This window comes from Polaromonas sp. P1_F6 (genome assembly GCF_056405695.1).
This window is the reverse complement of sequence record NZ_JBFUBQ010000006.1, coordinates 1-227,525: the sequence shown is the minus strand read 5'-3', so window position 1 is coordinate 227,525 and position 227,525 is coordinate 1. Positions and strand designations below refer to the sequence as shown.

At 61.5% G+C, this 227,525-nt stretch carries 212 protein-coding genes and 2 tRNA genes (1 of these 214 running past the window's edge); 101 read left to right on the top strand and 113 right to left on the bottom strand.

Translation table 11 applies throughout. The features are described 5' to 3' along the window. Positions 1-59, bottom strand: the 5' portion of a protein-coding gene (locus AC1DY9_RS17790) for an amidohydrolase family protein (RefSeq protein ID WP_457278699.1). The gene continues 778 nt to the left of window position 1, outside the view; only the first 59 of its 837 coding nucleotides appear in the window; the start codon lies at positions 57-59; its stop codon lies off the left edge, out of view. Further along, complete coding sequence (locus tag AC1DY9_RS17785) at positions 56-1,054, bottom strand: aldo/keto reductase (protein ID WP_477667200.1); 999 nt, start codon at positions 1,052-1,054, stop codon at positions 56-58. Before AC1DY9_RS17785 ends, AC1DY9_RS17790 begins: the two co-directional genes overlap by 4 nt. 155 nt (positions 1,055-1,209) lie before the next feature. Here AC1DY9_RS17785 and AC1DY9_RS17780 point away from each other — a divergent pair, with 155 nt between their 5' ends. The 11 genes from AC1DY9_RS17780 (at position 1,210) to AC1DY9_RS17730 (ending at position 17,588) form a co-directional block, all read left to right on the top strand. Then, positions 1,210-1,656, top strand: coding sequence for an RbsD/FucU family protein (locus tag AC1DY9_RS17780; protein ID WP_457278701.1), 447 nt, complete (start codon positions 1,210-1,212; stop codon positions 1,654-1,656). Positions 1,657-1,659: 3 nt separating this feature from the next. Beyond that, positions 1,660-2,376, top strand: a complete 717-nt coding sequence (locus AC1DY9_RS17775) for a GntR family transcriptional regulator (protein WP_457278702.1) — start codon at positions 1,660-1,662, stop codon at positions 2,374-2,376. Beyond that, entirely contained in the window at positions 2,373-3,305 is a 933-nt protein-coding gene (locus tag AC1DY9_RS17770; protein WP_477667199.1) for a dihydrodipicolinate synthase family protein, read from the top strand. The genes AC1DY9_RS17775 and AC1DY9_RS17770 overlap by 4 nt, the downstream gene beginning before the upstream one ends. Positions 3,306-3,376: 71 nt before the next feature. Next, entirely contained in the window at positions 3,377-4,393 is a 1,017-nt protein-coding gene (locus AC1DY9_RS17765) for a sialic acid TRAP transporter substrate-binding protein SiaP (protein WP_477667198.1), read from the top strand. A gap of 27 nt (positions 4,394-4,420) precedes the next feature. Continuing rightward, positions 4,421-4,900, top strand: coding sequence for a TRAP transporter small permease (locus tag AC1DY9_RS17760; protein WP_457278705.1), 480 nt, complete (start codon positions 4,421-4,423; stop codon positions 4,898-4,900). Next, positions 4,897-6,195, top strand: coding sequence for a TRAP transporter large permease (locus AC1DY9_RS17755; protein ID WP_477667197.1), 1,299 nt, complete (start codon positions 4,897-4,899; stop codon positions 6,193-6,195). The genes AC1DY9_RS17760 and AC1DY9_RS17755 overlap by 4 nt, the downstream gene beginning before the upstream one ends. Beyond that, the gene (locus tag AC1DY9_RS17750; RefSeq protein ID WP_477667196.1) at positions 6,196-7,125 is read left to right on the top strand and encodes a ribokinase; all 930 of its coding nucleotides are present in this window, start codon (positions 6,196-6,198) and stop codon (positions 7,123-7,125) included. 308 nt (positions 7,126-7,433) lie between these two features. Then, the gene (locus tag AC1DY9_RS17745; RefSeq protein ID WP_477667195.1) at positions 7,434-9,002 is read left to right on the top strand and encodes an efflux RND transporter periplasmic adaptor subunit; all 1,569 of its coding nucleotides are present in this window, start codon (positions 7,434-7,436) and stop codon (positions 9,000-9,002) included. A 78-nt stretch (positions 9,003-9,080) separates the two neighbouring features. Further along, a complete protein-coding gene (locus tag AC1DY9_RS17740) occupies positions 9,081-12,185 on the top strand; it encodes an efflux RND transporter permease subunit (protein WP_477667194.1) in 3,105 nt (1,034 codons plus the stop codon). A 670-nt stretch (positions 12,186-12,855) separates the two neighbouring features. Further along, positions 12,856-16,128, top strand: a complete 3,273-nt coding sequence (locus tag AC1DY9_RS17735) for an efflux RND transporter permease subunit (RefSeq protein WP_477667193.1) — start codon at positions 12,856-12,858, stop codon at positions 16,126-16,128. A gap of 11 nt (positions 16,129-16,139) precedes the next feature. Beyond that, positions 16,140-17,588 (top strand): efflux transporter outer membrane subunit, encoded by a 1,449-nt coding sequence (locus tag AC1DY9_RS17730; RefSeq protein WP_477667192.1) that lies wholly within the window; start codon positions 16,140-16,142, stop codon positions 17,586-17,588. 48 nt (positions 17,589-17,636) lie between these two features. Here AC1DY9_RS17730 and AC1DY9_RS17725 read toward each other — a convergent pair whose 3' ends face one another. After that, the gene (locus AC1DY9_RS17725; protein ID WP_457278712.1) at positions 17,637-18,122 is read right to left on the bottom strand and encodes a hemerythrin domain-containing protein; all 486 of its coding nucleotides are present in this window, start codon (positions 18,120-18,122) and stop codon (positions 17,637-17,639) included. Positions 18,123-18,346: 224 nt separating this feature from the next. Beyond that, positions 18,347-19,279, bottom strand: coding sequence for a LysR family transcriptional regulator (locus tag AC1DY9_RS17720; RefSeq protein ID WP_457278713.1), 933 nt, complete (start codon positions 19,277-19,279; stop codon positions 18,347-18,349). A 144-nt stretch (positions 19,280-19,423) separates the two neighbouring features. On the opposite strand from AC1DY9_RS17720, the gene AC1DY9_RS17715 reads away from it, so the two are divergent. The 11 genes from AC1DY9_RS17715 to AC1DY9_RS17665 all read left to right on the top strand — a co-directional run bounded on the left by AC1DY9_RS17715 (position 19,424) and on the right by AC1DY9_RS17665 (position 29,134). After that, positions 19,424-20,401, top strand: coding sequence for a Bug family tripartite tricarboxylate transporter substrate binding protein (locus AC1DY9_RS17715; protein ID WP_477667191.1), 978 nt, complete (start codon positions 19,424-19,426; stop codon positions 20,399-20,401). A 36-nt stretch (positions 20,402-20,437) separates the two neighbouring features. Beyond that, a complete protein-coding gene (locus tag AC1DY9_RS17710; RefSeq protein WP_477667190.1) occupies positions 20,438-21,481 on the top strand; it encodes a 4-hydroxythreonine-4-phosphate dehydrogenase PdxA in 1,044 nt (347 codons plus the stop codon). Positions 21,482-21,554: 73 nt separating this feature from the next. Continuing rightward, a complete protein-coding gene (locus AC1DY9_RS17705) occupies positions 21,555-22,727 on the top strand; it encodes an L-rhamnonate dehydratase (protein WP_457278716.1) in 1,173 nt (390 codons plus the stop codon). Between the two features lie 5 nt (positions 22,728-22,732). Continuing rightward, a complete protein-coding gene (locus AC1DY9_RS17700; protein ID WP_477667189.1) occupies positions 22,733-23,650 on the top strand; it encodes a dihydrodipicolinate synthase family protein in 918 nt (305 codons plus the stop codon). Positions 23,651-23,743: 93 nt separating this feature from the next. Next, a complete protein-coding gene (locus AC1DY9_RS17695; RefSeq protein ID WP_477667188.1) occupies positions 23,744-24,688 on the top strand; it encodes a YncE family protein in 945 nt (314 codons plus the stop codon). Positions 24,689-24,718: 30 nt separating this feature from the next. After that, positions 24,719-25,729 (top strand): amidohydrolase family protein, encoded by a 1,011-nt coding sequence (locus AC1DY9_RS17690; protein WP_477667187.1) that lies wholly within the window; start codon positions 24,719-24,721, stop codon positions 25,727-25,729. Between the two features lie 19 nt (positions 25,730-25,748). Further along, the gene (locus tag AC1DY9_RS17685) at positions 25,749-27,200 is read left to right on the top strand and encodes an aldehyde dehydrogenase family protein (RefSeq protein WP_457278720.1); all 1,452 of its coding nucleotides are present in this window, start codon (positions 25,749-25,751) and stop codon (positions 27,198-27,200) included. Between the two features lie 165 nt (positions 27,201-27,365). Continuing rightward, the gene (locus AC1DY9_RS17680; protein ID WP_477667186.1) at positions 27,366-27,689 is read left to right on the top strand and encodes a hypothetical protein; all 324 of its coding nucleotides are present in this window, start codon (positions 27,366-27,368) and stop codon (positions 27,687-27,689) included. Positions 27,690-27,738: 49 nt separating this feature from the next. Further along, the gene (locus tag AC1DY9_RS17675; protein ID WP_477667185.1) at positions 27,739-28,164 is read left to right on the top strand and encodes a hypothetical protein; all 426 of its coding nucleotides are present in this window, start codon (positions 27,739-27,741) and stop codon (positions 28,162-28,164) included. After that, positions 28,152-28,532, top strand: a complete 381-nt coding sequence (locus tag AC1DY9_RS17670; protein WP_477667184.1) for a hypothetical protein — start codon at positions 28,152-28,154, stop codon at positions 28,530-28,532. The genes AC1DY9_RS17675 and AC1DY9_RS17670 overlap by 13 nt, the downstream gene beginning before the upstream one ends. Continuing rightward, positions 28,529-29,134, top strand: coding sequence for a DUF6151 family protein (locus AC1DY9_RS17665; RefSeq protein ID WP_477667183.1), 606 nt, complete (start codon positions 28,529-28,531; stop codon positions 29,132-29,134). The genes AC1DY9_RS17670 and AC1DY9_RS17665 overlap by 4 nt, the downstream gene beginning before the upstream one ends. 85 nt (positions 29,135-29,219) lie before the next feature. Here the strand turns inward: AC1DY9_RS17665 and glmM are convergent, their stop codons facing one another. The 4 genes from glmM to AC1DY9_RS17645 all read right to left on the bottom strand — a co-directional run bounded on the left by glmM (position 29,220) and on the right by AC1DY9_RS17645 (position 34,528). Next, positions 29,220-30,551 carry a phosphoglucosamine mutase gene (gene glmM, locus AC1DY9_RS17660; RefSeq protein ID WP_457278725.1) on the bottom strand — a complete coding sequence of 444 codons (1,332 nt, stop codon included), beginning with the start codon at positions 30,549-30,551 and terminating at the stop codon, positions 29,220-29,222. A gap of 113 nt (positions 30,552-30,664) precedes the next feature. Next, on the bottom strand, positions 30,665-31,522 hold the full coding sequence (gene folP / locus AC1DY9_RS17655; RefSeq protein ID WP_477667182.1) for a dihydropteroate synthase: 858 nt from the start codon (positions 31,520-31,522) through the stop codon (positions 30,665-30,667). A gap of 194 nt (positions 31,523-31,716) precedes the next feature. After that, positions 31,717-33,639: an ATP-dependent zinc metalloprotease FtsH gene (ftsH, locus tag AC1DY9_RS17650; RefSeq protein WP_457278727.1), complete on the bottom strand. Its 1,923-nt coding sequence runs from the start codon at positions 33,637-33,639 to the stop codon at positions 31,717-31,719. 130 nt (positions 33,640-33,769) lie between these two features. Next, entirely contained in the window at positions 33,770-34,528 is a 759-nt protein-coding gene (locus tag AC1DY9_RS17645; protein ID WP_477667181.1) for an RlmE family RNA methyltransferase, read from the bottom strand. Positions 34,529-34,570: 42 nt separating this feature from the next. On the opposite strand from AC1DY9_RS17645, the gene AC1DY9_RS17640 reads away from it, so the two are divergent. The 3 genes from AC1DY9_RS17640 (at position 34,571) to AC1DY9_RS17630 (ending at position 37,958) form a co-directional block, all read left to right on the top strand. Next, positions 34,571-35,047: a YhbY family RNA-binding protein gene (locus tag AC1DY9_RS17640; RefSeq protein WP_477667180.1), complete on the top strand. Its 477-nt coding sequence runs from the start codon at positions 34,571-34,573 to the stop codon at positions 35,045-35,047. Between the two features lie 117 nt (positions 35,048-35,164). Next, entirely contained in the window at positions 35,165-37,234 is a 2,070-nt protein-coding gene (locus tag AC1DY9_RS17635; protein WP_477667179.1) for a M3 family metallopeptidase, read from the top strand. A 52-nt stretch (positions 37,235-37,286) separates the two neighbouring features. Continuing rightward, positions 37,287-37,958, top strand: coding sequence for a glutaredoxin family protein (locus AC1DY9_RS17630; protein ID WP_477667178.1), 672 nt, complete (start codon positions 37,287-37,289; stop codon positions 37,956-37,958). A gap of 66 nt (positions 37,959-38,024) precedes the next feature. Here the strand turns inward: AC1DY9_RS17630 and rpiA are convergent, their stop codons facing one another. Further along, a complete protein-coding gene (rpiA, locus tag AC1DY9_RS17625; RefSeq protein ID WP_457279766.1) occupies positions 38,025-38,696 on the bottom strand; it encodes a ribose-5-phosphate isomerase RpiA in 672 nt (223 codons plus the stop codon). Positions 38,697-38,824: 128 nt separating this feature from the next. Between rpiA and AC1DY9_RS17620 the strand changes: the two genes are divergently transcribed. Beyond that, on the top strand, positions 38,825-39,877 hold the full coding sequence (locus tag AC1DY9_RS17620) for a quinone-dependent dihydroorotate dehydrogenase (protein WP_477667177.1): 1,053 nt from the start codon (positions 38,825-38,827) through the stop codon (positions 39,875-39,877). A 67-nt stretch (positions 39,878-39,944) separates the two neighbouring features. On the opposite strand, the gene xth is transcribed toward AC1DY9_RS17620, so the two are convergent. After that, positions 39,945-40,805: an exodeoxyribonuclease III gene (xth, locus tag AC1DY9_RS17615; protein WP_457278733.1), complete on the bottom strand. Its 861-nt coding sequence runs from the start codon at positions 40,803-40,805 to the stop codon at positions 39,945-39,947. Positions 40,806-40,837: 32 nt separating this feature from the next. Beyond that, entirely contained in the window at positions 40,838-41,086 is a 249-nt protein-coding gene (locus tag AC1DY9_RS17610; RefSeq protein ID WP_457278734.1) for a hypothetical protein, read from the bottom strand. A gap of 567 nt (positions 41,087-41,653) precedes the next feature. On the opposite strand from AC1DY9_RS17610, the gene AC1DY9_RS17605 reads away from it, so the two are divergent. Continuing rightward, entirely contained in the window at positions 41,654-43,729 is a 2,076-nt protein-coding gene (locus AC1DY9_RS17605; protein WP_477667253.1) for an oxidoreductase, read from the top strand. A gap of 12 nt (positions 43,730-43,741) precedes the next feature. Here AC1DY9_RS17605 and AC1DY9_RS17600 read toward each other — a convergent pair whose 3' ends face one another. The 4 genes from AC1DY9_RS17600 to AC1DY9_RS17585 form a co-directional block, all read right to left on the bottom strand. Then, complete coding sequence (locus tag AC1DY9_RS17600) at positions 43,742-44,515, bottom strand: AAA family ATPase (RefSeq protein ID WP_477667252.1); 774 nt, start codon at positions 44,513-44,515, stop codon at positions 43,742-43,744. Between the two features lie 201 nt (positions 44,516-44,716). Next, positions 44,717-51,721 carry a calcium-binding protein gene (locus tag AC1DY9_RS17595; protein ID WP_477667176.1) on the bottom strand — a complete coding sequence of 2,335 codons (7,005 nt, stop codon included), beginning with the start codon at positions 51,719-51,721 and terminating at the stop codon, positions 44,717-44,719. After that, positions 51,718-51,870, bottom strand: coding sequence for a hypothetical protein (locus AC1DY9_RS17590; protein WP_477667175.1), 153 nt, complete (start codon positions 51,868-51,870; stop codon positions 51,718-51,720). The genes AC1DY9_RS17595 and AC1DY9_RS17590 overlap by 4 nt, the downstream gene beginning before the upstream one ends. Positions 51,871-51,875: 5 nt before the next feature. Next, entirely contained in the window at positions 51,876-52,355 is a 480-nt protein-coding gene (locus AC1DY9_RS17585) for a hypothetical protein (RefSeq protein WP_477667174.1), read from the bottom strand. A 572-nt stretch (positions 52,356-52,927) separates the two neighbouring features. On the opposite strand from AC1DY9_RS17585, the gene AC1DY9_RS17580 reads away from it, so the two are divergent. Further along, the gene (locus AC1DY9_RS17580) at positions 52,928-53,167 is read left to right on the top strand and encodes a hypothetical protein (protein ID WP_477667173.1); all 240 of its coding nucleotides are present in this window, start codon (positions 52,928-52,930) and stop codon (positions 53,165-53,167) included. A 134-nt stretch (positions 53,168-53,301) separates the two neighbouring features. Here the strand turns inward: AC1DY9_RS17580 and AC1DY9_RS17575 are convergent, their stop codons facing one another. Beyond that, entirely contained in the window at positions 53,302-54,249 is a 948-nt protein-coding gene (locus AC1DY9_RS17575) for a LysR family transcriptional regulator (RefSeq protein ID WP_477667172.1), read from the bottom strand. Positions 54,250-54,399: 150 nt separating this feature from the next. On the opposite strand from AC1DY9_RS17575, the gene AC1DY9_RS17570 reads away from it, so the two are divergent. Then, positions 54,400-54,804: a RidA family protein gene (locus AC1DY9_RS17570; RefSeq protein WP_477667171.1), complete on the top strand. Its 405-nt coding sequence runs from the start codon at positions 54,400-54,402 to the stop codon at positions 54,802-54,804. A gap of 9 nt (positions 54,805-54,813) precedes the next feature. Here AC1DY9_RS17570 and AC1DY9_RS17565 read toward each other — a convergent pair whose 3' ends face one another. Together AC1DY9_RS17565 and AC1DY9_RS17560 are read right to left on the bottom strand one after the other, a co-directional pair. Beyond that, positions 54,814-55,023 carry a DUF3820 family protein gene (locus tag AC1DY9_RS17565; RefSeq protein WP_477667170.1) on the bottom strand — a complete coding sequence of 70 codons (210 nt, stop codon included), beginning with the start codon at positions 55,021-55,023 and terminating at the stop codon, positions 54,814-54,816. 2 nt (positions 55,024-55,025) lie between these two features. Further along, positions 55,026-55,385, bottom strand: coding sequence for a translation initiation factor Sui1 (locus AC1DY9_RS17560; RefSeq protein ID WP_477667169.1), 360 nt, complete (start codon positions 55,383-55,385; stop codon positions 55,026-55,028). Between the two features lie 262 nt (positions 55,386-55,647). Between AC1DY9_RS17560 and AC1DY9_RS17555 the strand changes: the two genes are divergently transcribed. Beyond that, positions 55,648-56,418 carry a DUF2726 domain-containing protein gene (locus tag AC1DY9_RS17555; RefSeq protein ID WP_477667168.1) on the top strand — a complete coding sequence of 257 codons (771 nt, stop codon included), beginning with the start codon at positions 55,648-55,650 and terminating at the stop codon, positions 56,416-56,418. A 26-nt stretch (positions 56,419-56,444) separates the two neighbouring features. On the opposite strand, the gene AC1DY9_RS17550 is transcribed toward AC1DY9_RS17555, so the two are convergent. Then, positions 56,445-57,095, bottom strand: coding sequence for an FHA domain-containing protein (locus tag AC1DY9_RS17550; RefSeq protein WP_457278741.1), 651 nt, complete (start codon positions 57,093-57,095; stop codon positions 56,445-56,447). A 117-nt stretch (positions 57,096-57,212) separates the two neighbouring features. Beyond that, positions 57,213-57,662: a surface-adhesin E family protein gene (locus tag AC1DY9_RS17545; RefSeq protein WP_477667167.1), complete on the bottom strand. Its 450-nt coding sequence runs from the start codon at positions 57,660-57,662 to the stop codon at positions 57,213-57,215. A 256-nt stretch (positions 57,663-57,918) separates the two neighbouring features. Between AC1DY9_RS17545 and AC1DY9_RS17540 the strand changes: the two genes are divergently transcribed. After that, a complete protein-coding gene (locus tag AC1DY9_RS17540) occupies positions 57,919-58,131 on the top strand; it encodes a CsbD family protein (protein WP_457278743.1) in 213 nt (70 codons plus the stop codon). A 175-nt stretch (positions 58,132-58,306) separates the two neighbouring features. Beyond that, positions 58,307-59,401, top strand: a complete 1,095-nt coding sequence (locus AC1DY9_RS17535) for an ROK family protein (RefSeq protein ID WP_477667166.1) — start codon at positions 58,307-58,309, stop codon at positions 59,399-59,401. 108 nt (positions 59,402-59,509) lie between these two features. On the opposite strand, the gene AC1DY9_RS17530 is transcribed toward AC1DY9_RS17535, so the two are convergent. Then, positions 59,510-61,969, bottom strand: a complete 2,460-nt coding sequence (locus AC1DY9_RS17530) for a penicillin-binding protein 1A (RefSeq protein WP_477667165.1) — start codon at positions 61,967-61,969, stop codon at positions 59,510-59,512. A 540-nt stretch (positions 61,970-62,509) separates the two neighbouring features. Here AC1DY9_RS17530 and msrB point away from each other — a divergent pair. The 5 genes from msrB to tcmP all read left to right on the top strand — a co-directional run bounded on the left by msrB (position 62,510) and on the right by tcmP (position 66,376). Further along, positions 62,510-63,007 carry a peptide-methionine (R)-S-oxide reductase MsrB gene (gene msrB, locus AC1DY9_RS17525; protein ID WP_477667164.1) on the top strand — a complete coding sequence of 166 codons (498 nt, stop codon included), beginning with the start codon at positions 62,510-62,512 and terminating at the stop codon, positions 63,005-63,007. A 2-nt stretch (positions 63,008-63,009) separates the two neighbouring features. Beyond that, entirely contained in the window at positions 63,010-63,726 is a 717-nt protein-coding gene (msrA, locus tag AC1DY9_RS17520; protein WP_477667163.1) for a peptide-methionine (S)-S-oxide reductase MsrA, read from the top strand. 219 nt (positions 63,727-63,945) lie between these two features. Continuing rightward, positions 63,946-64,170, top strand: coding sequence for a DUF3606 domain-containing protein (locus AC1DY9_RS17515; RefSeq protein WP_477667162.1), 225 nt, complete (start codon positions 63,946-63,948; stop codon positions 64,168-64,170). Between the two features lie 103 nt (positions 64,171-64,273). After that, positions 64,274-65,338 carry a Vgb family protein gene (locus tag AC1DY9_RS17510; protein WP_477667161.1) on the top strand — a complete coding sequence of 355 codons (1,065 nt, stop codon included), beginning with the start codon at positions 64,274-64,276 and terminating at the stop codon, positions 65,336-65,338. Positions 65,339-65,530: 192 nt separating this feature from the next. Further along, on the top strand, positions 65,531-66,376 hold the full coding sequence (tcmP, locus tag AC1DY9_RS17505; protein ID WP_477667160.1) for a three-Cys-motif partner protein TcmP: 846 nt from the start codon (positions 65,531-65,533) through the stop codon (positions 66,374-66,376). 3 nt (positions 66,377-66,379) lie between these two features. Here tcmP and AC1DY9_RS17500 read toward each other — a convergent pair whose 3' ends face one another. The 9 genes from AC1DY9_RS17500 to AC1DY9_RS17460 all read right to left on the bottom strand — a co-directional run bounded on the left by AC1DY9_RS17500 (position 66,380) and on the right by AC1DY9_RS17460 (position 73,729). Next, positions 66,380-67,123 (bottom strand): phage Gp37/Gp68 family protein, encoded by a 744-nt coding sequence (locus tag AC1DY9_RS17500; protein ID WP_477667159.1) that lies wholly within the window; start codon positions 67,121-67,123, stop codon positions 66,380-66,382. Positions 67,124-67,254: 131 nt separating this feature from the next. Further along, complete coding sequence (gene darG / locus AC1DY9_RS17495; RefSeq protein WP_477667158.1) at positions 67,255-68,367, bottom strand: type II toxin-antitoxin system antitoxin DNA ADP-ribosyl glycohydrolase DarG; 1,113 nt, start codon at positions 68,365-68,367, stop codon at positions 67,255-67,257. A gap of 10 nt (positions 68,368-68,377) precedes the next feature. Continuing rightward, positions 68,378-68,962, bottom strand: a complete 585-nt coding sequence (locus AC1DY9_RS17490; protein ID WP_477667157.1) for a DUF4433 domain-containing protein — start codon at positions 68,960-68,962, stop codon at positions 68,378-68,380. A gap of 114 nt (positions 68,963-69,076) precedes the next feature. Beyond that, on the bottom strand, positions 69,077-69,442 hold the full coding sequence (locus AC1DY9_RS17485; RefSeq protein WP_477667156.1) for an MFS transporter: 366 nt from the start codon (positions 69,440-69,442) through the stop codon (positions 69,077-69,079). A gap of 29 nt (positions 69,443-69,471) precedes the next feature. Next, a complete protein-coding gene (locus AC1DY9_RS17480) occupies positions 69,472-69,978 on the bottom strand; it encodes a hypothetical protein (RefSeq protein ID WP_477667155.1) in 507 nt (168 codons plus the stop codon). A 32-nt stretch (positions 69,979-70,010) separates the two neighbouring features. Beyond that, positions 70,011-71,273 (bottom strand): MFS transporter, encoded by a 1,263-nt coding sequence (locus AC1DY9_RS17475; RefSeq protein ID WP_477667154.1) that lies wholly within the window; start codon positions 71,271-71,273, stop codon positions 70,011-70,013. Positions 71,274-71,297: 24 nt separating this feature from the next. Next, on the bottom strand, positions 71,298-71,786 hold the full coding sequence (locus tag AC1DY9_RS17470; RefSeq protein WP_477667153.1) for a hypothetical protein: 489 nt from the start codon (positions 71,784-71,786) through the stop codon (positions 71,298-71,300). A 101-nt stretch (positions 71,787-71,887) separates the two neighbouring features. After that, on the bottom strand, positions 71,888-72,475 hold the full coding sequence (locus tag AC1DY9_RS17465) for a hypothetical protein (RefSeq protein ID WP_477667152.1): 588 nt from the start codon (positions 72,473-72,475) through the stop codon (positions 71,888-71,890). Between the two features lie 63 nt (positions 72,476-72,538). Further along, a complete protein-coding gene (locus AC1DY9_RS17460) occupies positions 72,539-73,729 on the bottom strand; it encodes an aminotransferase-like domain-containing protein (RefSeq protein WP_477667251.1) in 1,191 nt (396 codons plus the stop codon). Between the two features lie 132 nt (positions 73,730-73,861). Between AC1DY9_RS17460 and AC1DY9_RS17455 the strand changes: the two genes are divergently transcribed. The 6 genes from AC1DY9_RS17455 (at position 73,862) to AC1DY9_RS17430 (ending at position 78,203) form a co-directional block, all read left to right on the top strand. Beyond that, complete coding sequence (locus AC1DY9_RS17455) at positions 73,862-74,461, top strand: TetR/AcrR family transcriptional regulator (RefSeq protein ID WP_457278759.1); 600 nt, start codon at positions 73,862-73,864, stop codon at positions 74,459-74,461. Between the two features lie 33 nt (positions 74,462-74,494). Beyond that, positions 74,495-75,022 carry an SRPBCC family protein gene (locus AC1DY9_RS17450; RefSeq protein ID WP_477667151.1) on the top strand — a complete coding sequence of 176 codons (528 nt, stop codon included), beginning with the start codon at positions 74,495-74,497 and terminating at the stop codon, positions 75,020-75,022. Then, complete coding sequence (locus AC1DY9_RS17445; protein ID WP_457278761.1) at positions 75,012-75,422, top strand: PaaI family thioesterase; 411 nt, start codon at positions 75,012-75,014, stop codon at positions 75,420-75,422. The genes AC1DY9_RS17450 and AC1DY9_RS17445 overlap by 11 nt, the downstream gene beginning before the upstream one ends. 145 nt (positions 75,423-75,567) lie before the next feature. Beyond that, a complete protein-coding gene (locus AC1DY9_RS17440; RefSeq protein WP_457278762.1) occupies positions 75,568-75,858 on the top strand; it encodes a helix-turn-helix domain-containing protein in 291 nt (96 codons plus the stop codon). A gap of 51 nt (positions 75,859-75,909) precedes the next feature. Further along, positions 75,910-77,229 (top strand): type II toxin-antitoxin system HipA family toxin, encoded by a 1,320-nt coding sequence (locus AC1DY9_RS17435; protein WP_477667150.1) that lies wholly within the window; start codon positions 75,910-75,912, stop codon positions 77,227-77,229. Beyond that, on the top strand, positions 77,226-78,203 hold the full coding sequence (locus AC1DY9_RS17430; protein ID WP_457278764.1) for an AraC family transcriptional regulator: 978 nt from the start codon (positions 77,226-77,228) through the stop codon (positions 78,201-78,203). The genes AC1DY9_RS17435 and AC1DY9_RS17430 overlap by 4 nt, the downstream gene beginning before the upstream one ends. A 385-nt stretch (positions 78,204-78,588) precedes the next feature. Here AC1DY9_RS17430 and AC1DY9_RS17425 read toward each other — a convergent pair whose 3' ends face one another. Then, positions 78,589-80,253 carry an alkaline phosphatase family protein gene (locus AC1DY9_RS17425; RefSeq protein ID WP_477667149.1) on the bottom strand — a complete coding sequence of 555 codons (1,665 nt, stop codon included), beginning with the start codon at positions 80,251-80,253 and terminating at the stop codon, positions 78,589-78,591. Between the two features lie 242 nt (positions 80,254-80,495). On the opposite strand from AC1DY9_RS17425, the gene AC1DY9_RS17420 reads away from it, so the two are divergent. Both AC1DY9_RS17420 and nth read left to right on the top strand, forming a co-directional pair. Then, positions 80,496-81,542: a BLUF domain-containing protein gene (locus tag AC1DY9_RS17420; RefSeq protein WP_477667148.1), complete on the top strand. Its 1,047-nt coding sequence runs from the start codon at positions 80,496-80,498 to the stop codon at positions 81,540-81,542. Positions 81,543-81,664: 122 nt separating this feature from the next. Next, positions 81,665-82,309 carry an endonuclease III gene (nth, locus tag AC1DY9_RS17415; protein WP_477667147.1) on the top strand — a complete coding sequence of 215 codons (645 nt, stop codon included), beginning with the start codon at positions 81,665-81,667 and terminating at the stop codon, positions 82,307-82,309. A gap of 9 nt (positions 82,310-82,318) precedes the next feature. On the opposite strand, the gene AC1DY9_RS17410 is transcribed toward nth, so the two are convergent. The 3 genes from AC1DY9_RS17410 to AC1DY9_RS17400 form a co-directional block, all read right to left on the bottom strand. Further along, entirely contained in the window at positions 82,319-83,443 is a 1,125-nt protein-coding gene (locus AC1DY9_RS17410) for an ABC transporter substrate-binding protein (protein ID WP_477667146.1), read from the bottom strand. Between the two features lie 89 nt (positions 83,444-83,532). Next, the gene (locus AC1DY9_RS17405; RefSeq protein WP_457278769.1) at positions 83,533-84,510 is read right to left on the bottom strand and encodes a Bug family tripartite tricarboxylate transporter substrate binding protein; all 978 of its coding nucleotides are present in this window, start codon (positions 84,508-84,510) and stop codon (positions 83,533-83,535) included. A gap of 81 nt (positions 84,511-84,591) precedes the next feature. Then, positions 84,592-85,812 carry a pyridoxal-phosphate-dependent aminotransferase family protein gene (locus AC1DY9_RS17400; RefSeq protein WP_477667145.1) on the bottom strand — a complete coding sequence of 407 codons (1,221 nt, stop codon included), beginning with the start codon at positions 85,810-85,812 and terminating at the stop codon, positions 84,592-84,594. A gap of 115 nt (positions 85,813-85,927) precedes the next feature. On the opposite strand from AC1DY9_RS17400, the gene AC1DY9_RS17395 reads away from it, so the two are divergent. After that, entirely contained in the window at positions 85,928-86,623 is a 696-nt protein-coding gene (locus AC1DY9_RS17395) for a GntR family transcriptional regulator (RefSeq protein ID WP_457278771.1), read from the top strand. A gap of 70 nt (positions 86,624-86,693) precedes the next feature. Beyond that, on the top strand, positions 86,694-89,798 hold the full coding sequence (locus AC1DY9_RS17390; RefSeq protein WP_477667144.1) for an FAD-binding and (Fe-S)-binding domain-containing protein: 3,105 nt from the start codon (positions 86,694-86,696) through the stop codon (positions 89,796-89,798). 135 nt (positions 89,799-89,933) lie between these two features. On the opposite strand, the gene AC1DY9_RS17385 is transcribed toward AC1DY9_RS17390, so the two are convergent. Further along, entirely contained in the window at positions 89,934-90,521 is a 588-nt protein-coding gene (locus AC1DY9_RS17385) for a hemerythrin domain-containing protein (RefSeq protein WP_477667143.1), read from the bottom strand. Between the two features lie 221 nt (positions 90,522-90,742). On the opposite strand from AC1DY9_RS17385, the gene AC1DY9_RS17380 reads away from it, so the two are divergent. Both AC1DY9_RS17380 and AC1DY9_RS17375 read left to right on the top strand, forming a co-directional pair. Beyond that, positions 90,743-91,735, top strand: a complete 993-nt coding sequence (locus tag AC1DY9_RS17380) for a DUF2167 domain-containing protein (RefSeq protein WP_477667142.1) — start codon at positions 90,743-90,745, stop codon at positions 91,733-91,735. Positions 91,736-91,748: 13 nt separating this feature from the next. Further along, positions 91,749-92,474, top strand: coding sequence for a site-2 protease family protein (locus tag AC1DY9_RS17375; RefSeq protein WP_457278775.1), 726 nt, complete (start codon positions 91,749-91,751; stop codon positions 92,472-92,474). A gap of 24 nt (positions 92,475-92,498) precedes the next feature. Here the strand turns inward: AC1DY9_RS17375 and AC1DY9_RS17370 are convergent, their stop codons facing one another. Further along, on the bottom strand, positions 92,499-92,756 hold the full coding sequence (locus tag AC1DY9_RS17370) for a hypothetical protein (RefSeq protein WP_457278776.1): 258 nt from the start codon (positions 92,754-92,756) through the stop codon (positions 92,499-92,501). Positions 92,757-92,879: 123 nt separating this feature from the next. Between AC1DY9_RS17370 and AC1DY9_RS17365 the strand changes: the two genes are divergently transcribed. The 3 genes from AC1DY9_RS17365 to AC1DY9_RS17355 all read left to right on the top strand — a co-directional run bounded on the left by AC1DY9_RS17365 (position 92,880) and on the right by AC1DY9_RS17355 (position 94,648). Next, positions 92,880-93,476 carry a 3'-5' exonuclease gene (locus tag AC1DY9_RS17365; RefSeq protein ID WP_457278777.1) on the top strand — a complete coding sequence of 199 codons (597 nt, stop codon included), beginning with the start codon at positions 92,880-92,882 and terminating at the stop codon, positions 93,474-93,476. 122 nt (positions 93,477-93,598) lie between these two features. Next, positions 93,599-93,817 carry a hypothetical protein gene (locus tag AC1DY9_RS17360; protein ID WP_457278778.1) on the top strand — a complete coding sequence of 73 codons (219 nt, stop codon included), beginning with the start codon at positions 93,599-93,601 and terminating at the stop codon, positions 93,815-93,817. 42 nt (positions 93,818-93,859) lie between these two features. Then, the gene (locus AC1DY9_RS17355; protein WP_477667141.1) at positions 93,860-94,648 is read left to right on the top strand and encodes a substrate-binding domain-containing protein; all 789 of its coding nucleotides are present in this window, start codon (positions 93,860-93,862) and stop codon (positions 94,646-94,648) included. Between the two features lie 9 nt (positions 94,649-94,657). On the opposite strand, the gene AC1DY9_RS17350 is transcribed toward AC1DY9_RS17355, so the two are convergent. From AC1DY9_RS17350 to rpsF, 7 genes are all read right to left on the bottom strand, one after another. Continuing rightward, entirely contained in the window at positions 94,658-95,683 is a 1,026-nt protein-coding gene (locus AC1DY9_RS17350; RefSeq protein WP_477667140.1) for an ABC transporter substrate-binding protein, read from the bottom strand. Further along, a complete protein-coding gene (locus AC1DY9_RS17345; RefSeq protein WP_477667139.1) occupies positions 95,680-97,554 on the bottom strand; it encodes an SLC13 family permease in 1,875 nt (624 codons plus the stop codon). Before AC1DY9_RS17345 ends, AC1DY9_RS17350 begins: the two co-directional genes overlap by 4 nt. A gap of 232 nt (positions 97,555-97,786) precedes the next feature. Next, positions 97,787-99,199, bottom strand: a complete 1,413-nt coding sequence (dnaB, locus tag AC1DY9_RS17340) for a replicative DNA helicase (protein ID WP_457278782.1) — start codon at positions 99,197-99,199, stop codon at positions 97,787-97,789. A 179-nt stretch (positions 99,200-99,378) separates the two neighbouring features. Beyond that, positions 99,379-99,831 (bottom strand): 50S ribosomal protein L9, encoded by a 453-nt coding sequence (gene rplI, locus AC1DY9_RS17335; protein ID WP_457278783.1) that lies wholly within the window; start codon positions 99,829-99,831, stop codon positions 99,379-99,381. 11 nt (positions 99,832-99,842) lie between these two features. Further along, positions 99,843-100,127: a 30S ribosomal protein S18 gene (gene rpsR, locus AC1DY9_RS17330; protein WP_077592883.1), complete on the bottom strand. Its 285-nt coding sequence runs from the start codon at positions 100,125-100,127 to the stop codon at positions 99,843-99,845. A gap of 10 nt (positions 100,128-100,137) precedes the next feature. Beyond that, complete coding sequence (gene priB, locus AC1DY9_RS17325) at positions 100,138-100,446, bottom strand: primosomal replication protein N (protein WP_457278784.1); 309 nt, start codon at positions 100,444-100,446, stop codon at positions 100,138-100,140. A 60-nt stretch (positions 100,447-100,506) separates the two neighbouring features. Continuing rightward, a complete protein-coding gene (rpsF, locus tag AC1DY9_RS17320; protein ID WP_007871089.1) occupies positions 100,507-100,872 on the bottom strand; it encodes a 30S ribosomal protein S6 in 366 nt (121 codons plus the stop codon). A 322-nt stretch (positions 100,873-101,194) separates the two neighbouring features. Between rpsF and AC1DY9_RS17315 the strand changes: the two genes are divergently transcribed. Then, positions 101,195-103,045, top strand: coding sequence for a hypothetical protein (locus AC1DY9_RS17315; protein ID WP_477667138.1), 1,851 nt, complete (start codon positions 101,195-101,197; stop codon positions 103,043-103,045). 6 nt (positions 103,046-103,051) lie between these two features. Here AC1DY9_RS17315 and AC1DY9_RS17310 read toward each other — a convergent pair whose 3' ends face one another. From AC1DY9_RS17310 to ppsA, 5 genes are all read right to left on the bottom strand, one after another. Beyond that, complete coding sequence (locus AC1DY9_RS17310; RefSeq protein ID WP_457278786.1) at positions 103,052-105,163, bottom strand: sodium:solute symporter family protein; 2,112 nt, start codon at positions 105,161-105,163, stop codon at positions 103,052-103,054. Continuing rightward, positions 105,164-105,421, bottom strand: a complete 258-nt coding sequence (locus tag AC1DY9_RS17305) for a DUF4212 domain-containing protein (protein WP_457278787.1) — start codon at positions 105,419-105,421, stop codon at positions 105,164-105,166. Further along, on the bottom strand, positions 105,408-105,911 hold the full coding sequence (locus tag AC1DY9_RS17300; protein WP_477667137.1) for a tetratricopeptide repeat protein: 504 nt from the start codon (positions 105,909-105,911) through the stop codon (positions 105,408-105,410). Before AC1DY9_RS17300 ends, AC1DY9_RS17305 begins: the two co-directional genes overlap by 14 nt. A 101-nt stretch (positions 105,912-106,012) precedes the next feature. Continuing rightward, the gene (locus AC1DY9_RS17295) at positions 106,013-106,309 is read right to left on the bottom strand and encodes a hypothetical protein (RefSeq protein WP_457278789.1); all 297 of its coding nucleotides are present in this window, start codon (positions 106,307-106,309) and stop codon (positions 106,013-106,015) included. Positions 106,310-106,520: 211 nt separating this feature from the next. Further along, positions 106,521-108,920 carry a phosphoenolpyruvate synthase gene (gene ppsA / locus AC1DY9_RS17290; RefSeq protein WP_477667136.1) on the bottom strand — a complete coding sequence of 800 codons (2,400 nt, stop codon included), beginning with the start codon at positions 108,918-108,920 and terminating at the stop codon, positions 106,521-106,523. 219 nt (positions 108,921-109,139) lie between these two features. Between ppsA and ppsR the strand changes: the two genes are divergently transcribed. Continuing rightward, on the top strand, positions 109,140-109,961 hold the full coding sequence (gene ppsR / locus AC1DY9_RS17285; protein WP_457278791.1) for a posphoenolpyruvate synthetase regulatory kinase/phosphorylase PpsR: 822 nt from the start codon (positions 109,140-109,142) through the stop codon (positions 109,959-109,961). A 237-nt stretch (positions 109,962-110,198) separates the two neighbouring features. On the opposite strand, the gene modC is transcribed toward ppsR, so the two are convergent. The 3 genes from modC to modA are packed head-to-tail and all read right to left on the bottom strand — an operon-like array spanning position 110,199 to position 112,778. Then, the gene (gene modC / locus AC1DY9_RS17280) at positions 110,199-111,296 is read right to left on the bottom strand and encodes a molybdenum ABC transporter ATP-binding protein (protein WP_477667135.1); all 1,098 of its coding nucleotides are present in this window, start codon (positions 111,294-111,296) and stop codon (positions 110,199-110,201) included. Beyond that, positions 111,293-111,985, bottom strand: a complete 693-nt coding sequence (modB, locus tag AC1DY9_RS17275) for a molybdate ABC transporter permease subunit (protein ID WP_477667134.1) — start codon at positions 111,983-111,985, stop codon at positions 111,293-111,295. Before modB ends, modC begins: the two co-directional genes overlap by 4 nt. A 37-nt stretch (positions 111,986-112,022) precedes the next feature. Continuing rightward, positions 112,023-112,778, bottom strand: coding sequence for a molybdate ABC transporter substrate-binding protein (modA, locus tag AC1DY9_RS17270; RefSeq protein ID WP_477667133.1), 756 nt, complete (start codon positions 112,776-112,778; stop codon positions 112,023-112,025). A gap of 125 nt (positions 112,779-112,903) precedes the next feature. On the opposite strand from modA, the gene AC1DY9_RS17265 reads away from it, so the two are divergent. Continuing rightward, on the top strand, positions 112,904-113,701 hold the full coding sequence (locus AC1DY9_RS17265) for a TOBE domain-containing protein (RefSeq protein ID WP_477667132.1): 798 nt from the start codon (positions 112,904-112,906) through the stop codon (positions 113,699-113,701). Positions 113,702-113,713: 12 nt separating this feature from the next. On the opposite strand, the gene AC1DY9_RS17260 is transcribed toward AC1DY9_RS17265, so the two are convergent. From AC1DY9_RS17260 to AC1DY9_RS17230, 7 genes are read right to left on the bottom strand one after another with little or no spacing between them, the layout of a single operon-like run. Then, positions 113,714-114,565, bottom strand: a complete 852-nt coding sequence (locus tag AC1DY9_RS17260; protein WP_457278796.1) for a heme ABC transporter ATP-binding protein — start codon at positions 114,563-114,565, stop codon at positions 113,714-113,716. Positions 114,566-114,575: 10 nt separating this feature from the next. Further along, positions 114,576-115,637, bottom strand: a complete 1,062-nt coding sequence (locus tag AC1DY9_RS17255; protein ID WP_477667131.1) for a FecCD family ABC transporter permease — start codon at positions 115,635-115,637, stop codon at positions 114,576-114,578. Continuing rightward, complete coding sequence (locus tag AC1DY9_RS17250; RefSeq protein ID WP_457278798.1) at positions 115,634-116,041, bottom strand: VOC family protein; 408 nt, start codon at positions 116,039-116,041, stop codon at positions 115,634-115,636. Before AC1DY9_RS17250 ends, AC1DY9_RS17255 begins: the two co-directional genes overlap by 4 nt. Further along, on the bottom strand, positions 116,038-116,988 hold the full coding sequence (locus tag AC1DY9_RS17245) for a heme/hemin ABC transporter substrate-binding protein (protein ID WP_477667130.1): 951 nt from the start codon (positions 116,986-116,988) through the stop codon (positions 116,038-116,040). Before AC1DY9_RS17245 ends, AC1DY9_RS17250 begins: the two co-directional genes overlap by 4 nt. 25 nt (positions 116,989-117,013) lie before the next feature. Then, complete coding sequence (locus tag AC1DY9_RS17240; protein WP_477667129.1) at positions 117,014-118,180, bottom strand: hemin-degrading factor; 1,167 nt, start codon at positions 118,178-118,180, stop codon at positions 117,014-117,016. Further along, the gene (locus AC1DY9_RS17235) at positions 118,177-118,539 is read right to left on the bottom strand and encodes a hypothetical protein (protein WP_457278801.1); all 363 of its coding nucleotides are present in this window, start codon (positions 118,537-118,539) and stop codon (positions 118,177-118,179) included. The genes AC1DY9_RS17240 and AC1DY9_RS17235 overlap by 4 nt, the downstream gene beginning before the upstream one ends. 34 nt (positions 118,540-118,573) lie before the next feature. Beyond that, positions 118,574-120,823 carry a TonB-dependent hemoglobin/transferrin/lactoferrin family receptor gene (locus AC1DY9_RS17230; RefSeq protein ID WP_457278802.1) on the bottom strand — a complete coding sequence of 750 codons (2,250 nt, stop codon included), beginning with the start codon at positions 120,821-120,823 and terminating at the stop codon, positions 118,574-118,576. A gap of 339 nt (positions 120,824-121,162) precedes the next feature. Here AC1DY9_RS17230 and ahpC point away from each other — a divergent pair, with 339 nt between their 5' ends. The 13 genes from ahpC to AC1DY9_RS17165 all read left to right on the top strand — a co-directional run bounded on the left by ahpC (position 121,163) and on the right by AC1DY9_RS17165 (position 133,414). Continuing rightward, complete coding sequence (ahpC, locus tag AC1DY9_RS17225; protein ID WP_007874200.1) at positions 121,163-121,726, top strand: alkyl hydroperoxide reductase subunit C; 564 nt, start codon at positions 121,163-121,165, stop codon at positions 121,724-121,726. Between the two features lie 112 nt (positions 121,727-121,838). After that, the gene (ahpF, locus tag AC1DY9_RS17220) at positions 121,839-123,407 is read left to right on the top strand and encodes an alkyl hydroperoxide reductase subunit F (RefSeq protein WP_457278803.1); all 1,569 of its coding nucleotides are present in this window, start codon (positions 121,839-121,841) and stop codon (positions 123,405-123,407) included. 423 nt (positions 123,408-123,830) lie between these two features. After that, complete coding sequence (locus tag AC1DY9_RS17215) at positions 123,831-125,003, top strand: PepSY-associated TM helix domain-containing protein (protein WP_477667250.1); 1,173 nt, start codon at positions 123,831-123,833, stop codon at positions 125,001-125,003. Then, the gene (locus AC1DY9_RS17210; RefSeq protein WP_477667128.1) at positions 125,000-125,209 is read left to right on the top strand and encodes a hypothetical protein; all 210 of its coding nucleotides are present in this window, start codon (positions 125,000-125,002) and stop codon (positions 125,207-125,209) included. Before AC1DY9_RS17215 ends, AC1DY9_RS17210 begins: the two co-directional genes overlap by 4 nt. Before the next feature lie 428 nt (positions 125,210-125,637). Beyond that, positions 125,638-126,411 carry a ferredoxin--NADP reductase gene (locus AC1DY9_RS17205; RefSeq protein ID WP_457278806.1) on the top strand — a complete coding sequence of 258 codons (774 nt, stop codon included), beginning with the start codon at positions 125,638-125,640 and terminating at the stop codon, positions 126,409-126,411. Between the two features lie 140 nt (positions 126,412-126,551). Beyond that, positions 126,552-127,028 (top strand): bacterioferritin, encoded by a 477-nt coding sequence (bfr, locus tag AC1DY9_RS17200; RefSeq protein WP_457278807.1) that lies wholly within the window; start codon positions 126,552-126,554, stop codon positions 127,026-127,028. A gap of 334 nt (positions 127,029-127,362) precedes the next feature. After that, a complete protein-coding gene (locus tag AC1DY9_RS17195; protein WP_477667127.1) occupies positions 127,363-129,669 on the top strand; it encodes a TonB-dependent receptor in 2,307 nt (768 codons plus the stop codon). 85 nt (positions 129,670-129,754) lie between these two features. Further along, positions 129,755-130,462, top strand: a complete 708-nt coding sequence (locus tag AC1DY9_RS17190; protein ID WP_457278809.1) for a Fe2+-dependent dioxygenase — start codon at positions 129,755-129,757, stop codon at positions 130,460-130,462. Positions 130,463-130,743: 281 nt separating this feature from the next. Next, entirely contained in the window at positions 130,744-130,989 is a 246-nt protein-coding gene (locus AC1DY9_RS17185) for a (2Fe-2S)-binding protein (RefSeq protein WP_457278810.1), read from the top strand. Between the two features lie 132 nt (positions 130,990-131,121). Beyond that, positions 131,122-131,805, top strand: a complete 684-nt coding sequence (locus AC1DY9_RS17180; RefSeq protein ID WP_457278811.1) for an energy transducer TonB — start codon at positions 131,122-131,124, stop codon at positions 131,803-131,805. Between the two features lie 29 nt (positions 131,806-131,834). After that, entirely contained in the window at positions 131,835-132,551 is a 717-nt protein-coding gene (locus tag AC1DY9_RS17175) for a MotA/TolQ/ExbB proton channel family protein (protein ID WP_457278812.1), read from the top strand. Positions 132,552-132,622: 71 nt separating this feature from the next. After that, positions 132,623-133,033 (top strand): ExbD/TolR family protein, encoded by a 411-nt coding sequence (locus AC1DY9_RS17170; RefSeq protein ID WP_477667126.1) that lies wholly within the window; start codon positions 132,623-132,625, stop codon positions 133,031-133,033. A 162-nt stretch (positions 133,034-133,195) separates the two neighbouring features. Continuing rightward, the gene (locus tag AC1DY9_RS17165; RefSeq protein WP_477649635.1) at positions 133,196-133,414 is read left to right on the top strand and encodes a hemin uptake protein HemP; all 219 of its coding nucleotides are present in this window, start codon (positions 133,196-133,198) and stop codon (positions 133,412-133,414) included. Between the two features lie 208 nt (positions 133,415-133,622). On the opposite strand, the gene AC1DY9_RS17160 is transcribed toward AC1DY9_RS17165, so the two are convergent. Next, positions 133,623-134,030 carry a GlcG/HbpS family heme-binding protein gene (locus tag AC1DY9_RS17160; protein ID WP_457278815.1) on the bottom strand — a complete coding sequence of 136 codons (408 nt, stop codon included), beginning with the start codon at positions 134,028-134,030 and terminating at the stop codon, positions 133,623-133,625. Between the two features lie 192 nt (positions 134,031-134,222). Here AC1DY9_RS17160 and AC1DY9_RS17155 point away from each other — a divergent pair, with 192 nt between their 5' ends. Next, a complete protein-coding gene (locus AC1DY9_RS17155; RefSeq protein ID WP_457278816.1) occupies positions 134,223-134,912 on the top strand; it encodes a Bax inhibitor-1/YccA family protein in 690 nt (229 codons plus the stop codon). Positions 134,913-135,078: 166 nt separating this feature from the next. Here AC1DY9_RS17155 and rlmD read toward each other — a convergent pair whose 3' ends face one another. Next, complete coding sequence (gene rlmD / locus AC1DY9_RS17150) at positions 135,079-136,560, bottom strand: 23S rRNA (uracil(1939)-C(5))-methyltransferase RlmD (protein WP_457278817.1); 1,482 nt, start codon at positions 136,558-136,560, stop codon at positions 135,079-135,081. A 56-nt stretch (positions 136,561-136,616) separates the two neighbouring features. Here rlmD and AC1DY9_RS17145 point away from each other — a divergent pair, with 56 nt between their 5' ends. Further along, on the top strand, positions 136,617-137,036 hold the full coding sequence (locus AC1DY9_RS17145) for a VOC family protein (protein ID WP_477667125.1): 420 nt from the start codon (positions 136,617-136,619) through the stop codon (positions 137,034-137,036). A 207-nt stretch (positions 137,037-137,243) separates the two neighbouring features. Here AC1DY9_RS17145 and AC1DY9_RS17140 read toward each other — a convergent pair whose 3' ends face one another. The 3 genes from AC1DY9_RS17140 to surE form a co-directional block, all read right to left on the bottom strand. Continuing rightward, positions 137,244-138,170, bottom strand: a complete 927-nt coding sequence (locus tag AC1DY9_RS17140) for a peptidoglycan DD-metalloendopeptidase family protein (RefSeq protein WP_477667124.1) — start codon at positions 138,168-138,170, stop codon at positions 137,244-137,246. Positions 138,171-138,288: 118 nt separating this feature from the next. Then, positions 138,289-139,146, bottom strand: coding sequence for a protein-L-isoaspartate(D-aspartate) O-methyltransferase (locus tag AC1DY9_RS17135; protein WP_477667123.1), 858 nt, complete (start codon positions 139,144-139,146; stop codon positions 138,289-138,291). After that, complete coding sequence (surE, locus tag AC1DY9_RS17130) at positions 139,143-139,940, bottom strand: 5'/3'-nucleotidase SurE (RefSeq protein WP_457278821.1); 798 nt, start codon at positions 139,938-139,940, stop codon at positions 139,143-139,145. Before surE ends, AC1DY9_RS17135 begins: the two co-directional genes overlap by 4 nt. Positions 139,941-140,111: 171 nt before the next feature. Between surE and AC1DY9_RS17125 the strand changes: the two genes are divergently transcribed. Further along, positions 140,112-141,086, top strand: a complete 975-nt coding sequence (locus tag AC1DY9_RS17125; RefSeq protein WP_457278822.1) for an NADPH:quinone oxidoreductase family protein — start codon at positions 140,112-140,114, stop codon at positions 141,084-141,086. Between the two features lie 87 nt (positions 141,087-141,173). Here AC1DY9_RS17125 and AC1DY9_RS17120 read toward each other — a convergent pair. The 6 genes from AC1DY9_RS17120 to AC1DY9_RS17095 all read right to left on the bottom strand — a co-directional run bounded on the left by AC1DY9_RS17120 (position 141,174) and on the right by AC1DY9_RS17095 (position 145,970). Continuing rightward, positions 141,174-141,249 (bottom strand) — tRNA-His (locus AC1DY9_RS17120). A gap of 36 nt (positions 141,250-141,285) precedes the next feature. Then, on the bottom strand, positions 141,286-143,211 hold the full coding sequence (locus AC1DY9_RS17115) for a SurA N-terminal domain-containing protein (RefSeq protein ID WP_477667122.1): 1,926 nt from the start codon (positions 143,209-143,211) through the stop codon (positions 141,286-141,288). A gap of 87 nt (positions 143,212-143,298) precedes the next feature. Continuing rightward, a tRNA-Val gene (locus tag AC1DY9_RS17110) sits at positions 143,299-143,374 on the bottom strand. 17 nt (positions 143,375-143,391) lie between these two features. Further along, positions 143,392-143,664, bottom strand: a complete 273-nt coding sequence (locus tag AC1DY9_RS17105; RefSeq protein WP_007874140.1) for an HU family DNA-binding protein — start codon at positions 143,662-143,664, stop codon at positions 143,392-143,394. Between the two features lie 266 nt (positions 143,665-143,930). Then, positions 143,931-145,025 (bottom strand): tartrate dehydrogenase, encoded by a 1,095-nt coding sequence (locus tag AC1DY9_RS17100; protein WP_457279772.1) that lies wholly within the window; start codon positions 145,023-145,025, stop codon positions 143,931-143,933. 39 nt (positions 145,026-145,064) lie between these two features. Next, positions 145,065-145,970, bottom strand: coding sequence for an alpha/beta fold hydrolase (locus AC1DY9_RS17095; protein WP_457278824.1), 906 nt, complete (start codon positions 145,968-145,970; stop codon positions 145,065-145,067). Between the two features lie 160 nt (positions 145,971-146,130). Here AC1DY9_RS17095 and AC1DY9_RS17090 point away from each other — a divergent pair, with 160 nt between their 5' ends. Beyond that, positions 146,131-147,108: a LysR family transcriptional regulator gene (locus AC1DY9_RS17090; RefSeq protein ID WP_457278825.1), complete on the top strand. Its 978-nt coding sequence runs from the start codon at positions 146,131-146,133 to the stop codon at positions 147,106-147,108. On the opposite strand, the gene AC1DY9_RS17085 is transcribed toward AC1DY9_RS17090, so the two are convergent. The 4 genes from AC1DY9_RS17085 to AC1DY9_RS17070 all read right to left on the bottom strand — a co-directional run bounded on the left by AC1DY9_RS17085 (position 147,053) and on the right by AC1DY9_RS17070 (position 152,336). Beyond that, positions 147,053-147,931, bottom strand: a complete 879-nt coding sequence (locus AC1DY9_RS17085) for a DMT family transporter (protein WP_457279773.1) — start codon at positions 147,929-147,931, stop codon at positions 147,053-147,055. The two genes, AC1DY9_RS17090 and AC1DY9_RS17085, sit on opposite strands and share 56 nt — an antisense overlap. 85 nt (positions 147,932-148,016) lie before the next feature. Further along, positions 148,017-148,583: a CDP-diacylglycerol--glycerol-3-phosphate 3-phosphatidyltransferase gene (pgsA, locus tag AC1DY9_RS17080; protein WP_457278826.1), complete on the bottom strand. Its 567-nt coding sequence runs from the start codon at positions 148,581-148,583 to the stop codon at positions 148,017-148,019. Between the two features lie 141 nt (positions 148,584-148,724). Beyond that, positions 148,725-150,734, bottom strand: a complete 2,010-nt coding sequence (uvrC, locus tag AC1DY9_RS17075) for an excinuclease ABC subunit UvrC (RefSeq protein ID WP_457306539.1) — start codon at positions 150,732-150,734, stop codon at positions 148,725-148,727. 84 nt (positions 150,735-150,818) lie between these two features. After that, positions 150,819-152,336 carry an esterase-like activity of phytase family protein gene (locus AC1DY9_RS17070; RefSeq protein WP_457278828.1) on the bottom strand — a complete coding sequence of 506 codons (1,518 nt, stop codon included), beginning with the start codon at positions 152,334-152,336 and terminating at the stop codon, positions 150,819-150,821. A 122-nt stretch (positions 152,337-152,458) separates the two neighbouring features. On the opposite strand from AC1DY9_RS17070, the gene earP reads away from it, so the two are divergent. The 3 genes from earP to AC1DY9_RS17055 all read left to right on the top strand — a co-directional run bounded on the left by earP (position 152,459) and on the right by AC1DY9_RS17055 (position 155,247). Then, on the top strand, positions 152,459-153,604 hold the full coding sequence (earP, locus tag AC1DY9_RS17065; RefSeq protein ID WP_477667121.1) for an elongation factor P maturation arginine rhamnosyltransferase EarP: 1,146 nt from the start codon (positions 152,459-152,461) through the stop codon (positions 153,602-153,604). Positions 153,605-153,720: 116 nt separating this feature from the next. Beyond that, a complete protein-coding gene (gene efp, locus AC1DY9_RS17060) occupies positions 153,721-154,275 on the top strand; it encodes an elongation factor P (protein WP_457278830.1) in 555 nt (184 codons plus the stop codon). A 108-nt stretch (positions 154,276-154,383) separates the two neighbouring features. Continuing rightward, positions 154,384-155,247 carry an LOG family protein gene (locus AC1DY9_RS17055; protein WP_457278831.1) on the top strand — a complete coding sequence of 288 codons (864 nt, stop codon included), beginning with the start codon at positions 154,384-154,386 and terminating at the stop codon, positions 155,245-155,247. Here AC1DY9_RS17055 and AC1DY9_RS17050 read toward each other — a convergent pair. The 10 genes from AC1DY9_RS17050 to AC1DY9_RS17005 all read right to left on the bottom strand — a co-directional run bounded on the left by AC1DY9_RS17050 (position 155,225) and on the right by AC1DY9_RS17005 (position 165,328). Beyond that, entirely contained in the window at positions 155,225-156,445 is a 1,221-nt protein-coding gene (locus AC1DY9_RS17050; protein ID WP_477667120.1) for an MFS transporter, read from the bottom strand. The two genes, AC1DY9_RS17055 and AC1DY9_RS17050, sit on opposite strands and share 23 nt — an antisense overlap. 24 nt (positions 156,446-156,469) lie before the next feature. Further along, on the bottom strand, positions 156,470-157,825 hold the full coding sequence (locus AC1DY9_RS17045; RefSeq protein WP_477667249.1) for a DNA recombination protein RmuC: 1,356 nt from the start codon (positions 157,823-157,825) through the stop codon (positions 156,470-156,472). A 45-nt stretch (positions 157,826-157,870) separates the two neighbouring features. Beyond that, positions 157,871-158,857 (bottom strand): 2-hydroxyacid dehydrogenase, encoded by a 987-nt coding sequence (locus AC1DY9_RS17040; RefSeq protein WP_477667119.1) that lies wholly within the window; start codon positions 158,855-158,857, stop codon positions 157,871-157,873. Between the two features lie 14 nt (positions 158,858-158,871). Beyond that, the gene (locus AC1DY9_RS17035) at positions 158,872-160,281 is read right to left on the bottom strand and encodes a sodium:proton antiporter (protein ID WP_457278834.1); all 1,410 of its coding nucleotides are present in this window, start codon (positions 160,279-160,281) and stop codon (positions 158,872-158,874) included. Positions 160,282-160,345: 64 nt separating this feature from the next. Further along, positions 160,346-161,533: a nicotinate phosphoribosyltransferase gene (pncB, locus tag AC1DY9_RS17030; RefSeq protein WP_457278835.1), complete on the bottom strand. Its 1,188-nt coding sequence runs from the start codon at positions 161,531-161,533 to the stop codon at positions 160,346-160,348. A gap of 103 nt (positions 161,534-161,636) precedes the next feature. Next, positions 161,637-161,990, bottom strand: a complete 354-nt coding sequence (locus AC1DY9_RS17025) for an FKBP-type peptidyl-prolyl cis-trans isomerase (RefSeq protein ID WP_477667118.1) — start codon at positions 161,988-161,990, stop codon at positions 161,637-161,639. A 147-nt stretch (positions 161,991-162,137) separates the two neighbouring features. Then, positions 162,138-162,884: a nitroreductase gene (locus tag AC1DY9_RS17020; protein WP_477667117.1), complete on the bottom strand. Its 747-nt coding sequence runs from the start codon at positions 162,882-162,884 to the stop codon at positions 162,138-162,140. Beyond that, positions 162,881-163,324, bottom strand: coding sequence for an acyl-CoA thioesterase (locus AC1DY9_RS17015; protein WP_457278838.1), 444 nt, complete (start codon positions 163,322-163,324; stop codon positions 162,881-162,883). Before AC1DY9_RS17015 ends, AC1DY9_RS17020 begins: the two co-directional genes overlap by 4 nt. Beyond that, positions 163,296-164,312, bottom strand: a complete 1,017-nt coding sequence (locus AC1DY9_RS17010) for an NAD(P)H-binding protein (RefSeq protein ID WP_477667116.1) — start codon at positions 164,310-164,312, stop codon at positions 163,296-163,298. The genes AC1DY9_RS17015 and AC1DY9_RS17010 overlap by 29 nt, the downstream gene beginning before the upstream one ends. A 68-nt stretch (positions 164,313-164,380) precedes the next feature. Beyond that, a complete protein-coding gene (locus AC1DY9_RS17005) occupies positions 164,381-165,328 on the bottom strand; it encodes a histone deacetylase family protein (protein ID WP_457278840.1) in 948 nt (315 codons plus the stop codon). A gap of 271 nt (positions 165,329-165,599) precedes the next feature. Here AC1DY9_RS17005 and AC1DY9_RS17000 point away from each other — a divergent pair, with 271 nt between their 5' ends. Further along, the gene (locus AC1DY9_RS17000) at positions 165,600-166,145 is read left to right on the top strand and encodes a phasin family protein (RefSeq protein ID WP_457279775.1); all 546 of its coding nucleotides are present in this window, start codon (positions 165,600-165,602) and stop codon (positions 166,143-166,145) included. A gap of 240 nt (positions 166,146-166,385) precedes the next feature. On the opposite strand, the gene AC1DY9_RS16995 is transcribed toward AC1DY9_RS17000, so the two are convergent. Beyond that, positions 166,386-167,279 (bottom strand): patatin-like phospholipase family protein, encoded by an 894-nt coding sequence (locus AC1DY9_RS16995; protein WP_457279776.1) that lies wholly within the window; start codon positions 167,277-167,279, stop codon positions 166,386-166,388. A gap of 120 nt (positions 167,280-167,399) precedes the next feature. On the opposite strand from AC1DY9_RS16995, the gene AC1DY9_RS16990 reads away from it, so the two are divergent. Together AC1DY9_RS16990 and AC1DY9_RS16985 are read left to right on the top strand one after the other, a co-directional pair. After that, positions 167,400-168,443 carry an extracellular solute-binding protein gene (locus AC1DY9_RS16990; protein WP_457278841.1) on the top strand — a complete coding sequence of 348 codons (1,044 nt, stop codon included), beginning with the start codon at positions 167,400-167,402 and terminating at the stop codon, positions 168,441-168,443. Positions 168,444-168,586: 143 nt separating this feature from the next. Then, positions 168,587-169,354, top strand: a complete 768-nt coding sequence (locus tag AC1DY9_RS16985) for a 3-hydroxyacyl-CoA dehydrogenase (RefSeq protein WP_457278842.1) — start codon at positions 168,587-168,589, stop codon at positions 169,352-169,354. A 2-nt stretch (positions 169,355-169,356) separates the two neighbouring features. Here the strand turns inward: AC1DY9_RS16985 and AC1DY9_RS16980 are convergent, their stop codons facing one another. Then, the gene (locus AC1DY9_RS16980; RefSeq protein WP_477667115.1) at positions 169,357-170,289 is read right to left on the bottom strand and encodes a LysR family transcriptional regulator; all 933 of its coding nucleotides are present in this window, start codon (positions 170,287-170,289) and stop codon (positions 169,357-169,359) included. A gap of 111 nt (positions 170,290-170,400) precedes the next feature. Between AC1DY9_RS16980 and AC1DY9_RS16975 the strand changes: the two genes are divergently transcribed. Next, a complete protein-coding gene (locus tag AC1DY9_RS16975) occupies positions 170,401-172,269 on the top strand; it encodes a gamma-glutamyltransferase family protein (RefSeq protein WP_477667114.1) in 1,869 nt (622 codons plus the stop codon). A gap of 237 nt (positions 172,270-172,506) precedes the next feature. Beyond that, positions 172,507-174,489 carry a DNA primase gene (gene dnaG, locus AC1DY9_RS16970; RefSeq protein ID WP_477667113.1) on the top strand — a complete coding sequence of 661 codons (1,983 nt, stop codon included), beginning with the start codon at positions 172,507-172,509 and terminating at the stop codon, positions 174,487-174,489. Positions 174,490-174,629: 140 nt separating this feature from the next. Here dnaG and AC1DY9_RS16965 read toward each other — a convergent pair whose 3' ends face one another. Further along, a complete protein-coding gene (locus AC1DY9_RS16965; protein WP_477667112.1) occupies positions 174,630-175,124 on the bottom strand; it encodes a hypothetical protein in 495 nt (164 codons plus the stop codon). Between AC1DY9_RS16965 and rpoD the strand changes: the two genes are divergently transcribed. Further along, positions 175,117-177,348: an RNA polymerase sigma factor RpoD gene (gene rpoD, locus AC1DY9_RS16960; protein ID WP_477667111.1), complete on the top strand. Its 2,232-nt coding sequence runs from the start codon at positions 175,117-175,119 to the stop codon at positions 177,346-177,348. The two genes, AC1DY9_RS16965 and rpoD, sit on opposite strands and share 8 nt — an antisense overlap. 73 nt (positions 177,349-177,421) lie before the next feature. Here rpoD and AC1DY9_RS16955 read toward each other — a convergent pair whose 3' ends face one another. The 15 genes from AC1DY9_RS16955 to AC1DY9_RS16885 form a co-directional block, all read right to left on the bottom strand. Continuing rightward, a complete protein-coding gene (locus AC1DY9_RS16955) occupies positions 177,422-178,318 on the bottom strand; it encodes a dienelactone hydrolase family protein (protein ID WP_457278848.1) in 897 nt (298 codons plus the stop codon). A 52-nt stretch (positions 178,319-178,370) separates the two neighbouring features. Further along, entirely contained in the window at positions 178,371-179,447 is a 1,077-nt protein-coding gene (locus tag AC1DY9_RS16950) for an aldose epimerase family protein (RefSeq protein ID WP_477667110.1), read from the bottom strand. 24 nt (positions 179,448-179,471) lie between these two features. Continuing rightward, positions 179,472-180,440: a TRAP transporter substrate-binding protein gene (locus AC1DY9_RS16945; RefSeq protein WP_477667109.1), complete on the bottom strand. Its 969-nt coding sequence runs from the start codon at positions 180,438-180,440 to the stop codon at positions 179,472-179,474. A gap of 154 nt (positions 180,441-180,594) precedes the next feature. Next, positions 180,595-181,560: a Bug family tripartite tricarboxylate transporter substrate binding protein gene (locus AC1DY9_RS16940; RefSeq protein WP_457278851.1), complete on the bottom strand. Its 966-nt coding sequence runs from the start codon at positions 181,558-181,560 to the stop codon at positions 180,595-180,597. 80 nt (positions 181,561-181,640) lie between these two features. After that, positions 181,641-182,522 (bottom strand): 2-hydroxy-3-oxopropionate reductase, encoded by an 882-nt coding sequence (gene glxR / locus AC1DY9_RS16935; RefSeq protein ID WP_457278852.1) that lies wholly within the window; start codon positions 182,520-182,522, stop codon positions 181,641-181,643. A gap of 66 nt (positions 182,523-182,588) precedes the next feature. After that, a complete protein-coding gene (gene garL, locus AC1DY9_RS16930) occupies positions 182,589-183,371 on the bottom strand; it encodes a 2-dehydro-3-deoxyglucarate aldolase (RefSeq protein ID WP_457278853.1) in 783 nt (260 codons plus the stop codon). Between the two features lie 36 nt (positions 183,372-183,407). Further along, positions 183,408-184,394, bottom strand: coding sequence for a Bug family tripartite tricarboxylate transporter substrate binding protein (locus AC1DY9_RS16925; RefSeq protein WP_477667108.1), 987 nt, complete (start codon positions 184,392-184,394; stop codon positions 183,408-183,410). A 34-nt stretch (positions 184,395-184,428) separates the two neighbouring features. Further along, positions 184,429-186,018: a galactarate dehydratase gene (gene garD, locus AC1DY9_RS16920; RefSeq protein WP_477667107.1), complete on the bottom strand. Its 1,590-nt coding sequence runs from the start codon at positions 186,016-186,018 to the stop codon at positions 184,429-184,431. Next, on the bottom strand, positions 186,018-187,124 hold the full coding sequence (locus AC1DY9_RS16915; RefSeq protein ID WP_477667106.1) for a lactonase family protein: 1,107 nt from the start codon (positions 187,122-187,124) through the stop codon (positions 186,018-186,020). The genes garD and AC1DY9_RS16915 overlap by 1 nt, the downstream gene beginning before the upstream one ends. 30 nt (positions 187,125-187,154) lie before the next feature. Beyond that, complete coding sequence (locus AC1DY9_RS16910; RefSeq protein WP_457278857.1) at positions 187,155-188,459, bottom strand: glucarate dehydratase family protein; 1,305 nt, start codon at positions 188,457-188,459, stop codon at positions 187,155-187,157. Positions 188,460-188,462: 3 nt separating this feature from the next. Further along, positions 188,463-189,746, bottom strand: a complete 1,284-nt coding sequence (locus AC1DY9_RS16905; protein ID WP_457278858.1) for a TRAP transporter large permease — start codon at positions 189,744-189,746, stop codon at positions 188,463-188,465. After that, positions 189,746-190,273, bottom strand: a complete 528-nt coding sequence (locus AC1DY9_RS16900) for a TRAP transporter small permease (RefSeq protein WP_457278859.1) — start codon at positions 190,271-190,273, stop codon at positions 189,746-189,748. The genes AC1DY9_RS16905 and AC1DY9_RS16900 overlap by 1 nt, the downstream gene beginning before the upstream one ends. Before the next feature lie 72 nt (positions 190,274-190,345). Further along, positions 190,346-191,329, bottom strand: coding sequence for a TRAP transporter substrate-binding protein (locus AC1DY9_RS16895; protein ID WP_457278860.1), 984 nt, complete (start codon positions 191,327-191,329; stop codon positions 190,346-190,348). A 33-nt stretch (positions 191,330-191,362) separates the two neighbouring features. After that, a complete protein-coding gene (locus AC1DY9_RS16890) occupies positions 191,363-192,265 on the bottom strand; it encodes an SMP-30/gluconolactonase/LRE family protein (protein ID WP_457278861.1) in 903 nt (300 codons plus the stop codon). A 9-nt stretch (positions 192,266-192,274) separates the two neighbouring features. After that, on the bottom strand, positions 192,275-193,084 hold the full coding sequence (locus AC1DY9_RS16885) for an NAD-dependent epimerase/dehydratase family protein (RefSeq protein ID WP_477667105.1): 810 nt from the start codon (positions 193,082-193,084) through the stop codon (positions 192,275-192,277). Positions 193,085-193,300: 216 nt separating this feature from the next. Here AC1DY9_RS16885 and AC1DY9_RS16880 point away from each other — a divergent pair, with 216 nt between their 5' ends. The 6 genes from AC1DY9_RS16880 (at position 193,301) to AC1DY9_RS16855 (ending at position 199,276) form a co-directional block, all read left to right on the top strand. Next, positions 193,301-194,074, top strand: a complete 774-nt coding sequence (locus AC1DY9_RS16880; RefSeq protein ID WP_457278863.1) for a FadR/GntR family transcriptional regulator — start codon at positions 193,301-193,303, stop codon at positions 194,072-194,074. 65 nt (positions 194,075-194,139) lie between these two features. Then, positions 194,140-195,507, top strand: a complete 1,368-nt coding sequence (gene gudD, locus AC1DY9_RS16875; RefSeq protein ID WP_477667104.1) for a glucarate dehydratase — start codon at positions 194,140-194,142, stop codon at positions 195,505-195,507. 157 nt (positions 195,508-195,664) lie between these two features. Next, entirely contained in the window at positions 195,665-196,654 is a 990-nt protein-coding gene (locus AC1DY9_RS16870; RefSeq protein ID WP_457278865.1) for a sialic acid TRAP transporter substrate-binding protein SiaP, read from the top strand. Positions 196,655-196,693: 39 nt separating this feature from the next. Beyond that, on the top strand, positions 196,694-197,671 hold the full coding sequence (locus tag AC1DY9_RS16865; protein WP_457278866.1) for a Bug family tripartite tricarboxylate transporter substrate binding protein: 978 nt from the start codon (positions 196,694-196,696) through the stop codon (positions 197,669-197,671). Positions 197,672-197,673: 2 nt separating this feature from the next. Continuing rightward, on the top strand, positions 197,674-198,738 hold the full coding sequence (locus AC1DY9_RS16860; protein WP_477667103.1) for a Gfo/Idh/MocA family protein: 1,065 nt from the start codon (positions 197,674-197,676) through the stop codon (positions 198,736-198,738). Positions 198,739-198,967: 229 nt separating this feature from the next. Beyond that, a complete protein-coding gene (locus AC1DY9_RS16855; RefSeq protein ID WP_457278868.1) occupies positions 198,968-199,276 on the top strand; it encodes a winged helix-turn-helix transcriptional regulator in 309 nt (102 codons plus the stop codon). Positions 199,277-199,391: 115 nt separating this feature from the next. On the opposite strand, the gene AC1DY9_RS16850 is transcribed toward AC1DY9_RS16855, so the two are convergent. Further along, on the bottom strand, positions 199,392-200,417 hold the full coding sequence (locus AC1DY9_RS16850; protein ID WP_457278869.1) for a Bug family tripartite tricarboxylate transporter substrate binding protein: 1,026 nt from the start codon (positions 200,415-200,417) through the stop codon (positions 199,392-199,394). 187 nt (positions 200,418-200,604) lie between these two features. Here AC1DY9_RS16850 and AC1DY9_RS16845 point away from each other — a divergent pair, with 187 nt between their 5' ends. From AC1DY9_RS16845 to AC1DY9_RS16800, 10 genes are all read left to right on the top strand, one after another. Then, on the top strand, positions 200,605-201,306 hold the full coding sequence (locus AC1DY9_RS16845) for a GntR family transcriptional regulator (RefSeq protein WP_457278870.1): 702 nt from the start codon (positions 200,605-200,607) through the stop codon (positions 201,304-201,306). Between the two features lie 363 nt (positions 201,307-201,669). After that, a complete protein-coding gene (gene grpE / locus AC1DY9_RS16840; RefSeq protein WP_457278871.1) occupies positions 201,670-202,230 on the top strand; it encodes a nucleotide exchange factor GrpE in 561 nt (186 codons plus the stop codon). A gap of 163 nt (positions 202,231-202,393) precedes the next feature. After that, positions 202,394-204,337: a molecular chaperone DnaK gene (gene dnaK / locus AC1DY9_RS16835; protein WP_477667102.1), complete on the top strand. Its 1,944-nt coding sequence runs from the start codon at positions 202,394-202,396 to the stop codon at positions 204,335-204,337. A 158-nt stretch (positions 204,338-204,495) separates the two neighbouring features. Beyond that, positions 204,496-205,641, top strand: a complete 1,146-nt coding sequence (dnaJ, locus tag AC1DY9_RS16830; protein WP_477667101.1) for a molecular chaperone DnaJ — start codon at positions 204,496-204,498, stop codon at positions 205,639-205,641. 119 nt (positions 205,642-205,760) lie between these two features. Next, positions 205,761-206,978 (top strand): glycerophosphodiester phosphodiesterase, encoded by a 1,218-nt coding sequence (locus AC1DY9_RS16825; RefSeq protein ID WP_477667100.1) that lies wholly within the window; start codon positions 205,761-205,763, stop codon positions 206,976-206,978. Positions 206,979-207,291: 313 nt separating this feature from the next. Next, positions 207,292-208,398, top strand: coding sequence for an S-(hydroxymethyl)glutathione dehydrogenase/class III alcohol dehydrogenase (locus tag AC1DY9_RS16820; RefSeq protein ID WP_007868626.1), 1,107 nt, complete (start codon positions 207,292-207,294; stop codon positions 208,396-208,398). Between the two features lie 5 nt (positions 208,399-208,403). Further along, a complete protein-coding gene (fghA, locus tag AC1DY9_RS16815; RefSeq protein WP_477667099.1) occupies positions 208,404-209,276 on the top strand; it encodes an S-formylglutathione hydrolase in 873 nt (290 codons plus the stop codon). Positions 209,277-209,323: 47 nt separating this feature from the next. Further along, the gene (locus tag AC1DY9_RS16810) at positions 209,324-211,003 is read left to right on the top strand and encodes a phosphoethanolamine transferase (RefSeq protein WP_477667098.1); all 1,680 of its coding nucleotides are present in this window, start codon (positions 209,324-209,326) and stop codon (positions 211,001-211,003) included. 130 nt (positions 211,004-211,133) lie between these two features. Beyond that, positions 211,134-211,931 carry a transporter substrate-binding domain-containing protein gene (locus AC1DY9_RS16805; protein ID WP_477667097.1) on the top strand — a complete coding sequence of 266 codons (798 nt, stop codon included), beginning with the start codon at positions 211,134-211,136 and terminating at the stop codon, positions 211,929-211,931. A gap of 95 nt (positions 211,932-212,026) precedes the next feature. Further along, positions 212,027-212,695, top strand: a complete 669-nt coding sequence (locus AC1DY9_RS16800; protein ID WP_457278878.1) for an amino acid ABC transporter permease — start codon at positions 212,027-212,029, stop codon at positions 212,693-212,695. A gap of 21 nt (positions 212,696-212,716) precedes the next feature. Here AC1DY9_RS16800 and AC1DY9_RS16795 read toward each other — a convergent pair whose 3' ends face one another. Continuing rightward, positions 212,717-213,157 (bottom strand): GNAT family N-acetyltransferase, encoded by a 441-nt coding sequence (locus tag AC1DY9_RS16795; RefSeq protein WP_477667096.1) that lies wholly within the window; start codon positions 213,155-213,157, stop codon positions 212,717-212,719. 90 nt (positions 213,158-213,247) lie between these two features. Next, positions 213,248-214,345: a PA0069 family radical SAM protein gene (locus AC1DY9_RS16790; RefSeq protein WP_477667095.1), complete on the bottom strand. Its 1,098-nt coding sequence runs from the start codon at positions 214,343-214,345 to the stop codon at positions 213,248-213,250. A gap of 149 nt (positions 214,346-214,494) precedes the next feature. Between AC1DY9_RS16790 and AC1DY9_RS16785 the strand changes: the two genes are divergently transcribed. Next, positions 214,495-214,761, top strand: a complete 267-nt coding sequence (locus tag AC1DY9_RS16785) for a hypothetical protein (RefSeq protein ID WP_477667094.1) — start codon at positions 214,495-214,497, stop codon at positions 214,759-214,761. Between the two features lie 74 nt (positions 214,762-214,835). After that, the gene (locus tag AC1DY9_RS16780) at positions 214,836-215,183 is read left to right on the top strand and encodes a DOPA 4,5-dioxygenase family protein (RefSeq protein WP_457278882.1); all 348 of its coding nucleotides are present in this window, start codon (positions 214,836-214,838) and stop codon (positions 215,181-215,183) included. 71 nt (positions 215,184-215,254) lie between these two features. On the opposite strand, the gene AC1DY9_RS16775 is transcribed toward AC1DY9_RS16780, so the two are convergent. The 9 genes from AC1DY9_RS16775 to AC1DY9_RS16735 form a co-directional block, all read right to left on the bottom strand. Then, positions 215,255-216,370, bottom strand: coding sequence for an acyltransferase family protein (locus AC1DY9_RS16775; protein ID WP_477667093.1), 1,116 nt, complete (start codon positions 216,368-216,370; stop codon positions 215,255-215,257). A 45-nt stretch (positions 216,371-216,415) separates the two neighbouring features. Continuing rightward, entirely contained in the window at positions 216,416-217,378 is a 963-nt protein-coding gene (locus tag AC1DY9_RS16770) for an NAD(P)H-dependent flavin oxidoreductase (RefSeq protein WP_457278884.1), read from the bottom strand. 99 nt (positions 217,379-217,477) lie between these two features. Then, on the bottom strand, positions 217,478-219,268 hold the full coding sequence (locus tag AC1DY9_RS16765) for an acyl-CoA dehydrogenase (protein WP_457306790.1): 1,791 nt from the start codon (positions 219,266-219,268) through the stop codon (positions 217,478-217,480). A 129-nt stretch (positions 219,269-219,397) separates the two neighbouring features. Then, positions 219,398-220,045, bottom strand: coding sequence for a hypothetical protein (locus tag AC1DY9_RS16760; RefSeq protein ID WP_457278886.1), 648 nt, complete (start codon positions 220,043-220,045; stop codon positions 219,398-219,400). A 22-nt stretch (positions 220,046-220,067) separates the two neighbouring features. Then, complete coding sequence (locus AC1DY9_RS16755) at positions 220,068-221,000, bottom strand: electron transfer flavoprotein subunit alpha/FixB family protein (RefSeq protein ID WP_457278887.1); 933 nt, start codon at positions 220,998-221,000, stop codon at positions 220,068-220,070. A 13-nt stretch (positions 221,001-221,013) separates the two neighbouring features. After that, positions 221,014-221,763 (bottom strand): electron transfer flavoprotein subunit beta/FixA family protein, encoded by a 750-nt coding sequence (locus tag AC1DY9_RS16750; RefSeq protein ID WP_477667092.1) that lies wholly within the window; start codon positions 221,761-221,763, stop codon positions 221,014-221,016. A gap of 326 nt (positions 221,764-222,089) precedes the next feature. Beyond that, on the bottom strand, positions 222,090-223,448 hold the full coding sequence (locus AC1DY9_RS16745) for a mechanosensitive ion channel family protein (protein WP_477667091.1): 1,359 nt from the start codon (positions 223,446-223,448) through the stop codon (positions 222,090-222,092). Continuing rightward, positions 223,427-224,233, bottom strand: coding sequence for an enoyl-CoA hydratase (locus AC1DY9_RS16740; RefSeq protein ID WP_477667090.1), 807 nt, complete (start codon positions 224,231-224,233; stop codon positions 223,427-223,429). Before AC1DY9_RS16740 ends, AC1DY9_RS16745 begins: the two co-directional genes overlap by 22 nt. A 7-nt stretch (positions 224,234-224,240) precedes the next feature. After that, a complete protein-coding gene (locus tag AC1DY9_RS16735; RefSeq protein WP_457278891.1) occupies positions 224,241-225,194 on the bottom strand; it encodes a histone deacetylase family protein in 954 nt (317 codons plus the stop codon). 41 nt (positions 225,195-225,235) lie between these two features. Here AC1DY9_RS16735 and AC1DY9_RS16730 point away from each other — a divergent pair, with 41 nt between their 5' ends. Both AC1DY9_RS16730 and AC1DY9_RS16725 read left to right on the top strand, forming a co-directional pair. Then, positions 225,236-226,156 (top strand): AAA family ATPase, encoded by a 921-nt coding sequence (locus tag AC1DY9_RS16730; RefSeq protein WP_457278892.1) that lies wholly within the window; start codon positions 225,236-225,238, stop codon positions 226,154-226,156. A gap of 5 nt (positions 226,157-226,161) precedes the next feature. Beyond that, positions 226,162-227,262 (top strand): DUF58 domain-containing protein, encoded by a 1,101-nt coding sequence (locus AC1DY9_RS16725; RefSeq protein ID WP_457278893.1) that lies wholly within the window; start codon positions 226,162-226,164, stop codon positions 227,260-227,262. The last annotated feature ends 263 nt before the right edge of the window (positions 227,263-227,525 follow it).

Below are 227,525 nucleotides of genomic sequence, written 5' to 3'. Positions count from 1 at the left end.
TCATCACGCGCCAGCTGCCAGCAATGAAAGTGCGCGTCAATCACCGGAAACGATGTCATGGCGTCAGCACCTCGGCGGGCAGCAGGCCCTGCGTGCGCAGCGCTGTCCAGAACTCCGGCGGGATGGGGTGCGCCATCATGGCCACGGCGTCCGTCCATTCGCCGGCTTTGCGGGCACCCAGCATGAGGCTGTGCACGGCCGGGTGTGCCAGCGGAAACTGCAGCGCAGCGGCGCGCAGTGGAACACCGTGCGCTTCACAAACCCCTTCAATTTTCGCGGTCCGCTCCAGCCATTCGTGCGCGGCCGGCGCGTAGTTGAAAGTTGCAGCACCGCCGCGCGTCCCGGTAGCAAGAATGCCCGAGTTAAATGCACCACCCAGTGCGATGCGCACGCCGCGCGCCAGGCACTGCGGCAGCAAAACGGGCAGCGCACTGTGGTCCAGCAGGCTGTAGCGGCCGGCCAGCATCAGCACATCCAGCTCGGCTTCGCGCAATACGTCCAGTACGACGCCGACATCATTGGTGCCCAGCCCGATTGCGCGTACTAGGCCTTCGCGTTTCAGTTGCTGCAGTGCCGGCAACGTTTCGTCAATCAGCTGACGCAGCACAGTATTCGCATTGGTGCCATGGGTCTGTGCATCCGGGTCGTGAATGTAGACGCTGTCGAGCCGGGACATGCCCAGCCGCTGGAGGCTGTCTTCCACGCTGCGGCGCGTGCCCCCAGCGCTGAAGTCCCAATGCTGGTTAAAAGGCAGGATGTCGACATAGCCGTGCTGGGCGGTCGCGGCACGCCCGTCAGGTGTCAGGATGCGGCCGACCTTGCTGGACAGGGTGAAGCTGTCCCGTGGCCGCGAGCGCAGTGCGTCGCCCATCCGCCGCTCCGACAGCCCATGGCCGTAGTGCGGTGCCGTGTCAAAACTGCGGCAGCCGCCGGCCCAGGCGGCATCCACCAATGCCTTCGCCTCTTCGTTGCTGACGGCCGAAAACAGGTTCCCCAGCGGCGCGCCGCCGAGCCCGAGCCGAAGGGATGTGAGACTGGAAAAGGTGGAAGTCATTTCAACATGCCGGCAAACCGCAGTTCCGGGTAAACACCAATAAAAGTTCAGCAATGTTATAGCTAACATGTCAGTCATCCAACCCGGAGAAACCCGCAGCCTGAAAAGCCGGGCGGATCTGGGCTATTGCCTATCACTACCTCGCCCCCCAACGCATGCTCAAGAATATTCCGCCACTGTTGATCCCTGACGCACTGCATGGACTCTGCAGCATGGGCCATGGGGATGACGTCGCCATCGTGGACGCCAACTTTCCAGCCGCTGCCGTGGCGGCCCGGGGGGGCGCCCGGCTAGTGCAGTTGGCGGGCGTCACGTCGCCGCAGGCGCTGCAGGCCGTGCTGCAACTTCTGCCGCTGGACAACTACGTGCGCGACGCTGCCTGGACAATGCAGGTGGTGGGTGATGCCGGCGCTGTGCCCGCCCCTGTCGCCGAATTTTCCGCGCTGCTGGCCCAGGCGGCCGAGCGGCCAGCCGCCACGCTGGAACGGTTTGAGTTTTATGCGCGCACCGAAGCGGCCTTCCTGATCCTGCAGACGGGCGAGCAGCGCAAGTACGGCAACATCCTGCTGCGCAAGGGCGTCATATCCAGCGACGCGGGCTGACCCATGAGCAGTACGGCGCAAGCGCCTCACGCCCCGCCCATCAGCCTGCGCGCGCAGGCCTATGAGAGCTTTCAGCAGCAGATCGTCGATGCCAACATTCGCCCGGGGCAGTTTGTTTCGCAACGTGAGCTGATGCAGCTGCTGGGCATGCCGCTGGGCGCCGTGCGTGAGCTGATTCCCCGCCTGGAGGCTGAGGGCCTGCTCAAGACCGTGCCGCAGCGCGGCCTGCAGGTCGCCCACGTGGACCTCAAACTGATCAACAACGCATTTCAGCTGCGCCGCCTGCTGGAGCGCGAGGCCGCCACCCGCTTTGTCACCACCGTGTCGGACGCCGACCTCGCAGCCATCGAGCAGGCACACCTGAACATCGTCAAGCGTGCGCGGAAAAAGGCCATTGACGACAGCCTGCTCAAGGACGCCACCGCGGTGGATTGGGGCCTGCACGACCTGATGATCGACGCACTGGGCAATGAGCTGATCTCCGAGGTCTACCGCATCAACAGCCTGCGGGTGCGGCTGATCAAGCTCGAAGGCTCGACCCTTTCACCCGACGTGCTGATTCCAGCGATGGAAGAGCACCTCTGGTTTATCGACGCCCTCAAGCGGCGCGACGCGCCTGCCGTGATCGAACGCCTGAGCCACCACATTGAAAGCGCGCACCGACGTGTGCTAGGACTGCCGCGGCCCGATATGCCGTGGTCTTTGGAGACCCCTGAATGACGAGTTCTTTCCCCGCCGCCGAAAAATCGTTTCGCGGTATCTGGCCCGCCCTGCTGACGCCACTCACGGCCGACCTGAACATTGACCACGCAAAATTCGCAGCCCATTGCAAGGCGTTGATCGCCAGCGGTTGCCCCGGTGTGACCGCTTTCGGCACCACTGGCGAAGGACCGTCTTTTTCCCTGGCCGAGCGCAAGGAAGCCATTGACCAGCTCATCAAGAACGGCATCCCGGCCGCGCAGATCATGGTGTCAACCAGCTGCGCCGCCCTGCCCGAAACGCTGGAGCTGACGCGCCACGCCGTCAAGGCGGGGGTGCACGGCTGCCTGATGCTGCCGCCGTTTTTCCTCAAGGGCGTGTCCGACCAGGGCATCATCGACAGCTACCGCTTTGTGATCGACGGCATGGCCGGCACACCCTTCAAGCTATACCTGTATCACATCCCCCAGGTCACGGGCGTTCCGCTGTCGCACCATGTGATCAGCACGCTCAAGAAGCAGTACCCGGACACCATCGTGGGCATCAAGGACAGCGCCTGCACCACCGCACATTCGGTCGGCCTGTCCGATGCGTTCATGAAGGAGATGACGGTGTATGTCGGGTTCGAGCCCGACCTGCCGGAGATGGGCCGCCGCGGCAGCACCGGCGCCATCAGCGGCCTGGCCAATTTCATGCCGCGCCTGGTCAAGCGGCTGGTCACGGAGCCCGACGCCCCCACTACCCCCGCTGAACGCGAACGCGTTGTCGAGCTCATCGGCATGCTGGGACCCTATTCACTGATGCCCGCACTCAAGGGGATCATGGCCATGCTGAGCGGCGACAAGACCTGGCTGCGCGTGCGCGCACCGCTGGTAGCTTTGACACCCGATGAATACACGGCACTGGAAAAAACCATCAGCGCCTTCGGGGTTAATACAAAATCCGAGTGACGCCACGCCGGGCTGGTCCCGGTACGGTTTCGATAATTTCACGCGACTTAACGACAAAGTAAGGAGACAACATGACAGCTTCCCTCAAAGGTATTTTCCGCCGCAGCCTGCTGGGCACCGCTTCCGCCGTGCTGCTGATGGGCGCCCTGCTGCCCGCCGCACAGGCACAGAACAAGGTCGTGCTGCGCGTTTCCACGCCGGCCGTGCCGGATGACTGGCACGCCAAGATGTGGACGGTCTTCAAGGAGAACCTTGAAAAAAGCGCGCCCGGCGAGTTCGACGTGCAGATCAACCTGAATGCATCGCTCTTCAAGCAGGGCACAGAGCCAGCCGCCATGGCGCGCGGCAACCTTGAGCTGTCGTCGATTTCCGCTTTTGACATCGCCAAGCTGATTCCCGAGTTCTCGATCTTCACGGCCGGTTATATCGTGCGCGACCCGGACCACCAGCAAAAGGTGTTCAACGGCCCCATCGGCACCGAGATGTTCAAGCTGGTCTCCGAAAAAATGGAAGTGACGCCGCTGTCCACCGTGTACCTCGGCACACGCCAGGTCAACCTGCGCGAAGCTCGCAACGTCAAGGTTCCGGCTGACCTCAAAGGCGTGAAGCTGCGCATGCCAGGCTCCAAGGAATGGCTGTTCCTGGGTGAGGCACTGGGCGCCACGCCCACGCCGCTGGCCTTTGGCGAGGTTTACCTGGGCCTGAAGACCGGCACCATCGACGGCCAGGACAACCCCCTGCCCTCCGTGCGCGCGGCGAAATTCTATGAAGTGACCAAGCAGATCGTGCTGACCAGCCATCTGGTGGACGGCATCTTCATTGCGATTTCGAACAAGGCTTACAACGCCATGAACGCGACGCAAAAAACCAAGGTCAAGGCGGCTGCACAGGCTGCTTCCGCCTACAACAATGAAAACCGCATCAAGGAAGAAGGCCAGCTCGTCGAATTCTTCAAGAAGGAAGGCCTGACCGTTACGACACCCGATGTGGACGCTTTCCGCAAGACGGTGCAGACGACTTACCAGAACTCCGAGTACGCCAAGGCGTGGCCCAAAGGCCTGCTTGAGCGCATCAACAGCACGAAGTAATTCCTGCAGAGTTCCCTGAAAACAACCATGAAAAGCTGGCTCCAAAAAACCGCCAATCTGATTGGCGGCGGACTCTTCCTGACCCTGTTCATCGTGTTCGTGATCCAGATCACGGCGCGGTTTTTCTTCAACAAGCCGCTGGCCTGGACGGATGAGGCAGCCGTGATCCTCTATGTCTGGGTCATCCTGTGGGCCGCCGCCGTGGTGGTGCCTGAGCGCGAGCATGTGGTGTTCGACCTGGTCTGGAACAACATGCCCTACCGCGGCCGCCAGGCCATGGCGATTACCGGCAACCTGATCGTGGGTGGCCTGGCGGCCTGGGGCATTCCGGGCTGCTGGGACTATGTGCATTTCATGGCCCGCGAAGGAACGCCCGTGCTGGGCGTGTCTTTCCAATGGGTTTTCATGCCTTTTGTGCTGCTGCTTGCTGCTCTGGCGGTGCGCTCGGCCTGGGCGATCTGGAACGCGATCCGGGGCAAGGGTCTTGAAGCGGAGCTGCGGATATGACAAGCGCTATCTGGGTATTGGTTGGGGTACTGGCGGGCGGCATGCTGCTGCGCATGCCCATCGGTTTTTCGATGATCGCGGCGGGCATCGGCTACCTCGTGGTCAAGGGACAGGACATCGGCCTGGTGGCCGAGCAAATCGGCAACGGCCTTTACAACAGCTACGTGCTGCTGGCGGTGCCGCTTTTTGTGTTCGCCGCCAACATCATGAACGCGGGCACGGTCAGTGAACGGATTTTTGACTTCTGCCGCATCCTGGTGGGCCGCTTTCGCGGCGGCCTGGCGCAGGTGGACATTTTGGTCAGCGTGATTTTCTCGGGCATGAGCGGCAGTGCAATCGCCGACGCGGCCGGTCCCGGCCTGGTCACGATTCGCCAGATGCTGAAAAAACCGGAATACACGCGCGGCTTTGCCGGCGCGGTGGTGGTGGCCAGCGCCACGCTGGGCCCCATCATCCCGCCGTCGATCCCCATGGTGATTTACGCGCTGGTGTCGGGCGCTTCGGTCGGCGCGCTCTTCCTGGGCGGCGTGGTGCCGGGCTTCCTGATGGCCGGGCTGATGATGGGCGTGGTCGCGGTCATCGCGAAAAAGCGCAACATGCCACGCGACGAACCTGTGCCACGCTCGGAATGGGCCGGCCTGATCTTCCGTGGTGCGCTGCCGTTGTCCATGCCCATCGTGCTGCTGGGCGGCATTTACTCCGGCATCTTCACGCCGACCGAAGCCGCCGCCGTGGCCGCGCTGCATGCATTGATCCTGGCGGCGCTGGTGTTCCGCGCATTGACGTGGCGCAGCTTCTGGGTCGTGGTCATGGAATCCACACGCGCCAGCGCGGTGATCACCATGATCCTGGCCGGCTCCTTCATGCTCAACTACGCCTTCACCGCCGAAGGCGTGCCGCAGGCCATGGCCGCGTGGGTCGACAGCATGCATTTTTCACAGATCGGCTTTTTGCTGATGGTGAACGTCATGTTCCTGGTGCTGGGCTGCTTCCTCGATGTGTCAGTGCTGCTGCTGGTGTTTGTGCCCATGCTGCTGCCGGCGGCCAAGCTGCTGGGCGTCGACCTGGTGCACTTCGGCGTGCTGGTCGTGCTCAACATGATGATCGGGCTGATCCACCCACCTTTCGGCATGCTGCTGTTCGTGACGAAAGCCCTTACCGGCATTCCCATCGGCGAAATGATGAAGGAAGGCTGGCCTTTCCTCGTCATGCTTCTGCTGTTGTTGCTGGCCATGACGTGCTTTCCCCAAATCGTTCTGTGGCTACCGCAAACCATGGGTTATGGAGCCAAATAAATGAGCGCCAGGGCTGACGAAGACGCCGATGTCGTTTGCGTTGCCAGCTGGAACGCTGACCTTATCTCCCGCGTCGAGCGGCCCATCGCGCGCGGTGAAACGCTGATGGCCACCGATTTCAGCATCAGCCCGGGCGGCAAGGGCAGCAATGCGGCAGTGGCCGCTGCCCGACAGGGCGCGCGCGTGGCACTGATCGCACGCATCGGGAACGACGACTTCGGGCGCATGGGGATGAAGCTTTGGCAGGACGAAGGCATAGCCACCACACACGTCGAACAGGTAGCCGGTGAGCGCAGCGGTGTTGCGCAAATTCTCGTCTACGAGGACGGCGACAACAGCATTGCGGTGTATCCCGGTGCCGGCAAAGGCCTGGCCGCGCGGCATGCGCAGGCCGCGCAGCAGGTGCTGGGCGCTTGCCGCGTCGTGATGGCTTCGTGCGAGGTGCCTGCAGACGCCACGCTGGAGGCGTTTCGCCTGGCCCGCGGGGCAGGCGCCATCACCATACTGAACCCCGCACCTGCTCGCCCCCTGTCAGACGAGCTTCTGGCGCTGGTCGATGTGCTCACGCCCAATGAACATGAACTCTACCTGCTGGCCGGTGCAGCGCCTGCCGGTTCGGTGGACGACGCTGCCCTGCGGTTGCTCAACCGCGGTACACGCGCCGTGCTCGTCACGCTGGGCGCTGACGGCTGCCGGCTCTTCCAGGCCGGCAAGCCGCCCGTTTCACTGCCGGGCCGCCCCATGGCAGTGCGCGACACCATAGGCGCGGGCGATACCTTCACCGGCGCGCTGGCCGCTGCGCTGGCGCGCGGAGAACCGCTGTCTGTTGCCATGCAGTGGGGCAACGCGGCTGCCGCGTTGTCCGTTACGCGGCACGGCGCCATCGACGGCATGCCGTCCTCCGCAGAAACCGCGGCGTTGCTTGCGTAGTCGTTGTTATTAAAAAAATGGCTGTAGCCCAATGAAAACGGGCGCAAGCAGCTATTAAAACAATAGCGACAGGCCAATTCAGCTCGACTTCCTGTTGTTGCCCGCAACCGTGTAGGCCAATCGCCGCTTTACCGGATATTTACGCGCCTCTTTCAGGCGCTTTATCTGCGCCCCCAGGGCTTGCAGTGATAATTATTGTGCGCCGTCAGGTGGACCCGAGGGCTTTGGCTGCCGGCGCATGAATCACCATCAAACACAAAAAAATGCTGCGCCGGCCCGTCTGGCGTAGCGGGCACCAAGGACAGCTGATGGACCCGAAAGCCGAGACGCCGGAAAGCGGCGCCCCTACCCCATCCCGTAAACGACTGAGCCGCCGCGCGTCCATCATCGGCAGCGTGATCGCCGTGCTGGCACTGGCCGGCACCGGCTGGCTGGCCTGGCACCTCACCCATCCCTCCACAGACACTCCAACCGGCGGCGGCCCAGGCGGTCCTGGCGGAGCCTTCAGGCGCGGCGCACCGGCCACCACGGTAGGCGTCGCCACCGCCGAGAAGGCCAGCATCCCGATCGTCCTGGAAGCCCTGGGCACCGTCACTCCCCAGGCCACGGTCAGGGTGCGGCCACAGGTTTCCGGCGTGATGGAAAAGGTTTTGTTCAAGGAAGGCCAGATGGTCAAGGCTGGTGAACTACTGGCCACCATCGACCCGCGCCAGTTTGAGATGGCTCTGATGCAGGCCGTGGGCCAGCGCCAGCGCGACGAGGCCCAGCTGGACAGCGCCCGCGTCACCCTGCAGCGCTTCAAGACCCTGCTCGAGCAGGACTCGATTGCACGGCAGAAAGTCGACACGCAGGCCGCACTGGTCAAGCAGCTGGAAGGCACAGTCGTCATCGACAAGGCCAACGAAGGCACAGCGCGGCTCAACCTGGGCTACACCCGCGTGGTGGCACCCGTCAGCGGGCGCGTGGGCCTGCGCACTGTGGACGTCGGCAATGTGGTGAGCAACAGCGACGCCAACGGCATTGCGCTGATTACCCAGGTCAGCCCGATTGACGTGGTCTTCTCCGTCCCGCAGGACCGGGCGGGCGAGCTGCAGCAAAACGCCGCTGGAAGCACTGCCATGAAAGTCGTTGCGCTGGACCGCACGCGCACCGCCACACTCGATACCGGCGTTTTTGCCTCGCTCGATAACCAGGTGGACACCACCACTGGCACCGTCCGGGCCAAGGCGCGCTTTGCCAATAGCAAGCTCACGCTGTTCCCCAGCCAGTTCGTGAACGTGCAGCTGCAGGTCAAGACACTGGAAGACGCGGTGGTGGTGCCCGTCACCGCCGTACGCCTAGGCAGCACCGGCGACTACGTATATGTGCTGAACGCCGCCGACCGTACGGTGTCCCTGCGGCCGGTGCAGCGCGGCCAGGCCACAGCCGAAAAAATCGTGATCACCTCCGGGCTAAAGGCCGGCGAGCGCGTGATCACCGAAGGCGCCGACCGCCTGAAAGACGGCGCCAGTGTGGTGCTGCCGGGCGACGCACCCGGCGCCGGCATGGGCGGCAAACGCCGCGGCGCCAGTGCACCAGGCGGCGGCGCTTCCGCGGCCGGGCGCCAGCGCCCCGCATCCGACTCCGCCGGCAGCGCACCGGTAGCGGCACCTTCCACGCCGCCGGCAGCAGCACTGCAGCCCGGCGCTGCGCCGCCTTCCATCGCCGGCCCCACGGCCGAGCAGCGCCAGCGCATGCTCGACCAGGTCAAGGACGACCCGGTCGCGCTGGAACGCCGCAAGCGCTTCCTGGAGCAGATCGACAAGGGCGACCCGGAAGCCCTGGCGCGCTGGCAAGGCATGAAGGACCGCCGCCAGGGCGAACGGCCGGTGCAATGACCCGGGACTCTCACGAATGAGCCGCCGGGCCGTTCCCAAGGCAAATAGCATCGCAGTGCGAAGCACGAAGGTTATTGAATGAGCCCCTCACGCCCCTTTATCCTGCGCCCGGTAGCCACTTCGCTGCTGATGGTGGCCATCGTGCTGGCCGGCCTGGTGGGTTTCAAGTTTTTGCCGCTGTCGGCGTTGCCGCAGGTCGACTACCCCACCATCCAGGTGCAGACGCTGTATCCCGGCGCGAGCCCGGAAGTGATGGCGCAGACCGTGACAGCGCCGCTGGAACGCCAGTTCGGCCAGATGGCCGGCCTCTCGCGCATGAGCTCCACCAGCGCCGCTGGTGTCTCCATCGTCACGTTGCAGTTCGGCCTGGGCCTGGCGCTGGACGTCGCCGAGCAGCAGGTGCAGGCCGCCATTAACGCCGGCGGTTCCTTGTTGCCGGCTGACCTGCCCGCCCCGCCCGTCTATGCCAAGGTCAACCCGGCCGATGCCCCGGTGCTGACACTGGCCATCACCTCCGACACCATGCCGCTGACGGAGGTGCAGAACATCGTCAACACCCGGCTGGCCCTGAAGATCAGCCAGGTCAATGGCGTGGGGCTGGTGTCACTCAGTGGCGGGCAGCGTCCCGCAGTGCGCATCCAGGCCGACACGCGGGCGCTGGCTTCCTACGGCCTCGGGCTTGATTCACTGCGCACTGCGATCTCCGCAGCCAATGCCAACGGCGCCAAGGGCAGCATCGACGGACCCACGCGGTCCTATTCGATCAATTCCAACGACCAGCTGGTCGCCGCGGCCGACTACAAAAACCTCATCATTGCCTTTCGCAACGGCGCGGCGGTACGCGTGTCCGACGTGGCACAGGTGGTGGACAGCGCCGAGAACATCAAGCTGGGCGCATGGTCTGGTCTGAAACCAGCCATCATCCTCAATGTGCAGCGCCAGCCCGGCGCCAACGTCATTGCCACGGTGGATGCCATCAAGGCACGCCTGCCCGAACTGCAGGCCGGCCTGCCCACCTCCCTCAGGGTCGATGTTCTGAGCGATCGCACGACCGGCATACGCGCTTCGGTGATGCATGTGGAAATTGAACTGCTGCTGGCCGTGCTGCTGGTCGTGCTGGTGATCTTTGCTTTCCTGCACAGCCTGCGCGCCACCGTGATCGCCAGCCTTGCCGTGCCGATTTCACTCGTCGGCACCTGCGGCCTGATGTACCTGCTGGGCTACAGCCTCAACAACCTGAGCCTGATGGCGCTCACGATCGCCACCGGCTTTGTGGTGGACGACGCAATCGTGATGATCGAAAACATCTCGCGCTACATCGAGGAAGGTGAAGAGCCGATGGCTGCCGCCCTCAAGGGTGCGACGCAGATCGGGTTCACCATCATCTCGCTGACGGTGTCGCTGATCGCGGTTCTGATTCCGCTGCTGTTCATGGGCGATGTGGTCGGCCGGCTGTTCCGCGAGTTTGCCGTGACGCTGGCCATCACCATCCTGATCTCGGCCGTGGTGTCGCTCACCCTCGTTCCCATGATGTCGGCGAGATGGCTCAAGCACGTGCCGGAAACGGCGGGCGAAGGCCGCATGGCCCAGGCGGGCGCGCGGCTCCAGCTTTTTTTTGACGACGTGATCGCACGCTACGACGTGTGGCTCACCTGGGTGCTCAAACGCCAGGGCGCCACGCTGCTGGTGGCGCTGGCCACCCTGCTGCTCACGGTGTTGCTGTATGTACTGATCCCCAAGGGCCTGTTCCCGACGCAGGACACCGGCCAGCTGCAGGCTCGCGTGGAAACCGCACAGTCGGTGTCCTACGACCGCATGGCCGCGCTGCAGCAGGCCACGGCCAAGGCCATCCTGGAAGACCCCGACGTCGAGACGCTGAGCTCCTTCATTGGTGTGGATGCGGCCAACAACACCATGCTGCATACCGGCCGCATGCTGATCAACCTGAAAAAAGAGCGCACCGGCAGCCAGCAGGAAACCATGGACCGGCTGCAGCGGCGAGCCGCCGCGGTAGCCGGGGTTACTCTGTACCTTCAACCCACGCAAGACCTGACCATCGACGCTGAAACCGGGCCCACGCAGTTCCGCGTATCGCTCGAAGGCTCGAACAACGCCACCGTAGTGGAATGGGCCAACAAACTCACGCAGCGCATGCGGCAGCTCGAAAGCCTGCGCAACGTGTCGTCCGATGCAGGCTCCAGCGGCGCAGGGGCCTACATCACGGTAGACCGCGATACCGCGTCGCGCCTGGCCGTCACGACCTCGTCCATTGACGACGCGCTTTACAGCGCATTCGGCCAGCGCATTGTCTCGACCATCTTCACCGAGACCAACCAGTACCGCGTGATCCTCGAAGCCATGCCCGACTCCTTGCGTACGCCCGCATCGCTGGGCAGCCTGCAACTCAAAACCGGCTCCGGCACGCCAACACCGCTGTCGGCCATCGCCACCATCACGGAGCAAGCGGCCCCGCTGCAGGTTACCCGCGTGGCCCAGTACCCGGCCACCACACTGGGTTTTGACACGGCGCCCGGCGTCTCGCTGGGCAAGGCGGTCGACGAGATCCGTCAGGCCGCCAAAGACATCGCCATGCCAGCCAGCGTGACCATGACTTTTCTGGGTGCGGCGGGTGCCTACCAGGCCTCGCTGTCCAACCAGCTCTGGCTCATCCTGGCGGCCGTGATCTGCGTCTACATCGTGCTGGGTGTGCTGTATGAAAGCTACATCCACCCGCTGACGATCCTCTCGACCCTGCCCTCCGCCGGCGTGGGCGCGCTGCTGGCGCTGATGATCAGCGGGTCAGGCCTTGGGGTGATCGGCATCATTGGCATCATCCTGCTGATCGGCATCGTGAAGAAGAACGCCATCATGATGATCGACTTCGCGATCGACGCCGAACGCAACCAGGACAAATCGCCGCAGGACGCCATCCACCAGGCCGCGTTGCTGCGCTTTCGGCCCATCCTGATGACCACGCTGGCCGCGCTGTTTGCCGCTGTGCCTCTGATGCTGGGCTTCGGCGAAGGCGCTGAATTGCGGAGGCCTCTGGGGTTGGCGATTTTTGGCGGGTTGATTGTGAGTCAGGTGCTCACGCTGTTTACGACGCCGGTGATTTATCTGGCGTTTGACCGGTTGGGGCGGAGGTTTCGGGGGAAAGGGAAAGAGAAGGAGGTTTCCGCGTGAGGCCTGTTGCTCTTTCGTTCTTTCGGGGTGTGCTTTGTCCCGGGGCCGGGGTTGCCGGCGGCAACTCACTTTCTTTTGCTTCGCCAAAAGAAAGTAAGCAAAGAAAAGGCGACCCTGGTTCCTGCGTCCCCTGTGCTTCGCTCCGGGGCAACCTGCGGTGCTCGGTCCAGCCGGGGTCAAAAACAACTCGCCTTCGGCTCAAACAAGTTTTTGCCCTGATCCGTCTGGCCCTGCGCTCCTCGGCGCATCCACAAGGGGGTGGAAACAGAAATACCGAACAGCCCACTGCCGAATGCCGGAATCCGAACACCAGAAGAAACAAGGACACGCCATGGCGTGTCCTTGTTGGTATTTGTCTTCGGTCCCCGTTCCCGATCGCCCCTTTTGTATGCGCCGAGGAGCGCAGGGTCAGGCGGATCAGGGATCGCGATTGTCTGAGCCGAAGGCGAGTTCGAGCGAGACCCCGCCTGGACCGAGCACCGCAGGTTGCCCGTAGCGAAGCGGAGGGACGCAGACAGCAGGGTCGCCTTTTCTTTTGCTTACTTTTCTTTTGGCGAAGCAAAAGAAAAGTGAGTAGCCGCCGGGCTACCCCCGGCCAGCTACCCTCAGCAAAAATTCCCGCCGTTCGAACAAAAGTCACCTTCGTCACGGCCAGCGTGGGAGCCACGCCATGAACCTCTCCGAACCGTTCGTCCGCCGCCCGGTAGCCACAGTCCTCCTCACCATAGGCCTGGCCTTGGCGGGCATCGCCGCATTCTTCGTCTTGCCGGTCTCACCGCTGCCGCAAGTCGATTTCCCGGTGATCTCGGTCAGCGCCTCGTTGCCGGGGGCCAGTCCCTCCACCATGGCCAGCAGTGTGGCGACGCCGCTGGAGCGGCGCCTCGGCGTGATCGCGGGCGTCAATGAGATGACGTCCAACAGCAGCAACGGCTCAACCCGTGTCAGCCTGCAGTTTGACCTGAACCGCAAGATCGACGCGGCAGCGCGCGAGGTGCAGGCCGCCATCAACGCCTCGCGCGCCGACCTCCCTGCCACACTGCGCAGCAACCCGACCTACCGCAAAGCCAACCCGGCTTCGGCGCCGGTCATCATCCTGGCGCTCACGTCAAAGACTCGCTCACCGGGCCAGATCTATGACGAGGTCTCCAACCTCGTGCAGCAAAAAATCGCCCAGGTACCCGGGGTCGGCGACGTGGAGCTTGGCGGCGGCTCGTTGCCGGCGGTGCGCGTGGAACTGCTGCCGTTTGCACTCAACCGCTATGGTGTCGCCATGGAAGACGTGCGTGCAGCCCTGCAGGCATCGAACGCCAACCGGCCCAAGGGTGCGATCGAAGGCAACGGCCAGCGCTTCCAGATTTACTCAGGCTCCAACACCGCCAGCGGCGGGCTCAAGGCCGCCGACTACCGCAATCTCGTCGTAGCCTGGCGCAACAACGCCGCCATCCGGCTGCAGGACGTGGCCGAGGTACAGGACGGCGTGGAAAACATCAACACGCTCGGCCTTTTCAACGGCGAGCCGGCGGTGATCGTGCTGGTCACGCGCCAGCCCGATGCCAATGTGATTGCCACTGTCGACGGCGTGCGCGCCCTGATTCCCGAGCTGCAGGCCGCCCTGCCGCAGGACGTGCAGTTGCAGGTGGCATCCGATAGCACCAACTCCATCCGTGCCTCGCTGCACGAGATCGAAGTCACGCTGCTGATTTCCATCGTGCTGGTGGTGCTGGTGGTCAGTGCATTCCTGCGCAGCGCCCGTGCCACCATCATCCCGGCCGCGGCCACTGTCGTCTCCTTGCTGGGCACCTTCGGCGTGATGTACCTGCTGGGCTTTTCACTCAACAACCTGAGCCTGATGGCACTCACCGTGGCCACCGGCTTCGTGGTGGACGACGCCATCGTGGTTCTGGAAAACACCAGCCGACACATCGAGGCCGGCATGGACCGCTTCAAGGCCGCGTTGCTGGGTGCGCGCGAGGTCGGCTTCACCGTGCTGTCGATCAGCCTGTCGCTGGTGGCCGTCTTTATCCCGCTGCTCTTCATGGGCGGGCAGGTAGGCCGGCTGTTCCGCGAATTCGCAGTCACGCTGTCTGCTGCGGTGATGATTTCGCTAGTCATCTCGCTGACCACCACGCCCATGATGTGCGCCTGGCTTCTGAGGCCTGACGCGCACGAGAAGAAGCCAGGGCGTTTTGCTTTTGTGGGGCGCTGGTTCGAGCGTGCCTTCAACCGCGTGCACCGCAGCTACGAAGTGAGCCTGGACTGGGCCCTGCACAGCAAACTGCTGGTGATGCTGATACTGGTGGCGGTCATCGGGCTCAACGGTTTTCTCTTTGTCAAGGCGCCCAAGGGTTTCTTTCCGCAACAGGACACCGGGCAGATCAACGGCGGCCTGCGCGCCGACCGCAGCATTTCGTTCCAGGCCCTCCAGGCCAAGCTCAAGCAGCTGGTCGACATCATCCGCGCCGACCCGGCCGTGGACACCGTGGTGGGCTTTACTGGTGGTTCCCGCGCCGGCGGAGGCTTCATGTTCATCAACCTCAAGCCGGTGGGGCAACGCGACGTGGCCGGCCAGGCCGTGATTGCGAGGCTGCGCCCGCAGCTGGCACGGGTGACCGGGGTCAGCCTTTTCCTGAACCCCGTGCAGGACCTGCGCGGAGGTGGCCGCCAGACCAACTCGACCTACCAGTACACGCTCAAAAGCGACAACGCGGCCGACTTGCGCGTATGGGCCACACGCCTGGCAGACCAGATGAAACTGCAGCCCGCCCTGACCGACGTGGACACCGACCAGCAGGAAAACGGCGTGGAAACCATGGTCACCGTGGACAAGGAAAGCGCGGCACGCCTGGGCATCAGTTCACGCGATGTGGACAACGCACTCTATGACGGCTTCGGCCAGCGCCAGGTGGCCACGATATACGCCGAGCTCAACCAGTACCACGTGATCATGGAAGTGGCGCCGCGCTACACCCGCAGCCCCGAGTCGCTGAAAGATATTTACGTACCGGCCAAGGGGGCTGGAGGCAGCACAGCCAACAGCACCGGCACCCAGGCTGCAACCACGGTGGCCACCGCCACCTCTGTGGCCAATCCATCCCTGCGTGACTCTTCGTCGGGCCAGGTCCTGAGCGCCTCGGCCAGCACGATGGTGCCCCTGTCGGCCATCGCCACCTTCAGCGAAAACCCCACCGCCGCTTCGGTCAGCCACGAAGACGGCGAGCTTTCCACCACGGTTTCCTACAACCTCGCCGATGGCAGCACGCTGAGCGACGGCCAGGCCGCGGTGCACCAGGCGGAAGCCGACATCCGGCTGCCCAACAACGTGCGCGGCAGTTTTTCCGGCACGGCGCTCAATGCGCAGCAATCGCAAAACGAGCAGCCCCTCCTGATCCTCGCGGCGCTGGTGGTGATCTACATTGTGCTGGGCATCCTGTACGAAAGCCTGGTGCACCCCATCACGGTGTTGTCCACCCTGCCCTCGGCCGGTGTGGGCGCTGTGCTGGCCTTGCTGCTGTTCAAGCTGGATTTTTCCATCATCGCGCTGATCGGGCTGTTCCTGCTGATCGGCATCGTCAAGAAGAACGCCATCCTGATCATCGACTTCGCCCTGGAAGCCGAGCGGGCTCGTGGCCTTTCCGCGATTGAGGCTGTGCGCGAAGCCTGCCTGCTGCGCTTTCGCCCCATCCTGATGACCACGCTGGCCGCCATTCTGGGCGCGCTGCCGCTGGCCATCGGCTTCGGCGAAGGCGCCGAGCTGCGCCGACCGCTGGGCATCGCCATCATCGGCGGCCTGATCGCCAGCCAGCTGCTGACATTGCTCACCACACCGGTGGTCTATGTGCTGATGGACAAGCTGCGCCGGCGCAGTCCTTCCGAGCGCCAGCTCAGCCGTCACCCGGACGAGTCCGATGCGCCGCCGCCCGGCGCCCCGCTCCAACTGCAATGACTGACAACGCCATGAAACACTTTTCCGACACTCACCCCGCATACCGTTCACGCTTTCAGCTTCGCCTGCTGTGCGCTGCGCTGGTGCTTGCCGTTGGCGGCTGCGCGGTCGGCCCCGACTACCAGCGCCCGGCCACGGTCGACGTGAGCACCTACAAGGAAGCGCAAGGCTGGGTCGCGGCAATGCCCGCCGATACGTTGGAGCGCGGCCCGTGGTGGTCACTCTTCAAGGACCCGGTACTGGACCAGCTGGCATCGCGTGTGGAAGTGTCCAACCAGAACGTGGCGGTGGCTGTTGCCGCCTACGCGCAGGCGCGCGCCCTGGTGCGCGAGCAACGGGCATCGCTGTTCCCGACGGTTTCGCTGGATGGCAGCGCCAGCCGCTCGGGCAGCAGTAGCAGCAGCACGACGGGCAACAATGTCGGTGGCCGCGTGGGCAACAACTACCAGCTCAGCATTGGCGGCAGCTGGGAACCCGATGTATGGGGCCGCCTGGGCCGCACCGTGGACGGCGCGAAAGCCAGCGAACAGGCAAGCGCCGCCGACCTGGCTTCGGCCAAACTGTCGGCGCAGGGTGAACTGGCGACCAATTATTTGTCCTTGCGCCAGACAGACGCACAAAAGGCGCTGCTCAAGGACACGATTGACGGCTACAAGCGCGCGCTGGACATCACGCAGAACCGCTACAACGCCGGCATTGCCGCCAAAACCGATGTGCTGCAGGCGCAAACACAGCTGGCCAACGCGCAGGCCGACGACGCCGGCCTGGTGCGCCAGCGCGCCCAGCTGGAGCACGCCATCGCGGTGCTGGTCGGCGAAGCACCTGGCAATTTTTCGATTGTCCCTGTGGCCTGGAACCCTTCAGTGCCTGACGTGCCGGTCGGCATACCGTCCGAGCTGCTGCAGCGCCGCCCCGACATTGCCGCCGCCGAACGCCGCGTGGCCTCTGCCAATGAACAGATCGGCATCGCCAAGAGTGCTTATTACCCCAGCCTGTCGCTGAGCGCCTCGGCCGGCCAGGGCGCCAGCCGGGTGGCGGACCTCTTCAAGGCTTCCAGCAGCGTCTGGTCCATCGGCATCTCGGCCGCGCAAGTCCTCTTCAATGCGGGAGCCACCGGCGCACGCGTGGAAGGCGCCGAGGCATCCCACCAGCAGGCAGTGGCGCGCTACCGCCAGGCCGTGCTGGCCGCCTTCCAGGACGTGGAAGACCAGCTGTCGGCTACACGCGTGCTGCTGACCCAGCAGGAACTGCGCCGCCAGGCGTCACAGGCCGCCGACCAGGTCGAGCAGCAGGTGCTCAACCGCTACCGCAGCGGCCAGGTGAGCTACACCGAAGTCATCACCGCCCAGGCCACCGCGCTGAGCGCGCGCCGCGCACTGGTGCAAGCCATGGCCGACCGCCAGACCACGGCGGTGGCGCTGATTCAGTCGCTGGGCGGGGGTTGGCAAACGGGGCAATAAATTGCATGACCCAGCGGACCCAACAGCGTGCCGCGTTTATGCGGTGTGTTAAAGCGCCTGACCATCAGAACAGCTCAGGCCACCGCAACCGTGTATGGTGTCCCTGGGCAAAGCTTGCGGCATGCTCACCACTCCCGTTAGCGGGTCGTAGCCAATACCGCGCAGATGCAGGGCCAGCGCGGCATCCATGGTCTGCGCATGCTGCGGAAACCACAGAGCGAGCTCCCTTGCCATATGGCGCAAAGACGTGAAATCCCCGGCCTGGGCCATGAGCAAGCCTTCTCGCATGACCTGCAGCACCACCTTGTGCTGCACAGTGTGGCAATTGGAGGATGAAAACCGCGTGTCCAGCATCCACCGGTCTTCGCGGCTGAAGTGCTCATCGGTGTGGTCCACCAGCGCTCGCCAGTGGCCCGGCAACGCATCATCCGCCGCGTTTTCTGCCAGCGCAAGCAACTCGACAAACTCCCGGTGAGTGTCATCCATCAGGGGGAGTCCGAGCACGAGGGCGTCTGACCATTGAAGATTCGGCATGTGTGCTTCCAATGTTGGCAATACGCCAAGCGTAAGCAATGGCACGGGGCAAAAGCTTGATCCAGGTCATGGAGTGTTCATCCATGACCACACACGCCGATTTCAATTTCTGTTCTTCGCTGGCATTGACGCATATTTCATAGCGGCCGGCGCTCACTCCGTGGACCAAGGCCCGCAATTTTCAGGAAATTTCTCCGCAGCGGATTGCCATCGGCCTCCGGCGGCTATTTCTGGTGCAGCGCCGCCAGGAAAAACCGTGCCGCGTCGCTCATCGGCCTGTCCTTGCGGGTGATGGAGCCAAACGCTTCCATCTTGTGCTGGATGAAGCAGGGCAGGATCTTGAGCAGGCCATGCCGGGCGTAGTTCTCGGCAATCGACTGCGGCATGACGCCCACCATGTCGGTTTCGGCAATCAGGTTGGTCGTCGTGAGGATGGACGCGGTTTCGATCAGGCCCTTGGGCGTGGGCGCCTGCAACATGCGGAACTCCTGCTCCAGCACCTCACGCATCGGGCTGCCTTTGGGCTGCAATATCCATGGGTAGTCCAGCAGGCTGGCAAACTTCACCGCCTTCTTTTGCCCCAGCGGATGGTGCACGCCAGCCACCACGGCCAGCGCCTCATTTTCAAGCGGGGTGAAGGCGTAGTCAGCCCGGTGCTCGTCGCGAATGCGCCCGATGGCAACGTCAAGCACGCCTTCGCGCAGCAGCTCGAACAGCCGGTCGCTGGTGTCCAGCATGACATCGACCGACAGCAGCGGGTAAGCTTTTTTGAGCGCGATGATCGCGTGTGTCAACAAGTTTGGCGACGGCGCCATGATGCTGCCGACCGACACCCGACCGGAGCTGCCCAGCTGCAGCTCGGCCAGCTCACGGGTCATGGACTCGATGGAACCGCGCATGCCGCGGAAATAGCGCAATGCGCTGGCGCCGGCCGGCGTGAGCTTTTGCCCGCGCCCCACCCGCTCGAACAGGCGCTGGCCCAGCGCGGACTCCAGCTCCTGGATCATCTTGGTGGCGGCCGGCTGGGTCATGCCCAGTTCCGCAGAAGCTTTGCGCAAGGTACCGTGTTCACCCACGGCCAGGATGAGTGCGACCTGGCGCATGCGCAGACGGTTGAGCAGCTGGGGAATGGAGGAGCCAGGTGAAGTGTCGGGCATCGGCGGTCTTTCAGGGGGTCAATTCAATTGATCACCATAGGTTATCAAATAATCAGGTATTTTCAATTTACGTTAAGTGTTGCCATCCCTACCATCGAGGCATTCGTTCAAGCTTTCCCGCACAAAGACCCGGAGACAAAGACAATGCCCCGCCTGAAACCCTTCACATTCCTCCCGGCGCTGCTGGCGGCTGCCGCGATGGCCGCCGCCTTCCCCGCGCTGGCGCAAGACTGGCCCAGCAAGCCGGTACGCATCCTGGTGGGCTCGGCCCCCGGCGGCGGCACCGACGCCATGGCCCGCGCGGTCGCAGACCGGCTGGGGCCCCTGCTCAAGCAGCCGGTGGTGGTCGAGAACCGCCCCGGCGCCTCCAACACGCTGGCGGCCGACCTGACGGCCAAGGCGACCGACGGCCATACCCTGCTGATGGGTGTTTCGACCGCGCATGCGATTGCCCCGCACCTGCTGAAACTCGGCTATGACAACAACAAGGACCTGGTGCCCGTGGTGTTTGTCGGCGCGGTGCCCAATGTGCTGGTGGTCAACAACGCCCTGCCGGTAGATTCGGTGCAGTCGCTCATCAAGCTGGCCAAATCAAAACCCGGCCAGCTCAACTACGCCACCAGCGGCTCGGGCAGCACGCAACACATCGCGGCCGAGCTCTTCAAGGACCAGGCCGGCGTTTTCATCACGCACATCCCCTATCGCGGCAGCGGCCCGGCGCTGATCGACCTCGTCGGCGGCCAGGTGCAGCTGAGCTTTGACACCATGCCCTCGGTGATCGGCCAGATCAAGAACGGCCGCATCAAACCATTGGCGGTGGCCAGCGCCAAACGCAACCCGCAGCTTCCCAATGTGCCGACCATGGCGGAAGCCGGCGTGAAGGGTGTCGAGATGAGCGCCTGGTACGGCATCTACATGCCGGCAGCCACGCCCAAGGCGGTGCAGGAGCGTGTCTACGCCGAGGTCACCAAGGTCCTGGCGATGCCGGAAACACAAACCCGCCTGGGCGCCATCGGCGCGGACCTGACGCCCATGACGCAGGCGCAGTTCGCGCAATTTCATAATGACGAGAACAAGCGCTATGGTGACCTGATCGCCAAGAAAAACATCAAGCTCGACTGAGCCCGACAAACCGACTTCACTGACTGGACCGACGCCATGAGCAACACGCCAACGCCTGCATACAAGCCCGTGATCGCCCTCACGCTGGGCGACGCAGCGGGCATAGGCCCTGAGCTGATCGCCCGGCTGCTGTCGCAGCCCGGCATCACCGATAGCGCCAACATCGTGCTACTGGGTGATGCCTGGCTCTGGCAGCAGGGCCAACTCATGGCAAAGCAGACGGTGGCAACGCAAGCTGTGACCAGTCTGGCCGAAGTGCGCGGCCGCGCCGACACACGCCTGCCGGCCTTCCTGCCCACAGACACGATTCAACCGGCACAAGTGCAGCGCAGCCAGGCGCTGGCCGCCTGCGGTGCGGCAGTGTTGCAGGTACTCAACCTCTGCATGGATGGCGCCAAACGCGGCGAGGTCGATGCCATCTGCTTCGCCCCCCTGAACAAGCAGGCCATGAAGCTGGGCGGCCTGAAGCATGAAGACGAGCTGCACCACTTTGCCGAGTACCTGGGCGTGACCGGCTACTTCTGCGAGTTCAATACGCTGGGCGACTTGTGGACCGCGCGTGTGTCTTCGCACATTCCGCTGAAAGACGCAGCGGCCATGCTCAGCAAGGAGCGCATCGTCGACGCGACCCGCTTGATTTACGCATCGCTCAAGGCCAGCGGCAACAACAGCCCCAAAGTAGCGATGGCGGCGTTCAACCCACATGGTGGCGACGGCGGTGTCTGCGGCCGCGAAGAAATCGACATCATCGAACCGGCGGTGGCCGAACTGCGAGCCGGCGGCGTGCCGGTAGACGGCCCCTTCCCGGCCGACACCATCTTCCTGAAAGCGCAGGCCGGCCAGTACCAGGCCATCGTCACCATGTACCACGACCAGGGCCAGATCGCCATCAAGCTCATGGGCTTCAGCAAGGGCGTCACCGTGCAGGGTGGCCTGCCGGTGCCCATCACCACGCCGGCGCATGGCACAGCGTATGACATCGCCGGCCAGGGCGTGGCCGATGTCAACGCCACGCTCAACGCTTTTCGCATCGCCTGCCGCATGGGAGGACGCCTGGCGGCGCCTCCCCAAAGAGAGTAATACGGCTCACCCCACCCCAACCCTCCCCTTCCAGGGGAGGGCTCGAAAGATTCATCTCACACAGGACCTTTAAATGAAGATCAAATCAGTTCGCGCACGTGTATTCGAGTGGAAAGGCAAGACCGTTCCACCACAAGGCAACTTCTGCTCCAACGCCATGGACCTGGTCTACTCAAAGACAGAGTCCATGAGCACTTTCCGCTTCCACTCCTGGACGGTGGTCGAAATCGAAACCGACGATGGCATCGTCGGCCTGGGCAACGTGGCGCTGGCGCCGCACATTGCCAAAGCCATCATCGACCAGTACCTCACGCCGCTGGTGCTGGGCCAGGACCCCTGGGACTACGAATACCTGTGGCAGCGCATGTACCGCAGCACCCACGCCTGGGGCCGCAAGGGTGTGACCATGGCCGCCATCTCCGCGGTGGATCTGGCGATCTGGGACATCCTGGGCAAGTCGGTCAACAAGCCGGTGTTCAAGCTGCTGGGCGGCCGCACCAAGGAAAAGATTCCCTGCTACTACTCCAAGCTCTACCGCACCGACATCAAGGCCATGCAGGACGAAGCGCAGAAATACCTGGACCAGGGTTTCACCATGTTCAAGTCGCGCTTTGGCTACGGCCCGGCGCACGGCACCAAGGGCGTAGCTGAAAACCTGAAAGCCGTCGAGGCGATCCGCGAAGTCATTGGTTACGACAACGACCTGATGATGGAGTGCTACATGGGCTGGAACCTGGAGTACGCCAAGCGCATGCTGCCCAAGCTGGAAAAATTTCAGCCGCGCTGGGTGGAAGAACCTGTCATTGCTGACGACATCGACGGTTATGCCGAGCTCAATCAGCTCACCAGCATCCCGATCTCGGGCGGTGAGCATGAATTCAGCCTTTATGGCTTCAAACAGCTGCTGGACAAGAAAGCCGTGTCGGTCGTGCAGTACGACACCAACCGTGTGGGCGGCATCACGGCGGCGCACAAGATCAACGCGTTGTGCGAGGCGTACAGCGTGCCGGTGATTCCGCACGCCGGGCAGATGCACAACTACCACCTGACCATGAGCACCCTCGCCTCGCCCATGAGCGAGTACTTTCCGATGTTCGACGTGGAAGTTGGCAACGAGCTGTTCTATTACATCTTTGACGGAGAACCGGTGGCGGAGAACGGCTTCCTGCAGCTCGATGACAACAAGCCCGGCCTGGGCCTGACGATGAAGACCGAGTTCCTCAAAGACTTCAACATCGTCGAATGATCGGCATGAAAGCAAGATACACGGGCGTGTTCCCGGTGGTTCCCACCACTTTCACTGATGCGGGCGAGCTCGATCTGGAAAGCCAGAAGCGCTGTGTTGATTTCATGATCGATGCGGGATCGACGGGCCTGTGCATCCTGGCCAATTTCTCGGAACAGTTTGTACTGTCCGATGACGAGCGGGAAGTCCTCACCGCGGCCATCCTCAAGCACGTAGCGGGCCGCGTGCCGGTGATTGTGACGACCACGCATTTCGGCACCCGGGTGTGCGCCGAACGCAGCCGCCGCGCGCAGGACCTGGGCGCGGCCATGGTCATGGTGATGCCGCCGTACCACGGTGCCACCATCCGCGTGACGGAAGAAAAGACTTATGAGTTCTTCGCCACGCTGTCGGCCGCCATTGACATTCCCATCATGGTCCAGGACGCACCTGTCAGCGGCACGACGCTGTCGGCAACCTTCCTGGCACGCATGGCCAAAGAGATCCGCAATGTGGCCTACTTCAAGATCGAAACGCCGGGTGCGGCCTCCAAGCTGCGCGAGTTGATTCGGCTGGGCGGCGACGCGATTGAAGGCCCGTGGGACGGCGAAGAAGCCATTACCCTGCTACCCGACCTGGAAGCCGGCGCCACCGGTGCAATGACAGGTGGCGGCTACCCGGACGGCATTCGCAGGATCATGGATGCATGGGTCGCCGGCAAGCGGGATGAAGCCATTACCGAATACACCCGCTGGCTGCCGCTGATCAACTATGAAAACCGCCAGGGCGGCATCTTGACGGCCAAGGCCTTGATGAAGGAAGGAAGCGTGATCGCCTGTGAAGCGCCGCGCCATCCGTTTCCCGCCATGCACCCTGAGGTTCGCAAGGGGTTGATCGCCACCGCGCAGCGGCTGGACCCGCTGGTGCTACGCTGGGGCAGGTAAACGGCTTTGGCCGGCCTCTTCACGCGTTCTCTTTCTCTCTCTTTCTTTCTCTTTCTCTGTTTCCTTTCAGGCTCCCCCATCTTCAGGACAACCATGCCCCTTCGGGAAACACTCTTGCTGGTGCAGAAATGCGCCCATACCTTCAGCTTTTACGACCTGGCCACCGGCCAGACGGAAGAACACATCGTCTTGCCCAACTTTCCGCACGAGTTCACGGTAGACCCGGTGCGCCGGCTTGCTTACGTGGGCCACTACGGCATCGAAACCGCCAGCCATCTGGGAGACGCAGGTGGGCACTCGGTCTTTGTGATTGACCTGGACAAACGCGAGCATGTGGCCACCCTGAACCTTTGGCCGTATTACCGGCCGCATGGCTTAACAGTGGACGGCCAGGGCCGCCTGTTCGTGATGTCTGAGGCGCACAACGTGTTGCTGCGCTTTTCAGACCCGGCAAAGGTGCATGTACCGGACCTGGCTGTGTCTTCGGGCGGCTACAAGACGCACCTGTTTGCGCTGACGCAAGATGCACAGACAGCTTATGCACTGAACCTGCTGTCGAACACCGTCACCAAAATCAAGCCGAACGATCCGACCTTCACACCGGTCGCCATGATGCCCGGCCCGGTGCCCGAGGGCAATGTGCTGTCGGCTGACGAGTCGCTGCTGTACGTGGCCAACCGCGGAGACGACACCATCGTCGCGGTCGACACAGCCAGCATGAAAGTCGTAGCCTCAGGCAAGACACGGCGCGACCCCAACCGGGTCTACCGCTTCCAGGGCGCGCAAGGCCAGGACCTGCTGCTCACCACCAACTCGGGCGAGCATTCGCTGTCGATATTCGGCCTGGACCTGCAGGAGCAGCGCTGCTTTGCCTTGCCCAGCAACCCGCTGGCCTTGTCGTTTCACCCGGTGGACCGGGCGGTCTACATCTCGTTTCAGGACGAGACGGTGCGCCGCCTCAATCTGGACAGCTTTGCGTTCGAGCAGGAAATCAGGACGCTGCGTGAGCCTGATTCGTCCTACGTCTGGCGGCATTGATTCAGCAAGGTCTGTATCCACTCCCGGTTCATGAAGAGCACAGGCACATCGCCCACCTCACTGCCCGCACCTGTGAAGGCGTTTACAGGGCCCGTCGTCGACGCACATCACCACCTGTGGGACCTGTCGAAAGGCCACTACCCCTGGTTGCAGGAAGCGTACGATCCTGGCGCCTTCTTCCTTGGCGACTACCGGCCGATTTGCCGGGATTTCCTCGCAACGGACTACCGGGCCGCTGTAGGGCCTTGCGACGTGGTGGCAACCGTGCATGTGGAAGCCGAGCGCAGCCGCCTTGAGCAGGTTGCAGAAACTGCATGGCTGCATGAGGTCAACGCCAGGCACGGGTTTCCGAATGCCATCGTGGCGCACGCCTGGTTTGACCGGCCTGATAGCGGGGAATGCCTCCTTGCGCAGTCGCAGTTTCCGCTGGTGCGCGGCATCCGCAGCAAACCTGTCACATCGGCCGCAGCGGACCAAAGCGTCAAAGGGCAGGCAGGCACCATGCAACACGAAAACTGGCTGCGCGGCTTTTCATTGCTGGAGAAATTCGGCCTGCGGTGGGACCTGCGCGTGCCCGCCTGGCACTTGCCCGAAGCGGCTACCGTGGCAGCGATGTTTCCGAAAGTGCCCATCGCCCTGAACCACCACGGCTTTGCCTGGGACCGCAGCGAAGAAGGCCTCAAACGCTGGCGCGGCTGGATGGAAACGCTGGCCCGGCAGGAAAACGTACACGTCAAGCTTTCCGAGTTCGGCCTGCGCGGCCAGCCTTGGGACTGGCACGAAAACGCGCGCATCGTGCGCGAGACGGTGGCCATTTTCGGCTGGCAGCGCTGCATGTTTGCCAGCAACTTTCCGGTGGCGGGCCTGCGCATAAACTATCCGGACCTGGTTGGCAGTGTGGCCGGCATGCTGGACCACCTGCCGGCAAACCAGCAACATGCGATGATGTGCGATAACGCCTTGCGTTTCTACGCGATTGATGTGGCGCCGCCTGTGGCATTCCCGCAACCTGCGCGCCCTCTCGCCCCTGATCAACCCTGATTTCTTCTGGAGCCACCTCATGTCCACCAAACACGACAACCTCATCGCCGGCCAATGGCTGGCCGGCAGCAGCTACAGCCCGAACCTGAACCCCAGTAATCTCGCCGACGTGATCGGCGAGTACACACAGGCCGACGCCGCAGGGCTGGATGCCGCCGTGCAGGCCGCACAGGCCGCCTTCCCGGCCTGGTCTACCTCGGGCATCCAGGCCCGTTCCGATGCGCTCGACAAGATCGGCACTGAAATCCTGGCACGCCGCGAAGAGCTGGGCACCCTGCTCTCGCGCGAAGAAGGCAAGACCAAACCTGAAGGCATTGGCGAAGCCACCCGCGCTGGCCACATCTTCAAATTCTTTGCCGGCGAATGCCTGCGCCTGGGCGGTGAAACCATGCCGTCGGTTCGCCCGGGCATCGGCGTGGAAATCACGCGTGAACCCGTGGGCGTCGTCGGCCTGATCACGCCGTGGAATTTCCCCATTGCCATCCCGGCCTGGAAGATTGCGCCGGCGCTGGCCTTCGGCAATTGCGTGGTGCTCAAGCCGGCAGACCTGGTTCCAGGCAGTGCCTGGGCCCTGGCCGAAATCATCTCGCGCTCAGGTATTCCGGCGGGCGTGTTCAACCTGGTGATGGGGCCCGGCCGCGTCATCGGCGATGCGCTGGTCAACCATCCGGGCGTCAATGCCATCAGCTTTACCGGCTCGGTCGGCGTGGGCAGCCGCATTGCTGAGGTTTGCGCGAAAAACCTCAAGAAGGTGCAGCTCGAAATGGGCGGCAAGAACCCGCAGGTCATCCTGGACGACGCCGACCTGACCCAGGCCGTGGAACTCAGCGCACAGAGCGCTTTTTACTCCACTGGGCAACGCTGCACAGCATCAAGCCGCCTCATCGTGACCGAAGGCATTTACCCTGCTTTCGTCAAGGCGCTTCAGGAACGCATGGCCCGCATCAAGGTGGGCGACGCCCTGACTGCCGGAACCGACATCGGCCCGGTTTCTTCACAAGCCCAGCTGGAGCAGGACTTAAGCTACATCGCCATCGGCCAGCAGGAAGGCGCGACCTTGTCATTTGGCGGTGACCGCGTACGTTGTCACACCGGCAGCGGCGCCGAAGGCTACTTCATGACACCAGCGCTTTTCAGCGAAAGCACCGCCGGCATGCGCATCAACCGCGAAGAAATTTTCGGTCCCGTTGCCAGCATCATCCGGGTGAAGGACTACGAGGCCGCACTCGCCGCTGCCAATGACACGCCATTCGGCCTGTCAGCTGGCATCGCCACCACCAGCCTCAAATACGCGACCCACTTCAAGCGCCACAGCCAGGCCGGCATGGTCATGGTGAACCTCCCAACCGCCGGTGTGGACTACCACGTGCCGTTTGGCGGCCGCAAGGGCTCCAGCTACGGCCCGCGTGAGCAGGGCAAGTATGCGCAGGAGTTTTTCACGACGGTGAAGACGGCATATACGCTGGCTTGAGGATCAAGAAGAGACGATGCCCGGCGCGGCACCGTCTCTCCAGGACGTGTCGCAACGGCGCTTCAGCCAGCCGGTGCAGAGCGCTGAAATATCTGATGCGAGGTAAAAGCTCCATAGAATCGGTCAGATCACCCTTCAGCTGCTCAACCAACCATCGACTCGCCCATGAAAGAATCCCAGTTCGGTTTCCAATACTCGTGGGCCGACCTTCAGCCTGTTCGCGCATTGACAGTGATCGTGTTTGGCGCGCAGATTGCTGGTGCGCTTGCCGGCCTGGCATTTCCACAGTTCCCCCGTTGGTTTGAAAGTTTGTGGTTTGGCGCGGCTATTGCGACCTTCCCTGCTTTCCTGGTGGGACTGGCAGTTCAAGCCAGGCTTCGTCCCGGAAGCCTCGCCGAAAATCGCGTCATGGTTCGCCGCCTGGGCCTCATCGCACTGTTCTTGTCCGCTTTTGCCTTAGCCATGCCGCTTTTCGGATTCGGAAAATAGACGCGCGGGCTTACGCATCATCCATGTCGATCATTCAAAGAGTGCATCCATGCTCCAACTCAACCACATCCCAAAGATACTTCTCGCACTGACTACGGCCTACTTCCTCACCAGCCTTGGCCACTTCAGCCACAACGCCGAGTTCATCTGCGAATACCCCAACCTACCGGCCTGGCTGACACGCGCACAGGTCTATGCGGTGTGGGCGGCTATCACCTCTGTGGGTGTGGTCGGCCTGCTTCTGATACGCAAGAGATTCATGGCCTCGGGCCTTCTGCTGATGGCTGTGTACGCTGTGATGGGCTTTGATGGCCTGGGCCACTATGCACTGGCTCCCATCGAACTTCATCCCCTGATCGCCAACGTCACTATTCTTTCGGAAGTGGTTGCTGCTGCGCTGCTGTTACCGGTGGTGTTGTGGTTGCTGGCATCGCATACTTTTCGCCTAGACAGGAGCCTCACATGCTGTTCGTAATTGCGGAAGACGGCATGGTTGCAGTGCTGGAAAACGAGATAGCAGCAGAGCGTAGGTACGAGGCTATAGATGTCGAGAACGGGGTTTTCTCCTTCTATGCAGAAGACGGGTCGTGGCTGAAGCCGCGCTTTGTTCGACCCAATAAGCGAAGGCTGTTTGGCTTCGTTGTCGAAAATGGCGAATACAAACTTGAGCTCGCATCCGGTGAAGATCCAGTCATGGATACCTTTGAGGTAGCGATTGCCGAGGTACGCGGTATGGAGCCAAACCGGTACTTCAGTTCCCTATCGGAGATTGGCTTCCACGTGAAGAAGCGCCAGAATGCTTGCGAAGAGGATCAGTTCAAAAACAACAAGCTTCCTGAATGAACCATCCATTGCAATGCCGATGCGGCACCCTACGAGGCTACGTCAGCCACACCGAAACTGTCTGTAGAGGCGTCTGCTACTGCAAAGACTGCCAGGCCTACGCCCACTTTCTGGGCAAAGCCGACGAGATTCTGGATGAAATGGGCGGATCGGACGTGGTCGCCACGCTGCCCCAACACGTCACCTTCACCCACGGCCAGGAGGCGCTCACCTGCATGTCGCTCAGTGACAAGGGCATGTTGCGCTGGTATGCCAGCTGTTGCAACACACCGATCGGCAACACCTCGCGTGACTTCAAGGTCTCGCATGTCGGCCTGCTGCACAACTGCCTGAAAGATCCGTCAACAAGTCTCGACGCCGCCTTCGGCCTTGTGCGCATGAAAGTCGGCATGAAGAGCGCCAAAGGTAACCCCAAAGCCATGCCGGTCAGCACCAGCGTGTCCATTCTCCGGTTCATGGCGACACTGATACGCACGAGGCTCAATGGCGGCTACAAGATCACGCCCTTCTTTAACCCGGATGATGGGATGCCACGCGTATCACCCAAGGTGCTCACGCCGGATGAGCGGGCTCGCTTGATGGAGGCCGTAGAGGCTTCCTAGCCTGCTTGACAGAGCGCTATCGATTTAATAGCTGCTTGCGCCCGCCCTTAAAGAGTTGCAGCCGCTATCTTCCTGAATAAATCGCTCAGGACCGCACCGTATTCGCCACCCGCTCGGCGCAACTTTTCGCCTGGGCCGCATCGCGCGCTTCGACCATCACACGCAGCAGCGGTTCGGTGCCACTGGCACGAATCAGCAGGCGGCCCGTGTTGCCCAGCTCGGCTTCCACCGTTTTGGTCATGTCGGCCAAGGGTTTGCTGCTCTGCCAGTCCTGGTCGGGCTTGAGGCGCACGTTGACCAGCGTCTGCGGGAACAACACCACATCGCTGAGCAGCTGGGCCAGAGTTTTCTTGCTGCGCACACAGGCCTGCAACACCTGCAGCGCGCTGATGAGGCCGTCACCGGTGGTGTGCTTGTCGAGCGCCAGCAGATGGCCCGAACCCTCACCGCCCAGCAGCCAGCCACGTTTTTCAAGCTCTTCGAGCACATAGCGGTCGCCAACCTTGGCGCGTACAAATTCCACGCCTTTGGCTTTCAACGCGACTTCCACGGCCATATTGGTCATCAGGGTGCCCACGGTGCCGGGTACTTTCTCGCCACGCGCCAGCCGCTCGTTGACCATCAGGTACAACACCTCGTCGCCGTTGAAAAGCCGGCCTTCGGCGTCCACGATCTGCAGCCGGTCGGCGTCGCCGTCCAGCGCAATGCCGTAGTCCGCCTTGCTGGCCTTGACCTTGGCTATCAGCGCCTCGGGGTGCGTCGCACCGACTTCGTGGTTGATGTTGAGGCCGTCGGGTGCGCAGCCGATGGCAATGACTTCAGCGCCCAGTTCATGAAAGACCATGGGGGCGATGTGATAAGCCGCACCGTGGGCACCGTCCACCACGATCTTCAGACCGCGAAGCGTCAGGTCATTGGCAAAGGTGCTTTTGCAAAATTCGGTATAACGTCCTGCCGCATCATCAAGACGGCGGGCTTTGCCCAAAGTCGCAGAATCGGCCCAGACGGGTGGCTCGTCGAGCGCAGCTTCCACGGCCAGTTCCCACGCATCATCGAGCTTGGTGCCCTGCGCGCTGAAAAACTTGATGCCGTTGTCAGGGTAGGCGTTGTGGCTCGCACTGATGACGACCCCCAGGCTGGCGCGTTGGGCCCGCGTGAGGTAGGCCACACCCGGCGTAGGCAAGGGGCCGAGCAGCACTACATCGACGCCGGCGGAGTTGAAGCCGGACTCCAGCGCGCTTTCCAGCATGTAGCCGGAAATGCGGGTGTCCTTGCCGATCAGCACCGTAGGGCGGGATTCGGTCTTGCGAAGGACCCGGCCGACCGCGTGCGCAAGCCGTAAGACGAAGTCGGGCGTGATGGGCGGCTGGCCCACCGTTCCGCGAATGCCGTCGGTGCCGAAGTATTTTCTGGTCATGGAGTTTTGTCCCTGTGGAGCTTGTTGTTCTTGAAACAGGGGCCTATTTTAGGTGCCCCGTACAGCCCTTTGTCGGCCAAAGCCGCCATCTTTGCCGGATAGCGACAAAACTGCTAGCGCGCTGCCATCCATACCTTCAGGGCCTGCACAGTCTCACGCACATCATGCACACGCACGATACGGGCGCCTCGGTCCACCGCCAGCAAGGCGGCCGCTACGCTGGGTACCATGCGGTCGGTCACGTCGAGCTGGGCGACAGTCGCGAGCGAGGTGCTGGTTACGGCGGCCAAAGACGATTTGCGCGACCAGGCGGCCAGCAACGGATAACCGGTGGCGAGGAACTCCTGCTGCCGCGCGAGCAACGCGAAATTCTGCGCTACGGTTTTGCCAAAGCCCACACCCACATCCAGCACGATGCGGGATCTATCAACGCCAGCGGCCTGCAGGCCAGATGCGGCGCTTTCCAGAAAAGCCATCACCTGCGGTACCACATCGCCCTCCATGGGGGCAACCTGCATGGTCTGGGGTTCGCGATGCATGTGCATCAGACAGACACCGCAATTCGGGTGCTGCGCCACCACCTGCACCGCACCCGGTTTGCGCAGGGCCCAGATGTCGTTGATGACATCGGCGCCCAGGTCGAGCACAGCCTGCATCACTTCAGGTTTGTACGTGTCGACCGACAGCGGCACACCGAGGCTGACCGCATGGCGAACCACAGGCAGCACCCGTTCAAGCTCTTCCTCCAGTGGTACGGGCGGTGCGCCAGGCCGGCTTGATTCACCGCCAATGTCCAGCATGTCGGCGCCATCCCGGATCAATTTCTCACAATGAGCAAAGACGCCTGAAAAACCACCACCGAGGGTGAAATACCTGCCCCCATCCGAAAATGAGTCGGGCGTGACATTGACGATACCCATGACGCGCGGCTTGGACAGATCAATCTGAAAGCGGGAGGTTTGCCAGATCATGGATGGATGTCCCGAAACGAATGAAGGGTTAAACCACAGGCCGGTAAGCAATGCAATACCGCGCAACGAACGGTGCGTTGCCGAAGCCATACAAAGTGGCAAGCCCAGGAGCCATGTTCTCCACCATGAAAAAACCGGGGACTGGCCCCGGTTGTGATGACTGCCTGGCAGTCGTCTTCATGCTTGTGGAGGAATCAGGCTACCGTAGGTGCCGGATCGGTACTGACAGCAGGTGTACCGCCGCTGGGACCGCTACCGCCGCCTACCGACGAATTGCGCGGCGTCCAGTCCTTGGGCGGCCGGGGTTCCTTGCCGGCCATGATGTCGTCCAGCTGGTCGCCGTCAATGGTTTCCCATTCGAGCAAGGCCTTGGCCATGGCATGCATCTTGTCCTGGTTGTCCTCGATCAGCTTGCGCGCCTGGGCGTACTGCTGGTCGATGATGCGGCGTACTTCGCCGTCCACCTTTTGCAGGGTCGACTCGCTCATGTTGTTGGTCTTGGTGACTGAACGGCCCAAAAACACTTCGCCTTCATTTTCCGCGTACACCATGGGGCCCAGGGCCTCGGTCATGCCGTAACGGGTGACCATGTCGCGGGCCAGCGCTGTGGCACGTTCAAAGTCGTTGCTGGCGCCCGTGGTCATCTGGTTCATGAAGACTTCTTCGGCGATACGGCCGCCAAACAGCATGCTGATCTGGCTCAGCATGTACTCGCGGTCATAGCTGTAGCGGTCTTGCGCCGGCAGGCTCATGGTCACGCCCAGTGCACGGCCGCGCGGAATAATGGTGACCTTGTGAACCGGATCGCACTTCGGCAGCATCTTGCCGAGCAGCGCGTGACCGGACTCATGGTAGGCCGTGTTGCGGCGCTCTTCTTCGGGCATGACCATGCTCTTGCGCTCGGGGCCCATCAGTATCTTGTCTTTGGCTTTTTCGAAGTCCTGCATCTCGACGGTGCGCGCGTTGCGGCGTGCAGCCATCAGGGCGGCTTCGTTGCACAGGTTGGCCAGGTCAGCGCCCGACATGCCGGGCGTGCCGCGGGCGATGACCCCGGGGCTCACATCCTGGCCGAGCGGAACCTTGCGCATGTGCACATTCAGGATCTGCTCGCGGCCGCGGATATCGGGCAGCGTCACATAGACCTGGCGGTCAAAACGGCCGGGACGAAGCAAGGCGGCGTCCAGGATGTCGGGACGGTTGGTGGCAGCCACCACGATCACGCCGACATTGGTTTCAAAACCATCCATCTCGACCAGCATCTGGTTCAGGGTCTGCTCGCGTTCGTCATTGCCGCCGCCCAGGCCCGCGCCGCGCTGGCGGCCGACTGCGTCGATTTCATCGATAAAGATGATGCAAGGCGCGTTTTTCTTGGCGTTGTCGAACATGTCGCGCACACGCGACGCACCCACACCGACGAACATTTCAACGAAGTCAGAGCCGGAAATCGAGAAAAACGGAACTTTTGCTTCGCCGGCAATGCTCTTGGCCAGCAGGGTTTTACCGGTGCCCGGAGGGCCAACCAGCAGCAAGCCACGCGGAATACGGCCACCCAGTTTCTGGAATTTGGCGGGGTCTTTCAGGAAGTCGACCACTTCCTTGACTTCTTCCTTGGCTTCGTCGCAGCCCGCCACGTCGGCAAAAGTCACTGGATTGGTGGATTCATCGAGCAGGCGCGCCTTGGATTTACCGAAGCTGAAAGCCCCGCCCTTGCCGCCGCCCTGCATCTGCCGCATGAAATAAATCCACACGCCGATCAGCAGCAGCATGGGGCCCCAGCTGATCAGCAGGGACGTGAGCAGGGAGGTTTCTTCGCGGGGCTTGACGTCAAACTTCACGTCGTTGGCGATCAGGTCGCCGACGAGGCCGCGGTCAAGGTAGGTTGCGGTGGTGCGAACCTTGCGATCATCCACCGTGGTTGCGGAAATCTCGGTGCCGCCCTGGCCTTCGGCGATGGTGGCCTGCTTGATGCGCTTGCCGCGCACCTCTTCCAGGAACTCGGAGTAACCCAGGTAGTTTGAGCCGGCGCTACCGCGTGGATCAAATTGCTTGAATACGGTAAACAGCACCATGGCGATAACCAGCCAGATTGCAATTTTGGAAAACCACTGATTGTTCAAGGACTACTCCGGTATAAGAACAAAAGTCACATGCGCCTGATTTTAGGCGTTTCAAGGGCAAAAACCGCGTAATCCCCTGCCAGCCCCATGTTTGAAGCGGGTTTAGGTGATTTTTGCCACCGTATCGCACTCATTGTGCAGCGTCAGCGCGCCTTTTAAGTCCTCTGCCAATCAGGAAAATCTCCGACGACCCGGGGCGCGAGGCCTTGGGTTTGAGGGGCTTGACCGTCTTGAAGGTGTCCTTGAAAAGCTTCACGAGCTGATCGTATCCACTGCCGTGAAAAAGCTTCACCACCAGCGTGCCATCCGGTTTCATCCGGTTCTGGGCAAATTCCACGGCCAGCTCTATGAGGTGGGCAATCCGGGCCGCATCGGCCGATTCAATACCCGACAGGTTGGGCGCCATGTCCGAGATCACAAGATCGACCCGGATCTGCCCTTCGGACGAGGCCAGCGCCTGCTCCAGCTTCTGCAGCACCTCCACCTCCCGGAAGTCGCCCTGGATAAAAGTCACCCCCTCGATCGGCTCCATGGGCAGCAGGTCCAGCCCGATGATGCGGCCGTTGAGCTCCCCCGCCGCCGCGCCGGTGGGTGACAGCTTGCGCCGCACATACTGGCTCCAGGCCCCGGGCGTGCTACCCAGGTCGACCACACAGTCCCCCGGCCGGATCAGGCCGAAGGTTTCGTCAATTTCCTTCAATTTGTAAGCGGCCCTGGCCCGGTAGCCCTCTTTTTGGGCCAATTTGACGTAGGGGTCGTTGATGTGGTCGTGCAACCACGCCTTGTTGACCTTTTTCCCTTTCGCACTGGCTTTCGATACGGCTTTGGCAGCGGCCTTCGCGTCGGTCTGGGTGCCGGGTTTGAAGTCGGTCTTGGCATTTACTTTCATGGGGTCTATTGTCCTCTTCCCGACTCCCCCGATAATTGGGTCATGGCTCAAATACAACTTACCCCCGCCCAGCGCAAGGATCACCGCGCCCATGCCCATCACCTGAACGCAGTGGTGATGATCGGCTCCGATGGCCTGACCGCTGCCGTCAAGAAAGAAACCGACGCGGCCCTGAACGCGCACGGCCTCATCAAGGTGCGGGTTCAATCAGACGACCGCGCCGGCCGAGAAGCGATTTTCCAGAACCTGGCAGATGAACTCAACGCCGCCCCCATCCAGCATATCGGCAAGCTGCTGGTCCTGTGGCGCCCAATGCCGGAAAAGGAAAAGAAGGTCAATGAAGACCGCATGCCCGGCCCCCGTGATGTCAAGGTACTGAAAAACAGCTCCCGCTACGGCCAGCGCCCCGAAGTCAAAACCCTGCGCGTGCTCGGCAACCAGCGCCTCACGCCCGGCGGCACCGTCAAACGCGCCAAAAAACCCCAATTGAAAAGCGTCAAGAAGAGTGCACAGGGCTGAGTTCCCCGCCCGCAAGGCACGGGGTAATTGCCCCGATAGCGCCCCGACAGGCACATTCTTCCTGGCCCGGTAGCCCCAGGCCTTTAGATTCGAGACTTTCGCCCACAGCTGTACGTCATGACCAATCCCCTTCTCGACTTCTCCGACCTTCCCCTGTTTGACCGGATTCAGCCCGAGCATGTGGCGCCAGCCCTCGACGAGCTGCTGGCCAAGGCTGAAAGCGCCCTTGAGCATGTCACGGCAGCGGATTTTCCGGCCTCATGGAGCGGTATCGCCGGCGTGCTGGACGTGGCCACCGAGAACCTGGGCCGCGCTTGGGGCGCCGTGAGCCACCTCAACAGCGTGGCCGACACGCCGGAACTGCGCACGGCCTACAACGCCGCCCTGCCGCGCGTGACTGAGTTCTGGACCCGCCTGGGCGCCGATGAGCGCCTTTACGCCAAATACAAGGCCATCGACGTGGCCACCCTGAACACCGAGCAGCGCCAGGCCCATAAAAACGCCATCCGCAACTTTGTGCTGTCGGGTGCGGAACTGAAGGGCGCCGACCGCGACCGTTTTGCCGAGATCCAGGAACGCCAGGCCGAGCTGAACCAGAAATTCAGCGAGAACGCCCTGGACGCCACCGACGCATTTGCCTATTACGCGACAGAAGCCGAGGTTGAGGGCATTCCTGCAGACGTGCTTGAAACAGCACGCAACCAGGCCCAGTCCGAAGGCAAGACCGGCTACCGCCTCAGCCTGAAAATGCCAAGCTACCTGCCTGTCATGCAGTTTGCCAAAAGCAGCAAACTGCGCGAAACCTTTTACAAGGCCTACACCACCCGCGCCAGCGACCAGGCCGCACCCGAGTTCAGCAAATTCGACAACAGCGCCATCATGAAGGAAATCCTTGCGCTGCGCCTCGAAGAGGCAAAGCTGCTGGGCTACCGTAATTTCGGCGAGGTCTCGGTGGTCGCCAAGATGGCCAAGTCCCCCGACGAGGTCATCACGTTTTTGCGTGACCTTGCCCGGCGCGCCCGACCCTATGCCGAAAAGGATGTTACCGACCTGCGCGCCTTTGCCACCACCCAGTTAGGCCTGGCCGACCCGCAAGCCTGGGACTACGCCTACATCGGCGAAAAACTCAAGGAAGCGCGCTACGCCTTCAGTGAACAGGAAGTCAAACAGTACTTCACTGCCCCCAAAGTGCTGGCAGGCCTCTTCAGGATCGTGGAAACACTGTTTGAAGTCGCCATCCGCAAGGACTCGGCACCCGTGTGGAAGCCTGGCGTAGAGTTTTTCCGTATCGAGCGCAACGGCCAGCTCGTGGGCCAGTTCTACCTGGACCAGCCCGCCCGCAACGGCAAACGCGGCGGCGCCTGGATGGATGATGTGCGCACCCGCTGGCTGCGCCCCGACAACGGCAAGCTACAAACCCCGGTGGCGCATCTCGTCTGCAATTTCGCCGAGGGCGTGGGCGGCAAGCCAGCCCTGCTCACGCACGACGACGTGACCACGCTGTTCCACGAATTCGGCCACGGGCTGCACCACATGCTCACCCAGGTCAACGAACGGGACGTTTCCGGCATCAGCGGCGTCGAATGGGACGCCGTCGAGCTTCCCAGCCAGTTCATGGAAAACTTTTGCTGGGAGTGGGACGTGCTCAAGCACATGACCGCCCACGTGGACACCGGCGCTGCCCTGCCGCGCGAGCTGTTCGACAAGATGCTGGCCGCCAAAAACTTCCAGAGCGGCATGCAGACGCTGCGCCAGGTCGAGTTTTCACTATTCGACATGCTGCTGCACACCTCTCACAACCCAGCCGACGACCTGATGGATCTCCTGAACGAGGTGCGCCGCGAAGTCGCTGTCATTGCGGCCCCGGCCTACAGCCGTACTGCGCATACATTCAGTCACATTTTTTCCGGTGGTTATGCGGCCGGGTATTACAGCTACAAATGGGCCGAAGTCCTGTCTGCCGACGCTTATGCCGCGTTTGAAGAGTCCGCCCATCCTGCAGCCGATCCGGGTACAAACACTGACGCCGGCACAGGATCGGGTACCGTTAATGTAGAAACAGGCCGAAAATACCGGCAAGCCATCCTGGAAGCAGGGGGCAGCCGTCCGGCCATGGAATCATTCAAGGCCTTCCGGGGCCGGGAGCCAACGCTGGACGCGCTGATGCGCCACCAGGGTATGGCTTGAAACACCTGAGCCAAGCCACTTCAATTCAAATTCAAGACTGACTGGGGAAACCATGAAATCAAACGCTGTTAGATCCTTCTCTCCCAACGCCCTGCTGGCCATGCTGCTGCTTGGGGGAAGCTTAATTTTTATGGCGCTGCCGTCGCACGCGCAGGTCTACCGCATCGTGGGACCCGACGGCAAGGTAACCTTTTCCGACCAGCCACCGCCGGCGGCAAGTAGCGGCAAGGTTAGCGCTGCCAACGCAGCGTCAAGTGGTGGAGCAGCATCCGGAGGTCTTCCTTTCGAATTGCGACAGGTTGTCAGCAAATACCCGGTCACGTTGTACACCAACGAAAAATGTATTCCCTGCGGTTCCGCCCGTGCCATGCTGATAAGCCGTGGCATTCCCTTCAGCGAGAAAACCGTTAGCACCAATGAAGATATTGCGGCCCTGCAGCGGGTGAGCGGCGATGCATCGCTACCCTTTCTGACCATAGCCGCCCAGCAACTCAAAGGCTATTCGGACGCAGAGTGGACGCAGTACCTGAATGCAGCGGGCTACCCTGCTGCGTCCATATTGCCAGCCACCTACCAGCGCCCCGCGCCTACACCCCTGGTCGCCGTGAGCAAATCTCCAGCAGCGGGCACCGCCCCAGCCGCTCCTGCCGCACCATCCCAGCAGGCTGCTCCGGCGGCACCACCCGCCGCCACGGCCAACAACCCTGCCGGCATCAAATTCTGAGCGGGCTCTGAAAATGCAAAATGCCGGGTACCAGCCCGGCGTTTTGCTTTCTGGGGCTAGAGCAGCCTAGAACACCAGCGTCTTCACCCCGCCCGGCGCACCCAGCAGGCAGACATGCGCCTTCTGGTGGGCGAACACCCCCACCGTCACCACGCCCGGCCACTGGTTGACCTGCGACTCAAAACCCAGTGGGTCGGCGATCTTCAGGCCGGTCACGTCCAGGATGTGCTGGCCGTTGTCGGTGACCAGCGGTTTACCGTCCTTGAGCCGCAGGTTGGCCGTGCCGCCCATGGCTGCAAACTGCTGCGCGATGCGCCTGGCCGCCATCGGAATCACCTCAACGGGCAGCGGAAAGTTGCCCAGCGCCTGCACCAGCTTGGACTCGTCGGCAATGCAGACAAACTTGCGCGACTGGGCCGCCACGATCTTTTCACGCGTCAGCGCCGCACCGCCGCCCTTGACCATATAACCCGCGTTGTCGATCTCGTCGGCGCCGTCGATGTACACCGCCAGTTCGTCCACCTCCGTCGCGTCAAACACCTTGATGCCCAGCGCCTGCAGGCGTTCCGTCGAGGCCACCGAGCTCGACACCGCACCGGCAATACGTCCCTTCATGGTGCCCAGCGCGTCAATGAATTTGTTCACAGTCGAGCCGGTGCCGACTCCCACAATGCTGCCTTCCTCGACATAGTGCAGGGCTGCCTGGCCGACCAGGGTTTTGAGTTCGTCTTGGGTCATGGCTTGAGTCATGGAAGTGTTGAAGAGTGTTTGGGGGGCCGGGGCGAAACGGGTTTTGCGACAATCAGGCTTCATGCCCGGCCTGCCCGGGTGGTTCATCGCCTCATCGCCAAAAGCCGAATTATCCAATGTCCCTGCTCCCCTACGCCCTGGCCCGCCCTTTTTTATTTGGGCTTGACCCCGAAACCGCCCACGAGCTGACCATGGCTTCGCTCGCGCGTACCCAGGGCACGCCGCTGTCGCTGGCGTATTGCGGCAACCGCGTGAGCGATCCCGTCGAGCTGGCCGGCCTGAAATTCGTCAACCGCGTGGGTCTGGCCGCCGGGCTCGATAAAAACGCCCGTTGCATCGACGGCCTGGCCGCCATGGGTTTTGGTTTTGTCGAAGTCGGCACCGTCACCCCTCTGGGCCAACCGGGCAACCCCAAGCCGCGCATGTTCCGCCTCACCGAAGCCAACGCGCTCATCAACCGCCTGGGCTTTAACAATGAAGGGCTGGCCGCTTTTCTGGCCAATGTGCAGCGATCCAGCGTGCGCAAGCAAGGCGCGCCAAACAGCCTGCTGCTGGGCCTGAACATCGGCAAAAACGCCGCCACGCCGATTGAAAACGCGGTGGACGATTACCTGACCTGCCTGGACGGTGTCTACCCGCACGCGGACTACGTCACCGTCAATATCTCCAGCCCCAACACCAAAAACCTGCGCGCCCTGCAAAGCGACGAAGCCCTGGACGCCCTGCTCGGCCGCATTGCCGAACGCCGCGAGACCCTGGCCAAACAGCACGGCAAGCGTGTGCCGATTTTTGTGAAGATCGCACCCGACCTCGATGAAGCCCAGGTCGATGTGATTGCCGCCACGCTCAAGCGCCACGCCATGGACGGCGTCGTCGCCACCAACACCACGCTGAGCCGCGACGCGGTGAAAGGCATGCGCCATGCCGAAGAGGCCGGCGGCCTGAGCGGCGCCCCGGTGCTGGAAGCCAGCAACCGCGTCATCGGCCAGTTGCGCACGGCACTCGGCAAAGGCTTTCCCATCATCGGCGTGGGCGGCATCATGAGCGGTGCGGACGCCGTCTCCAAGATCAAGGCCGGCGCCGACGTCGTGCAGATCTATACCGGCCTCATCTACAAGGGCCCTGAACTGGTGACTGACGCCGCGACTGCGATCAAAAACAGCCGCTAGACCAATAGGGACTTGCGCAGGCAGCTATTGAATTAATAGCAACGAATCCGCAAGGCACGGCATTGGCTTACGGAGCTTTTTTGCGCGGCATCGCTGCCGCTCGCGGCCTCGCCACTTTGGCCACCTTCTTCTTCACCGCGCCCGCAGCTTTACGCGCCACACCCAGCTCCACCCACACCGGCGCATGGTCGCTGGCGTGCTCCTGCCCGCGCACCCAGCTGTCTACCCCGGCAGCTTTCAGGCGCGGCGCCAGTTCAGCGTTCAGCAGGATGTGGTCGATGCGCAAGCCCGCGTTGCGCTGCCAATGCTGGCGAAAATAGTCCCAGAAGGTGTAGACGCGTTCATCCGGGTGCAAATGCCGAAGGCTGTCTACCCAGCCTTGCCCCAACAGCTTTTCATAGGCCGCCCGGCTTTCGGGCTGCAACAGGGCGTCCTTGCGCCAGGACTTGGGGTTGTAGATATCAAAGTCCGTCGGCACCACGTTGAAGTCACCCGCCAGCGCCACCGGGTGCCCGGACGCATAAAGCCCCGCCGCGTGCTTCTGCAGCCGCTCAAACCAGGCCAGCTTGTAGTCAAACTTGGGGCCGGGCTGCGGGTTGCCGTTGGGCAGGTACAGGCAGGCCACGACGATGCCGTCCACTGCCGCCTCCAGATAGCGGCTGTGGTCATCTGACGCATCGCCGGGCAGCTCACGCCGTATTTCAACCGGCGCCTCACCCCTGGCCAGAATCGCCACACCGTTCCATGAACGCTGGCCTTTCCATAAAGCGCTGTAACCCGCTTCCCGCAGGTCGGCCTGGGGAAACACACTGTCCAGCGCCTTGAGCTCCTGCAGGCAGACCGCGTCGGGCGATTCTTTGGCCAGCCAGTCAAGTAACTGCGGAAGCCGCGTCTTGATGCCGTTGACGTTAAAGGTCGCGAGTTTCATCAGACCCCGATCAAACGCTGGCCAAACCCCAATCAAACGCCGGGCGAAGGCTTACCCCGGCCCGGCCCGCGCCGGAAAGCCTCGGCACCGCCGCTACCGCCGCCGTCAGGAAAGCTGTGCTGCTTGAGCTTGCCGGCCTTTCCGGGCTTCACCGGGTTTTCAATCAAGGTGCTGGCATCGTTGCCATCCGCTTCATCGTCCGGCTCGCTGTGCGGAGGATGCGGCACCGTCGCGCCTTCGCCGGTTTTGGCGCGTGTCGGGCTGGTGTTGGTTTTTGCCATGAGTGCTCCAGAAATCGAAGCTTCAAAGTACCAGCACAGGCTGCGGGCGGGTGTCGGACAACACCGCAAGGCCGCTGCCCCGATACCCTGAGGGCACCAGAAAAGGCGATGCAAAGCGAGCCGGCCAGGCCAGCATGAGCCGCGGAACCGGCTTCGCCGGGCGATCTATAAGCCACCCCCGTCCAGGCTCACTGCGTGTAGCCTGTTCCCCCTCGAGGGGGCGGCGCCTGCGGTCTGGCAAAGCCAGTCCCGCGGCCCCCACTGGTGAAATACGCCCACTGGTTACGCCGCTGAACTCTTCATGCAAGCAGGGGCCGCGGAACCGGCTTCGCCGGGCCGCAGGCGCAGCGGCCCCCTTGGGGGGCAGGGAGCTACACGAAGTGAGCGACCGTGGGGGCCCGGGTTAGCCCGAAGGCGGCGTAGAGCCTGTCCCCTAGAGTACCCGGCGCGCTGTGCCGTTGGCCCTGCAGCGACTACCATGCAGGCAGTTTTGACAGGAGACCTGCCTTGGCCGCGACCCCCACTTCGGCGACGACGCCCCCTTCCCTTGCGTCTTCTTCTTTTTCCCTGGACCCCGCTTCCCCCTACCCCCATCTGCTCGCGCCGCTGGACCTGGGCTTCACCACGCTGAAGAACCGCGTGCTGATGGGCAGCATGCATACAGGCCTGGAAGACGGCCGCAAACACTTCCCCGCCATGGCTGCCTACTTTGCCGAGCGCGCACGCGGCGGTGTGGGCCTGATGGTTACCGGCGGCTTCGCGCCCAACATCGCCGGCTGGACCAAACCGTTTGCCGGCATGCTCGCCAGCTCAGGCGCTGCGCGCCGCCACAAGCAGGTCACAGACGCCGTGCACGCCGAAGGCGGCAAGATTGCGCTGCAAATTTTGCACACCGGCCGCTATGGCTACCACCCGCTGTGCGTCGCGCCCTCGCGCATCCAGAGCCCGATCTCGCCATTCACCCCGCGCGAGCTTAGCTCCAGCGGCGTCGAGCGGCAGATTCGCGCCTTCATCCGCTGCGCCATGCTGGCCCGCGATGGCGGCTACGACGGCGTCGAGATCATGGGCAGCGAAGGCTACTTTATCAACCAGTTCCTCGTTACCCACACCAACCAGCGCACCGACGAGTGGGGCGGCAGCTATGGCAACCGCATGCGTGTGGCCGTGGAGATCGTGCGCCGCACGCGCGAAGCCGTCGGCCGCGACTTCATCATCATCTACCGCCTCTCGATGATCGACCTGATTCCCGGCGGCAGCAGCTGGGAAGAAGTCGTGCTGCTGGCCAAAGCCGTTGAAGCCGCCGGTGCCACGCTCATCAACAGCGGCATCGGCTGGCATGAGGCGCGTGTGCCGACAATCGCGACGTCAGTACCACGCGGCGCCTTCACCTGGGTCACCAAAAAGCTGCGAGGCGACCTGCGTGCCGCCGGCCTCACGATTCCTGTCATCACCAGCAACCGCCTGAACATGCCCGAAGTGGCCGAACAGGTTCTGGCCGACGGCAGCGCCGACATGGTCAGCATGGCCCGCCCCTTCCTGGCAGACCCCGAGTTTGTCAACAAGGCCGCGCAGGGCCGCCGCGACGAGATCAACACCTGCATCGCCTGCAACCAGGCCTGCCTGGACCACGCCTTTCAGGCCAAGCTGGCAAGCTGCCTGGTCAACCCGCGCGCCGGGCATGAAACCGAACTTGTCATTCGCATCGCCCCCGCCAAAAAACGCGTTGCCGTCATAGGCGCAGGCCCCGCGGGTCTGGCCGCCGCCACCACTTTGGCCCTGCGCGGCCACAGCGTGGATTTGTATGACGCTGCCGACAAAATCGGCGGCCAGTTCAACCTGGCCAAGCGCGTGCCCGGCAAGGAAGAGTTCGAAGAAACCCTGCGCTACTTCGGCCAGCGCATCACCGGCACCGGCGTGAAGCTGCACCTGAACACCCGCGTCTCGGCGGCCGACCTCATTGCGCAAAAGTTTGACGAAGTCGTGCTGGCCACCGGCGTCACGCCGCGCAACCCGCGCATTCCCGGGCAAGACCATCCCAAGGTGCTCAGCTACATCGATGTGCTGCTGGGCCGCCAACCCGTGGGCGAGCGCGTCGCGCTCATAGGCGCAGGCGGCATCGGCTTTGATGTCGCCGAATTCCTCGTCACACCCACCGGTCACTCCACCGCACTCGACCTGCCCGCCTGGCTCGCCGAATGGGGTGTGGCCGATCCCGGCGAAGTGCGCGGCGGCGTCGTGCGCCCGCAGGTCACGCCGCCGGCGCGCCATGTCACCCTGCTGCAGCGCAAGCCCGGCAAGCTGGGCGCGGGCCTGGGCAAGACCACCGGCTGGATCCACCGTGCCGCGCTGAAAATGAAAAACGTCGAAATGCTTTCAGGCGTCAACTATGAACGCATTGGTGAAAACGAAGGAGGCTCAGGCCTCAGCCTCTTCATCACCTTCGGCGAAAAGCGGCTGGACGGCACCGTGCTGTCAGTCGACAACATCGTGCTGTGCGCCGGGCAGGAACCCCTCCGCGAACTGCTGGAGCCGCTGCGCGCGGCCGGCGTCAAGACGCACCTGATTGGCGGCGCAGATGAAGCCAGCGAACTCGACGCCAAACGCGCGATTGACCAGGGGACGCGGCTGGCGGCGATGGTTTGATCCAGGCCCCGCTCACGCAGATGCGTCAGGTTCGTCCTTGCGCTCCAGCAGCAGGCGAAGCATGCGCTCCGGGTTTTGCAAAAAATCGCGCGTAACCCGGTAGTGCTCAGTCTCGACGTACTGAATGCGCTCCAGGCCGGACTCTGAGCACGCATAAATCCAGGCGTCCGGGTAAGCCATCAGGATGGGCGAATGCGTCGCGATCAAAAACTGCGACCGCTCCAGCACCAGGTCATGCATGCGCGACAACACCGCCAGCTGGCGTTGCGGCGACAGGGCCGCTTCCGGCTCGTCAAGGATGTACATCCCTTCCGGGCCGAACCGGTGGTTGAGCAGCGACAGAAATGACTCGCCGTGAGACTGCTCATGCAACGAGCGCGAGCCATAGAAAGTGATCACCGGCGGCCCCATGGAAGGTTCTGCGTCCAGGTTCTCGATCTCCGTCGCCACATTGAAGAAGCTCTCTGCACGCAGAAAAAAGCCGGTCTTCGGCCGCTTGAAGCCTTTGGCAACGCGAATGTATTCGTTCAGCACCGAATGGGAAACGCGTGTACCGAAACGGAAATTTTTGGTACCGCCTTCTGCGTTAAACCCCAGCGAAACTGCAATCGCCTCCAGCAGCGTCGACTTTCCCGAGCCGTTTTCACCCACAAAGAACGTCACTTTCGGGTGCAGGTCAATATGCTCCAGCGTGCGGATGGCCGGCAGGTGAAACGGGTAGGCCGCGAAAGACTCCACCTTGTCGCGCACCAGCGTGACGCGGCTGGCAAACTGGCTGGAGATGATCGATGACATGACCGGAGTTTAAGGTGGCGGCGACGCTGGAAAATAGCTGACGAAGACCCGCCCGGTCAGGGGCACTTCCCCGTCAAGCATCAAGCCTGTGGCGAGAATATTTGCTGCCCAAACACAAAGAGAAGCCTGTCGCCATCATCCACTGCGTACGGCGGCTGGCGACAGTACTCCCTGGATTCAAACAGACATCTTCTACTGCCAGTTTGCAGCAATGACCGGTGACAAGTTTGTTTGATAGCCAGCCGGCAATGTGGTCTCACCTGCCGCCGGTGGCGAGAACGCCGCCATTGCATCAACCAGGTTTTGCACCTGACTGTCCAGCAAACGAGTCCCGTTGGCCAGCTCAAATATTTCCACATGGTTGCCGGCGCCCTGGTACCAGTTGGTGACAGCCACTTTGTCCGTTGTGCCTATGACAGAGACCTCCAGATTGAGCCCTACCTGCTGAAACCAGAGCTGGTCGGCAGCAACGCTGGCGTCAAACCTCAAGGTGTCGGTCACACCCGCAGTGGCATCTGTGTCTGTGAGGACGTCAGCGCCGTCACCCCGCGCAAACAGGTAGGTATCAGCGCCTGAGCCACCAAAAAGCTGGTCATTTCCAGTGCCCCCCGTCAAGGTGTCGTTGCCCCCCAGGCCGCGGAGAATATCGTTGCCGGCCAACCCATTGAGCGTATCTGCCGAGGTGTTGTTGCCAATCAGGCTATCCGCACCCGTCGTAGCTGTCCCGACGACGCCTCCATTCAACAAAATGGCGTCGATGTCTGCAGGCCTCCACACCGTGCCATCGCCGAACGCGATTTCCTCAACGGACCAGGGTGTCACCGAGTTGTTGGCCAGGTAGTTGCTCACCGTCAGGGTGTCGGTCGTCCCCGTGATTCTCAAAATGAGATTGTTCCCGCTGCGAGTTACCGTGATACCGGTAGGTGTAATACCCGCGTCAAATTCAATCCGATCAATGTTTCCCGCGGTCCCATCGTTGTCATAAATGGTGTCCTGGCCGCCGCCCACTCCGAAGCGATAGATGTCGTTGCCCGTGCCGGTGTAGACGCCGTTCCAGGTGTCATAGATTCCGCCCGCCAGGATGTCGTTGCCCGATCCGCCCACCAGAATGTCGTTACCGGCGCCGCCTTGCAAGGTGTCACCATCGGCACCACCATTGAGTGTGTCGTTGCCGTTGCCTCCACTCAGGGAGTCGCCGCCGGCCTCGCCCAGCAGCATGTCGTTGCCGTCTTCCCCGTTGAGGGTGTCGACGCCATTGCCGCCGTACAACGTGTCGTTGCCGGCCCGGGCGCTGATGGTGTCATTGCCGTCATTCCCCACGAGCACATCATCGGAGGCATAGCCGGTCAGGGTGTCATTGCCTGAGCCGCCCGTCAGCGCCATCAGCTTCACATTTGCAACTGACCAGACCGTGTTGACATCATCAGTGAAGCGGATCTCTTCAACGGCCCAGCCTCCGGCTCCATCCCCGCTGAAATAGCCGTTAACCGTAATCTGGTCGGCGGTGCCTTGAATCTTCAGGACCAGGCTGTCGCCCGATCGCGAAGCCAGCACGCTGGCGGGCAGGATTCCAGCCTTGAAGACGATCTTGTCGACAACGCCAGCGGTGCCGTCGTTGTCGTAGATCGTGTCCTGGCCATCGCCCAAGCCGAACAGGTAGGTGTCGCTGCCCGCGCCGTTGTAATTGCCGTTCCAGGTGTCGTACACCCCTCCGGCCAGGATGTCATTGCCGGCACCACCCTCCATGGTGTCATTGCCTGATCCGCCTTGCAAGGTGTCCACATCGGCTCCGCCATTGAGCGTGTCGTTACCGTTACCGCCGCTCAGGGAATCACCACCGGCCTCGCCCAGGAGCACGTCGTTGCCGTCCTCCCCGTTGAGGGTGTCGGCGCCATTACCGCCGTACAGCGTGTCGTTTCCGGCCCGGGCGCTGATGGTGTCATTGCCGTCATTGCCCACGAGCACGTCGTCGGTGGCGTAGCCCGTCAGGGTGTCATTACCGGCCGTACCGACCAGAGCCATCACCTTCACATTGGCAATCGACCAGACCGTGTTGACATCATCGGCGAAACGGATCTCTTCCACCGCCCAGCCGCCGGTGCCGTCCCCATTGAAATAGCCATTGACCGATATCTGGTCGCTGGTGCCGATGATTTTGAGCACAAGAATATCGCCGGAACGGGAAACCAGGACATCTCCGGGGAGCACCCCGGTTTTGAAGATGATCTTGTCAATGACGCCAGCAGTGGAGTCGTTGTCGGAGATCGTGTCCTGTCCATCACCTCGCCCGAACAGATAGGTGTCGCTGCCGGTTCCGGTGTAAACACCATTCCAGGTGTCGTACACCCCGCCGGCCAGAATGTCGTTACCCGACCCGCCATCCAGGGTGTCGTTCCCGGCACCTCCTTGCAGTGTGTCGACATCGGCACCGCCGTTCAAGGTATCGTTGCCGTTGCCTCCACTCAGGGAATCACCACCGGCTTCGCCCAGGAGCAGGTCATTGCCATCTTCTCCGTTAAGGGTGTCCGCGCCATTGCCGCCGTACAGCGAGTCGTTGCCGCCACGACCACTCATGGTGTCATTGCCATCGTTGCCCGCCATCACATCGTCGGTGGCATAGCCAATCAGCGTGTCATTTCCGGCGCCGCCCACCAGCGCCGCCATGTTCTTGACGTTGGCTACAGACCAGACCGCATTGACGTCATCAGTGAAGCGAATCTCTTCGATGGCCCAGCCGCCGGCGCCATCCCCATTGAAATAGCCGCTCACCGATATCTGATCGCCGGTGCCGATGATTTTGAGCACCAGGGTATCGCCAGAGCGGGAAACCAGGACATCCCCCGGGAGAACTCCGGCTTTGAAAATGATCTTGTCAATGACACCTGCGGTCGTGTCGTTGTCGGCGATCGTGTCCTGCCCGTCTCCGCGCCCAAACAGGTAGGTGTCGCTGCCTGTGCCGGTGTAGACACCGTTCCAGGTGTCGTACACCCCGCCGCCCAGCAGATCATTACCGGCCCCGCCTTCCAGGATGTCGTTACCCGCTCCACCCTGCAATGTGTCGCCATCGGCGCCTCCGCTCAGCGTGTCATTGCCGTTGCCACCGCTCAGGGAATCACCGCCGGCGTCACCCAGAAGCAGGTCGTCGCCATCTTCCCCGCTGAGGGTGTCGGCGCCATTACCGCCGTACAACGTGTCGTTGCCAGCCCGGCCGCTGATGGTGTCGTTGCCATCATTGCCCACGATCACGTCATCTGTGCCGTAGCCGACCAGTGCATCGTTGCCGGCACTGCCGACAAGGGCCATTGTCCTGACGTCGGAAACCGTCCATACCGTATTCAGGTCGTCCGCAAAACGGATTTCTTCCACGGCCCAGCCGCCAGTACCGTCTCCATTGAAATAACCGTTGATTGTTACCTGGTCGCTGGTACCCTGGATCTTCAGAACCAGGCTGTCACCCGAGCGCGAGATCAACACGCTGCCTGGCAAGATGCCAGCCTTGAAGACGATCTTGTCGACGGCACCGGCCGTCGTGTCGTTGTCGGCGATCGTGTCCTGGCCGTCGCCCAAGCCGAACATATAGGTGTCGCTTCCCGCTCCGTTGTAGTTGCCGTTCCAGGTGTCGTACACCCCGCCGCCCAGCAGGTCGTTGCCGGCTCCGCCTTCCAGGATGTCGTCGCCGGCGCCACCTTGCAGCGTATCGTTGTCAGCCCCACCCAACAGGGTGTCAACACCGTTGCCTCCGATCAGGGAATCCGCACCGGCATCGCCCAGGATCAGGTCGTTGCCATCTTCACCGCTGAGAGTGTCAGCGCCATTGCCGCCATACAGTGTGTCATTGCCTGCCCGGGCGCTGATGGTGTCGTTGCCGTCATTGCCCACGATCACGTCATCGGTGGCGTAGCCGGTCAGGGCATCATTGCCGGCACTGCCTACAAGGGCCATAGTCTTGACGTCTGTCACTGTCCAAACCGTGTTCAGATCATCGGCGAAGCGAATCTCTTCGATGGCCCAACCGCCCGCACCGTCTCCATTGAAATAGCCGTTGACCGTTACCTGGTCACTGGTGCCCTGGATTGCCAGGATCAGGCTGTCGCCGGAGCGCGAAACCAACACACTGCCCGGCAATATTCCAGTCTTGAAGACGATCTTGTCGACGGCGCCAACGGTGGTGTCGTCGTCGGCGATCGTGTCCTGACCATCGCCCAGGCCGAACAGGTAGGTGTCGCTGCCAGTGCCGTTGTAATTGCCGTTCCAGGTGTCGTATACCCCTCCACCCAACACGTCGTTGCCGGTGCCTCCATCCAGAACATCGTCACCTGCGCCGCCCTGCAAGGTGTCCCCGTCAGCTCCACCCTGCAGCGTGTCGTCACCATTCCCGCCCATCAGGGAATCAGCACCGGCACCGCCGGCCAGAAGATCATTGCCGTTGCCGCCGCTCAGTGAGTCGGCTCCCGCCTCTCCGTTCAATATGTCATTGCCGTCATTGCCGGTCACGGTGTCGTTGCCGTCCCCGGCATTGATCGTGTCGTCGGTGGCATAACCCTGAAGCGTGTCGTTGTTGACCGTTCCAAGCAAGGCTTGCGCTTTGACGCTGGCAACATCCCAGACCGTTGCCGCATCGTCGACAAACTGAATCTGCTCAATCGCCCAGCCTCCAGTGCCGTCGCCATTGAAATAACCGTTGACTGCTATTTGGTCGCTGGTGCCCTGAATCTTCAGCACAAGGCTGTCACCCGAGCGGGAGATCAGCACGCTAGCGGGCAAAATGCCTGACTTGAAAACTATCCGGTCGATAGCGCCGGCGGTGGTGTCCTGGTCAACAATTGTGTCCTGGCCATCGCCCAGGCCGAACATATAGGTGTCGCTGCCAGCACCGTTGTAGTTACCGTTCCAGGTGTCGTACACGCCACCGGCCAGGATGTCGTCGCCGGCGCCGCCTTCGAGCACGTCGTTGCCTGAGCCACCTTGCAGCAGATCATTTCCTGCGCCTCCGTCCAACCAATCACCGCTTGCACCTGCATTGAAAGTATTTGCGGAGGCATCTCCCAAATAAATGTCTGACCGGCTGCTTCCGTTGGTCATCAGGCTCAAATACACATCCAAGGATGCGAGCTCGCTCCTTAACGGAGAATCTACCGCCAGAGCATCAATCCAGCTGCTCAGTATGGGTATCCCACCAAACCCGACAGCAGATAATGCTGCGGCCGTGTAGTGATGAAGTTCAACCAGGTCAATAAGCGCGTTTCGCTCATCTGCAGCTCTATGGCTCACAAGCGCAGCGGTCAACGCAGTAGTGTCAAACGTAATTCCGGTTTCGCCGACAACCACTTCAATACTGTCGAGATACGGCTTAAGCCTCGTCTGGGCTACCAGTGCGGCATAGACATTTTCCTTCAGCGCACTATAGGCTTGCAGCAACAGATCCACCTGTGCAGCCAGCGGACTGACGATGTAGTGATACACCACGTTCCCAGTGTTCGGATCAGTGCTGCTATTGATGGCAAAACCGGTTGGGCGGGGCCCACCATTTTCATCACCGTAGAAACGGCTGCCATTGAAGGCCTCGAGTACATAGATAAGGTTCTTGTATTCGGCCTCAGTCACGCCAGCCGGCAGGTTATAGGTGACGTTGGCATTGAGGCTGTAAAGCACGCCGTGGGAATAGGTGGAAGTGTTGGCCCACAGAGTGACGAGATTATCAAGCTGGCTGCGCTGGCCATCCCTGGTGGAGGTTGTTGCGAAGGTTTGCAGGGCATCGGCGAAGTCGCTGTCTAGGCTGGCAGCCGCCCGCATATTACGCACCATGCCCGAGCCATTCATCTGCGGCAGCGCCTGAGCTTGCTCGGTGATGGGCACAGGGTTTCCGGCTTCGTCCACCACTTCAGGCGGGAATTCGGTAAAGAAGTTGTTGACTTCCAGGTCTATCGCCCCGACGGTATGTGCCTGGCCATTCTGGGTGAACGTCGTGCTCAAGGCAACAGTATTATTGTTGATCACCTGCCCCGCTTGTGGGCCCGTGCTGCTGCCGTTTACCCCAATACTGGTGATGTTGAGCTCGCTCAGGGTCTTGAGCTCGCCGCTCTGGGTAATGCCGTCCTGGTTGGCGTCTTGCCATATCCTGAGTTCGCCAAATGCAGCATCTGCACTGGTGATGAAACCATCGCCGTTGGCGTCCAGGTCACGGAGAGCATCAAAGCCGTCCGTGGCCAATGTGTTGTTGCTCTTGATGGTGTCTACACCGAAGAGCTCGCGGCCTGTGTCTATCGTGCCATTGCCGTTGAGATCCCGAACCAGGAACCCATCATCCGGTCTGGCCCAGCCAGTACCGGTTTTGATCCCGTCGGCGTTGTGGTCGAAGAGAATAGCGCCGCTGGCACCTGCCAGCTCCAGGCCGTCGCCGTCTAGGTCGAAAACCAATGGATCCCGTCGAATGACGAAATTCTTCGCTGCACCAAATCGACTACCCGTCAGTCCATCAATTACAAAGTCAATGGTATTTGTAAACCACCATTGATCTCGCAACCAACCGTTTACTTGCTGAAAATATTGCCCCCCCAAATAAGAGCCAACTCCAGCCGCAATTCCCCCAACGATCGCAATCGTGACTACTGTGGCGGTAGCTGGTAGAAGGAGAACAGCCACGCCAGCAAAGGCCCAACTAAGTGCGACGCCTGCACATGCGTTCTCCCAATTGGTTTTGTCCCCGGTCTGGCTATATTCCCACGCCCCCGTAATCATCTGCGCCGCATCGACGATTGGCCCAAAAGCCTTTCCTATTCCGCCACCAACACTCGCGATTGTTTTATTCGCACTACCAATTTTTACGTTAGCGTCAGAAACAAGATTCTCAAGCCATTGCTGCCGTCCCATTACATTCGCTTCGACGATAGCTGCCTGGGCAGCAGCCTTATCTCGATACTTGCGCATGATGTCTGCAATTCCGGTTTTCCCAGCAGCCTCTGCCCCTTCTGCCCAAGCATTGGCAGTATCTTTCAGGTTCCTGAAAGATACTGCTTGAGATTCAGCAAAAATATTGAATTTCTGAGTCTCAGTAAGCACTTGCTGGCCTGATTGTTCCAATACAAGTGCGGCAGTCGCCGTATATCTTTTCGCTCCATCTGAAAGAGCGCTGGCTACCGCGCCGCCCCAAGCGGTAGTTAGCTGGGCCAGATCGCTCAATTTAATTTCAACACTCATGCTGCATTTTCCTCTTGCGGTTGATTGACTACTAAAAACGGAATTCGTATGACGCTATAGACGGCATACAAAAAGAAAAACCAAACGACGGACAAAGAACCTGATATCAATCCGCCAAAAATTGCCAGCGCAACGTTGCTCATGAGCATCAAACTCACCACCAATTGACCTCGACTTCCACCGGGATCCAAGCCGAGTTCACCCGGAAGAATATGAAAAAAATAATCAGCAAGGCAAAAATGAAACTCCCCCCTACCGCTTTAAGCCACATACGAAAACGGCTTTTTGGAGAACTCAAAATCATGTCGGCACGCAAGAACTCCTCAGGAGTTTTTAAACTTAGAAATTGATAAATCCCTAAAAGAAGAGATGCCAACAAAATAAAAATCCAGTACACATCCGCAGTATTCGGACTCTGTATTGAGAGAGACAACTTTTTTGCAGATGGCACCACTGCATTCAGAAATCGCCATGGATAACTATTGGTCAGCCATGGCAACCCTGGGAGAAATAAAGGCAACATCAATAAAGGCAACATCAACCCAAAGGTCGTAAGCGCCAAAAAACCGGTCAAAAGTTTTCTATTACATCGCTTCACCACGGGAAAGTCGTTCGGCGTCTTTTTCTTGTCCATTGGAGCCTTTGTTTCTCAGAACACTGTCCGCTGTCTGTATCGGGCTAAGCAGGTACTTGACGATTCGCCGCTTGCTAGCTTTGATCTCGGCGGTGATATTCATTCCCGGGAGCGAGACAGAGCGCCTTGCCATTTACGTTGATGGTTTCGAATCTAGTTTCAAAATGCTGAGTATCCGGGTAGACGCATCGCTCGGCCTCCTCCAATTGATCGGTTTTCATACAACTCATGAACTCCCTTTTTCGGCGACTATAAGTTAACAAACTCAGCCTGACGTTGTGAATTTTTAAGTCATCCAATAAAACTCGTGGCAGCGATGTGAGCGATCGGCAATCAATCTACGCGAATCAAATGACAATATGAAGTGACACCCCTGTCACATATAACAGGGTGGCCGGGTAAACACCGACGCGCCCACAACGCCTTGAACAATTTAGTTCTAAGCTACACGATAAGAAGATCTATCGGGATCAAAGATTTGTGATTTCTGACCACTCCATCCACGCAATGCAACACTCATTCAAATCTCGATAGATGAGCAATGCATCCATATCCCATTCAAGGAGATTTCGATGACGGCCACTCTTCGCCAAGCTCTGATTCATATACGTTCGGGGCAATGGAACGACGCACACGGCATTGTGCAAAGCGATGAATCGCAACTGGCTGCCTGGCTACACGGCATCTTGCATATCCAGGAAGGTGACCTGGAAAATGCCGAGTACTGGTACGGCCAGGCGAACCGCAACTTCCACAACCGTGGAACACTCGATGAGGAGCTGGAACGTTTCGAGGCGGCGTTAGCTGAATAAAGACTGCCAGATTAAAAGCTGCTGGTTTTTTAATCCAAACCTGACCCTCATCCAGGCCCCCCAACACCTGCTGGTGTGAAAGCAAGGGAACCAAGAGTGATAACCCGCTCCGCCCACTCGTGGATACCCTCTGCTCATTTGGGATCGGATTTCATTCTTCCGCCATCTGGACCACCGACAGGCGCATGCTGCGCCATCAGCCCGGCTACCCACTCGATGAACACGCGCAGTTTGGCGCTGACATGCCGGTTGGGCGGAAAGGCTACGTACAAGGGCATCGGGTCAAGGCGCCAACCCTTGAACAGGCGCATCAGTTCGCCGCCAGCCAGGTGCGCCTTCGCCATATAGTCCGGCAGCCAGAGGACTCCCAATCCCGCCAGCCCGGCCGCGAGGTAGGCATTGCCGTCATCGAATGCGAACAGGTGGCGGCCTTGCACCTTGATGCTCTCGCCCTTGCAGTGCATGGCGTACGGAAAAGCCTTGCCGGTGCGCGCCCACAGGAACCCCACGATGCGGTGATGTGTGTCTTCCAGCTCTTGTGGGTGCAACGGTGTGCCCGAGCGCTCCAGATAGGCCGGGGCGGCGTACACCCCCAACTGCAGGTCACCCACCTTGCGGGCCATCAGCGACTGATCGGTTAGCTCGCCGCCGCGCACGACGCAGTCCACGTTGTCGCCGATCAGGTCCACCATACGGTCGCTGACACCCATGTCGAGCTGAATCTCAGGGTAGCGCGCATGAAATTCCGGCAAGGCCGGCACCAGGATCATGCGGGCCAGGGGGCTGGGTACATCGACCCGCAGCCGGCCCCTGGGCGACGCTGACGCACTGGACAGGCTGGTCTCGGCATCGTCCACTTCGGCCAGGACGCGCACCACCCGCTCATAGTAGGCAGCGCCATCGGCAGTGACATTGACCTTGCGTGTGGTCCGGTTGAGCAGCTTGACCCGCAGCCGCGCTTCCAGTTGCTGCACCAGCTGCGTCACGCTGGTCTTGCTCATGTGAAGCGTCTCGGCCGCCTTGGTGAAGCTGCCCGCTTCCACCACGCGGGCGAATGCCTGCATTGCATCGAAACGGTCCATCTCTGCTCCAGATACGTTGACGTTGATGATTATTTGGATTTTACGAACAGTGATGGTTAGCCTTGCCTGTTTATCCGAAAGGCGCAGCCTCTTAAAGTTCTTTCATCGTTAACCACGGGCCGACCATGGCCCTTTATGAAGGAGATTTTTATGACCAAGCGTGAAGTCGTTTTTCCACCGGGGCGCCAGGCCCTCTATGAACGCAACCGGTATTCGCCGGCGGTGAAGTCCAACGGCTTCCTGTTCGTTTCAGGGCAGGTGGGCAGCCGCGAAGACGGATCCCCCGAGCCGGACCTGGAGGCTCAGGTCCGGCTCGCCTTCGACAACCTGAACGCCATCCTCAAGGCCGCAGGCTGCACCTTCGACGACGTGGTCGACGTCACCGTCTTCATGGTGGATCCGGAATCGGTGTTCGAGACAGCCTGGAAAGTGGTGCCCGACTACTGGGGCAACGCACCGCACCCTACGCTGACGGGTGTCGGCGTGACCTGGCTCTATGGCTTTCAGTTTGAGATCAAGGTGATTGCAAAGCTTCCAGAGTCTCGCGGTGATTGAGTGACTTGACTACCGCCGCAGCGGGTCCAGCAGCGGCTTCAACCCGTTGTGGTCGATCTCCTGCATCAACTGCAGCAGGCGGCCGATTTCGCCTTTGGGAAAACCTTCGCGGGCGAACCAGTTAAGGTAGTTGCCGGGCAGGTCGGCGATCAGGGTGCCCTTGTGTTTGCCGAAAGGCATTTCGCGGGTCACCAGCAGCTGGAGGTCTTCGGGGTTCATGCCTAACCGCCTGCCCGCTTGGGCGCGTAGCCCTGTTTTTGCAGCGCCTGCATGACGGTGTCGCAATGGTCGCCCTGCACTTCAATGATGCCGTCTTTGGCCGTGCCCCCCGAACCACAGGCGGCTTTGAGCTGTTTGCCCAATTGCGCCAGGGCCAGCGCGTCCAGCGGCAGGCCCTTGATGACGGTGACAGTTTTTCCGCCGCGGCCTTTGCTTTCACGCATGACGCGCACCACACCGTCGCCCTTGGGTGTTGCCTGCTGCTTGCACGTGCACGCGGACACCGGCTGGCGGCAGCCAGGGCACATGCGTCCCGCGTCGGTGGAATACACGAGGCCGCCGCTGGTGGGGAGTTTCTTCATGGAGTTTAAGGAGGGGATGCGTGGAAAGCGGCTCTGGCCGGGTAACACCGCAGTGTGGTCACCACGGCCGGGTCAGCACGGCCTAATACGAACGTTCACAAATGTTCTGGGCCAAATCGCGGAAAAATGAAAAATGTACCTTATAAACACGGCTGGGATTTTCAGCCAGCGCCGCGCAGCCGCTCAGGGTCATACACCCATATCACAACAGGCAGCGCATCGGCCCGGCACATCAACGCAGTACCAGCACCAGGACAGCACCATGACCGGCACCTCTTTTTTGATCGGCTTCTTTATCTTTGTGGGCAGCGTAGCCTTGGGGGCGCTGGGCTATGAACGCTGGCTGTCGCATGTGGTGTCGGCCCGCAAGAAGGTGGCGCGCAACCACGCGCTGCGCCGCAAGCCGCTCACCAGTCGCGACGAGCTCGCGGTGTGGCGCTGGCTGGCAGACATTTTTCCGGACCACCATGTATTGATCAAGGTGCCCTTTACCGGCTTTATTGAACCCAACAGCCGCGGCGGCGACGCGCACTGGCAGGCGCTACTGAGCACCGTGAGCTTTGCCTGCGCCGTGGCCGACCGCAAAGGCGCTGTGCTGGGTTGCGTCGATGTGCTGGGGCGCGGCGAGCAGGCAGACCGCAAGCATGCTTTCAAGCGCGAGCTGCTGGGCCGCGCCGGCATTCCCTACTGGATTGTGGACAGCCAGCGGCGGCCCGAGGCCACGCTGCTGCGTGAAAAGTTCACCGGTGCTGCCGCCGAGCAGGCGGCGATCAAAAAGACGCCACGCTCAGCCATGCCCCGCAAACCCGTCACCGCGCTGGAGCAGCGCCGCCTGTCACGCGTGTCCAACAACGCATCGGACCTGACCCGCACCGGCATGACGCCGCTGCATCTGAAGTCCACGCTCAAGCTGAAGGCACTGGCACGGGCCTTTGCCTGGCGCCTGGCCGGTGAGCCGCCTTCTTACAGGCCACGGAGTTCGCGCAGGCCCATGGGCTTTCCCACCACCAGCATCAGCAACTCGACCATCTGAGCGAGCCTGCACGCCGCCCGGCCCGCTCAGGCTTCGGCGCTCTTGAGCAAAAACTCCATCTCGGTTCCGGCCAGGTTCAGTATGTCGTGGTGGGCCAGCGGAATCGCTTTCATGCCGATCGGTTTGCCGTTGCAGGTCGGCGGCTTTTCGCCGTCCATGTGCGCCACGTAGTAGCCGTCGCGCCGGTGCGATATCGACACCACGGCCACACCGGGCTGCCCGAAGGTGGTAACGGCCTTGACCACCGGCACCTCCAGCCCCGCTGACGAACCCGACAACACCTTCAGGCTCGCGTGCATCGTGCCGCTGGTGCCGGGCAGGCCCATCGCGTCCAGCGCCATGGCGGTGGTTTGATGTTCGCGCGGAGCCTCTTCTTCATGCCGCGAGGTGGCCAGGTACTGGATGCGGAAGTTGCCGATATTGATGATGTCGTTGTCGTGCAGCAGCTCACGCGACTTGACCATGTGGCCGTTGAGGTAGGTGCCGTTGGTGCTGCCCAGGTCTTCAAGGTACACGTCCGCAAGGCCTTTCAGCAGGAACACGCAGTGCTCGCCGCTGACCACCAGGTTGTCGAAGATGATGTCGTTGTAGGGCCTGCGGCCCAGCGTGGTGCGGTCGTTCGTCAGGTACACGTGCTTGATTTCGACGCCTTCGACCGTTGCAATGAGTTGCGGCATGCAAGACCCTTCTTCAAGATAGTCGCCGGAGCCCCATGCGTAAGCGACAAACCATCGTAGCCCGAGCGCCCTAAAGGCACAAGCGGGGCACAACCCGCCAGCGCCGCAACATGGTCGCTAATTGGTGGTAATTTTGCCGGTTTCGCATGCAGCGCGAATGATGCGCTGGGTCGGGTTGGGCGTCACGTCGCGGAACTCCATGGGGCGCACCACTTCGTTGGGGTAAGTCACTGTTTTGTACGGCTCGCCCTTCCACAGGGGCTGCACGTAAAACGCCAGCGTGACGTACTTGGCGCTCTTGTCAGCGCAGTCAAACAACACGGTGGAAACATACGAACGGTAAGGCACGCCGTCCCAGCTGGTGCGTTGCAGCGCGCGGCTTACGCGTACCTGCATGGCCCGCATGTCGCCGTTGGCGGCAATGGGGGTCGGGTCTACCTCAATGGTGTTGACGGCCGGGTCAGCCGGGTCACCCATCACGGTAAACCATGTGGTGGGGGCGGCTGGCGCGCCCCACAGGGAAGCCCCGGACACCAGGGTCCCTAAAACGATGGCTAATTTCTTCATATGACTTTTTTCTTCCTTCCTCCACTGCACGGTCACTTCAAAGCACAGTCCATTGTCTGCAATGCCAGTTTAATCCTGACGCAACGAACGTTCTGTTGCAACTGTTTCCCGACCCGTAGCAGGCGCGCGTCGAAAGGCCCTGTAGGCACACACCCACACGGCTATGGGCCCGATGCCTTCGGCGCGGTCTGGGCCGGCGGGCTATCTTGAACTGCATGGAATTTTCCATGACGCAACTCTCTGAAAGGTACATCCCATGAACAAAGACCAGGTCAAAGGCAAGATCAAGGAAGTTGCCGGTGAAGTGCAGGAACACACCGGCAAGCTGGTCGGCAATGCCGAGCAGCAGGCCAAGGGCCACGCCCGTGAATTCCAGGGCAAGGCACAAAAGGCCGCCGGCGACGCACGTGAGAACGCAGAAGACATCCAGAAGGATCTGGACAAAGACCGCGACCCCCTGGGTCGCTAAGCAGCACTGAACGCTGCAAACCCACCATCGGCCGGCTCTTCCCGGCCGTTTTTTTGCGCGCAAATCGCCGCGTACACCAGCCATTGGCTGACGCGTTCAGGCGCGTTGGCTGATAGCCGGCGGCCTGCCGCGCCCGCATGATGAAACCTTTCACCACAGCACAACACGCCCCCACATGCCGCGCAAAGCCTCCCCCGCTTCCCTGCCTCATGACCTGTTGCACGGTCAGCTGAAGCTGCCTGCCGTGACGATCAACGGCTACAGCCTGGAACTGCACGACGGCGAGCGCTTTCTGGGCGACACCGTCAGCCGCGTCGCCTACAGCGAAATGCTGGACGTATGGCGCCGGCTTTTTCGCCGCATCAGCGGCGAAGACGTGCTGGGCACCAAGCCCACACCCGCCATCAGCAAAAAGCGGCTCGACCTGCTCCTTCAACGCGACGGCAAGGCCGCCGCCGTGATTTCCGCGGCATCGGAAGACTACGCCTGGCAACTGGTGCGTGTGGTGCGGCGTTTTCTGGCGCATCCCACATGGCACGGCGTGCAGCGCATTGTGGTGGGCGGCGGCTTTCAGCAAAGCCTGGTGGGCGAACTGGCCATCGACCGCGCGGCCGAATTGCTCTACCAGCAAAACGCCCGCGTGCATTTGATGACGCTGCGCCACCACCCCGACGAAGGCGGGCTGATCGGCTGGGTGCACCTGGCGCCGCCCGAGCTGTTGTCGCAATACGGCGGCTTCCTGGCGGTAGACATTGGCGGAACCAACGTGCGCTGCGGCATTGTGCGGCCGCGCCTGAACAAGTCGCCCGACCTGTCGGACGTGCGCGTGGCGGGCCTGGAAAAGTGGGGCCACCGCGGCGACGACGATGTGACCCGCCGCGAACACCTGGTGCAGGGCATTGCCGCCATGCTGAAAAAACTCAAGCGTCTGGCCGACAGAAAAGGCATCACCCTGGCGCCGTTTGTCGGCGTGGCCTGCCCCGGCATGATCTGCGACGACGGCTCCATCGCCACCGGCGCGCAGAACCTGCCCGGCAACTGGGAAAGCCCGCGCTTTAACCTGGCGCACGACCTCAGCGAACTGCTGCCGCGCCAGGACGGCCAGACCACCCAGGTGCGGCTGCACAACGATGCGGTGGTGCAGGGCCTGTCTGAGCTGCCCTTCATGCAGGGCGTGAAGCGCTGGGCCGTGCTGACGGTGGGCACCGGGTTGGGCAACGCCAGCTTTGTCAACACCGGCCCGCACGCGGTGCGCAAAACGAAACGCTGACGCCGCGCGCTGCGTTGCAACAATTCAAGAGAAAAAGGCCTGAAACCCAATCAGTAATAGCGCAAGCAGCTATCTATTTAATAGCAGTCTCACGCACCGCGCACAGCGCTAGCGCGGAGCGATGGGCGCACCCACCACCACGCCCGGCACGGCGGTGTTTTCCGCCGCAGCGTCGGGCTGCACACGCCGCGGCTGCTCGGGTGGCAGCACCACGCCAGGCGCACCGGGTGCAGGCGTGCCGTCTGCAGCAGGCCCGTTCACGGTGATGTACTTGATCACCGGCGCCGGCTGCCACACGCGCGGCGGGCCGCCCTCGGTGGCCGGCCCTCCCGCAGCGCCTGACATGCTCTGTTGCCCCAAAGGCTGGGGCATGCCGCCGTCACCGGTCTGGCCTGGCTGGCTTTCCTGCGGCGGCTCGGCGCCATTGAGCAGCGCTTCAATGCGCTGCCGCTCCTGGTCCGTCACGCCTGCGCCTTCCGGTGCGGGGAAGCGCAGGGCCACGTCGACCACTTTTGCCTTGATCGCGCCCTGAAAAAACTCACCCACCATCGGCAGCGCGCTGCGGGCGCCCTGCCCGTAGCTGTCAGCCATGGTCACGCGGTTGTCGTTAAAGCCCACCCACGCGCCGGCCACCAGCTGCGGGTGCATCATGATGAACCAGCCGTCGGTGTTGCCCTGCGTCGTGCCGGTCTTGCCGGCCACGTCGGCCTGTATGCCGTAGCGGCTGCGAATGGCAGCGCCCGTGCCCTGGTCGATCACGCCGCGCATCACGTCCAGCAGCGTCTGCGCCACGGTGGCCGGCATCACGGTTTCGGGCAGCTTGGGCTCAAACGCTTCCAGCACCTTGCCGTTGCGGTCTTCTACCCGGGTAACGATCACGGGCTCTATATAACGGCCGTCATTGGCCAGCGTGCCGTAGGCCGCCACCATTTCCCTCAGCGTGACAGGGCTGGTGCCCAGCGCAAGTGAGGGCACTTCTTCGAGCCTGCTCTGGCGCACGCCCATGGCCTTGGCCAGCCTGGCCACATTGGCCGGGCCCACCGCGTGCATGACCTGTGCGGTGATCGTGTTCTTGGAAAACATCAGGCCCTGGCGCAGCGTCATCATCTCGCCGCTGGGGCCGCCGCCGTCGGTCGGCCGCCAGAAAGCGCCGTTCCCCAGCGGGATTTCCACCTCACCGTCCAGGTACACGTCGGACGGCTTGGCGCCGTTTTCAAACGCCGCGCCGTACACAAAGGGCTTGAAGGTCGAGCCCGGCTGGCGGCGCGCCTGCTGCACGTGGTCAAACTGGTCGCGCGCAAAGTCGCGGCTGCCCACCCAGGCCCTGACCTGGCCGTTGGTTGGGTCCAGCGCCATGAAGCCGGCCTGCAGGCGCGTTTTTTCGTCCTTCAGGTTTTGCATGAACTCCGCGTCCGCCAACAGCGCCTTGGTGGCCTGGTCGTCGGCCTGCCCCTTGGTGCGCAGGGCCTTGTATTCGGCGGTGTCGCGTATGAAGGCCAGGGCCAGCTCGCGCGGCGCGCCGCTCTTGGCCTTCCAGCCCGAGTTAAAGCGCCAGTCACCGGCCACCGTCTTTTGCAAGCGGTCTACCTGCACCGCCAGCGCCTTGTTGGCCATGTCCTGCAGGCGTGAGTCAATGGTGCTGCGCAGCACCAGGCCGTCGGCATAAATGTTGTAGTCGTTGCGGTCGGCCCATTCAATCAGCCAGCGGCGCAGCTGCTGCGCCAGGTGCGGCGCCGAGCCCAGCTCTTCGTCCTGGCGCTCGAAGTCGATGCGCAGCGGCTTCTTTTTCAGTGCCTCCAGCTGGGCTACGGGCAGCTTCTCGTGCTTGACCATCTGCGCCAGCACCGTGTTGCGGCGCTGCATGGCGCGCTCGGGGTTGTTCACCGGGTTGTAGTAGGCCGTGCCCTTGAGCATGCCCACCAGCGTGGCGCTTTGCAGCACGTCCAGCTCGTTGGCGGATTTGTCGAAGTAGGTGCGCGCCGCCATTTCAATGCCGTAGGCGTTGTACAAAAAGGGCACGGTGTTGAGGTAGCTCTCCAGGATTTCGTCCTTGGAATAAACCGCCTCTATCTTGAAAGCCGTGATGGCCTCCTTCAGCTTGCGCGTGATCGACAGGGAGCGGCCGATTTCTTCCGGGTAGAGGTTGCGCGCCAGCTGCTGCGTGATGGTCGAGCCGCCCTGCGTCTTGCCGGCGGCCGTGTGCAGCACGGCCGACACCGTGCGCTTGATGTCCAGGCCGTGGTGGTCGTAAAACCGGTGGTCTTCGGTGGCGATGAGCGCGTCCACCACGCTGGGCGAAATGTCTTCGAGCTTCACCCAGTCGCGGTTGGCCCGCTTGAACACCGCCAGCACCTGGCCGTCAGACGACATCACCACCGAGGGCTTGGCGGTTTTGGCTTTCAGCAGGTCGTTGATGCTGGGCGTGAACGGAATCAGGATCAGCACATACAGCAGCACCAGCGCCGGAATGGCCGCCAGTGTCAGCAGCACGCCGCGTTTGGTGGGGTGGCGCAAGCGGTCAGGAATGGTGGCCGCAAAGTCGCGAAGTTGGGTCAGGAGCTGTTTCATCATTGCCTGCAAGTCTAAATGGGAGGCGTAAACGGGCCTGTAGGACTGCGGCGCTGCGGGAAGCGCACGCCATGGGAAAAACGCCGCTTCGGTGGCTTTCAGGAGGCCGTTTTTAAGTACCAAATTGGCCTCAAGACCAATCAGAACGGGCGCGAGCAGCTACTGTTTTAATAGCGTCCTGCGGGGCAGTTTTGGTGGTATTTGGGCCTCTTTTTTGCCTCTTTTTCGCCTGTTTTTGCCTGTTTTCAGCCGTCGTGGGCCCTGCGGGCGCTTTTGGGGCCAATTTCGTCACCCGCAGTGCCATTTTCAAGCATCAAATCGGCCTCCAGCCCAATAGGAGTCTGCGCGAGCAGCTACTGTATTGATAGCAATTTCAGCGTGCCCACCATATCGCCGCACGGAACTGAACCGGTACAGCGTCATCCAATCTTTCGCACCAGGGGCGCCGTCATCCGTAAGAAACGCCGCGCCACACCGACCAACCTTCATGCCGCCTGTTCACGGCAAGCAATACAACAACCAACCGAAAGAGGCCAAAGCATGATGACCCGCAGAAACTCCCTGCTCCAACTGGGCGCCCTCTCCGCCGCCATGGCCGCCGGCCTGCGCGGGCTGCTGGCGTCCGCACCCGCCCACGCGGCCGCGCGCGCTTATGAAGTCACCCGCACCGAGGCCGAATGGCAAAAGCTGCTGCGGCCCGACCAGTACCGCGTGCTGCGCAAGGCCGGCACTGAAACGCCCTTCACCAGCCCGCTCAATAAAGAAAAGCGCGCCGGCGTTTTCAGTTGCGCCGGTTGCGACCTGCCGCTGTTTTCATCCGCCACCAAGTTCGACAGCGGCACCGGCTGGCCCAGCTTCTGGCAAGCCATGAGCAACGCCGTGGTGGAAGAAACCGACACCACCCTCTTCATGAAACGCACCGAAGTGCTGTGCCGCCGCTGCGGCGGGCACCTGGGCCATGTGTTTGACGACGGCCCCAAACCCACCGGCCTGCGCTATTGCATGAACGGCGTGGCCCTTAACTTCAAGGCAGCATAAAAATGAACAAATACCTTTTCACCCTGGGTGCTGTGGCATTGGCCGCGTGGGCATTCATTGGCAGCGGCATGGGCACCAACGCCCGCGCCGCGGAAGAAAAAGCCGTGAAGCTGCCCGCACCTGCGGTTGACGCCACGGCCACCGCGCAGGCAGGCACCGCCACCGCCGTGTTTGCCGGCGGCTGCTTCTGGGGCGTGCAGGCCGTGTTTCAGCACACCGACGGCGTGCTCAACGCTGTCTCGGGCTATTCAGGCGGCGACAAAGCGACTGCCACCTACGAGCAGATCGGCTCAGGCCGCACCGGCCACGCCGAGGCTGTGCAAATCACCTACGACCCGAAAAAGATCAGCTACGGCAAGCTGCTGCAGATTTACTTTTCGGTGGCGCACGACCCCACCACGCTCAACCGCCAGGGCCCCGACAGCGGCACGCAATACCGCTCTGCCGTGTTCTACAAAGACGCTGAGCAAAAGAAGGTGACCGAAAGCTACATCGCCCAGCTCGACGCCGCCAAGGCCTTCCCGAACAAGATCGTGACGCAGCTGACGCCGCTCGCCGCCTTCTACCCCGCAGAGGCCTACCACCAGGACTACGCCACCCTTCACCCCAACCAGCCTTACATCGCAAGGTTTGACCTGCCCAAGATTGCCAACCTGAAAACCGTGATGCCCGAGGTCTACCGCGAAAAGCCCGTGCTCGTCTCGCAGGCCGGCAAGTAGGCGCAGCAAGGGCGGCGCCGCCGCAGCAGCAAGCGGCGTCTTCCCGTCATTTCTCCGCCACTTTTCCGCCATTTCCCGTCGGCAATGGCCGCATAGCGGTTATTGGCCGACGATGCGACCTGCATTCACCCCTTGCTGATGTCGGCAATGGCCTACAAACGTATGGTTCTGAGCGCGTTAATGTGGTCTTTTACCTTAGCTGGAAAGGAGCGGACCACCATGACGAGTACCCACCAGCAGCCAGGCGTACAGCCCGACCGCATCAACCTGAACGACAAACCCGGCACCGAACAGTGGATGAAGAAGCTGGACGTAACCAACGACCAGCTCCGTGAAGCCATCGCCGCCGTAGGCGACAAGGCCACCAACGTAGAGATGCACCTCAAGGGCGCCCGCAGCACCACCAATGCAGACCGCGTGCATGAGTTGAGTACAGAAAAGTGAGCTTGATGGCGGCGCCCATTGCCGCCAAAATGCCAGAGACACACCCCTTCACCGCCGTTCACCGTGTTCAGCGCATGCAGCAAGATGCGCAGGAGGTTTTGCCATGGCATTGCAGACACCCGCTTCATCCCACGCTCCTCAACAATCAGACGCAACCCAGATCAACCGGCGCACCGCGTTGGTGGCCCTGCCCAGTTTGGCGGCTCTGGCCGGTTTCAGTTTGCCGGCCGCCACCCATGCGCAAACACCCGGCACCGTGCGCCTGCAATCGTGGCCGCTCAACGCCCGCACCTTCACCGGCATTCACGACATCGCACCCGCACCCGACGGCGGCGTGTGGTTCTCGGCCCAGCGCAGCGGCCACCTCGGCTGGTTTGACCCACGCACCGGCAAGTCAGACCTGGTGGCTTTGGGCAGCGGCTCATCACCCCACGGCGTCATTGCCGGGCCCGACGGCGCAGCCTGGCTGACCGACGGCGGGCAAAACGCGATTGCCCGCGTGGCCTGGCCTACGCGCGAAGTCAAAGTCTTCCCCCTGCCCGCCGGCACACCGTACGCCAACCTCAACACCTGCGCCTTCGACGGCGACGGCAACCTCTGGTTCACCGGCCAAAGCGGCTACGTCGGCAAGGTAGAGGTGCGCGCCGGCACCGTCACCGTGAAAGAGTCCCCCCGCGGACGCGGCCCCTACGGCATCTGCGCCACACCCAAAGGCGATGTGTGGTGGTGCTCGCTGGCCGGCTCCTTCATCGCGCAACTAGACCGCAAGACAGGCGAATCACGCATCGTCGAGCCCCCCACCCCGCGCCAGGGCGCTCGCCGCGTCTGGTCAGACAGCAGGGGCCGCATCTGGGTATCGGAATGGAACAGCGGCAACCTCTCAATGCACGACCCCGCATTGGGCACAGGCCCCAGCAGCTGGCGCGCGTGGAAAGCCCCCGGCACCGAGCCACATGTTTATGCCGTGTATGTGGATCACAAAGACATCGTCTGGGCCTCAGAGTGGAGCAGCAACGCCCTCTTGCGCTTTGACCCGGCGACGGAGAAGTTTGAGGTGATCACCATGCCGCGTTCTGCGGCGAGCGTGCGGCAGATATTGGGTCGGCCTGGGGAAGTGTGGCTGCCCGAGAGCGGGACGGAGTTTGTGACGGTGGTGAAGACGGGGTGAAGACCAGATCGTTCTGCAGCTGATTTACAGACGCTGGATATGCAAGCCGACGATGGCACCACGCACATCTCATCTAAATGAGTAACTTCCTATTCATAAAACAAGAGGCCGGCTTGGCGCATCTACTGCTTCTTAGAAAGCTTTAAAAACTTAGAAATTAAGCACAGAATGAAAAAATAACGAAAGAACACAATGAAAAGCAAGTTTGAACTTGAAGTGCATTTAGATTGCAGGGCAGACTTGGTAATTGAACGAGGTCCAGACAACAAAGGTGTTGGAAAGTGGGTTCCGGGGCAAAAGCATGTTCTGCTTGCTAAGTACATTGGTGCAGCGCGGGAAGCTATGAAGAAATGGCCGCATCTAGTATTCATCGATCCATTTTGTGGACCCGGCAGAATTCAAGTGGAGGGAGAGTCGTTCACACGTGATGGCGGCGTGGTGGTTGCTTGGCGACAAGCTGCTCACTATGGCACACCCTATACGAAACTACTTATCGGAGATTTAGCAAGTGATCGGTCGCAGGCATGCGCAACTCGACTTAGAACTTTAGGTGCCCCGGTTGAGAGTTTCGAAGGTCCTGCCGTGAGAACAATCACTGAGATGGTCTCTCAAGTTCAGAAAGGCTCGCTCTGTCTCGCTTATCTCGACCCTTATAACTTGAAGTACCTTTCATTTAGCATCATTCAAGAACTTGCGAAACTAAAAAATGTGGATATCGCAGTTCATTTCTCCACAATGGACTTACATCGCAATATTGACTTTGAGTTAGACCCTGACAGGGCGCGGTTTGACGAAGTCGCTCCCGGCTGGAGGGAAAAGCTTCAAGGCACCAGTAAGTCTGCCTTGCCAGTGGCTTTCTTTAACTATTGGTGTGGGTTGATACAGAACCTAGGATTTCAATTCAGCCAAGAAATGCCACTTATCCATAACAACACAAATCATGCTATTTATCGATTGGTATTTTTTGCGCGCCACGATTTAGCAAAGCGACTTTGGGGTGAGGTCGCAAAAAGCAAAAATATGGAACTCGATTTCTAGCCGTCAAATAGCACTTACCGGTACTGGGAAATCATCCCACCGTCGTCCAGCAAGTTCGCGGCCATTTATTTTCTTGGCTCTTCGAACCCCATCAGCACCCCAAGCGCCCCATTGCTTAAAGAAAAAAGCAACGTTTTGCGCAATAGCTTGTTGACGCACGTTGTCGGCCCATGCAGGCTTCATCGGTCTAGCCTTCGCGCCGCTTTCGCCTCCAACAATCACCCAATGAATGTCTTTTAAATTGAGTTTCCCCACATCCTCTAGTAACGGCTCTACCGACAAAAACCGTATCGCAGCTTTTACCTTCCTTAGTTGAGCAATACGAGGAACTCCGTACTTTCTGTCTTCCACAGAGACGCCTAGCCAGACATTGATAGGGCAGGAACGTTTAGCGAAAAATTCTGGAAGCCTCTCAGCTCGCTTGGTAAGAATTTGGTAGGTGTGCTGCGGAGTGCTGCGACAAACTTCAATAACTTGGTCGATAAATTCATCTGGAACCTCTTCATGGAAAAGATCAGACATTGAATTCACGAAATAGGTCGTCGGTATTTTTCGTCGTCGTGGATGATCGAGACGTTCAGGATGAAGAGTCAACTTGAAACCTCTTTCATAGCCTGTTGCGCCCATCGCCTCGAGACGTCGAGACATTGTCTCAGCGTAACAATGTTTGCAACCAGGTGATAGTTTTGTACATCCAGTCACCGGATTCCAGGTGTGCTCTGTCCATTCGATGTTTGACTCCGCCATTTGCCACTCCTCTTGAACTTAGAACATGCCGAGACGCAAATGCCCAATGACAACTACGTTACGGCCGCCTAGGCAAGCCTTACTACTTAGCACGGTCTACGAACAATCAACAGTTCATAGTTCTATAAAAATCAATCGATAGGCGTAAGAGATTCGCTCAGCGTTAGCTTCATCCACCCCAACATAACCAGGCTTCGGATCGCATGTGCAACTGCTTGGCTCTTCTCTTGGGTGCTCCAACTTTTCTTCCATTCAAGAATATAGTCATAGAGCCGTTGCTCAGCTATTTCCTCATTAGGATGAGCCAGCTTCAGTTGTCGACTCGCAAACAGGACTGTCAACATCTCTTCGGCCTGCTCTGTAGATTTAATTCGACTGAACAAATCAACGGCCTTAGAGATTTTCTTGTCATATTGCTTAATCTGCGAGAGGTAGGCGCCACGCTCTCTTTCATACTGCGGTGCGACTTTAAGAGCGACCATGCGCCCAAGCTGCTCTTCCTGAACCCAGTTTTTGTTCGCAAAAACATGCAGCGCTCTACTCACATCATTCGAGAATGGACCGTAGCTACCTTTGTCAAATTTGAATCCGGTAGTTACTCCCATCTCCGTAACAACATAGCAAATCTTTTGGAAAATAGTACGTCCTACAGGATTTGCATACGGCTGCGCAGCCAACTCCTTCAAAACCTCCATAAGCACGATCCAATCCGGATTCAACTTATCAGCTTGACGCCCCTTCCCCTCGAGGGTCATCTGTGTTGACGCGCTAAGAAAATCCGTACTGAGTTCATTCTTTGTGGTGCCATACGGAGCATAGAGTTCAATGTCAATTGGAAGTCCGTTCAATTTTCTATAGATCAGGGGGCCAACCTCTGACCATTCCAGACCGCCATTTCCACAACCTAAGGGAGGCATAGCGAGCGACTCTAGCCCCCACTCCGAATAATGTTTGACAAGATAATCTAAACCGCTTTCTATGTCCGATAGGCGAGACGAAGAGCGCCAATGTCCTTTTGTCGGAAAATTAAGAATACTGAGTCCAGAAAGATCTTTGTAGATATAAGGCTCACCTAGGTGAACTTGCTTCAAGTCACAACGCCTCAGATAGTCATCAAACATGTCTGGGAACCGTTTTTTGAATTCCTGTGCGACACCCTTCCCCATCACACCCACGCAATTAACAGTGTTAACCAACGTGTGCGCACGGCTTTCAAACATATCTCCTATAAGAGCTTTAAACATAGGTCTATCCTTATCCGAAAAACATATCAGCGTCGATAGTTGACGCGATGGCTACCCCTAAGGCCGAAAAACGCGTATTTGCCGTCTGACTGGCGACATAGGCACCTCTAATGAGGTGAGGAGGTACGCGGTGGGGTACAAGCACTTCAGCGCATTTTTTTGATTTTTTTTGCCAGTATCGAATCTTGTCGACATCTCGCCAGTCCCTGGCAAAAATAGATTCGAAATCAAGCAGTTGCCATTGAGATGGGGCAAGAAATCGGACGTAATCACTGGCGGCATTTTGGTCACTAATTACCGTTCCCTGAATATCAAGCACTTCCCTTGCGATCTTTAAAACGCAAATTTCATCCGCTTCACCGAGTCTTTTATAAAGCATCGGATTGCGCGCATGAAAATAGAGATTAGCGTACTGGTGCAATCGAAGCCCTCTAGGTACCTGCGTCTGATCGCGTTTGTCCTGAACCGGCTGCAAAGCAATTGAATGATGCTGGAGAAGAGCAGCTCTTTCGTAAGAGAGCAGCCCATGCTGAAGTACTGACTGCACATTGCCAATGGGCATGATGCATTGCAATTCAATTACACGAGGGTCCATAACTTAGATCCCAAAATTAAAAACTGCATGCACATGCCGGAGCATATGCGACAATAATACTGTATAAATACACAGTTATCAATGCTTTCGGCATTTACAACTTTGAACCTCGCCTCAGCGCCCAGGCAAAGTAACCCCCTCCACCGCCATCACCACCCCGCCAAGCATCACCACCGCACTGCTCCCAATGCGGTCAATCAAACTGGCAGCCAGCACCACGCCAATGGACTGGCCCAGGAACAGGAAAGAAGCAAACAGCGAGACGGCCGTGCCGCGCGCATGGGGCGCCATCTGCGTCGCATTAGCCTGCATGACGTTGTGGAACATGAAAAAACCGAACCCGCCCACCAAGCTGGCCGGAATGGCCGGGGCCCAGTGCGGGGTGTAGGCCAGCACCAGGGCGCAGATACCGAGCATCGCGCCGCCCAGAATCACCAGGCCGTGCTGGTCGAAGCGGCGTATCAGCGGGGGCGATGCCATGTGCTCATACCGCCTTCTTAGCCCGCCTACTAAGGCTTCACCGGGCCTTTGCGCATGGTGGCAACCTGCCCCGCCATGGATTTCTCAAAGTCCCAGGTTGGAGAAGTAATAAGCGCGGGATAGGCGGCGCAACGCTCTCGGGCCCGCGCGGGGTCGCTCGAAAACACAGTGCGCCTCTGATTAGCCTTGAAGTCAACAATCCTTCGATCGAGCTGCGCGCGAACCGCGTCGGCCTTCGCGCGATCACCTTTGGTCTCCCGCTCAATCATGGCCGACATATTGCTTTCCACTTCTTGCAGAAGGGGCGCTGACCTTGTCCGCCAAGCGGCGTAAGCGGCTTCATTTTTTGCCTTGTGCTCAGGAAATTCTTCAGCGCACAGGTCTTTGATGGCTCCCAACGATTGAGCTGCGCCATACAACTGGCCGAGATCGTTCTCATAGTTTCCTGAAGCAACCGCTAGTTGGGCATGAGCCGCAGGCGTAAAACCGAGCACCATCAGTGTGACGAGTCCAGTACTGAGAAACGAGTTGGTCATATTCGATACTTTCAATTGAAGTTCTCCAGAGTCTATTTGACTTGAAGAGATGACTTGCTGTCTCGCCTTCTCAGCACCCAGGCAAAGTAAACCCCCTCCGCCGCCATCACCGCCCCACCGAGCGCCACCACCGCGCTGCTCCCAATGCGGTCAATCAGGCTGGCTGCCAGCACCACACCAATCGACTGCCCCAGGAACAGGAAAGAGGCAAACATTGAGACGGCCGTGCCCCGCGCATGCGGCGCCATCTGCGTCGCATTGGCCTGCATGACGTTGTGGAACATGAAAAAACCAAACCCACCCACCAGGCTGGCAGGAATGGCCGGGGCCCAGTGCGGGGTGTAGGCCAGCACCAGGGCGCTGATGCCGACCATCGCGCCGCCCAGAATCACCAAACCGTGCTGGCCGAAGCGGCGGATCAGCGGGCGGCCTGCGGCCATGTACCCGACGCCGCCCAGGCCAAACAGCGCCACGATGGCGCCTGACACCGAGAGCGACAGGCCCTGGGCATGGTGCAGGTGCGAAGCCCAGATGGCCAGCACGCCAAAGCCGGCGGCGCCTTCTATCACCGCCATGATCAATACGACGCGTGACCATCGGCCGGTAATGATTTCCAGCGCCTGCGTGACGAAATGGGTGCGCTGCACGGGTTGGCGGGGTGCGGCGGCCGGGTCTTTGCCCTCGGCGCGCTGTGCGGCATTCTGGCGGCGCAGGTCAAGGTACATCAGCGTGCCGACCACGGCAAACAGCACGGTCATGAAAACAAAGGCCCAGCGCCAGCCCAAAGCATCGGTCAGCAGGCCGCCAATCAGCTGGCCGCCCACAATGCCCAGCGTGCTGCCCAGGCCGGTGCGCGTGAGCATTTCCTGCAGCTGGTCGGCGGGCACGTTGTCGCCCACCCAGGCCATGCCCAGCGGAATCAGCGCCGCGGCGCCCAGCGCCATCAGCATGCGGGCAAACAGCAGCGCATCAAGGCTGTGCGCAAACACGGCCAGCAGGCTGCCGATGCTGCAGCCCAGCGTGGCAAAAGTGACGACGCGAAACTTGCCCAGCCTGTCGCCCAATGGTCCGTAAAAAAGCTGCGACGCGCCATACGTCATGGCAAATATCGACACGACCTGCGCGGCCTGGGCCAGGCTGACGGCAAACACACGCGACAACTCAGGCAGCATGGCGTCACAAATGCGCTGGGCCATCATGCTGGCAAAGGTGCCGAAGGAAAGAAGAAGGATGGAGCGCCGGACGGCGGGGGAAATGCTGGCGTGGGGAGCGCTGTGCGCGTCGGCAGGAGTCATGAAGGTAAACGGGCCCGGGAGCTGCTATATGGCCAACTTGGAAGCAGATTTCCATTGCGCAATACGGGTCATGTGGTACTGCAAATAGAAGGTGCTGAAGAGGAAAGTCATGGCCGCTGAAAGCTCAAGCTGCATGGGTTCAACGCTGTTGTAGTGATTCAGCATGGACCTGCGGATGGAATAAGCCCCGAAATAGAAAATCACATACGACACGAGCATCAAAAGAAAACCAACCCCCTTGAGGTTGTCTGAGCCTTCAAACAGTATCTGGGCAAAGATGGCCAGCGGCACATAAATGACGAATTGGATCGTCGCATTCGACGCCGGATTGATTTTTCGCACCCAGGTGGATTGGACGAACATCCAGGCGATCATGAAGACCCCAAGCGTGAGGAGCGTAAACAGCAGCACCAAAGCCCAATGCAATTGGGGTGGCGCGGGGTAAGCGTCTGCGTTCATACCGCCGCCTTGTGGCCCGGGGTTGGTGAAAGAATCCGGCTGGTAGTCACTCATAAGCGCCTTTTTTGTTTTCTTAATCGATCAATCGCGCGAGGCTCTCTGCGGCTACAACGACACGCAGATGGCCAATTTGCTCAACCCATGGGCTCCAACTGCTATTTGACGGCGGCCGCGCGGCGAACGTCGGTAACCACCTTGTCCAGCGTGGCGACCAGTGTGGTTTGCACGTTGTCGTCCGAGACCCGCCCCTGGAATCGCTCAGCGCCGATGGCGATGAATGGCTCGGCATCGACCATGCCCTGGATGCTGATGTGCACGACTTTTTCGCTTCTTGAGCTTTCAATGCCCTTGATCAACAAAGCCGTGAATATGCCACCGCCAGCCGCTGCAAGGCCGGCCTGGTTCAACGTGACAGGGGGAGCGTATACGTTGACGACAAACTCGCTCAAGGTGATCTTCCTTCCCTGTAGTTCGGCTGCCAGGTTGTTGTGCAGCCAGGCCTTCATGAGTGCTGGTGCGTCCGGCGAGAGGTTGTCGTCACCAAAATAGTTGTTGATGCCGCCATTGTTGTCTACAGCCCTGGAGATACGCGTTTCAGCGGCACGGTCATCCACAAACCGGAAACCGGTGGTCTCAGGCGCCTGCACTGCCAATTTGGGAGAAAGTTTTACAGCGGAAGTGGCGCCGCAAGCGACAAGAAAAAGGGCCATGCAGACAGGCAGGGCGAAGCGGACAAGGCGCATGAAAAGCTTTCGAAGAAAAAAGAAAAGGGAGTTCTAAATGAGAGGTTTTGAAAGGCCCGCGCTTTATAACGCCTTGCCCAACCGCCCCACACCCTCTTCAATCTTCGTCACATCCGCGGTGGCAAAGCTCAGCCGCAGTGTGGCCAGGTCCGGGTTGCTGGCGTAGAACGGCGCGCCGGGCACAAAGGCCACGAGCTGCTCAATGGCTTTTTTGGCGAACTCGCCGGCGTCTTTGCTTTTGCCGCCCGCGCCCGTCAGGCGTGCCCAGAAGAACAAGCCGCCTTGCGGCTGGGTGAATTCAATGGCGTCGCCGAGCTCGCGCTTGAGCGCGGCGCCCATGGCGTTGGCGCGCTCGCCGTATACCTTGCGCACATGGGTCAGCGTGGCGGGCATGCGGCCGGCCTTGAGGTATTGCGCGGCGGTGGCCTGGGCGAAGGTGCTGGTGTGGGCGTCGCTGAACTGTTTGCACATGGTGGCTTTGGCCAGCAGTTCGGCGGGGGCGATCATCCAGCCCACGCGCAGGCCGGGGCTCAGCACCTTGCTGAGTGAACCGCAATGCGCCAGCAGCTCGCGGCTGCCGGGCACGCCGGCGCTCAAGGCCAGCAGTGAGGGTGGCGGCGCCTCACCAAAGTAGAGGTCGCCATACGGGTCGTCTTCGACGATCAGCGTCTGGTATTTAACGGCCATCTCCAGCACCTTCTTGCGGCGCTCCAGGCTGAGCAGCGCGCCGCTGGGGTTGCCGAAAGTGGGAATCAGGTAGACAAACTTGGGCTTGTGCTGGGCGATGAGTTGTTCGAGCTCGTCGGTCTTGACGCCATGGGCGTCAATCGGCGCGCTGATGAGTTCTGCGCCGTACAGGCGAAAACACTGGATGGTGGCCAGGAAGGTGGGGCCTTCGACGATGACCTTGTCGCCGGGGGAGATCATGGTTTTGCCGAGCAAATCAAGCGCCTGCTGGCTGCCGGTGGTAACGATGAGGTTTTCGGGGGCGACGTCTTTGGCGCCCTTGGTGGCCATGAACGCGGCCAGCTGTTCGCGCAGCGGGCCGTAGCCTTCGGTGGCGCCATATTGCAGCGTACCGCCGGGTTCTTCGTTCAGGGCCTTGTTGCTGGCCTCCTGGATGCCGGCCACGTCGAACATGGCGGGGTCCGGAAAACCGCCGGCAAAGCTGACAATGCCGGGCTTGCCCAGCAATTTAAAGAGTTCGCGGATGGCGGAGGTTTCAACGTTGTTGAGGCGGTCGGCAAATTGCAGTGGCATGGGGGTCTCGCTTTCTGTTTTGTATTGTCGCCAATTTGCGCGCAGGTTTCCTGCGGCCTGGACCGCCGGTTGCCCTGCGGTCGCAGGGAAGTTGACAGAGTATCAATCTAGAGTAATACTCTAGTCATGAGTTCTGCCACACCCCCTGCCGCTGCCGCCCTCTCCACCCGGGAGCGCCTGCTGGACGCCGCCACCAAGGTGTTCCTGGCGCACGGCTTCACGGCCGCGTCGATGGACATGGTTCGCCAGGAGGCGGGCGTGAGCAACGGCAGCCTGTACCACCACTTTCCCACCAAGGCACAACTGGCCGATGCGCTGTATGCGCACACGCTGCGCGATTTCCATGCGGCGCTGATGCAGCCCATCAGCGGCAAGGCCTCTGCCCAGGCCGGCGTCAAGGGCCTGATGCGCGCGTACATCCAGTGGGTGCTGCAACACCCCGACCAGGCACGGCTGCTGCACACGCTGCGGCGCGGCGGCGACATGGCAGGCGGCGCCGAGATCGACGCGGCCAATGAGCAGGCCTTTGCCACGCTGAGGGCCTGGGTGGCGCAGCAGGTGGAGGCCGGCGAGATGCGGGCCATGCCTTTTCACCTGTGGATGGCGCTGATGTTTTCGCCCGCGATGTCGCTTACGCAGGGCTGGGTCAGCCAGCCCACCCCGGCCGTTGCGCCCAAGGTGCGGGCCGCACTGGAACACGCGGCCTGGATGGCCATGGCCCCCTGAAACACCTTCCCGATTTCAACAAGGAGTAGCTGCATGAAAGTCGTCAATGTTCATCAACGTCTGCTGCACGCCAGCCCGGAGCAGGTGGGCGCGCTGATTGATTCGCTGGGCTCATCGGCCGATACGCTGTGGCCCGGAAAGGCATGGCCGCGCCTGAAGTTCGACAGGCCGCTGGCGGTGGGAGCCATCGGTGGGCATGGGCCTATCCGCTATGTGGTGGAAGCCTATACGCCGGGCCAGTCGGTGCGGTTTCGCCTGACCGCGCCGGCGGGTTTTGACGGCTGGCACGGTTTTGAGGTGCTTGAGGCCACGCCTGCGCATTGCGTGCTGGAGCACCGCATTGAGATGAACACACGCGGCACTGGCCTGCTCTTGTGGCCGCTGGTGATTGGCCCCCTGCACGATGTTTGCGTGGAAGACGTGCTGTCGCAGGCGCAGCTCTCGCTGGGCAACGAGCCACGGCAGGTGCCCTGGCCGGCCTACATACGCCTGCTGCGCTGGCTGGTGTCGGGCGGCAGGCGCTTGACCCCGCCGTTTTCGCGCAGCCAGCATGCCCGCTGACTTGCTGGCCTGGGGCCGTCAGGTGCTGGGCCAACAGCCCTTCAGCGCGATGCTGAACGCGCAGCTGGATGCCTTTGCGCCCGGCGGCGCGGAGCTGTCGGTGCCTGTGGTGCCCGGCCTCTTGCAACAGCACGGCTTTGTGCATGGCGGTGTATTGTCCTATTTGGCGGACAACGCACTGACGTTTGCGGGCGGCTCGGTACTGGGCGACTCTGTCACGTCAGAGTTCAAGATCAACTACCTGCGGCCGGCCAAAGATGCCGACCGCCTGCTGGCCGTAGCCACGGTGGTGGGCAGTGGCAAGACCCAGGCGGTATGCCGATGCGATATTTTTGTGCTGCGCGGGCAAGAGCGTACCTTGTGCGCGGCGGCGCAGGGCACCATACGCAAGGCGGCCTAGGGACTGTTGACAGGCCACAGGCTTCGCAAAACACGGGATGCTGGCGGGGACGGTACAAGTCTGGCCATCTGATCGCCCTTGAGCGATATCTTGACAATATTGTCTAACAACGATATTGTGCAAATATCACTCAAAGGCGGTATCCATGAGCACGCTTCAAACCTTTCCCGTTCAGACATCAGCACAGCTGTCAGTGCATTTGAAATCGCTGCGCAAGGCACGCGGGCTGACGCAGACCGCGTTGGGTGAGCGCATAGGCGTCAAGCAGGTCCGCATGGCCGATATTGAAAAAAACCCCGGTGCGGTGAGCCTCGACCAGTTGCTTCAGGTGCTGCATGCGCTGGACGCGCGACTGCTGCTGGCAGACTTGCGGCGGTATGCCGAGACTGACACCCCACCCGCCCCCACCGCGAACAGCCCCACAGCCGATTGGTAACCGGGGAAAGCGCTTGGGAAAGCATGACGAAACAGTTTAAAAAGGTGGCCCATGGCATTTGCCGATCTTGACGTGTGGATGAACGGCCAGCATGTGGGCCTGTGGTTCTGGACGCGAACCGGCACGCCGGGTTTTCGTTATGACCAAAGCTGGCCGCAGTCGCCCCATGCGCGGCCGCTGTCGGTTTCACTGCCCATGCCGGCCGGGGGCGGCGATGTGATGGGCCCCAAGGTAGAGCACTACTTTGACAACCTGTTACCCGACAGCAGCCGCATCCGCGAACGGCTGCGCCGCCGCTTTGGGACTTCTTCAACCCGCGCCGCAGACCTGCTGGCTGCCATCGGCCGGGATTGCGTGGGCGCGCTGCAGCTGCTGCCACAGGGCCAGCAGCCATCGCCGCACGACCGCATCGACAGCACGGCACTGACCGACAGCCAGGTGGAGACGCTGCTGGGTGACGTAACCGGGGACGGTGTGGAAGGCACCTCGCTGGCGGACGATTTCCGGATATCCATTGCCGGCGCTCAGGAAAAGACAGCGCTGCTGCGCATTGGCCAGCGTTGGCACCTGCCGTCGGGCTCTACACCCACCACGCACATCTTCAAACTACCGCTGGGCCTGGTCGGCAATATGCGCGCCGACATGTCGGACTCGGTGGAAAACGAATGGCTCTGCGCCGCCCTGCTGGGTGAACTGGGGTTTGAGGTCGCGCCCACACAAATGGGCCGCTTCGGCCGGCGCAAGGTGCTGATCGTGGAGCGCTTTGACAGGCGCTGGATGGACGGCGGCCAATGGATCGCCCGCCTGCCGCAAGAGGATTTCTGCCAAGCCACCGGGACGCCCGGTGACCTCAAGTATGAAAGCGACGGCGGCCCAGGCATTCGCACAGGGCTGGACTTGCTGAGCGGAAGCAGCAATGCCCGCGCCGATCTTCTGCATTTCGCGCAGGTCCAGCTGGCCTTCTGGATCATGGCCGCCACTGACGGCCATGCCAAGAATTTTTCGATCTTTCTGGAGCGCGGCGGCAGCTTTCGCATGACGCCGCTGTACGACGTGCTGTCAGCCTGGCCCATCATCGGCAACGGGCCCAACCAGATCAGCCCACGCCGCGCCAAACTGGCCATGGCCTTGCGCAGCAAAAACGCGCACTACCATTTGCACGAAATCCGCACCCGCCAATGGGAAGCGCTGGCGCGGCAAAGCGGTGTGCCGGGCGCCTTCGACCAGATGGTGGCGCTGGTGCTGCAGGTGCCGTACGCGCTGGAGCGCGTGGCCGCGCAGTTGCCGGCAGATTTCCCCAAGGCGGTGTTCACCGCCATACGCCGCGGCATGCTGGCGCAGGCTGAAAAATTCGTGGCTGAACTTCCATGACGGAGCCCGGCCTTGACCCCGCGGCCCGCCGCACGTATATCGCCCGCATCAACCGGGTGGTAGACCACGTCAGCGCCAACCTGGCCGGCACGCTGGACTTGCAAGCGCTGGCCGATGTGGCTCACTTTTCGCCCTGGCACTTTCACCGCGTGTTTCAGGCGGTCACGGGTGAAACCCTGGCTGACTGCGTGCGCCGCCTGCGGCTGGAGTCGGCAGCCCAGCAACTCATTTTTACACCGCAGACCGCGCTACAAATCGCGCTCGACACGGGCTTTGCGTCGGCCGAGGTTTTCAGCCGTGCCTTTCGCGCCCATTTCGGCACAACGCCCACGGCCTGGCGGCGCGGCGGCTGGCGCGACTGGGCAGCGCGCCAGCAGCGTGAACTTAGCAAGATTCATCAAGGCAATCACAAGATGAATCAAGACTCCCTCATGGCATTGTTTAAAGATAGAACCCTCTGGCCCGTGGGGCCGGTTTTATCTGAAAGAGGTTTGAGCATGCACATTGAACTGAAGACCATTCCTGCCATGCGCCTGGCTTACATGCGCAACACCGGCCCTTACGGCGACGGCGTGGCGCAGCTGTGGCAACGCTTTGTCGCCTGGTGCGGCCAGCACGGCCACATGAACCCGCGCCCCAGGATGTACGGCATCAGCCAGGACAACCCCGAGATCACGCCGGCCGAAAAATGCCGCTACGACGCATGCATTGAGGTGAACGAGGCTTTCAAACCGCAAGGCGAGACAGGCGTGCAAAACTTTGGCGGCGGGCGTTATGCCTGCGGCCGTTTTACCGGCAAGCCGGGCAACGAAGTGCACGAAGCCTGGACGCACATGTTCGCCGAGTGGCTGCCGCAAAGCGGCTACCAGCCAGAGAACAAGCCGGCCCTGGAGCTGTATGAAGAAGACTTCGTGATGGACCCGAAGACCGGCACCTTCAGTTGCTGGCTCTGCGTGCCCGTGCGGGCGCTGTAGCGCCGGGTCTTGCTCCGGCCTGGGCGTTTTCTGCTGAGGCTTGCTGGCCGGGGGTTGGTATTGTCTTTGGTATTCGGTCCCCCGTTCCCCCTTCCCGATTGGCCCTTGTGGATGCGCCGAGGAGCGGAGGGCCAGACGGATCAGGGCAAAAACTTGTTTGAGCCGCAGGCGAGTTGTTTTTGACCCCGGCTGGACCGAGCACCGCAGGTTGCCCGCAGCGAAGCGAAGGGACGCAGGAACCAGGGTCGCCTTTTCTTTGCTTACTTTCTTTTGGCGAAGCAAAAGAAAGTGAGTTGCATGCCGGGCAACCCCCGGCCAGTAGCTCTCAACAAGAAGCACAACCAAAAAATCAACAACCGCCCCTTACCGGAGGCCTTCACCGTAATCACAACCCCTGTAGCGGCAGCAACTTGCCCTCGGCCGCGGAAGGCGGCGCAATGCGCAGCAGGCGCGACAGCGTGGGCGCGATGTCCACCACTTCCACCCGCGCATCGATGCGGCCGGGCTTTATCCAGGCGGGGCCGTACATCAGGATGGGCACTTGCGTGTCATACGGATGCGGTGAGCCGTGGGTGGCGACCGTGTTGCCGAACATCCAGCCGGGCTTGAGTGAATACTGCACGTCGCCCGACACATCGGCGTGCCAGGATTTTCGGATCTGATCAAAAAATGGCGCACCGGCACGGCTTGCGCTTGCCAGTTCGCGACGGGTATAGGCCGCAGCAAAGCCGGGCTCTGCCAGCAGCAGCGTGCGGGCTTCTTCTGCCAGGGCATTCGGGTCTGCCTGCTTTTGCGCGATGAGTTTTTTGTCGAACAGCAAGCTGGAGCCGGAGAATCCCGCCGTCCATTTGCCTTCGCCAAACCGTTTTTCCAGGCCGGTGTTGACGCGCCACAGCACCTGACTGCTGTTGACGCGACCGGCCTCACGGCCCTGGCTGGCGAGGTAGTCAGGTGACGGCATGAAGCCGTGGTCGGCCGTCAGCATGACGAGGTAGTTGTCTTTGCCGACGCGGGCGTCCAGGTCCTGGAAGAAGGCCTGCAGCATGCGGTCGAGTTGCAGCAGGTGGTCGTGCGACAGCCGTGACTCGGCGCTGTAGGCGTGGTTCACGTAGTCGTGGCCCGACAGGCTGACCGACAGGATGTCGGGAATGTCGTCCTGCCCCAGCTGCTCGCCGGCAATGGCCGCGCGGGCAAACTCCAGCGACATGGCATCGACAAAAGGACCACGCAGCAGCGAGCTGTAAAACCGCGGTCCGGGCGCCGTGTCGTCGGGCGCGCCGTACATGGCTGGCAAACCGCCACCGGCGGGGCCAAACCATTTTTGCTGGTCGGGCACAGAGCGCGCATAGGCGGCCTCGGGCAGCAGGGCTTTCCATTCGGTCTTGAAGTAACGGTCGGCCAGCTTCTGGCCGTTAAAGGCATTGACCCAGCCCGGATGCGCGGCCATGTAGTGCGTGCTGGACGCAAACTGCCCTGTGGCACCCATGTACATATAGGCCGTGCCGGTTTTGCCGGCGGGCAGGATGGCGCCGCGGTCTTTGCCGGAGATGCCGATCACTTTTGAGCGGCTGTCTACCCGCCGCAGCACGTCGCCCACCGTTTCCACCTTGAGGTTCTTCGGGCTGGTGCCGTCGAGCGCATTGGTCTGGTGGCCGATGTAAGTGGCCGTGGTGTCGCCCGTGCAATACACCGGCTCTGCGGTGATGGGGTCGCGCCAGTCGTTGCCAATGATGCCGGTGCGATGCGGATAAGCGCCTGTGAGCATGGTTGCGTGGCCGGCCGCGGTGACGGTGAAAGCATGGCCGTAATGCGCGTTGGCGAACCAGGCGCCGCGGTCAAGGAAGCGTGCCAGGCCATCGGGCGCGAGCTGGTCGCGGTAGTCCAGCACCTGGCGCTGCGGCAGCCCGTCTACTACCAGGAAGACAACGAGTTTGGGCCGCGGTGCAGCGGCTTGCGATGGCGCGGTAGCGCCGGGCGCTGCGGCACAACTGGCCAGCAATACTGCCGTGAACGCGGCAACCAGAATACGCAAAGGTGTGTGAAGTTTCATGGGGATCATGCGGGTGATGCTAGGTGAGTTCATGGTTTGCGGGCAACAGTAGTCACCCGTAGCAGGCCTGGCTGTCACGGCCTGTTGCCGGGAAGGCTTGCATGGTAACTGCGTCACCACGTACCCATTTGGGTCCCCTGTGTAGGACCATGGCTCTCCGGACTACTACTTCTGTCTCGTTCACATTTGGTTTCAATGCCAAAGGATTGACGTGCGTTTCGGTTGTAAGGCAGGATGCATTCATGACCAACAACGCAGCGCCGGACGCGGCGCCCAACGTAGCGCCATATGTCGCCGCTCCAGGAGAGACGGAGGTTGAGCGCGTGGTGACGGCGAGCATGTGCAACATGCGGGAAGGCATCTTCGCGCAGATGGAAAACATCCGCACGGAGTCGCTGCGCCACAACACGCCCCTCGGTCTGCACGTAGTGCTGCATTACCAAAGCGGCTGGTTTGTGCATTGGGTCGAAGGGCCTTCGGCGGCAGTGCGGGACTTGCTGCAGCATGTTGTGCAACACGACCCGCGCCACCATTCACCCCATACATTGCACACCAGCAAGGGGCGGCGGCTTTTGCCGACACCGTGGTCCATGGCGATGTCGCAGGCCACCGAGTCGGCGGTTTATTTCGGCCGCCGGGTCATGGCCCTGCGGGAGCAACTTGAAAAGGGCAAACAGTATTCGCCCTCCTCGGTGCTTCGCCGCCTGTCGGCACCCATGCAACTTGCCCAGGCGCAGGCACTCGCAGACCCCGAAGCCTTTCACCGCATGGGCATCTGCTCGGCCAGCGGCACCGAGGCTTTCGACATGGTGGGCTGGCTGGCCCAAAAGACGGGCGGGGTGGTCGCAAAACGGCGCTTTGCCGGCGAGACAGACTTTGACGGCAGCAGCGAGTATGTCGACTTCATGGAAGGCGGCTACCCATGCCGGCTGATTGCCGTGGCGCGCAACGGCCTGACGCACGGGCTTCGCCGGGCTTTCCTTCCGGAGTGGCCGCATTTTGTGATGCTCTTTTGCGGCGCGGCCAAGTTTGACAATGCGCTGATGGACCGCATGATCGCCGCCTGCGACGGCCTGCCTGCGAAGCCGGTGCTGGTGGGGGTTGCCCGCGACACCGCGACCCACCAGCGCATGCAGGAGATGGCAAAGGCTGCGCAGCTGGAGTATGTCGTCGGGGGCGTTGCCACGCCCGACAACTGCAACGCCATATGGCAGACGATGCGCGACCAGCTGGACCGGGCCGGTGCGCCGTCCAGCTCGGTGTGGGACGTGCCGCGCATGGCGGCCTGAGCGCCCTGCCCCATTTCCCCATTTCCCCATTTCCCCATTTTCCCGTTTTTGTTTATCGGCATCTTGCTGCACGGACAGGTGTTTGCGCGCGCCGGCCTTCGCGCGCCGATACACTGCGAGGCATGAAAAAAGAAGACATCGCCCCATTTTTTGCCACGCTGAAGGCGGCCAACCCGATGCCTGTGACCGAGCTGGAATACACCAGCGTGTTTGAGCTGCTGGCCGCCGTGCTGTTGAGCGCGCAGGCCACCGACGTGGGTGTGAACAAGGCGACGCGCAAGCTTTTTCCGGTGGCCAACACGCCGCAGGCCATCATTGACCTGGGGCTGGAACGCCTGGAGTCTTACATCCGCACCATCGGGCTGTACCGGACCAAGGCCAAAAACCTGCTGGCAGCGTGCCAGATTCTGGTAGAGCAGCATGGCGGCAAAGTACCGCGCAGCCGCGAAGCACTGCAGGCCCTGCCCGGCGTAGGCCGCAAGACGGCCAACGTGGTGCTGAACTCGGCATTTGGCGAGGCCACGATGGCGGTGGACACGCACATCTTTCGCGTGAGCAACCGCACAGGCCTGGCGCCCGGCAAAAACCCGCTGGAAGTCGAGCTGGGCCTGCTCAAGCGCGTGCCTGCCGAATACATGGTGGATGCGCACCACTGGCTGATACTGCACGGACGCTATGTGTGCATTGCGCGCAAGCCCCAGTGCTGGCAATGCGCGGTGGCACCGTGGTGCGACTTTGAACCGAAGACGCCGCCGCCGGCGGCGTAAAGAAAGCGCCTAACGGGCGAAGGTGCCGTCGGCGCGAATCATTGTCAGATTCACGAAGCGCGAACCCAGATTGCTTTGCTTGCTGTAAGTCAACGCAAAGCCGCCCAGGTCTTCATTGGTGAATGTTTCGAGCGTGCTGATGAGTTTGGCGCGCGTGACCGGCGCCGGCGTTTTTTGCAGCGCGCGCACCACCAGCTTGGCGTTCAGGAAACCTTCCATGCTGTTGTAGCTGAATTTCTTGTCGCCGTTGGACGAGATGACGGTCTGGTATTCACGCACGACGGCGTTGCCCAGCTCGGTAAACGGGTAAGGCACGACCTGCGAGGCAATCACGCCGGCTGCCGCATCCTTGAGCTCGGCATGCAGCCCGGACGACACGCTGAGCACCATGAACTGGGCGGTCACGCCCTTGGCGCGAAAAGCCTGGATGAACGCCGCATTGGGCTTGGCCTGCCCGATCAAAATCACGGCTTGCGGCTGCGCCGCGGCAATCACCTCGGCAGCTTTGGCAACGTCAACCGTGCCGCGCGGCACCGGGGCCACGGCAGCAGCCGTTGCGCCGCGCTTTTGCATGGCGGCGTTCAGGGCTTCCAGGCCTTCCTTGCCGAAAGCGTCGTCCTGGTACATCACGCCGATTTTCTTGATGCCGATGGTCCACGCGTGGTTGACCGCCGCTTCGATCTCGTCGGTGGTGCTGGCGCGCACGTGGAACAGGTTGGACACATACGGTTCACGCAGCGACTTTGCGCCGCTGGTGTTGCCGATCTCTGCAATGCCGGCCGCCTGCACCAGGGGCACAATCTTCAGCATGTTGGCCGTGCCGCGATAGCCCACCAGCGCTACGGCGTTCTGGGTTTCGATCAGGGCCTTGGTGTTCTCGGCCGTCTTGTCGGGATTAAAGCCGTCGTCCAGGCTGACGAGTTTGATCTTCTCGCCGCGAACGCCGCCTTTTTTGTTGATGTCATCAAAGTACGCGTTCATGCCGCGCACATAGTCGGTCGTCAGTGCGGCGCTATTGCCAGAGAGGTCACCCGAGTGGCCGAGCACGATGTCGGCCGAAGCGGCCGAGGCGGCCAGACCCAGAAATAAAGCGGCCAGAAAACGGCCGCCCTTTGAAAAATTAACAACTTTCATGAAACGAATCCCTACCCTCTTGTGAAAAAATTGGTGTCAATAAAAAAGCCGGCCCAAGGCCGGCTTGTGCTTCCGGTGCGCGGTGTATGTCAGGCGTCGACCCTGACCTTGGCCTGCTGGGCCACCTGCGCCCACTTCTTTTGCTCCATCTTGATGAAGGCCGCAAATTTTTCGGTGCTGCCGCCGCCGTCTTCGGCGCCATACTGGTCCATCTTTTCCTGCACGTCAGACATGGCCAGTACCTTGTTGACGTCTTCGTTCATGCGTTGGACCATGGCCGGCGGCATCTTTGAAGGGCCCATGAGGCCGTACCACACGGTGGCTTCGAAACCCGGGAAACCGGACTCGGCCATGGTGGGCACATTGGGATGGCCTTTGGCGCGCTTGAGGCGCGTTTGCGCCAGCGCGATGGCCTTGCCGCTTTTGACATGCGGCGTGGCCGAGGTCATGGTTTCAAAGCAGTAGTTGACCTGCCCGCCGATCAGATCGACCAGCGCCGGGCCGGAGCCGCGATAAGGAATGTGCAGCGCAAAAATCTTTGCCTGAAGCTTGAACATTTCCAGTGCAAAGTGCTGGGCCGAACCACCGCCCGCAGAAGCAAAGCTGATCTGGCCGGGTTTGGCCTTGCACAAGGCCACCAGGTCCTTCACGGTTTTGGCGGGCTGGTCGGCATTGCAGATGAGCATGTTGGGCGTGACGCCGACCATGCTGATGGGCACGAAGTCGCGATCAGCGTCGTAGCCGAGCTTGATGCCCAGTGCTGGCGCCAGCGCGTGGCTGTTGATGTGGGCCATCAGCAAGGTGTTGCCGTCACCGGCCTGCTTGGCCACGTAGTCGGCGGCAATCACGCCGGCCGCGCCACTCTTGTTTTCAATGATGACCGAGGTGTTCCACATGGTGGACAGCTTCTGGCCCACCACGCGCGCCAGCGCGTCGGTGCCGCCGCCGGGCGGGAAACCCACCACAATGCGCACCGGCCCACTGGGCAGCGTTTGCGCCCTGAGCATGGGTGACGCCACCATGGCGGCTGTGGCCGCCGTCGCGCTGATAAAGGTTCTGCGTTGCATGGTTTCCCTTTTTGATTCGGTAATTTATGGAATTTTGATGACCGTTTGACGTAACACCCTGCGGTCGTGCGCAGCGGGTGATCAGGCTGCCTTGCGCTGCGGCACCACAGCCGCATGGCTGGAAAAGTGGTCCATGGCGGCTTGCACACCCGATCCCGCGAGTTTGACGCCCGCAAGTTTCAGACCCATTTCACAGCCGCTCAGCGCCGCCATCAGCGTGAGGTCGTTGCAGTCGCCCAGGTGGCCGATGCGGAACATCTTGCCTTTGACCTTGCCCAGGCCGGTGCCCAGTGAGCAGTCAAAGCGTTCGTAAATGATCTTGCGCACTGCGTCGGCGTCGATGCCTTCAGGTGTCATGACGCCGGTCAGCACCGGCGAATACACGGCCGCATCGGCGCACTGGATCTGCAGGCCCCAGGCCTTGACCGCCGCACGCACGCCGACAGCCCAGCGCTGGTGGCGCGCAAACACGGTTTCCAGGCCGTGCTCCAGCAGCATGTCGCAGGCTTCGCTGAGGGCGTACAGCAGGTTGGTGTTGGGGGTGGACGGCCAGTAGCCGGTCTTGTTCATCTCGATGATTTCATCCCAGGCCCAGAAGGCTTTGGGCAGCGTGGCCTTTTTGCTGGCTTCGATGGCCTTGGCCGACACGGCGTTGAAGCTGATGCCGGGCGGCAGCATCAGGCCTTTCTGCGAGCCGCTGATGCTGACGTCAACGCCCCACTCGTCGTGGCGGTAGTCGGCCGAAGCCAGGCCCGAAATGGTGTCGACCAGCAGCAGGGCCGGATGTCTGGCGGCGTCAATCGCCTTGCGCACGGCGGCAATGTTGCTGGTCACGCCGGTGGAAGTTTCGTTGTGCACCACGCAGACAGCCTTGATGCTGTGCTGGGTGTCGGCCTTCAGGCGCTCTTCAATCAGATGGGCCTGGACACCATGGCGCCAGACGTCGGCGCCGGGGTAGCCGATGACTTCGGTTTTGAGGCCCAGGCGCGCAGCCAGCTTTTGCCACAGCGCGGCGAAATGGCCGGTTTCGTACATCAGCACATGGTCACCCGCATTCAGCGTGTTGGAAAGCGCGGCTTCCCAGGCGCCGGTACCGGAGGCCGGGTAAATGATGACGGGTTGTTGGGTCTGGAAGATCTTCTTGATGTCGACCAGCACTTTGAGGCCCAGCGCCGCGAATTCAGGGCCGCGGTGGTCGATGGTGGGCAGGCTCATGGCCCGCAGGACGCGGTCAGGCACCGGCGAAGGGCCGGGAATTTGCAGAAAATGACGTCCGGTGGGGTGAAAGTCAAGCGTCAACATGGCGAAAAACTCCAGAAGTAGGGCGCTATTTTTTGCATACAAAATTCATTTGTCAATAGAGCAAAGGGTTACAAATTGATTTGACACCCCTGTTTTTTGCATACAAAATTTGCTTATGGCCGCCGAAATCATTCCCATCCCCCGCGCTGCCCTTCACGAACAGGTGGCGCACCGCCTGCGCCAGATGCTGGTTGAAAACCGCATCCACCCGGGCGCCAAGCTCAATGAGCGCGAACTCAGCGAAGTTTTGAACGTCTCGCGCACACCGCTGCGCGAGGCCATCAAGATGCTGGCCGCAGAGGGCCTGGTCGAGCTCTTGCCCAACCGCGGTGCGATAGCGGTGGAACTCACCGAAGCCGACGTGCTGAATACCTTTGAGGTCATGGCCGGGCTGGAGGCGCAATCGGGCGAACTGGCCGCCCAGCGCATCACCGACGATGAGCTGGCCGAAATCAAGGCCATGCACTTTGAAATGATGGCCGCCTACACGCGCCGCGACCTGCCCAACTACTACCGGCTCAACTCCGCCATTCACAGCGCCATCAACGCGGCCGCGAAGAACCCGGTGCTCACCACCACCTACCGGCAGGTCAACGCGCGCCTGCAGGCGCTGCGCTTTCGCTCCAACCAGGACGAAGAAAAATGGAAGTCAGCTGTGAATGAACACGAGCTGATGATTGACGCACTGGCTGCGCGCGACACCGCCGCCATGCGCAAGGTGCTGCTGGGCCACCTGGCCAGCAAGCGCGAAGTCGTGGTCCAGCAACTGCGCGCCGCGGCGGCGCCCGCCAGCACGCCTTCCAGGGCGTGACCTGCAACGTGACCTTTGCCTGGCTTCAGGGCCGGGCCTCAACACCCACACAAAACCCGGATCGCCCGCGATGAACGCCCCCCTTCCACTCAAGATATCCCGGCAGGCCGCGGCCCACGCCTACGACAACGTGGCCCGCATCAGCAATGAAGTTGCCGGCAGGCTTGCGGCACGGCTGGCCGCCGAAACACAGGGCGAAGTGCTGTTTTCGCCGGCCGACCGGGGCCGTTACGCCACCGACGCCTCCATCTACCAGGTCATGCCTGTGGGAGTGTTTGTGCCGCGCACGGCAGACGACGTGAAGGCCGCGCTGGACATCTGCCGCGACATGCAGGTGCCCATCGTGCCGCGCGGCGGCGGCACCAGTCAGTGCGGGCAAACCGTGGGCACCGGCCTTGTCATCGACTACGCCAAGCATGTGCGCAACATCCTGGCGGTGAACCCGCAAGAGCGTACCGCCGAGGTAGAGCCCGGCATTGTGCTGGACCACCTGAACGCAGCCCTGAAAAAACACGGCCTGTGGTACCCGGTGGATGTTTCGACCAGCGCGCAGGCCACGCTGGGCGGCATGGCGGGCAATAACTCCTGCGGCAGCCGCAGCATTGCCTACGGCAACATGGTGCACAACGTGCTGGGTGCCAAAGCCTGGACATCCGACGGCAGCCTGCTGCAACTGGGTGCTTACGCCGGCAGCAGCGGCAAGGCACGCGAGCTGGGCAGCCACGTGCGTGCGCTGGCCGAGGAGCTGCACCCCCTCATCAAGCGGCGCTGGCCCAAAGTCATGCGGCGCGTGGGCGGCTACAACCTGGACATCTTCGACCCGCAGAGCGAGCGGCCCTACACCAGCGACGGCTCGGTCAACCTGGCGCATCTGCTCATAGGCAGCGAAGGCACGCTGGCGCTGACCCGGTCGCTGACGCTGCAACTGAGCGAGCTGCCCCGGGCCAAGGTGCTGGGTGTGGTGAATTTCCCGACCTTTTACCGCGCCATGGATGCGGCGCAATTCATCGTCAAAATCGGCGAAGGCGCGCTCACTGCGGTAGAGCTGGTCGACCGCACGATGATTGACCTGTCGCTGCAAAACCCGGCCTTTGCGCCGACGATCCGCAGCGCGCTGATCGGCGATCCGGCGGCCATTTTGCTGGTGGAGTTTTCGGGTGCCAGCAAGGCCGAGCTCTTGCCCAAGCTCAAGCGCCTGGGCGAGTTGATGGGCGACCTGCTGCTGCCCGACTCGGTGGTGGAGATGACCGAGGACGCACCGCAAAAAAACCTGTGGGAGGTGCGCAAGGCCGGCCTCAACATCATGATGAGCCTCAAGGGCGACGGCAAGCCGGTGAGTTTTATCGAAGACTGCGCCGTGCCGCTGGAGCATCTGGCCGCCTACACCGACGCCTTGACCGAGATCTTCAGGAAGTACGGCAGCAAGGGCACGTGGTATGCCCATGCCTCCGTCGGCACGCTGCACGTGCGGCCCATCCTGGACATGCGGCGTGAAGGCGCACCCAAGATGCGCGCGATTGCCGAAGAAGCCTCCGTGCTGGTGCGCAAGTTCAAGGGTGCCTACAGCGGCGAACACGGCGACGGCCTGTGCCGCGGGGAATGGATCAAGTGGCAGTTTGGCCCGGAGATCAGCCAGGCCTTCGCCGACATCAAGCAATACATGGACCCGGCGGGCTTGCTGAGCCCCGGACGCATGATCAACCCGCCCAAGATGGACGACACGCGGCTGATGCGGTTTCCGCCGGGCTATCGTGTCATTCCCCTGAAGACTGCGCTGGACTGGCGCGCCTGGGACGTGCAGAACGACCCGGCCACCGAAAGGACCAGCGCACCCGGCAGCGGCGGCGACCCGGCCCGCGGCTTTGCCAAGGCCGTGGAGATGTGCAACAACAACGGCCATTGCCGGAAGTTTGATGCCGGCACCATGTGCCCCAGCTACCGCGTGACACGCGACGAGCAGCACCTGACGCGCGGACGCGCCAACACACTGCGCCTGGCATTGAGCGGGCAGCTCGACGGGATGAAGGCCGAAGACGCCTTCACCAGCGAGGCTGTAAAGGAAGCCATGGACCTGTGCGTGGGCTGCAAGGGTTGCAAGCGCGACTGCCCCACCGGTGTGGACATGGCCAAAATGAAGGTGGAGTTTTTGCACCACTACAAGCACAAGCACGGCTACACGCTCAAAGACAAGATGGTGGCGTACCTGCCCGACTATGCCCACTGGGCCAGCCGCCTGGCGCCGCTGCTGAACCTGCGCGACAAGGTGCCGGTGCTGGCGGCCTGGAGCGAAAAACTGATGGGCCTGTCGGCCCGCCGCACACTGCCGCAATGGACGCGCCAGACCTTCTGGAAGCGCCTGAACAAACCCGGCGCGGCGTCGAAAGGAAGCATCACGACCGCCAGCCGCGAAGAAGTGCTGGCCGCCGCACGGCCGGTCGTGCTGTTTGTGGACACTTTCAACGGCTACTTTGAGTCAGAAAACGCACTGGCTGCACTGAAGGTGCTGCAGGCCGCCGGCTACACGGTGCATGTGGCTGCGAAAACCGAGGCCGACGGCAAGAGCCTGTGCTGCGGCCGCACTTACCTGGCCAGCGGCATGGTAGGCAAGGCCAGAGCCAAGGCGCGCGAGGTGGTGGAAGCCCTGCTGCCCTTTGCCGAAAAGGGCATCGCCATCGTCGGCCTGGAGCCCTCCTGCCTGCTGACGCTGCGCGACGAGATGCTGGTGATGGGCCTGGGCGAAGCAGCGCACACCATCAGCCGCCATGCATTGCTGCTGGAGGAATTTCTGGCGCGCGAGGCAGCCGACGGCAAACTCGACAAGCTCAAGGGCCGGCTGAAAGCGACGGCCCAACCCATCTTGCTGCACGGCCACTGCCACCAGAAAGCTTTTGGCGCGGTCAGCCCTATCATGGATGTGCTCAAGCTGATTCCCGGCGCAAAACCTGAGCTGATCGAGTCAAGCTGCTGCGGCATGGCAGGAAGCTTTGGCTACGAGGCCAACCACTACGAGGTGTCGATGCAGATGGCCGAACTCAGCCTGCTGCCAGCGGTGCGCAAGCAGCCCGACGCCATTGTGGTGGCCGACGGCACCAGCTGCCGCCACCAGATCAGGGACGGCGCGCAGCGCGAGGCGATTCACGTCGCGGTACTGCTGGCGCAGCAGCTGCAGGGCTGAAGGCGGCCGCCGCACGGCAGGTTTTCAGCAGCCGGAACGCTATACTTTTAATAGCTGCTTGCGCTTTACCCTATTGGGCTACAGCCTGTTTTTGCTTGAATATTCCGGTGCAACACATTTCAGCCACGCAAGCGCCTAGACATGCCCCACCACCATGGGCGCATGCCTGAGGTGAAGCGACAGGCCCAGTGCCGCCATGTGGTTGCCGTTGCGCCCGAGGATGGTTTCGGCCAGCGGAAGGAATTCTTCCTCTTCAAAGCGCGCGTGTTTCAGGTAGGCCTGCACCAGCGCCTCCGCCGCTTGCAGGTCCAGCTCTGCCGGCTGGCTTTTTGCCGCCGCTTTCACTGCGGGTTCGAGGTCTTTCCAGATCGATTCGATCTTGCGGTGCTCGGCCACCAGGCGCTTGATCATCGCGCTGACTTTGTCGGCCTCTTCCCCCTTGGCGGCACTGCGCAACACCGCCGGGAACAACTCATTTTCTTCGTCGGCATGGTGGCCTGCCACCGCGTACTTGAAGAGGCTGAGCGTGTGCGAAGCGACGTTGCGCGCTTGCGCCGCCGCGGCCAGCAAGGCCGGCAGTTCGGCGAAAGCCTGCAGCTGGGACACGATACCGAAGTGGCATTGCGAGAAGCCGGCCAACGGCATGGTGAGGTCAACCAGGCCAGCAGCGGCGGGAGGCGCGGGCAATTCCCCACTGTGGTAGCTGACGTGATGGATGCTCATGGATCTTTCCCCTGGTTAACGGATGCACCCTGCCGGCCAGCCAACCCGGCAACAGCCGGACAACAGCCAGGAAGCGCCGGGAAGAGCCAACCGGACACCGTGCAGCCAGTTTGACTATAGGGAGGCGATCAGGGGCGCTGTTGATCCAGATCAAACAGCCGCCGGTTCCCCCAAAGCCCGTGTCAGAATATCCGGAAATTTATTCCAACAGGGAGGACTTGATGAACCATTTGTGGACGCGCATCTGTGCGCTGGCGGTTGTGCTGTCTTGCGGTGCTGCCATGGCGCAGCCGATGACAAAAGACGAAGCCGAAAAAATCTGGGCAGAAGCCCGTACAGCAGCCAAGGAAGGCCCGCAGGATATTGCCCTGGCCGACCAGGCGGTGCTGAAGCTGCCGGCCGGCCGCATTTTTGTGCCGCAGCCGCAGGCCGCCAGGCTTCTCAATGCCATGGGCAACCCCGGCAAGGATTCGCGGCTGCAGGGCCTGGTGTTTCCGGCGGCCAACGACTCCTGGTTTGTCACGGTGCGCTTTGAGTCCGCAGGCTACGTGAAAGACGACGACGCCAAGGACTGGAACGCCGACGACCTACTCAAAAGCTACCGCGAAGGCACAGAGGCCTCGAACAGCGAACGCAAGAAGATGGGTTTTCCTGAAATGGAAATTGTCGGCTGGGCCGAAAAACCGGCCTACAACGCCGCCACCCACCGGCTGGTGTGGGCCATGTCCAGCAAGGACCGCGGCGCAGCGCCCGATGCCGCGCAAGGGGTGAACTACAACACCTATGCGCTGGGGCGTGAAGGTTACTTCAGCCTGAACCTGGTGACGGCGCTGAATGATTTGCCGAAAGACAAACCCGTCGCCGCGGAGCTGCTGTCGGCCCTGCAATACAACGACGGCAAACGTTATGCCGATTTCAACTCCAAAACCGACAAGGTGGCCGAATACGGCCTGGCCGCGCTGGTGCTGGGCGTGGCCGCGAAAAAACTCGGCTTCTTCGCCGTCGCCGCGCTCTTTTTTGCCAAATTTGCCAAGGTGATCTTTCTGGCCGTGGCGGGGTTTGGCGCGGTGTTCCTGAAATACTTCAAGCGCAAACCGGCTGCAGCGCCCATGCCGGTCGCGGCCGCCGAACAGGAGACGATTCCTGCCGCATTCGGCAGTGCGGCAAACGCGCCAACCACCCCGGCAAAACCTCCCGCACCGCCCACCGCCTGAAAAGCACCTTCGCGTGACGAAACTCCTGCTGCTGCTTTTCACCGGCGCCAAGTTCGGCAAGTTGCTGCTGACGGGCGGCAGCATGCTGATTTCGGTGTTTGCCTACGCGCTGTTGTTCGGCTGGCGCTACGCGGTGGGTTTTGTGGCGCTGCTGTTTGTGCATGAAATGGGCCACTACATTGCGGCGCGGCAGCGCGGCCTCAATGTGGGCGCGCCCACCTTCATTCCGTTTGTGGGCGCCTGGGTAGAGCTCAAGGACATGCCGCATGACGCCGAAACCGAAGCGTATGTAGGCCTGGGCGGCCCGCTGCTGGGCACGATAGGCGCGCTGGCCTGCTATTTTCTGGCGCGCGACCAGGACAGCAATCTGCTGCTGGCGATTGCCTATTCCGGCTTTTTCCTGAACCTCTTCAACCTGATTCCGCTGTCTCCGTTTGACGGAGGCCGCATCACCGCGGTGCTGTCGCCGCGCATCTGGTTTCTGGGGGTGCCGGTGCTGGTGGGCCTGTTCTTCTGGCGGCCCAGCCCCATGCTGATCCTGATGGCGCTGCTGGCCGGGCCGCAGCTGCTGAAGGCCATACGCTATAAATCAGACAGCGAAGAGGCGAAAACCTATTACGCCACCAGTGCCGCCACGCGCTTTGAATACGGCTTTTATTACCTGGCCCTGGCGGCGTTTCTGGCGGTAATGACGCATGACGTGCATGAAATGCTGCGCGGCGTCAGCGGCATCCGGTAAATCGGGTTGAACGCACGGCTCGTGTCAGTCCGGCACAAACTTCGCGTTGAAGGTCGCCTCGTCTTCGGGCAGCTCCAGCGTCACCAGTTGCCCCATGCGCATGTCGGCGAGGCGGCAGGCGCCGAACAGGCTGTATTTGCCCTTGAGCCCGTAGCTTTCCATGTCGATCAGCATGAAGGAGTGCGGCACAAACACCTGGTGCAGAAAAATCGTACGGTGCCGGTTGCGCGGCGACGGAAAGAGCTTGTATTGCTCGGTGGTGATGCTTTGTGCTGCTGCCATGGTGTGGATGAGTGAGGGCGGTCGGGGGCTGTCCGGTGTAATGCGTTAACCCTGACTGTAAGCTCTAGCCTTGCACAGACCTTGCCGCGGCCCTGTTTTTTGCCCACTTATGCCCCAATACCCATGACAGAGCGTCACCCAACCCCCGGAAAAGAAGAAATTGCCCTGCTGGAGCCGTTCGACCGGTTGAGCCTGGGACAGATCCAGGTGGTGGCGACACCGGCCCAGGCCGCCGCAGCGCTGCAGGCCCTGGCTGGCGCCACGGTGCTGGGCTTTGACACCGAGTCGAAACCGACCTTTGCCAAAAACGAGGCCTCTGAAGGGCCGCACATCGTGCAGCTTTCGGCGCTCGACAAGGCCTGGATCTTCCAGCTCGAAGACGCCGAATGCCGCCGCGTGGTCGGGCTGCTGCTGAGCTCGCCCGCCATCATCAAGGCCGGCTTCGGCCTGGGGGACGACCAGCGCCGCATCATCCGCAAGCTGGGCACAGACCTGCAGGGCGTGCTGGACCTGAACGTGGTGTTCCGCGAGCGCGGCTACCGCAAGGACATGGGTGTGCGCGGCGCCGTGGCCGTGATGTTCAACAAGCGCTTCCTCAAGTCCAAGAAAGCCGCCACCTCCAACTGGGCCAATGAAAGGCTGACGGAAGCGCAGATCATTTATGCGGCCAACGATGCCTATGGCGCGCTGCGGGTGTACAAAGCGCTGGGGCTGGGGTAAGCGCGGCCGCAATACGCTACCAAATTGATAGCTGGCTGCGCTTATCCACAAAGGGTTTCAACCGCTTTTTACTTAAAAACCCTGACGGCCAAAATTGTCTTTATCTTTAGAAGGAAACAACCATGAAAACACTACTCCCCCTGCTCGCCTGCGTCCTGATGTCCGGCTGCGCCGCCGAACTGGTCAGCGTCAATGACAAACTGATTGTGGTCAAAGCCCGCCCGTCGAAACTGGGCGAAGCCACCGACATCGCTGAAATGGAATGCCAGAAGCGCGGCCTGCACGCCCGGCTGGTGACAAAGCCGACCCCCGAGCAGTACGGGTTTGAGTGCGTGCGCTGAGCCACGCATCCACGCTGCAAATCGAAGAAACGAGGAGATGGCATGCAACAACTTCTGAAGTTCTGCAGGATCTTTTGGCTGCTGCTGCCCGTGCTGGTGTGGCCCGGCGGCGCCGCGTGGGCGGCCGACATTCACGTGATGACCTCGGGCGGCTTTACCGCCGCCTACAACGAGCTGGTGCCGGCCTTTGAGCGTGCAACCGGGCACAAAGTCATCACGGCGTATGGCGCTTCCATGGGCGACGCACCGGATGCCATTCCGAACAGGCTGGCGCGCAAGGAGCGGGCCGACATCGTGATCCTGGCGGCGCCGGCGCTGGATGCGCTCATCAGCCAGGGCAAGGTGCAAGCCGGCAGCCGGGTGGACCTGGTGCGCTCCCTGATCGGCATGGTTGTACGCGCAGGTGCGCCCAAGCCTGACATCAGCACGGTCGACGCGCTCAGGCGCACGCTGTTGGACGCCCGGTCCATTGCCTACTCGGCCAGCGCGAGCGGTGTCTATATCTCGACCGAGCTGTTCCAGCGCCTGGGAATTTCCGCGCAGGTTGCGGGCAAGAGCACCAAAATACTCAGCGAGCGGGTGGGCACCGTGGTGGCCCGCGGCGATGCCGAACTGGGCTTCCAGCAGGTCAGCGAACTGCTTCCGGTTCCGGGCATCGACTACGTGGGGCCACTGCCGGATGAAGTACAGCGCGTCACCGTGTTTTCAGCGGGCATTGCCACCGATGCTGTCGAGCAGGATGCCGCACGTGCATTGATTCGTTTCTTTACCACTGCGGCGGCCGCGCCCGTCATCCGGAAAACCGGGCTGGAACCCATTACGCCTCGGTAATAGCGGGTATCAGGGGTAGTAGAGTTGCTCCAGCCGCGCGGCCTCGGTGTAGATCGACGGCAGCGTGATGTTGCGGGCACCCAGTGCGGCAGCGCGCAAACCCACGCTGTAGCGCGCGTCCTGGCCCGGAAGCGGTGGTGCACTGGCGGGTTTTGCCTTCAGCCAGGCTAGGGCGTCGGCGGCAGCGATTTCCCCCATCGACTTGGCAGACGGCGCTACGCTGAGCCCCCCGCCCTGCTGAACGTATTCAATATCGACCCCCAGCGGCAAGGGCGCGGCATTGGCTTCGAGCCACTTGATCACCTCGGCATCGGGCACCACGCCGGCCGCTGCGGGCCCGGCACGCAAACTGCCGTGCGAGAGCACCAACACCACATCGGCCTTGCCGTCCATGGCCTTGGTGGCAGCCTGCCAGGCGGGGAAATCGCCCAGTGTGTGGGTAGCCACCACGCTGTGCGGCGCCCAGTTGAAAGCCTCGACCTGCCTGAGCTGACCCTGGCTGGTGGGGCCGGCGTCGCCCAGCACCGCCACACGTACGGGCTGGCCCTTTTTGACGTGCTGCAGCAAGTCGCGCATGGCGGCCAGCGGCAGGCGCTCGGCCACACCGGTGACGTTGGCTGCGCCCACGTAGCCGTACTCTGCGGGCTCATGGTCTATGGCGGCGAACACCACCCTGGGACGGCCCTGCCCGGCGAAGCGGCGCATCACGTATTGCTGGGCTTCGTCATCTACGGCAATCACCAGGTCGGGGTTGAACTGCTCAATGGCGCGCAGGCCTTCTTTTGCGGCGTCCTGGCGATGGTCTTCATCGGGAAGGCGGTCTATGCCGAGGTAATGCCAGCGAACAGTCAAGGGCTGCCTGTTTTTGTCCAGGACATGGCGTATGCCTTCGTCCATCTTGCCGACGGTGGTGGAGCTTCGGTCCGAGCTGTGCAGCACCAGCACCCGCGGCTTGGACAGGTTGAACATGCCCAGCAGCAGCAACGCGACAAGAAGGGCCGCGCCCGTCAGGACGGCGAGGGTTCCATTTTTCATACCAGGCCCAGCCATTCCCAGTAAGGGATCGAGAGATAGGCCGCCAGCAGGCGCGCCAGGTTCATCCAGTGGTTATAGCGCAGGAAATCGGTGTGTTTGTAGTAGCGGTCCAGCCCGCTGCCCATGACCTGCAGGTACTGCGAGCTTTGGTAGGGCATGAACCAGATGTCGCTGAACATCGCAGTCAGGAAGACCACGACCCAGGGGTTGATGAACTGCGCCTGCCCGATCGGCAGAAGGATGACCGCAGCCACGATCATGCCGGCGGTGATCGGCAGCACCAGGCGCAGCAGCAGCGTGACCACCAGCGCGACCGGAATGAACCAGACCATTTTGCCGCCGACGAAATCAAACATGTTGCCCGCCGAATGGGCCAGTGCGGTGTCCAGCCCCAGGTAGCTGATGGCGCGGCTCAGGCCGTCGAGGCTGAGCAGAAAGAAAATCATCGGCCAGTCGATCTTCTGCTGGAAGTCTTTCTTGCTCAGCAAGCCCATGAGCAGCAGGCCCACCAGCAAAAAGGCCGCCAGCCACGCAGGAGAAATCTGGTGCCAGCCGGCGGTGCCGGCGCCCAGCAGGAAAAACAGGAAACCGGTGAGTGCAGCTTTTTCGGACCGGGTGACGTCGCCCAGCAAGGCCAGCTGGCGCTTGAGCCTTTCCTTGGGCAAAGCGGCCTGGGCCGTGCGCCCAAAACACAGGCGCACCACCACCAGGTGCATGGCCGTGACAGTGAGCGCGGCCACGCCGGCAGCGGCAAACCAGAACAGGCCCTGGAACTGGTCCTGCAGTTGCACGGGCAGCATGCCGAAAGCCGTCAGGTTGGACGACTTGCTGGTCAGCAGCATCGGCGAGAACAGCATGGCGCCGGAAAACGTGGCGGCCATCAAGGCCGTGGCGGACTTGCTGTGCGCCGGCAGGTTGAGGCCTTCGATCATGTCGCGGTAAAACGGCAGCACCAGCGACAGCCGCGCATTGCCAGAAGGCATGATGGGCGACAGCAGGTAACCCGACAGCAGCAGCGCCGCCTGGTGCCAGAACGGCGTGTCGGGCAGGCGTATCAGCAACCACAGCATGAAGCGGTAGCTCAGGCCCGAGGCGGAAATCACGGCGGCCAGCGCGTACACGCCGACCAGCGTGGTGAGTGTTCTTGACGAGAACCCGGCCAGAGCGACTTCGTAGGGCACAAGACCCACGATCAACACCGCGGTAATGGCCACCAGCGGCGGCACGAACTCATCGGCCAGGTTGAACAGCCACATCAGCACCGTGGCCGACAGGATGGCCAGGAACAACGAGGCCTCCACCACCAGCCCGGCCATGCCGGAAAGGAAATAAATCGCGGGCGGCACCAGCACCACACCCAGCCAGCCGACAAGCTCGCGCCGGGAAATGGGTTTGGCCGGCTTTTTGGCGGCGGGCTTGCCGGGGGCCGGCGCAAGAAAGGATTCGCCGCCCACATAACCCATCAGCGTCAGCCAGGCCTTGTTGCGCAAGGCGGGCGATTTTGCAGCCAGCTCGGCCAGGGCGTCGCGCGGAACCTGCACCGCCCTGACCCGCGTGGCGGCCGTGACGCTGCACAGATAATTGGCCGTGTCGCAGGCGGCTTCTTCACCGCAGCGCATACCGGGCAGCACCACAGTACGGCCGGCCGGCGTGGTCAGCTGCAGCTCGCCGGCTTCGATCACGTATAGATATTCGGCCGGCGCGCCTTTCTCGTATAGCGTGTCGCCGGCGGCGAATTCGAGCGTGTGCAGGCTGCCGAGCAGGCGTGCAAGCTGGCTGCCGGACAGGTCGGCGAACAGCGCGTCGCCACGCAAAAGCGCCAGGATGTCGGCGTCGGGGATGGCAGCGGAAATGACGGAGGAAACAGGCATGGATTCCCGGACCTACAGTGAGGTGACGGTAAGAATCCGCAGGGGCATCGGCATGGAACCTCCTCCTTTAGCTATTGTATTGATAGCTGCTTGCGCCCGGCTTGATTGGCCTGCAGCTGTTTTCTGCCATTAAATCACCGTTTCCCCGAAAACGGCCGCCGGAAAACCCTAGGAGGCGGCTGCGCCATGGCCACGTCGATGCGACAGGAAGGCTTGCGAGTTTCTTCAGGCCTTAAAAATCCCCACTGCCGCCACTGGCCAGGCTTTCGAATTTGGTAATGCGGTTCAGGAAGGCCAGCTTGACCGTGCCCGTCGGGCCGTTACGCTGTTTGCTGATGATGACCTCGGCGACACCGGGCTCCTTGCAGGCCTCTTTGGTGTAGTACTCGTCGCGGTAAATGAACATGATGATGTCAGCGTCCTGCTCGATGGCGCCGGACTCGCGCAGGTCGCTCATCATGGGGCGTTTGTCGGTGCGGGACTCGACGCCGCGGCTGAGCTGCGACAGCGCGATCACGGGGCACTGCAGCTCTTTGGCCAGCATTTTCAGGCCACGTGAGATTTCGCCGACGGCCGTGGCGCGGTTCTCGTCTGCCATGCCGCCGGATACGCTCATGAGCTGCAAATAGTCGACCACGATCAGGCCGAGCTTGCCGCACTGGCGGGCCAGGCGGCGGGCGTTGGCGCGCAGCTCGCTCACCGTGAGGCCGGGAGTCTCATCGATGTGCAACGAAACCGTACGCAGCTTTTCAATGGCTTCGGTCAGGCGCGGCCATTCTTCGTCCGTGAGGGCACCGGTGCGCAAATGGGTCTGGTCGATGCGGCCGATGGAGCCGACAATACGCACGGCAAGCTGCGAGGCGCCCATTTCCATGGAGAACACGGCAACGGGCAGACCTTCGAGCAAGGCGACGTTTTCGGCAATGTTGATGGCCAGTGCGGTTTTGCCCATGGAGGGGCGCGCCGCCAGAATCACCAGGTCACCGGCCTGGAAGCCGGACGTCATGCGGTCCAGGTCGTAGAAGCCCGTGGGCACGCCGGTGACATCCTGCGGGTTCTCGGCCATCTCGGTGACGCGATCGAGCAGGCTCACGACCAGCGTATCCATGCTCTGGAAGCCTTCTTTCATGCGCGAGCCCTGCTCGCCGATCTTGAAGATCTTCTGCTCTGCTTCGTCGAGGATGGTCGCGACGTCTTTGCCCTGCGGGTTAAAGGCGTTGGTGGAAATCTCGTCCGAGGCGGACACCAGTTTGCGCAGGATGGAACGCTCGCGCACGATTTCTGCGTAGCGGCGAATGTTGGACGCGCTAGGAACGTATTGCGCAAGGGAATTGAGGTAGCTCAGGCCCCCTACTTCGTCGGCCTTGCCCTGGTTTTGCAGGTGCTCGTACACCGTAATGATGTCGGCCGGCTTGGAGGCGTTGATGAGCGCGCCCACGGCGGCATAGATCAGCTTGTGTTCGGAGCGGTAGAAGTCCTGGTCGGTCAGCAGGTCGCCCACACGGTCCCACGCGCCGTTGTCGAGCAGCAGGCCGCCCAGCACGCTGGATTCACCCTCGATTGAGTGCGGCGGAATGCGCAGCTGGGCGATCTGGCGGTCGGGGCTGTAGCCGGGATCGTCATAGGTGGAAAGTACGGCGGACATGGGTTTCCTTGAGAGACTGAAATACTAAGCCCGCTACGAAAAACCGCTGTGGACAAAGTTGTGAATAAGCGTTGGAAATTCGGTGTAAATACACCCGGAGCTTGTGTATAGCCAATCGATATGAACAGCCATGAAAAAAGCCGCTCGGCGAGCGGCTTTTTTGCGGAGGGCGAAAACGCTTAAGCGGTTTCGCCGTACACGGTGACGGTGATGTCCACTGCCACGTCGGTGTGCAGGGCAACGGTCACGGCGTGGTCGCCAACAATCTTCAGCGGACCGTTAGGCATGCGGATTTGCGACTTCAGCACAGGGAAGCCCTGCTTGGTCAGCTCGGCCGAGATGTCATGGTTGGTGACGGAGCCGAACAGGCGGCCGTCAACACCGGCTTTTTGCGTGAGCTTGACGGTGGTGCCGCCGAGCTTTGCGCCCTGGGCCTGCATTTCGGCCAGCTTGGCTGCTGCAGCTTTTTCGAGTTCGGCGCGTTTGGCTTCGAATTCGGCCTTGTTGGCTTCCGTGGCGCGGCGTGCGCGGCCCGAAGGGATCAGGAAGTTGCGTGCATAGCCGTCTTTGACCTTGACGATTTCGCCGAGGTTACCGAGGTTCACGACTTTGTCGAGCAGAATAATTTGCATGGTCGTGCTCCTTACAGGCTACGGTGCTGGTCGCTGTAAGGCAGCATCGCGAGGAAGCGAGCGCGCTTGACGGCGGTGTTGATCTGGCGCTGGAAAATCGCGCGCGTGCCGGTCAGGCGAGCGGGGATGATTTTTCCGTTTTCGGCTACGAAATCGCGCAGGGTGTCGATGTCTTTGTAGTCGATTTCTTCAACGCCAGCGGCTGTGAAGCGGCAAAAACGCTTGCGCTTGAACAGCAGTGATTGGGTATTGCGCTTGGGGCGCTTGTCTTTGTTGAAACGTTTTGGTCCGGGCATGATGGACTCCTTAAATGGGGTTCGGTATTTGCTCTACCTTGTGCAGAGCCTGGATATGAAAAACAACACCTTTGCTGGTGCGCGCATTGATGAGAAAACCGGTGAACCTGAAGGGTTTGCCTAGCGGGGATTTGGCTGATTGCTCAGCCAGCGCTCCGAAGGCCACCGCCCTTACCGTCAACTTGACCTGTCTGGTGACTCCGGCTTCGACGATTTCGGACTCGTGTTCGAGGACGAAATTGGCGGCGGGGATTCCAGCGGGCGTGTAGCGAAGAGGACTTGCCTCGGCGATACAGGCGGTCAGTTCAACGTGGTTCACTGCGGGCTCTTGCTCAAAAGCAGATGCGCAGCAGCGAGGCGTTCAACAGCATGGTGGCTATTAAGCCGCATACTCCTGCTGTTGGGCCTTACGGGCTTCTTCCCTCTCGACGTTGCGCATCATGAGGGACGGGCCGGTTTCGGCTTTCTTCTTCACCACGGTCAGGTGGCGCAGCACGGCATCGTTGAACTTGAACGCGTGTTCAATTTCTTCCATCACGGCCTGGCTGGCTTCGATGTTGATGCAGAGGTAGTGGGCCTTGGCCAGTTTCTGGATCAGGTACACCAGCTGGCGGCGGCCCCAATCTTCGACACGGTGCACTTTGCCACCGCCGGCGGTGATCATGCCCTTGTAACGTTCCAGCATGGCTGGGACTTGCTCGCTTTGATCCGGATGGATCAGCAAGACGATCTCATAGTGACGCATAAACTCTCCTTGTGGTTAATTGAAGCTGCCCCAGCGTCGTTAAGGGTGCAGCAAGGCGAAGCCCATGATTATAGCCTGAAGACTTGTTCGGATGCCAGTTTGGCCTGGCCAGCGACCTGCAAACCCAAGAAATCGCAGCTTTTGGGGTAGTTTCCCCCTGCTTCAAAGCGCTGGCACCAGCACCGGGCACAGCCGGGTAGAACCCACGCAATGACCCATGCAATGAAGCTCTTTGGCTGATTGTTACTGCGTGTTAATCTCCCGCCAGATCCGGATGCGCTGGACTACAACCATCCCGCACCCGCCTACCTACGCCGTCGACATGCAACTGCCTCACGCGCCAGCAAGCCTTTCAGGCCGGCATGCGACCTATGCGGTCTGGCTGGTATACGGCCTCCTGTTGCTCTGCCTTGGCCTGATTTTCAAGCCCTTTTTCCCCCTGGAAAGAGGATGGCTGGGTCATGACTACTCGCTGATGTTGCCCAACTGGCTGGATGGGCACATCTGGTTTTCCACGAACGGATTGAGCACCCCATGGTTTACACCGTCATTCTGTGCCGGTCAGCCCTTTTTTCCTGATCCACAGTCCGCTTTTTATTCGTTTCCACAGTTACTGGCCATATTGGCCGGACCGATCAACGCCGCATATCTGTTGCTGTGCCTGAGCGCGAGCCTGATGTTCTGGGGCGGTTATCTGCTGGCGCGCAAGGTCTTTTTAACCGGGCCCCTGGCGGCAGTATTGGTGGGCGGCTTGCTGATGTTCAACGGGTTTCTTCCACACCGGATCATCATCGGGCATGTCGGCTTCCATGGGCTTGCCCTGGTGCCTTGGCTGGCCTTACTGCTCCTGCTGCCTATCCGCTCGCGACTCGATCAGGCCGGGATATCAGTGCTGGCGGGGGTTGTGCTTGCCTATTGGGTGCATTCCGGCCTCAGCACTCTGATGCTCGCGGGGGGCCTCGCTGTTTTCGTGATCGGTCTGCTGCATTGCATGAACGGCGGCGACCTCCGGCAGTTTATGGCGAGGGGATTGATTGCCAGCGTCGTCGGCTTGGCGCTTTCGGCGTCCAAGCTGATGGCAACCTTTTCCTTTCTTGCCCTTTTTCCTCGTACTTTTTATCCGCTGCCGGGCGCACCTTCATGGCATGAAGCGGCGGGAATGACCGTCGCAGCACTTTTTCTGGAGTCCCAGCAGGCCTACCAGATCGGCAAGGCTTCCATGACCAACCTGCAGGCCACGCAATCGCCGCATGAGTGGGCCTTCAACTTCGGGATGGCGAGCGCCGTTTTACTGGTTTGCCTTATGGTTGACAGGATTCGCCGAGCAACAACGGCATTTCGGCTTCCGGGCTGGCGTCAATTTCTGTTGGGCTCTGCCTTGCTGCTGAGCCTGGCCGTGCCTTTGGCACTTAACTACTTTGATCCGCGGTGGAATGCCTTCCTGAAGACGCTGCCCATCGTCAACTCGGCCAGCACGCTGGTACGCTGGCTGGTGGTGTACATCACCATTTTCGCCGTCGGTATGGGCTTGCTGCTGCAACGCGCGACCTGGAAACGCTGGAAAAGCCTGGCCGTGGCAGCCTGCCTCACGGCAACAGTGGCGCAGTCAGCGCTTGAAGGCCGGGAGTTCTATTCGTGGCAGGGATATGACCCCCGCAGTGTGGTAATCGCTGAAAAAAAATTACGGGACGGCACATTTGCCGCTGGAATCCGGGAACTCGGAAGCCGTGCAGACATGCAGACCGAGACGGGCATTCTGCAAGTGACATCCAACAACCTCCTGGCTGCAGGCAAGTCGGCGCTATTTTGCTATAACCCCGTTTTCGGCTACAGCCTGGAGAAATTCTCAGCAGAAGGCCTGACAACAGGGCCAGTTCTTGCCGAGCACAACGGTTTCCTGAACCTGAAAAACCCGGCCTGCTACGTTTACCCAAAAGAAAACAACTGCAAACCAGGCGATCTTTTCCGTGCAGATCAACGCGAGGAAGCCCAGAAATTCGCAAGCTACAAGCCATTTGCTTTCAATTTCTCGGCACGCCAGGAAATGGCCAACCGGCTGTCGTATATCGCCTGGGTCTCGTTTGGGCTGCTCATGCTGGGATGGCTGGCTGGCACGCTTTGGCGTTGGCGCACGGCGCCCCGACAATCCAGGCAGCCAAACCACGTGGCTTGAGCTTTTTCAGAGACGTTTCAGGTCCGGATAGCGGATGTATTCCACCAGTTCCTGGACTTTCTGGCTGGGTGGCGGGGTGAGCAGGCTCACCAGCACAATCACCGCAAAACCGACCGGAACGCCGAAAAGCCCGGCCGAAATCGGGTCTATGCCCCACCACAGCTGCACCGGCGAGGTAATGCCGAAGGTGGCGCGCAGCCAAGCTTGGTTGGTGAACATGTAATACGAGGTTACGCCAAGGCCCGACACCATGCCCAGCACGGCCCCGATGCCGTTGGCGCGCTTCCAGAAGATCCCCAGGCTGAGCGCCGGGAAGAACGAGGCGGCGGCAAACGAGAACGCGGCCGACACCAGAAACAGGATGTCCGCCGGCTTTTGCGCCGCCACATAGGCCGCCAGCAAGGCCACGATCAGCAGCAATATCTTGGACACCGTCACCCGGCTCACCGTTGATGCATTGGGGTCGATCATCTTGTAATAAAGGTCGTGGCCCAGCGCATTGGCAATCGTCAGCAGCAGGCCGTCGGCGGTGGAAAGCGCGGCAGCCAGCCCACCCGCCGCCACCAGGCCTGAAATCACATACGGCAAGCCTGCAAGCTCGGGCGTCAGCAGCACCACAATATCGCCGCCTATGTTCATCTCATTGAGCTGCAGGATGTTGTCCTTGTTGATATCGGTGACCGACAGCAACGAAGGGTCCACCCGCGTCCAGGAATGCACCCAGGCGGGCAGCTGGTCAAACGGCATGCCCACCAGCACGGTGAATATCTCGTATTTCACCAGCACGGCCAGTGCCGGTGCGGTGAAATAAAGCAGGAAGATACACACCAGCGACCAGGTGACTGATTGCCGCGCTTCCCGCACACTGGGCACGGTGTAATAGCGCATGAGGATGTGCGGCAAGGCCGCCGTGCCCACCATGAGGCAAAAAACCAGCGCCAGAAAATTGCGGCGCGAAGTGTCGTAAGTCTCCTGCTCTTTCGGGGTCCCGTCCGGGTTGCCTGAGAACTGGGCCGCGTGGGCGGGCATGCCGTTAAGCGGCTGGGTTTTGACATCCGCAGCGGCCCTGGCCGCCGTCCAGGCCTTGACGGCTGCGGCCTCGTCCCGGGGCATACCGGCCATCGCCCTGGCGGCCGATGAAATTTCAGCCACGGATGCATTGCCGCTTTTGAGCTGCTCCATTCGTTTGGCGGCGGCCAGCTTGTCGGCGGCCAGCGACTCGGCGGGGTGCTCCAGCCTGCCCGACAACGCTTCCGAGCGCTGCCGGAACAGCTCGCGCACCTGCAACTCTTTGGGGTCGGCCGTCAGCTCTTTCTCCTTGGCCGTGACCTTTTCAAGCTGAAAGCCATAAACCAGTTGCGGTACCGGCACGCCCGTCTGCTTGACCGACAGCCAGATCACCGGAATGAGATAGGCCACCACCAGGATGATGTACTGGGCCACCTGCGTCCAGGTCACCGCGCGCATGCCGCCCAGGAACGAGCACACCAGAATGCCGCCCAGCCCCAGGAAGATACCCAGCTCGAACGCGATGCCGGTCAGGTAAGAGGTGATCAGGCCGACGCCGTAAATCTGCGCCACCAGATAGGTGAAGGAACACAGAATGGCCGCCGCCACGCCGATGAGCCGCGGCAGTCGCCCGCCGTAGCGCTCTCCCAGAAAATCCGGAATGGTGAACTGACCGAACTTGCGCAGGTAAGGCGCCAGCACCAGCGCCACCAGGCAGTAGCCGCCTGTCCAGCCCATGATGAAGGCCAGCCCGCTGTAACCCGTGAGGTAAAGCGTTCCCGCCAGGCCAATGAAGGAGGCCGCCGACATCCAGTCGGCGCCGGTGGCCATGCCGTTGTAGACCGCCGGCACGCGCCGCCCCGCGACATAGTATTCGGAGGCGTCGGTGGTGCGGCTCATGACGCCTATGCCCGCATAAAGGCCGATAGTGGCCAGCAGGAAGGCCGTGCCTATCCATAGCCGCGGCAGGCCCGCACGTTCCAGAAGCGCCAGGACGACCACAAACACCACCAGGCCCAGCGTGTACCAGCGGTAGATGCGGTCCAGCTGCTTTTTGAACTGCTGGCTCGAGAGCATGACCCCGTCGCGCGAACCAAAAAAGCCGCCCATTCAGTCCTCGTCCGCCACGTCATGCTCGATGTCGAGCCGGTTCATGTACCAGGCATAAAACCCGACAATGAGGCAATACACCACCAGGGCGCCCTGCGCGCCCATCCAGAAGCTGAAAGGCCAGCCAAAAAAAGTGAAATTCAGCGCCCGCGCGAAGTAGCTCACGCCGAACGTGACACTGAACCAGATCAGGAGCAGCGCAGCCGTCACAACCAGGTTCTTGCGCCAGTAACGGCGGTGACTCTCAGTGGGCTGCATGGGCTGCCTCGCCGGTGGCCGCAAAAACGGCCTCGTTCTCGCGCTCGAACTGGGCCGCCACACGCGGCTCAAAGCGACTCAGGTGTGCAATCACCTTGCGCGCCTTGGCGGGCTGGCCCAGCGCCACCCACACCTGCGCGAGCCGATACCAGCCGTAAGGGCTCAAAGGCTGCAGGGCTGTGTTCTTTTTCAGGGCCTCGGCGGCTTCCTCAAACCGGTGCGCGTGAATGTGCACCAGCGCCAGGCCATACCAGGCCTGGTCCAGGCGCGCGTCCAGCACCACCGCGCGTTCAAAGGCCGGCCCGGCCTCGTCATGGCGCTCCGCCTGCTGCAACACGTAACCCAGGTTGAACCAGCCTGCCGCCTGCCCGGGCCTGACAGCGGTCAGTTGCCGAAGGCTGGCAATGGATTCCTGCGTGAGCTGGAGCTGCGCCGCCACATGGCCGCGGCTGGCCAGCGCATAAGGGTCTGCGGGGCGCAATTGCAGCATCTGATCAAAGACGGCCAGCGCGGCAGACCGTTTGGCGCAGGCGAGCAAAAGCAGTGCACGTGTTTTCAGAAAACCATATTGGAGGGTGTTCCTTATTTGCCCTATTTGCACAGCGCCACTCCGATCTCCAGGCAGATGCGGATTTTGGCAATGGCAGCGGCAGCCCACACCAGCAGCAGCACCAAAAAAGCCACCAGCGGCAGGTGACGGTCCATCACCACCTGCGGAGATATCCAGCGTGCTGCCTTGACCCAAGGCAAGCCCACCAGCTGGAGCACACGATAAAACGGATTGCTGCCCTTGGCTGCGCCTGCCAGCAGGCCTACCGCCCATTGGCCGGCCAATGCAAGCAGAGCGATTTCAGTGAGCAGTTTGACGGTAGTGGCGACGGCAAGCATGGCTCATGGCAAACAGATGAAGGGATTAAGGGATGAAGGGATTAAGGGATGAAGGCAACAATTCCGATTGTCATCGGAGGCCTTGCCAATTGGCTTACCGGTAAACCTTCTGCCACCGGGGGTTTTCCCGTGGTCATCCAGTTGAAGCGCGCGAAAAAAATGCGCTGCGGATCTCTCCACAGCGCACCGTTTCAATTCATGTCAGCCGTCTTCAGTTGGCCAGTTGCTTCCAGGTGGCGATCACCGTATCAGGGTTCAGCGAGATGGAGCCAATGCCCTCGTCCTTCAGCCACTGCGCAAAGTCCGGGTGGTCGCTGGGGCCCTGGCCGCAGATGCCGACGTATTTGCCTTGCTTGCGGCATGCCTGGATGGCCCGGCTCAGCATGGCCTTGACAGCAGGGTCGCGCTCGTCGAAGTCCTGGGCCAGGATGTCCAGGCCCGAATCGCGGTCCAGGCCCAGCGTGAGCTGGGTCAGGTCGTTCGAGCCAATCGAGAAACCATCGAAGAATTCAAGGAACTCATCGGCCAGGATGGCGTTGCTCGGCACTTCGCACATCATGATCACGCGAAGGTCTTTTTCGCCGCGCTTGAGGCCGTGCTGCGCCAGCAGGTCCGTGACCTTCTTCGCCTGGCCCAGGGTGCGGACAAACGGCACCATGACCTCAACGTTGACCAGGCCCATGTCGTCGCGCACGCGCCTGAGCGCTTCGCACTCCATCGCAAAAGCTTCACCGAAATCAGGGCTGAGGTAACGCGATGCGCCGCGAAAACCAAGCATCGGATTTTCTTCTTCGGGCTCGTAGCGTGAGCCGCCGATCAGCTTGCGGTATTCGTTGGACTTGAAGTCCGACAGACGCACGATCACCGGCTTGGGCCAGAAGGCCGCTGCGATGGTGGCCACGCCTTCGGTCACCTTGTCGACATAGAAGGCACGCGGCGAGGCATGGCCGCGTGCCACGCTTTCCACCGCCTTTTTCAGGTCGGCATCCACGTTGGGGTAATCAAGAATCGCCTTGGGGTGCACGCCGATGTTGTTGTTGATGACAAATTCCAGCCGTGCCAGGCCAACGCCGTGATTGGGGATCTGGCAGAAATCAAACGCCAGCTGCGGGTTGCCGACATTCATCGTGATCTTCAGGTCGATAGGCGGCATCTCACCGCGCTGCACTTCCGTCACTTCGGTCTCCAGCAGGCCGTCATAAATGTTGCCGGTATCGCCCTCAGCGCAGCTCACGGTGACGAGCATGCCGTCCTTCAGCGTTTCGGTGGCGTCGCCGCAGCCGACCACGGCCGGGATACCCAGCTCGCGCGCGATGATGGCGGCGTGGCAGGTGCGCCCGCCGCGATTGGTCACGATGGCACTGGCGCGCTTCATCACCGGTTCCCAGTTCGGGTCAGTCATGTCGGTCACCAGGATGTCGCCGGCCTGCACCTGGTCCATGTCCTTGATGTCGTGGACGATGCGGACCGCGCCTGTACCGATCTTCTGGCCAATCGCCCGGCCTTCCGCCAGCACGGTACCGGTACCCTTGAGCTTGTAGCGCTGCTCTGCCTTGCCCTTGGACTGGCTCTTGACGGTCTCGGGACGCGCCTGCAGGATGTAGAGCTCGCCGTCGATGCCGTCCTTGCCCCACTCGATGTCCATCGGGCGGCCGTAATGCGCTTCGATGATCAGCGCATAGCGGGCGAGCTGCTCAACGTCGGTGTCGGTCAGTGAATAGCGGTTACGCAGCTCGGTCGGCACATCAGTGGTCTTGACCAGCTTGCCGCCGGCTTTTTTCTCGTCGGCGCTGGTGAACTCCATCTGCAGCAGCTTGCTGCCCAGGTTGCGGCGAATGACGGCGCGTTTGCCCGCTTTGAGTATGGGCTTGTGCACGTAAAACTCGTCGGGGTTGACGGCGCCCTGCACCACCGTTTCACCGAGGCCGTAGCTGGAGGTGATGAACACCACGTCTTCAAAGCCGCTTTCGGTGTCGATGGTGAACATCACGCCGGCTACGCCCTTGTCGCTACGCACCATGCGCTGGATGCCAGCGGACAGCGCCACGTCGGAATGGGCAAAGCCCTGATGCACCCGGTAGCTGATGGCGCGGTCGTTGTACAGCGAGGCGAACACCTCTTTCATCTTGTGCAGCACGTCCTCGATGCCGACGACGTTCAGGAAGGTTTCCTGCTGGCCGGCAAACGACGCGTCCGGCAAGTCCTCTGCCGTGGCGGATGAGCGCACCGCAAAGCTGGCCTGGGCATTGCCGGCGCTGAGGGCGGCAAAACTGTCGCGAACGGCTTTTTCCAGATCGGCCGGGAAAGGCTGGGCTTCAACCAGCTTGCGGATTTTGGCGCCGGCTTCGGCCAGCGCGCGCACATCATCGGTGTTGAGCGTGTCCAGCACGCCGTTGATTTTTTTGTCGAGGCCGTCATGCGCCAGGAACACGCGAAAGGCGTGGGCCGTAGTGGCAAATCCGGTGGGAACACGAACCCCGTTGGGGCCGGTCGGCAGTTGCGAAATCATTTCGCCGAGGCTGGCGTTCTTGCCGCCGACAGACTCGACGTCTGTCATCCTCAGGTTTTCAAACGGTACGACCAGGGCGGTCGCCTCAAACAGCTTGGACATGAAAATACTCCGGGAGGTTTAAAAACCGTGGAATTCACCATGCGCGGCAAGCAACCTTGTTGTTGTTGGAAGGGGTTGTGGCGGGGCATGATGTGACAAACTGGATAATTGCCACGATTGTAGGGGCCTCGGGCCCGGCGTGCCGTGTCAGGCTTTCACCCGGCTTTCAACCAGCGAAACCCTTATTTTCCTTCCCTGTCCCTCATTTATCCCCTTCCCATGTCCCAACGCACCGTGTTTTTCATCTCCGACGGCACCGGCATTACCGCGGAAACCTTTGGTAACGCCATCCTGGCGCAGTTTGAATTCAAGCCGCGCCACGTGCGCCTGCCTTTTATCGACAGCGTGGACAAGGCCCACCAGGCGATCCGGCAGATCAATCACACCGCCGAAGTCGAGGGCAAACGCCCCATCGTCTTCACGACGCTGGTGAACATGGAGATCCTCGCCGTCATCAAGGCCCACTGCAACGGCATGCTGCTGGACATGTTCGGCATGTTTGTGGCGCCGCTGGAGGGTGAGCTGGGCATCAAGTCCAATCACCGGGTTGGCCGGTTTTCAGATGCCTCCAAGAGCAAGGAATACGACGACCGCATCGAGGCGATCAATTTCTCGCTGGCGCATGACGACGGCCAGAGCAACCGCGACCTGGCCGGTTCGGACGTGATCCTGGTGGGCGTGAGCCGCAGCGGCAAGACGCCGACCTCGCTCTATCTGGCCATGCAGTACGGCCTGAAGGCCTCCAACTACCCATTGATCCCCGAAGATTTCGAGCGCCGCCAGCTACCGCCGGCGCTGGTGCCACACCGCAAGAAGATCTTCGGGCTGACCATCGCGCCCGAGCGCCTGGCGCAGATCCGCAATGAACGCCGGCCCAACTCCAAATACGCCAGCCTGGAGAACTGCCGCGACGAAATCCATGAGGCCGAGGCCATGATGCGGCGCGAAGGCATACGCTGGCTGTCAACCACCACCAAATCGATTGAAGAGATCGCCACCACCATCCTGCAGGAAATCCGGCCCGAGCGGCTGGAGTACTGAGGCGGGGCCCGGTACATCCCATGCCTCTGCACGCGATGCACAAGGTGAGCCCGTTTTTTCCCGGGATCGGGTGAGTTGCTACTGATTTGATAGCTGCTTGCGCCCGCCCCTATTGGCCAGGAAGCATTTTTTAGCGAAAAATAGAGCCCTGGGCCTGGTTAAAAATTTCGCATGAAATCAGCCGTTAACCCAATCCCGACGTGCGCGAACAGCTATCTTTTTTATAGCAGCGCCGGGTCAGCCCAGCACCGCCACCCCCTTGACCTGCGCGTACACACAGCTGCCGGGCTGCAATTGCAAGGATTCCGCTGATTTTTGGGTGAGCCGTGCCAGCAGCGCGCTGCCGCCGGCGTCCAGGCCGACCATCACCTGTCCCGGGCTGTCGGCTGAAAGGCCGGTGACGGTGACCGCAAAGATGTTCTGCACGCTGGTGCCCTCCTGGCGCTCCAGCGTCAGGCTCACGTCACGCGCCTGGATGCGCACGCGCACGCGCTGGCCGACCTGCAGCGAAGGGTTGAGCAGGCTGATGCGTCCGCCTGGAAACTCGGCATGGCTCATGTGCCATTCAGGCTCGACGGCGCTGATCACTGCATCCATCACCGCGGCCGCGGCGTCGCCGTGCGCCAGCGGCAGGTCCAGCCGCGTCATCAGCTCGCGCGTGGGGCCTGAGGCCGTGACGCGGCCGGCCTCCAGCAGCACCAGGTGGTCGGCCAGCCGGGCGACCTCATCGGGCGCGTGGCTGACGTAGAGCACGGGCATGTCGAGTTCGTCATGCAGGCGCTCCAGGTAGGGCAGGATTTCGGCCTTGCGGGCGATGTCCAGCGAGGCCAGGGGCTCGTCCATCAACAAAAGCTGCGGGCTGGTGGCCAGCGCGCGCGCGATGGCCACGCGCTGGCGCTCGCCGCCCGAAAGCGTGCCGGGCATGCGCCGCATCAGTTTTTGCAAGCCCAGCAATTCAATGGCATGTTCCAGCGAGATGCGGCGCTGGCCAGCCGGCACGCGCCGCTGGCCGAAATCGAGGTTGCGGTGCACGTCCAGGTGGGCGAACAGGCTCGCTTCCTGGAATACATAGCCCAGCGGCCGCTGATGCACCGGCAAGAAGACGCCGGCCTTGTCGTCTTGCCAGACTTCGCCATTGACCGAGAGATGGCCGGCCGCTGCCCGCTCCAGTCCGGCAATGCTGCGCAGCAGGCTGGTTTTGCCCGAACCCGAGGGACCGAAGATGGCCGTGACGCCGCGCCCCGGCAAGGCCAGCGACACGTCGAGCGAGAAATCGGTGAAGACACGATGAAACGAGGCGGTGATGCCGCCTTCGACAAGGCTGGCTGGCTTCATGCGCCCTGCCCTTTTCGCCGGCCCGGCTGCAGGGCATTGAAGGTATAGAGCGCCAGCAGCACCAGGAAAGAAAACACCAGCAGGCCACCGGCCAGCCAGTGCGCCTGGCTGTATTCAAGCGCCTCCACATGGTCGTAGATCTGCACCGACATCACGCGTGTCTTGCCGGGAATGTTGCCCCCCATCATGAGCACGATGCCGAACTCGCCCACCGTGTGCGCAAAGCCCATGACGGCGGCCGTCAAGTAGGCGGGCCGTGCCAGCGGCAGCACCACGCTGAAAAAAGTGTCCAGCGGCGAGGCGCGCAAGGTGGCGGCGGCTTCCAGCGGCCGTTCGCCAATCGCCTCAAAGGCGTTTTGCAGCGGCTGCACGACGAAGGGCATGGAATACAGCACCGAACCCACCACGAGTCCGGCAAAGGTAAACGGCAGCACGCCCCAACCTAGCGATTGCGTGAGCTGACCAACCGGGCCGTTCGGCCCCATCAGTACCAGCAGATAAAAGCCCAGCACCACCGGAGGCAAGACCAGCGGCAAGGCCACCAGCGCACCCACCGGCCCTTTGAGCCACGAACGCGTGCGCGCCAGCCACCAGGCCAAGGGCGTTCCGGCCAGCAGCAGCACCACGGTGGTGGTGGCGGCCAGCCGCAAGGTCAGCGCCAGCGCCTGAAGGCTTGCATCGTCGAGCATGGTTCAGTGTCGCCTCTATGCCGCTTCTATGCCGCGTTCAGGGCTCGTAGCCGAAGGAGCGAATCACCGCCCTGGCCTTCTCTGTTTTCAGAAAAACCATCAGCTGCACCGCGGCCTTATTGTCTTTGGCCTTGGCCAGCAGCACCGCGTCCTGGCGGATCGGGCTGTGCAGGCTGTCGGGAACAATCCAGGCCGAGCCCGACCTGATCTTGCTGGCTTCGTAGACCTGCGAGAGCGCGATAAAACCCAGCTCCGCATTGCCGGTGGAGACAAAGCTGAAGGCCTGGCCGATGCTTTCGCCCTGCACCAGTTTAGGCTCCAGGACGGCTTGCAGGCCGAGCTTGCTCATCGTCTCAACCGCGGCAGCGCCGTAGGGCGCGAGCTTGGGCGCGGCAATGGCGATCTTTTTGAAGTCGCCCTTTTTCAGGACCTCGCCCTGCGCATCGACCACGCCGGGCTGGGCCGACCAGAGCACCAGCTTGCCGGTGGCATAGGTAAAGCGGCTGCCGTTCACGGCCGCGCCCTCTTTCTCCAGCTTCGCGGGGGTTTCGTCGTCAGCCGCAAGAAACACTTCAAACGGCGCGCCATGGATGATCTGCGCATAAAACTTGCCGGTAGCGCCAAAGGTCAGCACGGCTTTGTGGCCGGTGTCTTTTTCAAAGTCCGCAGCAATCAGTTTCATGGGCGCGGTGAAATTGGCGGCCACCGCGACCTGGACATCATCGGCCAGTGCGGCGGCCGATGCCAGCACGAGATACAGACCCGGCAGCCAGCGCGACGCAGTTTTGAACATGATGAAGCTCCGATGATGAAAGATGGGAGACGACAGTGAAGGAGGCGAAGATGCGTTTGAAAGAAAGCCACTCCTGTCGATTCGCTATTCTATTTTAGAATAGCGGTACCTGTCTCGAGGCTCCCATGAAAAAAGCCGCCAATTCCTCGCCCGCCGCTCCCTCCTTCGCAAGCGCCTTCAGCCATGAACCGGCCGACAAGCGCATCGAGATCCTGCGCCTGGTCGGCGAAAGCGGTTCGATCTCGCAGGCGGCGCGGCAGGCCAAGGTCAGCTACAAGGCCGCCTGGCAGGCCATCGACACCCTTACCAACCTGGCCGGCGTGGCGCTGGTGGAGCGCGCCGTGGGCGGCTCTGGCGGTGGCGGCGCCACCCTGACGCCGGCGGGCCAGAAGCTGCTGGCAGTGGCGGGCCTCTTGAGCGAAACACGTAGCCAGGTGCTGGCGGGCTTCAAAGCCAATGAACTGCTGCTGCCCCGCGCGCTGCCGGTACTGTCCAGCATGAGCGTGCGCACCAGCATGCGCAACCAGCTACCTTGCCAGGTCGACAAGCTGGAGGTGCGCGGCCAGATGGCACGCGTGCATCTGACGCTGGCCGGCGGGGCGATGCTGGTATCGCGCATTACCAAAGCCAGTGCCGAATTGCTGGGCCTGCAAAAAGGCCAAACCGTGTTGGCGCTGTGCAAGGCCACGGCGGTGACCGTGACGGCGCAGTCACCTGCGGCCGCCGCGGTGCCAGGTGTGCAAGGCCTCAATGGCCAGGCCGTTCGCATCAGCCGGGGTGCTACAGGCGATGAAGTGTCGCTACAACTTGATGGTGGTTTGCAGCTGGTGGGTTTCGCAGCGGCCGGCAGCGGACTGAAGACCAAGGCCCTTGTCCAGGCCTTGATCGACGAATCCGCTGTGGTGATTGCTCTGTCGACCTGAGTATCTGTAGTTCTAGATGAGCGCGTCGAACAAATACTGGCACGGCCCAGGCGCCCTGCCCTGCGTGGCCACCGGGTGTGCCACCACTCCCCAGACTTTCTCGATGCATACCGGCGTGAGCACATCGGCGGTCGCCCCGCTGCCGACAACCAGCCCGCCCTGCAGCACCACGCAGCGGTCGCTATAACGCAACGCCAGATTCAAGTCATGCAGCACAGCCACCACGCCCACGCCCTGAGCTGTGGCCCAGGCGCGCACCAGCTGCAGCATGCGGTGCTGGTGTTGTAAATCCAGCGCGGCAGTAGGTTCATCCAGCAGCAACCAACGCACCGGGCCATCGCCAGCGATGCCGGCAACAGGCTCCCACACCTGCGCCAGCGCGCGCGCCAGGTGAACGCGCGCCTTCTCACCACCCGAGAGCGTGTTGAGCGAACGGTGCTGCAGATGCTCGACCGCGGTGGCCTGCATGGCCTGCAGCACCACATCCACATCACGCTTGCCGGGATGGCGGCGGTGCGGGTAGCGGCCCAGCTCGACCACTTCACGCACAGTGAACTCAAACGCTACCTGTGTTTCCTGCGCCACCGAGGCACGTACTCGCGCAAGATCAGCCGACGCATAGGCCGGCAGCGCCCTGCCGGCCAGGTAGACATGGCCGCCTGTGGGCTGGCGCTGCCCGGTCAGCAGCGACATCAAAGTGGACTTGCCTGCGCCGTTGGGTCCCAGCACCGCCGTAACCTGCCCTGCGATGAATTGCGCCGAAGCCGCCTGCAGCAGCGAGCGGCCGGGTACCTCGACGCCCACACCCACCACCTCCAGCATGCCGGCCAGTGGCGAAAAATCTGTCTGATTACGTGCGTTCACTGGCATGCCCTCATAGCCGGCTCCGGAAGTGACGCAGCAGCAGTAAAAAGAAAGGCACGCCGACAAAGGCCGTCAGCACACCCAGCGGCAGCTCGGCCGGCTTGACCACGGTGCGGGCCACGCTGTCGGCCACCAGCACCAGCGCCGCACCCAACAGGGCCGAGCCCGGCAACACAATGCGGTGGTCGGGCCCGGCCACCAGGCGCACGCAATGCGGGGCCACCAGCCCAATGAAGCCGATGATGCCGGTGGTGGCCGTGACCGCGCCAACGGCCAGCGCCGTCACGAGCACGGCGAAACGCTTGACGCGCTCGACCGGCACGCCCAGCAAGGCTGCCTGGGCTTCGCCCAGTGCGATGGCATTGAGGGGTTTGGCCAATGTCAGGCCGGCGCATACCGCGGCCAGCACCACGGAAAACACCAGCGCCACCGCGCTCCAGCGCGCGCCGCCCAGGCTGCCGAGCAGCCAGAACTGGATGTTGCGCAACTGCTCATCGGTGGCAAGGAAAGTGAGGTAACCCAGGCCCGCACCGGCCAGCGCATTCACGGCAATGCCGGCCAGCAGCATGATGCCGACGCGTGTGGCGCCGTCCTGCTGCGACAGCGCATACACCAGCACCGTGACCAGCAAGCTGCCCATAAAAGCCATGAGCACCAGCGTCCAGCTGCCCAGCGTACGCGGCATGTCGGGGAACCACTGGCTGCCCAGCACGATGGTCATGCCCGCAGCCAGCGCCGCACCGCTGCTGACACCGATCAGGCCGGGGTCGGCCAGCGGGTTGCGAAACAGGCCCTGCATCAGCGCGCCCGACATGCCCAGCGCCGCGCCGGCCGCCACGCCCAGCAGCAGGCGCGGCAGGCGGATGTTCATGAAAACCAGGTGCTCGGGTGTGGGCTGGCTATTGCCTGCCAGCATGTCCACCAGGACAGTCCACAACTGAAAAGGGCTGATAGCGTAGGCGCCCCGTGCGCTACCAGCTATAAAACTGATAGCAAGCAACAGAAAACCCATACCTAGTACTGCCGCGGCAGGCCAGCGCCGGTGATCGCCGTGCAGCAGGGTTGCCTTCATGCGCGCGCCTTGCGCCTGGCCGCATGCGGAGCTGACTGCACTAACAACAGCCGGTTGCCTTCGCAGTCGCTGACGCCCCACTCGGTTCCCCACTCCTGCTCCACCAGGCTGTGCAGCGCCTGGCCAGGCGCCGACTGCAAGGCCATGTGCCATTGTTCGATGCTGTCTACCAGCAGGCGGCAGGCGAAACGCTGCGGCGCCATGTCGGCGCGGCGCTGCCAAAGCTGGACCGTCACCGACTCGCGCGTGAGCACCGCGATCACACCGGGCACGCTGTGCTGCACGGAAAAGCCCCAGTTACTGCAATAAAACGCCTGTGTCCGGCGCAAGTCGGCGCAGTGCAGAACGGCTGGTGTGCGTGCGCACAGGACTTCCGTCATGACGGGTTTCAGGGGCCCGCTCATGCCAGCGCTTTCAGGCTGGCCCGGTGCAACTCGGCCACGGCCTGCGGCAGGCGCGGGCCAAAACCTATCAGGTAAAGCGCATCAAGCGCCACCAGCGCACGGCGCTTGTAGGCGGGTGTGAGCTCGAGGCCCGGGCGCTGCCAGAATTTCTCAATCCCGCCGATGGCTTCAATGCCCTGTGTGGTCGTGACGATCACATCCGGCGCGGCCGTCACCAAGGCCTCGGGTGTCATCGGGCGGTAGCCGCTGAAGTTGGCGGAACTGCCGGGCGTGATCAAGGCGTTGTCCAGGCCCGCGTAGCGAAACATGGCGTGCGCGGCGGTCTTGTCGCCGGCGACCTGGGGGCTGCCTGAATGGCTGAGGATAAAAACGGCACGGGGTTTGCGGCCGGTTTTACGGGCCACCGCGGCGATCACTTCGGCCCACTGGGTATCGAGCTTTGCCTGCAACGCGGCGGCTTGCGCGACACGCGAAGTCGCGCGCCCGACGGCCGCGACCTTGCGCTGGACTTCCGCCCAGCTGTGGTCGGCATCAACGAGTTCCACCTTGACGCCGGCACTTCGGATCTGGTCCATCACCACATTCGGGCCAGCTTCCGTGGTGCCGATCACCGCATCCGGCTTGAGCGAGAGCAGCCCTTCGGCCGAGAGCTGGCGCATATAGCCAACCTTGGGGGTTTGCAATGCAGCGGCAGGAAACAGGCTGGTGGTGTCGGTGCCAACCAGCTGTTTTTCAGCGCCCAGCGCGTACACGATTTCCGTGGTCGCGCCGCTCACCGAGACGATGCGCGGCATCTTCGCCGGCACCTGGGCCAGCACAGCAGCCGCAGACAGGCCGCAAACGCTGGAGACGGCGGTAACCGCCGGGAGTGAAAAATACCGCAGGGCGTCCCGCCGCGAGGGCGTGCGCGGAAGCGCCAGCTGAAGTGTGTCGGGGTGATTTTTCATGGGCATTCTTTCGGAAAGTCATGACTCAAGCGTGCTCTGGGTTCAGGGCCGGGCTGGCAAGAGACGAGAGCCGGGGCAGCCGCGCTGCAATGTCGCGCCAGGCTTGCTGCTCCGGCACACCAGGTTTGCGGCTGCCAAAGAACATGGCCATCAATTCGCCCGCGCCGTCAAACACTTCCACCGACGTGACGATTCCGTCTACCGTGGGCTTTTTCACGATCCAAGCGGTTTTGATCATGTCTTCGCGCAGGTGCAGGTTGAAACCGGCGTCCAGCACGTTGATCCAATGCGCCGTGGGTGTGACCATGGGCTCGATGCGCTTGACGGGGCCGCTGTGGATCTGGATGCATCCGCTGCTGCTGACAAACACCATGATGGACGCGCCGTCCATCGCCGACTCGTCCAGCAGCCTGCGCACGATGCCCAAGTCGGCGCGTTCGGTGAAGTGCCCCTGCACCAGCCTGAAGGCCTGCTGGCGTTCCGCGCCGAACTTGCTGATCAGGCCGAAGAACTGGTGCGTGTCCGTCATTTCACTCCAGCCCTGCAACAGGCCGGCCGTGTCGATATCGGTGTCGGGTTTGGGCGCCGCCTTGGGGGGAGCCGGTGTGAAGGTGTAGTCCTTTTCCACGTCGGTGAACTGCTCGATGATGTCGTTGAAGGCATCGCGGTCAGTTTCAGCGCGCACAAACACCTTGTGCACCGCTACGCCGTGCGCGTCAAAGAATTGCAGGCTTTGCGACGGTGGGTTCTTCGTGTCGTTGGCGGGCTCGAGCACCGCAAAGCACGCATGCCAGCGGCTGAAGAAAAGACGCAGGTCGATGTCCTCGCCCAATGCCAGGCCCATGTGGCCGGTCGCATTGATGTTCTGGTAGATGCCGGTTTTCTCATGCACGGTGGATTCATTGCGCGTCAGCGCCATGACCGGGCCGCACAACTCCAGGGCCTGGAGGATTTCAACCCAGGGACCTTTGAGCGGAACGGCTTTGAGGGGCTGGCCGTGCGCGCCCGCATGGGCTGCTATCGCCCGGCCTTCGCTGAGCCCCAGGCTTTCAGCGGCATCTTTGGCGCGCTTGCCGCTGCTGCGCGCGGCCGCGAAACGTTCTCGCACACTGGCATCGCTCATGACCGGCGTGACGGCCGGCGCCTGGGTTGCGGCCACTGGCCGCGTCTGGGTTTGAAGGACTGCACTCATTGAAGGGTCTCCGGGGTTGTGTGCCAAAGCACGCGGTGGATGGGGGTGTCGTTTATTTCTGCCGGCATGGCGCCCTGCTGCAAATCCTGGCCCTGCGGCAGCAGGCGCACCCACAGGACATGCAGGTTGGTGGCAATGGCTCTGAAACTGGGCGGCGCGCCGGGATGATGCGAAAGCATGAACAGGTTGGCGATGATTTTTTCCGCCATCAATGCGCGCTGCCCTTCGCAGCAGGCCTGGGCGTGGCCGGTCATCAGGGCCAGCGTGCCGGCCAGCAAGGCTTCAGCCGTGGGAAGTCCGGGCGTGTCAGCCGTCCCGACGTCGGGGTCGTTGATGCCGTGGTCGGGAAACTGGCTCATGCGCATTCCTTCATGAAGACGATCAGGGGTTGAATCAGAAATCGGCCACCAGCGACACGTTGAAGTGGCGACCGGGCTGGGTGTACGAGTCCAGCGCCAATGAATTGGCGGCGACACCGCGCACGTCGGACCAGTTCCAGTACTTCTTGTTGGTGAGGTTGACAATGGCCGCGTTGACGCGCAGGGTCTTGCTGATGCGCCACTGCCCGCTCAGGTCAACCGTGGTGGCCGCCGGTACCGCGAACTGTGGTGTCGTGGCCGGGGCCGTACCGATCTGCTGCGTGCCAATGTCGCTGAATTTCTTGGCCGAATGGTGGCTGGCGTCAAGCCGGACATCCCAGCCTGCGGTTTCATACTTCACACCCAGCGTGAGCTTGGCCGGGTCGATGGTGTCCAGCGGCAGGCCGGTGTTCTTGACGGTGCCGCGGGTTTCGCCATAGGAAAACGGCGTGCTCAGACGGCCGTCACCCAGCCGACCCCAATCCATGCTGCCCTTGACTTCAAAGCCGCTGATCGTCGCATTGTCGATGTTGATGGACTGGAAGACCGTCGTCGGACTGATCGAGACTGTTGCGTTGTCCTGGATCAGGTTGTTGAAGCGGCCATAGAACACGGCGGCATCGAGGGTCAGCCGTTCGAGATTGCCGCGCACGCCGAATTCCAGGTTTTTGCTTTTCTCGGGCTTGAGGTTGGGGTTGGGAATGGTCCTGTAGTTCTGCGCCACGTTTTCAAAAAACGCATTGACCTGCCCGGCGTTAGGCGCCCGGAAGCCGCTCGCATAGTTGCCGAAAACGCTCCACTGCGGCGTTGCGCGATAGAGAACACCGAACTTGGGCGAAACCGCCGAACCGGACAAAGACACGGGAGTGGCCGCAAAACCCGCCTGGCTGGCGTCGATGCTGAAGCGGTCGATCCGCACGCCCGGCGTGAGGCTCCAGTCGCCGCTGATCAGCTCATCCTGCAAATACAGTGCTGCGCTGGATTCCGTGGTGTCGGGAAAACGCTTGACCGGAAAAGTCTCAGGCGCCGTCGGTGCAATGCCGGTTTGAAGGTTGCTGATTTTCGCGCGGGTGTAGTCAACGCCGTAGGTGAGTTTTTGCGCCCATTGGCCCACAGGCCGGATGACCTTGTCTGCCTGCATGCTGGCCTGTAGCGTGCGCTCCTGGTAGTAGGTGTCGCGTGTCCGCAGGGGTGTGGCACCGGTGCGGGTCTCTTTGGCGAACTCGCGCGACTTGGCGTCCTGGTAGCTCAGCACGGTTTGCAGGTTGTCGGCCAGGGCGGCATCAAGTTTGTACTTTGCGTCCCAGGTGAGCCGGTTGCGGTCCATATTGCTGAAGCCGTCGGTACTCAGTACCGTCGCGGAACGCGCAGCCGTCAGCAGGTCATAAACCGATTTCTTGTCGACATGCTCAAAAGTCAACACATGCTTTTGCCCTGCCGCGGGACGCAGCACCGCCTTGGCCAGCAACGAATTGCCGGTGTCGGTTTGCGGGTTCGGCGTTGTCCTGGCAACACCCAGGGTGTTGTTGCTTCCCTTGTTGTCCAGCTCCTGACTGTGATTGCTCGCTACTGTCAGCTGAACATCCAGCACTTCATTGGCACGCGCAGCAATGGTCGCGGACACGCCGAAGCCCTTGTCGTCGCCGCTGTAAGTGGTGGAAGCGCGGCCGCCAATGGTTTTGCCGTCCTTCAGAAAATCTTCGGGCTCGTAGGTGATGAAATTCACCAGGCCCGCGATGCCGTCAGACCCGTAAAGCACCGAGGCCGGACCTTTGACAAGCTCAATCCGCTTGACCAGGTCAATCGACAAGGTGTCGCGGCCGAAAGAATTGACGTTGAAGCTGTAGCTGCGCGGTATGCGAATGCCATCGACCAGCATCAGTACGCGGTTGCCATCCAGCCCCCGGATATTGAAACCCGCATTGCCGTCCCGGCCCGTATCACCGCCGGTGGCAAAACCAAAACGCACGGGCGCACGCCGCACTGAGACATTGGGAATGTTTTTGACCGCATCACGAATGTCGCGGATCTGGCCCTGCTCAATGTCGGTTGCATTGAGGACGTCGATGGTCATCGGAAGGTCTTCAATCGCCTGCTCTGTGCGGGAGCCGCTGACCACGATCTCTTTCAGGGCTGCAACCTGCACCGGAGCGTTTGCCACCGGCTGTGCATGCGCGGCAAAGCCGGCGCTACAGGCCAGACCGGCCAACAAGGAAATTTCGCGCAAGGCGAAGCGGGAAGATGGATGGATCGACGTCACGTGCAAGCCCAAAAAGTGAAACATTTGGAGGGCTTGCTGCCGTAACGGTGAAGCCTGAAGGCTTGCGTTACTTGTGGCTGGCTCTGAGGAGATCGAAGTATATGCGAATTATTCTCATTCGCAACAATTAGATGCAAAATAGTCTGGGTGATAACACCCTTCGTGCGTCTCCCGCTCTGTGTTCCCCTCCGTCAGTCACCACCTGGTCACAGCGAATAACAAGAATGGACAGGCAAAAATCGCCGCACCACGCCTATTCGATAAATAGTTAATATCTATCGATACATGAAATATAGAAGAGTTATACTATCGTCTCGAAAGCATTTTTACCAGTTCTTTAACCCAGCATAGGAAGCCATCTAGATGTCCCTGATCAATACCCAAGTCCAGCCTTTCAAAACCCAAGCTTTCCTCAATGGCAAGTTCATCGACGTTTCAGACGAATCGCTGAAGGGCAAATGGTCGGTCCTGATCTTCATGCCGGCTGCATTCACTTTCAACTGCCCCACGGAAGTTGAAGATGCAGCCGACAACTACGCCGAATTCCAGAAGGCCGGTGCAGAGGTCTACATCGTCACCACCGACACGCACTTCTCGCACAAGGTCTGGCACGAAACCTCCCCTGCCGTCGGCAAGGCCAAGTTCCCCTTGGTGGGCGACCCTACCCACACGCTGACCAAAGCCTTTGACGTGTTCATCCCCGAAGAAGGCCTGGCACTGCGCGGTACCTTCGTGATCAACCCCGAAGGCGTCATCAAGACGGCTGAAGTGCATTCCAACGAGATTGCACGTGACGTCAAGGAAACCCTGCGCAAGCTGAAGGCGGCCCAATACACCGCCGCACACCCCGGCCAGGTTTGCCCTGCGAAGTGGAACGAAGGCGCCAAGACGATCGCCCCGTCCATCGACCTGGTTGGCAAGATCTAAAAATCCAACAAGCAGCCCCGCTGCCTTCCTGACGAAGGCCCGGGCCCCGGCACACGCGTGTGTGCCGTCCCGGGCTTTTTTGTTCCCCATTGAAATTGAAAGTGAGTCCCTCATGCTCGACGACGCCACCAAAGCCCAACTGAAAAGCTATCTCGAACGCGCCACTGCGCCCATCGAAATCGTCGCCTCGCTCGACGGTAGCGAGGCTTCGGGCGAAGTGCTGTCGCTGCTGAAAGACGTGGCTGAGTCCTCGCCGTTGGTCAAACTGACCGAAAGCCGCGACGACCCGCACCGCAAGCCCTCGTTTTCGATCAACCGCCCCGGTGAAAACCACGGCCCGCGTTTCGCCGGCCTGCCCATGGGCCATGAATTCACCTCGCTGATCCTGGCGCTGCTGCAGATCGGCGGCTACCCGCCCAAAGTCGAGCAACCCGTGCTGGAGCAGATCCGCGCGCTCGACGGCGATTTCGATTTCGAGGTGTATGTCTCGCTGACCTGCCACAACTGCCCGGATGTGGTCCAGGCGCTGAACCTGATGGCAGTGCAAAACCCGCGCATCAAGACCACCATGATCGAGGGCGGTACCTTCCAGGATGAAGTGAAGGAGCGCGAGATCATGGGCGTGCCCACGGTCTTCCTCAACGGAACCATGTTCGGAAACGGCCGCATGAGCCTGGAAGAAATCCTGGCCAAGATCGACACCAGCGGCGTGGAACGTGAAGCCAAAATCATCGACAAAAAGGAAGCCTTCGACGTGCTGATCGTCGGCGGCGGCCCGGCCGGCGCAGCTGCGGCTGTGTATGCCGCACGCAAGGGCATCCGCACCGGCGTGGCGTCCGAGCGCTTTGGCGGCCAGGTACTGGACACACTGGGCATCGAGAACTTCATCTCCATCAAGGAAACCGAAGGCCCCAAGTTTGCCCACGCGCTGGAAGAGCACGTGCGCAACTACGACGTTGACATCATGAACCTGCAGCGCGCCAAGGCGCTGGTGCCGAACAGCGGGCCGGACAAAAACCTGATTGAAGTGCAGCTTGAAAGCGGCGCCTCGCTCAGGAGCAAGTCCATCGTGATCTCGACCGGCGCACGCTGGCGCAACATCAACGTGCCCGGCGAACACGAGTTCAAGAACAAGGGCGTGGCCTACTGCCCGCACTGCGACGGCCCGCTCTTCAAGGGCAAGCGCGTGGCGGTGATCGGCGGCGGCAACTCGGGCGTCGAGGCGGCGATTGACCTGGCCGGCATCGTCGGCCATGTGACGCTGATCGAGTTCGACACTGCGCTGCGCGCCGACGCCGTGCTGCAGCGCAAGCTGAACAGCCTGCAGAACGTGACGGTGTTCACCAACGCGCAAACGACCGAAATCACCGGCGACCAGAAGGTCAACGGCCTGATCTACAAAGACCGCGCCAGCGGCGAGCTGAAAACCGTTGAGCTTGAAGGTGTGTTCATCCAGATCGGCCTGGTGCCCAACACCGACTGGCTCAAGGGCGTGGTGGACCTGTCCAAACACGGCGAGATCATCGTCGACGCCAAGGGCCAGACTTCGGTGCCGGGCGTGTTCGCGGCGGGCGACGTGACAACCGTGCCCTTCAAGCAGATCATCATCGCGGCCGGTGAAGGCGCCAAGGCGGCGCTCAGCGCGTTTGACTACCTGATCCGTAGCCCTATCGCCGCGTAATGCATCGGTGACGGTCCGGCCATGTGCTGAACCGCTGAAGCTCAAAAGCCGCCCTCAATCGGGGCGGCTTTTTTTTCGCACGCAGAATGCGAATCCCCCTCTAAAACCAGACATTTCGAAGGGTTCATCAGATGAGAATTACTCTCATCTCATGTATAGTTCCCAGCATCCTCTTTCGCTAGCCAACAGCCCTGCAGCCTGCTCGCGCCGCAGGGCGTAGCAAGCCAACAACCCGCTCACCTGCCCCTCGAATTTCGCTACCTGCTGTGGCGTTCGGGTTGTCGTGTGCACGCCAGTTTTCTGGTGGTCCTTCCCAGGAGTTTTGACCTTGCTCACCATGCACCTGCCGCACGCCACGCGCCGCCTGACGACTCCAGGGTTCAGGCCACAAAATGGAAAATCCCGATGACGACGACCGCAAAAATGGACAGCCCGCGCATCAAGACCTGGACCTGGGTGCATAAATGGAGCAGCCTGGTTTGCACTGTCTTCATGCTGCTGCTGTGCCTGACCGGGCTGCCGCTGATTTTTCACCATGAGATCGGCCACCTGCTGGGCACCGAAGTTGAGGCGCCCGATTTACCGAAGGGCACACCGCGCGCCAGCCTGGACAAGGTCATGGAAATCGCACAGGCACTGCACCCGGGCAAGGTGCCCATGTTCGCGTCCCATGAGATCGACGACGACCGCTTCTGGTACGTCACGCTGGGTGACACGCCGCTGTCCGAGGTGGGTAACAAGACCGTCGCCGTCGATGCACGCACCGCAGCTGTGCTGGCCCAGCCCAAGTTCGACGAAGGCTTTATGTATGTAATGTTCAAGCTGCACGTTGACCTCTTTGCCGGACTCGCGGGCAAGCTCTTTCTGGGCTTCATGGGACTCTTGCTGCTGGTGGCGATTGTCTCGGGTGTGGTGCTGTATGCGCCCTTCATGCGCAAGCTGGACTTCGGCACAGTGCGGCAAACCCGCCCGCGCGCCAAATGGCTGGACCTGCATAACCTGCTGGGCATCGTGACGCTGGTGTGGGCCTTCACCGTGGGCGCCACGGGCATGATCAACACCTGGGCCGACCTGTTGATCAAGTACTGGCAGTACGACCAGCTAAGCTCTCTGCTGGCGCCCTACCAGGGGCAAAAACCGCCAGCCCGCCTGGCCTCGGTGCAGCAGGCAGCTTCATCAGCGACCGCTCTGGCGCCTGAGATGAAGATGGCCTTTATCGCTTTTCCGGGTACATCGTTTTCAAGCCCGCACCACTACACGGTGTTCCTGCGCGGCAATGAGCCCTTCAACTCGCGGCTGCTCAAGCCGGTGCTGGTGGACGCCGGCACCAATGCGCTCACCGCCAGCCCGCCGCTGCCCTGGTATCTCACCGCGCTACTGGTGTCGCAGCCGCTGCACTTCGGCGACTACGGCGGCATGCCGATGCAAATCCTCTGGGCCCTGCTGGACATCGCAACCATCATCGTGCTGGGCAGCGGCCTTTACCTGTGGCTTGGACGGCGTAATCCGGCCAAAGCAGCGAAGCCGGAAAAAACAGCAGGGCAAGCATCAGCGCCGCATGCCGCACGCCATGAAACGACTGGCGGTGCCGTGTGAGCGCAAAGGCCGATCCCGCGAAGGGCTCCGCTTTCTGGCGCCTGTGGCGCTGGCCCCTCGTGCTGGGCATGCTCAGCATCACCGGCCTGCTGACCGCACTGGTGTCTGACGGCTGGGGCGACTGGTGGTGCTGGCTGGGGTTGGGCGTGCCCGTGGCCGTGATGGCCTGGTTCTCGTGGGTGCCCGGCGGGCCTCGCAAACGCTGAATGGGTGGGTGACCGGTTTTTTTGTTCTGGTGCGATAGGTAAAGTTAACGTGGCAGCACTTTGAAGCGAAGCACAAAAACACCAAAATCTCATGGGAAAAGTGCCTGAAACCCTTATAAAACAAGCGCAAACAGCTCCTGATTTGATAGCAACCCCAATAAAGCCTTCACGGGCCATACTTGCCCAGGGGCGGCTGCCTGGCGCTTGAGTTCTGTCGCCGCGCGAAGTGCGATGGTGATGTGCCTGACCTTGGCGCCGGTGTGGCGTCTATAGCCATCACCGGCGGCAGGCCCGCCCAGGCTATAAAATTCAGGCTTGCTCACGCACGATCTGAGGGCACGACCTGAAGGGATGCGCGGTGAGTCCCTTGCATCACCCAAAGCCCTTTCTCGTCCCCCGTTTCTTTCCCCTTCTCTTCTTTTTCTCTCATGAGCGCCTTCAACACAGAACGCATTATTTCCGTCCACCACTGGACCGACTCACTATTTAGCTTCACCGCCACGCGCGATTCGGGCTTTCGCTTCGTCAACGGCCAGTTCACCATGATCGGCCTGCCCGTGGACGGCAAACCGCTGCTGCGCGCCTACAGTGTGGCCAGCGCCAACCATGAAGACCAGCTGGAATTTTTCAGCATCAAGGTGCCCGACGGCCCGCTGACCTCGCGGCTGCAGCACTTGAAGCCGGGCGACGACATCCTGGTCGGACGCAAACCCACCGGCACGCTATTGCTGCAAAACCTGCTACCTGGCAAGACGCTGTGGTTGCTGGCCACCGGCACCGGTCTGGCGCCCTTTCTCTCTCTGATCAAGGACCCAGACACTTACGAGCGATTTGAGCGCGTGGTGGTGGTGCACGGTTGCCGTACCAGCGCCGAGCTGGCCTACCGCGAGCTGATCGAGCACGAGCTGCACGAGCATGAGTTCCTCGGCGAGCTGGTGCGCGGACGCCTGCTGTATTACCCCACCGTGACGCGCGAGCGCTTTCGCAACGAAGGCCGCATCACCGAGCTCATGCAGTCGGGCAAGCTGTACAGCGACCTGGGCTTGCCCGCGATCTCTATCGGGAACGACCGCCTGATGCTGTGCGGCAGCCCCGACATGCTGCGCGACATCAAGGCCATGCTGGAAGAGCGCGGCTTTGAGGAAGGCAACATGCAGCGAGCCGGCCACTTCGTGGTGGAACGCGCATTTGCCGAGCGCTGACTGACAACGGGAAACGTTTGCAATGCGAACGTTTCTCACAATCAAACGCAACCAGACCGCCCCAGCAGGGGAATGCTTGAGTTACGGCACGCGGCCAGTGACAATGGGCGATCCGCACTACACAACGATAAGGAATTCCCATGAAAGGCGACGCAAAAGTCATCGCTCACCTGCAGGCGCAGCTGAAGAACGAGCTCACGGCCATCAACCAGTACTTCCTGCACTACCGCATGTACAAGCACTGGGGCCTGGACAAGCTGGCCAAGAAGGAATACGAAGAGTCCATCGGCGAAATGAAGCACGCCGACAAGTTGATGGACCGCATCTTCATGCTCGATGGCCTGCCCAACCTGCAGGACCTGGGCAAGCTGATGATCGGCGAGGATGTTCCAGAAGCCCTGAACTGCGACCTGAAAGCCGAAACCGGTGCACAGGCCACCATCAAGGACGGCATTGCCCACTGCGAAAGCGTACGCGACTATGTCTCGCGCGACCTCCTACAGGAGATCCTCGATGACACCGAAGAGCACATCGACTTCCTGGAAACGCAGATTGAACTGCTTGGCAAGGTTGGCCTGCAAAACTACCTGCAAAGCCAGATGGGCGAGCTGAGCTGAATGTGGTCTTGAAATAGCCCGGTGACATACCTGGCACAAAAAAGACGGGGCACAGGCCCCGTTTTTTTGTTTGCGCCAACGCTGACCGCTCCTGGTTTTCAGAAGCTCTTTTTGTCGCCTACTGAATTTGGCCTTTTTGCCACACAACCACCGTTTTCGCCCTTATTCCCGCAACATTCAGACACAACAGATTACGAATCATTATCATTTGATATACACTTCGAGCGAACTTTACGAGCCAGCCAACTCGCGCCCCCGGGCATTCTGAGCCAGCCAAGCTTTTTCCTGAACCCGGTCCACCGCCTGCAAGGCAGGACCCTGCTTGGAGGCCATCTTGGCACACCCTTCCGCTCGCGCCGCACGCCCTGCGCGCAACAAAAAAAACCGCACCATGGGCGCCGACAACTTCACGCCGTTTGCCAGCCCGGTTGCCAATCCTGCCGCATCTTCCGACAAAACACTGCTCCCGCTTGGTGCGCTCATGCTGGCTGTTTCGGTGTCGGGCTGGGCCCAGAGCATCACCCCGACGCCCAGCACCGGCAACACGACCGCTACGTCGTCCACCTCTGCAACACCTGTTGAAGGCAGAAGCCTGGCCCCCGTCACAGTGACAGGCACACGCCATCGCGCCAGCCAGACCTACCAGAGCGGCATTACCAGTGTCGGCAAGATGCCCGTGCCGGCCAAGGACGTTCCCCAGTCGCTGACGGTCGTCAACGAAAAGCTGATGCACGACCAGGGCAAGGACAGCTTCAAGAGCGCACTCGAAAACGTCGTCGGCATCACCTTTGAAGCGGGCGAAGGCGGACGGGTCGGCGACAACATCCGCATTCGCGGCTTCAGCGCGGCGGGCGACATTTACATGGACGGGATGCGCGACATCGCGCAGTACAACCGCGACAACTTCAACACCGAGCGCGTGGAAGTCTTGCGTGGTGCTGCTTCCATGCTGTTCGGCCGCGGCTCCACCGGCGGGGTGATTAACCAGGTCAGCAAGCAGCCACGCCTGATCACCGAGCACGAAGTGAACGCCACCGTCGGCACCAAAGGCTACCAACGCTACCAGGGCGACTTCAACTTCAAGCTGGACGACGACGCGGCTCTCCGCATCAACGCCATGGCGACAGACGGCGATGGCCGCGGCGAAAACGCCAGCGCCTCCACCCATCGCCGGGGCCTGGCCCTGGACTACCGCTTCGGCATCGGCACAGCGAACGAATTTGAAATCAGCTACTACCACCTGCACTACAACGACAAGCCCGACTGGGGCTTTGCTTGGTTCAACAGCCGCCCCGCGCCTGGCACCGAGAAATACTGGTATGGCCTCAACACCGATTTCCAGAACGACAAGGCCGACGCTGTCACCCTGAGCCATACCCACCGATGGACCGACGGCAGCAGCCTGAAAACCACGGTGCGCGACGGCTACTACTCACGCACGCTGCGCGCCACGCAGGCCAGCTTTGCCGCCGGCACGACCCTGGCCAACCTGAGCGCCAACACGGTGGTGAGCCGCGGCGCCACCAGCGCCGGCAATGCCAAGGCGGGCAACGAACACCACACATTCCTGCAAACCGACTACCTCACGACCACCCAGTGGTTCGGCCGCAAGAACAGCCTGCTGATCGGCGCCGAGTACGCCGTGGAAAATTCCGACCGCCTTAGCTACCCCCTCCTGACGGGGGCCAAGCCGACCACCACTGTGGGCAATCCCATCAGCACCGGTATCGGGGGCAATTACACGCAGAGACTGGAAACGGCATTCAAGGCCACTACGCTGGGCCTGTACATGCAGGACACGATCGACCTCACACAGTACTGGAAGCTGGTTGCCGGCCTGCGCGTTGATAACTTCAAGGCCGACTACCAGCGACCCACCGGCACGCCGCCCAACAACGGGACACTCGCCAGATCCGACAGCCTGCTGAGCAAACGGCTGGGCGTGATATATCAGCCGACCGATGAGGTCAGCTACTACGCCGCCTATGGCACGTCGTTCAATACCTCCGGCGACCTGTACCAATTCGACCCGAACTCTGCCAACACGCCGCCCGAGAGCAGCCGCAACATGGAAATTGGCGCCAAGTGGGAGCTCTACGGCGGTGACCTGTCACTGCGCGCAGCCCTGGCCCGCACAGAGAAGTACAACGAGCGCAACACCGACATCGACACGAGCACCAACTCCTACCTGTTGTCCGGCAAGCGGCACACCGATGCGCTGGAATTTGAGGTCGCCGGCCGCATCACGCCGCAGTGGGATGTCTTTGCGGGCATCGGCTTCCTGACGGCGAGGATCGACAAGACCGGCGCCACTGCCGAGATCGGGCAGAACCCGGGGCTGAGCCCAAGCCGCCAGGCCAACCTGTTCACCACCTACCGCATCGGCGACAAGTGGCGTATCGGCGGCGGCTTCACCGCCGTCAGCACCAACAAGCCGGCCAATGCCGTCACGGCCACCAACCGGGTGCCGGGCTACGTGAAGGCCGACGCGCTGGTGGAATACCGCATCAATGAAAAAAACACCGTCAAGCTGAACATCGACAACCTGTTTGACAAGGTCTACTACAACACGCTGTACCGCGGCTTTGTGGCGCCCGGCGACGCACGCAGCGTGCGTGTGACGCTCACCAGCAAGTTCTGATTTAAAAGAACGTTTTCAAGGTTGGGCACCTGGGGGATACTCCGGGTGCCCATTTTTTTTCAGTCGCTTTTCGGGAAGCCCCACCATGCTGCTTCGCATTCAACAAGCCCTCAAGCCGGACGAGCTCGCGCAAATCCGCCAGCTGATCCTGGCCGCCGACTGGGCCGACGGCCGCATCACGGCCGGCAGCCAGAGCGGCGCCGTCAAGAACAACCTGCAGCTGCCTGAAGAGCTGCCCGCCGCCCAGCAGGCGCGGCACATCGTGTCGGTGGCGCTGGCCCGTAATCCGATGTTCGTGACCGGGGCGCTGCCCAAATCGGTCTATCCGCCGCTCTTTAACCGCTACGGCGGCGACGCCAACAATTTCGGCAACCACATTGACAACGCGGTACGCACGCATGCCGCCACAGCACGGCACGTGCGAACCGACATTTCCTGTACGCTGTTCCTGAGCGATCCGGCCAGCTACGACGGCGGCGAACTGGTCGTGCAAGACACTTACGGCGAGCAACGCATCAAGTTCGAGGCAGGTGACCTGGTGATGTACCCGGGCACATCGGTGCACCGCGTGGAGCCTGTCACGCGCGGTGAGCGGCTGGCCTGCTTCTTCTGGATTGAAAGCATGGTGCGCTCCGATGCCCAACGCCGGCTTTTGTATGAGATGGACATGGCCATTACCTCTCTGCGCCAAAAGGAACTGGAACGCTCGACCCCAGGTGCGGCCGAAGGCGCCGAAGTGGTACGGCTTACAGGCTGCTATCACAACCTGCTGCGGATGTGGGCTGAGGTTTAGACGGCTGGACCGCGTTTATCCTGCATCGTGAAGGGTCTTGGCAACCCATCACCCCCAGGATGCCTCGCTCGCCTCAAGGAACTGCCTTTTCGCTATCTAATTTATAGCACCTTGCGCACATCCAGCAAGGATTACTACTGAATTTGGCTTCAAAAATGAGGCCAAAAATCCGCTCCAAATGGCTCGCACCTCCTGAAATCTGCGTGCCATGATTGCAAATGCGATAGATTCGCATTTATAATCAACGCACCGATTGAATCAATCACCAGCCAAGCCCATCCATGATCGTTTGCGTCTGCCGCCGAATCTCCGACCGCGAAATTGCCCGCCATGCCCGAGCAGGCTTGGGCTTTGACGAGATCCAGTTCGAACTCGGCGTGGCCACCCAGTGCGGCCAGTGCGAAGGCTGCGCCCGCGACGTGGTGGCGCAGTGCAGCGCCAGCTGCCCGACGGCCAACATCAAGCTCGCCGCCCACACGCTGGAAGGCAGCCCATGGAACACCTTGCAACCTTCTCCCCAATACTGATTTCGGCCCTTCCTGTCAGCCTTGTGCTGGTGATAGGTTCCGCGTGGTGGATCTTCCGCCGCTAGTTTCCTGGTTGCCTTTTTGACCGAAACCGCGCCTCATGTGGCCATTCGCCCACCTATCCCTCTCTCGATGAACGCCACTTTCTCCACCGCACCACGCCCCGCCCCGCCGCGCCAGCCCCTCAGCCGCAATGCTGTTATCGCGCTCGTGGTAGTGGGCCTGCACGTGGGGTTCATCTGGGCGCTGCAAAGCGGCTTGTTGATGCGCGCCGCCGAAATCGTGATTCCTGCAGAAATCCTCACGCAATTCGTGGACCCGCCCGCCCCCAAGGTGGAGCCCGTCCCTCCTACCCCACCCACGCCGACCGTGCAGAAAAAAGCGGTTGCCAGGGCACCCGACAAACCCGCGCCCCAGCCGCTGGCCATCGCAGATCCAACACCCTCGCCCAATGCCCCGACAGGCGTTGTCACACCGCCGCTGCCACCAGCGCCTGTGGCCGTGGCACCCGTTACGCCGCCCGCGCCACCGGCAGTGCAGCTGCCGTCGAGCGATGCCGACTACCTGCAAAACCCCAAGCCCGCCTATCCGCCCATCAGCCGGCGCCTTGGCGAGCAGGGCAAAGTGATCGTGCGTGTGCTGATCGGCGCAGACGGCCAGGCGAAGAAAACCGAAATCCGCCAGTCAAGCGGCTTTGACCGGCTTGACCAGGCAGCGGTCACCACCGTCATGCGCTGGCGCTACGTGCCAGGCAAGCGTGGCGGCGTGGCCGAAGAGATGTGGTTCAACGTACCCATCAACTTCGTCCTGGAGTAATCTTTTTGAAACCCGTGGAGTATTGATTCATGAATTCCCAATTCGGCCTTGCCAACGTCTGGAGCCAGGGCGATATCGTTACCAAATCGGTGGCCGTGCTGCTGCTGGTCATGTCGCTCGCGTCATGGATGGTCATCATCATCAAGACGCTGGACCTCATCAAGTACAAAAAGATCGCCCGCGCCTCTGAAGACTTCTGGCACAGCGAAGACTTTGCCGCAGGCCTCACCAAGCTGGGCTCGGACCCCGCCAACCCGTTCCGCCAACTGGCCCTGGAAGGCCGCGAAGCCACGCTGCATCACCGTAACACCAAGGCACACCTGCACGACGCCCTGGACGTGAGCGACTGGGTCACGCGCACGCTGCGCAACACCATCGACGAATTCACCGGCAAGCTGCAGTCGGGCCTGGCCATCCTGGCCTCGGTCGGCTCCACCGCCCCCTTCGTCGGCCTCTTCGGCACCGTGTGGGGCATCTACCATGCGCTGCTGTCCATCGGCGCGGCCGGCCAGGCAACCATCGACAAGGTGGCCGGCCCGATCGGCGAGTCGCTCATCATGACGGCGCTGGGTCTCGCGGTTGCCATCCCGGCGGTGCTGGGCTACAACGCGCTGGTGCGCGGCAACAAGGGCGTTCTGCAAAAACTCAGCCGCTTCGCGCATGACCTGCACGCCTACTTCGTGACCGGCGCCCGCGTGAGCGCCAGCGGCCAGCAGGCCAATGTTGTGCCAATGAAAAAAGCCTGAAAGCCAACCCTTTATCCTGCTCTGCCGCCCAACAGCCGCGGAGCTCCCTCATTCAGTGACCGAGAAGCACCATGGCCTTTGGAACCCAAGACGACAGCGATGAGGTGATGAACGAGATCAACATGACGCCCATGGTGGACATCATGCTGGTGCTGCTCATCATCTTCATCATCACGGTCCCCGTGATGAAGCATTCCGTCAACATCGACCTGCCGCGCGCCTCCAACGAAGCGCAAAACATCAAGCCGGAAACGGTTCGCCTGAGCGTGGATGCGGAAGGCAGCTATTTCCTGAACGAGACCAAGGTTTCAGACGAAGAGCTGGTCACGCAGCTCAAGGCGTCGGCGGCGCAGAACCCGCAGCCAGACCTGCATATCCGCGGCGACAAATCAGTGCGCTACGAGCGCGTGGCCCAAGCCATGGCAGCAGCCCAACAGGCCGGGCTGCGCAAGATCGGTTTCATCACCGAACCAAAGAACTGACCAGGGCCTGCAGGACTGATCAGGGTCCTGAATGCATGCCTGCTGGACAGGCACTCCAGGTTTTTCACACAGAAAGAAACAAAACCGCAGCCTGGATTCGCTTGACTTTCAAATGAGAATGGTTATCATTAACTTAACGAAACCCAAACAGGTTTAACCATCATGTCCATCGCAATGCCCGCCTCCCATACCTTGAGCCTTCCTGCCCGCGCCCCTGCGCACACAGAGACCGCTTCTGGCGGCCATCCTTCGGGCGCTTCCGCCGCTTGCGTCAACAGCACCGAAATCCTGCGCGGGCAAAAAGCGGTGGAAATCAACCACAACGGCTCGACTTATCGCCTTCAGGCCACTCGCCTGGGCAAACTGATTTTGACCAAGTAAGCCGCCTTCACCGTTTCATCACCCTCTTCACCAGCACAGTTTCATCGTGGGGCGATCCGGGGCTACCAAGCCTCCAAGGTCGTTTTTAGCCAGCCACAGACCCCTTAGGGGTTGTTTAGCCAGGCTTTTTTTCCTTGATGTTGTTCTGCTCTCGCCAACAAAAAAGCCGACCTTGTGGCCGGCTTTTTTATTCCCGCTGCGACGCGGTTTACAGGCCGATGGCGGCAATGCCCGCACGTGCGATTTGCGCGTCTTCGCTGGATTTCACGCCGCTCACACCCACAGCGCCAATGCAATGCCCGTCTTTCACGATGGGTACGCCGCCCTCGAGCATGCCGTGGATGTAGGGCGCCGACAGAAAGGACGTACGGCCGCCGTTGATGACGTCTTCGTAAACCTTGCTCTCACGGCGGCCCATGGCGGCCGTGTTGGCCTTGGAGGGTGCAATGTGCGAAGAAATGGGCGGCGCGCCGTCCAGGCGCTGCAGGTGCAGCAGGTGGCCACCGTCGTCGACGATGGCGATGGTGACGGCCCAGTTGTTCTTGAGGGCTTCGGCCTCGGCGGCGGCGGCGATGGTTTTGACGTCGGCGAGTTCAAGCACTGCTTTTGATTTCATGGTCTTCAGGATTTCCGGAGTTTGTTGGCAAAGATACCGAGCATACGCAAATTTAAGGCCACCCCTCACCCGCATTGCCGCCAAATTAGCTTATAGAACCCTTACAAAAAGTAGGGAGTGAGGGCTGGAAAAACGGCAATGCACCCTAAAATAATCTTGCCCGCATTTGCTGGCGCCTCGGAGACGACTTTCATGACTGACAATGTTCAAACCCTCGACTACGGCGTTGCTTCCAGCGTCGAGCAACGCAACAAGGTCTTGCGCAACACCTATTGGCTGCTGGCCCTGAGCCTGCTGCCCACCGTGCTGGGCGCCTGGCTGGGTGTGGCGACGGGCATTACCCGCTCCCTGACGGGCGGATTGGGCCTGATCGTGTTCCTCGGAGGCGCCTTCGGCTTTATTTTCGCCATTGAAAAGACCAAGAACTCGGCCGCGGGCGTGCCTGTGCTACTCGGTTTTACCTTTTTCATGGGCCTGATGCTCTCGCGCATGATCGCCATGGTGCTGGGTTTCAGCAACGGCGCATCACTGGTCATGACGGCTTTTGCCGGTACGGCCGGCGTGATGTTCGTGATGGCCAGCCTGGCCACCGTCATCAAGCGGGACCTGAGCGGCATGAGCAAGTGGCTGTTTGCCGGCGCGCTGGTCATCATGGTGGCAGCCGTCATCAACGTGTTCGTCGGCTCGACCATGATGATGGCAGTCATCAGCACGCTGGCGATCGCGGTTTTCAGCGCCTACCTGCTGTATGACCTGAAACAGGTGATCGACGGCGGCGAAACCAACTACATCAGCGCCACCCTGGCCATTTACCTGGACCTGTTCAACATCTTCCAGAGCCTGCTGGCCCTGCTGGGCATCTTCGGCGGCGACCGGGACTGATCCATCCGCTTCGCTACAGAATAAAAAAAGGGCCTCAGGGCCCTTTTTTCATGCGCACCTCGTGTCATTCTCCGCAGGGTGAGCTTGGGGCTTCTCCAATTCGAGCCAGGGCCGCGGATCAGGCTCTGCCAGTCTCAGGCGCAGCGGCCCCCTCGGGGGCAGGGAGCTACACGTAGTGAGAGACCGTGGGGGCCAAATCAAACACCGCAATGGACTCCACATGGGCCGTATGCGGGAACATGTTGACCACACCGGCCGCCGTGCAGCGGTATGCGCCGCTGTCCACCAGCACGCCCGCATCCCGCGCCAGGGTGGCCGGGTTGCAGCTTACATAGACAATGCGCTGCGGCGGCGCCCAGCCGTTCAGGGCCAGGCTCTGCTGGTGCTCACCGTCGTCACAGGGGACGCCGCTGACGATCTGCTGGTGCAGCGCTGCCAGGGACTTGAAGAGCTCAAAAGCGCCTTCACGCGGAGGGTCCACCAGCCATTTGTCGGCCCGGCCGTCTTTCACCAGCATCGCCGGCGTCATTTCAAACAGGTTGCGCGCTACAAATTTTGTAGCTGCCAGCGCCCGTCGGACGCTGGATGCAGGCCTGTTTCTTTCAAAATTCTCGCGTGAACGGGCGACCAGGACTTCACTGCCCTCGATGCCCAGCACCTCGCTGGCGCGCGTGGCCAGCGGCAAGGTGAAATTGCCCAGGCCGCAAAACCAGTCGATCACCCGCTCATCCGGCTGCACCGCCAGCATGCGCAGTGCACGCGACACCAGCACCTGGTTGATGTGGGGATTGACCTGCGTGAAATCGGTCGGCTTGAACGGCATGACCACATCGAACTCCGGCAGGCCGTAGCTCAGCTCCTGCACAGCGTCGTCCAGCAGCTTGACCGTCTCGAGGCCCCCCGGTTGCAGCCACCATTGCAGGCCGCGGTTTTGCGCAGCGAAATCGCGCAGGCGGTTCAAGTCTCCGGGGCTTAGGGGCTCCATATGGCGCAGCACCATGGCCGTGACTTCATCGCCACAGGCCAGTTCGATCTGCGGCAAGGTTTCCTTCGCATCCATGCTGCCGATCAGCTCGCGTAGCGGCACGAGCATGTCGCTGACGTGCCGGGGCACCACGTGACATTCGGTCATATCGGCCACGTAGCCGCTTTTACGCTCGTGAAACCCCACCAGCACGACACCCTTTTTGCGGACATACCGCACCGACAGCCGCGCGCGATAGCGGTATCCCCAGGCCGGCCCTTCAATGGGCCGCAGCAGGTTGTCCGCCTTGACCTTGCCGATGTGCCAGAGATTGTCTTCGAGCACACGCTGCTTCACGGCCACCTGCGCCCCCACATGCAAATGCTGCATCTTGCAGCCGCCGCATGCGCCGGTGTGCATGCCGAAATGCGGACATGCCGGCCGCACACGCTGGGACGATTCACGGTGAATCGCCATCACCATGGCTTTTTCAAAGCTGCTTTTCTTGCGGTAGACGTTGGCAGTTACCCGTTCGAAAGGCAGAGCGCCCTCGATAAAAACCACTTTGCCGTCAGCCCTGTGGGCAATTCCCTGGGCTTCAATGTCGAGCGACTCGACCTCGAGCACGTCGGGCGGGTAGTCGGCCGCCGTCGCTGGCTGCTTGTTCTGGCTTTCTTCTGTCATGCACCAATTGTCTCAGGCTGCGGTACCATTTTCTGAACCCGTGAAAGGAAGGCGCCATGGAGCTTCGTATTTGCATCGATGTTGACAACATGGAACGTGCTGTCGAGTTCTACACAGAGGCACTCGGGCTGCGCACAGGCCGCCGTTTCAAGAGCGATTTCGTGGAAATTCTCGGTGCAAGCAGCCCGATCGATCTGCTCTTCAATGCGCCGGGTACCCGGCCGATCGCCAGCGGTCAGGGCAGCGAGAGTGTTCGCACCTACCAGCGCCACTGGACGCCTGTTCACCTTGATTTTGTGGTGGAAGACATTGATGCGGCGGTTGACCGGCTGCAGCGCCACGGCGCCGTTCTGGAAATGCCCGTGGCTGAACGGGTCTGGGGACGCATCGCGGGGCTGGCCGACCCCTTTGGCCATGGCATTGACCTGCTGGAGTTCAAGGGCCGTGGCTACGACGAGATTTTGCAGCCGCACTGATCACGAACATAGGCAGCCGGCCGCACTTCCCAGCAACCAATTGCTACAAAATAGATAGCTGCTTGCGCTCGTCCAGACTGGTCTGCGGGCTTTCTTTTCTTAAATTTTTCGATAGCTTTGCCCTGACGCAAGCAGCGTCAAGACACCAGAAACAAAAAAAAGGAGCCCAGCAAACGCGGGGCTCCTTTCTGCGGATGGAAATACCGCTTACTTGGCGGGCAGGTATCTGGAAGGGTCGACAGGCTTGCCCTGACGGCGAATCTCGAAATGCAGCTTCACGCGGTCCGCGTCGCTGTTGCCCATCTCGGCGATCTTCTGCCCCTTCTTCACGCTCTGGTCTTCCTTGACCAGCAAAGTCTGGTTGTGCGCATAGGCCGTCAGGAAGGTGTTGTTGTGCTTGAGGATGATCAGGTTGCCATAGCCGCGCAGGCCGGCGCCGGCGTACACCACGCGGCCGTCGGCCGAGGCAATGACAGGGTCCCCCGCCTTGCCTGAAATATCCAGGCCCTTGTTTTTGGCTTCATCGAAACCTGCGAGCATCGTGCCCTGCGCGGGCCAGATCCAGGCGATGTCTTCATCGCCCGTTGCAGCGGGCGCCGGGCTGGTGCCAGCCGGTGTTGACGCGGGACGCGCCGCGCTGGCAGCCTGGGCCGGCGTGGTGGATGCGGTCGACGTGGTGGCCGATCCGGATGTCACGGGACGCGTCACGACCAGCGGATTTTCACTGCTTGGCGGCACCACACGCAGCACCTGCCCCACCTCGATGATGTTGGGGTTTTCAAGGTTGTTCCAGCGCACGATGTCGCGCCAGTTCTGGCCGTTTTCCAGGCCGATGCGAATCATGGTGTCACCGGGTTTAACGGTGTAGTAACCAGGTTTTCCGGCATTTTCAAAGCCGGGCAACTGTTTGACATTGCCTGCGTCCACCGCGCCCGGCATGGGACGCGACAACCCGGTGCCGCGGTCTTCAACCGGGGCATGGGTGGTAGAACGCGTGCCGCAGCCAGCGGCAAGCAGCAGCGCTGCCGCCAGGGCGCATGGCAGGGCCAGCCTGCCGAGCGTTGAGCGGGCGCCATGACTTGCGTCTGCGGCATCCACAGACACTGCCCGGTTCGGCCGTACGGTTTGATTCATTGGTTCTTTCGTCGTCAATCTGACGGGTATGGCGTATTGGTTAACTGGATGATCGGATGGTTCAATGCCGTCACTGCTATATCGATAACCGGCCTGGGTCCTGCAGGTGGCCGGATCGTCAGCTTGTCCCCGATTTTAAAGGCACAAAATGAACGGCCTCCAGCAGGGTCTGCCTGACGCCCTGGGGGGTTTTGTCGACCACCACCAGCGCCTGGGCACCACCGGCGGTTTGCATGGGCGCCACCAGCCTGCCGCCCACAGCCAACTGATCAATCCAGGCAGGCGGAATGGCCTCCCCGCCGGCAGCAGCAATGATGGCCGCATAAGGTGCGCCCTTGGCGTAGCCCATCATGCCATCACCAAACAGCAGGTGCACATTGGGCAGGCGTAAAGTCCGCAGATTCTCCCTGGCTTTGTCGTGCAGGCCACGCAGCCTTTCGATGCTGTAGACCTCCGTCGCCAGATGGCTGAGCACCGCGGCCTGGTAGCCGCAGCCAGTGCCGATTTCAAGCACCCGCCCCAGCTTTCCGGCCGCGCCGTGGCGCAGCAGTTCCAGCATGCGGGCCACCACATTGGGTTTGGAAATGGTTTGCCCCAGGCCAATCGGCAGGCTGGTGTCTTCATAGGCCTGGTTGACCAGCGCGGTGTCAACAAAACGGTGGCGTTCGACAGCCCCCATGGCGGCGAGTACCAACGCATCGGCAACACCCTGCGCAGCAAGCTTGCTCACCATGCGCGCGCGCACGGTGTGCGAATCGAGGCCGACACCGCCCGGCAACGCGGAGGCTGCGGTCGGTGCCGGTTTCTTCAAGCTATTTTGGCCTGTAGCGCGCTCTGGTCTTGCGCTACCAGCTATTGATTTTGTAGCAGATGGGACACCCGCGTCGGGCTTCAGGCGAACCGGAAATGCCGGGCGGCCTGCTGCAGCCGGCGCTTTGGCAGTGGGATTGAATGGCGGTTTGAGGCTGGATTTCATGACGATTTTTTGTGCAACTCGGCCAGCCGGGCAGCGGTTTGAGCCCAATAAGGCAGACGCTCATGATCGGTCAAATCCACCTGCAGCGGGGTGATGGACACAAACTTCTGGCTGGTGGCATAAAAATCGGTTCCTTCACCAGCCTCTTTCGCAGGCCCTGCGCCGCCAATCCAGTACATGGTTTCGCCGCGCGGGCTGGTCTGCACGATGACGCGTTCGGCCGCATGGCGGCGTCCCAGGCGGGCCACCTTCACGCCCTGGATCTCGTTGTCGGGCAGGTTGGGAATGTTCACATTGAGCAGCCAGGGCGGCACCGTCGGCTCAGCGCCTTCCGCCACGGCCTCCAGCGTGGGCATCAGTTGCTGCACCAGCTCGGCCGCACGCCGGGCTGCCACATCAATGTGCGCCCAACCCTTTTCAGTCTGGGAAAACGCGATGGAAGGAATTCCGAACAGGTAGCCTTCCATGGCGGCGCCCACGGTTCCGGAGTAAATCGTGTCGTCGCCCATGTTGGCGCCGTTATTGATGCCTGAAACCACCAGGTCCGGCCGGTAGCCCAGCAAACCCGTCAGCGCGATATGGACGCAGTCTGCCGGTGTGCCGTTGATGTAGCGAAAGCCGTTGGCCGCGGTCTGCACGTACATCGGCGAGTGCAGGGTCAGCGCGTTTGATTTGGCGCTGTTGTTGTGCTCGGGGGCCACCACCTCGACATCGGCAACGGTTTTAAGCGCTTCATAGAGGGCAATGATGCCGGAGGCCTGGTAACCGTCGTCGTTGCAAATGAGGATTTTCATGGACTGATTTTACGGTCACGGCTGCGACAGCCTGAGCCCTGCCGGACATCGCAAAACCTGCCGCTTTGCCTATGATGCAGGCAAGGCGCCGTCTCTTTCCGCTGGCGGCCCGCCTTTCTTCTTCTGTTTCTTCTGTACCTGTCGCAGCATTCCTTCTATCGGAGACATTCCATGCAAGCCTGGCTTTGTGAAAACCCCACCGGCGTAGACGCCCTGACCTGGAAAGAATTGCCCACACCGCAACCCAAGGCAGGCGAAGTGCTGATTGAGATCAAGGCCGCCAGCCTGAACTTTCCCGACCTGCTGATCGTGCAGAACAAGTACCAGATGAAACCACCCCTGCCCTTTGTGCCCGGCTCCGAATACGCCGGCGTGGTCCAGGCGGTGGGCGAAGGCGTCACGCACCTCCAGGTAGGTCACAACGTGGCCTGCCTCTCCGGCACCGGGGGGTTCGGCACGCACACCCTTGCACCGGCGGCCCTGTGCATGCCCTTGCCCAAAGGATTTCCCTTCGTGGACGCGGCCGCTTTCATCATGATTTACGCAACTTCGTGGCACGCCCTGATGGACCGCGCACAACTCAAGGCCGGTGAAACCGTCCTGGTGCTGGGTGCTGCAGGCGGTGTCGGCACCGCAGCCATACAGATTGCCAAAGCCGCCGGAGCCCGCGTAATCGCAGCCGCATCGACCGATGAGAAATGCGCCCTTTGCGCGTCCATTGGCGCGGACGCCACCATCAACTACACCACGAAAAACCTGCGTGACGAAATCAAGGCACTGACCGAAGGCAAGGGACCTGACGTGATTTATGACCCGGTCGGCGGCGAGTTTAGCGAGCCGGCTTTTCGCTCCATCGCGTGGCGGGGCCGTTACCTGGTGGTGGGCTTTGCTTCGGGACCCATCCCGTCCCTGCCGCTCAATCTCACGCTGCTCAAGGGCGCATCCATCGTCGGCGTGTTCTGGGGCGACTTCGCCAAGCGCGAACCCAAGGCCAATGCGGCCATGATGGCCGAGCTGGCCGGCTGGTATGCCCAAGGCAAGATCAAGCCGGTTATTGACCGCACCATGCCCATGGCCGAACTGAAAGCTGCCTATGCCCACATGGGCTCACGTGGCGTGAAGGGCAAGCTGGTCATGGTGAACTAGGGCCTGGCCCGCCTGTGCAAGGCAGCCGCGCCAGGCCCCCAAATGAAAAAGTCCCGCGAGCCTTGCGGCAAGCGGGACTTCAAATAGTGGGGTGGCTGATGGGGCTCGAACCCACGACAACAGGAATCACAATCCTGGACTCTACCAACTGAGCTACAGCCACCGGAGCCCTGCATTATAGCGGCAAAGCCGCTGCAATTTACTGGGTGACGACTTCTTCTGCGCCAGCCTTGGCGACAGGAGGCTTTGCCGCCAGGATTTTCGTCTTGAAGCGTTCTTTCAGGCCGTTGTAATACGCCAGATTTTCTGCGGCGGTCCACCACTGCGTGTACTGGTTGCGTTCCTGCTTGGCGGCCGCTTCAAGCGGCGCCTCGCGCGGAACCACCTTGTTGACCTTGATCACGACGTAACCTTGTGCGCCGAGGCTAACCCCGGCAAATGCCGGCAAGGCAGCCGCGTCGGCACGGAGCGCCGCATCGATCACCGGATTGGGAAGCTTCTGGGTTTGCTCACGCGACACGACCACCGGTGCGGCCAAAGCGGTTGCAGACGCCGGGGCGGCCTTCCAGGCAGCCAGCTTGGCCTCGCCCTCCTTGCGCGCTTCTTCGGCGCTGCGCTGGGCAACCCAGCGCTGGCGCACGACATCTTTCACTTCGGCAAAGGGTTGGGTGCGTGCCGGGGTGTACTGGGTGATCCGGCCTGAAACCAGCTGGCTGGGCGCTGTCTCTATGGCTTCGGTATTGCGCTTCTTTTCGATCGCATCCGGCGAAAAAAGTGCGCCCAGGAATTTCGGATTGGACAGCACGCCAGCCGCACCGGTTTTGGGCTGCCGGGCCACATTGCTGGCCGCCTTGACTTCAAGCTTCAGCTTGTCCGCCACGGGCTTGAGGCTGTCGGGCTGCTCATAGACACCATTGGTGAAGACATCGGCAACTTCAGCAAATTTCTTCTGGGCTTCCTGCTTGCGGAGGTCGGCTTCCAGCTGCGGTTTCATTTCTTCGAACGCGGGCCGCTTCGGTGCCTTGATGTCCGTCAGCTTGATGATGTGGTAACCGAACTCCGACTCCACGACATTGCTGATGTCGCCTTTTTTCATCGCAAAGGCGGCGTCCTCAAATGGCTTGACCATCGAGCCGCGCGCAAAGAAATCGAGATCGCCGCCGGAAGGTGCCGAACCAGTGTCCTGCGAGTTTTTGCGTGCCGCATCGGCAAAAGTATCGGGCGCCTTCCTGACCTGCGCCAGCAATTCCTCTGCTTTGGCTTTCGCTTTTTCGCGATCGGCTGCCGAGGCAGTCTTGGGCGCTGCAATCAGGATGTGGCTTGCCCTGCGCTCTTCGGTGCCGCCCAGGCGCTGGATATTTTGCTCATAGTAGGTCTTGAGATCGGCCTCGTTGACCGTGACCGTCTTTTTAACAGTCTCGATGTCGAGCACCACGTATTCAATGTTGGCCTGTTCTGGCGCCTGAAAGAGTTTCTCGTTGGCTTTGTAGAACTGCTCAAGGTCGGCATCGGTCGGTGCCAGTTTGGCTGCCATATCGGCAGCATCAAAACGGGCCAGCTGGATTTCGCGCTTCTCGAAATAGGCATTGAGCGACAGATCAGCCGCAGCATTCGTGGCGAAGCCGCTTGCACCAATACCGCCCAGCACCTGCCGGCTCGGCAGCCCGGCCTTGACATTGGCCTCAAAGATTTCCGGCGTCATGCCCTGCGATGCCAGCAACTGGCGATAGCGCTCCATATCGAGCTTGCCGTCCGGGCCTTTCAGGGCGGCGATTTCCGGGATTTTCTGCAACTCGCGGGCCAGATAGTCGTCGGTGACATGGGCAGCAGCAGCAACCACACGGTCGCGCACCAGGCGCTCCAGCGTCGCGTAGCGTGCCTGCGGCGTATCGAGCAGTTTGACGTCAATCGACGGCATGGAGGCGCGTATACGCTGGACTTCGTTCTGGTGGGCCTGGTCCCATTCGGGCTGCGTGATGTCTTTTCCGTCGACAACGGCAACGACCCCGCTGTTGTTCCCGGAGGGACCATTGCTGTTCATGCCCACCAATATAAAGGACGGAACAATCAGCAAAAACAGCAACGCCATGGTGACTTTGGTGTGCTTGCGAATGAAATCAAACATCTCGAACTTCCTGTGCTGCAACAGCTTTACGAACAAACCGGGAGCCAACAACAAAAAAGGCGAACCATGTTCGCCTTTTTTCGTGGGTGGTGGGTGCTGACGGGCTCGAACCGCCGACCTACGCCGTGTAAGGGCGCTGCTCTACCAACTGAGCTAAGCACCCCACGTTGAGTTTCCGTTTCAGTTCAAAGCATCCTTGAGAGCTTTGCCTGGACGGAACTTTGGAACCTTGGCAGCCTTGATTTTAATCGCATCGCCGGTACGCGGATTGCGGCCGGTGCGCGCAGCACGTTTTCCCACGGCAAAAGTGCCGAAACCCACCAGAGACACGGAGCCTCCTTTTTTCAGGGTTGTTTTCACAGCGCCAATGGTTGACTCCAGCGCGCGCGTGGCGGCAGCTTTGGAAATATCAGCATGCTTGGCAATGTGCTCGATCAGTTCAGTCTTGTTCACAAGGAGCCCCTCGTTGATAAAAAGTTAATCTGGTTGTCTCTAAAAAATATCTCCCGGGACACTGTGTTGAGTGTGTCAGCGGGAGCGGCATGTGCAGTTTTCTGCTGATTCCAATTAGAGCCATGGACTCTTGACCTGTCAATACAGCAGCAAGTTTTTACAACGTGCGGAGGCGGATTCTAGACGGTTTTTCAGCGCTTTCACGGCTTAATCGTAAGCATGATGTGTAATTTTCATGCTTGACAAAAGCCGTCTTTATGACGGTTTCAGGAAGCGGACAGGGCCTCGGCGACGGCCTTGCCAAGGTCTGTCGTCCCGGCTTTTCCACCCAGGTCCGGGGTGCGCGGCGCACCGCTTCCAGGGCTCAACACCTTTTCAATTGCAGCGAGGATGCCGTCATGCGCATCCTTGTGCCCGAGGAACTCCAGCATCATGGCACCACACCAGATCTGCCCGATAGGGTTGGCAATGTTGCGGCCCGCAATGTCGGGCGCCGAGCCGTGCACCGGTTCGAACAGCGAAGGAAACTTCCGATCAGGGTTCAGGTTGGCGCTGGGCGCAATGCCTATGGTGCCCGTGCAGGCCGGCCCCAGGTCACTCAGGATGTCGCCGAAGAGATTGCTGGCCACCACCACATCGAAGAAGTCCGGGCGCTGCACAAAATGCGCGGTCAGGATGTCGATATGGAATTGATCCAGGCGGACACCCGAATAGTTTTTTGCCATCTCGGCCACGCGCTCATCCCAGTAAGGCATGGAGATGGAAATGCCGTTGGACTTCGTCGCACTGGTCAGGTGCTTCTTGGGACGGGACTGGGCGAGTTCAAAGGCGAACTTCAGGACGCGGTCCACGCCGATGCGGGTGAATACCGACTCCTGCAGGACAAACTCGCGCTCCGTACCGGGAAACGCCCGCCCGCCAATACTGGAATATTCGCCCTCGGTGTTTTCACGGACGATGTAAAAATCTATTTCACCAGGTTGACGCGCGCTCCCGTCACGCCGGACCACCGGCGCAATGATGCCGGGCATCAGCCGTGCAGGCCGCAGGTTGATGTACTGGTCAAACTCACGCCTGAACAGCAGCAGCGAACCCCACAGTGAAACATGATCGGGAATTTTCGCGGGCCATCCCACAGCGCCGAAGTAGATCGCGTCATGGCCGCCCACCTGGTCCTTCCAGTTGTCCGGCATCATCTTGCCGTGCTTTTCAAAGTAGTCCCAGCTTGAAAAATCGAAATGGTCGAACTGCAGGTCGATGCCGTACTTGACGGCCGCAGCCTCCATCACACGCACACCTTCTGGCATAACCTCTTTGCCGATACCGTCGCCTGCGATGACGGCGATGCGTTTTTTTCCGATGCTTTTGCTCATGGTGTTCCTTTTTGAATGTAGTTGGCGTTAATTTGACCCGTTGAGAGCCGCTGATTCAGGTTTGAAAAAATCCAGTGCTTCTGCCAGCAGCAACGCCGGCGCTTCTTCTGCAATGTAGTGACCGCAAGGCAAGCTTCGGCCCGAGACATCTTTCGCACGGTCCCGCCAGAGATTCAGTACATCAAAGCATTGGCCCACCGCGCCATGCTCGCCCCACAACACGCGCAGCGGCTGCGCCAGGCGCAGGCCGGCAGTAACGTCCGCGCGGTCGTGCTCCAGGTCGATCGTGGCAGAGGCCCGGTAGTCTTCGCAGATACTTTGAGCGGTGCCGGGGATTTGCGCGCAGCGTTCGTACTCGGCCAATGCGGCTGGCGCAAAAGCCGCAAGGCCCGCATGGCGCTTGCCCATTACGCTGCGTACATACCGTACCGGATCGGACTCGATCAACGCTTCGGGCAGCGGCGGCGGCTGGATCAGGAAGAACCAGTGCCAGTAAGCGCGCGCAAAGGCATTCGTCGTGTTGTCATACATGGCCAGCGTGGGCGCAATGTCAAGCAGCATCAACCGCTGAACCGCCCCGGGATGATCCGACGCAAGGCGATGGGCCACGCGCGCGCCGCGGTCGTGCGCCAGCACCTGGAACCGTTCGAACCCATGGTGACGCATGACTGCGACGGCATCCAGCGCCATCGCGCGTTTGGAATAGGCCTCGTGCGCCGAATCACCGGCAACCCGTGCGGAGTCACCGTAACCGCGCAGGTCCATCATCACGACGGTGAATTTTTTCGCAAGCGTTCCCGCGACCAAGTGCCACATCGCGTGGGTTTGCGGGTGCCCGTGGAGCAACAGAAGTGGCGCCCCTGCGCCGCCCCGCAGGGTGTGCAAGCTGCCGGCCGGGCCGTCGACATCGCACGAAACGAAATTCTCAAACATCAATCAGTTGCCTTGGTTCATCTTCGGGTAATCAATTTCCCGGTGCTCCGGTGTTGAATGCCTTGAACGATTTTTAGATCTTTGCCTGATTTTGTAGAAGAGTGGCATCCAATACAAGCAATAATCAGGCAATCAATTATTTCCAAAAAGGAATTAATCAATGGAACGCAGCGACCTTGAACTGGTGCTTGCCGTTCGCGACCACGGGAGCCTGGCGGCCGCAGCGCAAAGCCTGGACGTGGCGCCGCCGGTCGTCACCAAGCGGCTTGCCGCACTGGAGGCCAGGCTGGGCCAACGCCTGTTCCAGCGCACGACCCGGCGCGTCAGCCCCACCGCCGAAGGCGAAACAGTCTGCGAACGGGCCATCATTCTCCTGCAGGGCTTCCATGCGCTTGAGGCAGAGTTGCAGGAACGAAAAGCGGAGCCCACCGGGCTTATCCGGCTGGCTGCAACTTTTGGGTTCGGCCGCCGGTGGCTGGGGCCTGCGCTGGCGGAATTCCAGGAGCGTTATCCGCGTGTCGAGATACAGCTGGAGCTCACCGAGCATTTGCCCGACCTCGCGCTGGAGGGTTACGACGGCGCCATCTGGCTCTGGTCGATACAGGGTCGGCAGGCGGCCCAGTGGGTGTCACGCCGTCTTGCGCGCAACCAGCGCATCATGGTGGCCTCGCCCCGCTACATAAAACAACACGGTTCACCCGCCAGCCTGGAGGCCTTGCAGGACCATGCCTGCCTGATCGTGCGCGAAAACGGCAATGCCCCGGGACAGCGTTTTGATGTCTGGCCGCTGCACAGGGAACGCGAGAAGACCGCGGTGCGCGTTCGCGTGCACGGCCCGCTGGCCAGCAATTCAGGGGAGCTGGTACGCGACTGGTGCATGGAAGGCCGCGGCATCATGCTGCGCAGCCTTTGGGATATTGCACCGCATATCGCATCGGGCCGGCTCGTACGCGTTTTACCGGCCTATTCAATGCCAGACGCCGACATTCACTGGCTGGCCCCCTACCGCCCAGACCAGCCACGCCGTATTCGCCTGCTGATTGACCACCTGGTCGCACAGTTTCAGGAAGCGCCCTGGAAAACTACGCTGCCGCCGGCTTCGCGGCCCGCACCACGAGGCTCACGCCCAACGCCGTGAGCGCAGTGCCGGCAATCGTGCTGAGCGTAATGGGCTCCTCAAACAACAGCCATGCCATCAGGGCGGTCGTTGGCGGAACCAGATACAGCAGGCTGGTCACGGCTGTAGCTGCGCCACGCTGAATCAAAAGGTAAAGCAGGGAGCTTCCTCCCAGCGTGAGCACCAGCACCGACCACGCCATGGCGCCCAGAACCTGGTGGTTCCACGTGATCGCTTCAGTTTCAAACAGCGCAAGCGGCAGGGTCACCACGAAAGCAGCGGCCAGCTGAATGGCATTGGCACTGCGCACATCGGCAGGTTTGACAAAACGTTTCTGGTAAAGCGTTCCCGCAGTGATGCTGAACAACGCAAAGACCGTGCAGGCCAGCGTCAGCGCCGTCACTTCATGGCCCGTGCCGAATTTGCGCGAAACCACCAGTAACAGCCCGCCTAGCCCAAGCGCCAGACCGGTCCACTGGCGTGAAGTGACCTTGGCCTCGCCGCCGTTTGTCTCGGGCGAGGCAACCCACGAAACCCAGAGCGCCGTCAACACTGGCTGAAGTCCGACAATGAGTGCGGTCAAGCCCGAACCCATGCCCGACTTCACGGCAATCCAGACGCCACCCAGATAACCGGCATGCATCAACACGCCGGCCATGGCCAGATGCAGCCATTGCGCCCGGCCTTGCGGCCACGCGGCCCGGGCCAGCACGATCCAGACAAGGAAGCAAACAATCGACAGGAAATAACGGATCGCCAGGAAAGTCAGCGGCGGCGCATACGGCAAGCCATATTTGGCGACGATAAAGCCGGTGCTCCAGATCAGCACAAACACGGCGGGCATGGCCCGGATCAGCGCATCGGAAGAGGATGAAGAAGAGGAAGAACTCAAGGACAGAAGCCTTAGAACGGCAACACCAAGGGCAGGACTACTTGGCGCGCGCGCGGATTTCCGGGATGGCTTTTTTCAGGTAATAAATCATGGACCAGACCGTCAGGATGGCGGAGATCCAGATCAACCAGGTGCCCCATACGTGCGTGTTGATCACGCCGAACAGCACGCCGTCGAACAGCAGGAAAGGGATGGCAATCATCTGCACCGTGGTCTTGACCTTGCCGAGCATGTGCACGGCCACGCTTTTGGTCGCGCCAATCAGGGCCATCCACTCGCGCAGCGCCGAGATGGCGATCTCGCGGCCGATGATAATGAGCGCCACGAACACGTCGGCACGCTGCAGGTGCACCAGCACCAGCAAAGAGGCGCAGACCAGGAACTTGTCGGCCACCGGATCAAGGAAGGCGCCGAAGGAAGAAGTCTGGTTCAGCTTGCGCGCCAGAAAGCCGTCYAGCCAGTCGGTTGCGGCAAACACGACGAACATCACGGTGGCAATCAGGTTGCGTTCCGTGGGCGCCAGGTTCAGGTAGAACACCCCCACGATCAACGGAATCGCAACGATGCGGGTCCAGGTCATCAACGTAGGGATGGTCAGAAACATGCCCCGATTTTGGCATGAGCCGTGCGGTGGTGCCGGATAGCGGTGCAAAGCACGCCAAAACAGTGCGTTCCGTTGCACAAATACATCTGAGCAAATTTCAAAGAACTGCTGCCCGAAACAGGGCACGCAACCGATGCTGCCTCAATGCAGGGCGCGGTAGATTTCCTCGGCCAGGTCCTTCGAAATGCCATCCACCGTGGCAATGTCTTCCGCGCTGGCCGAAGCGATGCCGCGAATGCCGCCGAAGCGCTGCAACAAGCTGGCGCGCCGCTTGGGGCCAATGCCGGCAATGTCCTCAAGCTTGCTGCCGCCCACCCGCACCTTGGCGCGCTTGGCCCGCATGCCCGTGATGGCGAAACGGTGGGCTTCGTCGCGGATCTGCGCGATCAGCATCAACGCTGCTGAATCCCGCCCCAAATAGACCTTGTCGCGGCCGTCCGCAAACACGAGCTCTTCGAGGCCAACCTTGCGGCCCTCCCCTTTTTCAACGCCGGCAATCAGGCCCAGGTCCAGGCCCAGTTCCCCGAACACCTCACGCGCCATCGACACCTGCCCCTTCCCGCCGTCGACCAGCACCAGGTCGGGCAGTTTGGCCTCCCCATTGCGTGCGGCTTCAGCCAGCCGGGTATAGCGGCGCATCAGCACCTGCCGCATGGCGGCGTAGTCGTCGCCTGGCGTGATGCCTTCGATGTTGTAGCGGCGGTATTCGCTGTTGACCATCTTGTGCTCCTGGAACACGACACAGGAGGCCTGTGTCGATTCACCGGCCGTGTGCGAGATGTCAAAACATTCGATGCGAAGCGTATCGAGGTTGTCGAGCGGCAAATCAAGCGCCTCGGCCAGCGCGCGCGTACGCGCCTGCTGGGAGCCCTGTTCGGCCAGCAACCGGGCCAGCTGCAGGCCGGCGTTCTTCTGTGCCATTTCCAGCCAGATGCGGCGCTGCTCACGCGGCTGGTGGATGGCCGTGACCTTGGTACCGGTCTGCGCTGTTAGTGCCTCCATCAGTTCCTTGTCCACCGGCTCGCTGCACACCAGGGTGGGTGGAACCGGCACATCAATGTAATGCTGCGCGATGAAGGCTTCCAGCACCAGGGCCTCAAGTGACTTGCCCACAGGTGCAGGCACAGGCGCAGCACTTTCACCGGCTGCCTCGGCTTGCGCAGCCTGCCTGGCGTCCGCATCGATCTCGGCATCCAGCGCCGCGACGTCGGTCGCGTTCTCCACATGGCTGGGGAAGTACGCCCTGTCACCCAGGTGGCGGCCGCCGCGCACCATGGCCAGGTTGACGCAGGCCTTGCCGCCCTGAACTTTCACCGCCAGGATGTCGACGTCCTTGTCGCCGCCGATTTCCATCGACTGCTGGTGCAGCACCTTGGACAGCGCCGACATCTGGTTGCGCAGCTCTGCGGCCTGCTCAAACTCCAGCTTTTCGGCATGCACCAGCATTTTTCTCTCGAGCTCGGTCAGGATGTCCTGGGCCTGGCCTTGCAAAAAGCGCTCGGCATTGGCAGTGTCCAGCGCGTACTGCTCGGGTGACACATGGCCCACACAGGGTGCGGAGCAGCGCTTGATCTGGTACAGCAGGCAGGGCCGGGTGCGGTTGTTGAACACCGTGTCTTCGCAGGTCCGCAGCCGGAACACCTTTTGCAACAGCAAGATGGTGTCTTTCACCGCCCAGGCGCTGGGGTACGGGCCGAAGTAGCGGTGCTTTTTCTCGACCGCGCCGCGGTAATAGGCAATGCGCGGAAAGACGGCAGCCGTGGGCGCAGCGCCTTCTTCGGCCGGACGCGCGCCTGTCAGCTTGAGGTAGGGGTAGCTCTTGTCGTCCCGAAACAGGATGTTGAATTTCGGGTTGAGCGTCTTGATCAGGTTGTTTTCGAGCAGCAGCGCTTCAGCTTCCGAGCGCACCACCGTGGTTTCCATGCGGGCGATCTTGGTCACCATGTGGCCGATGCGCGTGCCGCCGTGGTTCTTCTGGAAGTAGTTGGAGACCCGCTTCTTCAGGTTGCGCGCCTTGCCGACATACAGCACGCCGCCTTCCGCATCGAAGTAACGGTAGACGCCCGGCAAGGCGGGCAGCGCGGCCACTTCGGCCAGCAACTCGGGCGTATGTCCGGCGGGTAACTTTTCAGCGGGGGAACGTTCAGGCATACCCCTATTTTGCCGCGTACCGGCGCTTCAGAAGAAAACCCTGACAGGACCGATACCCTTTTGGAGCCGACCCAACAAAGGGATTCAGTCCGGCCGATAGTCCAGGAGCTTTTTCGGGAACCTGATCAGCCACAGGCGGGTTGGCTTCTCGTCATCACTGCCATTGACGATTTCATACTTGAGCGGCGCTGCACCTTTGCATTTTTTGCCCTCCAGGACACCGGCGGCATTCACGCTGCAGTCATCGATCTTGACGGCCTTGCCGGCCGCATCGACGATTCGCGCGGACACACCAAAGTCGTTGTCGTTGATCAGCGCCAGCGTATCGTCGTTCACCAGGGCCAGGCCTTCGGCCTTCTCTGGAAGCCAGCCGAACTGGAGCTTTCCGCTTGCATCCTTCTTGCGCAAATCGAGGATTTCCAGCCGCTTCGCAGGGGAAACCCCGATGGCCGACAGTTCGCTCAAAGCGCCGGCATATTCCAGCTCCAATCCACCTGCCAGTTTCTTGCCGCTTAAATCCGTGGCCTGGGCCACATCCACCGCCACCAGCAGGTTGTGCACCTCACCATCGGCCTTGAATTTGCCTTGCTCGATCAGCACAAAGCGCGTGTCACTCAAGGCGACGATGTCGCCAATCTTGGCGTCCTTGCTCTTACCGTACCGGGTCACGTCGTGCGGATAGGCAAACATGCGGGTAGCCCCATTGGCGGGATTGAATTCCACCAGACGGGTAAAGAGCGCCTTGCTGGTATGCCGGGCCGACAAACCACTCCCCATATCTGGCATTTCCAGAATGCTTTGAATGGCCATGACCAGCTTGCCGCCGGGCGTGATGGCCAGGCCTTCGCAGCCGCGATTCGGCTGGCGGAATTGAATCACGGCAGGCAAGCCGTTGGCCGGCGCGAATTTGGCCGCAATACGGCCGCTCTCAACCGCCACCTTGATCAGATACGGGCCGTATTCATCACAAATCCAGACGTGTTTGCCATCCGGGTCCATGGCGATGGCTTCCGGGTCAATGCCATGGGCGTCGAAGGCCAGGCTGGCTTGCAGCGTTTCGGTCAAGGGCGTTTCACCCGAAGAGCCAATACCGCCCTGCACCGGGCGGCCGCTCACATTCACACCCTCTGCAGTTTTGATGTCAGTCACCGACACCAGTTCAGCCACCCCATTCCTGACGCGGATCAGGCCAAACTTGGGCGCGTAATCGGGTGCGGGAAAGGCCTTGGTCTTGTTGGCCGAAGTCGCACCGCTGCTGTCAAGGTCGGGCGAGTCGCCGTTGGGGCCGCGATCAGTCAGCGCATAAAACCACAAAGTGCCGTCGGCATCCTTGTTGCGCAATGTCAGCCCCGAGCCGGGCGCTATGGGAAAACCTTGAGGAAAACGCTGTCTGATGCCCACGTCCGCACCGGTGTAAGGCACGTAAAAGCGGGTCGCAACCTGCAGCACATGCCTGGTCAGGACCACACCCTCAACGACAGACGTTTCCGCCTTTTCCAGGCTTGCCTGCGCCCACGATGAAGCGCTACCGCCGGCGCACAAGGCCAGCCCCAGAATAGCGGCCATGGCCCGTGCACGCATCACCGATTTAGATAAAACCACGATGAACTCCATTTCAAATTGATGACGGCTTGTACCCAGCCTGGGTGACATGGCTGTGACAGGGGGAGCACGCCACGCCGCAGCATGAGGGCCGGCATCGCGGCTGCATCACAATACCCGCCATGGCTGCAGCACGCGTTTGGGACATTTTTTGCAAAGTCATCGACAACTTCGGGGACATTGGTGTGTGCTGGCGTCTGGCCGCCGACCTGGCCTCGCGCGGGCACAAGGTGCGGCTCTGGGTGGATGACGCATCCGCGCTGACATGGATGGCCCCCGGGAGCTGTAAAGGCGTACAGGTATTTCCCTGGCCATCCGGTGAACAGCCCCTGAACCTGGACGCCGCAGGGCTCGCCGGGCAACCCTGCGATGTGCTGATCGAGGCCTTCGGCTGTGAAGTTGCTCCTGATTTCATAGCTGCTTGCGCTCGTCTGCATTGGGCTGGAGGCCAAAAACCCGTCTGGATCAATCTCGAATACCTGTCTGCCGAGGACTACGTGGGGCGCTCCCACGCCATGCCTTCGCCGGTACAAGGCGGACCGGCTGCCGGCTGGACCAAGTGGTTTTTCTACCCGGGCTTCACGGCTGATACCGGCGGGCTGCTGCGTGAGTCAGGCCTGCAGGACAAGCAGGCAGGCTTTGACCGCGCCGGCTGGCTGAAAACCCACGGAATCCACTGGGGTGGCGAAACCCTGGTGTCCCTGTTTTGCTATGAGCCCCCCGCGCTCGAAGGCCTGCTGGCGCAATTTACGGAACACGGCTTGCAAGGCAAACCGGTGCATCTGCTGGTGGCCGCGGGGCGTGCCGCCAACGCCGTTCGTGCCCTGTATGATGATAAGAATCGGCTGCAACCCAATAAGGGCGGGCGCAAGCAGCTATCAATTTCATACCTCCCCCTGCTGACGCAAACCGGGTTTGACCACCTGCTCTGGGCCTCGGACCTGAACTTCGTGCGCGGCGAGGACTCGGTGGTGCGGGCGCTTTGGGCAGGCAAGCCTTTCGTCTGGCACATCTATCCGCAGCATGACAACGCCCACCTGGCCAAACTGCAGGCCTTCCTGGAGATGCTCCAGGCGCCGCCCTCCCTGCGGGCTTTTCACGCCGCCTGGAACGGCAAAACAGCGCCGCCACCTACCGCCGGCGGCCCGGCGCCCTTCCCCATTGACCTGCCGGCCTGGCAAGCAACAGCCCAGACGGCCCGCTCCCGCCTGATGGCCCAAGACGACCTGGGCACCCGGCTGCTCGGTTTCGTGACAAAAAAACGTTAAAATCATAGGCTTTGCAGAACAGCCTGAAGGTCGACCAGACTTTGGCGTCCTGCACAACCCGCCGCGGAACCTGCACACCGGTGCATGCGTTTAGCGGCCTACTCAGTGAAACTGCTATGAAAATCGCTCAAGAAATCCGCGCCGGCAACGTCATCATGAACGGCAAAGACCCGATGGTGGTGCTCAAGACCGAATACAGCCGCGGCGGGCGCAATTCCGCCACCGTGCGGATGAAGCTCAAAAGCCTGGTCGCCAACTTCAACACCGAAGTCGTGTTCAAGGCCGACGACAAGATTGATCAGGTCATTCTGGACAAAAAGGATTGCACCTACTCTTACTTCGCCGATCCGCTGTATGTCTGCATGGACTCCGAGTACAACCAGTACGAAGTCGAAGCGGAAAACATGGGCGATTCGCTCAACTACCTGCAGGACGGTATGGAACTGGAAGTGGTGTTCTACGACGGCAAGGCGATCTCGGTCGAACTGCCCACCAGCGTTCAGCGCGAAATCACCTGGACTGAACCCGCCGTCAAGGGCGATACCTCCGGCAAGGTTCTGAAACCCGCCAAGCTCGCTACCGGCTTTGAAATCGGCGTGCCGATTTTTGTGGCCCAGGGCGACCTGGTTGAAATTGACACCCGCACCGGTGAATATCGCAAGCGCGTGTAATCCCGCTTCTGCCCTCCGCAAAAAGGCTCCTCACGGAGCCTTTTTTTGCTTGTGCGGGCCCCAGTTCCCGAAAAGCAGCCGCCCCGCCTGATCGTTCACAATAAGCTCATGGAACAAAAACAAGACTTATCCGTCAGCCGCCTGGCCAACGCCTGGGCCGAACTGCAGGCCCACGCACGGGAAGGCACACCGCTGGAAGCCGACGCCTCGCGGCTGGCATTTGCCGACCCGGAGTTTTTGCTGCGGCGTGAAACACGCGGGATCCGCTTCCAGCTGGAACTGCTTAAACCCGACCTGGAACAGCAGGCCCATGGCATTGAAAACACAGTGGTCGTTTTCGGCAGCGCCAGGTTTCGCAGCGAGGAAGATTCCGTCACCATGGTGGCCGAAGCCGAGGCAGGTGGTGATGCCGAAACCATAGACCGCGCGCGAAAACTGGCGCGCAATGCCCACTATTACGAAAAAGCCCGCGCCTTCGGCAAGCTGGTGGCGCAGTACAGCGAGACAAAACCGCCCGAGACCAAGCTCTTCATCTGCACCGGCGGCGGCCCGGGCATCATGCAGGCAGCCAACCGGGGCGCGCACGAGGCCGGCGGGCTCAGTGTGGGCCTGGCGATCGCCCTGCCCATGGAGGAAGCCGCCAACCCTTATGTGCCGCCTGAGCTGTCATTCAAGTTTCACTACTTCGCGCTGCGCAAAATGCATTTCATGATGCGTGCCAAGGCGCTTGTGGTGTTTCCGGGTGGTTTCGGCACGCTCGACGAACTGTTCGAAGTCATCACGCTGGTGCAGACCCGCAAGGCCAAGCCGGTGCCCATCATCCTTTTTGGCAGCAGCTACTGGAAGCGCCTGCTCAACACCGACATGCTGGTGGAAGAAGGCGTGATCTCGCCCAACGACCTCAAGCTCTTTCAGTACGTGGACGACGCACAGGTCGCCTGGGACCTGATCAAGGATTTTTACCGTCTGTAGGCCCGGTTTCGGGATGGTGCCCGCCATGGGCAGACATGCTGTCCTTGAGCAGCCACGCCGCGCGTGAACCCGCGCCTACCATGGCCCCGGTGACCCAGAAGACCCCGCCAATTCCCATCAACGCACCGGCGGAGCCAAACAACATGGGCATCACCACGCTGGACGCATTGATCGCCATCAGGCGCAGCCCCAGCGCTTCGCCGTGGCGTGCTTCCGGTGTGATCTGGTGCAGCATGCTCATCACCATGGGTTGCACCATGCCCAGCGCAAGGCCCAACAGGATGGAGCACAGGCCCATGCCGATCGCCGAATGCATCAACGGGTAGATGCCGAACAGTGCGGCTGTCGCCAGCATGGAGACCGCCAGCACCTTCCACTCGCGCAGATGGGCCGCCACCAGCGGCATCACCATGCGGATCAAAGCCGCGGCCACCGCAAACGATCCCAGGATGGTGCCTATGACCGAAGCACTGATGCCGCGCTCAAAACCCAGCACCGGCACCACAAAGGTGTGGACGTCCCAGCAGGACGACAAAAACCAGTTCACCAGCATGAGGCGGCGAAAGTTGGCCTGGCGCAGCAAATCCCAGGCCTTGGGCTGCACCCCGCCGCTGGCGGCAATCACCGGCGGGAGCTCGCGCGTCTTGCGTACCAGGAACCAGCAGGCCAGCGGCAGGATCGCCATCAGCAAAAACGCCGCGCGGTAGCCGGAAGTGCTTCCCGGCACGGCACCCACATGGTCGATCAGCAGGCCGGCGGAAAACGGTCCAATGAAATTGGATACCGCCGGACCAATGGCCAGCCAGCTGAACACCTGGCGCAACTCCAGTGCGCCGACCGCCGCGCGGCCCACGTGGCGCTGCAGGGAAATCACTGCTGCGCCGGTGGCGCCGCCCGTGAGCAGCGCCGCCAGACACAGCACCGGGAACACCGGAAAGGCCACCGCAGCCCCGGCTCCCAGCACCGCAGCGAAGACGCTATACCGGATCGGGCGCCTGAGGCCATGCCGGTCGGCGAAACGGCCGGCCGGCAACGCCAGGAAGACTTGCGTCAGGGCAAACAATGCAAGCAGCACTCCCACCGCCGCGGGGCTGTAGCCCTCGCGCAACGCCAGCAGCGGCGCCGCCATGCGCGTGCCGGCCATGCAGGCGTGCAGGCAAATCTGCGCCACGATCAGGCGTGCGAGTTCAGGCGTCATGACGCACAGCTCATGCGGTGCGCATCAGATGTTGTCCAGGTCTTTGTCAAGCGGGTCCAATGGGAGCAGGCGGGCAGAATCGATTTCCGGGAGCGCTTCGACATTGCGCAGGGCTTTGCCCATGACACGGCTGCGCTGCTCGGCACTGCTCAGTGTGTTGAGCACGGTTTCGGTCTGCGACTTGACCTTGGCCAGCACGTCGCCGAACTTGCCGAACTCTGTCTTCACCGCACCCAGCACCTGCCAGACTTCGCTGGAACGTTTTTCCAGCGCCAACGTGCGAAAACCCATCTGCAGTGAATTGAGCATGGCCAGCAGCGTTGTCGGGCCGGCCAGCGTGACACGGTGGTCGCGCTGCAGGAACTCCATCAGGCCGGGCCGGCGCAGCACTTCGGCATAGAGGCCCTCAGTCGGCAAAAAAAGAATCGCAAAATCGGTGGTGTAAGGCGGGTCTATGTATTTCTCGGAGATCGACTTGGCCTCCAGGCGTATGCGCGTCTCCAGCGCTTTGCCGGCGATTTCAGCACCCAGCACGTCGGCGCGCTGCTGCGCATCCAGCAGGCGCTCGTAGTCTTCGTTCGGAAATTTCGCGTCGATGGGCAGCCACAGGGGTTCACCCGAATCAGACCGGCCCGGCAGCTTGATGGCGAAGTCGACCGGATTCTTGCCGCCGCGGCGGGTAATGACCTGGGCCGCGTACTGGTCGACGGTGAACACCTGTTCCAGCAAGGCCGACAGTTGCGCTTCGCCGAAGATGCCGCGTGTTTTCACATTGGTGAGCAAATGCTTGAGGTCGCCCACGCCCTGCGCCAGCGTCTGCATTTCACCCAGGCCCTTGTGCACCTGCTCGAGCCGGTCGGCCACCTGCTTGAAACTTTCGCCCAGGCGCGTCTCCAGCGTCGTCTGCAGTTTCTCGTCGACCGTCTTGCGCATCTCATCGAGCTTGGCCGAATTGGTTTGCTGCAGTTGCGCCAGCTGTTTTTCCAGGGTCTCGCGCACTTCACCCATGCGCCTGGCGTTGGACTCGCTGACGGACTGCAGCTGAGTGGTCAGGGTATCCGACAGCGTTTTTTGCAGCAGGGTGAGTTGCTGCGAAAACGCGTCGATCTGCGTGTTCTGCGTGCGGATCGCTTCGGCGCTTTGCTGCACCAGCGTTTGCTGGAAGGTGGCGAAGGTAGTCGCCAATTCCTGCCGGCTGCTGCGCGAGTTGTCACCGATTTCGCGCCGCAATTCGCGCTCGAGCTTGTCGTGGCCTGCCGCGATGTTCGCCAGCAGCTCGACGCGGCCCGTATCCGTTTGTTCGGCGGGCTTGCGCAGCAGCAGCCAGACCAGCAACAGCAGGTTGGCCACCAACAAGGCAATCATCAGCCAGGATTCCATCATGTGTTCATTGTCCGCTTGCTGCTCCTACTTGTTCTACTTGCTTCATTTTCCGGCCAGCACCGCAGGGTTGAGTGGGGTCAACGGTTTCTTGCCACCAAAAAAGGCAATCAGGTTGTCAGCGGCCAGGCTGGCCATGGCCAGGCGCGTGGGAATGGTGGCGCTGGCGATATGCGGCGTCAACACCACATTGGGCACGGTCAACAAATCAGGATGCACCTTGGGCTCGCCCTCGAACACATCGAGCCCGGCCGCTGCGATGCGCTTGCTCTTCAAGGCCGCAGCGAGTGCGGCATCGTCGACGATACCGCCGCGCGCGATGTTGATCAGGTTGGCAGTGGGTTTCATCAATGCCAGTTCTGCGGCGCCAATGGTGTGGTGGGATGAAGGCGAATACGGCAGTACCAGCACGAGGTGATCTGCGGTCTTGAGCAGTTCTTCCTTGCCGACGTAGCTGGCTTTGCATTCTGCCTCCAGCGTTGCATCCAGGCGCGAGCGGTTGTGGTAAATCACCTTCATGCCAAATCCATGGGCACCGCGTTTGGCAATGCCCTGCCCTATGCGTCCCATGCCCAGGATGCCCAGCGTCGCGCCGTGGATGTCGGAGCCCGCAAACATGTCGTAGCTCCATTTGGTCCATTTGCCGGCGCGCAGGTAATGCTCGCTTTCGGTCACGCGACGGGCCGTGGCCATCAGCAGGGCAAAACCGAAATCAGCGGTGGTTTCGGTCAGGACATCCGGGGCATTGGTGGCCAGCACGCCGGCAGCGGTCATGGCGTCGATGTCGAAGTTGTTGTAGCCCACCGCCATGTTGGCGCAAATTTTGAGCCCCGGGCAGGCGGCCAGCACCTCCGCGTCGATTTTGTCGCCGCCCGTGGTGAAGGCGCCGTCCTTTCCCTTGAGGCGCTCGGTGAGGTGGGCCTTGGACCAGGTCTCGTCGGCCTGGTTGGATTCAACCTCGAAATGCTGCTCCAGGCGGGCAATGACTTCGGGAAAAACTGCGCGGGCAACAAGAATTTTGGGCTTGCTCATGAAAAATTACTTCCTTACTTGAACCAGATAAAGGTCATGATGACGAAGAGCGGCACCAGGATAGAGCAGGACCAGGCCATGTAACCGAAGAAACCGGGCATCTTGATGCCGCGGTCTTCCGCGATGGCCTTGACCATGAGGTTGGGCGCATTGCCGATATAGGTGTTCGCGCCCATAAAAACCGCGCCTGCCGAGATCGCAGCCAGCGTCGGTGCCAGTGTGGTCATCAGCGTGGCCGGATCACCCCCTGCGGTGTTGAAGAACACCAGGTAGGTGGGCGCGTTGTCCAGGAATGAGCTGAGAAAGCCAGCGGCCCAGAAATACATCGCCGGATCGGGCTGGCCGTCCGGTCGCGTCACAGCCGAAACCACGGAACCAAAAGGACCATTGACGCCTGCTTTGAGCATGGCGATCACCGGGATGATGGTGAGGAAAATGCCGGCAAATAATTTGGCGACTTCCACCATCGGCCCCCAGGAAAACTGGTTGTCCGCATGTACTTTTTCCGCAGTGATCTTGAGCGACAGGAACGTCACCAGCACAAGGCCAACATCGCGCACGAGGCCCGGCAAGCCGACTTCCGTCCCCATGAGATGAAAGGAGGCGGGTGACTTCCAGAAGCCGCTGAGCAGCACCAGGGCCACGATCGCCGCCAGAAGCGCGAAGTTGGCCGCACCGTCAAACCCAAACTGCCGGGTGTCCGGCGTAGGGTCTACTTTCAGCACACCTTCACGGCGAAAGAACCAGCCATCCAGCGCGTAGAAGATGGCCAGCAGGCTGCCCACCAGAAAAAGCGTCTCCGGAAATATCTGTTTGACCGTCCAGAAAAAATCAACGCCCTTCAAGAAGCCAAGGAACAGGGGTGGATCGCCCAATGGCGTGAGTGAACCGCCTGCATTGGACACAATGAAAATAAAAAACACAATCACATGGGCTCTGTGCACGCGATTGTCATTGGCCCGGATAAGGGGCCTCAGCATCAGCATCGATGCACCGGTGGTGCCCATAAAGCTCGCCAGCACGGCGCCAATGGCCAGGATCGCAACGTTCAAGGCCGGACTGCCGTGCAGGTTGCCGCGAATATGGATCCCGCCAGCCACCGTGAACAGCGCAACCAACAGCACAATAAAGGGGATGTATTCGGCCAGCAGCGCGTGCACCAAGCCGGAAAAAGCAGCAGAGCCACCGTACAGCGCGGCAAACGGCACAAAAAAGGCCAGCGTCCACGCTACAGCAACCTTGCCATAGTGGTGGTGCCAGAAAGAAGGCGCCAGCAGCGGCATGACTGCAATCGACAGCAAAATTCCAGCGAACGGCACCGCCCACAAGGCTGACAGCCGGCTACCGTCAAGTTCAGCGGCAAACGAGAGGCTTGGCAATAACAAAAGCAGCGCCAGCGCCACCAGCTGTTGTGGAGGTTTCATGATGTTCCGGTTCTTTTTTATCGTTACGCATCCATGCTAGACATGCCAATCGGACGGATGAAAGTCATGCAATCTCAAACACCTGCCGCAAATACGCCAGGTATTTTTCGTCGTCGCACATGTTCTTGGAAGGTGTGTCAGACAGCTTGGCCACGGGTTGGCCGTTGCAGCGGATCATCTTGATCACGATCTGCAGCGGCTCGTAGCCCAGGTCATTGGTGAGGTTGGTGCCGATGCCGAAGGCCAGCTGGCAGCGGCCCCTGAACTGCTGGTACAGCTCGATGGTGCGCGGCACCGTCAGGCCGTCGCTGAAAATCAGCGTCTTGGTCTGCGGGTCGACCCGGTTCTTGGTGTAGTGCGCAAGCATGCGCTCGCCCCACTGGAACGGGTCGCCGCTGTCGTGGCGGGCGCCGTCAAACAGCTTGCAGAAGTACATGTCGAAATCGCGCAGGAAGGCACTCATGCCGTAAACATCCGACAACGCGATCCCGAGGTCGCCCCGGTATTCCTTGGCCCATGACTCGAAGCCAAAGACCTGGCTGTCACGCAGACGCGGCCCCAGCGCCTGGCAGGCCTGCAGGTATTCATGCGCCATGGTGCCTAGCGGCGTCAGGCCGAGCTTCATGGCAAACAGCACATTGCTGGTGCCGGCGAATTGGCCACCCACCCCCGTGCCCAGCCGCGTCACCAGGGTGCGCAGCACTTCTTCGTGCCAGGCTTTGCCAAACCGGCGGCGTGTACCGTAATCGGCGATCTTGAGCGTTCGCAGGCCTTGCGTCTGCAGCTCGCCAATTTTGGTCTCCAGGCGCTTGCGCCCCTCGGCCAGGTCCGCCTTCTTTTGCGTGTTGCGAAAGTAGACCTCATTGATGATGGCCAGCACCGGAATCTCAAAGAGGATGGTGTGCAGCCAGGGGCCCTTGATGGACACGTCGATCTCGCCCGAAGGCAAGGCCGTGACGCTGACGTATTTTTCATTGAGCCGGAAGATGCCGAGGAAGTCGACAAAATCGCTCTTGATGAAGCGCATGGCCTTGAGGTAAGCCAGCTCAGCGTCCTGGAAACGCAAGCTGCACAGGCCACGGATTTCTTCCCGTATCTCGGTCACATAGGGCGCCAGATCACCAATACCCGGAGCGCCGGCGTTGCGGCACTTGAAGCGGTATTCCACCTCGGCGCCCGGAAACTGGTGCAAGACCACCTGCATCATGGTGAACTTGTACAGATCGGTGTCGAGCAGGCTGGTGATGATCATGGGGATCGCTTGAGGGCCGCGGCGCCAGGGCGCCTTGGCGGTTAATCAGGTGAACAGGCCCGGCGCCAATGCCGCACCGGGGCCTTCTTCAACTCGCGCCAGCTCAGGTACCGAGAAAATCCACTTCAAACAGCAAGGTGGCGTTCGGTGGAATCACACCGCCGGCGCCGCGCGCACCATAGCCCAGCTCCGCCGGAATGACGAGGCGGCGCGTACCACCCACCGACATGCCTTGCACGCCTTCATCCCAGCCGCGGATCACTTGCCCCGCGCCAAGGGAAAATTCGAAAGGCTGGCCGCGGTCCTTGCTGGAGTCGAACTTGGCGCCCGGGACGCCGTTGTTATAGAGCCAGCCGGTGTAGTGAACCTTGACATGTTGCCCCGCCTTGGCGATGGCACCGGTGCCCAGCACGGTGTCTTCGTATTGCAGGCCGGAAGGTGTGGTGGTGAGATTCATGATGCGGTCCTTCTAAAACAGGTGAAACAAAAAAACAGAGCCCAAACAGGCAAAAAGAAATCGCGTCTTTTCGCGAATCCCTGACTTTACCCGCAACACCTAAACCAGCCGGCGCGTGCGGGGATGCAGTAGCGCCGCTTCTGGCTTCTAGTCGAGCCAGGTGGTGAATTCCGAAGCCGGGACCCGCGGTGTACGGAAGGTGTTGACGCGCGCCGTTTCATCGGCATAACCCAGCGCCATGCCGCACACCAGCATTTCGCCCTCACCCGCGCCGATGTGCGGGAGGATGATCCGGGAAAAACCGTTCCAGGCTGCTTGCGGGCAGGTGTGCAAACCCAGGCCACGCGCGGCCACCATGAGGTTTTGCATGAACATGCCGTAGTCGACCAGCGAGCCCCGACCCATCACGCGGTCCAGCGTGAACATCAGGCCCACGGGTGCATCGAACAGCTGGAAGTTGCGGTGATGCTGTGCATGCATCTTGTCCTTGTCACCCTTGGTGATGCCCAGCAGGCCGTAGAGGCCCCATCCGTTTTCGCGGCGGCGGTCGATGTAGGGCGACACCCATTTTTCAGGGTAGTAGTCGTATTCTTCTTTGTATTCGGCGGCCAGTGCGGGGTTGGCGTACAGCGCGTCGTGAGCCTGGCAAACCTTGTCCACCAACGCGTCCCGGCTGGCACCTTGCAGCACATAGGCCTTCCAGGGCTGGGTGTTGGTTCCCGAAGGCGCGCGGCTGGCAACTTCCAGCAGATGGGCGATGGTCTCGCGTGGCACCGGCCGGGGCAAAAACTGGCGTATTGACTGGCGGCTGACGATGGCTTCGTCCACCGCATTGCGTGCGTCGCCTGCGCGGCGCGGGGTGATATAGGGAAGCACGGGCGGTGCCTGGGTCATCGGAGGGTCTCCAGTACAGAAAGCAGTTCGGGGGGCAGCGACGCAGGCCTGCGCGTGGCGCGGTCGACATACACATGGATGAAATGGCCCCGGGCAGCGCACAGCGCACCCTCATCGCCGGGGAACAGGGCCACTTCGTAGCGCACGCTGGACGAGCCGACGTGTGCCACACGGATGCCTGCGACCACCGGATCCGGAAAGGCCAGCGGCGCGAAGTAATTGCATTGGGTTTCGATCACCAGGCCGATCACGCTGCCGGCGTGGATGTCGATGGCGCCGCGCTCAATCAGGAGGCCGTTGACGGCGGTATCGAACCAGCTGTAATAGACGACGTTGTTGACGTGACCGTAAACATCGTTGTCGGACCAGCGGGTGCCGATGTCGCGAAAGGCTTTATAGGCGCTGCGGGCTTCAGCCTGCGGGCGTGTCGGGGAGGTCATGAGAACCTATTTTGCCAGCGTGCACCTGGCCAGGCTCAAGGCGGGCTTCTGGATGGACGGCCGGGCTAACGGCGGGTCTGATCGGAAGTGGCTCGCGCCCCAGCAATTCCGGCAAGCGATTGGGTGAAGGCATATTGTCCCGCTGCAGCAAAATCCAGTGCCCATACGAGAAAGGCGAAAAGTGCAGGACGTCGCACACATGCGCGCCCAGGCGTGCCGCCCAGTTGGGCGTTGGAATCTGCAGCGCAGGGGTGGCCGTATAGTCGGCGCGAAGTTCACGCAGGTACTCCGCGTAACCGTAACGGCGAATTCCGCCGAGTTCAACCTCGCGGTGGCCCGCCAGGGAAGAAAGAGCCGCAAGCGCAGCAAATGCTTTCCCAAGATCGGTGGCAGCCATCGCCGCAATACCGCCGCGCGCACCGCGCGGAATAAATTGCACCGGCGAGCGCGACAAGCCGCGCAGCCAGCGGGCGCCAAAGCCGCCCTCGCCGTCGAGCAAGGAAGGCCGCACGATGGCGTAGTCGCTGCCCGACGCCGCGATGGCGTGCTCACCCAGCAGCTTGCTCGACAAAAACCGGCTTTTGGCGCCTGCGTGCAAGCCCAGGGCCGAGGTATGAATCAGTCGAATGCCGGCGCCGGCGCAAGCGACGGCCAGCGCCGCCGGTGCGCGGTGATGCACATGGTCATACGACTCATTCGGCCGCTGGCGCAGGATGCCCACGCAATTGACGACCACATCCACATCCTTCAGCAGGGTTGTCCACGCATCGGGCTGCAACAGCTGCTCAAAGCGCACAGGGCGCAAGACAGCAAAAGGATAGGCCTCTTCGTGGCGCGAAGGATGGCGGCTGCCGATCGCCACCTGCACGCCCGAGGCATGCAAGGCCGCCACGGCATGTCGGCCGATGAAACCGGTGCCTCCCAGCACCAACACACGAAGGGCACGGTCAGCGATATTTTTCTGGGCTTCCGCGGGATCAGTCGGCATATTTGATGACGATGGCTTGTTCTAATTTTTGGGGCGCCAGGATGGCCAAGGCAATGTAGCAGCAATCGCTACGGATTCCATCGCTTCCAGTATTCAAGCGCCACCCGGTAGGTGTTCATCTGCACCTGCACGGTTTCGTCGATGTTGATTCCATAGCCACCCGCCATGGAAAACGCGAGCGGGATGCGGCGCTGCCAGGCCCAGTCGAAGACGCGCCGGTCGCGCGCCTCCAGACCGTCAAAACTCAGGGCCAGCCGCCCCAGCCGGTCGCCCACGTACGGATCGGCGCCCGCCAGGAACAGCACCAGCCCCGGCTCAAAGCGCCGCTCCAGTTCGTCAAGCGCGTGCTCCAGCGCCTGCAGATAGGCTGCATCGCCGCAGCCGTCCGGCAAGTCCACATCGAGGTCGCTGGCTTCTTTTCGAAACGGGAAATTCTTTTGCCCATGCAACGACAGCGTGAACACGCTGGTGTCCGCGGCAAAGATGCTGGCAGTGCCGTTACCCTGGTGCACATCCAGATCGACGATGGCGACCTGCAGCGGTTTGCGCTCGTGGCGGTGCAGCCGCGCCCACTCTGCCTGCATGAGCCTGGCGGCCACCGCCGCATCGTTGAAAACGCAGAAGCCGCCGCCTTTGTGCGCATACGAGTGATGCGTGCCTCCGGCCAGGTTGGCTGCAACGCCTTCGCCCTGTTTGCCTCCAGGCCCCATCGCCATGCGGGCCGCTGCAACGGTGGCGCCGGCAGAGCGGCGCGCGCGCTCGGCCATGCCCAGGCTCCAGGGAAAGCCGATCTCGCGCTGGGCAGGCGCCGGCAAGGTTCCGTGGGTGATGGCGTCTATATAAGCGGGCGTGTGAACAAGGGCGAGCTCACCATCGGTGGCGGCCGGTGCCTGTGCCATTCGAACGGCCGACAGTTCGTTGACCAGGCGGTCGCGCAACAGCCGGTACTTGGCCATGGGAAAACGGTGCCCAAGCGGCAGCGGCAATACGAAGTTGTCGGCGTAAAAAGCTTGCAAGATGAGATGCGAGGAAGGGTTTCAACGATTGTGGCCTGAAGGGGCAACAACCGTCATGTAGTACCGAGCGCGGGAAAGCATGGACTTTTGGATACTTTTGCACTCTGTTTTCGGAGTACAAATAGGGCTCGACATCTAAAATGGTGCAGTGCAACAAAAACCGCTTGCAATGCCTCGGCCAATGCCTATACTTGGGGTCATGTTGCAGTGCAGCAATTCAGCGCAAAGCAACTATTGACCCGACGACTCATTAACTTATATCTGGAGATTAATTATGCTGACCGCTGAACAAATCATGGCCTCCCACAAAGCCAACATCGAAACCCTGTTTGGTCTGACCCACAAAGCCTTCGAAGGCGTTGAAAAACTGGTCGAACTGAACGTGCAAGCCACCAAGGCTGCCCTTGCTGAAACCGCCAACCACGCACAAGCCGTGATGGGCGTGAAAGACGCGCAAGAACTGATGGCCCTGCAAGCCGGCCTGGTCCAGCCCCTGGCTGAAAAGACCGCCGCTTACAGCCGTCACCTGTATGACATCGCTTCGGCTGCTGGTGCTGAACTGGGCAAGACCCTGGAAGGCCAAACCGCTGATGCACAGAAGAAGTTTGTCGGCCTGGTCGACAACGCTGCCAAAAACGCGCCAGCCGGTTCCGAAACCGCCGTTGCCGTGATGAAGAGCGCTGTTGCTGCCGCGAACAACGCATTCGAATCCATGCAAAAGGCTGTCAAGCAAGCCAGCGAAATGGCTGAAGCCAACTTCAACACCGTGGCTGCGTCCGCAGTGAGCGCCACGAAAACCGCTTCCAAGAAGCGTTAATTGTTATTCATTGTTCCCGCACCTTCTGCGGGAACGACCGGAGCCTGATCCCGGAACCTTGCGTAACAGCACGATTCCAGACCGCTTGTCTCCTCGGATCCATTCGAAATTCATTTTCACGGATCCAGTTAAGCCCAATCGCAAGATTGGGCTTTTTTTTGCCTGGCGTATCCAGATTTAGGCCATTTAAGCGTTCTACCCAATAGGGACGAGCGCAAGCAGCTATCAAAAGAATAGCAACTACCTGGCCACCGCCACACCCGCCGCGGCCAGTTTGGCCTTCAGCTGGGGCAGCGCGGCCAGCATGGCGGCACGGCCTGAGTCGATGGCGCGCTGCCGTGCAGAGAAGTCGGCGCTTTTCAGGCCCGTAAGCGACGGACGGACCACAATGTCAGCATCCTTGAGCTCGTACTGGTTGATGCTTTTGCCCATGATGGCAAAGGTCTGCAGCAGGATTTGCAACGTGTCGCCGGCAAGGTTGGCTTCGGGCGGGCTGGAGATGTCGACGGCAATCACGACGTCGGCGCCCATCTGCCTGGCAAAGCGCACAGGCACCGGTGAGACCAGGCCGCCGTCGACATACTCGCGGCCGTTGATCTTGACGGGCACGAACACGGCCGGCACTGCACTGGATGCGCGCACTGCTGTGCCGGTATCGCCGCGCTGGAACAACACGGCCTGACCGCTGTTGAGGTCGGTGGCGACGATGCCCAGCGGAATGACCATGTTCTCCATCAGCCGGTTGGCCACCAGGTCGTTGACATAGCGGGCCAACGCGTCACCGCGGAACATGCCGCGGCCGATGATCGGCAGCATCCAGTCGGTGATGGCAACTTCCTCCATGTTCAGCGCGGTCTGCTGCAGCTGCGCGCTGGTCTTGCCGCTGGCATACAGCGCCGCCACCAGGCTGCCGGCCGACGTGCCGACCACCAGCTGCGGCTTGAGCCCGGCCTCCTCCAGCACGGCGATCACGCCCACGTGGGCAAAGCCGCGTGCGGCGCCCCCGCCCAGCGCCAGGCCGATGCGCGGCGGCTTTCTGGCGGCCTCTACCGGCAGTGGTGCCACGGGTGCGCCCGGACCGGGCGGCGCTGTAGTGCAGCCGGCAAACAGCGATAAACCCGCAGCCAGGCAGATGCCCGCCAGCCAGTCTGGCCCTAGCGAAGGCTTGCGCAACGTAGGGGGACTACCAAGAATGATTCTTATTTGCTTTATCATGGCCGGGCTTTAAAAATACCAGTAAGGAAGTGGAAAGTTATGTACAAAAAAGTGGTTCTCTCGTCGCTGATGCTGCTGGCAGGCTTGGCTTCGGCGCAGGAACAGGTGGTCAACTTGTATTCTGCCCGCCATTACCAGACCGACGAAAAGCTCTACAGCGACTTCACTAAAGCCACCGGGATCAAGGTCAACCGCGTGGACGCGGATGACGCCGGCATTTTGGCGCGCCTGAAGGCCGAAGGCACGGCCTCTCCTGCCGACGTGATTTTGCTGGTCGATGCCGCGCGCCTGCACAAGGGCGATATAGACGGTCTCTTCAAGCCCATCAAATCGACCGCCCTCGAAGCTGCCATCCCGGCCAAGCTGCGCGCCAAGGAAACTGCCGAAGGCACGACCTGGTTCGGCTTTTCGACGCGCGCCCGCGTTGTGGTGTTTGACAAGCTCAAGGTCAAAAAAGCCGACGTGGATACCTATGAGGAGCTGGCTGACCCGAAGAACAAGGGCCTGCTGTGCACCCGTTCGGGCGCGCACCCCTACAACCTGTCGCTCTTCGGCGCGGTGACCGAGCATCTGGGCGAAGCCAAGGCCGAGCAATGGCTCAAGGGCCTGGTGGCGAACATGGCGCGTGACCCCAAGGGCGGCGACAGCGACCAGATCAAGGCCGTGGCCAGCGGCGAATGCGGCATTGCTCTGACCAACACCTACTACCTGGCGCGCATCATGCGTTCCAACGCGCCTGAAGACAAAGTCGTGGCCGACCGCGTGGGCGTGGTCTTCCCCAACCAGGACAGCTGGGGCACGCACGTGAATATCGCCGGCGCTGCCGTTGCCAAAAATGCCAAGAACACGGCCAATGCCGTCAAGTTCATGGAATACCTGGCGAGCCCGAGCGCGCAGGAGTATTTTGCCAACGGCAACAACGAGTGGGCCGCCGTACCGGGGCTGGGCGTGAGCAATCCCGCGCTCAAGGCCATGACACCGTCGGGCAATGGCAGCTTCAAGTCTGAAACCATCCCGATCAGCGCCGTGGGCAACAACCAGCTCAAGGTGCAGCAGATGCTGGACCGTGTCGGCTACAAATAAGCCAGCGCCCCACTTTGCGAAAAGCCCGGCCGCCGAAAGGCGCCGGGCTTTTTTCATGCGCCATAATTGACGTTTACGTTAACGTCACCCAAAACGTTCACGCAAGCTCTTCAAAATCTCTCCATCTTCATCAAGGAACCACCATGGAAATCGCAGGCAAAGTATTTATCGTCACCGGCGGCGCATCGGGCCTGGGTGAAGGCACGGCACGCATGCTGGTGGCCAACGGCGCCAAAGTCGTCATCGCCGACATGCAGGCAGATAAAGGCGAGGCCATCGCCAAAGAGTTGGGCGAAGGCAAAGCCACTTTCGTCAAATGCGACGTGAGCCAGGAAGCCGACGGCCAGGCCGTGGTGGCCAAGGCGGTTGCCATGGGCAAACTGATGGGCCTGGTGAACTGCGCCGGCATTGCGCCCGCCGAAAAAACCGTGGGCAAGAACGGCGCGCACAGCCTGGGCGCCTTCAGCAAAACCATCACCGTCAACCTCGTGGGCAGCTTCAACATGATCCGCCTGGCGGCCGACGCCATGTGCAAGAACGACCCGGAAGCCACCGGCGAACGCGGTGTGCTGATCTCTACCGCCTCTGTGGCAGCCTACGACGGCCAGATCGGCCAGGCGGCCTACAGCGCCTCCAAGGGCGGCATTGTCGGCATGACCTTGCCGATCGCCCGCGACCTGGCACGCAACGGCATCCGCAACATGACGATTGCGCCCGGCATTTTCGGCACGCCCATGCTCTTTGGCATGCCGCAGGAAGTGCAGGACTCGCTGGCCGCGGGCGTGCCCTTCCCCTCGCGCTTGGGCACACCGCAAGACTATGCGCGCCTGGCCAAACACATCATCGAAAACGACATGCTCAATGGTGAAGTGATTCGCCTGGACGGCGCGATTCGCCTCGCACCACGTTGAGCCTAGGCCGCAGGCGGGTGCAGCGCTGCCAGCCGTTCGGTCAGCAGCGCTGAAAGCCGTTCAATCACCTCGTTGACGCGGGCCGGCACATAGCGCCGGCTGGGCACCACCGCATAAAGCGGCGCCGGCTCACCCAGGTGACCCGCAAAGAGGCGCACCAGCTTGCCGCTGGCCAAAGAGGCCATGAGGTCGATCTCGGACTGGTAGACGATGCCCCGCCCCTCCAGCGCCCACTGCAGCGCAATGGATGCGTCGTTACAGGCCAGCGGCCCAGCCACGCGCACCTGAAAAGGCGCGCTGGCCTCTCCCTGCAATTCGAACTGCCACTGATCCTGCCGGCGCTCGCGCACATGGCAAACCAGGCAGTCGTGCTGCACAAGCTCGCATGGCTCCAGCGGCGTGCCGCGGCGCGCCAGATAGTCCGGGGCCGCACAAGCCACGCGCCGGGCCGGCGCCAGCAGGCGCGCCGAATGGGTCGAATCCATCAGCGGCCCGTTGCGCAGGGCGATGTCGATGCCCTCGCGCACCAGGTCCACACGCGCATCGCTGATCTGCAGGTCGATTTCAATACCCGGGTGAGTGTTGGCAAATTCGGCCAGCCAGTAGGCCAGCATCTCGCGGGCCAGCATGGCTGTGGCGGTGATGCGGATGCTGCCCGTCAAGCCGAAGGTGCCGGCACGGACTTTGGCCTGGCCTTCGGACACCAGCTCGAGCGCGCGGCGGGCATGGTCGACCATGACAGCACCCTCGGCCGTGGGCCGCACGGCGCGTGTGGTTCGCTCAAACAGACGTACACCCAGCGAGTTTTCCAGCCGCTTGATCGCCGCACTGACGGCCGCTGTAGACAGCCGGCAGCGCTTGCCCGCTGCTGTAAGGCTGCCAGTTTCCGCCGTAGCCAGCAGCACGCGCAAGGCATCGAGATTGTCAAATTCCATGGAAGAGTGATTTCTCTGAAACGCCATTGTGAGGCGCGGGGCCGCTCGATATATTCAACAGCGCAGGCACAGGGTCCTGCCACAAGCTACAACTACATTCAAGGATATCGCATGAGACACGCCTTCCCGGCGCTGGCAGCCACCGCGCTGCTTGCCGCCTGCGCCAGCAGCCCCACCGCATTTAACTACCAGGTCCCCGCCGATGAAGTCGCGCGCGGCACCAAATACATGCAGCCCGAAGGCTCTTCGGGCTTCACCCCCAAGCCAGGCTGGGCCACCAAGACCTTCGCCGTGGCCGCCGCCAACCCGCTGGCCACCGATGCGGGTTACCAGGTACTCAAAGCCGGTGGTTCGGCCATCGACGCTGCAATTGCAGTGCAAATGGTGCTCACGCTGGTAGAGCCGCAGTCCAGCGGCATAGGCGGCGGCGCCTTCCTGCTGCACGCCAATGGCGGCAAGGTCGAGGCCTTTGACGGCCGCGAAACCGCGCCCGCTGCGGCGGACGAAAAACTGTTTATCGGCGCCGACGGCAAACCGATGCCGTTTTACGACGGCGTGGTTGGCGGGCGTTCCGTCGGTACGCCCGGCACGGTGCGCATGCTGGAGATGGCCCACAAGCAATACGGCCGCCTGCCCTGGGCCCAGCTCTTCGTGCCCGCCATCCAGCTCGCCGAAGGCGGCTTCAAGGTCAGCCCGCGGCTCAACACCTTGCTCAAGGGTGAAGTGCACCTGAAGAAGGATGTCACCGCCGCAGCCTATTTCTATAAAGCCGACGGTACCCCCGTCGATGTGGGTTCTGTCTTGCGCAACCCGGCGCTGGCCGACGTGCTGCGGCAAATCGCGGCGAGAGGTTCCAACGCGCTGCTCGAAGGCAAGGTCGCGCAAGCCATCGTCACCAAAGTGCAGGGCCACGCCACCAATCCCGGCAAGCTGACCCTGGGCGACCTGGCCGGCTACCAGCCCAAAAAACGCGACCCGATCTGCTCGGACTACAGCGCGGCCGGCAAGGCCTACCGCCTCTGCGGCATGCCGCCGCCCAGCTCGGGCGCGATTGCAGTCGGCCAAATCCTCGGCATCCTGAACAACACGCCGGCCGCCACGCTGGGCCTGGTCGCCGGCACCGGCGGTGTTCCCGGCTCGGTGTCGCCCACGCCTTCGGCCGACTGGCTGCACCTCTACACCGAGGCCTCGCGCCTGGCCTTTGCCGACCGTGCGCAATACCTGGGTGACCCTGACTTTGTGCAGCCGCCGGGCGGCAACTGGATGAGCCTGCTGGCCCCCGCTTATCTCAGTGAGCGCGCCAGGCTGATTCAGTCCACAGGCCCGAGCATGAAAACCGCAAAACCTGGCGTGCCGGGCGCCGTCACAACCGCCTACGCGCCCATGCCCGACCAGCCCGAGTACGGTACCTCGCACATCAGCATCATCGATGGCTACGGCAATGCCATCGCCATGACCACGACGATTGAAGACCAATTCGGCTCGCGCCTGATGACCGACGGCGGCACCGGAAAAGCTGGCGGCTTTTTGCTGAACAACGAACTGACCGACTTCAGCTTCGCCCCGACAGACGCCGAAGGCAAGCCCGTGGCCAACCGCGTGCAAGCCGGCAAACGCCCGCGCTCGTCGATGGCCCCCACGCTGGTGTTCGACAAAACCTCGGGGCAGCTCGTCATGAGCGGCGGCAGCCCCGGCGGCGCACTCATCATCCATTTCACCGCCAAAACCCTCTACGCCACACTGAACTGGGGCCTCAACGCCCAGCAGGCGATTGACCTGCCCAACTTCGCCTCGCTCAACGGCCCGAGCATCCTGGAAGAAAAACGTTTCTCGCCGGCCACCGTCGAGGCGCTGCGAAGCCGCGGCGCCGAGGTACGCGAACAAACCATGACCAGCGGCCTGCAAGCCATTCAGAGAACACCCGACGGATTCTTCGGCGGCGCCGATCCGCGACGGGAAGGCCTGGTGCTGGGCGACTGATCTCGGCACACCCCCGTCCAGGCTCACTGCGTATAGCCCCTTGCAGGGGGCGGCGCCTGCGGCCCGGCAAAGCCGCTTCCGCGGCTGCCCGCTTGTGAAATGCCCCACTGCTTGTGCCACTGACTCTTCAAGCCAGCATGAGCCGCGGGACTGGCTTTGCCAGACCGCAGGCGGGCGGCCCCCTCGGGGGGCAGGGAGCTACACGCAGTGAGCGACCGTGGGGGCGATAATTGCTTTATGGCCATCCCCCAATCGTTCATCCAGGAGCTGCTCGCGCGCGCCGACGTGGTGGACATAGTGGGCCGCTACGTGCAGCTCAAAAAGGGCGGCGCCAACTTCATGGGCCTGTGTCCCTTTCACGGCGAAAAGTCCCCTTCCTTCAGTGTCAGCCCTTCCAAGCAGTTCTATCACTGCTTCGGCTGCGGCAAAAACGGCAACGCCATCAGCTTTCTGATGGACCACGGCGGCATGACCTTTGTCGAAGCCGTCAAGGACCTTGCCCAGCAATACGGCCTGCAGGTGCCTGAAGACGATGTCTCGCCGCAAGACCGGGCCCGGGCCGCCCAGATGCGAGAGCAGCAGGCCACGCTTACCAGCGTGCTGGAAAAGGCCGGCGTCGCCTACATCAAGGCCCTGCGCAACTCCGAGCGCGCCATCGACTACTTCAAGGGCCGCGGTGTCTCGGGCGAAGTCGCCAGGACCTTCGGCTTGGGCTACGCACCTGAAGGCTGGCGCAGCCTGGCCAGTGTCTTTCCCGATTACAACGACCCGCTGCTGGTCGAAAGCGGCTTGGTCATCACAGGCGAGCCCGGCGAGGAAAACCAGGCAGGCGAAGCCAAGCGCTATGACCGCTTTCGCGACCGGGTCATGTTCCCCATCCGCAACGTCAAGGGTGAATGTATAGGCTTCGGCGGCCGCGTGCTCAGCGACGAAAAGCCCAAATACCTCAATTCGCCGGAAACCCCTGTGTTCAGCAAGGGCCGGGAGCTTTATGGCCTGTTCGAGGCCCGCACCGCCCTGCGCGAACACGGCTATGCCCTCGTCACAGAAGGCTATATGGACGTGGTGGCCCTGGCCCAGCTGGGGTTTGCCAATGCGGTGGCAACCCTGGGCACCGCCTGCACGGCTGATCACGTGCAAAAGCTGTTCCGCTTCACCGACTCAGTCGTCTTCAGCTTTGACGGCGACAGCGCCGGCCGCCGCGCCGCCCGCAAAGCGCTGGACGCCGCCCTGCCCTTTGCCACCGACGTGCGCACCGTCAAGTTCCTGTTCCTGCCGGCCGAGCACGACCCCGACAGCTACATCCGCGAGCACGGCCAGGAAGGCTTCGCGGCCTATGTCAGCAAGGCCGTGCCGCTCAGCCGCTTTCTGCTGGAAGCCGCCGCCGAGGGCTGTGACCTTGACACCGCCGAGGGCCGCGCCCATATGGCCAGCAATGCCCGCCCGCTGTGGAACCTGATGCCTGATGGCGCATTGAAACGCCAGCTGTTGGCCGAAATTGCCGACAGGGTACTGATTGACAGCCGCGAACTGACGCAGCTTTGGCAACCTGCGACCTCCAAGGGTAGCTATAAAAATAATAGCAGCTTGCGCACGTCCAATAAGGGTCAGAAGCCGGAATCATCCTCAACATCAGGCGCTTCCCAGGACATGTCTGGCCCTGCGGACTATCTGCCGGATTTTCGCGAGGAGCCCGATTACACCTCGTCCGAGCCCTCTGGCGGCTATTTCCCGGCATCGTCAACGACGGGACGCAGCTTCGGCGCCCGGGCTCCACGCCGCGTGGCTGGCCGTATCTTGCCGGCCAGCCGTGAAGACCGTGTGCTCAGGTTGCTGCTGACCGAGGCCCAGACCTGGGACCGGCTCACCACTGAAGAGCATCATTTGCTGGTCGAGTTGCCTGAGCCCCACGGCCCGCTTTTCATCTGGCTGGAGAGCCAGTTGCATGAGCATGGGCCCCAGCCGTGGGCCGCCTTGCGTGAAGGGCTGCGCGGCCACCCCCACGAAAGACATGCCACAGCGCAAATCGCACAGATTCCTGAAGGCATCGAAAGTGACTGGGATGAGGTTCGGAGCATCCTGGACCAGCTCCTGCGCCTGCACCGCCAGCGCGAGATGAGCGAGTTGGCCGCCCGGGCCGCCACCGACCCGGCCGCCCGGCAGCGCTATCTGGAGCTGGCCGCCAGCCTCAAAACCGCCGCCACCGACCCGGCCCGCTGAGCGGGCCCGGCCTCCGGGAAAATCCCTGTTTCTGGGTCATATAAATCGCCCAAAAAACAGGCAACAGGGTATAATCCGATTTTCGACGGCAAGCGCGACAGCAGCACCTCCGGCCCGGCCACCCTGAAACTTCGGGGAACTCACAGATGAGACGGCCACTTCCCCCAGGGAATTTCCGCAAGGACTGCACACCAAATGTTCGCCCAAACAGCTTGCCCGGGAAAATAAACCGCCATGTGCCTTTGGCACTGCCCGGCCTGTTTTTCCGCCTTCTCGTTTTGACTCTGAATCTTTGTCACCGTGCCTGTGCTTTGTGCAGGCGCCAAGGCGCATTTTTGTTTACTGGTAGCTGATCGATATTTAAAACAATTCCCGACAACTGGAGGTCCCATGCCTACTGCCAAGCCGAAGAAGCCGAGCACGTCCAAGAAGCCGCAAAGTGCGCAGTCCAAAGCTGCCGCAAAGCCCAAAGCCAAAGCAGCACCCAAAGCTGCGGCCCGGCCCGCAGGCAAGCCTCCAGTCAAAGCAGCAACTAAAGCTGCTGCAAAGCCTGTCGCCAAAAGCGGCAAGGTTGAAAAGCCGGGAAAACACGCCATATCTGTTAAACCCAGCAAACCCAATGCTCTGGTGAGCAAAGCCCCCCTGAAAACCGCGATTTCCGATTTGCCCCTGAAGAAAGCCCCCGCCGTGCCGACCAAGTCCAGTCCTGAAGCCAAGCCCCTCGCCGTCTCCGCCGACGTGCCCGTGAAGAAGAAACCCGGCCGCCCGCCCAAGAATCCGGCGGCCGAAGGCAGCGCGCCTGCCGCCACCACCGGCGCCAAGCGCGGCCGCAAGCCGAAGAGTGCGGCCGGCCCGGTCAAGACAGGGGAAGACCTCGACATGTCCGACATTGAAGACGATCTCGTCGGGGAACCCATCGCGGAAACGACCGAGAAGGTCAAACCGCTGCGCATGAAAATCAGCAAGGCGAAGGAACGCGCCCTGATGAAGGAATTCGGCCTGGATGAAACCGTCCTCTCCGAAGAAGACATGCTCAAGCGCCGCCTGCGCCTGAAAACCCTGATCAAGCTGGGTAAAACGCGCGGCTACCTCACGCATGGCGAAATCTCCGACCACCTTCCCGACAAGCTGGTCGATGCTGAAACGCTGGAAGTCGTGGTCAACATGCTCAACGACATGGGCGTGGCCGTGTACGAGCAGGCGCCCGACGCCGAGACCCTGCTGCTGAACAACACCGGCCCTACGGTCGCCACTGAAGAAGAAGCCGAAGAAGAAGCCGAAGCCGCGCTGTCCACCGTCGACAGCGAATTCGGCCGCACCACCGACCCCGTGCGCATGTACATGCGTGAAATGGGCACGGTTGAGCTCTTGACGCGCGAAGGCGAAATCGAAATCGCCAAGCGCATCGAGGGCGGCCTCATGAAGATGATGGAAGCCATCTCGGAAAGCCCCGCCACCATCGCAGAAATCATGCGTCTGGGCGAAGAAATCCGCGAAGGCAAGATCGTCATCTCCACCGTGGTCGACGGCTTTTCCAACCCCAACGAGGCCGACGACTATGTGGCCGAAGAAGACTTCGACGAATTCGACGAAGAAGATGATGACGACGGCAAGGGCGGTTCCAAGGCCCTGACCAAAAAGCTCGAAGAGCTCAAGAAGGAAGCGCTCAGCCGCTTCGACAAGATCGCCACCCTGTTCGAGAAGGTTCACAAGACCTACGACAAGGAAGGCTACGGCACGCCTACTTATGTGAAGTCGCAAAAAGCCCTGAGTGACGAGCTGATGACCGTGCGCTTTACCGCCAAGACCATTGAAAAGTTGTGCGACATGCTGCGCGGCCAGGTGCTGGACGTGCGCAAGAAAGAGCGCGAGCTGCGCCGCATCATCGTCGAGAAATGCGGCATGCCGCAGGAAGTCTTCATCAAGGACTTCCCGCCCAACCTGCTCAACCTGAAATGGGTTGAAAAGCAGGTTGCCTCCGGCAAGCCGTGGTCGGTGGTGATGGCGCGTAACGTGCCGCCCATCCAGGAACTGCAAACCAAGCTAGCTGAGTTGCAGGCCCGCGTGGTGGTGCCGCTGGCCCAGCTCAAGGACATCAACAAGCGCATGAACGAAGGCGAGTCCAACTCGCGCGACGCCAAGAAAGAAATGATCGAGGCCAACTTGCGTTTGGTGATTTCGATCGCGAAGAAGTACACCAACCGCGGCCTGCAGTTCCTCGACTTGATCCAGGAAGGCAACATCGGCCTGATGAAGGCCGTCGACAAGTTCGAATACCGCCGCGGCTACAAGTTCTCGACCTACGCCACCTGGTGGATTCGCCAGGCCATCACGCGCTCCATCGCCGACCAGGCCCGCACCATCCGCATCCCGGTTCACATGATCGAGACCATCAACAAGATGAACCGCCTGTCGCGCCAGCACTTGCAGGAATTCGGCTTTGAGCCGGACGCCAGCATCCTGGCCGCCAAGATGGAGATTCCTGAAGACAAGATCCGCAAGATCATGAAGATCGCCAAAGAGCCGATCTCGATGGAAACGCCGATCGGTGACGATGATGATTCGCACCTGGGCGACTTCATCGAAGACAGCGCCAACACCGCACCGCTGGAAGCCGCGATGCAGGCCGGCCTGCGCGATGTGGTCAAAGACATTCTCGACAGCCTGACACCGCGCGAAGCCAAGGTGCTGCGCATGCGCTTCGGTATCGAAATGTCGACCGACCACACGCTCGAAGAAGTCGGCAAGCAGTTCGACGTGACGCGCGAACGCATCCGCCAGATCGAAGCCAAGGCGCTGCGCAAGCTCAAGCACCCTTCGCGTTCGGACAAGCTGCGCAGCTTTATCGATACGCTGTAAGCTGCTTTTTCCTCAAAGCCTCTTGAGAGCCCGGCCCCGGAAGGTGCCGGGCTTTTTTATGCCCGTTTGAAATTCAAGGTGCCGTCAGCCCTACCTTGCGCACGAACGCATCGAGCGGCACCGACCACATATTGCCACCGTAGGTCAGCAGCGAATGCCCATCATGCCCTGGCACCGGGCCCGTCTGGACGAACTGCGTGTCGCTGCCGCCTGCCCTGAAGGCCTCGTGCCATCCGCGGGGCGCCTCGGCTCCCCAGAACTGGTCGTTCTCGGCGTAGAGCCACAGGTTGGGCACCTTGACCAGCTTGCCGAGTTCACCATAGGTTTTACCCATGTTCTCGGGCTTGCAACTCCTGGCCGGGGAGTCTTCCGGATTACCGCCGGAGCCGCCCGCGAAATTGACGGCGCCGACGACGCCCGGCAGATTGAGCGCCGCGACCGACACCGTCGTCATGCCGCCCACCGACTGCCCTTCGAGCAGCACCCTGTCCTTGCGCACCCAGGGCTGCTGCAGCGCCCATTGGTGCAACGCGACTACTGTCTGGCCCGCGTGGCTGGCCACACGCATGAAGTCGGCATCGCCGGTGCAAACCTTGCCGCTCCACCGGATGCCGGAGTCCTCCCTGTCGGAGCCCCCGGTATCCCCGTATCCCGGCCGTACCGGGGCAACCACGGCAACACCCTTGCGAAGCCAGTAGTTGGCGTGCCCGACCAGCACCGGATACTCAAGCTTGGCCCTGTCAACGCGCGACGGCGCTCGCCCGTGGGAAAAGATCACCAGCGGAAACGGACCTTCGCCCGCGGGCTTGTAGAGATGGGTGACAACCTCATACTGTTTACCGTCGATCAGCAGAGGCAGTTTGACGATCTGCGGCGGCACGCGCTCGGGCTGCTGCGCCCATGCGGGCATGCCGGTCGTCTGCGCCGCCCACACCATCCCAAACATCCACGCCAGTTTCCACCATCGCATGCTCAGCTCCTTGCTTGTTGCCGGAGCATTTTGACATGCGGAACGCACTCGCCTAAGAAGTGCCGAAGCGGTAGAGCGTGCGGCCCTGGCGGCGCTGTCCCGGCTCATGTACGGCGGAAGGAAATGCCGGCACATTGGGTGCGTTGGGGTACCCTTGCGGCTCAAAGCACAGGCTTTGCTGCTGCGCGTATTGCCTGCCGCCCTTGCCCGGCCCGCCGGCCAGCGGCTCGCCTGCCACAAGACCGGTGTAGAACTGCATGGTGGGCTCGGTCGACCAGACTTCCATCACCCGCCCGCTAATGGGTGCACTCACGCGCGCGCATAGCGCCAGATCTTCATCACTGGCGGCAGAGCGGTCAATCTCAAAACAGTCGTCATACCCGGCGACGAGGCCAATACCAGCCTCGGCTTGCAAGCCGCGCACCCGCTTGCTCAGCACGACCGGCTTGCGCAAATCAAACGGCGTTCCTTCCACCGGCAGCAACCTGCCTGTCGCGATGAGGTCAGGCGCCATCTCGAAATAGCGGCTGGCGCAAATCGTGACCTCATGCTCCAGCGCGTTACGACTTCCCGCGCCTTCGAGATTGAAAAAAGCATGCGTGGTGAGATTGGCCACCGTGGGTGTATCCAGCGCGAGCGCCTCGTAGTCGAGCACCAGCTCGTTTGCCTCGGTCACGCTGTAGGTCAGGCGCAGTGCCATCGCGCCCGGAAAGCCCTCTTCCCCGTCGGCAAACACATAACGCATTTCAACGCTGGAATCGCTGCACTGCACCGTATCGAATACCCGAAAACGCGAGCCTTTCACGCCGCCGTGCAAGCAGTGCAGGCCGTTGTTGGCGGCCAGCACATGCTCCTTGCCACCCAGCGTGAAGCGCGCATGGCCAATACGGCCTGCATAGCGCCCGATGAAGGCCCCCACCGAGGGCGCTCCGCCGATCACGCCGTCGATGCTGTCGTAGCCCAGCACCACGTCGTCAAAGCGGCCATCCCGGCCCGGCACCAGTACTTGCTCGATCTTTGCGCCGTAGTTTGTCACGCACACAGTCATGCCTTGACCGTTGCGCAACGTGAACAACGCGGTGGGCTTGCCACCGAGCTCTCGTACAAATCGTGTGGGGTCAAGCAGCATGGCAATGCACGGTGTCTGGGACGCTCACTTCGAAATAATCGTCAGCAACTCTTCGCGTGTGGTCGGGTCCGCCATGTATTTTCCATACAAAGGCCCCATGCGCCTGACCATGGGCGATGCATCCCTGACCTTGACGAACTGCGAACCCTGCTTGGTCGTGGTCTCCAGGGCCGCGGCCACCCGTTTGTTCCACAGCTCGCGCATCAGGATGGCGGACTTGACGCCGGCCTCGGTGAACGCGGCTTTGTCTTCTTTGCTGAGTTTTTCCCACAGCTTGGTCGAGACGACCAGGGCCTCGGGCGAGATCACATGGTTGGTGACGTAAACGTTTTTGGCCACCTTGAAGTGTCCGGTGGACTCATACGAAGGCAAGTTGTTCTCGGCGCAATCCACCTTGCCCTGCTCCAGGGCGGCCAATACGTCCTTGAAGGGCAAGGCCACCGGCTTGGCGTCCATCAGCTTCACCATCTCGATGTAAATTTCGGACTGCTGGACACGAATATTCATGCTGGCCAGGTCCCTGATATTGTTGACGGGCTTGACGCAGTAAAAAGAACGGCCACCGCCGTCATACCAGCCCAGCACAACGAAGCCGGCGGCCTTCAGGTTGGCGGCAAAACGCTCACCCAGCTTGCCGTCCAGATGGCGAAACATGTGCGCGGAATCAGTGAACAGGAAGGGCAGGTTCAGCACCTTGATGCCCGGCACGGCGTCCGACAGCGGACCGGAACTGAACTCAGCCACGTCAATCTCGCCGCTCTTGAGCATCTGCACGGCCTTGGGCTGGTCGCCAAGGGTGCCGCTGTTGAAGAGCTCGATGTTATAGCGGCCACTGGTGCTCTTGGCCACCTGCTCCACGAAACTCTTCATGGCCTCCGATACCGGATAGCCATCGGGATGAATGTTCCATGCCCGCAGCTTGGTCTGAGCCACAGTGGCGCTCGCGCATAGGGCAAAAGAGAGGCACAAAAGCCCCTTGAATGAAGTCCGCATGTTTTTGTCTCCTGGCGTGGCTAATAACGGCCAGCCTCTGATGGGCCGACTCGTTTCTTTTCAAAATTGAATCCCTTGCTCGATATTCCCACGGATGCGCGCTCACAACCCAAAGATATCAGGCAATATCACCACTAAGTCACGCAACGATTTTTCAGTCCAGTTTGATGTTTGCTTCTGCAACAACTTTGGCCCATCGGCTGCGCTCCTGGTTGAAAAAAACATCCTGCTGTGCCGGTGTCATGGTCACGACCTCGGCGCCCTGCCCCGCCAGCTTGGCGCGGATGTCCGGGCTGCGGATGATCTTGATGAGCTCGGTGTTGAGGCGATTGATGACGGCTGCCGGCGTACCGTTGGCCACCAGCAAGCCCTGCCAGGTGCCCGACTCGAAGTTGGCAAGACCCTGCTCCGCCAGCGTCGGCACATTGCCAATCAGCGGCATGCGCGTGCTCTTGGAAACACCCAGGATCTTCAGCTTCCCGCTTTGCACATGCGGCAAGGTGGCCAGCATGCCGTTCATCAACACCTGGGTCTGGCCGGCGATCGTATCGCTGACGGCCTGCGAACCGCCCTTGTAGGGGATGTACTGCCACTTCGCCTTGCTCGCCCGCTCGACCGCGACACCAGCCAGGTGCGGCGCGCTGCCCATGGCCGTTACCGCAAAGTTCAGGTCGGTCTTGTGCGAGAGCGCTACGAGCTCCTTGAGATTGCTGGCGGGCACCGAGGGATGAACCACCAGCAGGTGCGGCGAATAGGCCAGCATCGTGACGCCACGCAAGTCCTTGGTCGGGTCGAAACCCAGCTTGGGATAGACCGAAGGGCTGATGGCCAGAGCGCCGGTGTCGCACAGCAGCAGCGTGTAGCCGTCGGGTGCTGACTTGGCCACGATGTCGGCGCCCAGGTTACCGTTGGCGCCGGCCTTGTTGTCCACGATGACCGACTGCTTGAGCGCCTCGGACAGAGGCTGCGCAATGGCGCGCGCGATGATGTCTGAAGAACCGCCGGGTGGGTACGGCACCACCAGGCGTATGGGTTTGGACGGCCATGAAGCCTGCGCGCTCGCAGCGCCAGTCCCCAAAGCCAGTGAAGCAGCCATAAGCTCTCGTCGATTGATCGGCATGTTCGTCTCCGGATGTATGAAAAAGCGGTGTCCTCCACCAGCTGCGCCGTGAGCCTCTGTGGGCTCTTCATGCGGATGAGTTACGCGACTTCGTGGTTGCCCAGAAGTTCAAGCGCACGCACCAGAGCGGAATGGTCCAGGTCCTGCATGCCGTTGGCGGCACAGGCCTGCATCAGCTGGGCGGCGCCCGCCGTTTGCGGTAAAGCCAGACCCAGCGTACGTGCACCGCTGAGCGCGAGGTTCAAATCTTTCTGGTGCAAGCCGATACGGAAGCCCGGCGCAAAGGTGCGCTTGATCATGCGTTCGCCATGAACTTCCAGAATGCGCGACGAGGCAAAACCGCCCATCAGCGCCTGGCGCACTTTGGCTGGATCGGCGCCAGCCTTGCTGGCAAACAGCAGGGCTTCGCCCACGGCCGCAATGTTCAGCGCCACGATGATCTGGTTCGCCACCTTGCAGGTCTGGCCGTCGCCGTTGCCGCCCACCAGGGTGATGTTCTTGCCCATCAGCTCGAACAACGGCTTGACGAGGTCAAACGCGGCCTGCGGACCGCCCACCATGATGGTCAGGCTCGCAGCTTTGGCGCCGACTTCACCGCCCGACACCGGGGCGTCCAGGTAGTCGCAACCCAGGGCATTGATCCTTTTGGCGAACTCTTTGGTGTCCATCGGCGAGACGGAGCTCATGTCGACCACTGTCTTGCCTTTGGTCAGCGCCGAGGCCACTCCGCCCTCGCCAAACAGCACGTTCTCCACGTCGGGGGTGTCGGGCAACATCAGGAAAATGATGTCCGCCTGCTTTACTACGTCGGCGATGGAATCGCAGGCCTTGCCCTTGCCCGTCAAGAGAGCCGCAGGCACTTTGCTCCGCGTGTTCATGAAAACCTCGTGTCCCGCCGCAATCAGGTGCGCAGCCATCGGCGCGCCCATGATGCCCAGGCCGATAAAACCAAGCTTGCTCATAAAAATGTTCCTTGTTCGTAAAAAATAGCGGTAGCCCCGGCCGCGCGGTCAGGGATGACAGAAAAATCAGGCGAGGTATTTGTCGCGCAGGGCCTGCGTGGCGCCACGGAACACGCCGAGATCGCTGCCGACGCCGACAAAAGTTGCGCCCATCTCCATGTAGCGGCGTGCGTCGGCTTCCACCGGCGCCAGGATGCCGACCGGCTTGCCGTGCGCCTTGGCGGCGGCAAAAATTTTCACCATGGCGGCCTGCACCTCCGGGTGCCCGGCATTGCCGAGGTGGCCCAGTCCGGCGGCCAGGTCGGACGGGCCGACAAACATGCAGTCGACACCCGGGGTGGCGGCGATCTCGTCAGCAGCCGCCGTGCCGGCGATGCTTTCGATCTGCACCATCACGCAGATGTGGTCGTTGATGGACTTGAGGTAGTCCGGCACCGTGCCGTACTTGTTGCTGCGCTGGGATACCGAGACACCTCGAATGCCCTGGGGCGGATAACGCGTGGCGGCAACGGCGCTGACAGCCTGCTCGGCGCTTTCGACAAAGGGAATCAGGAAGTTGTAGAAGCCGGCGTCGAGCAGGCGCTTGAGCTCAACCGAGTTATTGCTGGTCGGGCGCACCACGGGTGCGCTGACACTGTCCTTCAGCGCCATCAGCTGCGGGATGTAAGTGGCCATGTCGTTGGGCGAATGTTCACCGTCAAGCAGGATCCAGTCGAAGCCGGCCACGCCCAGCACCTCGGTGGTGATGGCGTTGGACAGCGAGGACCAGCAGCCGATCAGTTTTTTGCCGGCCAGCAGGTCGCGCTTGAAGCTGTTGGGAAAGGATTGGTAAGGCGTGGGTTGTGTCATGGTGGTTTGCTGTTGCTCTCTGAAAGGGGTACGGGCTTATTCGGCCTTGATGTTGGCGGCCTTGATGACCTTGGCCCACTTGTCGACCTCGGTTTTCTGATACTCGAGCAACTGCGCGGGCGTCATGCTGGAGGGCTCCATGCCGAACACCTTGAGCTTGGCCTGAACCTCGGGCTGAGCCAGCACCTTCATCACTTCGGCGTGCAGACGGTCGACCACGGCTTGTGGTGTGTTCGCGGGGACAAACAAGGCCTGCCAGGACACCATGTCGAAGCCCTTCTGGCCGCTCTCGGCGATGGTCGGCACATTCGGGTAGCTGGGCACGCGCTGGCCGCCGGTGACGGCAATCGGGCGCAGCTTGCCGCTCTGGATGTGTGGGCCGACGATCAGGCTGGTGTCGAACATCATGTCGAGCTGGCCCCCTATCAGGTCCTGCACCGCGGGCGCCGAGCCCTTGTACGGCGCATGGGTGAACTTGACGCCCGACTGGCTGGCCAACAGCTCCAGCGCCATGTGCGGCGAGGTGCCGATGCCCGGCGAGCCCGAGCTCAGGCCGCCGTTCTTGGCGCGGGCGGCCTTGAGCACGTCGTCCAGGGTGCGCAGCGGGCTGCTGGCCGGCACCACCAGCAGCAGCGGGCTCACGCCCAGCATGGCGACGGGCGCGAAGGATTTCACCGGGTCGTAGCCGATGGGCGTGCTGTAGAGGCTGACGTTGATCGAGTGCGAGCTGATGGTGCCGCCCAGCAGCGTGTAGCCGTCGGCCGGTGCGCGCGACGCGATGGCCGAACCCACGCTGCCACCGGCGCCGCCCTTGTTGTCGATGACGATGGGCGTGCCGAGCGCGGTGGACAGCGGCTGCGCGATCAGGCGGGCCAGCGTGTCGGTGTTGCCGCCGGGCGGGAACGGCACAACATAGGTGATGGTCTTGCCAGTGGGCCAGGCGCCTTGCGCAAATGCAGAGAGGGCCGACAGGCCGCCGGCAGCTGCGGCGATGGCAGTGTGGATCAGGGTACGGCGTTGCATGATGATGTCTCCTTGCGTGTTTTTGAACGAAAAATCAGGTCACGGGTGCGGGGTTGAACAGCACCAGCGCGTTGTGCAGCTTCCAGTGTTCAGCCCAGGTCTTCTTGCGGCCGCTGGCCACTTCGAGCATGAGGTGGAACATCTCCCAGCCCACGTCTTCGATGCTGGCGTCGCCGTCGGCAATGCGGCCGGCGTTGATGTCCATCAGGTCGTGCCAGCGGCGCGCCAGATCGCTGCGGGTGGCGACCTTGATCACCGGGCATTCGGCCAGGCCGTAAGGTGTGCCGCGGCCGGTGGTGAACACATGCAAATTCATGCCGGCGGCGAGCTGCAAGGTGCCGCAGATGAAGTCGCTGGCCGGCGTGGCGGTGTAGGTCAGTCCCTTGCGCTTGAGCTTTTCACCGGGCGCCAACACGCCGCTGATGGGCGAGCTGCCGGACTTGACGATGGAGCCCATGGCTTTTTCGACGATGTTGGACAGGCCGCCCTTCTTGTTGCCGGGCGTGGTGTTGGCGCTGCGGTCGACCAGGCCTTTTTGCAGGTAGGCGTCGTACCAGGCCATCTCGCGAATCATGGCCTGTGCCACTTCCGGCGTGGCCGCGCGCGAGGTGAGCTGGTCGATGCCGTCGCGGACCTCGGTGGTTTCGGAAAACATCACGCTGGCACCGGCGCGCACCAGCAGGTCGGTGCAAAAACCGACCGCCGGGTTGGCGGTGACGCCGGAGAAGGCATCGCTGCCGCCGCACTGCACACCAACCACCAGTTCGCTGGCGGGCACGGTTTCACGGCGGCGCGCATCGAGCTTTTCCAGGTGCAGCACGGCCGCCTGCATGATGGAATCGATCATGGACATGAAGCCGACATGGTTCTCGGACTGCAGGCACACCACATCAAGCGGCGCTTCGGCGCTGATGCCGACGTCGGCCACGCTGCGTTCGTCGACGATCTGGATGGTGCCGGGCGGCATCAGGCGCTCGGGCTGGAGCTTTTCGCAGCCCAGGCTGACCACCATCACCTCGCCGCCGAAGTTGGGGTTCAGGCTGATGTTGCGCAGCGTGCGTATCGGGATGATGGCGTCGGGGGCGTCGATGGCGACACCGCAGCCGTAGGTGTGTTCCAGGCCGACCACGTCGTCGACGTTGGGAAACTTCGGCAGCAACTCGTCCTTGATGCGCTTGACGGCGAAGTCCACCACGCCGGCCACGCACTGCACCGTGGTGGTGATGGCCAGGATGTTGCGGGTGCCGACGGAACCATCCGCATTGCGGTAACCCTCGAAGGTGTAGCCCTCCAGCGGGGCCTGTAACGGTGGCTTGACGGTGGCGATCGGCAGGCCTTCGAGGCCCCGCGCGTCGGGCATGGCGAGCAGGCGCTCGTGCACCCAGCTGCCGGCGGAAATATCTTTCAGTGCGTAGCCAATCGGCACGTTGTAGCGCAGAACTGCCGTGCCCTTGGGCAAGTCAATCAGCGCCACCTTGTGCCCTTGGGGAACCCGCTCGACCAGCGTCAACCCATCGGCAAACACTGCGCCAGCCGGCAGTCCGCCGTCGTTGGAGACGATGGCGACGTTGTCCGCATCGTGCATGCGGATGTACAGCGGTGGACGGGGGGCGAGTGCGTTCATCAGAAGTCCACGATCTCGACCCAGTTCGGGTTCTTGCCGCCAGGCTGGCTCTTGCCCGCGCCCGGCAGGCCGGTGACGGGATCGATGGCATGCAGCGACACGCCGTGCGAGTCCTGGCCGGTAGCGATCAGGAAGCGGCCGGTCGAGTCCACCGCGAAGCCGCGCGGTGTCTTCTCGGTCGGCGTCTGGCCGACCACCGCGATCCGGCCCGTGGCAGGGTCGACCTTGAAGGTGGTCAGCGTGCTCGAAGTACGCTCGGAGCCGTAGAGGAATTTGCCGTCTGGCGAAATCTGCAGATCGGCCGCCCACACCTTGCCGGCAAAGCCCGGCGGCACAACGGTGCTGCGCTGCAGATGGCTCATTGCGCCTCTGCCGGCGTCATAGCTGAACACGTCCACGCCACCATCCAGCTCGTTGAGCAGATAAACGTATTTTTGCGGCTTGTCCCACACGAAGTGACGCGGGCCGGTTTTAGCCGGGGCGACGTTGATGAGCGCGGGGTCGTTGGCCGAAAGCACACCGGTTGCCGGGTCGAACTTCCAGCTCGAGAGGTTGTCCCCGCCCAGGCTGGTGGCGAAAACGTACTTGCCCGAAGCGTCGGCATGGATGGCATGCGCATTGGGCGCGGTTCTCACGATTTGCTGCACCGCACCCACGACGCCGTCGGCGCCCATGCTGTTCACGGTGATCTTGTTGCCGCCGTACGAGGCGGCGAACAGCCACTTGCCGGTCGCGTCGAGGTCGATGTTGGCCATGCTGTCGGCCAGCGTGGATTCGCCCAGCTTCTTCAAGCCACCCGTGGCCCCGTCGATGGCGAAAGTCACGACACGAAACGGCTGCGAGCGCAGCGCCACGTAGAGGAATTTTTTGTCACGGCTCACCACCATGGGCATGGCCGTGCCGCCCACGGGTACGGTGGCCACCGGCTTGAGGGCACCTGCCGCGCGGTCCAGCTGCATCACCGAGATGTCCTGGCTGTCGGCATTGGCAACGTACACCCAGGTGGCCGCGCTGGCGGCACCGGTGGCGGCGATCAGGCCCGCGCCGGCGAGCAGCAGAAACGAAGTGCGCAACGAGGCTGGAATCATGGCAAGTCCTTGTTTCATGGTTGAAGTTGTCCTGCGGATGGGCGCCGTTCAATAGCGGGGTTGCGCGCCGGTGAATGCGGGGTCGTATTTGCGCATCTGCGCGAGGTCGTCGCGGTTGCGGATGCCGCAGTTCAGGTAGTTGTCGTGCAGGCGCGCCAAAGCCGTGCGGTCCAGCGTCACACCCAGGCCGGGGGTGGTCGTCACGCGCAGGCTGCCGTCCTCGAAGCGCAGGCGGCCGCCCTCCACCACTTCCTCGTCCTGCCAGGGATAGTGGGTGTCACAGGCGTAAGTCAGCAGCGGCACGCTGGCGCACAGGTGGGTCATCGCCATCAGGCTGATGCCGAGGTGCGAGTTGCTGTGCATCGACAGGCCCAGGCCAAAGGTGCTGCACAGCCGCGACAACTGCTGCGTGACGCGCAGGCCGCCCCAGTAGTGGTGGTCGCTCAGCACGATCTTGACCGGGCAGCCCATCTCGGCGTTGCGGCGGAACTCGGCGAAATCAGTCACCACCATGTTGGTGGCCAGCGGCACCTCGCAGTCGCGCGCCACGGCCGCCATGCCCTCCAGGCCGGGGGCAGGGTCTTCGTAGTACTCGAGCACGCCGCGCAGCTTTTCCACAATCTTCAGGCTGGTCGCCACGCTCCAGTTGGCATTGGGGTCGATGCGCAGGGGCACCCCGGGGAAAGCCTCGGCAAGCGCCAGCAGGCCCGCAGCTTCCTGATCCGGCGCAAGCGCACCGGCCTTGAGCTTGATGCTCTTGAAGCCGTACTCTGCAATCATCCGGCGCGCCTGGGCCACCAGTTGGGGTGGTGTGAGCGCTTCACCCCAAGGGTCGGCCGGATATCCGGAAGAAGCAGGCTTGTCGATGTGCTGCGCATACTTGTAGAACAGGTAGGCCGAAAACGGTACGCGGTCGCGCGCCGCACCGCCCAGCAGGTCCACCACCGGTGCGCCAGCCAGTTGTCCCTGCAGGTCCAGCATGGCGACCTCAAAGGCGCTGACGACCTTAGCCACCGTCTTGGAGACGTGAGTGCCCGGCGCCAGGGACACCTGCTGGCCGAGAAACTCCGATGCGGTCTGCACCGGCGGCGTGACCTGACCGGCAACGCGCGACTCCATCTCGCTGAGAGCCCAGGGCGACAGGCCAACGAGCGTGGGCGCGACCTTGGCCAGCGCCTCGAGCATCGGCAAGTCACCGTAACTTTCGTTAATGCCGACCAGGCCGGAGTCGGTTTCCAGCTCGATGATGGACCGCAACGCCCAGGGCTCGTGAATACCGGCCGCGTTCAGGAGCGGCGGGTCGCGAAAGGCAATGGGCGTGATGCGAACCGCGGTGATCTTCAATACGGACATGAATTACTTGAGCAGCAGGTTGGGCAACCACAGCGACAGCGCCGGCACGTAGGTCACCATGAACAGCACCAGCAACAGCGCGCCAAAGAAGGGGTACAGCGCCCGCACCACTTTTTCGATGGGAAGTTTGGCTACCGCCGCGCCGACAAACAGCACGCCGCCCACGGGTGGCGTGATCAGGCCCATGCCGAGGTTGACCATCATGATCATGCCGAAATGCACCGGGTCCACGCCGAGCTGGGTAACCACGGGCAACAGGATGGGCGTCATGATCAGGATCAGCGGCGCCATGTCCATCAGCGTGCCCAGAATCAGCAGCAGCACGTTGATCATCAGCAGTACCACATACTTGTTGTTCGAGACGCTGGTAAACATGCCGGTGATCTGCTGCGGAATCTGCATCAACGTCATGATGTAGCCGAAGCTCGCGGCAAACGCGATCAGGATCATGACGATGGACAGGGTCTTGACCGTGCGGTGTACCAGCTTGGGCAGGTCGCGCCACTTGTAGTCGCGGTAAATGCACATGGTCACAAAGAAGGCCCAGATCACGGCAATGGCGGCCGATTCGGTGGCCGTGAAAATGCCCGACAGAATGCCGCCCAGGATGATGACCATGGTCATCAGGCCCCAAAGCGCATCGGCGCAAATCTTCAGCGCCTCGCGCATGGGGATGACGCGGCCCTTGGGAAAGTCGCGTTTCTTCGCGATGAACAGACACATGACAGCCAGGGTCAGACCCAGCAGCAAGCCAGGCAGCACACCCGCGAGAAACAGCGCCGCGATCGACACGCCGCCGCCGGCGGCCAGCGAATAAATCACTGCGTTGTGGCTGGGCGGGATCAGGATGGCCTGCACCGAGCCGCTGACGGTGACCGCCGTAGCGAAGTCGCGCGGGTAGCCCTTTTTCTCCATCTCGGGAATCAACACCGAACCGATGGAGGCCGTGTCTGCCATCGACGAGCCGGAAATGGCGCCGAAGAAAGTTGAGGCCAGGATATTGACCAGCGACAGGCCGCCGCGCACAAAACCGACCAGCACACTGGCAAACGCCACCAACCGGCGGGACATGCCGCCCTCGGCCATGATGGCGCCGGCCAGTACGAAAAAGGGAATCGCCAGAAGCGAAAACTTGTTGACGCCGCTGGAGATCGCGATCATCACCGCGTCCAGCGGGATGTCTATCCACCAGGCGCCAATCAGCGCGGACAAGCCCAGCGCATAAGCCACCGGCAGGCCCAGAACCATGAGCAGGAGAAAAGACCCCAGCAGAACAAATGCATCCATCAGAGGGCCTCGCCTTCAATTTTTTCGTGGTCGTAGGTGACAACTTCGCGGTCACCCTGATGGCCCAGCGCCATGCGTTCAAGTACAAAGATAAGCGTAATCAGGCCACCTAGGGGCAGCGGGAGATAGGTCGCACCCACCGGCATCCAGGGGATTTCGCCGATGTACTGGCCCCAGGTCTGCATGCAGAGCTTGGCGCCGTAATAGGCCATGAAGACGGATACCACCGCCATCAAGATGTCCATCAGCCAGGCAACGACGCTGCGCATTTGTTCGGGCATACGGTCTGTAACCATGGCTACAGAAATATGAGCGTTGGCGCGGTAGCCGGCAGCGGCGCCGAAGAAGGTAAAGATCACCATCAACAAAATTGAAATGGGCTCCGGCCACTGCGAACCGGTGCCCAGCACGTAACGTGTGAAGATGCCCCATGGAATGATCAGCGACATGAGAAAGATGGACAGGCCCGAGATCCAGATGCACGCAAGGTACAGCCAGTCGTTGAAGCGAAGGGTATGGTGTTTCATGGTATTTCCGCAATACGGCAAGACGGCCCGGGCGCGCCGCGTCGGCAGCGCACCTGGGCCCGGGAGCAACGCTTATTTGGTTGCGTCGATACGCTTCATCAGGTCAGCAAACTTCACGCCGTACTTGGCGCGCACGGGCGCCGTGGCATCAAAGAACAGCTTCTGGTCCACCGGCACAAACTCGACACCCGCGGCCTTCAGTTTGGCCGAGTATTCCTCGACGCTCTTGTCCCACAGTACGCGCTGTTCCAGCTGTGCCTCACGGCCCAGCTTCTTGACCAGGGCCTGGTCGGCTGGCGTGAGTTTGTCCCATGTCACCTTGGACATCACCAGCAGTTCTGGAATGATCAGGTGATTGGTTTGGGCGTAGTACTTGGCACCGGCGGTGTAATGGTTGGAAGTGAACATGCTGGGCGGGTTGTTTTCCGCACCGTCGATCACGCCGGTCTGCAGTGCGCTGAACACTTCGCCGTAAGCCATGGAAATGCCGTTGCCGCCCATGGCGTTCATGGTGTCGACAAACAGCGGATTGCCCATCATGCGGACCTTCACGCCCTTGAGGTCGGCGGGGGATTTGACCAGCTTCTTGGTGTACAGGCTGCGTGCGCCGCCGTCCATCCAGCCGAGGGCAACCAGGCGCGCCGGGCTGGCAGTGACCTTGGCCAGCAGTTCGTCGCCGATCGGGCCGTCGATCACTTTGCGCATGTGCGGGATGTCGCGGAAAACGAAAGGCATGTTGAACACGTCAACTTCCGGCACGATGGGGCCGATCACGCCCAGCGAGATGCGGTTGATTTGCAAGGCGCCGAGCTGGGTCTGCTCGACGGTTTCCTTTTCCTGACCCAGCACGGCGCCGGGGAACATCTGCATCTTGATGCGGCCATTGGTCTGGGCTTCAAGCTTCTTGCCCATGTTCTCGACGGCGACAACCGTCGGATAACCCGCCGGGTGCGTGTCAGATGCCTTGAGCACGATGTTCTGCGCCGAGGCAGTAAACGATGTGGCCAATGCGACTGCCGCAACGGCTGCGGCGATAAAGTTTCTGCGGAAGGTCATGGTTGTCTCCTTGAAGGACCGGTTTATAAATAACTAGCGGGAAAACTGCGGCTCGGGCAGCCCGCGCACGCCGGGGCGCAACGCGAACACACCGCCGGCCAGCGGCTGGTCAGATAAGTCGACACCTTCAGGGCGTATCGACGTCACGAACAGGGTGTCAAGCCCGGCGCCGCCAAAGGCGCACATGGCAGGTTTTTTCACCGGCACGGCCAGCGAGCGGTCCAGCTTGCCGGCGGGGGTGAAACGATGGATCAGGCCGGCATCGTTGCCGCAAATCCAGTAGCAGCCGTCGGCATCGACAGCCGCGCCATCCGGACGGCCGGGCAGCGGGTTCATGTCGACAAAGACGCGCCGGTTTGATGGCGTGCCAGTGTCGGTGTCGTAGTCAAAGGCCCAGATGGCCTGTACCGACGGATGCGAGTCCGACAGGTACATGGTACGGCCGTCGGGGCTGAAGGCCATACCGTTCGGCGTGATGAAACCGTCCAGGAGTTTTTTCAGTTCGCTATCTTTTTTATAGCTATAGATACAACCCACACGTGCGCCGGCAGCCATATTCATCAACATGGTACCGGCAAGAAAGCGCCCCTGACGGTCACAACGGCCATCGTTGAAGCGCATGCCGGGCATGGCATGCGTAACGGCGGCAAGCTGCTTGAACCCAAGCTGGCCATCCGCCCGTGGACTCAGGCGGAACACGCCGCTTTCAGCGCCTGCAACCCAGTCCTGCGTGCCGCCTATCGAAGCAACGCAGGCCAGCATTTCAGGAGCGGCCCATTCAGTGAGAACGCCTTCGGCCACGCTCCAGCGGCACAGCCTGCGCGCCGGAATATCAACCCAATAGAGCGCTTGTTCGGCGGCCTGCCAGACAGGGCTTTCCCCCGTGCCATTGCGCGCATCCAGAATCAGCTCAACGTGAGATTCACTCGTGTTCATCCTGGCCACTCAGTCGCCGAAAGGGCCGGCCACGACAAAGCCACCACCCTGGTACTGGGCGACCGGGTCTTTCAGGTCAGGTGCAGCGGTTCGGGCGTAGACGGCCTCGCGAAAGATGTCCGAGCTGTCTTTCGGCACATAACCGATGTGGCGTGCGCGGCTGTTGTCCCACCAGGTGACGGCGTTGTCGGACATGCCAAACACAATGCTGTGGCCCAGCACCGGCGTGGTCAGGCAGGCGGTAATCAAGCGGTGCAGGTCGTCAAAGCTCAGCCAGGTCGCCAGCATGCGGCGGTCTTTGGGCTCGGCAAACGAAGAGCCGATGCGCACGCAAGCGGTTTCAATGCCGTAGCGGTCAAAGTACAGGCGCGAGAGATCTTCACCGAAGGCTTTGCTCAGGCCGTACAAACCGTCGGGCCGCGGCGGATGGTCGGCATTGATGGTCTGGTCCTGGCGGTAAAAACCGGTGACGTGATTGGAGCTGGCAAAGACGATGCGTTTGACGCCGTTCTTGCGCGCGGCCTCATACAAGTTATAGGCGCCCAGGATATTGGCCTGCAGGATGGGGCCAAAGGGCCCTTCTACCGAGACACCGCCCAGATGAACAATCGCATCAACACCCTGAACCATGGTGTGGACGGCAGCGGAATCGGCCAGGTCGGCCAGAATCACCTCCTCGTTGACCGCGGCAGCACCGAAAGACTGCACGTCGGACAGCCGGAGTACCGAGCAATTGGCTTTCAGGCGCTCGCGCAAGGCCTTGCCCAAGCCACCAGCCGCGCCGGTCAACAAGAGCTTTTCGTGAACTTTGATGGTCATTTTTTACATCTGTGCCCGGTGCGATTGCAAACACTGGACTTTTTTATGAAGTTTGTTAAAGTCAACCCAAGAACATCGCAGTCATAGGTTGTCTGATGACTTGGAATTCTCCAGTTCGCCCCCTAGCTTGTCAATGGTTTTTTAATGGACTCAAGGAAAACCCCTAGTCGCTCCGAGGCAGGCCTTACGGTTGGCTTTCACGAAGAGCCGTTACGCATGCGCCGCCCCCGCGGACTGGTGGGTGAGATCGTCGAAAATCTGGCCACCAGCATCCGTTCAGGTCACCTGCAGCCGGGCGAAAAACTGCCCACAGAAGCCGAAATCATGGCTCGTTTTGACGTGAGCCGGACCGTGGTGCGTGAGTCGCTGTCCAAGCTCCAGGCCTCGGGGCTGGTCGAAACCCGGCACGGCATCGGCACCTTTGTCCTGCAACCGCAGGACGCCGGCAACTTCAAGATCACCGCCGAGGACTTTGCCACCGTGGCCGATGTGATCTCGGTGCTGGAGCTGCGTATCAGCCTGGAAACCGAAGCCGCCGGCCTTGCCGCCCAGAGGAGAACGCCAGAAAACCTCAAGGCCCTGGAAAATGCATTGCGCGCCTTTCACGACTCCATCAGCCTGGACTCCGACGCCGTGCCACCGGACTTCCAGTTCCATATGGAAGTAGCCCGCGCCACGGGCAACCGGCACTTCGCCGACCTGATGACCTACCTGGGCACCATGATCATTCCGCGCACTCGCGTCAACACGGCGCACAGTGCACCCGAAGGCCGCTTCAACTACCTGCAGCGGGTCAACAGCGAGCACGAGAGCATCTACAACGCCATCCGCAATCAGGATGCGGAGGCCGCACGCGCCGCCATGCGGACGCATCTGTCCAATAGCCGTGAACGGCTTCGCCGGGGCAATAACGCGCATACCATGCAGCCACCCGAAGAGCCTTCCGAACCTCAGGCACCTCGCACCCTGGGTACAAATCTGGTTGCATAAATAATCGGTGAGTTGTACGATAACTGATAAATTGTTTTATCAACCATCCTACAAGCAAGTCCGGTATGCCCGCTTCAAACGCTCCCGCAACAGCCCCTCACGCCCTTTCCCAAACTCCCCGAATCACTCGCGTGCAGGTGATTCCCGTGGCCGGCCAAGACAGCATGCTGTTAAACCTCAGCGGTGCCCACGGCCCATTTTTTACCCGGAACCTGCTGATCCTGACCGATAGTTCAGGCCGCACCGGCGTAGGTGAAGTACCGGGCGGCGAGAAGATCCGCAACACCCTGGAAGACGCCCGTGAACTGATCGAAGGGCAATCGGTAGGCGCGTGGAACCAGATTCTCAACACCCTGCGCACACGTTTTGCGGACCGCGACAGCGGCGGCCGCGGCAACCAGACCTTTGACCTTCGCGTGGCGATTCATGCCGTCACTGCCGTGGAAAGCGCCCTGCTCGACCTGCTGGGTCAATTCCTGGGTGTACCTGTGGCCGCCCTGTTGGGCGAAGGCCAGCAGCGGGATTCAGTGGCCATGCTGGGCTACCTTTTTTATGTGGCCGATCGCAAGCAGACGGACCTGGCCTATTCCAGTGCGCCGGATGCAGAGGACGACTGGCTGCGCCTGCGCCACGAGGCCGCCATGGATGCCGACGCCATCGTGGCATTGGCCGAAGCGGCCTACAAGCGTTACGGCTTCAAGGATTTCAAGCTCAAAGGCGGCGTGCTGCGGGGCGAGGAAGAGATGGAGGCCATCATTGCCCTGTCAGAGCGGTTTCCCGATGCACGCATCACGCTGGACCCGAACGGCGGCTGGCTGCTCAAGGATGCCATCCGCATCTGCCAGGGCCGCGGCGATGTGTTGGCCTACGCAGAAGACCCCTGCGGCGCCGAAGGCGTGTTCTCCGGCCGCGAAGTGATGGCGGAGTTTCGCCGGGCCACCGGCCTGCCGACCGCCACCAACATGATCGCCACCGACTGGCGCGAGCTGTCGCACACCATTCACCTGCAGTCGGTTGACATCCCGCTGGCCGACCCGCATTTCTGGACCATGCAAGGCTCCGTTCGCGTCGCGCAGGTCTGCCAGACCTGGGGGCTCACATGGGGCTCGCACTCCAACAACCACTTCGACATTTCCCTGGCCATGTTCACCCATGTGGCTGCGGCCGCGCCGGGCAAGGTCACCGCCATTGACACGCACTGGATATGGCAGGATGGCCAGCGCCTGACCAAGGCCCCCTTGCAAATTGTGGGCGGCCAGGTTGCGGTGCCGCAAACACCGGGCCTCGGCGTGGAACTGGACATGGCCGAAGTGGAAAAAGCGCACCAGCTTTATCTCAAGCACGGCCTCGGTGCGCGCGACGATGCCGTAGCCATGCAGTACCTGATCCCCGACTGGAAATTCAACAACAAGATGCCCTGCATGGTTCGATAAATCCAGCAGGTCGCCGGAATTTAGAGGGTTCCGGAAATCTGTCATGCCCATTGCACGGGACATTTGTTGCACGCCAGGCGCCGGGGGCGGTATACCGCGGCGCCCTTTCCCCACCAACGATACCCACTGAGCCACAAAAACAATCAGGAGACAAGACATGAAACGCAGAACCCTTTGCAGCATTGCGGGTGCGACACTGCTGGCACTGGCCGGCACGCTGGGCGCAGGCGCCGCCGCAGCCCAGACCAAACTCAAATGGGCTCACGTCTACGAGACCTCGGAGACCTTTCACAAGCAAGCCGTCTGGGCCGCCGACGAAATCAGGAAGAAGACCAACGGCCGCTATGTGGTGGAGGTCTTTCCGGCCTCATCCCTGGGCAAGGAAACCGACATCAACCAGGGCCTGACACTGGGTACCGTCGACATCATCTACACCGGCGCGGCCTTTGCCGGGCGTGCACACCCGCCGTTGTCGATCGCCGCCGCGCCTTTTGTGTTTCGCGATTACGCGCACTTCCAGGCATTCCGTAACGGCCCGATCTTTCAGGAGCTGGCTCAGGGTTATGCCAGCAAAACCGGTGGCCAGCATATTGCAGGCTACACCTACTACGGCCTGCGCCACATGACTTCCAACAAGGTCATCAACAAACCCGACGACATGAAGGGCCTCAAGCTGCGCGTGCCCGACGCACCACTTTTTGTGATGTTCCCAAGGGCCGTGGGCGCGAACCCGACGCCCATCGCCTTTGCCGAGGTCTACCTGGCGCTGCAAAACGGCACGGTCGATGCACAGGAAAACCCGCTTCCCACGATCGAGGCCAAAAGGTTTTACGAAGTCCAGAAATACATCACCCTGACCGGCCACATCACCGAATCGCTGATCACGGCCGTGTCGGGCTCGGTCTGGACCAAACTCAATGAGGCCGACAGGAAAATCTTTGACCAGGTGCTCTGGGAAGCATCAAGCCGCGCCAGCCAGGACATCGTCGATGCCGAAAACCGCCTGGTCGCCGAGTTTGAGAAGAAAGGCAAAACCGTCAACAAGGTAGACCGTGCGCCTTTTGCCGCAGCGGTCTTGCCCTCGCTGACCGCAGCCGATGCCCCCTGGCCCAAGAGCCTGTACGAGCGCATTCAGGCCATCAAGTAAGTTCCAGCCAACACCACCAGACAACACACAGGAGACATCATGAAACGCCGTTCCCTTCTTCACTCTGCCATTGCCGGCGCCATCCTGCCGGCGCTTGCGCTCCCCGTGTGGGCGCAAGACAAGTGGCCCAGCAAGCCCATCACCTTCATCGTGCCTTTTCCTGCGGGCGGGACCACCGACATCCTGGGCCGGCTGATTGGCCAAAAACTCGGGCCGGTACTCGGCACCACCATCGTGATTGACAACAAGGGCGGTGCTGGCGGTAGCGTCGGCTCGGAAGTCGCGTCCCGCGCACCGGCAGATGGCTACACGATGCTGGGCGGCACCGTCAGCTCGCACGCTATCAATGTGAGCCTTTACCCGAAACTGGGCTACGACCCGATCAAGTCTTTCTCTCCGGTGGCGCTCATCGGCACCAACCCGGTTGTGCTGGTGGTGGGAGCCAACAGCCCTTACAAAACGCTGCAGGACGTGCTGGCCGCCGCGAAGGCCAAACCCAAAACCATTTCGTCCGCATCGGCCGGCAGCGGCACGTCGCAGCATCTCTCGCTGGAACTGCTGGGCTTCAAGTCGGGCACCCAGTTCATCCATGTGCCCTACAAAGGCAGCGGCCCCGCCATCCAGGACGTGATCGGCGGACAGGTGGACATGATGTTCGACACCACGGTCGTAGCAGGTCCGCATATCCAGAGCGGCAAGGTGCGTGCGCTGGCGGTCACCTCCGCCAAGCGCCTGGAGTCCATGCCGAATGTGCCAACGGTGGCCGAATCCGTTCCCGGATTTGAGGTTGCCTCGTGGCAAGCCATTTTTGTGCCCACCGGCACCCCCAAGCCCATCATTGACAGGCTGCACGATGAAATCATGAAAATCACCGCGCAGCCCGAGATGCAGGAACGCCTCAAAGGGCTGGGCATGCAACCGTCCAGCATGACGATCGAGCAGGTCTCCGCCTTCCAGAAGGCCGAGGTCGAGAAATGGGCGCAAGTCATCAAGGCGGCCAACGTCAAGCTTGACTGAACATGCCGTTCGTACCCAGCCCTGCGCGGCTGCGCCTCGCCGTCATTGGTGCAGGGCTGGGCTCTGCACCTCACTTCCGAAGTCTTGAAGACCTGGCCAGTGAAGCAGACGTCGCATGGGTTTATGGGCGGAACGCCGAACGGCTGGCCGCTGTAGAAGTGCCTCAAGGGGCGCGCCGAACCACACGCCTGGAAGATATTCTGGAAGATGCCAGCGTGAAAGCCGTGCTGGTTCTTACGCCGCCCAATACCCATCTGGACCTCGTGCAGCAGGCAGCGCGCGCGGGCAAGCATGTGCTGGTCGAAAAGCCGCTCGAAATTGATTTGAACCGGGCCAATGCATTGGTTGAGGCTTGCGAAACTGCGGGGGTCATGCTGGCGGTGATGCTGCAGCACCGCATGCGCGACGCGGCCCTTGCCGTGGCGGCACTGCTGCGTGACGACGTTATGGGCCCGCTGGTCAGCGCCGCCGCGTCGATCCGGTGGTGGCGGCCGCAAAGTTATTACGATGAACCCGGCCGCGGCACCCTGGCGCGGGACGGCGGCGGCGTGCTGATCACGCAGGCCATTCATACGCTCGACCTGCTGCTCAGCTTCACCGGCATGCCGGCGCGCGTCACAGGAGTTGCCAGCACCAGCGCAGTGCATAGCATGGAGGCCGAAGACATGGCTGCCGCATTGCTGCACTACGGCAGTGGTGCGGTCGCTGTGGTTCAGGCCACTACGGCGGCCTACCCCGGTTTTCCCGAGCGCGTTGAACTCAACTTCACCCAGGGCACCGTGACGCTGGAAGGCGGTGAAATGCAGGCGGTTTTTTCCAGCGGAAAGACGCTGACCGCCGGTGCACGCCAGGCCTCCGGCGGTGGCGCCAACCCCATGGCCTTCGACCATGCCGCTCATCGCGCCGTGCTGCAGGATTTCATTCGCTCTGTCCAGAATGGATGCGCACCCGCCGTGACGGGGCGCTCCGCACTTGGGGTGCAACAGGTGATTGAAGCGATCATGGAGTCCTCCAGAACAGGCAGCGCTGTAGCACTTCATCCGGCAACACGGATCCCCGTGATGTAGGTAAAAATAATGTGCTTTGACGCCACCCGGTGATCCTGCCAGCGCATTGCGGTGTTCGCCACATCAGGGTTTTCCAAGGCACAAACATGCCCCAGTCCAACTGCAGCGGGCGTGGACAGCTATAAAACTCGTAGCAGTCAGCAATTTGCGTTATATTTGGCCCCAAGCTTTCGAAGCTTTCTGCTTAACAACCCCCTGTGACCAAACTGTGACCCGAGGAGATAACCTGATGAGTGCCAAAGAAAATGCAGCGGTAGGCCAATTGCTTGAACTGCTGGAAGCACGCTACGCACTGCGCGTGCTGTGGGCCCTGAAAGACGGCCATCCCCAGACATTCCGCCTCCTGCAAGACAGCATCGGCAGCATCACACCCAACACCCTCAATACCCGCATCAAGGAATTGCGCGCAGCCGGCCTGCTTGGCCATGGCAGCGATGGCTACACGGTCACCACGCTGGGCGCCGACCTGCTCAAGCGCCTGAACGACCTGCAGGCATTTGCCGGCAAGTGGGCCGTCAGCCAGACCAAGAAAAAGTAAATTACCTGGCCAGCCTGGCCCGAAAAAAAGCGACCTTCAAGGTCGCTTTTTTGTTGCGCTGTTTTACCGATCAACAGGCATTCATCAGGTATTCATCCATGCACTTCCCGGCGCCCTAATCCACTGCAGCGCCGGAACGCTTCACCGCGTCACCCCACAAGGTCATGCTGCCAGCAATATGCCTGGCCAGTTCCTCGGGGGTGCCCGGCGCCACCTCGGCACCACGCGACTGTAGCTGTGCGCGCAACTCCGGATCCGCCAGGGCTTTGTGGATCGCTTCGTTGAGACGATTGATGATGGGCCTGGGCGTTCCGGCCGGAACAAAAATCGCGTCCCACGCGCTCACATCAAATCCGGGCAAGCCCGACTCCGCGATGGTGGGTAGATCCGGCCAGCCCGCCACGCGTGTGGCTGTCGTCACCGCCAATGGTTTGACACGTCCGCTTTTCACCTGGGGTGCGGCATTCGGCATGACCTCGATCATCATGTCGACCTGCCCGCCCATCAGGTCCGTCATGGCCTGTGCGCCGCCGCGGTAAGGTATGTGCACCACCGCCAGGCCCGCGCGCGATTTGTAGATTTCTCCGGCCAGGTGGGACGTGGTGCCATTGCCGGCGGAGCCAAAGGTGTATTTTCCCGGATTGGCCTTGAGCAGCTTGGTGAGTTCCGCCATGGAGTTGACCTGCAGCGTGGGCCGCACCACCACCATGGCGGCGATGCGGGTGAGCTGGGTCACGGGCTCGAAGTCGCGAGACGGGTTGAAGCCGGGTGACCTGTAGATCGCATGGTTGATGGCATGTGTGCCGTTGGTGCCGTATAGCAAGGTGTAGCCATCGGCCGGCGCCTTGGCCGCTGTTGCACTGCCCACGTTTCCGCCGGCGCCGCCCAGGTTTTCGACCACGATGGGCTGACCGAGCTCTTTGGCCGCGCGCAGCATGACCAGTCGGGCCAACGTGTCGCCACCACCGCCTGCCGGAAAAGGAACGATGAGCTTGACGGGCTTGCCGGGATACGCTGCAGCCGGCTGGGCATATGCCACTGTCAAGCCGTTGAAGACAAGTGAGGCCGCACAAGCCGCAGTCAGCTGGACTGCCGTGCGGGCAAACTTGCGCAAGCGATTGAAGCGGGGCAGGTTCTTCATGGGTGTCTCCTGAGGCTCGCCGCCGTCACCGGCGCATTGAATGGTTCATGCAGGCGAAAAATACTTAGTCCTCTTATTTTATTGCACGCAATAATTGGTATATCACCCTCATAAACCCTAATAAATCAAGATACTGCATGCAATAATTCAGCCAATTTCGTCGTTCGTCCATTTACCCCCAGGGCCTATGTCTTCCCAGATTGAATACACCACGCAGACGTTGAGGCAAAGAATCCTCAGCGGCCAAGCGGCCCCGGGCGAACGAATGGTGGAGCTTGAGCTGTCCGCCCAATTGGCGGTTTCGCGCACACCGATCCGTATTGCGCTCGGCGAGCTGGAAAAGGAAGGCCTGCTGGAACGCCTGCCGACACGCGGCTTTCGCGTCAGGCAATTCAGCGTTGACGAAATTGCCAATGCAGTCGACGTGCGGGGCGTACTGGAAGGCATGGCGGCCCGGCAGGCGGCCGAGCGCGGCATTACGCCCGAAACCCGGGAGGCCCTGCAGGCCTGCGTCGAAGAAGGCAGGCTGCTACTGGAGCAAGCACAGGCCGCCTGCCACGTGATTGACGCGGCCCGCTGGGTACCGATGAACGCCCGTTTTCATGGCGCCCTGGCGCACGCCGCAGGCAACAGCACATTGACCTCCGCACTGGCCCATGTCAGCAAAACCCCGATGGCCGGCGCCGGTGCGCTCAGCCTGAACGGCGCCCTGCCCCTGCTCGAATACGGGTTCATCCAGCGCGCACAAACCGACCACGAAGATGTGCTGGCCGCACTGCTGGCCGGTGAAGGGGCGCGCGCCGAAGCCCTGATGCGCGAGCATGCCCACCGCAGCCGTGACAACAAGCGCGAACTCATGACGCGCATGCAGAAACCGGCAGCGCCTTGAGGCTTTTTTTACCGCCTCACCAGAGTTTTCGACGATTTGGCCTCCAGCTCAATGTGGGCGTGCGCAAGCAGCTATCAATAACATAGCATAAGGCCTGCATTCGGGCGCCATTCGATGGACAGCCAGAACCAGCCCCGCTAGCCGGGAACATGGGTGGCCAGCCACTACAATTCAGGCCACGAACCAGTTCCTACGGCTGGGGCACACCGGTCCACATAGGGACGGCAGGGCCCCCAACCGCGCTGGGCCCCAGGCCGCGCACCCGCAGCCAAACTATCTGGACCAAAAACGAAGCCCCTGTCTTGAAAAGGGCTTTGCCATCCCCAGCTGGAAACATTACCAGCTTCAACCCTGTCTTCGAGCATGTCTGACAATACACAACCCGAACAAAATCAACCACTTAGCGGTGAGCCCAGCCCTGAAGAACTGGAAGCGGCACAGGCCGCCAACGAGTTTGACGCGCTGACGGTCGCACAAGCCGAAGTCGCCACGCTGCAGGCCAAAAACACCGAGCTGGCCGACAGCTACCTGCGCGCCAAGGCTGAGACAGAAAACGCCCGCCGCCGCGCGGATGAAGAAGTCGCCAAGGCGCGTAAATACGCCCTGGAAAGCTTTGCCGAAAGCCTGCTGCCGGTGGCAGACAGCCTGGAAGCCGGACTCGCCATCAAGGACGTCACGCCCGAGCAGATCCGCGAAGGCGCCGAAGCCACACTCAAGCAGCTGAAAAGTGCACTCGAGCGCAACAAGGTGGTCGCCATCGACCCGGCTCCTCGCACCAAATTCGACCCGACCCAGCACCAGGCCATCAGCATGGTCCCGGCGGACCAGGAAGCCAACACCGTGGTCAACGTGCTGCAAAAAGGCTACCTGATCGCCGAGCGCGTGCTGCGCCCCGCTTTGGTCACGGTGGCAGCCCCCAAGTAAAACCCCCTTTAAAAACCTTGAAAACTTTGTTGAAGCCCTTGAAGCCGCACAACTTACCCACAAGTTATCAACATAGTTAATCCACACAGCGGCTGCGGCCTCAAACGCCCCGGCCACCCCACCTTCAATCTTTAACGAATCAAAAAAGCAGGAGTAAATCATCATGGGAAGAATCATCGGCATTGACCTCGGCACCACCAACAGCTGCGTGTCCGTCATGGAGGGCAACACCCCCCGCGTGATCGAGAACTCGGAAGGCGTGCGCACCACCCCTTCCATCGTCGCCTACCAGGAAGACGGCGAAGTGCTGGTTGGCGCATCGGCCAAGCGCCAGGCCGTGACCAACCCCAAGAACACCCTGTACGCCGTCAAGCGTTTGATCGGCCGCAAGTTCAGCGAGAAAGAAGTCCAGAAGGACATCGCGCTGATGCCTTATTCCATCGTGGCCGCCGACAACGGCGACGCCTGGGTGGAAGTGCGCGGCAAGAAGCTGTCGGCCCAGCAAGTCAGCGCCGACATCCTGCGCAAAATGAAGAAAACCGCCGAAGACTACCTCGGCGAGCCGGTCACCGAGGCCGTGATCACGGTGCCTGCGTACTTCAATGACGCACAGCGCCAGGCCACCAAAGACGCCGGCCGCATCGCCGGCCTTGAAGTCAAGCGCATCATCAACGAACCCACCGCAGCGGCTCTCGCCTTCGGCCTGGACAAGCAGGAAAAGGGCGACCGCAAGATCGCCGTGTATGACCTGGGCGGCGGCACCTTCGACATCTCCATCATCGAAATCGCCGACGTCGACGGTGAAAAGCAGTTTGAAGTGCTGTCCACCAACGGCGACACCTTCCTGGGCGGCGAAGACTTCGACCAGCGCGTGATCGACTATATCGTGGCCGAGTTCAAGAAAGACAGCGGCATCGACCTGTCGAAGGACGTCGTGGCCCTGCAGCGCCTGAAAGACTCGGCTGAAAAGGCCAAGATCGAGCTGTCCAACAGCCCAGCCACCGAAGTCAACATTCCTTACATCGCGCACGACCCGGCTACCGGCCCCAAGCACTTGCTGGTCAAGCTGACCCGCGCCAAGCTCGAAAGCCTGGTTGACGAACTCATCGAGCGCACGATTGCGCCTTGCCGCATCGCCATGAAGGATGCCGGCGTCAGCGCGGCCGACATCCATGACGTGATTCTGGTCGGCGGCCAGACCCGCATGCCCAAGGTGCAGGAAAAGGTCAAAGAGCTCTTCGGCAAGGAACCCCGCAAGGACGTGAACCCCGACGAAGCGGTTGCCGTCGGCGCAGCGATTCAAGGCCAGGTCCTCTCCGGCGATCGCACCGACGTGCTGTTGCTGGACGTTACCCCGCTGTCCCTCGGTATCGAAACCATGGGCGGCGTGATGACCAAGATGATCAAGAAGAACACGACCATCCCGACCAAGTTCGCACAGACCTTCTCGACCGCTGAAGACAACCAGCCGGCCGTGACGATCAAGGTGTTCCAGGGCGAACGCGAAATCGCTTCGGGCAACAAGGGCCTGGGCGAGTTCAACCTCGAGGGCATTCCGCCGGCAGCACGCGGAACGCCGCAAATTGAAGTGTCTTTTGACATCGACGCCAACGGCATCCTGCACGTCGGCGCCAAAGACAAGGGCACCGGCAAGGAAAACAAGATCACCATCAAGGCCAACTCAGGTTTGTCTGAAGCTGAAATCCAGCAGATGGTGAAAGACGCCGAGCTGAACGCCGAAGAAGACAAGAAAAAAGTCGAGTTCGTCACCGCCAAGAACAACGCTGAAGCCATGGTGCACAGCGTGAAAAAATCGCTGGGTGAATACGGCGACAAGCTCGAAGCCGGCGAGAAGGAAAAGATCGAAGCCGCCATCAAGGACATGGAAGAAGCGCTCACTGGCGACGACAAGGCCGCCATCGACGCCAAGAACACGGCCCTGATGGAAGCCAGTCAGAAGCTCGGCGAAAAGATGTACGCCGACATGCAGGCATCGCAGGCGGCAGCCGGTGGTGACGCAGGCGCAGCGGGCGCCGCCCAGGCTGAAGCCAAGCCGGCCGACGACAATGTCGTGGACGCTGAAGTCAAGGAAGTCAAAAAGGGCTAAGCGCTTTTTTACAAAGCATCCCTGCATTGGCGCGATAACTGCATGCAAAAGCAGACGGCAAAGGCAGCCAGCAAAGGCGGAAAACCGGGAGCAATCCAGGATTTCCGCTTTTGCGTTTCCCGCTGACCCCCACAATAACGATTCCTGACTGACCTGCCATGGCCACCAAAAAAGACTATTACGACACGCTGGGCGTTGCCAAAAACGCCAGCGATGAAGACATCAAGAAGGCATATCGCAAACTCGCGATGAAGCACCACCCCGACCGCAACCAGGGGGATGCGTCCAAGGTTGCCGAAGAAAAATTCAAGGAGGCCAAAGAAGCCTACGAGATGCTTTCCGACGAGAACAAGCGCGCGGCCTACGACCAGTATGGCCACGCCGGTGTAGACCCCAACATGCGCGGCGGCCCCGGCGCAGAAGGCTTTGGCGGCTTTGCCGAGGCCTTTGGCGACATCTTCGGCGACGTGTTTGGCGGCCAGCGCGGCGGGGCACAACGTGGCGGCGGCCGGCAGGTTTACCGTGGCGGCGACTTGAGCTACGCCATGGAAATCACGCTCGAAGAAGCCGCTAACGGCAAGGACGCACAGATTCGCATTCCGAGCTGGGACGACTGCAATACCTGCCACGGCAGCGGCGCCAAGCCCGGCACCAAGGTGGTGACCTGCACCACCTGCCATGGCCACGGCGTGGTGCAGATGCGGCAGGGTTTCTTCAGCGTGCAGCAAACCTGCCCCCAGTGCAAAGGCACGGGCAAGCTGATTCCCGAGCCTTGCATCACCTGCCACGGCGTGGGCAAGACCAAGAACAACAAGACACTCGAGGTCAAAATTCCCGCGGGCATCGACGACGGCATGCGCATCCGCTCGACCGGCAACGGCGAGCCGGGGACCAATGGCGGCCCGCCCGGCGACCTCTATATCGAGATCCGCCTGAAGAAGCACGACATCTTCGAGCGCGACGGCGACGACCTGCACTGCGCCGTGCCCATCAGTTTCACCACCGCCGCACTGGGCGGGGAAATTGAAGTGCCGACACTCGCCGGCAAAGCGGCCATCGACATTCCCGAAGGCACCCAGGCGAGCAAGCAGTTCCGCCTGCGCGGCAAGGGCATCAAGGGCGTGCGCTCCAGTTATCCGGGTGACCTGTATTGCCACATCACAGTGGAAACACCGGTCAAGCTGACCGAGCACCAGCGCAAGCTGCTCAAGGAGCTGGACGAGTCGCTGAAAAAAGGCGGCGCCAAGCATTCACCCAGCGAGGAAGGCTGGGCCGACAAGCTCAAGAGTTTCTTCAGCGCCTGATCCCTGCGCCCCAAAATGCCGGACCTGCTCCGGCATTTTTTATGGCCGACCGCTACACACTGTCACACGCCTGTCGTGATCAGACACATACGATCAGCCCTTTAACTCCGGAAACACCCATGACCGTATCGACCCGCCAGGCCGTAAAACAAGGTAGCCTGCTCGCCCTTATTTGCAGCAGCGTACTACTCACCGCTTGCTCCTCCTCAGGCACAACATCACAAGCAGGCCTGCCCACCCTTGACGGCAAGGCGCCACTGGTCATCGCCCACCGCGGCGCTTCCGGTTATGTGCCGGAAGAAACGATGGAAGCCTATGTGCGGGCGATCGAACTCGGCGCCGACGTGATCGAGATGGACCTGGTCGTGACCAGGGACGGTGTGCTGGTCACCCGTCACGACCCCAACCTGGCGATCAGCACCGACGTGGCCAAACATCCGGAGTTCGCTTCACGCAAGAAGACCATCCAGGTCGACGGCGAAACGCAGACCGGCTGGTTCAGCAACGACTTCACACTGGCCGAGATTCGCACTCTGGGCGCGATCTCGACCGACGCCGAGCGCCCGCAGCAGTTCAATGGCCAGTACAAAATCCCCACCCTCCAGGAAGTGGTGGACATGGCCAAAGCCCAGTCCGCGAAAACCGGCCGCACGATTGCGATCTACCCGGAAACCAAGAACCCGACCTACTTCCGGGAACTCGGCCTGCCGATGGAAGACAAGCTGATTGCCATCATCAACGCCGCCGGATGGAACAGCAAGACCGCGCCCATCTATGTGCAGTCGTTTGAACCCGGCAGCCTGAAGTACATGAAGAGCAAGGGCCTCAATACGAAACTGATCCAGCTCGTCGACGGCGACGGCATTGACCCGAAAACCGGCCGCGTGACCTTTGCCGTGCCGAGCGACCGCCCTTACGACTGGACCAAGGCCGGCGACAAGCGTTTCTTCAGCGCCATGGTCACACCAGCGGGCCTGGCCGAGATCAAGACCTACGCCGATGGCATCGGCCCCTGGAAGCGCTACATCATCAGCACCAAGGGCACCTTCGGCGCCGACGGCAAGCAGGTCGACATCAACCGCGACGGCAAGCTCAACGACGCGGACTCCACCTCGCAGCCAGCCACCAGCTTCGTCGCCGATGCGCACAAAGCAGGCCTGTTCGTTCATCCCTTCACCTTCCGTAACGAGTCGCGCCGCCTGGCCAGCGACTACCAGGGCGATGCCAAGGCCGAGTACCTGGCCTTTTACCGCACAGGCGTTGACGGCGTGTTCACCGACTTCACCGACACCGCCATCGCCGCCCGGACGCAGTATCTGAAAGAAACCGGCCGCTGAGCAAGCCGTGGCGGGTATCACTCGCCAGACCTCAATGCTATGAAATTAATAGCCGCTTGCGCTCATGTTTAATGGGCCAGGCAGCTTTTTCATTTACAGAGAAGGCCATGAAGGCTCTGCTCCCACAATGCGCGGCATACTCCAGCCTTAGGGTCGGCGACACAGCCCGGGTGCATGGCCCAGCTTTTCTCAAAATGAAACATCGGGCCCATGAAGATACGGCTTCAGGGGAGACTCAGCGACGGTGACTGGCTTATAGTGACCTACGCACGGAACCTCATCCCCACTCACTTCAAGCGCAAGCCAACACACCATGAAAACCAAAGCCGCCGTTGCCTGGAAATCAGGCCAGCCCCTGACCATTGAAACCGTGGACCTGCAAGGCCCGAAGTTCGGAGAGGTGCTCGTCGAGATCAAGGCCACCGGCATCTGCCATACCGATTACTACACGCTCTCGGGCGCCGACCCGGAAGGCATCTTCCCAGCCATCCTCGGCCACGAAGGCGCGGGCATTGTGGTTGACGTCGGCCCCGGCGTGACAACGCTCAAAAAAGGCGACCACGTCATCCCGCTCTACACGCCCGAGTGCCGGCAATGCAAGTTCTGTCTTTCGCGCAAAACCAACCTGTGCCAGCTGATTCGCGGCACGCAGGGCAAGGGCCTGATGCCCGACGCCACCAGCCGCTTCAGCCTGGACGGCAAACCCATCTTTCACTACATGGGCACCAGCACGTTCAGCAACTACACCGTCGCCCCTGAAATTTCGCTGGCCAAAATCCGCGAAGACGCACCCTTTGACAAGGTCTGCTACATCGGCTGCGGTGTGACCACCGGCATTGGCGCGGTGCTCTTTACCGCCAAGGTCGAGGCTGGCGCCAACGTCGTGGTGTTCGGCCTGGGCGGTATTGGCCTCAATGTGATTCAGGGCGCGAAGATGGTGGGTGCCGACAAGATCATCGGTGTGGACATTAACCCCGCGCGGCAGGAGATGGCCCGCAAATTCGGCATGACGCACTTCATCAACCCCAAGGATACGGAGAACGTCGTCGACGCCATCGTTCAGCTGACCGACGGCGGCGCGGATTACAGCTTTGAATGCATAGGCAACACCAAGGTGATGCGCCAGGCGCTGGAATGCACGCACAAGGGCTGGGGCCGCAGCATCATCATCGGCGTGGCCGAGGCCGGCGCCGAGATCAGCACCCGGCCCTTCCAGCTGGTGACCGGCCGCAAATGGGAAGGATCGGCCTTCGGCGGCGCGCGCGGCCGTACTGATGTGCCCAAAATCGTCGACTGGTACATGGAGGGCAAGATCAATATCGACGACCTGATCACGCACACCATGCCGCTGGAGGACATCAACAAAGGTTTTGATTTGATGAAGTCCGGTGAGTCCATCCGCGGTGTGGTCCTGTACTAAGCGACATGACAACACCCCTCGAACTCCTCAGCGAACACGGCTGCTTCGGCGGCGTACAACGCTTCTACCAGCACGACTCGCGCGAGGTCGGCCTGCCGATGAAGTTTTCGGTCTTCCTGCCGCCGCAAGCCATGGCTGGGGAGAAGGTGCCGGCGTTGATCTACCTGGCGGGCCTGACCTGTAACGAAGAAACTTTCATGATCAAAGCCGGTGCGCAGCGCGTAGCCGCCGAGCTGGGCCTGGCGCTGATCGCGCCTGACACCAGCCCGCGCGGCGCAAAGATTCCGGGCGAGACCGACAGCTGGGATTTCGGCCGCGGCGCGGGCTTCTATCTTGATGCGACACAGGCGCCGTGGTCACAGCACTACCGCATGGAAAGCTACATCACGGCAGAGCTGCTGCCACTGCTGACGAGCGCCTTGCCGCTGGACGCCAGTCGCATCGGCATCTTCGGCCACTCGATGGGCGGCCATGGCGCGTTGACGCTGGCACTCCGGCATCCGGATCTCTTTCAATCAGTCTCGGCGTTTGCACCTATCTGCACGCCCAGCCAGTGTCCCTGGGGCCGCAAGGCGTTTACCGGCTACCTCGGTAGCGATGAATCAAACTGGGTTGAGCATGACGCCACCGCCTTGATGAACCTGATGCCCGCAGCGCCCTACCCTGGTGGCATGCGCATAGACCAGGGGCTGGACGACAAATTCCTTGCCGAGCAGTTGTACCCCGAGCTGTTTGAAGCCGCCTGCGTCAAAGCGGGCCAGCCACTGGCGCTGCATCGCCATGCGGGCTATGACCACGGCTACTATTTCATCGCGACCTTTATGGCCGAACACCTGCGGCACCATGCGCGGCAGCTGGGTTTGACCACCGCCACTTGAGGCGCGCATAAGTCCGCCCTAAGGTGGGGCAAATACAATGCAGCGCTATGCCGCTGCAACCGCCATCCGGGTCCAGACCCCTTTCCTCTCCTGACCAACACCGTCGAGGCATGCGGCCGCTGTGGCTGGTGGTCATTGCAAGCCTCTGGATCGCGACCGTGTGCAATGTGGCCTTGTGGCGCGAGCTGGCCCGCCTGCCGGGCCTTACCGGGGGCCAGGCGGTGGTAATAAGCATCGCCTTGGCGCTGGTGATTGCGCTGGCGACCATCGCGCTGCTCAGCGTGCTGGCCTGGCGCTGGACACTCAAGCCCGCCATCACTGTCTTTCTGCTGTCGGCCGCTTTCGGTGCCTATTTCATGGTGACTTATGGCGTGGTCATCGACAAGACCATGATGATCAACACGCTGCAGACTGATGTGCGCGAAACACGCGACCTGCTGAACTGGCGACTGATGGCCGCGGTGATGGTGCTGGCGGTCCTGCCGATGATCTTTTTGTGGCGGCAGAAGGTCAGACGTGCAGGCGCAGTGCGACAGATGCTCACCAACGCAGCCACGCTGACCGGAGCGTGCGTGCTGCTGGTGTTAGTGGTGTTCCTGTTTTTCCAGAGCATTGCCTCCGTCATGCGCAACTACACGCATGTGCGCTACCTGATCAACCCACTCAACTCCTTCTACGCGCTGGGCTCCATCGCGGCAAAGCCCTTTCAGCGTGATGAATCCATCGTGTTGCCCCTGGGTGAAGACGCCAAACTCGGGGCAAGCTATGCAGCGCAAACCAAACCGCCGCTGTTGCTGCTGGTTCTGGGCGAGACGGCGCGCAGCGCCAACTTTTCGCTCAACGGCTACGGCCGGCCCACCAACCCGCTGCTCGCAAATGAGAACGTCGTGAGCCTGCGCAACGCATGGTCGTGCGGCACCAGCACGGCTGCGTCGGTGCCCTGCATGTTCTCCAATTTCGGGCGCGAAGCCTATGACTCGCGGCCGGCCAATTACGAAGGCATGCTGGACGTGCTGCAGCGCGCGGGCCTTGCCGTGCTGTGGATAGACAACCAGTCTGGCTGCAAGGGCGTGTGCGACCGTGTGCCCAACGTGAACACCATACAGCTCAAAGTACCGGGCCTGTGCGACAGCGGCGAATGTTTTGACGAAGTGATGCTGCACGGCATTGACGAACGCATTGCCGCGCTGCCGGCCGAGCGCCGCGCCAAGGGCGTGGTGGTCGTGATGCACCAGATGGGTGGCCACGGCCCGGCGTATTACAAGCGCTCGCCCCAAGCCGTCAAAAAATTCCTGCCCGAGTGCACCGACAACGCGCTGCAAAGCTGCAGCCGCGAAGGCCTGCTCAATGCCTATGACAACAGCATCGTCTACACCGACAAATTGCTGGCGTCTTCCATCCAGTGGCTCAAGGCACAAGAGGCGCGCAGCGCGCCTGCCCTGCTCTACCTCGCCGACCACGGAGAGTCGCTGGGTGAGAACAACCTCTACCTGCACGGCATGCCCTACGGCATTGCGCCTGAAGTGCAAAAGCGCGTGCCGTGGATCACCTGGCTCTCACCCGCATTCGAGCAGCGCAACAAGCTGACGACGGCATGCCTGAAGGAGCAACTGGACGCCATGGTGAGCCACGACAATTACTTCCACTCGGTGCTCGGCCTGATGAATGTGCAGACCAGCGTCTACAAGCCTGCGCTCGACATCTACGCGCATTGCGTCAAGCCCTGAATCCGCGCTCAGGGTCCGTGAAGCATCCGGATGCGCCGTAGGGCTTTTGGCGCCTTCCATCCACCAATGTGACGACAGATTTATATTCACTTTTCATCTCAATAGCAACTCTCTTATGCAAGGGCTGAATATGAATATTCGCAAGGCTGTCGCCTCCACCGTCGCTTCCACACTTCTTTTGACACTCGCGCTCAGCGCCAGCGCAGCCGACCTGCTCGACACCGTCAAGCAGCGCGGCACGCTCAAAGTGGCGCTCGAAGGCACCTACCCGCCGTTCAACTACAAAGAGGGCGGCCAGCTCGCCGGCTTTGAAGTGGAACTGGCCAATGCGCTGGCGCAAAAGCTGGGCGTCAAAGCCGAGTTCTCCACCAGCGAATGGAGTGCCATCCTGGCAGGCCTGCAGGCCGGCAAGTACGACGTGGTGATCAACCAGGTCGGCATCACCGACAAGCGCAAGGAGACCTTTGACTTCTCCGAGCCCTACACCATCTCTGCACCGCAACTGATCATCCGCAAGGATGAAAAGCGCGAGTTCAAGACGTTGGCCGACCTCAAGGGCAAAAAGCTCGGCCTGGGCCAGGGCACCAACTACGCCGACATCGCCAAAAAAGTCGGCGGCATTGACGTGAAGACCTATCCCGGCGCGCAAGAGTATTTGCAAGACCTGGCTTTGGGCCGCATTGACGCCGCGCTCAACGACAGCCTGCTGATTCCCTACATCGTCAAACAAACCAAGCTGCCGCTCAAGCCCGGTGCGCCCGTGGGCGACCTTGAAAAATCCGGCATTCCCTTCGTCAAGAACAACCCGAAGTTCAAGGCCGCCATCGACAAGGCGCTGGCCGACCTGCAGGCCGACGGCAGCTTCGCGAAGATATCCACCAAGTGGTTTGACCGCGACGTGAGCAAGCCGCCTGTCGCCGTGAAATAACCGAAGTAACATTCGATCAGCCGCGCGCCGCTTTCCGGCAGGCGCCCTGAAGCAACCCCGGCTCACTGCCGGGGTTTTTATTTGTGGAGACTCCCATGGATTTGTCTGGCTTGACCCAGTTGCTGCGCGATGCCCTGCCACTGATGCTCAAAGGCGCGGCGTGGACGCTGCTGCTGGCGGTGGCATCTGTATTCTTCGGTGCCATCATCGGTACCATCGTGGCCGTGACGCGACTGGCGAAGGTGCCTGGGCTTTCGCAGTTTGCAACGCTGTACGTCAGCTGCATGCGCGGCACGCCGCTGCTGGTGCAGCTCTTCGTCATTTACTTCGGCCTGCCTAGCATCGGCATCCAGTTCGACCCGATCAGCGCGGGCATCCTGGGCCTGAGCCTGAACGTGGGAGCCTACCTGTCGGAAACCATTCGCGGCGCGATCAACGGTGTGGAACACGGGCAGTGGAACGCCGCCCGCAGCCTGGGCCTCACACAAGCGCAAACACTGCGCTATGTGATCGGCCCGCAGGCCCTGCGTCTGGCGGTGCCCAGTCTCTCCAACAGCCTGATCAGCCTGATCAAGGACACCTCGCTGGTGTCGGTGATTGCCGTGGGCGAGCTGATGCTGGCGACCAAGGAAGTGATTGCCACGACCTTCCAGCCCTTTCCGCTGTACCTGGCGGCGGCGGGCATTTACTGGGCCATGAGCGCCTCGTTTGAAACGCTGCAGAAAAAGCTTGAAGTGAGGCTGAACCGCAGTTATCTGCGTTAGGGCCGGCTCTCGGTTGGCCGATCAGTTATCGCTGATCAAACCGCTTTGCAGCGCTTGCTCGGTATTCGCAAAAATCGCCATCGCGGTCAGCATGCGCCGAAAGCCAAGCTTGCGGTAAAACGGTTCCTTGCCGGCCACCGCGTAGAGGATGATTTTTTTGTGACCGCTGGAAAGCCGCACCAGCGCCGCGACCATGTCCTTGCCCATGCCGGAGCCCTGCCGGTCCGGCGCTACCGCGATGTCGCAGATATAAGAGCAATCCTTGCCGTCCGCCACCGCACGGCCGGCGGCAATCAGCTTGCCGGCGTCGTACACAAAACACTTGAACATGCTGTTGATGAATACGACCTGCAGGTCGGCCGGCTTCTTGTCGCCCAGTGGGGCCATCCGGTAAAGGTTCGACAGTTCTTCCCAGTCTGCGGCGACCATGCCTTCCGATGAATATTTCCACTCGAGTGCCAAGGTGAGCTCCTTTGATTGTCAAACGGCGTGAGGTGCGACGCACAGGCTTCCGGGACTATAGCCCCCGCGCTGAATTGACAGCGGGCCCTCTTAAAACAGCCTACCCTGCCCCTCGGACCCCGCAGCCGCTGGCGGCCGGAACCGGCTCAAATCCAGCTCAATGCGCTGGCGGTTAAAGCCAATCCGGTTGCAGGCTTTCTCAAAACGCTGCTTGATGAGTTCGGCCCACAGGCCGTGGCCTTTCATGCGCGTGGCGAAGTCGCTGTCGTAGTCCTTGCCGCCACGCATTTCGTGGATGCGCGCCATGATGCGCGCGGCGCGCTGCGGGTAGTGCAGCTCCAGCCACTCCTTGAAGATGGGTGCCACTTCCCAGGGCAGACGGATCACGGTATAGAACGCGCTGCGCGCACCGGCCTCCCAGGCGGCCTCCAGCACATGCTCCATGTCGTCGTTCACAAATGGGATTTGCGGCGCCACACTGACGCCGACGGGAACGCCGTGCTCTGCCAGCGTGCGGATGGTGCGCAGGCGCCGGTGCGGTGCGGCCGCGCGCGGCTCCAGCTTGCGCGCGAGTTCGCCGTCGAGCGTGGTGATGGTCACGTAGGCGGCGGCCAGCTTGTCAGCAGCCAGCGGCGCCAGCAGGTCCAGGTCGCGCTCCACGCCGCTGGATTTGGTGATCAAAGAGAACGGGTGCCGCACTTCCTGCATCACCTCGATGATGCTGCGCGTCAGTCGCAGCTCGCGCTCGGCGGGCTGGTAGCAGTCTGTGGCCGAGCCGATGTTAAGCAGCTTGGGAACATAGCTGCGTTTGCGCAGGTCGGCGCGCAGCACCTCGGCAATATTGCGCTTGGCGATGATCTTCGTTTCAAAGTCCAGCCCCGGCGAAAGATTGAGGTAGCTGTGTGTGGGCCGCGCATAACAGTACACACAGCCATGCTCACAGCCCCGGTAGGGATTGATGCTGTAGTCAAAAAAGATATCGGGCGAATCGTTGCCGACAATGGCGCTGCGCGCTTCTTCCATCGTGACCGTGGTTTCGATCCGGGGCGCCTCGCCCGCCGCGCCTTCTTCCAGCGTACCCCAGCCGTCGTCCCATGCGTTGCGCACGTCTTTTTCAAACCGGTGCGGCATGCGCGTGGCAGTGCCTCGGCCCTTGATGGCGTGTAGCGGGATGATGGCGTCGGACATGGATTAATAAGATTTGGTGGGGGCAAGCGCAGTGCCCGGCAAGGTCGCAGAAAAATACTGTATATAAATACAGTATATTCAAACAAAAACCCTTTAGCAAATGTCTGCAACAGGGCCCGCAATAATGGGTTTAAAGCAGGAGACGTCCCATGGCACACGTACTGGTAAAACTCACCGGCGCGCCGCTGGCCGCCGTTAAACAGCAGCTGGAAAAGGACGCGGACGAACATGCGAAGCAAGGCATGTATCTGAAGCATCTCTGGCAAAACGCGGAAGACGCGGCCGAGGTGTTTTTCCTGTTTCAGGTAAAAGACCTGGCGCATTGCCGGCAGCGCATGAAGCAGACGCATGCAAAAGCCCGAGAAGAAAACCCCGATGCACCGCTACCGGCCCTGACGTTTCTGGAGGATGCCTGAGCACTCATCCAATGCAGTCATTGATACGCCCCCTTTTTCATTTTTCCGTCCCTCTTCTCCCTTTCCGTTTCACCATGATCCAGCGCCCCGAAAACCTTTATGCCCGCTACCACGCCCATGTGTACTTCGGGCCCGGCACCGTTGAGCAGGCACGCGCCCTGTGCGAAAAGGCCGGTGCGCTTTTCGGGATTGCCGTGGGGCGGGTGCATGAACGAGAGGTGGGACCGCACCCGCGCTGGAGTTGCCAGCTGGCATTTGACCGCGCGGCGTTTGACAGCGTCATTCCCTGGCTCGAAGAACACCGCGACGGACTGGATGTGTTTGTGCACGGGCTCACCGGCGACGACCTGGCCGACCACACCACGCATGCTTCATGGCTGGGTGAGCCTGCGGCATTGAAGCTGGAGATGTTCAGGCAGTGAGCCTGGCTCCGGTTGAATGCTATTAATTCAATAGCTAGTTGCGCTTGTCCAGAAAGGCGAAGAGCTGCTTTTTAACGCAAATAAAAGCGACTCAGCCAGCGCGGCCGCAAAGGAATCGGCCGCGATTCCACCGACTGATACAGCACCCAGCCCGCCAGCAGCGACAGCAGGAAGGCCAGCAGCAGGCCCAGCACATTTGCCGCAAGCTGCGTGGGCCAGAAATGGCTCACGATGGCATTGACCAGCAGGCACACCGGAAAGTGGATGAGGAACACAGAGTAGGACATCTGGCCCAGCTGCACCAGCCGGCGCTGCTGCAGCCATCGCACCGGCCAGGACTGTGGCTGCAGCACCGCCAGCCCGACCAGGCCGAAGGCGGTGACCAGTGCCACCACCAGGCGCCCCCTGAAATCCAGCGCCAGGGCCAGCCCGCCCATCACCGCCAGGGTCACGAGCCAGAAGCTGCGCCGCGCGCCAAGGCGGTTTGAGGCCCAGAAGGCCAGCATGCCCAGGGCATAGGAGCCGCAAAAATAGAGGGCGGTGATATCAAAGGCCGGCAGGCGGTTGAAAAACAGCAGCGAAGCCAAGGCAACCAACAGGATGAGGCTCACGCCGAGTGGGGCCGAAACCGAAGTAGTGTGCGTTGCGTCGCCGTTGTGTGGCTGAAACTGGAACCGCCGGGCAAAGGCAAAGATGAGAACCGCCATGGCGTAGAGCTGGAAGTCGATGGCCACGTACCAGACACCGGCAGAAAGCGCGTCCTGCCCGAGCAGGTCCTGCAGCAACAGGACATGGGCGAGCAGCTGGTGCACCGTGGGAGCATCCGGCACCGAATGATGTGCGAACCAGGGCCTGACCAACGCGGCCACGAGCATGCTCACGGCCAGCGCCACCAGATAGGGTTTGACGAGTCGCCAGTAGCGGCGAAAAATCAGGGGGCCAGGTGCACCGAACACGGCCACGCCCTGTGGCGCGAGCGAGGCCGCCGCCAGAAAACCACTCACGACGAGGAACACCTGCACGGCCATGCGGCCGTAGTCGTAAAGCCAGTCCATCAAGGCCGGTGCAAACGGGTGCACCACATCCGACATCGGGCCGTAAAAAGCCAGGTGATGCAAAACAATGAGGACGCAGGCCAGCCCTTTGAGGGCATCCATGCCGGGAAAGCGTCGGGTCGCGGTGGTCAAGGCGGGTATTTCAGGCGCAGCGCTGCTCAAAGGTAGCGATGGCGCTTAAGCGCAGACCCGTTTGCGTGCCTGCTCGTACTCGCGCCTGAGCTGGTCCACAAAGGCCGCGGCGCTTTGGACCTTGCTGACAGAGCCAATGCCCTGGCCGCAGCCCCAGATGTCTTTCCAGGCCTTGGACTTGCTGCCTTCACCGCCGCCGAAGTTCATGGTCTTGACGTCGCCTTCGGGAAGGTTCTCGGGGTCCATGCCAGCAGCGCGAATCGACGGCGCGAGGTAGTTGCCGTGCACGCCGGTAAAAAGGCTGCTGTAAACGATGTCGTCTGAGTTCCCGTCAACGATGGCCTGCTTGTAGGCGTCGGCCGCGCGCGCTTCGTCCGTCGCGATGAACGCCGAACCGATATAGGCAAAGTCGGCGCCCATGGCCTGCGCAGCCAGAACCGCGCCGCCAGTGGAGATGGCGCCCGACAGCGCCAGAGGGCCGTCAAACCACTGGCGGATTTCCTGGATCAGCGCGAACGGGCTTTTGACGCCCGCATGGCCGCCCGCACCGGCGGCCACGGCGACCAGGCCGTCGGCGCCCTTTTCAATGGCCTTGCGCGCGAACTTGTTGTTGATGATGTCGTGCAGCACCACGCCGCCGTAGCTGTGGGCGGCAGCGTTGATGTCTTCGCGTGCACCCAGGCTGGTGATGTAGATGGGCACCTTGTACTTCACGCACATTTCCATGTCGTGCTCCAGGCGGTCGTTGGACTTGTGCACGATCTGGTTGATGGCAAAAGGCGCCGCCGGCTTGTCAGGGTTGGCCTTGTTGTGGGCTGCCAGTGCCTCGGTGATCTCGGCCAGCCACTCATCAAGCTGCGACGCAGGCCGAGCGTTGAGCGCGGGCATGGCGCCCACCACGCCGGCTTTGCACTGCGCGATGACCAGCTTGGGATTGCTGATGATGAAGAGCGGTGAACCGATGATGGGCAAAGGCAGCTTGTTCAATGCGCCGGGCAGTCTGGACATGGTGGCTCCGTTGTTATTCTGAATTCAAGAAAAAACATCCTGCAACCCTTTACTGACGGGCGCTAACAGCTATCAAATAAATAGCAGTGTGTACGGAGGTCAGAACGCGTCCAGCGCCAGCGCCGTGACGCTGTCTGCACCATCGACAATGCTGTCGCGCACGCCGGGCACCTTGGTCAGCAGGTGGTCAGCATAAAAACGTGCGGTGGTGATCTTGGCCTGCATGAAGGCGACGTCGATGCCTTGGGCGATTTGTTCTTGCGCCACCAGCAGCGAACGCGCCATCTGCCAGCCGGCCACCACATTGCCCGCGAGCATGAGGTAAGGCACGCTGCCGGCAAACACGGCGTTGGGGCTGGCTTTGGTGTTGCCGGCCACGAAATCCACCACATCGATGAATGCCAGGCGCGCGGCCTTCAGGCGCTTGGCCACGGCCAGCGCGTCAGCACTGCCCTGCTTGAGCAGCTCGCCTTCGGTTTTTTCGATCTGCGCGGCAATCGCCTTGGCCGTCTGGCCGCCATCGCGCGAAGTCTTGCGGCCAATCAGGTCGTTGGCCTGGATGGCGGTCGTGCCTTCGTAGATGGTCAGAATCTTGGCGTCGCGGTAGTACTGGGCGGCGCCGGTTTCTTCAATAAAGCCCATGCCGCCATGCACCTGCACACCCAGCGACGTCACTTCCAGGCTCATCTCGGTGCTGTAGCCCTTGACCAGTGGCACCATGAATTCGTAAAACGCCTGGTTCTGCTTGCGCACATCCGCATCGGGGTGGTGATGCGTTGCGTCATACGCCGCAGCAGCGACAGAAGCCATGGCGCGGCAGCCTTCGATGTAGGCTCGCATGGTCATCAGCATGCGCTTCACGTCCGGGTGGTGAATGATGGGCGCGCTGGCCTTGATGGAGCCGTCAACCGGTCGGCTTTGCACGCGGTCTTTGGAAAATTCCACGGCTTTCTGGTAGGCGCGTTCGGCAATCGCGATGCCTTGCATGCCCACGGCGTAGCGCGCCGAGTTCATCATGATGAACATGTACTCGAGGCCGCGGTTTTCTTCACCGACGATGTAGCCTACGGCGCCGCCATGGTCGCCGTACTGCAGCACGGCAGTGGGCGACGCCTTGATGCCCATCTTGTGCTCGATGCTCACGCAGTGCACGTCGTTGCGTGCACCGAGTGCGCCGTCTTTGCCGACCATGAACTTGGGCACGACAAAGAGGCTAATGCCCTTGACGCCTTCGGGCGCGCCGGTCACGCGGGCGAGCACCAGATGCACGATGTTCTCGGCCATGTCGTGCTCACCATAGGTGATGAAGATCTTGGTGCCGAAAACCTTGTACGTGCCGTCGGGCTGCGGCTCGGCACGGCTGCGCACCATGGCGAGGTCCGAACCAGCTTGCGGCTCGGTCAGGTTCATGGTGCCAGTCCACTGGCCGCTCACCAGCTTTTCAAGATAGACCGCCTTGAGGTCGTCGGAGCCGGCCGTGAGCAGGGCTTCAATGGCGCCGTCGCTGAGCAGCGGGCACAGCGCAAAACTCATGTTGGCGGAATTGAGCATTTCACCGCACGCTGCGCCTATGGTTTTGGGCAAACCCTGACCGCCAAAATCAGCCGGGTGCTGCAGCCCTTGCCAGCCGCCTTCGACGTATTGGCGGAAGGCCTCCTTGAAGCCAGGCGTGGTGGTGACTTCGCCGGATTGAAAGCTCGACGGATTGATGTCACCGTCACGGTTGAGCGGAGCCAGCACGCCCTCGTTGAACTTGGCGCATTCTTCGAGCACCGCTTGCGCGGTGTCGAAGCCGGCTTCTTCAAAGCCGGGGATTTGCGCGATCTGTTCGATGTTGGCCAGGTGTTTGATGTCAAACAGCATGTCCTTGAGGGGGGCCTTGTATGTCATGTTTTTGTCTCCGGAAAGTTGTCTTATGCCCGGCGAAGGCAGGGTAAAAATCGGTGCGCCGCCATGGCCTGTCGGCTTGGGATACCCCAGGCGAAATCGGGGTCTCAATTGCCAGGTGAACTCTTGAATCTAGGGCGAAAAATCACGAACTGGAGGTTCCACCAGTTTTTCGGATTTCCGCACGACATAACCGTTGTCCATCAAGGCATTGAGCCAGCCCGCTGCCATCAGGTCCACATGACCCGAATCCGGGGCCGAGGCGTAAAACGCATCCTGAAACTCCAGCATGGGCACGAGCTTCTTGCTGTACAGCGTCACGCGGTAACGGGTAGAACCCCTGCGGGCTTCATGGCCCTGGGAGGTGACGGTAGAGCCCATCGGAACAAACAGCAGCGTGTTGTAACCCTGGCCGGACCATTCGCCCAGCACGCCCCTGATATTGGAACGCTGGCCGAACGTGCCTGCGTACTTTGCGGGAACTCCGTTGAGCTGCATGAAGTCTGCGGCGTGCCCAACACTTTGGTTCATCAGGCGGTTGTCGAGTACACCCGAGAGCCTGTAGCCTTTGACCAGGTCCGGGTTTTGGTTGGCCCACTCGGGGGTCACAAAAACCAGGGCCAAAGACGTCACAGGCTCCTTGATGTCCGACTTGACGCTGACCTGTTCGACTTTGCGGTCAAGCCCCGCGCACGCAGCGAGGAGCAAGCCCGCCAGCATCAAGGCCATGCATGCGCCTCGCCTCATGCCGGATTGGCCGGGTTGCTGCTTGGCTTTCATGTCGCGCTGGCCTGAAACCGTATTACAGGGCTGCGACCAACTCGGGTACGGCAGTGAACAGGTCGGCCTCGAGACCATAGTCAGCGACGCTAAAGATAGGCGCTTCGGGATCCTTGTTGATCGCCACGATGACCTTGCTGTCTTTCATGCCGGCCAGATGCTGGATCGCACCGGAAATACCGGCGGCGATGTAGAGCTGCGGCGCGACAATCTTGCCGGTCTGGCCCACTTGCCAGTCATTGGGGGCGTAGCCTGCATCAACCGCTGCGCGCGATGCGCCGAGAGCTGCGCCCAGCTTGTCGGCCAGCGGCGTCAGCACTTCGTTGAATTTCTCGCTGGAGCCCATCGCGCGGCCACCGGAGACGATGATCTTGGCAGCCGTCAGCTCAGGGCGGTCGCTCTTGGCGATCTCGGAGCCCAGGAAGGTCGACTTGCCGCTGTCGGCAACGCCCGCGGGCGTTTCGATGGTTGCGGAGCCGCCCGTGGCGGCCGCGGCGTCAAAGCCGGTGGTGCGCACAGTGATGACTTTGGTCGCGTCCAGGCTTTGCACGATGGCGATCGCGTTACCGGCGTAGATGGGGCGCTCGAAGGTGTCGGCAGCATCGACCTTGGTGATGTCGGAGATCTGGCCGACGTCCAGCGTTGCGGCCACGCGGGGGGCGATGTTTTTGCCCGAAGCGGTGGCGGGAAACAGGATGTGCGAATAGGCGGAAGCGATGGCCAGCACCTGGGCGGCCATGTTTTCAGCCAGGCCGTGGGCGAAATGCTCGCCTTCGACGTGGATGACTTTGGCCACGCCGGCAATGGCGGCGGCGGCTTTGGCGGCGGCTTCGGCGCCCTTGCCGGCCACCAGCACGTGCACGTCGCCACCGCACTGGGCGGCAGCCGTCACGGTGTTAAGGGTCGCTGGCTTGATGGAATTGTTGTCGTGTTCTGCGATTACAAGTGCGGTCATTTCAATCAACTCCTTAGATGACTTTGGCTTCGTTCTTGAGCTTGTCCACCAGGGCGGCCACGTCGGCCACCTTGATGCCTGCGCTGCGCTTGGGCGGCTCGCTGACCTTCAGGGTCTTGATGCGCGGCTTGACGTCCACGCCGAGCTCTTCGGGCTTGAGGTTGTCGAGCTGCTTTTTCTTGGCCTTCATGATGTTGGGCAAGGTGACGTAGCGCGGTTCGTTCAGGCGCAGGTCGGTCGTGATGATCGCCGGCAGCGTGAGCGAGAGGGTTTCCAGGCCGCCGTCGACTTCGCGCGTGACCTTGGCGGTGCCGCCTTCGACTTCGACCTTGGAAGCAAAAGTGGCTTGTGGCCAGCCCAGCAACGCAGCCAGCATCTGGCCGGTCTGGTTGCAGTCGTCGTCAATGGCCTGCTTGCCGAGGATGACGAGTTGCGGTTGCTCTTTTTCGACCAGCGCCTTGAGCAGCTTGGCGACGGCCAGCGGCTGCAGTTCTTCGGCGGTTTCGATCAGGATGGCGCGGTCTGCGCCGATAGCCATGGCGGTGCGCAGGGTTTCCTGGCACTGCAGCACGCCGCAGCTCACGGCGATGACTTCGGTTACGACACCCTTTTCCTTCAGTCGCGTCGCTTCTTCAACGGCGATCTCGTCAAACGGGTTCATGCTCATCTTGACGTTGGCGATGTCGACACCAGTGCCATCGGATTTGACGCGGACTTTGACGTTGTAGTCCACAACGCGTTTGACGGGAACCAAGACCTTCATGAGAGGACTCCAGAGTTGATGGATTGAGTACGAATTGAAATCGAAATGAAATCGGGACTGAATTGACGTTAACGTAAACGTAAGCTTTGCATTCTATGCTGCGGCGCCCCTGATGCGGGCTGCTCAACTGGTCGCCGGAGGGTATCCAGGGGAACCAGGCAGAAAAAGAACGATCGTTCTATTTTTCATTATAGAGCGCCGGATACAGCGAATTAGAGCATCCTGCCCAACCACTGTCCTTCAGGTGTCTTTCAGGCGTCAATTGCCGATGCAGCGAAAGGAGGTCGGGCAGGGAAAAAGCGCGCCGCAGGCCGTTTGTGGGCCGCTCAGGAAGGCTTGGCACCGGTAGCGCCCTTCTCGCCCTCCACGTTTTTTGCATTCTCCGAAATGCTCACGCGGGTATGCACCACACGCTGCGGGTACGGAATTTCGATGCCGTGCGAGCGCAGCGACTCCAGGACGGCGAGGTTGACACGCGAGCGCAGGTTCTGCTGGCCGTTTTCGGGATCAACCATCCAGTAGTTGAGCGTGAACTCGAGCCCGTCGACGCCAAAGTGGGTCAGATTGACGCTGGGACCAGGGTCGCGCAGCACACGATCCTGCTTGAGCGCGGCTTCGCTGAGCAGGCCCATCACCAGCTCAACGTCGCTGTCATAGCCCACCGACACCACGGTGGACTGCAGCACCTGCGTATCGCTGAGCGAGAGGTTTTCAACGCGGCTGCTGATGAACATCTCGTTGGGCACGATGGATTCGCGCCCGGACGGTGCACGCACCACGGTGTAGCGCGCATTGATATCGGTGATGCGCCCTTCAAAGGTGTCCACCCGCACGTTGTCACCGATGCGCACACTGCGCTCGGCCAGCATGACAAAGCCGCTCACGTAGTTGGCCGCCAGCTTCTGCAGGCCAAAGCCCACACCCACGCCTACCGCGCCGCCCAGCACCGACAACGCCCTGAGGTCAATGCCCACCGACGACAGCGCCAGCATCAGGCCGACAAACATCAGCATGGCACGCACCGCATTGCTGACAGCCTTGCGCAGGGAGAGCTCGTTGCCGGTGGCTGAACGCAGCAGGCGCGCCTCAATGGCCGAAGATATCCACAAGGTGATCAGCAGCACCACACCGGCTGTCACCGCACCTTCAAGCATGGTGCGCACCGACAGCGTCGAGTTGCCGACCTTCCACTTGATGTCGTCGAGCTCATCAAGTATCACGGGCAAGAAGCCGCTGACCCACAGCACCATGGCGATCCAGGCCAGCCAGGAAATGGTGCGCTCCAGGGCCCGCACGAGCGGCGCGTCCTTGAAGGCCACCTGCAGCACCTTGACCCCCAGGCGGATCACCGCCAGCGACAGCAGCACAGGAATGGCTACTTTGAATACCGCCAACGGAAAGGTCCTCGCCAAAAGGACCTGCACCGCATTGGCAAAGAAAAGCAGCAGCAGCGGAAACAGCACGCCGTCAATCACGCGCCGCCCGAAAAGGATGGAAGTCCCATCGACCGCCATACGTGCGCGGCCCGCCATGCGCACCACCAGCCAGGCCAGCAACGCGCAGGAAATCAGCGCGGCCAGCTCCGTGAGGGCGGTAGGCTGGGCCAGTGCCGCAAACCAGTCATCCAGCGCATCAATGCGGACGGGAGGAGCGGGACGGGTCGTCAGGGCGCCGGCGCTGGCCATTGGGGTTTCCTTTTTTCGATGAAGGCTTGCACGCCTTCCTGTGCCACGGCATGGACCATGTTGCAGGCCATGGACTGGCCCGCCAGCTGGTAGGCGGCCTCGATGCCGGTTTCACGTTGCTGGTAGAACAGCGCCTTGCCCATGGCGAGTGCTTCGCGCGGTTTGGGCAGGAGCGACTGCAGGAGTTTTTCGACTTCGCCCTCGAGGGATTCCGGTGATGCGACACGGTTCACCAGCCCGCGCGCACACGCTTCGTCCGCGGTGATGAATTCACCCGTGAGCAGCATCTCCATGGCTTGCTTGGCCGGAATGTTGCGCACCAGCGGCACGCTGGGCGTGGCGCAAAACAGGCCCACATCGATGCCATTCACGCCAAAAGTCGCATTGCTGGAGGCCACCGCCAGGTCACATTGCGCCACCAGCTGGCACCCGGCCGCGGTGGCCAGGCCCTGCACCTGCGCGATCACAGGCACCGGCAGCCTCTGGATGCTGATCATCATGCGCGTGCACTGCGCAAAAAGCTTCTGGTAATAAGCCAGCTCGGGCCGGGCGCGCATGTCCTTGAGGTTGTGGCCGGCACAAAAACCCTTGCCCTCAGCCGAGATGACCACCGCGCGCGCCGAGCTGTCGGCCGCGATCAAATCCAGTGCAGCCTGCAGTGCAGACAGCACGTCTTCACCGAGCGCGTTAAAAGTAGACGCCCGGTTCAGCACCAGGCGGTGGACACCGCGTGCGTCATGCGTGTGAAGCACAGGAGCCGAAAGCTCAGCAGATACGGCACTCATGAATGCCCTACAAATCGGCCAGGACGCGAATATGCGCTTCCACGCTGCGCGCCAGCGCATTCAGGTTGTAGCCACCTTCAAGCGACGAGACGATACGGCCTTGGGAATGGCGCCTGGCGACGTCCTTCAGGCGCTGGGTGATCCAGGCGTAGTCCTGCTCGACCAGTCCCATCTGGCCCAGGTCGTCGTCGCGGTGCGCATCAAAACCGGCGCTGATGAAAATCATCTCGGGCTTGAATTCTTCCAGACGCGGAATCCACGCCGCTTCGATCAGCTCACGCACGGCCATGCCCTTGGTGTAGGCCGGCACGGGCAGGTTGAGCATGTTGCCTGCATGATTTTCGGTGCCGGTATATGGGTAAAACGGGTGCTGGAAAAAGCTGACCATCAGGACACGGTCGTCGCCGCTGAGGATGTCCTCGGTGCCGTTGCCGTGGTGCACGTCGAAGTCGACAATCGCCACGCGCTTGAGGCCGTGGCGCTCCAGCGCATATTTGGCAGCAACGGCGACGCTGTTGAAAACGCAAAATCCCATGGACCGGTTGTGGCAGGCATGGTGGCCCGGCGGGCGCACCGCGCAAAACGCGTTCTCAAGCTCTCCGGACATCACAGCGTCGGTGGCCGCCAGCACGGCGCCGGTCGCGCGCAGGGCGGCGTTCCAGGTGTGCGCATTGAGCGCGGTATCGGGGTCTATCTGGGCATAGGCCGGCCCGCCGGCCCTGATGTCGTCGACCAGACTGTCGCTCAGGCCGCGGATCGCCGCCACCATCATGCGGTCGTGCGCCAGCTCGATGTCGCCCAGCGCTGCCAGGGGGGCCTCGCGCGCGTCCAGGGCGTCCTTGACGCCGGTCGCCAGCAACCAGTCGTCAATGGCGTCGAGCCGCTCGGGACATTCCGGGTGGCCGGGGCCCATCTCATGCTTGCGGCAATCTGCGTGCGTGAAATAACCAGTCGCGTTCATGGGGGAAATAATTTGTAAAAAATTACGGTATGGTTGGCACCATGAAAGTCACAGAAAAACTCCAGGCACTTCTCGATCAGCTTAACACGGTCATCGTCGGAAAACCGGCACAGGTACAGGACTGCGTGGCCTGCCTGCTGGCCGGCGGCCACCTGCTGATTGAAGACGTTCCGGGCGTCGGAAAAACCACCCTGGCCCATGCGCTGTCCCGTTCTTTCGGGCTGCAGTTTTCGCGGGTGCAGTTCACCGCCGACCTGATGCCCAGCGATTTGTCGGGTGTGTCGATTTACGAACGCCAGAAGGAAAGCTTTGTGTTTCACCCGGGGCCGGTTTTTGCGCAGGTGCTGCTGGCCGATGAAATCAACCGGGCCAGCCCGAAAACCCAAAGCGCCCTGCTCGAAGCCATGGAGGAAAAGCAGGTCACGGTCGAGGGCGAAACCCGGCCCCTGCCCCTGCCGTTTTTCGTGATCGCCACACAGAATCCGCACGACCAGCTCGGCACCTACGCCCTGCCCGAGTCCCAGCTGGATCGCTTTCACATGCGGATTTCGCTGGGCTACCCTGACCGCGCCGCCGAACGCGAATTGCTGCGGGGCGCCGACCGCCGCGACATGCTCGAAAAACTGCCGGCCCTGCTGGCGCCGCACGACCTGCTGGAGCTGCAGCAGATGGTGGCGCAGGTTCACGCGTCGGAGCCGCTGCTGAACTACCTGCAGGACCTGGTCACGGCGACCCGTTCAGGCCGCTGGTTTCTGCAAGGCCTCAGCCCGCGCGCGGGCATTGCCATCATGCGGGCCGCCAAAGCACAGGCCTTCCTGAGCAAGCGGGACTACGTGGCGCCGGACGACATTGCTGCCGTGCTGCCGCAAACCGCCGCACACCGGCTCATTCCGGTCAGCGACGCCGGCCGCGGCCCTGTGGAGCAGGTGCGGGCCATGCTCGACGCCGTGCCCCTCCCCTGAAGAAGATGGACGCCCCCCGAAGCGCCTCCGGCGCCTCCCCCCCCGGGGGGCGCCACCAGTGGCCCGGCAAAGCCGGTTCCACGGCGGCCCGCGAATGGAATCCTTTTGCCTTCATTCGCGGGCGCTTCCAGAAGTGGTGGCAAAGCAAGCTGCCGTTCACCGACAGCGTGTCGCTGACCCAGCGCAACGTGTACATCCTGCCCACGCGGCCTGGCCTGATGCTGGGCGTGACGCTGCTGGTGCTGCTGGTGGCTTCCATCAACTACCAGCTCAACCTGGGCTACCTGCTGACGTTCCTGCTGGCCGGCAGTGCTCTGGTCGGCATGCACGTCTGCCACGGCACGTTGCGCGGTCTTGCTATGAATTTAGTAGCGCCTCCCGCTCACTACGCGGGTGCTACCGCCGCATTTGATGTAAAACTCATGAACGCCAGGCGTACCGCGCGCCATGGCATCGGGCTGAGCGTGCTGAACCCACACGATGTGGACACCAAAAAGGACGCCAAAAAGGGCGGGGAGCAGCACTGGGTGTGGACCGACGTGCCCGCGCAGGGCAGCAGCGTGGTGCAGGTGGCCTTCACGCCGCCGCGGCGGGGCTTGTACCGGCTGCCGACGCTGACCGCCGAAACCCGTTACCCGCTCGGCACCTTTCGCGTCTGGACGGTGTGGCGCCCGGCTGCCCAGATCCTGGTCTATCCGCAGCCCGAAGCCCACCCGCCACCGCTGCCGCCCGGCGAGCCCCGCTCCGGTGGCGCGACGGCGGCCTCACGGGCACAAAGCACGGGTGAATTCGATGGCGTACGCGGTTACCGCCGCGGCGACCCCATGAAACTGATCGTCTGGAAAAAAGCAGCCAAGGCCGATGAACAGGGCAACGGCCTGGTCGTGCGTGACACGCAGCAAGCCCAGCGGCATGAGCTCTGGCTGGACTTCATGAATGCGGGCTCTGCCGGTGTTGAACAAAAGCTTTCACGGCTGTGTGCCTGGGTGTTGATGGCCGACAAGCTCGCGCTGGACTATGGCTTGAGGTTGCCTTCGGTGGAGATCAAGCCTGCCAGTGGGGAGGCGCATAAACGGCTTTGCCTGGAGGCGTTGGCGGTATGTTGACGGTTTCTGGGTTTATCCGACCGGGGGGCTTTTTGCTGGGGACGGCTGGCCGGGGGTTGCCCGGCGGCAACTCACTTTCTTTYGCTTCGCCAAAAGAAAGTAAGCAAAGAAAAGGCGACCCTGCTGTTTGCGTCCCTGCGCTGCGCTTCGGGCAGCCTGTGGTGCTCGGTCCAGCCGGGGTCAAAAACAACTCGCCTGCGGCTCAAACAAGTTTTTGCCCTGATCCGTCTGGCCCTGCGCTCCTCGGCGCATACAGAAGGGGT

Bases quoted from the DNA above. Each gene is read 5' to 3' on its own strand.
- AC1DY9_RS17785 (WP_477667200.1), bottom strand. From the start codon at position 1,054: ATGACTTCCACCTTTTCCAGTCTCACATCCCTTCGGCTCGGGCTCGGC.
- AC1DY9_RS17780 (WP_457278701.1), top strand. From the start codon at position 1,210: ATGCTCAAGAATATTCCGCCACTGTTGATCCCTGACGCACTGCATGGA.
- AC1DY9_RS17775 (WP_457278702.1), top strand. From the start codon at position 1,660: ATGAGCAGTACGGCGCAAGCGCCTCACGCCCCGCCCATCAGCCTGCGC.
- AC1DY9_RS17770 (WP_477667199.1), top strand. From the start codon at position 2,373: ATGACGAGTTCTTTCCCCGCCGCCGAAAAATCGTTTCGCGGTATCTGG.
- AC1DY9_RS17765 (WP_477667198.1), top strand. From the start codon at position 3,377: ATGACAGCTTCCCTCAAAGGTATTTTCCGCCGCAGCCTGCTGGGCACC.
- AC1DY9_RS17760 (WP_457278705.1), top strand. From the start codon at position 4,421: ATGAAAAGCTGGCTCCAAAAAACCGCCAATCTGATTGGCGGCGGACTC.
- AC1DY9_RS17755 (WP_477667197.1), top strand. From the start codon at position 4,897: ATGACAAGCGCTATCTGGGTATTGGTTGGGGTACTGGCGGGCGGCATG.
- AC1DY9_RS17750 (WP_477667196.1), top strand. From the start codon at position 6,196: ATGAGCGCCAGGGCTGACGAAGACGCCGATGTCGTTTGCGTTGCCAGC.
- AC1DY9_RS17745 (WP_477667195.1), top strand. From the start codon at position 7,434: ATGGACCCGAAAGCCGAGACGCCGGAAAGCGGCGCCCCTACCCCATCC.
- AC1DY9_RS17740 (WP_477667194.1), top strand. From the start codon at position 9,081: ATGAGCCCCTCACGCCCCTTTATCCTGCGCCCGGTAGCCACTTCGCTG.
- AC1DY9_RS17735 (WP_477667193.1), top strand. From the start codon at position 12,856: ATGAACCTCTCCGAACCGTTCGTCCGCCGCCCGGTAGCCACAGTCCTC.
- AC1DY9_RS17730 (WP_477667192.1), top strand. From the start codon at position 16,140: ATGAAACACTTTTCCGACACTCACCCCGCATACCGTTCACGCTTTCAG.
- AC1DY9_RS17725 (WP_457278712.1), bottom strand. From the start codon at position 18,122: ATGCCGAATCTTCAATGGTCAGACGCCCTCGTGCTCGGACTCCCCCTG.
- AC1DY9_RS17720 (WP_457278713.1), bottom strand. From the start codon at position 19,279: ATGCCCGACACTTCACCTGGCTCCTCCATTCCCCAGCTGCTCAACCGT.
- AC1DY9_RS17715 (WP_477667191.1), top strand. From the start codon at position 19,424: ATGCCCCGCCTGAAACCCTTCACATTCCTCCCGGCGCTGCTGGCGGCT.
- AC1DY9_RS17710 (WP_477667190.1), top strand. From the start codon at position 20,438: ATGAGCAACACGCCAACGCCTGCATACAAGCCCGTGATCGCCCTCACG.
- AC1DY9_RS17705 (WP_457278716.1), top strand. From the start codon at position 21,555: ATGAAGATCAAATCAGTTCGCGCACGTGTATTCGAGTGGAAAGGCAAG.
- AC1DY9_RS17700 (WP_477667189.1), top strand. From the start codon at position 22,733: ATGAAAGCAAGATACACGGGCGTGTTCCCGGTGGTTCCCACCACTTTC.
- AC1DY9_RS17695 (WP_477667188.1), top strand. From the start codon at position 23,744: ATGCCCCTTCGGGAAACACTCTTGCTGGTGCAGAAATGCGCCCATACC.
- AC1DY9_RS17690 (WP_477667187.1), top strand. From the start codon at position 24,719: ATGAAGAGCACAGGCACATCGCCCACCTCACTGCCCGCACCTGTGAAG.
- AC1DY9_RS17685 (WP_457278720.1), top strand. From the start codon at position 25,749: ATGTCCACCAAACACGACAACCTCATCGCCGGCCAATGGCTGGCCGGC.
- AC1DY9_RS17680 (WP_477667186.1), top strand. From the start codon at position 27,366: ATGAAAGAATCCCAGTTCGGTTTCCAATACTCGTGGGCCGACCTTCAG.
- AC1DY9_RS17675 (WP_477667185.1), top strand. From the start codon at position 27,739: ATGCTCCAACTCAACCACATCCCAAAGATACTTCTCGCACTGACTACG.
- AC1DY9_RS17670 (WP_477667184.1), top strand. From the start codon at position 28,152: ATGCTGTTCGTAATTGCGGAAGACGGCATGGTTGCAGTGCTGGAAAAC.
- AC1DY9_RS17665 (WP_477667183.1), top strand. From the start codon at position 28,529: ATGAACCATCCATTGCAATGCCGATGCGGCACCCTACGAGGCTACGTC.
- glmM (WP_457278725.1), bottom strand. From the start codon at position 30,551: ATGACCAGAAAATACTTCGGCACCGACGGCATTCGCGGAACGGTGGGC.
- folP (WP_477667182.1), bottom strand. From the start codon at position 31,522: ATGATCTGGCAAACCTCCCGCTTTCAGATTGATCTGTCCAAGCCGCGC.
- AC1DY9_RS17645 (WP_477667181.1), bottom strand. From the start codon at position 34,528: ATGAAAGTAAATGCCAAGACCGACTTCAAACCCGGCACCCAGACCGAC.
- AC1DY9_RS17640 (WP_477667180.1), top strand. From the start codon at position 34,571: ATGGCTCAAATACAACTTACCCCCGCCCAGCGCAAGGATCACCGCGCC.
- AC1DY9_RS17635 (WP_477667179.1), top strand. From the start codon at position 35,165: ATGACCAATCCCCTTCTCGACTTCTCCGACCTTCCCCTGTTTGACCGG.
- AC1DY9_RS17630 (WP_477667178.1), top strand. From the start codon at position 37,287: ATGAAATCAAACGCTGTTAGATCCTTCTCTCCCAACGCCCTGCTGGCC.
- rpiA (WP_457279766.1), bottom strand. From the start codon at position 38,696: ATGACCCAAGACGAACTCAAAACCCTGGTCGGCCAGGCAGCCCTGCAC.
- AC1DY9_RS17620 (WP_477667177.1), top strand. From the start codon at position 38,825: ATGTCCCTGCTCCCCTACGCCCTGGCCCGCCCTTTTTTATTTGGGCTT.
- xth (WP_457278733.1), bottom strand. From the start codon at position 40,805: ATGAAACTCGCGACCTTTAACGTCAACGGCATCAAGACGCGGCTTCCG.
- AC1DY9_RS17610 (WP_457278734.1), bottom strand. From the start codon at position 41,086: ATGGCAAAAACCAACACCAGCCCGACACGCGCCAAAACCGGCGAAGGC.
- AC1DY9_RS17595 (WP_477667176.1), bottom strand. From the start codon at position 51,721: ATGAGTGTTGAAATTAAATTGAGCGATCTGGCCCAGCTAACTACCGCT.
- AC1DY9_RS17590 (WP_477667175.1), bottom strand. From the start codon at position 51,870: ATGCTCATGAGCAACGTTGCGCTGGCAATTTTTGGCGGATTGATATCA.
- AC1DY9_RS17585 (WP_477667174.1), bottom strand. From the start codon at position 52,355: ATGGACAAGAAAAAGACGCCGAACGACTTTCCCGTGGTGAAGCGATGT.
- AC1DY9_RS17580 (WP_477667173.1), top strand. From the start codon at position 52,928: ATGACGGCCACTCTTCGCCAAGCTCTGATTCATATACGTTCGGGGCAA.
- AC1DY9_RS17575 (WP_477667172.1), bottom strand. From the start codon at position 54,249: ATGGACCGTTTCGATGCAATGCAGGCATTCGCCCGCGTGGTGGAAGCG.
- AC1DY9_RS17570 (WP_477667171.1), top strand. From the start codon at position 54,400: ATGACCAAGCGTGAAGTCGTTTTTCCACCGGGGCGCCAGGCCCTCTAT.
- AC1DY9_RS17565 (WP_477667170.1), bottom strand. From the start codon at position 55,023: ATGAACCCCGAAGACCTCCAGCTGCTGGTGACCCGCGAAATGCCTTTC.
- AC1DY9_RS17560 (WP_477667169.1), bottom strand. From the start codon at position 55,385: ATGAAGAAACTCCCCACCAGCGGCGGCCTCGTGTATTCCACCGACGCG.
- AC1DY9_RS17555 (WP_477667168.1), top strand. From the start codon at position 55,648: ATGACCGGCACCTCTTTTTTGATCGGCTTCTTTATCTTTGTGGGCAGC.
- AC1DY9_RS17550 (WP_457278741.1), bottom strand. From the start codon at position 57,095: ATGCCGCAACTCATTGCAACGGTCGAAGGCGTCGAAATCAAGCACGTG.
- AC1DY9_RS17545 (WP_477667167.1), bottom strand. From the start codon at position 57,662: ATGAAGAAATTAGCCATCGTTTTAGGGACCCTGGTGTCCGGGGCTTCC.
- AC1DY9_RS17540 (WP_457278743.1), top strand. From the start codon at position 57,919: ATGAACAAAGACCAGGTCAAAGGCAAGATCAAGGAAGTTGCCGGTGAA.
- AC1DY9_RS17535 (WP_477667166.1), top strand. From the start codon at position 58,307: ATGCCGCGCAAAGCCTCCCCCGCTTCCCTGCCTCATGACCTGTTGCAC.
- AC1DY9_RS17530 (WP_477667165.1), bottom strand. From the start codon at position 61,969: ATGAAACAGCTCCTGACCCAACTTCGCGACTTTGCGGCCACCATTCCT.
- msrB (WP_477667164.1), top strand. From the start codon at position 62,510: ATGATGACCCGCAGAAACTCCCTGCTCCAACTGGGCGCCCTCTCCGCC.
- msrA (WP_477667163.1), top strand. From the start codon at position 63,010: ATGAACAAATACCTTTTCACCCTGGGTGCTGTGGCATTGGCCGCGTGG.
- AC1DY9_RS17515 (WP_477667162.1), top strand. From the start codon at position 63,946: ATGACGAGTACCCACCAGCAGCCAGGCGTACAGCCCGACCGCATCAAC.
- AC1DY9_RS17510 (WP_477667161.1), top strand. From the start codon at position 64,274: ATGGCATTGCAGACACCCGCTTCATCCCACGCTCCTCAACAATCAGAC.
- tcmP (WP_477667160.1), top strand. From the start codon at position 65,531: ATGAAAAGCAAGTTTGAACTTGAAGTGCATTTAGATTGCAGGGCAGAC.
- AC1DY9_RS17500 (WP_477667159.1), bottom strand. From the start codon at position 67,123: ATGGCGGAGTCAAACATCGAATGGACAGAGCACACCTGGAATCCGGTG.
- darG (WP_477667158.1), bottom strand. From the start codon at position 68,367: ATGTTTAAAGCTCTTATAGGAGATATGTTTGAAAGCCGTGCGCACACG.
- AC1DY9_RS17490 (WP_477667157.1), bottom strand. From the start codon at position 68,962: ATGGACCCTCGTGTAATTGAATTGCAATGCATCATGCCCATTGGCAAT.
- AC1DY9_RS17485 (WP_477667156.1), bottom strand. From the start codon at position 69,442: ATGGCATCGCCCCCGCTGATACGCCGCTTCGACCAGCACGGCCTGGTG.
- AC1DY9_RS17480 (WP_477667155.1), bottom strand. From the start codon at position 69,978: ATGACCAACTCGTTTCTCAGTACTGGACTCGTCACACTGATGGTGCTC.
- AC1DY9_RS17475 (WP_477667154.1), bottom strand. From the start codon at position 71,273: ATGACTCCTGCCGACGCGCACAGCGCTCCCCACGCCAGCATTTCCCCC.
- AC1DY9_RS17470 (WP_477667153.1), bottom strand. From the start codon at position 71,786: ATGAGTGACTACCAGCCGGATTCTTTCACCAACCCCGGGCCACAAGGC.
- AC1DY9_RS17465 (WP_477667152.1), bottom strand. From the start codon at position 72,475: ATGCGCCTTGTCCGCTTCGCCCTGCCTGTCTGCATGGCCCTTTTTCTT.
- AC1DY9_RS17455 (WP_457278759.1), top strand. From the start codon at position 73,862: ATGAGTTCTGCCACACCCCCTGCCGCTGCCGCCCTCTCCACCCGGGAG.
- AC1DY9_RS17450 (WP_477667151.1), top strand. From the start codon at position 74,495: ATGAAAGTCGTCAATGTTCATCAACGTCTGCTGCACGCCAGCCCGGAG.
- AC1DY9_RS17445 (WP_457278761.1), top strand. From the start codon at position 75,012: ATGCCCGCTGACTTGCTGGCCTGGGGCCGTCAGGTGCTGGGCCAACAG.
- AC1DY9_RS17440 (WP_457278762.1), top strand. From the start codon at position 75,568: ATGAGCACGCTTCAAACCTTTCCCGTTCAGACATCAGCACAGCTGTCA.
- AC1DY9_RS17435 (WP_477667150.1), top strand. From the start codon at position 75,910: ATGGCATTTGCCGATCTTGACGTGTGGATGAACGGCCAGCATGTGGGC.
- AC1DY9_RS17430 (WP_457278764.1), top strand. From the start codon at position 77,226: ATGACGGAGCCCGGCCTTGACCCCGCGGCCCGCCGCACGTATATCGCC.
- AC1DY9_RS17425 (WP_477667149.1), bottom strand. From the start codon at position 80,253: ATGAAACTTCACACACCTTTGCGTATTCTGGTTGCCGCGTTCACGGCA.
- AC1DY9_RS17420 (WP_477667148.1), top strand. From the start codon at position 80,496: ATGACCAACAACGCAGCGCCGGACGCGGCGCCCAACGTAGCGCCATAT.
- nth (WP_477667147.1), top strand. From the start codon at position 81,665: ATGAAAAAAGAAGACATCGCCCCATTTTTTGCCACGCTGAAGGCGGCC.
- AC1DY9_RS17410 (WP_477667146.1), bottom strand. From the start codon at position 83,443: ATGAAAGTTGTTAATTTTTCAAAGGGCGGCCGTTTTCTGGCCGCTTTA.
- AC1DY9_RS17405 (WP_457278769.1), bottom strand. From the start codon at position 84,510: ATGCAACGCAGAACCTTTATCAGCGCGACGGCGGCCACAGCCGCCATG.
- AC1DY9_RS17400 (WP_477667145.1), bottom strand. From the start codon at position 85,812: ATGTTGACGCTTGACTTTCACCCCACCGGACGTCATTTTCTGCAAATT.
- AC1DY9_RS17395 (WP_457278771.1), top strand. From the start codon at position 85,928: ATGGCCGCCGAAATCATTCCCATCCCCCGCGCTGCCCTTCACGAACAG.
- AC1DY9_RS17390 (WP_477667144.1), top strand. From the start codon at position 86,694: ATGAACGCCCCCCTTCCACTCAAGATATCCCGGCAGGCCGCGGCCCAC.
- AC1DY9_RS17385 (WP_477667143.1), bottom strand. From the start codon at position 90,521: ATGAGCATCCATCACGTCAGCTACCACAGTGGGGAATTGCCCGCGCCT.
- AC1DY9_RS17380 (WP_477667142.1), top strand. From the start codon at position 90,743: ATGAACCATTTGTGGACGCGCATCTGTGCGCTGGCGGTTGTGCTGTCT.
- AC1DY9_RS17370 (WP_457278776.1), bottom strand. From the start codon at position 92,756: ATGGCAGCAGCACAAAGCATCACCACCGAGCAATACAAGCTCTTTCCG.
- AC1DY9_RS17365 (WP_457278777.1), top strand. From the start codon at position 92,880: ATGACAGAGCGTCACCCAACCCCCGGAAAAGAAGAAATTGCCCTGCTG.
- AC1DY9_RS17360 (WP_457278778.1), top strand. From the start codon at position 93,599: ATGAAAACACTACTCCCCCTGCTCGCCTGCGTCCTGATGTCCGGCTGC.
- AC1DY9_RS17355 (WP_477667141.1), top strand. From the start codon at position 93,860: ATGCAACAACTTCTGAAGTTCTGCAGGATCTTTTGGCTGCTGCTGCCC.
- AC1DY9_RS17350 (WP_477667140.1), bottom strand. From the start codon at position 95,683: ATGAAAAATGGAACCCTCGCCGTCCTGACGGGCGCGGCCCTTCTTGTC.
- AC1DY9_RS17345 (WP_477667139.1), bottom strand. From the start codon at position 97,554: ATGCCTGTTTCCTCCGTCATTTCCGCTGCCATCCCCGACGCCGACATC.
- dnaB (WP_457278782.1), bottom strand. From the start codon at position 99,199: ATGTCCGCCGTACTTTCCACCTATGACGATCCCGGCTACAGCCCCGAC.
- rplI (WP_457278783.1), bottom strand. From the start codon at position 99,831: ATGCAAATTATTCTGCTCGACAAAGTCGTGAACCTCGGTAACCTCGGC.
- rpsR (WP_077592883.1), bottom strand. From the start codon at position 100,127: ATGCCCGGACCAAAACGTTTCAACAAAGACAAGCGCCCCAAGCGCAAT.
- rpsF (WP_007871089.1), bottom strand. From the start codon at position 100,872: ATGCGTCACTATGAGATCGTCTTGCTGATCCATCCGGATCAAAGCGAG.
- AC1DY9_RS17315 (WP_477667138.1), top strand. From the start codon at position 101,195: ATGCAACTGCCTCACGCGCCAGCAAGCCTTTCAGGCCGGCATGCGACC.
- AC1DY9_RS17310 (WP_457278786.1), bottom strand. From the start codon at position 105,163: ATGGGCGGCTTTTTTGGTTCGCGCGACGGGGTCATGCTCTCGAGCCAG.
- AC1DY9_RS17305 (WP_457278787.1), bottom strand. From the start codon at position 105,421: ATGCAGCCCACTGAGAGTCACCGCCGTTACTGGCGCAAGAACCTGGTT.
- AC1DY9_RS17300 (WP_477667137.1), bottom strand. From the start codon at position 105,911: ATGCTGCAATTGCGCCCCGCAGACCCTTATGCGCTGGCCAGCCGCGGC.
- AC1DY9_RS17295 (WP_457278789.1), bottom strand. From the start codon at position 106,309: ATGCTTGCCGTCGCCACTACCGTCAAACTGCTCACTGAAATCGCTCTG.
- ppsA (WP_477667136.1), bottom strand. From the start codon at position 108,920: ATGTCCAAGCTGTTTGAGGCGACCGCCCTGGTCGTACCGTTTGAAAAC.
- ppsR (WP_457278791.1), top strand. From the start codon at position 109,140: ATGTCCCAACGCACCGTGTTTTTCATCTCCGACGGCACCGGCATTACC.
- modC (WP_477667135.1), bottom strand. From the start codon at position 111,296: ATGAAGCCAGCCAGCCTTGTCGAAGGCGGCATCACCGCCTCGTTTCAT.
- modB (WP_477667134.1), bottom strand. From the start codon at position 111,985: ATGCTCGACGATGCAAGCCTTCAGGCGCTGGCGCTGACCTTGCGGCTG.
- modA (WP_477667133.1), bottom strand. From the start codon at position 112,778: ATGTTCAAAACTGCGTCGCGCTGGCTGCCGGGTCTGTATCTCGTGCTG.
- AC1DY9_RS17265 (WP_477667132.1), top strand. From the start codon at position 112,904: ATGAAAAAAGCCGCCAATTCCTCGCCCGCCGCTCCCTCCTTCGCAAGC.
- AC1DY9_RS17255 (WP_477667131.1), bottom strand. From the start codon at position 115,637: ATGAAGGCAACCCTGCTGCACGGCGATCACCGGCGCTGGCCTGCCGCG.
- AC1DY9_RS17250 (WP_457278798.1), bottom strand. From the start codon at position 116,041: ATGAGCGGGCCCCTGAAACCCGTCATGACGGAAGTCCTGTGCGCACGC.
- AC1DY9_RS17245 (WP_477667130.1), bottom strand. From the start codon at position 116,988: ATGAAAAATCACCCCGACACACTTCAGCTGGCGCTTCCGCGCACGCCC.
- AC1DY9_RS17240 (WP_477667129.1), bottom strand. From the start codon at position 118,180: ATGAGTGCAGTCCTTCAAACCCAGACGCGGCCAGTGGCCGCAACCCAG.
- AC1DY9_RS17235 (WP_457278801.1), bottom strand. From the start codon at position 118,539: ATGAGCCAGTTTCCCGACCACGGCATCAACGACCCCGACGTCGGGACG.
- AC1DY9_RS17230 (WP_457278802.1), bottom strand. From the start codon at position 120,823: ATGTTTCACTTTTTGGGCTTGCACGTGACGTCGATCCATCCATCTTCC.
- ahpC (WP_007874200.1), top strand. From the start codon at position 121,163: ATGTCCCTGATCAATACCCAAGTCCAGCCTTTCAAAACCCAAGCTTTC.
- ahpF (WP_457278803.1), top strand. From the start codon at position 121,839: ATGCTCGACGACGCCACCAAAGCCCAACTGAAAAGCTATCTCGAACGC.
- AC1DY9_RS17215 (WP_477667250.1), top strand. From the start codon at position 123,831: ATGGACAGCCCGCGCATCAAGACCTGGACCTGGGTGCATAAATGGAGC.
- AC1DY9_RS17205 (WP_457278806.1), top strand. From the start codon at position 125,638: ATGAGCGCCTTCAACACAGAACGCATTATTTCCGTCCACCACTGGACC.
- bfr (WP_457278807.1), top strand. From the start codon at position 126,552: ATGAAAGGCGACGCAAAAGTCATCGCTCACCTGCAGGCGCAGCTGAAG.
- AC1DY9_RS17190 (WP_457278809.1), top strand. From the start codon at position 129,755: ATGCTGCTTCGCATTCAACAAGCCCTCAAGCCGGACGAGCTCGCGCAA.
- AC1DY9_RS17185 (WP_457278810.1), top strand. From the start codon at position 130,744: ATGATCGTTTGCGTCTGCCGCCGAATCTCCGACCGCGAAATTGCCCGC.
- AC1DY9_RS17180 (WP_457278811.1), top strand. From the start codon at position 131,122: ATGAACGCCACTTTCTCCACCGCACCACGCCCCGCCCCGCCGCGCCAG.
- AC1DY9_RS17175 (WP_457278812.1), top strand. From the start codon at position 131,835: ATGAATTCCCAATTCGGCCTTGCCAACGTCTGGAGCCAGGGCGATATC.
- AC1DY9_RS17170 (WP_477667126.1), top strand. From the start codon at position 132,623: ATGGCCTTTGGAACCCAAGACGACAGCGATGAGGTGATGAACGAGATC.
- AC1DY9_RS17165 (WP_477649635.1), top strand. From the start codon at position 133,196: ATGTCCATCGCAATGCCCGCCTCCCATACCTTGAGCCTTCCTGCCCGC.
- AC1DY9_RS17160 (WP_457278815.1), bottom strand. From the start codon at position 134,030: ATGAAATCAAAAGCAGTGCTTGAACTCGCCGACGTCAAAACCATCGCC.
- AC1DY9_RS17155 (WP_457278816.1), top strand. From the start codon at position 134,223: ATGACTGACAATGTTCAAACCCTCGACTACGGCGTTGCTTCCAGCGTC.
- rlmD (WP_457278817.1), bottom strand. From the start codon at position 136,560: ATGACAGAAGAAAGCCAGAACAAGCAGCCAGCGACGGCGGCCGACTAC.
- AC1DY9_RS17145 (WP_477667125.1), top strand. From the start codon at position 136,617: ATGGAGCTTCGTATTTGCATCGATGTTGACAACATGGAACGTGCTGTC.
- AC1DY9_RS17140 (WP_477667124.1), bottom strand. From the start codon at position 138,170: ATGAATCAAACCGTACGGCCGAACCGGGCAGTGTCTGTGGATGCCGCA.
- AC1DY9_RS17135 (WP_477667123.1), bottom strand. From the start codon at position 139,146: ATGAAATCCAGCCTCAAACCGCCATTCAATCCCACTGCCAAAGCGCCG.
- surE (WP_457278821.1), bottom strand. From the start codon at position 139,940: ATGAAAATCCTCATTTGCAACGACGACGGTTACCAGGCCTCCGGCATC.
- AC1DY9_RS17125 (WP_457278822.1), top strand. From the start codon at position 140,112: ATGCAAGCCTGGCTTTGTGAAAACCCCACCGGCGTAGACGCCCTGACC.
- AC1DY9_RS17115 (WP_477667122.1), bottom strand. From the start codon at position 143,211: ATGTTTGATTTCATTCGCAAGCACACCAAAGTCACCATGGCGTTGCTG.
- AC1DY9_RS17095 (WP_457278824.1), bottom strand. From the start codon at position 145,970: ATGTTTGAGAATTTCGTTTCGTGCGATGTCGACGGCCCGGCCGGCAGC.
- AC1DY9_RS17090 (WP_457278825.1), top strand. From the start codon at position 146,131: ATGGAACGCAGCGACCTTGAACTGGTGCTTGCCGTTCGCGACCACGGG.
- AC1DY9_RS17085 (WP_457279773.1), bottom strand. From the start codon at position 147,931: ATGCCCGCCGTGTTTGTGCTGATCTGGAGCACCGGCTTTATCGTCGCC.
- uvrC (WP_457306539.1), bottom strand. From the start codon at position 150,734: ATGCCTGAACGTTCCCCCGCTGAAAAGTTACCCGCCGGACATACGCCC.
- earP (WP_477667121.1), top strand. From the start codon at position 152,459: ATGGCTGCAGCACGCGTTTGGGACATTTTTTGCAAAGTCATCGACAAC.
- efp (WP_457278830.1), top strand. From the start codon at position 153,721: ATGAAAATCGCTCAAGAAATCCGCGCCGGCAACGTCATCATGAACGGC.
- AC1DY9_RS17055 (WP_457278831.1), top strand. From the start codon at position 154,384: ATGGAACAAAAACAAGACTTATCCGTCAGCCGCCTGGCCAACGCCTGG.
- AC1DY9_RS17050 (WP_477667120.1), bottom strand. From the start codon at position 156,445: ATGACGCCTGAACTCGCACGCCTGATCGTGGCGCAGATTTGCCTGCAC.
- AC1DY9_RS17045 (WP_477667249.1), bottom strand. From the start codon at position 157,825: ATGGAATCCTGGCTGATGATTGCCTTGTTGGTGGCCAACCTGCTGTTG.
- AC1DY9_RS17040 (WP_477667119.1), bottom strand. From the start codon at position 158,857: ATGAGCAAGCCCAAAATTCTTGTTGCCCGCGCAGTTTTTCCCGAAGTC.
- AC1DY9_RS17035 (WP_457278834.1), bottom strand. From the start codon at position 160,281: ATGAAACCTCCACAACAGCTGGTGGCGCTGGCGCTGCTTTTGTTATTG.
- pncB (WP_457278835.1), bottom strand. From the start codon at position 161,533: ATGATCATCACCAGCCTGCTCGACACCGATCTGTACAAGTTCACCATG.
- AC1DY9_RS17025 (WP_477667118.1), bottom strand. From the start codon at position 161,990: ATGAATCTCACCACCACACCTTCCGGCCTGCAATACGAAGACACCGTG.
- AC1DY9_RS17020 (WP_477667117.1), bottom strand. From the start codon at position 162,884: ATGACCCAGGCACCGCCCGTGCTTCCCTATATCACCCCGCGCCGCGCA.
- AC1DY9_RS17015 (WP_457278838.1), bottom strand. From the start codon at position 163,324: ATGACCTCCCCGACACGCCCGCAGGCTGAAGCCCGCAGCGCCTATAAA.
- AC1DY9_RS17010 (WP_477667116.1), bottom strand. From the start codon at position 164,312: ATGCCGACTGATCCCGCGGAAGCCCAGAAAAATATCGCTGACCGTGCC.
- AC1DY9_RS16990 (WP_457278841.1), top strand. From the start codon at position 167,400: ATGTACAAAAAAGTGGTTCTCTCGTCGCTGATGCTGCTGGCAGGCTTG.
- AC1DY9_RS16985 (WP_457278842.1), top strand. From the start codon at position 168,587: ATGGAAATCGCAGGCAAAGTATTTATCGTCACCGGCGGCGCATCGGGC.
- AC1DY9_RS16980 (WP_477667115.1), bottom strand. From the start codon at position 170,289: ATGGAATTTGACAATCTCGATGCCTTGCGCGTGCTGCTGGCTACGGCG.
- AC1DY9_RS16975 (WP_477667114.1), top strand. From the start codon at position 170,401: ATGAGACACGCCTTCCCGGCGCTGGCAGCCACCGCGCTGCTTGCCGCC.
- dnaG (WP_477667113.1), top strand. From the start codon at position 172,507: ATGGCCATCCCCCAATCGTTCATCCAGGAGCTGCTCGCGCGCGCCGAC.
- AC1DY9_RS16955 (WP_457278848.1), bottom strand. From the start codon at position 178,318: ATGCGATGGTGGAAACTGGCGTGGATGTTTGGGATGGTGTGGGCGGCG.
- AC1DY9_RS16950 (WP_477667110.1), bottom strand. From the start codon at position 179,447: ATGCTGCTTGACCCCACACGATTTGTACGAGAGCTCGGTGGCAAGCCC.
- AC1DY9_RS16945 (WP_477667109.1), bottom strand. From the start codon at position 180,440: ATGCGGACTTCATTCAAGGGGCTTTTGTGCCTCTCTTTTGCCCTATGC.
- AC1DY9_RS16940 (WP_457278851.1), bottom strand. From the start codon at position 181,560: ATGCCGATCAATCGACGAGAGCTTATGGCTGCTTCACTGGCTTTGGGG.
- glxR (WP_457278852.1), bottom strand. From the start codon at position 182,522: ATGAGCAAGCTTGGTTTTATCGGCCTGGGCATCATGGGCGCGCCGATG.
- garL (WP_457278853.1), bottom strand. From the start codon at position 183,371: ATGACACAACCCACGCCTTACCAATCCTTTCCCAACAGCTTCAAGCGC.
- AC1DY9_RS16925 (WP_477667108.1), bottom strand. From the start codon at position 184,394: ATGCAACGCCGTACCCTGATCCACACTGCCATCGCCGCAGCTGCCGGC.
- garD (WP_477667107.1), bottom strand. From the start codon at position 186,018: ATGAACGCACTCGCCCCCCGTCCACCGCTGTACATCCGCATGCACGAT.
- AC1DY9_RS16915 (WP_477667106.1), bottom strand. From the start codon at position 187,124: ATGAAACAAGGACTTGCCATGATTCCAGCCTCGTTGCGCACTTCGTTT.
- AC1DY9_RS16910 (WP_457278857.1), bottom strand. From the start codon at position 188,459: ATGTCCGTATTGAAGATCACCGCGGTTCGCATCACGCCCATTGCCTTT.
- AC1DY9_RS16905 (WP_457278858.1), bottom strand. From the start codon at position 189,746: ATGGATGCATTTGTTCTGCTGGGGTCTTTTCTCCTGCTCATGGTTCTG.
- AC1DY9_RS16900 (WP_457278859.1), bottom strand. From the start codon at position 190,273: ATGAAACACCATACCCTTCGCTTCAACGACTGGCTGTACCTTGCGTGC.
- AC1DY9_RS16895 (WP_457278860.1), bottom strand. From the start codon at position 191,329: ATGACCTTCCGCAGAAACTTTATCGCCGCAGCCGTTGCGGCAGTCGCA.
- AC1DY9_RS16890 (WP_457278861.1), bottom strand. From the start codon at position 192,265: ATGAACACGAGTGAATCTCACGTTGAGCTGATTCTGGATGCGCGCAAT.
- AC1DY9_RS16885 (WP_477667105.1), bottom strand. From the start codon at position 193,084: ATGACCATCAAAGTTCACGAAAAGCTCTTGTTGACCGGCGCGGCTGGT.
- AC1DY9_RS16880 (WP_457278863.1), top strand. From the start codon at position 193,301: ATGCGCCGCCCCCGCGGACTGGTGGGTGAGATCGTCGAAAATCTGGCC.
- gudD (WP_477667104.1), top strand. From the start codon at position 194,140: ATGCCCGCTTCAAACGCTCCCGCAACAGCCCCTCACGCCCTTTCCCAA.
- AC1DY9_RS16870 (WP_457278865.1), top strand. From the start codon at position 195,665: ATGAAACGCAGAACCCTTTGCAGCATTGCGGGTGCGACACTGCTGGCA.
- AC1DY9_RS16865 (WP_457278866.1), top strand. From the start codon at position 196,694: ATGAAACGCCGTTCCCTTCTTCACTCTGCCATTGCCGGCGCCATCCTG.
- AC1DY9_RS16860 (WP_477667103.1), top strand. From the start codon at position 197,674: ATGCCGTTCGTACCCAGCCCTGCGCGGCTGCGCCTCGCCGTCATTGGT.
- AC1DY9_RS16855 (WP_457278868.1), top strand. From the start codon at position 198,968: ATGAGTGCCAAAGAAAATGCAGCGGTAGGCCAATTGCTTGAACTGCTG.
- AC1DY9_RS16850 (WP_457278869.1), bottom strand. From the start codon at position 200,417: ATGAAGAACCTGCCCCGCTTCAATCGCTTGCGCAAGTTTGCCCGCACG.
- AC1DY9_RS16845 (WP_457278870.1), top strand. From the start codon at position 200,605: ATGTCTTCCCAGATTGAATACACCACGCAGACGTTGAGGCAAAGAATC.
- grpE (WP_457278871.1), top strand. From the start codon at position 201,670: ATGTCTGACAATACACAACCCGAACAAAATCAACCACTTAGCGGTGAG.
- dnaK (WP_477667102.1), top strand. From the start codon at position 202,394: ATGGGAAGAATCATCGGCATTGACCTCGGCACCACCAACAGCTGCGTG.
- dnaJ (WP_477667101.1), top strand. From the start codon at position 204,496: ATGGCCACCAAAAAAGACTATTACGACACGCTGGGCGTTGCCAAAAAC.
- AC1DY9_RS16825 (WP_477667100.1), top strand. From the start codon at position 205,761: ATGACCGTATCGACCCGCCAGGCCGTAAAACAAGGTAGCCTGCTCGCC.
- AC1DY9_RS16820 (WP_007868626.1), top strand. From the start codon at position 207,292: ATGAAAACCAAAGCCGCCGTTGCCTGGAAATCAGGCCAGCCCCTGACC.
- fghA (WP_477667099.1), top strand. From the start codon at position 208,404: ATGACAACACCCCTCGAACTCCTCAGCGAACACGGCTGCTTCGGCGGC.
- AC1DY9_RS16810 (WP_477667098.1), top strand. From the start codon at position 209,324: ATGCCGCTGCAACCGCCATCCGGGTCCAGACCCCTTTCCTCTCCTGAC.
- AC1DY9_RS16805 (WP_477667097.1), top strand. From the start codon at position 211,134: ATGAATATTCGCAAGGCTGTCGCCTCCACCGTCGCTTCCACACTTCTT.
- AC1DY9_RS16800 (WP_457278878.1), top strand. From the start codon at position 212,027: ATGGATTTGTCTGGCTTGACCCAGTTGCTGCGCGATGCCCTGCCACTG.
- AC1DY9_RS16790 (WP_477667095.1), bottom strand. From the start codon at position 214,345: ATGTCCGACGCCATCATCCCGCTACACGCCATCAAGGGCCGAGGCACT.
- AC1DY9_RS16785 (WP_477667094.1), top strand. From the start codon at position 214,495: ATGGCACACGTACTGGTAAAACTCACCGGCGCGCCGCTGGCCGCCGTT.
- AC1DY9_RS16780 (WP_457278882.1), top strand. From the start codon at position 214,836: ATGATCCAGCGCCCCGAAAACCTTTATGCCCGCTACCACGCCCATGTG.
- AC1DY9_RS16770 (WP_457278884.1), bottom strand. From the start codon at position 217,378: ATGTCCAGACTGCCCGGCGCATTGAACAAGCTGCCTTTGCCCATCATC.
- AC1DY9_RS16765 (WP_457306790.1), bottom strand. From the start codon at position 219,268: ATGACATACAAGGCCCCCCTCAAGGACATGCTGTTTGACATCAAACAC.
- AC1DY9_RS16760 (WP_457278886.1), bottom strand. From the start codon at position 220,045: ATGAAAGCCAAGCAGCAACCCGGCCAATCCGGCATGAGGCGAGGCGCA.
- AC1DY9_RS16755 (WP_457278887.1), bottom strand. From the start codon at position 221,000: ATGACCGCACTTGTAATCGCAGAACACGACAACAATTCCATCAAGCCA.
- AC1DY9_RS16750 (WP_477667092.1), bottom strand. From the start codon at position 221,763: ATGAAGGTCTTGGTTCCCGTCAAACGCGTTGTGGACTACAACGTCAAA.
- AC1DY9_RS16745 (WP_477667091.1), bottom strand. From the start codon at position 223,448: ATGGCCAGCGCCGGCGCCCTGACGACCCGTCCCGCTCCTCCCGTCCGC.
- AC1DY9_RS16740 (WP_477667090.1), bottom strand. From the start codon at position 224,233: ATGAGTGCCGTATCTGCTGAGCTTTCGGCTCCTGTGCTTCACACGCAT.
- AC1DY9_RS16735 (WP_457278891.1), bottom strand. From the start codon at position 225,194: ATGAACGCGACTGGTTATTTCACGCACGCAGATTGCCGCAAGCATGAG.
- AC1DY9_RS16730 (WP_457278892.1), top strand. From the start codon at position 225,236: ATGAAAGTCACAGAAAAACTCCAGGCACTTCTCGATCAGCTTAACACG.
- AC1DY9_RS16725 (WP_457278893.1), top strand. From the start codon at position 226,162: ATGGACGCCCCCCGAAGCGCCTCCGGCGCCTCCCCCCCCGGGGGGCGC.